Consider the following 230,686-nt stretch of genomic DNA (forward strand, 5'->3'; position numbering starts at 1 on the left):
CGTCGGCCGTGCCCGCGCCGCCATCCGCCGTGCCTGCCCCGCCGTCGGCCGTGGCCGCTACGCCCGCGGCTGTGCCCGCCCCGGCGGGACATGTTCCCGTTCAGGCGACGGGGGCCAGGCCGGCGTCGGCCGTGCCCGCGCCGCCATCCGCCGTGCCTGCCCCGCCGTCGGCCGTGGCCGCTACGCCCGCGGCTGTGCCCGCCCCGGCGGGACATGTTTCCGCTCAGGCGACGGGGGCCAGGCCGGCGTCGGCCGTGCCCGCCCCGCCATCCGCCGTGCCTGCCCCGCCATCCGCCGTGCCCGCCCCGGCCGCAGCCGGGTCCGTTCCGGCCGTGCTCGTGCCCGGCCCGGTGTCGGGCGAGGTCGTGGAGGGCGCCGTGCTGCCCGTCGTCGGTCCGGGGGCGGGCGGTGCCGTGGCGGACCGTGCGTGCGGTGAGCCCCGTAGCGGGAACGACCTCTTCGTCGGCCGGGCCGGCGAGCTGCGGGCCCTCGGGGTCGCCGCGCGGGCCGCTCGGCACGGGGGAGGGGTGGTGCTGGTCACCGGGGAGGCGGGGGCGGGGAAGTCGGCGCTGCTGGAGCGGCTCGCCGCGGTGCTGCGGGCCGACGGCTGGGCGGTGGTGGTCGGGCGGTGCCCCGAGTACGAGGGCGCGCCGCCCGCCTGGGCGTGGGTGGAGGCGCTCGGCGCGCTCGCCCGGGACCTGCCCCCGGCCCGGCCCGGGGAACTCGCCGTGCTGCTGCGCGAGCCGGAGAGCGTGGCCGCCACGACCCGCGACGAGGCGACCGCCGGACGCTTCCGGATGCACCGCGCGTTCGCCGGCTGGCTGCGGGCCGCGGCCGGCGCCGCCCCGCTCGCCGTCGTCCTGGAGGACCTGCACCGCGCCGACGGCGAGACCCTCGCCCTGCTCGAAGCGGCGGCCGCCGTCACCGGCGTGCCCCTGCTCACCCTGGCCAGCTACCGCCCCGCCGAGGTCGGCGAGCACCTCGGCAAGACGCTCGCCCAGCTCGCCCCCGGCGCCCCGCACCGCGTCGCGCTGCGCGGACTGCCGCCGGAGGACGTCGCCACCGTCGTCGACGCGGTCTGCGGCGAGCCGGTCGACGCGACGACCGTGGCGGCCCTGGCCGAGCGCACCGGCGGCAACCCCTTCTACGTCCTGGAGAGCGCCCGGCTGCTTGCCAGCGAGGGCGCCCTGGTCGCCGTGTCCGAGGTGCCGCAGGGCGTCCGGGACGTGCTGCGCAGACGGCTGGCGCTGCTGCCCGCCGGCGCCCGGGCGGCCGTACGGCTCACGGCCGCCGTAGGACTGGAGGCCGAGGTGGCGCTGCTGGTCGACGCGGCCGACGCCGACGAGGACGAGGTGGTGGAGGGGCTCGACGCCGCCCTGGCCGCCGACCTGCTCACCGAGCCGGGACCCGGACGGGTGCGGTTCGTGCACGCGCTGGTCCGGGACACCGTGTACACCGACCTGTCCGGCGTCCGCCGCGCCCGGTTGCACGGCCGTATCGCACGCGCGCTGCGCCGCCACCACCCCGACGACCTCGCCGCCCTGGCCCACCACTTCGCCCGCTCCGGCAGCCCCTCGGACGCGCCCCTCGCCGTCGACTACGCGCTGCGCGCCGCCGAGGTCGCCGAGCGGCGCTACGCCCACGACATCGCCGTAGGCCTCGTCCAGCAGGCCATCGACGTGCACACGACCGCCGTGCCCGACCCCTATCTGCGGCCCGAGGACACGGTCGGACTGCTGGTGCGCCTGCTCGGGGCGCAGATCCGGGCCGGTTCCACGGACGCCGCTCGGGGCACCCGGCAGCGGGCCGTCGAACTGGCCGAGCAGGCCGGCCGGGGCGACCTGGTCGCGGCGGTCTACGGAGCCTGGACCGAGCCCTCCCCCTGGCGGAGCCGCCTCGAGGGCCTCTACGACCGCGCATCGCTGGCCCGGCTGGAGGAGTTGGCGGCCGATCCAGGCCTGGAGGACCCCACCCGCGCCCGGGTGCTCCAGGTCCTCGTCGACGCGGTGGCCGCCGAGGACGCCCCACGGGCCCTGGACGCGGCCCGCACCCAGCTGGCCCTCGCCCGCGCGGGCGGCGAGCCACGCCTGCTGGCCGCCGCGCTGATGACCTCCGCCAGGCTGCTGCCGCACGAGGGACAGGCCACCGCCCGCCCTCCGCTGGTCGCCGAGCTGCGCGAGCTGGCCCGGGACCACGACCTGCCCGCCTACCGCTGGATCTGCGAGCACCTCGACGGCATGACCGCCGCCGCCCTCAACGATCCCGGGGCGGTCCGCCGGCACACCGCCGACGGGCTGGCCCTCGCCCGCCGCTACCGGATGCTCTGGGCGCAGGGGCTGGGCGCCGCGACCTCGGCCATGCTGGCCGCCGTCGCCGGCCGCTTCGACGCTGCCGAGGCCGGATACGCCGAGGCGGACGGCCTGCTCCAGCGGGTCGGGGCGCATCACGCCACCGGCCTGCGCACCCTCGGGCTGAGCACCGTAAGGGTCGCCCAGGGTCGCATCGCCGAGGTCGAACGGATCATTCGCCCCGTGTACGACTCCACGGGACCGTCCGTGGGGGTCCTGTTCGCGTTCGCCCTGGCCCGCCTCGGCAGGTTCGACGAGGCCCGCGCGGTCGACTTCCCGCCGGAACCGGTGACCGACCACCTCTACGGCATGGAACTCGACTTCCGCTCCCGGCTGGCCGTCCTCCAGGGCGACCACGCCACCGCGACCGCCCTGGTCGGGCATCTGCTGCCCTTCCGGGAGCAGCTCGCGGGCGCCGCCGGCACGGCCTACGCGACCCGTCCGCTGGCCCACGCCCTCGGCGACCTGTACCGGTTCCTGGGCGAGGACCGGGCCGCCGCCGAGCACTACGCCCTGGCCGCCCGCACCGCGCAGGCGTGGGCCTCGCCCCACCTCACCGCCGACGCCCACCGGGCCGCCGCCGAACTCTCGGCGGACCGCGCACGGCGACGCACCATCGTGACCTGACGTGTCACAGGGCGCCCGGAGGGCGCACGCCTTGCCTGGGGGCGGCGCCCGGCGCACGCTGGTCGTATGGCTGGGCAGGACGGCCCCAACGGTCCCACGCTCATCACGTCCGTCCAGCGGGCGTTCCGCCTGCTGGAGGCGGTGAGCGCGCACGAGAACGGCGCGCCGGCGAAGCAGCTGGCGCGCGAGACGGAGCTGCCCCTGGCCACGGCATACCACCTGCTGCGGACGCTGGTCCACGACGGATATGTGCGCAAGCTGGAGGACGGCGGCTTCATCCTGGGCGACAAGCTGCGGACGCTGCACACCGGGGGCCGGGGACAGGCCCTGCTCAGCCGGGTCCGGCCCACGCTCGCCGCGCTGCGGGACGAGCTCGCGACCGCCGCCTACCTCACCTTCTACGAGGACGGCGAGATCCGGGTCGCCGAGATCGTCGACGGCCCCCGCACTCCGCGCGTCGACCTCTGGGTGGGGTTCGAGGATGCCGGACACGCCACCGCGCTGGGCAAGTCGGTCCTGCGGGAACTGGACGTCGAGGCCCGCAAGGACTACCTCTCCCGCCACCACCTCGCCGACCTCACACCGAGGACCATCACCAGCCCCCCGGAACTGCTCCGGCAGCTGGACGCCTCGCCCGTGGCCCCGGCCGTCACGGACCTGGAGGAGTACACCCTCGGCACGGTCTGCGTCGCCGTACCCGTCTACAGCGGGGACACCCTCGGCTCCCTCGGCGTCTCCCTGCCGGTCGACCGGCTTTCCCGCCTCGAGGAGATCCGGGCCCGGCTGATCCCGACCGCCGACCGCGTGACCAGGGGCCTGTCGCTCACTATCTGAAATCCCGCGCCTTGTGGTATCGGAGTCGAACCCGTTTGCTTATGGGGAACGGACATTCCGGTGCACATCCCCGACACAGACGAGGACTGCGGACGCGACATGAACCAGGCCCGACACCGTGGCGGCGACCACGGGCCGACGTACCTGTTCAGGCACATGGTGGCAGGACCCCTCCTGCCCGTGCTGCTCGTGCTCGGCGTGATCCTGGTCGACCTCGTCGGCGGTGCCGGGATGATCTGGCTGCCCCTGCTCGCGGCCGGCCCCGCCCTGGCCGCCACCACCAACGGCCCGCGCGGTGTCCTGTACGTCGGTCTGCTGGCCGGTGTGCTCGGCGGCGTGCTCGGCGTCCGGGACGGCGTCCCGGCCCGGGAGCTGGCCGCCGTCCTGTCCGCCCTGGCGGCCGTGACCCTGGCGAGCGGCCTGGCCAGCGCCCTGCGGGGCCGCCGGGAGCGGGTGCTCGCGGCCGTCCGCTCGGTCGCGGAGGCCGCGCAGCACGCGCTGCTCCTGCCCGTCCCGGAGATCGTCGGCCCGTTCCAGACGGCCGTCCGCTACAGCGCGGCCGCCGCCGAGGCCCGGATCGGCGGGGACCTCTACGCCCTCGTCTCCACGCCGTACGGCGTCCGGCTGCTCGTCGGCGACGTGCGCGGCAAGGGGCTGCCGGCCGTCGGGACGGCCGCGCTGGTGCTCGGCGTCTTCCGTGAGGCCGCCCACGACGAACCCGACCTCCTCGCCGTGGTCGACCGGATCGAGCGGAGCCTGGCGCGCAACCTCGGCCACGACGACTTCGTGACCGCCGTGGTCGCCGGCTACCCGCGGGACGGGCAGCTGGAAGTGGTGAACTGCGGACACGCCCCGCCGCTGCTGGTCGGCGCCCGCGGAGCCGTCACCCCGGTGGAGCCCACGCACCCCGCGCCGCCCCTCGGCCTGCGCGCCCTCACCGGCGAGACGCCCACCCTCCAGGTGCTGCCCTTCTCCGACGGCGACCAGCTGCTGCTCTACACCGACGGCGTGACCGAGGCCCGCGACCACGGGCGGGAGTTCTATCCGCTCGTCGAGGGGCTGGCCCGCCATGTGACCGACGAACCCGCCCGCACCCTCGACGCCCTCCAGGACGAACTGCTCGCGCACGTCGGCGGCCGGCTCCACGACGACGCGGCACTGCTGCTCATCCGCAAACCGGCCGCCGTCGGCCCGGCCGTTCCCCAACCGGCCGTCGGCGGGCTGCTGTTGGGCGACCAGGCGGTGTGACTGCGGGGCGTTCGACGGGCCCGGACAGCCCGGGCACGATGCACCCGACGAGGTGCGGGAACGTCTGGCGGCCAGGTCTTCGATCCGCCCTCGGCGGTGTCGCACTGGGCGACCGCGCCGAATCCACCCAGATCTGGTACCGACTCACTGGCTGGTAATGCCCACCCGCGACCCCGACGGCCGCTCCGTCCTGCAGCCTCGCGTGCCCGGCGCACCTCGATCCGCTGTTCGCCGCGGCCCCGCACAACACGCTGACCCGCACCCTCGCGCCGTTCCTCGCCGGACTGCGCTGAGCGGCTCGGCGGGGGGCCTCAGACCCGGTAGCCCCGCAGTTTCCGGTACAGCGTGGCGCGGGCGATGCCCAGGGCCGCCGCCGTCCGGGCCTTGTTGCCGCCGTGGGTGTGCAGGGCCTCCAGGATGGCGGCGCGCTCGGCGTGCTCCATCGGGCTGAGCGGGCGGGCCGCCGGACCCTCCCGCACGGGGTCCGGCAGCTCGGCCCGCCGGACGGGACCGGCAGCCCGCCGGTGCTCGGCCAACGCCCGCACCAGATGGGCGAGTTCGGTGACGTTGCCGGGCCAGGGATGCCGCTCCAGGGCGCGCAGCGCGTCCAGTGTCCAGGTGAGCGGGGGCTGGCCCGGTGCGGGACGGGGCGTCAGGGCGGTGACCAGCTCCCGGATGTCCTGCGGCCGTTCGCGAAGTGCCGGGAGGGTGACCGAGCGGGCCGACAGGGTGTCCAGGAGCCGTTGGAGACAGGGGCCGGGGGGCACGCCGGGCGTGTAGGTGACCAGCAGGGGTACGCCCGGACGGGCTTCGAGCAGCGAGTTGAGCGCCGCGGTGTCGGGCTGGGCGAGCCGCTCGACATGCCGGACGAGGAGCGGGCGGCCGTCCAGCAACTCGCCCACCCGTGCACCGAGTTCGTCCTCCGCCGCGTCCACGGTCGTCACCGGCTCCGTCACCAGTTCCCGGGCGAGCGAGGTCTTGCCGGTGCCGCGCTCACCGACCAGCAGGAGGGGCTCGGGGAACGCGGCCAGCTCCGTCGCCCGCCCCACCGCGTGCCGCCAGGGCACCGACCGGCCGGCCAGCCCCACGGCGGGCCGCACGGGTGGCGGCGCCACGGCGGAGCCCCCGGCCGGCTCCAGCACGGCCACCGCCCCGACGGCCTCACCCAGGTGGGCCACGGGGGTGAGGACCGCGGTGCACCCGGCGCCGTCCGGAAGCCGGACGCGGTACGCGGCCGCGGGCGTCGGGCCGCCCGCCGGCTCCCGGAGCGCTCCGGCGCCGAGCCGCCCCGGGGCCACCTCCGCGAGGAGCCCGACCACGCCCCGCTCCAGCTCCGCCAGCCCTTCCGGTGACAGCAGCCGTTCCGCCGCCTCGCTCACCAGCCGGTTGCGTCCGTCGAGGGCGACGACCGGGCCTGCGGAATCCCGCAGCGCCCGCAGATACGCGTCCAGCAGGAGCCGTTCCGACGCCCGCGACCGGGCGAGGAGTTCCGTCTCCACCGCGCTCGCCGCGGCCTCGGCGAGCGGGGCCCCCGGATGCGGTGTGCACTCGGCGCACAGCGGCGAGGACACGGTCACCGTGCCCAGCGTGTGCCCGGTCTCCGGCGCCCGCACCGGCACGCTGACCGCGGAGACGTCCTGCCAGAGGTCGAGGAAGTGCTCGGGCCCGTGCACCTCCGCGCGGCGGCCGGTGTGCAGCGCGAGGGCCGCGCTGTTGGGGCCGACCAGCTGTTCGGAGAGGTCCCGGCAGGGATGGTCCCGGTCCGCTCCGGTCATCCACAGCACCCGCAGCCGCTCGTCGGTGAGGACGAGAGCGCCGGTGGTCAGGACCGGGGCGATGCGTTCGAGAACGGGCCGGGCGGCATGGAGCAGGGGGGACTCCGGCAGCGGTACCGCATACCGGGGCGCGGGATCCCTCGCGTCGTGCCGCACGCCGAAGAACCGGGCGCGCTTCCACGCGGCGACGACGTCCTCCGGTACCCCGTCCGGCAGTCGGCGTCCCCTCAGGAACAGCTCGCGGGCCCTGCGCAGCGAGGCGAGGGCAGGGTCTGCTGGAGGGTGCTCTGCGGTGGTCACGGCACCGTTCACCCTACCGGGAACGGTTGAACACGCAACAACCCTCGGTCACTGTCTCTTCGCGGTCACCGCCTCTTCTCGGTCACTGTCTCTTATTGAGACACCCACGCCCGCGCCATCCGCTACATGATCTTGAACGGTCGGCACCTGTCCTCACTCCCTGGAGCCCTTCCGTGCACACCGTCGAGCCCGATGTCGTGACCGACGTACTGATCGTCGGCAGTGGCCCCGCGGGCGCCTCCGCCGCGCTCGCGCTCAGCACCTACGGCGTACCGAACATCGTCGTCACCCGCTACGCGAGCCTCGCCGACACACCCCGCGCGCACATCACCAACCAGCGCACCATGGAGGTACTGCGCGACCTCGGGGTGGAGGAGGAGGTCGTCGCGAAGGCCACGCCGCAGCAACTGATGGGCGACACGACCTTCTGCACCAGCCTCGCCGGCGAGGAGCTCGGCCGGGTCCGTTCCTGGGGCAACGACCCGCTGGTCCAGGCCGCCCACGAGCTGGCCAGCCCCACCCGGATGTGCGACATGCCCCAGCACCTCATGGAACCGGTGCTGATCGACGCGGCCGTCGCGCGCGGCACGAACCTGCGCTTCAGCACGGTCTACAAGTCCTTCGTCCAGGACGCCGACGGGGTGACCGTCACCGTCGAGGACCGGCTGCGCGGCGACGAGTACACCATCCGCGCCAAGTACCTCATCGGTGCCGACGGCGGCCGCTCCCAGGTCGCCGAGGACGCCGGACTGCCGATGGGCGGCCAGATGGGCGTGGCCGGCAGCATCAACATCGTCTTCGACATGGACCTGACGAAGTACACCGCCCACCGCCCGTCCACCCTGTACTGGGTGCTGGCCCCCGGCGCCACCGTCGGCGGTATCGGCGCCGGTCTGGTGCGCTGTGTCCGGCCCTGGAACGAGTGGCTGATCGTCTGGGGGTACGACGTCACCGCCGGCGCCCCCGACCTGACCACCGAGTACGCCGAGTCCGTCGTCCGCAAGCTGGTCGGCGACGACGACATCCCGGTCACCATCAAGTCGTCCTCGGCGTGGACGGTCAACGAGATGTACGCCGAGACCTACTCCGTCGGCCGCGTCTTCTGCGCAGGCGACGCCACGCACCGCCACCCGCCTTCCAACGGTCTCGGCTCCAACACCTCCATCCAGGACTCCTACAACCTGGCCTGGAAGCTCAGACTCGTCCTCGACGGCACCGCCGCACCGAAGCTGCTGGACTCCTACACCGCCGAGCGCGCCCCGGTCGGCCGGCAGATCGTCACCCGCGCCAACAAGTCCATCGGCGAGACCGCCCCGATCTTCGAGGCGCTCGACGGGCTCTCCCCGCAGACCCCCGAGCAGCTGTGGGCCAACATCGCCGCCCGCAAGGGCGACACCCGGGCGGCGGAGAAACAGCGATCCCGGCTGCGCGAGGCGATCGCCTTCAAGGTGTACGAGTTCAACGCCCACGGCGTCGACCTCAACCAGCGCTACACGTCCGAGGCGATCGTCCCCGACGGCACCCCCGACCCCGGTTTCGACCGCGACCCCGAGCTGTACCACCAGCCCTCCTCCCGCCCCGGCGCCAAGCTCCCGCACGCGTGGATCACCTCCGGCACCCGCACCCTGTCCACGCTCGACACCGTCGGACAGGGCCGCTTCACCCTGATCACCGGCATCGGCGGCACCGGCTGGCTGCGGGCCGCCCGGGCGCAGGACGTGGAGATCGCCACCGTCGTGATCGGGCCCGGCCAGGAGTACGAGGACCCCTACGGCGACTGGGCGCGGCTGCGCGAGGTGGCCGACGGGGGCGCCCTGCTGGTGCGCCCCGACGGGTACGTCGCCTTCCGCCACGCCGACGCGGCCGAGGACGCCGAACGGTTGCTCGCCGGAGCGCTGCGGCGCATCCTCGGGCACGGCTGACCTTCGCACGGGCAAGGAGCGGGCATGACCACCGACAACACCGTCACCGGGGACACGGCCACCGGGGACACCGTCACCGAGGAAGCCGTCGCCAGTCTGCGGAGCACCGCCGACCCCCGGCTGCGGGAGCTGCTGACCGGGCTCATCCGCCATCTGCACGCCTTCGCACGGGAGACCCGGCTCACCCAGGCCGAGTGGGAGCGGGCGATCGGCTTCCTGACGGCCACCGGACAGACCTGCACGGACACCCGGCAGGAGTTCGTCCTCCTGTCGGACGTGCTGGGCCTGTCGATGCTGGTGGAGACGATCAACGCGGACACCGTCGCAGGGGCGACCGAGTCGACGGTCCTCGGCCCCTTCCACATGACCGAGTCGCCGGCCCGGGAGCTCGGCGCGAGCATCGACCTCGTGGGCGACGGCGAACCGTGCGTGGTCAGCGGCCGGGTCCTCTCCCGGGACGGTACCCCGCTGCCGGGCGCGCTCCTCGACGTGTGGCAGGCCGACGGGCACGGCTTCTACGACGTCCAGCAGCCCGGGATCCAGCCGGCGGGCAACGGACGCGGGCTGTTCACGGCCGACGAGGAGGGCCGCTTCCGGTTCCGCACCTGCGTGCCCAGCCCCTACCCCATCCCCACGGACGGCCCGGTGGGCGCTCTCCTCGGGGCCACCGGACGCCACCCCTACCGCCCGGCCCACATCCACTTCATCGCCTCGGCCGAGGGCCACGCACCGGTCACCACGCACATCTTCGTGGCCGGCAGCGACCACCTCGACTCCGACGCCGTGTTCGCGGTCAAGGAGAGCCTCGTCCAGGACTTCACCGAGACCGACGACCCCTCCCTGGCCCGGGAGTTCGGCGTCCCGAACCCGTTCCGGCACGCCCGCTTCGACCTCGTGCTCACCCCGGACCGGTCATGAGGGGGTTCGCCTACGAGGCCCAGCCCATGCGGGTCGTCCTGCGGCCCGGCGCCTCCGTCACCGCCACCCCCGAGGAGGCCGAACGGCTCGGACTGCGGCGGCTGCTGGTGATCAGCGGACCGCGGGGCGCGCGGACCGCCCGGGCCGTCGCCGACGCACTGGGCGAGGCCTGCGCCGGACTGCACACCGAGGCCCGGATGCACGTGCCCGCGGAGGTGGCCGAGCGGGCCGTGGAGGCGGCTCACGCGGTCGGCGCCGACGGCTGCGTGGCCGTCGGCGGCGGCTCCGCCATCGGCCTCGGCAAGATGATCGCGCTGCGCACCCGGCTGCCGCTGATCGCCGTGCCCTCCACGTACTCCGGCTCCGAGATGACCCCCGTCTGGGGCCTGACCGAACAGGGCGCCAAGCGCACCGGCCGCGACCCGGTCGTCCTGCCGCGCAGCGTCGTCTACGACCCCGAGCTCACCCTGTCGCTCCCGGTGCCCCTCTCCGTGACCAGCGGCGTCAACGCCGTCGCCCACGCGGCCGAGGCCCTGTACGCACCGGACGCCTCGCCGCTGGTGTCGCTGATGGCCGAGGAGGGCGCCCGTGCCATGACGGGTGCCCTGCCCGACCTGGCGGCGGCACCCGGGGACCTGGACGCCCGCGGCCGCGCCCTCTACGGGGCCTGGCTCTGCGGTGCCGCCCTCGGCGCGACCACCATGGGCCTGCACCACAAGCTGTGCCACGTCCTCGGAGGCACCTTCGGCCTGCCGCACGCCGAGACCCACACCGTGGTCCTGCCCCACGCGCTCGCCCACAACGCGCCCGCCGCACCCGAGGCCATGGCGGCCCTTTGCCGGGCCCTCGGCACCGACGACGCCCCGCACGCCCTGTGGGACCTCGCCGGCCGCCTCGGCGCACCCCGCTCCCTGGCCGAACTCGGCCTGAAGGAAGCCGACTTGACTGTCGCGGCCCGGGAGGCGACCGCGCGGGCGTATGCCAACCCGAGGCCCGTCACCACGGCCGGCGTCCTCGACGTACTGAAAGCGGCGTACGAGGGCGACGAGCCACGCACGCACTCCTGACCGACGAGACCGAAAGGTGAACCCCATGCCCCGCGGACTGCTCCGGCGGCGTCTGAAGAATGCCTCCGGGGACACTCCGGGCCAAGCGTTTCCGCTCCCGGCCGGAGCGGGTGTCGTCGTCCGCGAGGTCCTCGACCCCGTGAACCAGCCCATGGGCGCCGCCGAGGTGACGGTGACCGAACTGCGCAGCCACCAGGTCGCGGCCCGCGGCACCACCGACCCGTACGGCCTGTTCACGGCCGCGCTGCCGCCGGGCGGCTACAGCCTGCTGATCGTGGCCGAGGGGCTGGAGCCGCACCGGGAGACCGTCGAGGTCGTCGCCGACGCCGGGCTGTCCTCGCAGCGCGTGTGGCTCCAGCCGGCCCGGCAGGCCGAACTCCCGGTCCCCGGCACCTGGCTCTTCGACCCGCCGCACACGGCGATCCGCTTCATCGCCAAGCACGTCGGCATGGCCCATGTGCACGGCCGCTTCGAACGCTTCGAGGGCGGCATCCAGGTCGCCCAGGACGTCTCCGAGTCCCGCGTCCACGTCCGCATCGACGCCTCCAGCATCAACACGGGCAACAACACCCGCGACACCCATCTGCGCTCCGCCGACTTCCTCGACGTCGAGCACTTCCCGTACATCGACTTCCGCAGCACCCGCTTCGCCTACCGGGGCGGCAGCAAGTGGATCCTCCAGGGCACCCTGACCATGCACGGGGTGAGCCGGTCCGTCTCGCTGGACACGAGCTACCTCGGCATGGTCAACGGCGGCTACGGCGAGGAACTGCGCTGCGCCGCCCTGGCCAAGAGCGAACTGCACCGCGAGGACTACACCTTGAACTGGCGTTCCATGCTGGCGCGGGGCATCGCGGTGGTCGGCCCGACGGTCCAGCTGGAGCTGGACGTCCAGGCGATGTACCGCACCCACGACACACCCACGCCGCCGGAGTAGACCGCTCAGAACGGGTAGCGCTCGATGGCGGCCTGCGCGGTCACCCACTGCACCTCGGTGAAGGTGTCGAGGTTGGCGGTGCCGCCGAAACGGCCGCCCGCCGCCGAGGACTTGACGCCGCCGAAGGGTGCCACCGCCTCGTCGTCGACCGTCTGGTCGTTGATGTGGACCGCGCCGGACTCGATCCGCCCCGCCAGTTCCAGGGCGCCGTACACGTCCTGGGTGAGGACGGCCACCGACAGGCCGTACTCCGAGGAGTTGACGATCCCGATCGCCTCCTCGACGGTCTCGTACGTGGTGACCGGGGCGACGGGCCCGAAGATCTCCTCGGTGAACGCGGGGGAGTCGTGGGGCACGTCGGCGAGGACGGTGGGCCGGTAGAACAGGCCGTCGTAGGTGCCGCCGGCGGCGAGGCGCGCCCCCTGGGCGACGCTGCGGGTGACGATGTCGTGGACCCGGTCGCGCTGGCGCTCGTCGATGACCGGGCCGAGGGCGTGGCGCGGGTCGGCGGGGTCGCCGACGCTGATGGCCGCGGCCTTCTCCGCGAGTTTGCCGACGTACCGCTCGGCGATGGAGGAGTGGACGAGGTGGCGGCCGGTGGTCATGCAGATCTGGCCCTGGTGCAGGAAGGATCCCCAGGCCCCGGCGGAGGCGGCCGCGTCGACGTCGGCGTCCGGCAGGACCAGCAGGGCGTTGTTGCCGCCGAGTTCGAGGTGGACCTTCTTCAGCAGGGGTCCGGTCGCGGCCGCGATGGCCCGGCCGGCGGCGGTGGAGCCGGTGAAGGAGACGCACGGCACGCCCGGGTGCGTCACCAGCGCCTCGCCGACGTCGGCGCCGCCGGGCAGCACATGCAGCAGCCCCTCCGGCAGCCCCGCCTCGGCCAGCAGTTCGGCCAGGGCCAGACCGCCGGAGACGGGCGTGCGGGGGTCCGGCTTGAGGACGACGGCGTTGCCGAGCGCGAGCGCCGGGGCCACCGAGCGGGTGGACAGGATCCCGGGGAAGTTGAACGGCGAGATGACCCCGACGACCCCGAGGGGGATCCGGCGGGCCAGCGACAGCCGCGGCCGGGTGCTGCGCAGCAGTTCGCCGTAGGGCTCGGCGGCCAGGGCGGCGGCCTGGTGGAATTCGGAGACCACCAGCCCGGTCTCGAAGGCGGCCTTGCCCTGTCCGGAACCGGCTTCGGGGACCAGCCGGCGGATCAGCCGGTCCGGGTCGGCCTCCAGCAGGGCGGCCGCCGTGCGGAACACCGCCGCCCGGCGGTCGTAGGGCAGGGCGGCCCACTCCCGCTGGGCCTTCCTCGCGAGGTCGACGGCTCGGTCGACATCGGCGGGGGTGGCGGTGCCGACCGTGGTGAGGACCTTGCCGGTGGCCGGGGCGGTCACCTCGAGGGGCTCGCCCTGGCCTGGGACCCAGGTGCCGTCGAAGATCCTGCCCTCCCAGGGCTGGGCGGCCTCGGCTGTGACTGTCGTACTCATGCGGGTCTCCGGTGTTCGTGGACGGCTCGGGGAATGCGGACGGCTCGGGGGATACGACGGTCAGCGCGCGTCGCGCAGGGTGGCGACGCTCTTGTCGAGGACGGACTGGTCGGCCCAGCTGCCGTGGAAGCCGAACGGCACCCGGACGGGCAGCTTCACCCTGGCCAGGGGCTGTGCGACGAGGTCGGCGGCGTCGTGGATCAGCAGCTCGCTCAGCCCCGTCTCCGGGTTCCACCACAGGGTCAGCAGGTAGCCGTCGTCCTCGTCGCGCGCGTCGGGCCGGGCGACGAACGCCGGCTCGCTGGGGCTGGTGAGGGGGTGCGGTCCCTCGACGACGACCGTGGAGTCCTTGAGGTGGTCGTGGCGGGCCAGACCGTCGGACATGGTCTCCGGTGCGAGGCCACGGGTCGTGACGAAGTAGCCGTACCGGTTCGGCCGGCCCACGAAGGCGTCGTTGATCTTCGGGAACTCGCCCGCGATGCCGGAGACCCGGCGGTCGGTGACCGCCCCGGTCGCCGTGTTGATCCGCCACTGCCAGGAGTAGCCCGGCGGGAACCACTCGTGGGAACCGAGCGGGGTGAGACGGCCGGCGGGGTTGCCGATGCGGGAGATCCGGTTCAGGTCGACGACGACCTCGTCACCGATCTCGTAGGCGTTGGAGAAGTGCGTCGGCGCGAACATGCCGCCCGCCTCGTACCACTTCACCTCGTGGGTACGGCGGTCCATCAGCACGATCTGGGTGCCGTGGGGCAGCGCCGACTCGTCCCAGACCACTCCGGGCCGGCCCTGTACGGCCAGGTCGAGGCGGAACAGGTTGGGCGCCACGAAGAAGATCGCGTAGTTCTCGCTGACGACGAAGTCGTGCATGAGCACCGGGATGCCGACGTCGATCGTGTGGGAGTCGACGACCCGGCCGGTCCTCACGTCGGCGCGGTACCAGGTGATCGTGGGTCCCGTCGCGGCGAAGAAGAGCATGTCGCCGGTGGCCGGATCGATCTTGTAGTGGGCGGTGCACAGGACGTCGATGCCGCCGTGGAAGTCGTACGTGCCGAACGTCTCCAGGGTCTCCGGGTGCATCGCGTGCGGCAGGCCGCCCTCGTAGTAGACCAGCAGGTGGTCGTCGAAGACGCCGACGTTGGTGTTGGCCACGTTCTTGGCCGGCGGGGCGCCCTTGGGCAGCCGTCCGGGGGTGCCGCCGTTGACGAAGCCGCTGTAGACGGCCTCGCCCTGTTCGACCTCGAACCTCATCGAGTCGGTCGCCACCCAGCTGGTGCGGAACGCCGCCCTGCCCTCGCGCAGATAGACCGCGGCGACCATGCCGTCGCCCTCCCACCAGTGGTAGCGGTCCAGGTTGCGCGGCTGGAACCGCGGGTTGGAGGAGATACGGAACAGCGCGCCGGCGAGATCGTCGGGGATGGCGCCCTCCACCGGGAGGTCGTAGCCGTGGCTCTCCTGCGTCCAGGGGGCGAAGGGGCCGCGCAGCCACTTGTTGTCCGTCGGCCAGCTCTGGTCGGGGGCGGGTGGGGTGTTCATCGGGTGCCTCTCACGTTCCCGGTGGGCACCTCTTCGTGCCCGGCCCGGTCATCCTCCGGGCGGGGCACGGCGGACGTCCTCGGCGCAGGACGACAGAAACGCGGTACCTCCTTGTCGCCCGGACGCAAAGCTCAGGGAGCGATGACCCGGCCGATCTCCAGCGCCAGCCGCAGCGGCAGATGGTCCTGCGGCAGGGGCCGGCCCAGCAGCTGCTCGGCGCGCTTGACCCGGTAGGCGACGGTGTTGGGCGCCACGAACAGCTCCTCGGCGGCGAGGGCCCGGCTGCGGCCGTGCGCCAGGTACAGACGCAGCGTCTCGCGGATCTCGGCGGTCTTGGCCCCCGCCTCGGCCAGCGATCCCAGGACCTCGCGCATATAGCGCTCGGCGTGCTCGGGGACGGCGGTCAGCAGGGACAGCACCGCGATGTCGGCATAGGCGTACACCCCGGGTTCACCGAGGGCCTGCGCGACGCGCTCGGTCTCCCGCGCGGCGAGATGGCCGGCGCGGAAGCCCTCGCGGCCCGGGGCGCACGGCCCCAGCGCCACGTACACCCCGGCCGGCCACCGCGCGGTCCGCGCCCTCAGCTCCTCACCGACGACCGACACGAGGTCGTCCGGCGGCTGCTGCTGCCGGCTCGCCCACACCCACACCTCGGACGCCCCGGTCGGCAGGACGAGGGACTGCTCGGCACCGGAGGCGCCGACGACGTCGGCGGCGAGCCGGTGCAAGGGCGGGAACAGGCCCTCCTGGTCCCGCTCGGGCGGATCCGACCAGAGGACGGCGGCCAGGTGGTGGTGGTCCAGATCGAGCCCGAGGGTGCGCTTCACCGTCGTGGGAGCGGCCTGGCGGCCGGCGAGGAGGTCGTCGACGAGCTGCCGGCGGGCCGCCGTCCGGCTGCCCGCCCAGTGCTCGCGCTCCGCCGCGTACTGCGTGGTGAAGAGCGCGGTCAGCTCGTCGACGTAGGCGAAGGAGAGCCGGGTGATGCGCTCGCTCTCGTCCGCCCACCGGTCCGGCTCCACCAGGCGCCGCAGCGCGGTCAACAGCCGTTCGTACGTGTGGACATGGGAAGTCCACACGGCCCGCAGGACACGGTCCAGCGCCACCCCGCGGTGCACCAGCTCGCGGTTGCCGTCGACCGCCTCGGGCGGGGCCTGGATCCGGTGGGGCGGGGTGTCGTGCAGCAGCCCCCGCAGGATCGCGATGCAGCACGCCTCCGCCGACCGGCGGGCCGTGCGCAGGCCCACGGGGCCGACGGTGACCTCGGGCGACTGACGTGCGCACTTCTCGGCCGCCCCGGCCGCGGTCTCCACCGCCCAGGCCACGGCGGCCGGCCCCAGATCGGCCTCGGCCTCCGCGACCGTCGCCGGCGAGGAGTCCGGGGTGTACCGGTCCTGGTCCCCGTCCGGCCTGAGCCGCAACAGCCACTCGCTCGTCATGACGCCCACCTCGCCGCTCACCGGCCTGCCCTTCCCCCGATTGGATCACGTGGGGGGCGCCCGGCGCCTCAGACCGCCGGCGCGGCCGTGAGATAGCGGGTGAGCATGGCGACGAGTTCGTTCTCCAGCCGGTCACCGTCGATGGCCTCGGGTTCGGCGATGAGCCGGTGGACGACGAGCTCGATCGTGGACACGACCCCGCGACCTCACCCCGCGACTCGTCGTGGACCTCTGAACCCCCCGGGGCAGGGCCTGCTATACGAAGGACACCTCGGCCGTGGCGTGCCGGGCCTCGCGGTGGGTGGCGGTGTGCAGACGGGCCCGGCCGTCGGTGGGGGTGCCGTCGGCGAGGAGGTGTTCGCCCGCGAACGCGGGCCGGTGCAGCCGGTACGACAGCGACCGCACCCGCCGCCGCGGGGCGTGCGCCCGGACCAGTTCCAGCATGAGCAGGGCCAGCAGTGGCCCGTGGACGACGAGCCCCGGGTAGCCCTCGACGTCACGGCAGTACGGGGCGTCGTAGTGGATGCGATGGGCGTTGGCGGTCAGCGCGCTGAACCGGAACAGCAGGGTCTCGTCCGGGCGCAGGCGCGAGAGCCACGGGCCCTCCGGCTCCGGTACGGCCGTGTCGTCGACCGTGACCGGCCGGCTCGGCGGCGCTCCGTCCCCGGACCGGTAGACGATGTCCTGCTCCTCGACCAGACAGGTACGGCCGTGCTGCCGGAACTCCTGGCGTTCGGTCACGAACAGCAGTTCCCCGCTGCGGCCGTGCTTGGGCGTGACCGCGGCCAGACCGCTGACGCGTTCGGCCGGTTCACCGAGCCGCAGGGGCTCCCCGATCTCGCAGCGACCCCCGGCGAACATGCGCCGCCGCCCGGGGATCGGTGGCAGGAAGCGCGCGTCGCGCGGATGCCCGTCCGGGCCGAGGGCCCGCTGCGGCGGCCAGTGCAGGAAGTACAGCCACTGCCACAGGGGCGGCAGCGGCTCACCGGGAGCCGCTGCGGCCTCGGGGAGATCCAGCAGCGCCGACAGCGCCGCCGCCGGGCCGGGCGGCAGGGCGTCCTCGTCCCTGACCGGCTCGGGACGCCAGGACTCCACATGGGAGGCCAGTGACGTGTTCTTGCCGGCGACGTCGTGTGTCGGGCTCATGCCTTTCATCGTCAGTCGTGCCGGCAGGGGTTGAACAATAGAAAGGCGTGATCCCTCCATGCTCAGCTCGCATGGGCCGGCCGCGCGGACGGCCAGCTGCCGCGGGCCACGGCCGACTCGATCCGCGCCACCAGTTCACGGGCGACGACCTGGACGGCGGGCGGGGTCCGTCCGGCCCGGGGGGTGGCGAGCACGATCGAGCGCCACACCTCCGGCTCGCCCAGCGGCGCGGCACTCAGGGTGCCGTGCACCACGTCCTCGGCGATGCCGACGCCCGGCAGGACGGTCCAGCCGTGCCCGGCCAGGACGAGCTGTTTCTGCACCCGCATGGAGTTGGTCTGCACGACCACGTCCATGGTGGCCCGCGCCCGCGCCGCCGCGGCGTCGATCAGCGCGCGCAGGGCATGGCCGGGCGCGGGCATCACGAGCGGACGGGCCGCGACCTCGGCGAAGGCCACGGGACGGTCGGCACGCAGTCCGGCGCCCGGAGGGGCGACCACCCACAGACGCTCCCGCACCAGCGGACGGGCGTTGAGCGACGGTGTGCTGTCCAGGTCGTAGAGCAGCGTCAGATCCAGGTCGCCGTCGTCCAGCCACCGCTGGAGATGCCCGGAGTAGCCCGTCATCAGGCGCAGTTCGATGCCCGGATGATCCCTGGCCAGGGCCGAGACGAGGGGCTCGGCCAGCAGATCGGTCGTGCTCTCCAGCAGGCCGGCGGTGACGACACCGGTCACCGCGCCCGGGGCGGGCTGCACCTCGGCACGGGCCCGCTCCAGCTCGTTCAGGGCCCGCCGGGCCCGCTCCACCATGACCGTCCCGGCCTCGGTGGGCCGCATGCCCTGCCGGGTCCGCTCGAAGAGCGCGACCCCGAGCTCCTCCTCCAGGGTGCGGATCTGCCGGGTCACGGCCGGCTGCACCAGGTGCAGCAGCTCGGCGGCCCGGGTGACGCTGCCCACCTCGGCGACCGTCACGAGCGCCTTGAGCTGTTTGAGGTCCATCGGTTCTCCCGCCCGCCATCCGCACCCGCCATCCTCACCCGGCATGGTGCCATCAGAACTCGCTATTTCACCGGGGCTCCCATGAGCACGCATGATGGGGTTCCGGTACCGGAGAAGCCCGGAGGTCCGCACATGACCGAGCCGCCGCAAGCACTGCCGCTCGCCGGCATCACCGTCGTCACCGTCGAGCAGGCGGTCGCCGCGCCGTTCGCCACCCGTCAGCTGGCCGACCTCGGCGCCCGCGTGATCAAGGTGGAACGCCCCGGGGGCGGCGACTTCGCCCGCCGGTACGACACGACCGTGCACGGCGAGTCCAGCTACTTCGTGTGGCTCAACCGGTCGAAGGAGTCCCTGACCCTCGACCTGAAGTCGGAGCACGGACGGCATGTCCTGGAGCGACTTATGGGCCGTGCCGACGTGTTCGTGCAGAACCTGGCACCGGGGGCGGCCGCGGGGCTGGGGCTGGGTGCGGAGGCGCTGCGCGCCCGCTTCCCGTCGCTGATCGCCTGCTCGATCTCCGGCTACGGCTCCAGCGGCCCCTGGGCCGACCGCAAGGCGTACGACCTGCTGGTGCAGTGCCAGACCGGCCTGGTCTCGCTCACCGGGGGCCCGCGGGAACCCGCCCGGGTGGGGATCTCCATCGCCGATATCGCCGCCGGCATGTACGCCTGCTCCGGCATCCTCACCGCCCTGTTCACCCGGGCCACCACCGGGGTCGCCCGGGCCGTCGAGGTCTCGCTGTTCGAGGCGCTCGCGGAGTGGATGGGCCAGCCCGCCTACTACACACGCTTCGGCGGCGCCCAGCCCCCGCGGGTCGGCACCCAGCACGCCACCATCGCCCCCTACGGCGCCTACACGGCCGCCGACGGCAGGGACGTCCTGTTCTCCATCCAGAACGAACGCGAATGGGCCGCCCTGTGCGAGCGGTTCCTCGAGGCGCCCGGTCTCGTCGACGACCCCCGCTTCGCCACCGGCCCGGCCCGTGTCGCCCACCGCGACGAACTGAACGCGATCGTCGCCGAGCGGTTCGCCGCGTCGGACAGCGGCGAGGTGCGGGACCTGCTGGACGCGGCGGGCATCGCCAACGCCGGCGTCAACGACGTCCAGGACTTCCTGGCCCACCCCGTGCTCACCGCCCGGGACCGCTGGCGGCAGGTGCCGATCCCCGGGGGCGTCACTGTCCCGGCGCTCGTCCCGCCCGTGGACCTGGCCGGTGTGACCCCCCGCATGGGTGCCGTCCCGGCGGAGGGCGAGCACACCGAGAGCATCCTGGCCGAACTCGGCCACGGCCCGGAGGGGAGCGTCACGGCATGAGCACCCTGGACCTCCTGTCCGAGGACGAGCGGTTCGTCGTGCGTACCGTGCGCGACTTCGTCGACAAGGACGTCAAACCGGTCGTGCGGGAGCTGGAGCACGCCGACACCTATCCCGAGGCCCTGATCGAGCGGATGAAGCAGCTCGGGATCTTCGGCCTCGCCGTCCCCGAGGAGTACGGCGGCACACCCGTCTCCACCCCGTGCTACGTGCTGGTCACCGAGGAGTTGGCGCGCGGCTGGATGAGCCTGGCCGGTGCGACGGGCGGGCACACCGTGGTCGCCAAGCTGCTGCTGCACTTCGGCACCGAGGAGCAGAAGCGGCGCTATCTGCCGAGGATGGCCGGCGGAGAGATCCGCGCGACCATGGCGCTGACCGAACCGGAGGGCGGCTCGGACCTCCAGACGATGCGTACGGTCGCCCGCAAGGACCCCGAGGGCGGCTACGTCGTCAACGGCGCGAAGACCTGGATCACCAACTCCCGCCGCTCCCGGCTGATCGCGCTGCTCTGCAAGACGGACCCGGCGGCGAGCCCCGCACACCGGGGAGTGTCGATCCTGCTGGCCGAGCACGGACCGGGCCTGACGGTCTCCCGCGACCTGCCCAAGCTCGGCTACAAGGGCGTGGAGAGCTGCGAGCTGTCCTTCGAGGACTACCGCGCCCCGGCCGACGCCGTGCTCGGCGGGATGGAGGGCAAGGGCTTCGCGCAGATGATGAAGGGCCTGGAGACCGGCCGTCTCCAGGTCGCCGCCCGCGCCCTCGGCGTCGGCCGGGCGGCACTGGAGGACGCGCTCGCGTACGCCCAGCAGCGCGAGGCGTTCGGCAAGCCGATCTGGCGGCACCAGTCGATCGGCAACTACCTGGCGGACATGGCGACTTCGCTCACCGCCGCCCGCCAGCTCACCCTGTACGCGGCCCGGGAGGCGGAGGCGGGCCGCCGCGTGGACATGGAGGCGGGCATGGCGAAGCTCTTCGCCTCCGAGACGGCCATGCGGATCGCCCTCGACGCCGTCCGCATCCACGGCGGTTACGGCTACTCGACCGAGTTCGACGTCGAACGCTACTTCCGCGACGCCCCCTTGATGATCGTCGGCGAGGGCACCAACGAGATCCAGCGGAACGTCATCGTGAACCAGCTGGTGAAGCGGGGCGGGCTCGACGACTGAGAGCCGTCAGGACGCGCCGGACGACGGCCACCGCTCCACCGGCGAGCGGTCCCGCCCCTGTGCGCGGTACGCCGCGAGGAGCCGGCGCAGCGCCGCGACACCCTCCTCGGTGCGCCCCGCGTCGCCCGAGGTGACCTGGTGGAAGACCAGTCCCTCCAGGGCCGCGAAGACGAGCTCCGCCAGCTCCGGGGGCAGCCCGAAGCAGGCCAGGGCCTCGCGCACGGCGTCGCGGTAGGCGTCGTAGAGCGCGTCGACGTGCCGCTGCAGTGCGGGCCTGCGGCTCGCCTCCAGCTTCAGCTCGTACTGGAACGCCTGCAGCTCCGGATCCGTGGCGATGAAGCGGGGCAGCGTCGCGGCGAAGTCCTCCAGCCTGCCGCCGGCGGGCACCAGTGACGACGTCTCGATACTGCGCCGTACCGCCCAGCGCAGGGACTCCTCCAGCAGGGCGTCGCGCGTACCGAAGTGGTGCACGACCAGCCCATGGGTCACCCCGGCCTCAAAGGCCACGGACCGGTACGTCAGTTTCCGCAGGCCGCCGCGCGCCACGACCCTGACGGCCGCCGCCAGCAGCGCCTCCCGCCCCCGACCGTATCCGGGCCGGGCGTCCGGGTCGGTGCCGTCTTCCACCGCCATGGACACCCCCTCTCTCCTTCGGTCCTCGAATCTATCCTATTGACAAGTTATCCAGATGGATAGATTCTCGGCTGTGCCTTCCCCCCTTCGCTTCCCTGGAGTTCCCATGCCCCTGCCCGAAGGACTGCGCGGCACCCCGTTCTCGCCGCGGTACGCCGACCGCGTCGAGGAGTGGATCGACGTCTACGGGCACGCCGTGCCCCTGGCGATCGGCGACCCGGCCGAGGAGTACGAGGCCATCCGCACCGCGGCCGGCGCCTCCGACTACTCGATGCTCTACAAGTGGCATGTCGAGGGTGCGGACGCGGTCGCGGCCGTCGACGCGGTCTTCTCCCGCAGCGTGCGCGGTCTCGGCGCGGGACGCATCGCGTACGGCGTGGTCGTCGACGCCGACGGCATGATGCTGGACGACGTGACCGTGGCCGTCCTCGCGCCCGGCCATGTCGTCGTCACCGGCGGCAACCCCTCGACGCAGGAGTCCCTGACCGCACACGCCCCCGCCGGAACCACCGTCACCGAACGCCGTGACGAGTCCGCCGTCCTGACCCTGCAGGGGCCCCGCAGCCGCGAGGTGCTCCAGCGACTCACCCACGTGGACGTCTCCAACGAGGCGTTCCCGTACTACACGCTCCTCCAGGACACCCTCGTCGCGGGCATGCCCGCACAGGTCGGCCGACTCGGGTTCACCGCCGAACTGGGCTACGAGATCCAGGTGCCCCGCGAGCGGGCGCCAAGGCTGTGGGACGCGGTCCTGGAGGCCGGCGCGGATCTCGGCGTGCGGCCCTTCGGCGCGGCCGCGCTCCTGACCTGCCGCACCGAAGCCGGGATGATCATGGGCGAGCTGGAGTACGACCGCACCGTCACGCCGTTCGAGTGCCGGATGGGCTGGGCCGTCGACTTCGGCAAGGGCCCCTTCCAGGGCCGGGACGCGCTGCTCGCCAAGAAGGACGGGGCGACGGGACGGGTCGTCAGCGTCGTCGTGGCCGCCCCACCGGAGGTCGCCGAGGGCGCCCGGCTGGAGCTGGACGGGCGGCACGTCGGCCACGTGACGATGGCCGTCGCGTCGCCCGCGCTCGACGGCGCCACGCTCGGGCTCGCCCGCGTCCACCGCGACGCCGCGCGGTCCGGCACCAGCCTGACCGCTGTCGCCGCCGACGGTTCCCCGGCCGACGCCACGGTCCGGCCCACGCCCGTGTACGACCCCGAGCGCGCCCGCGTACGCGCCTGATCAGGAAGACACCGCAGCCATGCAGCGCCACATCCTCACCCTCCGCTGCCCGGACCAGCCGGGCATCGTCCACGCGCTCTCCGGGGGCATCACCGAGGCCAGGGGCAACATCCTGGAGAGCGCCCAGTTCTCCGATCCCGACACCGGCGACTTCACCCTCCGCGTCTGCCTCGAGACCCCCCGCGAGGACGCCGAGGGACTGCGTGACGAACTCGCCCTGCGCCTGGCCCGCTTCGATCCCGTGCTGTCCCTGAGGCCCGAGGAACAGCGCCGCCGGGTCCTGCTCATGGTGTCGAGGTTCGACCACTGCCTGGTCGACCTCCTCTACCGGTGGGACCTGGGCGAACTCCCCGTCGACATCCCCCTGATCGTCTCCAACCACCCCGACTGCGCCCCGATCGCCGAGCGTCACGGCATCCCGTACGTCCACCTCCCGGTCACCCGCGCCGGCAAGCCGGAGGCCGAGGCCGAACTGCTGCGCCTCGTCGCCGGGCACCGGATCGACTTCGTGGTCCTCGCCCGCTACATGCAGGTCCTCTCCGACGACCTGTGCCGCCGACTGTCGGGCCGGGTCATCAACATCCACCACTCGTTCCTGCCGGGCTTCAAGGGCGCCAAGCCCTACCACCAGGCCCACGACCGGGGCGTCAAACTCATCGGCGCCACCGCCCACTTCGTCACCGCCGACCTCGACGAGGGGCCGATCATCGAGCAGGACGTCGTGCGCGTCGGACACCGCCACACCGCGCCGGAGCTGATCGCCATCGGCCGGGACGTCGAACGGGTCGTCCTGGCGCGGGCCGTGCGACTGCACGCGGAGGACCGCGTCGTCCTGACCGGCTCCCGCACCGTCGTCTTCGCCTGAAAGGCCCTCACGGTGACCACTGCAACCCTGCTCGACGGCAAGGCCGCCGCGGCCGACATCAAGCACGAACTCACCGGCCGGGTGGAGGCGTTGAAGCGCCGGGGTGCCGCCCCCGGCCTCGGCACGATCCTGGTCGGCGACGACCCGGCGAGCCACTCCTACGTCGGCGGCAAGCACCGCGACTGCGCCCGGGTCGGCATCGTGTCGATCCGGGTGGAACTGCCCGCCACGGCCACCCAGGCCGAGGTGGAGGCCGCGGTCCGCCGGCTCAACGCCGACCCGGCCTGCACCGGCTTCATCGTGCAGCTTCCACTGCCCGCCCACCTCGACACCCACGCCGTACTGGAGCTCATCGACCCCGCCAAGGACGCCGACGGGCTGCACCCGGCGAACCTCGGGCGCCTGGTGCTCGGCATCCCGGCGCCGCTTCCCTGCACGCCCCGCGGCATCATCGACCTGCTGCGCCGGGGCCGCGTGGCGATCACCGGGCGGCAGTTCTGCGTCATCGGCTGCGGGATCACCGTGGGCCGTCCCCTCGGCCTGATGCTGACCCGCAGCACCGAACACGCCACGGTGACCCTGTGCCACGAGGCGACCCAGGACGTCGCGGCCCACACCCGCGTCGCCGACGTCGTCGTGGCCGCCGCCGGCGTGGCCCACCTCGTCACGCCCGACTGGATCAAGCCGGGCGCCACGGTCCTGTCCGTGGGCATCACCCGCACCGTCGAGGGCATCCTCGGCGACGTCCACCCGGACGTGGACCGGGTCGCCGGCGCCCTCGCCCCTCCGGTGGGCGGCGTGGGCCCGATGACCCGCGCGATGCTCCTGACCAACCTCGTCGAGGCCGCCGAACGCGGCTGACGGGCGGGCGTGCGTGCGGCTCCGGCCCGGACAGGCCCGGGAACCGGGCCGGGGCGACGCACTCGTACACCCGCCTACACACGGCTCCAGTAGGTGTAGCGCTCGACGGGATCGCCGTCGTACCCCCACGGCCAGGCGGTGACCAGGCCGCCGGTCGCCGGGAACACCGTGGCCGCGTCGTCGCGGCGGCCGGCTCGGGCCAGGGCGTAGGCGAGCAGTCCCAGGTCCGCCACGGCGGCCGCGTGCCGGAGGCGGCCGGGAGGGAGCCACTGGGTCAGCGCCTGGTCGAGCAGGGCGGGCATGGGCGGCTGGGACCAGTGACGGCTCGCTCCCAGCGCCCGGATACCGCCACCGCCGAGGTCGCGGTGGTACTGCCGTACGGCCGCCGTCAGCGGCAGGCAGGCCGCGGGTGCGCCGGGCGGTATTACGGCGACGAGGTCGTCCAGGAACTCGCGCAGCGCCGCCTGGCTGCCCTGCTCCTCGGGCGAGAGATAGCCGAGGATCTGCAGGTGCGCCTCCCGGTGCCAGGAGTCGCGGGCGGTGATCTCCTGCCACACGGAGGCGAGTTCCGCCCTCGTGCGGCGGAGCTGCCGCAGGGCCGCGAGGGCGCCGACCCACGGGGTGGGGTCGGCGGGGTGGGCCGCGGCGGCGAGCCGGCAGGCCGCCAGGGCGGCCCACGGATCCTCGGCCAGTTCCGACCAGGCGTGCAGGACCAGCGCGTCCGGGTCGTGCGGCCGTCGCGAACGCCATCCCCGGGCCAGCGCGGGGGCGGCCCGCGCGAGCACGGCGACGCGATGGCAGCGGCGGTCCCAGTCGGTCCCGGTCTCCTTCAGCAGCTGCTCGACCCGGGCGATGGCGAGGTCCTGCGGTCCCGCTCCCCGTGAGGAGAGGACGCCCCGCACCACCCTGCCGAGCGCGGCGTCGTCGAGCTCGGGGGCGAGGCGGGCTCTGTCGCGTCTGTTGCCGAAGAGAGCCATGCCGGTGTCAGCGTCCGTCTCCGGCGGCCCGTACGAGGGCGTCGAAGAGACCCTGCTGGGCGGGGTCCTCGTGGGCGGTGTCCTCGGGATGCCACTGGACGGCCGTGAACCACCCCTGCACGTCCGGGAGTTCGAGTCCCTCGATGGTTCCGTCGGCGGCGCGCGCGGTGACCTCGAGTCCCGCCCCGGTGCGGTCCACCCGCTGATGGTGGTAGCAGGACGCCTCGACCTTCTCCGCGCCGGTGGCCCGCTCCAGCAGGGTGCCGCGCCGGATCGCCACCGGGTGCACGACGTGCCGGTGTTCGCGCGCCGGGCCGCCCATGTCCTGCTCCAGGGCGCCGCCGAGGGCGACATTGACCACCTGGAGGCCGCGGCAGATCGCCAGCAGCGGCAGACCCAGGTCCAGTGCGGTGCGGGCGACGTCGAGGTCGAAGGCGTCCTGCACCTCGTCGACGTCGTACACGTCGGCGTGGGTGTCGGCGGCGCCGTAGCGGTGCGGGGCGAGGTCGCCGCCGCCGGGCAGCAGGACGCCGTCGAAGCGGGCGAGGCGGGAGGCCACCTCCGCGCTGTCCCCGGCGGCGGGGTGGATGCTCGCCGGTTCGCCGCCGGCCCGCCAGACGGCCTCGATCAGCGCGCGGGCGTTGACCTCCGCCGCGTACCGCAGCGCGGACGTCGTCGCGGAGAAGCGGGCGGGGATCGCGATCAGGGGGCGTACGGGTGTCGTCACAGCTGGATCCAGGTGGTCTTCAGTTCGGTGTACTTCTCGATCGCGTGGACGGACTTGTCGCGGCCGTTGCCCGACTGCTTCATGCCGCCGAAGGGGACGGTCAGATCGCCCTCCTCGTAGCAGTTGACCCAGACCGTGCCGGCCCGCAGCGCGCGCGAGACCTTGTGGGCGGTGGACAGGTCGGAGGTCCACAGGCCGGCGGCGAGGCCGTACTCGGTGGCGTTGGCCAGCCGGACCGCCTCGTCCAGGTCGTCGAAGGTGAGGACGGACAGGACCGGTCCGAAGATCTCCTCGCGGGCCAGCCGCATGCCGGGCTCCACCCGGTCGAAGACGGTGGGGCGCAGGAAACTGCCGCCGGTGCCGGCCAGCGTGCGACCGCCCCCGGCCCGCAGCCGGGCGCCCTCGTCGACGCCGGTGCCGATGTGGTCGAGGACGCGCTCCAGATGGCTCTCGCCCACCAGCGCGCCCATCTCGGTCGCCGGGTCCAGCGGATCGCCGACCCGCAGTTCGCCGGCCCGGGCCACGATCGCCTCGGTGACGCGTTCGGCGACGGAGGAGTGCACCAGCAGCCGGGAGGGGGCCGTGCACATCTCGCCCTGGTTGAAGAAGATGCCCCAGGCGGCGGTGGCGGCGGCCTTCTCCAGGTCGGGGGCGTCGGGAAGGATGATGTTCGGCGACTTGCCGCCCAGCTCCAGCCAGACGCGCTTGAGGTTGGAGTCGGCGGCGTAGCGCAGGAAGTGGCGGCCGACGGCGGTGGAACCGGTGAAGGCCAGGACGTCGACATCGGGGTGCAGCCCGATCGCCCGGCCGGCCACCGGCCCGTCCCCGGTCACGACGTTGAGCACGCCCGGCGGCAGTCCCGCCTCGGTGGCGATCCGGCCCAGCAGCAGCGCGGACAGCGGTGAGTTCTCGGACGGCTTCAGGACGACCGTGCAGCCCGCGGCCAGTGCCGGTGCGACCTTCCAGCTCGCCAGCGTCAGGGGGAAGTTCCACGGGACGACGGCGCCCACGACACCCGCCGGTTCCCGGGTGACCAGCGCCAGGGCGTCCGGGGAGGTGTGCGGCGACTCGTCGGTGAGTTTGTCGGCCAGCTGTCCGTACCAGCGGAACGTGTTGATCGCGGCGCGCAGCTCGATCCCGTACGCGTCCGTGATCGGCTTGCCCATCTCCAGGCTGATGGTCAGGGCGAGCCGCTCCCGCCGCTCCTCCAGGAGGTCGGCGACACGCAGCAGGACCCGGCCGCGGTCGGTGGGCGAGAGGCGGGGCCAGGGGCCGGAGTCGAAGGCCCGGCGCGCGGCGGCCACGGCCAGGTCCACCTCGGCGTCGCGGGCGTCGGCGACCTGGGAGAGGACCTGGCCGTCGCGCGGCGAGACGACGGCGAACGTGGCTCCGCCGCCCGGCTCGTCCACACCGTCGATGTGGTGCTGGGCGGGCGGGTCCAGATCCTTGGCGTGACGCAGCAGCTCGTCGTGGGTGAGGGCCGGCATCGGCTCTCCTCTTCCTGGTGGTCCGAATCGATGAGGTGAGTGGGCCGACGGCGGCACCTGGGGAGTGGTGCCGCCGTCGGCCGTGTGCGGCAGAGGCCGGGCCGGCCGTCGGCCGTGGGGAGGGCGTCGGGGTCGGCCGCCCGGCTGTGCGCGGGAGGGCGGGGTTGACAGGCGGCCGCTCGTGGGACGGCCAGGTCGGGCCGTCGGCCGTGTACGGGGTGTCGGGGTTGGCCGTCGGCCGTGTACGGGGCGTTGGGGTTGGCCGTCGGCCGTGTACGGGGCGTTGGGGTTGGCCGTCGGCCGTGTACGGGGTGTCGGGGTTGGCCGTCGGCCGTGTACGGGGCGTTGGGGTTGGCCGTCGGCCGTGTACGGGGTGTCGGGGTTGGCCGTCGGCCGTGTACGGGGTGTCGGGGTTGGCCGTCGGCCGTGTACGGGGCGTCCGGGTCGCCCTTCCGCCGTGCGCGGGGGTCCGGGCCGGCCGCCGGCCGCGGGGTGGTGCCCGGTCAGCCGGTGGCGGAGTGCTGGTGCCGGGTCAGCCGGGCCGCGATCAGCCCCAGGACCAGCACCGCCGGGACGGTGAGCTGGAGCCAGAGGGCGGTGGTGCTGTCGCCGCCGATGAGCGTGGTGAAGTTCTCCATGATCAGCCAGATCGCCCCGGCGATGCCGAGCGCGCCCAGGATCGGGGCGACCAGCGTGTTCCAGGGCCGGGTGTCGGCACCGGAGCGGCGGAAGAAGACGACCACGGAGACGGAGGTCAGGAAGTAGAGGAGCATGATCGCCAGCACGGCGACCCCGCTGAACCAGGAGAAGAGCGTCAGCACCGGGTCCTTGCCCAGGAGCGCGAACGGAATGACCAGCCCCACCGAGATCACCGTCTGGACGATGCCGGCCACCCAGGGGGAGTGGCGCCGGTTGAGCGTGGTCAGGCCCCGCGGCAGCAGACCCTCACGGCCCAGGGAGAACAGGTAGCGGTTGGCGGAGTTGTGGAACGCCAGGATGCCCGCGAACAGCGAGGTCGCCAGCAGGATGGGCAGCACGTCGCCGGTCCAGGCGCCGAACTGGGCGGTGATCGGGGCGAAGACGAAGGCGGTGGCGTCGCCGGACTCCAGCGCCTTGCCCGCCTGGGCCGTCGCCTGGGACGCGCCGTGCGCGGAGACCAGCATCCACGAGGTGAAGGCGAAGAAGCAGGTGACCACCGCGACCGACAGGTAGGTCGCGCGCGGGACCGTCTTCTTGGGCTCGCGGGCCTCCTCGCCGTAGATGGCGGTGGCCTCGAAGCCGAACATCGACGCGACGGCGAACATCAGGGCCACACCGGGGGCGCCCTGGAGCGCGGCGTGCGGCGAGAAGCTGTCGCCGAAGCCGAGCCCCTCGGGGCCGCCGCCCTTGAACAGGGTCACGAGGGCGAAGACGATCAGGATGCTGAACTCCGCGAGGACGAACACGGCCAGGACCTTGGCGCCCATCTCGATGCCGGCGGCGCCGAGGACCTGGACGACCACCATGGTCACCAGCGTCCAGACCCACCACGCGATGTGTACGTCGGCGTAGTGTTCGACCAGGCCGCTCACGGTCGCGCCGTAGAGTCCGTACATGGCGGCCTGGACCGCGCAGTAGGCGAAGAGGGCGACGCCGGCGCTGCCGGAGCCGGTCGTGCGGCCCAGCCCCTTGCCGATGTAGGTGTAGAAGGCGCCGGCGTCCACGACGTGGCGGCCCATCGCGACGAAGCCTATGGAGAACAGCAGGACCACCACGCCGGCCGCGAGATACGCGGCGGGGGCGCCCGCCCCGTTGCCGATGGCGATGGCGATGGGCACGGCTCCGGCGATGCCGGTGAGCGGTGCCTGGGCGGAAAGGACGAAGAAGAGGATGCCCAGGACGCCGAGCGAGTCGGGCTTGAGCCTGCCTGCCGTGGAGGGGTCTTGCGTGGTGTGCGGGGCGACCGCCGTCTGACTGTCCACTCGGATCACCTGTCGGGGACGGGGAGGGATGGGAGATTGTTTAGAGCCAAACGAGTTGCCTCATCGTGGGCGGGAACTATCCGTTTGGCAAGGGGGTGCGGCGGGATTTCTCTCGGCCGGTCCGTCTTTTACGGAGCCGTAACCCGGCGGTCGCCCCGGCCGGGCGGTCGGCTCTCCTACTCGTGGACGGTGATGGCCTGCAGCGGGCAGACGTCGGCGGCTTCCCGCAGCTCGTCGGCGCTCGCCTCGTCGATGTCCGCCGACCAGACGTCGGCGGCGAGGGTCCGCAGGGTCAGCCGTCCCTCCTCGTCGAGGGCGAAGAGGCCGGGGGCGGCGTAGACGCACTGGCCGTGGTCCTGGCACTTCCTGAGGTCGACTTCGACGCGCATGGTGACTCCTTGGTGTCGTGCTGCGGGGGAGGGGTGGTCCGGCGCGCGGGGTCAGCGCAGCAGCCGGACCGGCAGGTGGGTGACGCTGCGCAGGAACTCGGTGTGGGCGAAGACCGGCTCGCCGACGAGTTCGATCGCGCTGAAGCGGTGCACCAGCGAGGTGAAGACCACGTCGGCCTGCGCGCGGGCGAGCACCTGGCCCGCGCAGCCGTGCTGTCCGGAGCCGAAGGCCAGGTGCCGGCTCGCGGTGGCCGGGCGGGTGTGGTCGAAGCGGTCCGGGTCGGGGAACGCCTCCGGGTCGAGGTTGGCGGACCCGATGAGCAGGATCAGGACCTCGTCGGCGGGCACGGTCGTGTCACCGATGACCGTCTCCTGGGTGGTGAGCCGGGCCACCATCTGCTCGGGCGTCTCGGTGCGCAGCACCTCGTCGACGAAGCCCGCCCGGGCCTCGGGCCGGTCGCGGTAGATCCCCACGTACTCGGGGTGCTCCGCCATCCGCCGGACGCCCTGCACGATGAGGTGCTTGATGTCCAGGTGGCCGACGGCGAAGAAGAGCAGGATGGAGGAGACGACCTCCTGCTCGCTCATGTTCCCCGCGTCCCGCTCGGCGAGGAAGGCGTCGACCAGGCCGTCGCCGGGGTGGGCGCGCTTGTGGGCGATCAGGCCGCGGATGTGCTCCTCGTACCAGGCGAAGGCCTCACCGGTGACCCGCCAGTCCTCCTCGTCCGACCCGGGGCCGAGGCTCAGGCCGATGTCGTAGGTGGCCTGCTGGATCTCCAGCGCCTTGACGGGCTCGACGCCGAAGATGTGGCAGATCGTCTCGAAGGTGGAGCGCAGCGCGAGGTCGTTCACCGCGTCCAGGGTTCCGTCGCCCCCGGCCGCCTCGTCGAGCACGGTGTCCACGGACGCCTGCATCACCTTGGCCCACTCCTCGACCGCCTTGGGGGTGAACCAGCGGTTGGTGATGCGGCGCAGCCGGGTGTGGTCGGGGGCGTCCTGGCCGAGCACCGTGTCGTGCAGCGGATCGGCCACGCCGAAGTCGAGCTTGTGGACGCTGAGGGTGGGGTTGCGGATCAGCCGTGCGACGTCCTCGTAGCGGGACACCACGTACACGCCGGCCGGGTGCCGGTGGACGGGCGCCTCGGTGCGGAGCCGGGCGTAGTACGGGGCGGGGTTCGCGCGGTAGTCGGGGTCGCGGAACGGGAGCAGGTCGACTGCGGGGGCTTCGGAGGTCATGGACCCCGAGAATTATCCAAATGGACAGCTGCGTCAACGCCCGGGATGCCCGTAACCGATTCTTTACTCGTGCGGGATCGAACGACGTCTCGCGCGGAAACGCGAAAAGGCCCCGGACGCGGCAACGTCCGGGGCCTCGAGGCGTGCGGGTCGGAGGGTCAGGGGCGGGGGTCGTCCCCGTCGGCGTCGAGCAGCCGCAGCAGGGAGCGCAGCTCCTCCAGCGCGGCGTCCGTGACCTCGGGCTCGCCGAGGACGAGCTGATGCAGGACCAGGCCGTCGAGCGCGGCGAAGACCAGCCGGGTCAGCGCCCGGTCGGCTCCGTCCGGCAGCATCCGGCTCAGCTCCCGCTGGGCGGCGTCGAAGTACTGGTCGTAGAGCTCGCGGATCTGCGGCAGCAGCTCCGGCCTGCGGCGGGACTCCAGCAGCAGCTCGTACTGGAACGCCTGGGTGTCCGGATCCGCCGTGACCATCTCGGACAGGCCGGTGGAGAAGTCCGCGACCTTGCCGGTGCCCGGTTCGAGGGAGCTGGTGCTCAGCGAGGTGCGGATCGTGTGGGCGAGGGCCTCCTCGATCAGCGCGTCGCGCGAGCCGAAGTGGTGCACGACCAGACCGTGGGTCACCCCGGCCTCCTCCGCCACGGCCCGGTAGGTGAGCTTGCGCAGTCCACCCCGCGCCACCACCCGCACGGCGGCGTTCAGCAGCGCCTCGCGCCCCTCGCCGTAGTGCAGTCGCTTGCGTGGCCCTCGGCTCTTGGGGTCGGCTGCGGAATCGGTCATGCCGGTGACCCTACCCGCACGGATGGACACGCCGGCCCTCGGTGGGCGGCTCGCGAAGCGGGGTGACCTTCAACACATCGGAGGTATGCGGACGCGTCGGTGGCTTCATCCTGCACTTGTTGCTCATCGCGCACTGTTCCCGCAGGGCGGGCACGTGTCACCCGATCTCTGACGCGGCGTCACATTGCTTTCCGGAAGTGGAAGACGGGCTGAACGCCTACCTCCAGGTAATCGGCAGGGGACGCCCGGAGGTGGTCTCGTCCGCCACTCCAGCATCTAGTCTGTTTCTCAGACCCCCCACAGGGCCTTCCCCCGCAGCGTGGGCGGGACTCCCGCCCGTCACCACCGAGAACAGGCGGCTGAGGGCATGCAACCACTGCGCCCAGAAGATCCCGAGAAGCTAGGTCCCTATCGTCTCGTGGCTCGGCTCGGAGCCGGCGGCATGGGCCGGGTCTACCTGGCGAGGGCGTCGGACGGGCGCACCGTCGCGGTCAAGGTGATCCGCCCCGAGATGGCGGAGGACAAGAACTTCCGGATCCGCTTCCGGCGCGAGGTGGCGGCCGCGGCGGCCGTCGGCGGCATCTACACGGCACCCGTGGTGGATGCCGCCCCGGACGCCGACACGCCCTGGCTCGCCACCGTCTACGTACCCGGCCCCACCGTGGCCGAGGCGGTCGCCGCACACGGGCCGCTGCCGGTGGAGACGGTCCTCGCGCTGGGCGCCGGAATCGCCGAGGCGCTGATCGCGGTGCACGCCGAGGGGCTGGTGCACCGCGACCTCAAACCGTCCAACGTGCTGCTCGCCGCGGACGGCCCGCGCGTCATCGACTTCGGTATCGTCCGCGCCCGGGACGGCTACGAACTCACCGGCGACGGATCCCTGTTCGGCTCCCTCGACTACATGTGTCCCGAACAGGCCACCGGTGACCAGATGGGGCCGGAGGGGGACATCTTCTGTCTCGGTTCGGTGCTCGCGTTCGCCGCGTCGGGGCGGACCCCGTTCGGCGGAGCCGCGGGGGCCGCGCTGCTCTACCAAGTGGTCCACGGTTCCGCCGATCTGACGCTGGTTCCTGAGCCGCTGGACAAGATCCTCAGCCTCTGTCACGCCAAGGACCCGGCCCTGCGGATCAGCCCCGACCGGCTCTCCGCGGCCTGCGCTCCCGGCGGCGCCGAACAGGTGCTGACGGAGGGTTGGCTGCCCGCGCCGGTGGCCGCCATGGTCGCCGACCGCGTGGCCGCCGCGAGGGACCTCGACCACCTCACGCGGAGTGCGGCCGCCCCGGCCGACATGCCCGACCTGGAGGCTCCCACGTCCAGCGGGCGCGGGTCGGCGTACGCGACGGTGGGCTGGTCGTCGTACGACACCGCCGTCACCGACGGCCGGGGCGGGAGCGGTGCGACCGGCTCGGGGTGCCCATCCGGAGCGGGGGGTGCCGGGGCCGGCGCGGATCGAGTCGCCGGAACAGGGAGTGCAGGCATCGGCCGGGATCGCCGTGCCGGTGCGGGGGGCGCCGGCACCGGTCGGGATCGCCGTGCCGGAGCGGCGGGCGCCGGTACCGGTCCGGATCGCCGCGCCGGAGCCGGGGGTTACGGAGTCGGCGCGGATCGCCTCCCCGGGGCCGCCGCTGGAGCCGAGGGCGACCGCGGTGGGGGGCCCGCCGGCGAACTGACGGAAGCGGAACCCTATGTCCTCGCCGGGGAGCCCGCGCCGGAACGTTCCGCCGCGCCCGGTCACCATCGCGCCCCCGCCCGCTCCGGAGTCTCCCGGCGGGCGATCCTCGCCGCGGCCGCGACCGCGGGCACGGCGCTCATCGGGGGCGCGGCCCTCGTGGCCGCCCGGAGAAAGCACACGGACGGACAGGCGGTGCGCCCGCTGGGGCCGGCCCCGGAGCCGACCTGGGTCTACCGGGGCGGCCCGCTGCTGCAGGCCCCGGCCGTCTTCACCAACGGCACCGCCCTGATGAAGACCCGCCCCGGCACCATGATCTGCCTCGACCTGGAGAACGGCTCCCAGCCCAAGTGGGTCTACCAGGGCATCAGCCTCTCACCCACCCCCGTCCTGCTGACCTACGGCGCCGCGGTCGCGCTCGGCACCGGCTCGACGCTGATCGGCGTCGACCCGGCCAGCGGCGCCGAGCGGTTCACCCTCGACTTCGGTGACGACTACCAGTTCGACCAACTGCTCGGCAGCTACGACGGCTACGAGGTCTCGGTCCTCGGCGCCAGCCTGCAACGCCAGTCCGCGGAGCAGGGCGTCGCGACCTCCACCAGCACGGTCTTCGGCGTCAACCTCCAGGCCCACCAGGCCCTCGTCATCCCCATCAACCCCGAGGACGTCGGCATTCCGCTGCAGCCCGTCATCACCCCCGACTCCTTCGTCTACGCCGACGGACTGCGCAACGTCTCCGTCCGCTCCACCCGCGACGGCGGCAGCCTGCGCTGGCGGCACCAGGTGGGCTACGACCTGCGGCCGGGTCTCGCCGTACTCGGCCAGACCGTCTTCGCCATCGGCTCCGAGTTCATCGCGCTCGACCTGAACACCGGAAAGATCCGCTGGCAGGCGAAGGCCGAACGCGGCATGTTCGCCTCCCTCGGAGCAGGGGGCAACACGGTGTACGCCACCGGCACCGATCCCTACGGCGTCCACGCCTTCAACGCGGCGAACGGCACCCGGCGCTGGTTCTGCGAGACCCCCCGTCTCAACGTCGACAGCCCGATCGCGGTCGGGGCGCACGCCGTGTACGTCCCGGCCTTCGAGAACAAGAACGGCTTCTACGCCATCGACACCGCCTCCGGCCGCCTGCTGTGGAACTTCACCGACGGCCGCGAAACCGGCGTCAACGACTGGCAGCTCTCCTGCGACGGAGCCGGACACCTCGTGGCCCAGCACTTCGACCGGGCCTACGGACTGCCCGTGACCTGAGAACCGGGGCCGGTGTCCCGGCCCTGGCGTAGGCTCCGCCCGTGAGCTTCCCGCCCCCGGTCGACTGGGCCCGCCTCCATCACGCCTACGGCCCGGCGGACGACGTACCCGGGCAGCTGGCCGCGCTGGCCGACGCCGATCCGGAGGTGCGCGCCGCCGCCGTGTCGGCCCTCACCGGCAACGTGTACCACCAGGGCACCCGCTGGCAGGCGAGCGCTCATGCGGTGGCTCCGCTGGTCGCGCTCGTCGACAGGCCCGGGACGCCCGACCGCGCCGCCGTGCTCTACCTGCTGCACGCCGTCGCCCTCGGCGATCCGAGCGACGACGACCTGCCCTTCGACCCCGGGCACGCCTTCGCCGAGGCCGACCGGGTCGGTCCGGCGGACGAGCGGGAGGTGATCCGGGTCCTCTACGAGGAGGACGACCCGGACGTCGACTCCATCGCGGACGTGGGGGACGCCGTGGTGGTGCTGTGGGCCGCCGACGCCTACCGCGCGGTCGAACGCCACACGGCATCCGTGCTGGCCTGGCTACGGGACCCCGACCCCGTAGTGGTGTCCCGCGCGGCGGCCCTGGCCGTCTGGTACCCACGCATCCCGGGCCTGGCGGAGGCGCTCACCACCGTACCGCTCGACAGCGGCGCCGCACGGGCCTCGGCCAACCTCGCGCTGGCCCATCTCCCCGGACCCCTCGGCACCGGCGAACTGGCCTCCCTGACCGCATGCCTGACGTCCCCTCACGAGACGACACGGGTCACGGCGGCCGTCGCCCTGGCCCGCCACCGGGCGACGGCCCTGCCCGACGAGGCGCTCACCGTGCTCGTCCAGGCCTACGACGGTGAGGTCACCGGCGACGTCCCGGGCTGGGACCGCGCCCTGCGCGGCCATGTCGCCCGCGCACTGCACCGCCTCGGCCTGTGACCCGTCCACCTCGCGCCGGTCAGTGCCTCATGTGCTGCTCGACGATCGCCGCGACCCGCTCGGTCGCCGGTGAGTTCCGCCGGCCCCGGCGGGCGAGCCCGAGCGTGACGGTCTCGGCCTCGGTGAGCGGCACGTAGGCGACACCGTCGAGAGCGAGGCTCTGCACCGACTCCGGGACCAGCGCGACCCCGTGGCCGGCCGCGACGAAGACGACCAGGGTGGAGGTCTCGCCCACCTCGATCAGCGGTGACGGTACGAAGCCGGCGCGGGCGCAGGCGTCGAGGACCCGGCCGTGCATCGACGAGCGGTCCCGGGAGGGATGGACGACGAAGGGCTCGTCGGCGAGTTCCCCGAGGGGGATCCGGCTCCTGCCCGCCAGCCGATGGCCGGCGGGCAGGGCGGCCACCAGCCGTTCGGACCGCAGAGGAGTGAAGGCGATGGCGGCGTCCGTCGGGGTGTCGGAGCGCAGGAGGGCGAGGTCGTAGGTGCCGTTGCGCAGGCCTTCGACGAGTTCGGGGTTGAGCAGTTCACCGCGCAGTTCGAGGGCCACGTCGGGGAGTTGCGCCCGTACCGTACGGGCGATCTGCGGCAGGACGTCGTACGTGGCCGTGCCGACGAACCCGATGGACACGCGGCCCGCCCGGCCGGCGGCCAGCAGCGCCATCTGCTCCTCGGCCCGTTCGACCTCGGCCAGGATCGAGCGCGCGTACGTGACCAGCTGGCGGCCGGCCTCGGTGAGCTCGACCCGCCGTGTGGAGCGGGTGAAGAGCGTCGTGCCGAGTTCCCGCTCCAACTGCTTGAGCTGCTGGGAGAGCGCGGACTGCGCCACGTGCAGCCGCTGGGCGGCGCGGCCGAAGTGGCACTCCTCGGCGAGGGCGAGGACGTAGCGGACATGCCGGAGCTCCATGGACCCATTTTATCTGGCTCAGTGATTAATCATGAAGGAATGGGTATTGGACGAGATCAATGTCCGGAGCCTACGTTCGATCCATGGTTGCCAGCTTCGTTTACAGCGCAGTACGCACGCCCTTCGGCCGGTACGGCGGGGCGCTCGCCGAGATCCGGCCCGACGACCTCGCGGCCACCGCCGTGACGGGCCTGCTGGACAAGGTGCCCGCGCTCGATCCCGCCGCCATCGACGACGTGGTCTGGGGCAACGCCAACGGCGCGGGCGAGGACAACCGCAATGTCGGCCGGATGGCCGTCCTGCTGGCGGGCCTGCCGACGACGGTGCCCGCCACGACGGTCAACCGGCTCTGCGGCTCCTCGCTCGACGCGGCGATCATCGGCTCGCGCGCCGTGGAGAGCGGCGACGCCGACCTCGTCCTCACGGGCGGGGTGGAGTCGATGACACGGGCGCCGTGGGTGCTGCCCAAGCCGTCCCGCGCGTTTCCCGCCGGCCACACCACCGCCGTGTCGACCACCCTGGGGTGGCGGCTGGTCAACGAGCGCATGCCGAAGGAGTGGACCGTCTCCCTGGGCGAGGCCAACGAACAGCTCGCCGAGCGGTTCACCATCCCCAGGGAGCGTCAGGACGAGTTCGCCGCCCGCTCCCACATCCTCGCGGACGCCGCCTGGGACTCCGGCTTCTACGACGACCTGGTGGTACGGGTCGAGGCCGACGGCGAGGCCCTCCTCACCCGCGACGAGGGGATCCGGCCCGGATCCACTCCGCGGAAGCTGGCCGGCCTCAAGCCCTCCTTCCGCCCCGACGGCGTGATCACCGCCGGCAACGCCTCGCCGCTCAGCGACGGTGCGTCCGCCGTACTGATCGGCTCCGAGGCCGCCTCGTCCCGTGTCGGCGTCGCGCCACTGGCCCGGATCGCCGGCCGCGGAGTGTCGGCGCTCGAACCGCAGCTGTTCGGGTTCGCGCCGGTCGAGGCGGCCGAACGGGCCCTGAAGCGGGCCGGGATCTCCTGGTCGGACGTGTCGGCGGTCGAGCTCAACGAGGCCTTCGCCGTGCAGTCCCTGGCCTGCGTGGACGCCTGGAAGATCGACCCGGCGATCGTGAACACCAAGGGCGGCGCGATCGCCCTCGGCCATCCGCTGGGCGCCTCCGGCGGCCGGATCCTCGGCACGCTGGCCGCGCGGCTGCGCGAGTCGGGGGACCGGTGGGGGCTGGCCGCGATCTGCATCGGCGTCGGACAGGCGCTGGCCCTGGTCCTGGAGAGCGCGGCATGAGCGTCCGGGTGTGCGCCGATCCCGACGAGGCCGTGGCCGGCATCGAGGACGGTTCGACCGTACTGGTCGGCGGATTCGGCATGGCCGGCATGCCGGTCGAGCTGATCGACGCGCTCATCCGGCAGGGCGCGACCGAGCTGACCGTGGTGTCGAACAACGCCGGAAACGGTGACACCGGGCTGGCGGCGCTGCTGGACAAGGGCCGGGTGCGCAGGATCGTGTGCTCGTTCCCCCGCCAGTCCGACTCATGGGTCTTCGACCGGCTCTACCGCGAGGGACGCATCGAGCTGGAGGTCGTCCCGCAGGGCACCCTCGCCGAACGGCTGCGCGCGGCGGGGGCCGGGATCGGCGCGTTCTACTCGCCGACCGGGGCCGGTACTCCGCTCGCCGAGGGCAAGGAGACCCGGGAGCTAGCGGGCCGCACCCATGTCCTGGAGTACCCGATCAAGGGCGATGTCGCGCTGATCGGCGCCCACCGGGCCGACCGGATGGGCAACCTCGTCTACCGCAAGACCGCCCGCAACTTCGGGCCCGTCATGGCCACGGCGGCGACCACGGTCGTGGCCCAGGTGCACGAGATCGTCGACATCGGAGCACTCGATCCGGAGGCAGTGGTGACCCCCGGCATCTACGTCGACCGCGTCGTCCGGGCGGTGGCCGCGGCATGAACCCGACGACCGCACCGCAGCCCGTCGTGGAGAACCTCGGCCGAGGGCCGCTCACCAAGCACGAGATGGCCGCCCGGGTGGCACGCGACATCCCGCACGGCTCCTACGTCAACCTGGGCATCGGCCAGCCGACCCTGGTCGCCGACCACCTTCCCGACGGGGCGGGGGTTGTGCTGCACACCGAGAACGGCATGCTCAACATGGGACCGGCGGCCCAGGAGGGCGAGATCGATCCGGACCTCACCAACGCGGGGAAGATCCCGGTCACCGAACTGCCCGGGGCCGCCTACTTCCACCACGCCGACTCCTTCGCCATGATGCGCGGCGGCCACCTCGACATCTGCGTGCTGGGCGCCTTCCAGGTGTCCGGGGCCGGTGACCTCGCCAACTGGCACACCGGCGCCCCCGACGCCATCCCGGCCGTCGGGGGAGCGATGGATCTGGCGATCGGCGCCAAGCGCGTGTTCGTGATGATGAGCCTGTTCACCAAGGACGGCGCCCCCAAGCTGGTCCCGGAGTGCACCTACCCGCTCACCGGACTTCGCTGCGTCGACCGCGTCTACACGGACTTCGCGACCTTCCAGGTCGGCCCCGGCGGCGCCACCGTCCTGGAGACGTTCGGCATCTCCTTCGCCGACCTCGCCGAGCGCCTCGACGTCCCGCTGTCCCGGCCGTGACGCGGGGGCCCGCCCGCCGAGGCGCTCAGGCGTCCGGGCCGTTGTCTCCCGCCCACTGCCGCCGCGCCTCGGCGAGCAACCGGCCGACATCAAAGGCCTGTCGGACGCCGCCGAAGACGTAGTGGTCGGGACGGGCGAGCACCGCCTCGCACGACCGGCCGTGCAGCCAGGGCGTGAGCACGGGGACCTCTTCCCGGTACCTGTCCCCGAGCAGCGGGGCGTCGGAGCGGTTCAGACGGACGAGCCGGACCGGGAAACCACCTTCGGCCTCGTGCTCGCGCAGCGCCGACTCGGCGGCGGCGGTCCCGACGTCCTCACGCACCACCAGCCGGAAGGCGGTGCCGGTGAAGTCGTCCAGCAGGCCGCTCCTTCCCCGGCCGTCGGTCACCCGTGGCTGGGGGAGGATCTCGCCGCGGGCGGGGGAGCCGTGCGGCGCGAGGAAACCGTCCCGCAGCCCGGGGATGAGGGACTGGCGGACGGTGCCGCCGGGGTTGGCCGCCAGTTCGGCGAGCAGCCTCGCGTCACGCGCCGCCGCGGCGACCTCGTCGCGTTCGCAGATGATCCGGCCCAGCTCCTTGGCCGTGGCCGTCACCCGCAGCACATGCGGCTCGCGCTCGCGCTGGTAGGTGTCGAGCAATCCGTCACCGGCGCCCCCGCGCAGCCGGCCGGCCAGCTTCCACAGAAGGTTCGACGCGTCGCGGATTCCCTGGCACATCCCCTGGGCGAGGAACGGCGGAGTCATGTGCGCGGCGTCGCCCAGGAAGAACAGCCGTCCGGCCCGCCACTGTCTGAGGACGAGTGCGTGGAAACGGTAGGACGAGGCGCGCCAGAGGTCGTAGTCACCGGGATCCAGCCACCGGGACAGCAGCTCACGGACGATCCGGGGCTCGGCCATCTCCCGCGGATCCTCGCCCTTGTCGATCATCAGCTCCCAGCGGCGCAGACGGCCGGGCCCCACGACGTAGGTGCTGGGGCGGGCCGTCTCGCAGTACTGGACGTTGGTCCGCGGCAGCGCCTCGCCCGCACCGGGCCGCAGCAGCACGTCCACCACGAGCCACGGTTCGTCGAACTCCAGGTCGCGCAGGGCCAGGCCGGCACGGGCCCGGATCCGGCTGCTCCCCCCGTCGCACGCCAGGACATGGCGTGCGCGCACGCTGTGCCGGCGCCCCGCCGCGTCGACCGCCTCCACGGTCGCGCCCTCGTCGTCGACCTTCACGTCCGTCACCGTAGTGCCGAGGTGGACGTCGACGCCGTCCGCCCGGGCCAGGCGCTCACGCAGCGCCCTCTCCAGTTCCGGCTGGAGGAAGACGTAGTTGGGCGCCCAGCCCAGCGGGTGGGGTGGTGGCGCGGTGTCGATCCGCTTGATCACCTGTCCGCCGGCGGTGCGGTACTCCGACGGGCGATACGGCATGATGTGCGGCTCCAGGGCCTCGGCCAGGCCCAGGTTGGCGAACGTACGCATGGCCTCCTGGTCGAATCCGATGGCGCGGGGCCGTGGCTCGACGGTCGTGGCGCGGTCGAAGGCCACCGCGGTCAGCCCGAGGGCGCCGGCCAGGTTCGCGGCCGTGGCGCCGACCGGGCCGAGCCCCACGATGGCCACGTCGGCGTCGAGTGTGTCCGTCATGAGAGCCCCTCCCGTTCACCACGGAAACCGTCCCGAACCGCACCCGCACCGTATTTGTCAGAACTTTGACAGTCAAGGTTCTGGCGATTTTTGGCCGTGGTTCCGGTCGTGCCTCAACTGTCGAAGTCGACGGTGAGGGAGTCCGACACGGCGTACGTCTGGCAGGTCAGGACATACCCGGCGGAGACCTCCGCCGGTTCCAGCGCGTAGTTGCGGCGCATGTCGGCGTCCCCGTCGGTGACGAGGGCGCGGCAGGTCCCGCAGACCCCGCCCTTGCACGCGAACGGCAGGTCGGGGCGGGCCTGTTGGGCACCGTCGAGGACACTGCGCCGGCGCGGCGCGGCGAACGTGGTCGCCCGGCCGTCGAGGACCACCGTGACCTCGCTCGTCGGGCCACGGTCGCCGGTGTCGTCCGGGTCGGCGGCGCGCTCGGCGGGCGGTTCCTCGTCCGCGTGGAACAGCTCCTGGTGGACCCGGTCCGCCGGGACACCGAGCCCGGTGAGCAGCGCGCGGGCGTCGCGCACCATGCCGTGCGGACCGCACAGCCACCAGTGGGAGACCTCACGGACGTCGAGCAGGGCGTCCAGCAGCGCGCCGAGCCGCCCGGTGTCGAGCCGGCCGGACAGCAGCTCGGCCTCGCGCGGCTCGCGCGACAGCACATGGGCCAGGTGGAAACGGGCCGGGTACCGGTCCTTGAGGTCGGCGAGCTCGTCGGCGAACATCACGCTGCCGGTGCGCCGGTTGCCGTACAGCAGCGTGACCCGCGCGTCCTCGTCCGCGGCGAGGACGGACGCGGCGATGGACAGCATCGGCGTGATGCCGGACCCGGCGGCGACGAGGACATGGTGGCCGAGGCCGCCGACCAGATCCGGCGTGAACGCCCCCGCCGGTGCCATCACCTGGAGGGTGTCCCCGGGCCGTACACCGTGCACCAGCCAGGAGGAGAACAACCCGCCCGGCACCACGCGGACACCGATGCGCGGCGCCGTACCGGCCGGTGAGCAGATCGAGTACGAGCGCCGCTCGTCACGGCCGTCGATCTCGCGGCGCACGGTGAGGCACTGACCGGGCCGGAACGCGAACGCGTCGGCCAGCCGGTCGGGGACGTCGAAGGTGAGGGCGGCGGCGTCGGCGCACAGCGGCTCCACGGCCGACACCCGCAGGGCGTGGAAGACCGGGCGGCGTCGCGACCGGACGGGCGGTGGGGTGGCGGGGAGGGTCATGGCAGGTCCTTGACGTGGGGGAACGGCTCCAGACAGGTGCGGCAGCGCCGCAGTGCCGTGCAGGCGGTGGCGGCGAAGCGGGAGAGCTCCTCGGTGTCGGCGGAGGAGCAGCGCGGGCAGGGCACCTTGGCGGGCGCGGTCGTCAGGCTCAGCCAGGTCCGGCCCGGGGCGCCGCGCGGTCCCGGCGGTGCGATGCCGTGCTCCGCCAGCTTGCGGCGGCCCTCGTCGGTGATCCGGTCCGTCGTCCACGGCGGATCGAGCACCGTGACCACCCGCACGTCGGCGAAGCCGGCGGCCCGCAGCCGGGCCACCACCTCGGCGCGCATCTCGGCCACGGCGGGACAGCCCGAGTACGTCGGCGTGAGCCGGGCGACCACGGCGCCCCCCGCCGTCACCTCGAGGCCGTGCAGCACCCCGAGGTCGGCGAGCGTCAGCATCGGCAGCTCGGGGTCGGGCACCTCGGCGGCGATGCGCCACGCCCGCTCCGGCGACGCCGTCACCATGACGCGTCCGGATGGGCGCGGGCGACGCTCTGCAACTCGGCGAGGAGCGGCGCCAGGTGCGGGGTGTGGTCGCCGCCGCGCCCCGTGCCCGGCACGGCGACCGTGGACATGCCGCACTCCTCCAGTCCGGCCTCGGCGAGCACCTCGGACAGCTCCCGCCGGGTCCGCGTGGCGACGACGGCCGGATCGGCCCCGAGACCCACAGCCGTACGGTCCGTCAGCAGCTCGTCCACCCAGGGCGCCAGCGTGGTCAGCGCGTCCCGCATCCGCCGGCCGGACTCGTCGGTGCCGTCACCGAGCCGTACGGTCCACTCCGCGGCGTAACGGCGGTGGTAGGCCAGCTCCTTGACGCTCTTCGCGGCGATCGCGGCCAGCACCGGGTCGGCCGCCGTGCTGAGCGCCTCGCACACCGCGAGCCGCCAGACGGACAGCACCAGCAGCCGGGCGACGGTGAACGCGAAGTCCCCGCCGGGCAGTTCGGCGAGCCGTACGTTGCGGAAGTCCACCGGGTCGCGGAAGTAGGCGTACGCGTCCTCACCGCGACCCGTGCCGTCGGCCCGGCCCGCCCTGGCGTACAGCAGCCGGGCCTGGCCGAGGAGGTCGAGGCCGATGTTGGCCAGCGCCAGCTCCTCCTCCAGCTCCGGGGCGCGGGTGCACCACTCGGCCAGCCGCTGCGCGGACACCAGGGCGTCGTCGCCGAGCGCCAGACAGCAGGCGGCCAGGTCGTCCGCGTCGACACCGCCCGGCACCGGCTGATCGAGGCCGTGCAGGGGGTCGGTGAAGCCGGTGCCGAACGCCCAGCGGGCGCTGTCGCCGTCGACGTACAGGTCCTCGTCGGTCATGCGCTGCTCCTCAAGGTTCCCGGACCTCCCCTAGATGTGGGGGACGTCGTCGGGGATGTCGTAGAAGGTGGGGTGCCGGTAGACCTTGTCGCCGCTGGGCGCGAAGAAGGGGTCCTTCTCGTCGGGCGCGGAGGCGGCGATGGTGTCCGAGCGCACGGCCCAGATGCTCACGCCCTCGTTGCGCCGGGTGTAGAGGTCGCGGGCGTGGAGCAGGGCCATCTCGTCGTCGGCGGCACGCAGGGAGCCGACATGGACGTGGTTGAGCCCGCGCTTGCCCCGGACGAACACCTCGTACAGCGGCCAGCCGTTCTCTCCGGTCGTGCTCATGCCGCCGCTCCTTCCCGCACCCGGGCGGCCCGCTTGGCGGCGTGCGCGGCCGCGGCGCGACGCACCCAGGCGCCCTCCTCGTGGGCGGCCCGACGGCGGGCGATCCGCTCGGCGTTGCACGGCCCGTCGCCCGAGACGACCCGCTTCAGCTCCTCCCAGTCGGGGCTGCCGAAGTCGTGGTGGCCGCGCTCCTCGTTCCACCGCAGCTCCGGATCGGGCAGGGTGACGCCCAGCTTCTCGGCCTGGGGGACGGTCATGTCGACGAAGCGCTGCCGCAGGACGTCGTTGGAGTGCCGCTTGATCTTCCAGGCCATGGACCGCGCCGAGTTGGGGGAGTCGTCGTCGGGCGGGCCGAACATCATCAGCGACGGCCACCACCAGCGGTCGACGGCGTCCTGGACCATGGCCCGCTGCTCGTCGGTGCCGCGCATCATGGTCAGCAGCAGTTCGTAGCCCTGCCGTTGATGGAACGACTCCTCCTTGCAGACCCGCACCATGGCGCGTCCGTACGGGCCGTACGACGTCCGGCACAGCGGCACCTGGTTGCAGATGGCCGCCCCGTCCACGAACCAGCCGATCACCCCGACGTCGGCGAAGCTGCGGGTGGGGTAGTTGAAGATCGAGGAGTACTTCTGGCGGCCGTCGATCAGCCGCTCGGTCAGGTCGGTGCGGTCGGCGCCCAGCGTCTCGGCCGCCGAGTAGAGGTACAGCCCGTGCCCGGCCTCGTCCTGCACCTTGGCGAACAGGATCGCCTTGCGGCGCAGCGACGGCGCCCGCGTGATCCACTCGCCCTCCGGCTGCATGCCGATGACCTCGGAGTGGGCGTGCTGGGCGATCTGCCGCACGAGCGTGGCCCGGTAGGCGTCGGGCATCCAGTCGCGGGGTTCGACGCGCTGGTCGCGGGCGATGGTGTCCTCGAATACGGACATGTTCATGAGGGTGGGTGCTCCTTTCCTGGGGATGGGTGGTCAGCGGCCGTGGAAGACCGGTCCGCGCCGTTCGAGGAAGGCGGTGACGGCCTCACGGTGGTCGTCGGTGGTGCCGAGCCGTCGCTGGACGACCGACTCGCGTTCCAGCGCCGCCGGCAGGGCCGTGGTGGCCGCCGACCGCAGCAGCGCCTTGGTCTCCCGGTGCGCGGCGGTCGGCCCGGCGGCCAGCGTGCGGGCCAGGGCCACGCCCTCGGCGGCGGCCGAGCCGTCCGCCACGACGCGGTGCACCAGCCCCCACCGCTCGGCGTCCCGCGCGGAGAAGGTGTCGCCGAGCAGCATGAGCCCCGCGGTGCGGGAGGGGCCCAGCTGCCGGGCCAGGGCGCGGGCCACGCCCGAGTCCGAGGCGAGGCCGACCCCGCCGAACGCGGTGGCGAAGCGGGCGCCCTCCGCGGCCACACGGACGTCGGCGCAGAGCGCGAGCCCGAGCCCGGCGCCGACGCAGGAGCCCTCGACCGCGACGACGAGCGGGACGGGCAGCGCGTGCAGTTCCTTCACCAGGGGGTTGTAGTGGTCGGGGATGTTGGCGAAGGCCGTGGCGGGCGAGGTCTTCAGCAGGTGGGCGTGTTCCTTGAGGTCCTGGCCCACGCAGAAGTGCCGGCCGCGGGCGGTGATCAGGGCCGCCCGCACCTCCCGCCGGGCGTCCGTGGTCAGCCGCCGGGCGGCCATGAGGAGGGCGCCGCGCAGATGGGCGTCGAGCGCGTTGCCGGTCGTGCGTCCGCGCAGTTCGATCACCGCCACGGCGTCGGTGACCTCGTACGACACCCCGTGCGACGTGGGGTTTTCGCTCACTGCCATCGGTAGAACCCCTGACCGGTCTTGCGGCCCAGCTCACCGCGGGCGACCTTCTCCCGCAGCAGCCGCGGCGGCGCGAACCGCTCGCCGAGCGTCGCGTGCAGATGTTCGGCGATGGCGAGCCGTACGTCGAGTCCCACCACGTCGGTCAGGCGCAGCGGGCCCATCGGATGCCGGTAGCCGAGGCGCATGGCCGTGTCGATGGCCTCCGGGTCGGCGACGCCCTCCTCGACCATGCGGATCGCCTCCAGACCGAGCGCGAGGCCGAGCCGGCTGCTGGCGAACCCGGGGGAGTCCTGGACGACGACCTCCTCCTTGCCGAGCACCCGCGTCCAGCCGATCGCCGCGGCGAGGGTCGTTGAGGTCGTGCCGGGGGCGAGCACCAGCTCGACGAGCCCCGAGACGGGGACGGGGTTGAAGAAGTGCATCCCGAGGAACCGCCCTGGGCGGGTCAGCGCGGTCGACAGCTCGGTGACCGACAGGGAGCTGGTGTTGGTGGCGAGCACGCACGTGTCCGTGACGACGCCCTCGGCGGCGGCCAGCAGCTCCGCCTTGAGCACGGCGTTCTCCGGTACGGCCTCCACGACGAGCTCGGCGTCCGGGGGCAGTTCGGCGACCGTCGACACGGCGGTCACCGTGCCCGGCACGGCGGACTCCGGCGCTCCGCCTGCCCGCCGCAGGCCCGTGGCGATCCGCTCCAGGGCGTCGGCCGCCGTGGCGCCGTCGCGTTCCACGACCACCACACGCGATCCGGCGGCCGCGAAGGACTGGGCGATCCCGGCGCCCATCCGCCCGCCGCCGATCACCCCCACCACCGAGGGCGGTGTCGCTGCCGAGGTCATGCCCGGCCTCCCTTCTTCTCCAGGAAGCGCGTCATGCGCTCCTCCTTGTCCCGGCCTTCGAACAGCACCGCCTGGGCGAGGTCGTCGGCGACGGGATGAGGTCCCGCGGCATCCGTGACGAGCTTGGTGAGCCGCAGGGCGAGCGCCGACGAGCGGGCCATCCGGTCGAGCAGCGTGTGCGCCTCGTCGAGCAGCCGGTCCGCCGGTACGACGTCCATGACCAGGCCGCAGGCGAGCGCGGCGGCCGCGTCGAGGTTCCGCCCGGCGAGCAGCACCTGCTTGGCCACCGACTCGCCCACCAGTTCGCGCAGCCGCCAGCAGGCACCGGCGGCGGCGAGGATGCCCAGACCCGGCTCGGGGTTGCCGAACACCGCGTCCGGCCCGGCGATCCTGAGGTCGCAGGCGTACGCCAGCTCGGCGCCGCCGCCCAGCGCCCAGCCCGGCACGGCGGCCACGGTGGGCATCGGCAGTCCGCGCACCCGCTCGAACAACCGGCTGTTGATCCCCCGCAGCGCCTCGTCCCGGCCGCGCCGCCGCAGCTCGGCGATGTCCGCGCCGCCGGCGAAGACCCCGCCGTGCCCGGTGAGCAGCAGCAGCTTCGGCGCGCGCTCCAACTCCTCGCACACCTGGTGCAGTTCGGTGATCATCCGGGCGTTGACGGCGTTGCGGGAGGCGGGCCGGCGCAGGGTGACCACCACCCGGTCCGCGCGCTCCTCGACCGACAGCGTCTCGTACGCCGGGTTCTCGTGCGCCGGACCCTCGTACGCGCTCATACGCGCTCCACGAGCATCGCCACGCCCTGTCCCACCCCGACGCACAGCGTCGCCAGACCCCGCCGGCCGCCCTCCCGCTCCAGCCGGCCCAGCAGGGTGAGCAGGATGCGGGTGCCCGAGCAGCCCAGGGGGTGACCGAGGGCGATGGCGCCGCCGTCGGCGTTGACCCGGTCCGGGTCGAGCTTCAGCCGGCGGACGACCGCCAGGGCCTGGGCGGCGAAGGCCTCGTTGAGTTCGATCGCGTCGAGGTCGTCGACCGTCCAGCCCGCCCGTTCCAGGGCCAGGGCGGTGGCCGGCACGGGACCGAGCCCCATCAGACGCGGTTCGACCCCGGCCGAGGCGGCGGTGACGACCCGGGCCCGGGGCGTGAGCCCGTACCGCTCGACCGCCGCGGCGCTCGCCACGACCAGGGCGGCGGCCCCGTCGGACAGGGGAGAGGAGTTGCCCGCGGTGACGATCCCGCCCCGGCGGAAGACCGTGCGCAGCCCGCCCAGCTTCTCCAGCGTGGTCGTCGGGCGCGGCCCCTCGTCCTGGGTCACCTCACCGTCCGCCACCGGTACGGGGACGATCTCCGCCGCGAAACGGCCCGCCGTCCGCGCGGCCACCGCCCGCCGGTGGCTGCGCAGGGCGAAGGAGTCCGCCTCCAGCCGGGTGATGCCGTCCAGGGCGGCGACCTCCTCCGCCGTCTCGCCCATCGACAGGGTGGTGGTGTCCGGGAAGCGGGGGTTGGTGAAGCGCCAGCCGAGCGAGGTGTCGTGGACCTCGCCCGGCCGCGCCCAGGGGGTGCCCGGCTTGGCCATCACCCACGGCGCGCGGGTCATCGACTCGACCCCGCCCGCCACGACCAGCTCCGCCTCACGGGCGCGGACGGCCTGCGCGGCGGACGCGACCGCCGTCAGCCCGGAGGCGCACAGCCGGTTGACGGTGTACCCGGGCACGGTGTGCGGAAGTCCCGCCAGCAGTACGGCCATCCGCGCGACGTCCCGGTTGTCCTCGCCGGCCTGGTTCGCGGCGCCGAGGATCACCTCGTCCACGGAGTCGGCCGGGATCCCGGCGCGCCGCACGGCCTCGCCGACGACGAGCGCGGCCAGGTCGTCGGGGCGTACGGCGGCCAGGGCACCGCCGTAGCGGCCCTGCGGGGTGCGGGCCCCGTCGATCAGGTAGACCTCATCGGACATCGGTCTGCTCCTCGGCGGGGGCGTGGCGGCGGGACTGGAGGACCGCGAAGCGGCCGGTGACGAACGCCGGGTCGGTCAGGGTCGCGTTGGCGGCCGGGTTGGCCGAGGTGCCGTGGAAGTCGCTGAAGGCGGCGGACTGGTTGGGGAACACGTCGGCGGTCAGGTTCTCCGAGAGGTGCACCCCCGCCTCCAGGGCCGTCGCCCGTGCCGCCGCCAGGACGTCCTCGCCGGTCGCGTACACGCACGCGGTGAGCGCCCCGTGGGCCCGTACGGTGTCGTGCAGGACGCGCAGGGAGTGCGCGGTGTCGTCGGTGCCGATGACGAAGGAGACCGGCCCGAACCACTCGCTGGTGCAGGTCTTCTCGTCGGCCTCCGCGTCGAGCCGCGCCACCAGCGGGGTGCGGACCACGGCGTCCGGATGCTCGGGGTGCGCCACGGCACGGGAGGGATGCGCGGTACGGCCCAGAGCCGCCGCCTCCTCCAGCCGCGCGAGGACCCCGCCGCCCACGATCGCGCCTAGGGTCGCGGCGGCCCGGGCCGGGTCGCCGAGCAGGTCGTCCAGCGCGGAGCCCAGATCGGCCGCGAACTCGTCGGCCGTACGCGGTCCTCGGTCCGTGGGGAAGCCGTCGCGCGGCACCAGGATGTTCTGCGGGGCGGTGCACATCTGCCCGCTGTAGAGCGACAGCGAGAACGCGAGATTGCGCAGCAGCCCGGCGTAGTCGTCCGTGGAGTCCACGACGACGGTGTTCAGCCCCGCCTTCTCGGTGTGCACGACGGCCTGGCGGGCGTTGGTCTCCAGCCAGTCGCCGAACTCCCTGGAACCGGTGAAGTCCACGATCCGCACATCGGGATGGGTGGCCAGGGCGGGAGCGGTGCGCTCCTCGGGGCGCGAGGCGGCCAGCAGCACCACGTCCGGGTCGAAACCGGCCTCCGCCAGCACCTCGCGGGCGATCCGCACGGTGATCGCCAGCGGCAGCACGGCCCGCCGGTGCGGCTTGACGATCACCGGGTTGCCCGTGACCAGGCTCGCGAAGAGTCCCGGATAGCCGTTCCAGGTGGGGAAGGTGTTGCAGGCGACGAGCACGGCCACGCCCCGGCCGACCGGGGTGTAGGTCTTGTCCATGACCAGCGGTCCGCCCCGGCGCCGGGGCTTGCTCCAGCGCGCGGTGGCCGGATGGCGCCGCTGCGCCTCCCAGGCGTACGCCACCGCCTCGAGGCCGCGGTCCTGGGCGTGCGGGCCGCCCGCCTGGAAGGCCATCACGAAGGGCTGGCCGGTGGTGTGCTGGACGGCGTGCGCGATCTCGAAGCTCGCCGCGTTCAGCCGGGCCAGGATCTCGGCCGCCACGCCGGCCCGGACGTCGGGGCTCGCCGAACGCCAGGCCGGGGCGGCCGCCTTGGCCGTCGCCACGGCCGCCTCGGGTGCCAGATGGGGGTAGCTGATGCCGAGCGGGAAGCCGTACGGCGACACCTCCGAGGCGGGGACGGTGCCGGTGGTGGGGTGCCCGTCGAGCGGGAAGGGGCGGTCGAGCAGGGCGCGGAAGGCCGCCTCGCCCGCCTCCGGTGACCCGGCCCCGTACACGGAGGCACTGGGGGTCTCCGGATACGGCGTCCAGTAGCCGCGGTCGGTGGTGCGGGCCACGGCCTGTTCGAGCAGGTCGGCGTGGCGGGCGTGGAAGGATGACATGAGTGCTCCAGGCCGAACGTTCGGTCGGTTGGTGGGTGCGGTGGGCCCGGGTGTGCGGGCACCGAGAAGAAGGGGGTGGGTCAGACGTCGGCGAGCAGGATCGCCGGGCGTTCCACGCAGTCGGCCACGAAGCGCAGGAAGCCGCCGGCTGTGCCGCCGTCGCACACCCGGTGGTCGAAGCTGAACGACAGCTGCGTGACCTTGCGGACGGTCAACTCGCCGTCCACCACCCAGGGTTTGTCGACGATGCGGCCCACGCCGAGGAGCGCCGCCTCCGGGTGGTTGATGATGGGCGTGGAGCCGTCGACGCCGAACACCCCGTAGTTGTTGAGGGTGAAGGTGCCCCCGGTCAGCCGGTCGGGCGGCAGGCTTCCGGTGCGTGCCAGCTCCGTCAACCGTGCCAGTTCCGCGGCCAGTTGGACCGTCGTCAACCGATGGGCGTCCCGGACGACGGGCACGACCAGCCCCCGGTCGGTCTGGGCGGCGAAGCCCAGGTGCACCTCGTCGAAGCGCAGGATCTCCCGGCGTTCGGTGTCGACGGTCGAGTTCAGCTCGGGGTAGCGGCGCAGGCCGGCGACACAGATACGGGCGAGCAGCGCCAACAGACCGACGCGACGGCCGGGTTCGGCCGCCTCCAGCGCCCTCTTGGCCTGGAGCAGTCCGGTCGCGTCCACGTCGACCCAGGTCGTGGCGTCGGGGATCTCGGTCCGGCTGCGGGAGAGCTTGTCGGCGACGGCCTTGCGGACGCCTCGGAGGGGGATGCGCACGGGGCCCTCGGGCTCCGCAGCCGGGGCGGGCTCGGCCGGTGCCTTTCGAGCGACCGCCTGTTCCACGTCCCGCCGCAGGACGACCCCGGCGGGACCCGTCGGCGCCAGCGCGGTGACGTCGATGCCGTGGTCGTGGGCCAGCCGCCGCACGAGGGGCGAGATGACGCGGGGAGCGTGCGCCTCGGTGGCCGGTGCGGGTGCGGGTGCGGGCGTCTGCGGTGCGGCGGCGGCCCGTCGGCGGCGACGGCGCGGCGCCGGTTCGTGCCCGGTGCCGTAACCGATCAGCACGTTTCCGGACCCGGCCCGCTCCTCCTCGCGGTACCGCTCGGCGGCGGTGTCCACGACCACGGGCTCGGTCACGGGGGCCGCCACGGGTGCCGCCGCTCCCACCGTGATCAGCGGTTCCCCCACCCCCAGCGCGGTGCCCGCCTCCGCGTGCAGCCGCAGCACCGTGCCCGCGTACGGCACCGGCACCTCCACCGCGGCCTTGGCGGTCTCCACCTCGACCACGATCTGGTCGATCGTCACGGTGTCGCCGACGGCCACCTTCCACTCGACGATCTCCGCGTCGGTCAGCCCCTCGCCGAGGTCGGGCAGCCGGAACAGCTGCTCGGTCAGGGTTGCGGTGGTCATGCGACCGCTCCCTTCAGCAGGTGCCGGGTGTCGGGCTCGTCCGTGAACTGCAGCCGGTCGACGGCGTCGAGGACCCGGTCGACGCCGGGCAGATGCGCGTGCTCCAGCTTCGGCGGCGGATACGGGATGTCGAAGCCGGCCACCCGCAGCACGGGAGCGGCGAGCGAGTGGAAGCAGCGCTCCTGCACCCGGGCGGCGATCTCCGCGCCGACCCCGGCGAAGCCCTGGGCCTCCTGCACGACCACACAGCGCCCCGTCCTGCGCACCGACTCCACGACGGTCCCGTCGTCGAAGGGCACCAGCGTCCGCAGGTCCACGACCTCGAGTTCGATGCCGTCCGCGGCGGCGGCCTCGGCCGCGGCCAGCGCAACCGGGACCGACGGACCGTAGGCGACGAGGGTGGCGTCCCGCCCCGCCCGCCGGATCGCCGCCCGCCCGAACGGCAGCGCCCCGCGCGTGGCGAGGTCGGTCTCCTCGCGCGACCAGTACAGCTTCTTCGGCTCCAGGAAGACCACCGGATCGGGGTCCGCCACCGCGTCCCGCAGCAGCCAGTAGGCGTCCTCGGCCGTGGCCGGGGCGACCACCTTCAGGCCGGGGGTGTGCGCGTAGTAGGCCTCGCTGGAGTCGCAGTGGTGCTCCACCCCGCCGATCCCGCCGGCGTAGGGGACCCGGATCACCATCGGCAGGCCGATCCGGCCGCGGGTGCGGTTGCGGGTCTTGGCGACGTGCGAGGCGATCTGCTCGAACGCCGGGTACGCGAAGGCGTCGAACTGCATCTCCACCACGGGCCGGAACCCGCCCATCGCCATGCCGACCGCGAGCCCGACGATGCCGGCCTCGGCGAGTGGGGTGTCGAAGCAGCGCTCCTCGCCGAAGTCGCGGGTCAGTCCGTCGGTGATGCGGAACACCCCGCCGAGCGGGCCGACGTCCTCGCCGAAGACGAGGACCCGCTCGTCCTCGCTCAGCGCGTCACGCAGGGCGGTGTTGAGCGCCTGCGCCATCGTGACCTTGGCCATGGTCGTCAGTCCTCCTGGGCCTGGGTGGTTTCGGCGAGCTCGGCCGCCAACTGGGCACGCTGTTCGCGCAGTTGCGGGGTGGGCTCGGCGTAGACGTGGTCGAACAGCTCCAGCGGGTCGAGCACGGAGTCCGCGTTCAGCCCGGCGCGCACCCGCGCCGCCAGCTCCTCGGCCTCCTCGCCGAGCGCCGCCACGTCCGCGTCGGTGAGCGCGCCGAGCGAGCGCAGATACGCCTCCAGCCGGTCGACCGGATCGGCTCCCCGCCACTGCTCGACCTCGTCGTCCTCGCGGTAGCGGGTGGCGTCGTCGGCGTTGGTGTGCGCGTCCATCCGGTAGGTGTGCGCCTCGACCAGCACCGGGCCGTTCCCGGCACGGGCGTGCTCGACGGCCGAGGCCAGCACCGCCAGCACCGCGACCAGGTCGTTGCCGTCGACCTGCTCGGAGCGCACCCCGTAGCCGATGCCCTTGTACGCGAGGGCGGGCGCCGCGCTCTGCCGGGCCAGCGGCACGGAGATCGCGTACTGGTTGTTCTGCACGAAGAACACGACCGGCGCGCGGAAAACGGCCGCGAAGTTCAGCGCCTCGTGGAAGTCGCCCTCGCTCGTCGCCCCGTCCCCGATCAGCGCCATCGCGACGCCGTCCTCGCCCTTGCGGCGCAGGGACTCGGCCATGCCGGTCGCGTGCAGGACCTGGGTGGCCAGCGGGGTGCACTGGGGGGCGACCCGGGTGGCCGCGGGGTCGTAGCCGCAGTGCCAGTCGCCGCGCAGCAGCGTCAGCACCTCGACCGGGTCGATGCCGCGGGTCACCAGGGCGACGGAGTCGCGGTAGGTGGGGAACAGCCAGTCGTCGGGGCGCAGCGCGAGCACGGCGCCGATCTGGCAGGCCTCCTGGCCGCGGCTGGACGGATAGACGGCGAGGCGGCCCTGCTTGGTGAGGGCGGTCGCCTGGGTGTCGAACCGACGGCCCAGGACCATCCGCCGCCAGGCCTCGACCAGGGCCTCGACCGGGGGCTCGGTGTACTCGGCCGGGGGCTTGGCGACCGGTGTGCCGTCCTCGGCCACGAACCGCACCGGCGTCAGGGACGGCAGGAGTCCCTGGACCGTCTGGCGGAGGCTCTTCACGGACATGGAGGGCGCTCGCTTTCTCTGGACACTTGACAGGAGAATGGTGGCTATCGCGGAATATGTGTTCAATAGCTCGGCTGAACCGGCGATGAACTGCCGGATCCATGGGTCTGGGAGGACAAAGTGTCCGAGGAAATCTCGCTGCCGCCCTCGGTGGCCGGACGAACTGCCGTCCCGCTCGACGACATCGACCGGCAGATCCTGAGCCGGCTCCTTCAGGACGGCCGGATCTCGGTCCGCGCCCTCGCCGAGCAGGTGCACATCTCCCGGGCCAACGCCTACACGCGCATCGGCCGCCTCGTGGCCGAGGACGTCATCACCGGCTTCACCGCCCAGCTCAACGCCCAGCGGGCCGGCCTCGGCACCAGCGCCTACGTCACGATGAGCATCGAGCAGAACGCCTGGCGGGACATCTCCCGCGAACTGCGCGCGATCCCCTACGTGGAGCATGTCGCCCTCGTCACGGGCGACTTCGACGTCCTGGTGCTGGTGCGCGCGCCGGACAACCTGGCGCTGCGCAAGGTCGTGCTGGAGAGCATCCAGGCGGTGCCGGGCGTGCGCTCCACCCGCACCTGGCTGGTCTTCGACGAGGTGCGGGGGCGCGGCGCCACCTGGACGGACTGAGGCCCGACGCGGTCACACGTTGATCAGTTCGGCGGTGACGCCGAGCGGTGCCGGTGCCGGTGCCGGTGACTGTGCCGGTGCCGGATCCGGATCCGGCACCGGCGCGTGCCGGCGCGAGCGCACCACGCGGAACCGGCCGGTGATGAAGTCGGCGCCCGAGCCCGGCAGGTCGGCGAGCGCGGAGGACGGGTCGGCGGGCAGGTCGTCGAGGTTCTCCACCAGGTGCACCCCGGCGTCCAGCGCCGCCGTCTCCGCCGCCGCCAGCACCAGCGGATCCGTGGAGTGCACCGAGGCGTAGAGCGCGCCGTGCCGTGCCACCGTGTGCCGCAGCAGCGCCAGACCGTGCGAGGTCGAGTCGGTGCCCACCAGGAAGGAGACGGGCCCCGGCCACTCGCGTGTGTAGACCCGCTCGTCCGAGGCGCGCAGCCGCACCAGCAGCGGGCTGCGCAACTCGGCAGACGGGTGGTCGGGATGGGCCACGGCACCGGAGGCGTGCAGGACCGGGCCGTATCGGGCGGCCTCCGCCAGGGCGTCCCGCACCTCGCCGCCGGTGATCGCCCCCAGCACCCTCACCGCGCGTGCGGGATGCCCGAGCAGCCGGTCCACGGCGTCGCCGAGATCGGCCCCCAGGTCCCGCAGCGTCTTGTGCCCCTCGTCGGTGCGAAAGCCCCGCTCCGGCACCAGGATGTTCTGCGGGGTGGTGCGCACCGAGCCGTTGCACCGGCAGGAGGACAGGGCGAGGCCCCGCACCAGACCCCGGTAGTCGTCGGTCGAGTCCACCAGCACGGTGTTCAGCCCGGTCCGGTTGGCGAACACGGCGGCCTGGCGGGCGTGCTGCTCCAGCCAGTCGGCGAAGCGCGCCGAGCCCGTGAAGTCGACGATGCGCACCGCCGGGTCCGTGGCCAGCCGCCGGTGCAGCCGCCGCTCCGGTTCCGCCACCGCCAGCGTGACGAGGTCCGGGGAGTGACCGGCCTCCGCGAGCACCTGCCGGGCGACCCGCACCGTGATCGCCAGCGGCAGCACCGCACGCGGGTGCGGCGCCACGACGACCGGGTTGCCGGTCACCAGGCTGGCGAACAGGCCCGGATATCCGTTCCAGAGCGGGAAGTCGGGACAGCCGACCAGCAGGGACACCCCACGCGGCACCAGCGTGCAGGTGCCGTGCAGCGCGCGCGACCGCCCCCCGCGTCCCGCGCTCTCCCAGTGCAGGTCGGCCGGCACCCGCTCGGACTCGGCGAAGGCCTGGGCCACCGCCTCCAGGGCACGGTCCTGGGCCCGTGGACCGGCGGCGCGGAAGGCCGCCTCGAGGGGCTGGCCGGTGGTGTGGTGCACCGCGAGGGCCAGCTCGTGGCTGCGGGTGTTGAGCCGGCGCAGGATCTCCACGGCCAGCCCGGCCCGCTGGTACGGCCCGGCGGCCCGCCAGCCGGCCGCCGCCCGTCCGGCCGCCGCGACCAGCTCCGCGGGATCGCAGGACGGGTAGGCGATCGCCAGACCTCCGCCGTACGGCGACGACTCCGTGCGCACCCGGCCGAGTTCGCCGGGCTGCCCCAGCTCGAAGGGCCGCCCCAGCAGCGAGCGGAACACCTTTCCCGCGGTGCGGGTCGACCTCATGCCCGCGTCGGCCGCGTCCTGGCCGGTCGCCTCCGTGAAGGGGCGGCGGCACTCACCGGCGGCGATCGCGCGCACGACGCTCTGCAGCAGCTCGCGGTGCCGTTCGTAGGGACCGGGGCGCATGGCCGTCAGCCTCTCCAGCTCGCCGCGAGCGCGAGCAGGGCGTCGTTCTCCTCCGGCAGCCCGATCGTCACCCGGACGCCCTCGCCGAGGAACGGGCGGACCATGACCTTCCCGTCCGCGCAGTGCAGGGCGAAGTCGCCGCTGGCGGCGCCGAGCGCCAGCCAGACGAAGTTGGACTCGGAGTCCGGCACTTCGTGCCCCAGCTCCCGCAACCGCCCGGTGACCCGGTCGCGTTCGGCGACCGTGAGAGCGGCCCGCCGGGCGACCTCCGCCTTCTCACCGAGGGCCACGACGGCGGCCCGCTGGGCGAGGGCGCTGACACTGAACGGCACCTGCGTACGGCGCACGTGCGCGGCGATCCCGGGCGGCGCGACGCAGTGACCGACGCGCAGCCCGGCCAGGCCGTACGCCTTCGAGAAGGTCCGCAGCACCGCCACGTTCGGCCGGTCGCCGAGGAGGGCGAGACCGTCCGGGACCCGCTCCGGATCGGCGTACTCCCGGTACGCCTCGTCCACCACGATCAGCACGTCCTCCGGCACCCGGTCCGCGAAGTCGGTCAGGGCCCGCGCACCGACCGCCGTGGACGTCGGGTTGTTCGGGTTGCACACGAAGACCAGCCGGGTCCGGGAGGTGATCGCCGCGGCCATGGCGTCGAGGTCGAGGGCGTGCTCCCGCAGCGGCACCGGCACCGCCGTACCGCCGGCGACGGAGGTGAGGATCGGGTACGCCTCGAACGACCGCCAGCCGAAGACCACCTCGTCACCGGGCCCGACGACCGTGTGCAGCAGCTGCCCGCACACCTCGGACGAACCGGCGCCCACCGCGATCCGGTCCGGGTCGACCCCGTGGTGCTCGGCCAGGGCCTCCACGAGCGAGGCGGCGTGCAGATCGGGGTACCGCGACACCCCGCCGGCGGCCTCCGCGAGGGTCGCGGCCACGCCCGGCAGCAGGCCGTGCGGGGATTCGTTGCTCGCCAGCACGACGGCCCCGGGCAGTTTGCGGCCCGGGACGTAGGCGGGCAGCTGGGACAGAGACGCACGGACACGCACCATGCCGGACTCGCTTCTGCAGCGGTGGGGCCCGAGGCCTGGCCGTCGGGCACTTGACAGGGAAATCGTGAAGAGAGGACGACAAGCGCTCAACTGTTTGGCGAATTCGGCTACGAATCGCCGAAATCGGGTCGGCGGCCCGGCAAACCGTCTTCCGGGGAGCGCCGCGGGACCTTTGGTACGAGACGGACGGTCCGCCGTCCGAGGGGCGCCGTGCCGCCTCCATGATCACGGGACGGACACAGCGGGCGATCGGCACCCCCACGGCGGGGCGGGATCCCCGCAGACTGCTCGCCGCCCGGGCCACGCGCGGTCCGCGGCCCGCCCGTTCCGATCGAGGGAGACCATGCACCACCAGAACCGGACCCGCCTGCGCCACGGAGCCCTGACGGCGTGCGCGGCGGCTCTCGCGCTGCTCGCGACCGGCTGCACGAAAGCGTCCGCGGGCGCCCAGACCGGCGGCTGCCACGCCGACGGCCACTGGTCGGAACGGGAACAGACCGCGTGGCTGCGGACCGCGGTGGACTTCCGCGGGACGGCCGACGGGGCCGACCCGTCGTACGAGGACGCGTCCGTCGTCGTCCGCGCCCCACGCACCGACGACGCCCGGCCGCTGTGCCGGCCACTGGCGGTGCAGGTCCAGTTCTGGACCCTCACGGCCACGACGACGGGGACGCGGACGTCGTCCGTCATGCGCTACCGGCTCGACGTGGAGGGGAGCAGGACCCGTACCGTCGGCTTCCCCGGCGGGCTTCCCACCGCGCCGGACGGCGCCTGCGTCGCGGTCCTGGTGGCGGTCTACACGGGCGACCCGCTGACCGGCGAGGAACTGCCGCGTACGACATCGGACCTGGCCGGCGCCGGGGACGCGGACGTGCGGTTCGGGACCGAGCGGATCGCGGCGTACCGGCTGCTCCCGCCGCCGGATCCCGCACGGTGCGCCACGGACCCGCGGACCACGAGTCCCTCACCCACCAGTCCCCCACCCTCCGGCTCGACGGCCTGGGACGCCTTCCACCCGTGATCCGCGCGACCGGTCACCGATGTTCACGAGCGATTCAGTGCCAATACGGCGACGACCGCCCGGTGGTCCGTGCCGGGCACGGTCCGTTCGCCGACCGAGACCCCCGCCAGGCCGGAGCCGTGCAGGACGTGGTCGAGCTGGATCAGGGGCGGGACGAGCGTCCTGTCGGCCGGCCAGGTGCGGGCCCAGCCGCGGCCGAGTTCGGCGTGGGTGTCCGTGAGCCCCGACGCGAGCAGGTCGCGCATCGGCGCGTGGTCGAGGGAGGCGTTGAAGTCCCCCAGGAAGACCGTGTCCGGGCCGCTCGTGCGGGCGACGGAGGAGAGCGCGGTCAGGTCCCGGGTCCAGCGGTCGGCGTCACCGAGCGGGTAGTAGGTGTGGACGGCCACCACCCGTACGGTCCGCCCGCCCACGGTCACGTCCACGGTGGTCTGGGGCCATGCGGTGTCCGCGTCCAGCGGGCCGCCGTGCGTCAGCGGAAGCCGCGAGTAGATCGAGGAGTCGTTCTCGGGGTGGAGTTCCTTGTAGGGCAGCAGCTCGTCCAGGCCGGCCTCGGCGAGTGCGGTGACACCGGCGGACGGCAGCTCCTCCACGGCCAGCACGTCGATCCGTTCGGCCCGCACCAGCCGCACCACCGCACGCGGATCCGCCCTGCCCACGTACGCGTTGAGGGTGGCCACCCGCAACTCCGCCGCCGCTGCCGGGACCTGCTGCTGGTGCGGCACGAACCGCGGTACCAGCAGGGCGACTTGGGCGGCCGTGAGAAGCGCCACGACGGCCACCGCCCACCGTGAGCGCAGCACGGGCACGGCGAGTACGGCGCCCAGCACGAGCACGCTGACAGCGGCACCGTAGGGAAAGAGCACCAGGGGCACCGCGAGCGGTGTTCCCGCGTCCAGCCCGGTCAGCCGTACGACGAGCAGGGCGGACGGTACGGCGAGCAGGACGCCGCACACCAGCAGTCCGGCTGTCCGCCCGCGCCGGCCGGTCCGGCCGCCGGCCCGGTTCCCGCCGCCGGCACGGGGCGCGTCGACGGCGGCCTCGGTCATGTGTCCTCCACTCGGCACGGCACGGGCGATGATCACCCGGCTGCGGAGGGGGACGACAACCGGCCCGCGTACGGTTGCGGAACACGTTGCTCATCAGGTTGAGGGGCTCTGCCCGGAACCAGCACGTCGGCGAACCGAGTCCACGTAATGACGGTTCCGGGAAGAATCATGCGGATTAGGTGAGGAAGGGAGACGCGTTGGTGCCGGCGTGGGACGAGACGGCGACGATGCTGGTCGGCAGGGCCGAGGAACTCGGGCGGCTCGACTCGGTGATCGGCGGGCTGGGACAGGACGGCGCGCCCGCCGTGGTCGACATCGCCGGAGACGCAGGCATGGGGAAGAGCCGGCTGCTGAGCGAGCTCTGTGCGCGGGCGCGGCGGGGTGGGCTGACCGTGCTGCGCGGCAGGGCCACCGAGTACGAGCGGCACACCCCGTTCCAGACGTTCACGGACGCGTTCGCCGACGTCGACCCTGCCTTCCTCGCCTCGGACGCCGTGTCCGAGGCGGCGGCACCGGTGCTGTGCGGCGCCGGCGGCGGGCGGGACCGGGCACCCGGTACGGGCCACCGCGACCGCTTCGGCCTCTACCGCGCCGTCGCCGACGTCCTGACCGGGCTCGGCGAGCGGAGCGGCCTGGTGATGGTGCTGGACGACCTGCACTGGGCGGATCCCGCCTCCCTCGAACTGCTGGACCACGTGGTCAGACATCCGGTGCGCGGACGGGTGCTCCTGGTCGTCGCCCGCCGTGAACGCCAGACGCCGCACTCGCTCGCCGCCGCCCTGACCCGCGGTGTCGACACCGGAGCCGTCCTGCGCATGGCGCTGCGGCCGCTCCCCGAGCGGGAGTCGATCGAGACGCTCGCCCCCGACCTGCCTGCGGGCGACGCGAAGGAGATCTACGCGGCCAGCGAGGGCAACCCGCTCTACCTCCACTGCCTGCTGCACGCCCACCGGCACGGCGTGTCGTCGCGCGGCAGCACCTCCCGGAGCAACGGGGACACCGCGTCCGGAGTGCCGAGCGGACTGGCGTCCCTGCTCCTGGACGAACTGACCGCGCTCACCACGGCACAGCGCCGCACCGTCGAGGCGGTGGCGGTCCTCGGGGACCATGCCACGCCCGCCATGGTCCGCCTCACCACCGGAAACCCCACGGCGGAAGAGCTCGACGACCACACCGGCGCACTGGCGCGGCGTGATCTGCTGCGCACGGGGTCCGACGGCCGCTGGACCCTGCGCCACCCCCTGCTGCGGGCCCTGGTCTACGAGCACACCCCCGGGGCGCGGCGCGCCGAGATCCACCGCGGCGTGGCGGACGAACTGGCCCGCACCGGCGCCTCCGCCGCCGAACGCGCCCACCACGTCGAGCGCTCGCTGGTCGGCTGGGATCCCGTGGCGGCGGCCGTACTCAGCGAGGCCGCCGCCCAGTTCGCCCACACGGCACCCGCCACGGCCGCCCATCTGCTGGACGTCGTCCTGCGGCTCATGCCGGACACACCCGCGTACACGCGACAGCGCGGCGCCTTGACGCTGGCCCGCGCCCGGGCGCTCGGCGTGGGCGGCAGCCTGCGGGAGAGCCGGGATCTGCTGCACACCCTGATCAGCGGCTCCGGACAGGACGACGCATCGCTGCGCGGGGACGCGATCGCGCTGTGCGCCATGATGGAACGGCACCTCGGACACTCCCCGGAAGCGATCGCCCTGCTGCAGCGGGAACTGGTCCGCACTCCCCGCCCCGAGCCCCGCCAGGCGGTCTCCCTGGGGCTCGCGCTGGGCATGGCCGCCCTGAACACCGTCTCCTACCCCGACGTACGCGAGGACCTCCGGCGCACGCTCGCGGTGGCCCGCTCCCACGGCGACCTCATGGGCGAGATGGGGGCCCTGGCGCTGGGGTCGCTGGGCGAGGCCTACGAAGGGCGGACCGCCACGGCCCGCCGGTTCGCCGACGCCGCCGCCGGGCTCGTGGACGGTCTGACCGACCCCACCCTCACGGAGGTGTCCGAGTCGCTGGTGTGGCTGGCCTGGGCGGAGGCCCTGCTCGAACGCTACGCCGACGCGGAACGCCACGCCGACCGGGGTGTGGACATCGCCCGCCGCAGCGGCCAGGTCCACGTCCTGCCCCACCTGCTGAGCAGCAGGGCCTTCGTGCACCTCAACACTTGCCGGCTGCCGACCGCCCTGGAGTCGGCCGAGGAGGCGGAATCCGTCGCACGAGCCATCGGCAGCAGCGATCTCCTGGCCTTCACCCTGTGCTTCAAGTCGCTGATCCTCCTCCTGCGTCGCCCCCTCGGCGACACCGGGGCCCTGACGACCGCCGAGGAGGCCGTGGCCGCGGCCGGCGGCAGCAGACACTGGTGGGCCTCGCTGGCCCGCTGCGTGCTTGGCCACACGGCGCTCGTGAGCGGCGACCCGCGCCGCGCGCAGGACGCCATCCTCGGGGCCGGCGGACCCGAACTCCTCGGGCTGCAGCCCTCCATACGCCCCGGCCAGCTGGACACCCTCGTCGGCACCGCCCTCGCGCTCGGCGACACCGAGCAGGCCGCGCGCTGGGCCGCACGAGCCGCCGACGAAGCCGACCGGATGGGGCTCCACGGTCAGCGCGGGGCGGCCCTGCGCGCCGAGGCGGCGCTCGCCCAGCACCACGGCGACCCCGGCGCCGCCGCACGCCTCTTCGAAAGCGCGGCCCAGGCCTACGCGCCCTCCGGTGCGACCCTCTGGGAGGCGTACTCCCTGCTCCTGGCGACTTCCCAGGCCCAGGCGGCGGGCGACGCCCCGCGCGCCGCCGCGATGTGGGAACGGGCCCGCCGCCTCGCCGACGCAGGCGGCGCCCGCCTCCTGTCCGACCTGGCCTCGCTCCTGCGCCCGCCGGCCGAGGAGAGCCTGCCCGCCCCCACGGAACTCGACCACCTCACCGCCCGCGAACGGCAGATCGCCGAACTCGTCGCCGAAGGCCTCGGCAACCAGGCCATCGCGACGAAGCTGTACCTCAGCCGCCGCACCGTCGAGACCCACCTGTCGGCCATCTACCGCAAGACCTCCGTACCGTCCCGCTCGGCCCTGGCAGGTCTGGTGACCCGTGCCGCCCTCGACCGGCGGGCGTGACGTTCGCCGCGCTCCGCCGTGGACGTGCCGCCCGCGGCGACCCCTCGTAGCCTGAAATCGAGCGGGAGGTTGCCCATGAGCAGGCGATGGACCGCGCGGCTGGCGCTCGCGTCGGGTGTGGCTGCGTTTCTCGTACTGCTGGTCTTCGCCGGGTTCGGCGGCATCGTGCTCGTGGCGGTGGGACTCGCCGGGATCGCGCTCACCGCCGCCGGTGTCTGGTGGATGCTGACGCACACCGGCTGGATCCGGGTGCTGGCCGCGCTGCTGGTGGTCGCCGCGCCCGTCACCGTCCTGGTGCTGTACGCGATCGCCGGGCTGCTCTGGGTCGTCCTGGTCTCGCTCGCGCTGTGGGCGCTGGCCGTCACCGCGGGCCGGGCCGCACTGGTCGAGGACACCGCCCCCGGTATGCCCGAGCGATCCGCCGGCCGGCCCCGGCACCCGTTCCTGATCATGAACCCGCGCTCGGGCGGCGGCAAGGTCGGGAAATTCCACCTCGCGGACCGGGCCAGGGAACTCGGCGCCGAGGTCGTCGTCCTTGACCCCGAGCGGCACCAGGACGTGGCCGAACTGGCACAGCGGGCCCTGCGGGACGGAGCCGACCTGCTCGGAGTCGCGGGCGGTGACGGTACCCAGGCCCTGGTCGCCGGCGTGGCCGCGGAACACGACGTGCCGTTCATGGTGATCAGCGCAGGCACCCGCAACCACTTCGCGATGGACCTGGGCCTGGACCGGCAGGACCCCTCCACCTGTCTGGAGGCCCTGACCGACGGCGTGGAACTGCGCATCGACCTCGGACGCATCGAGGCGGGGGCACCGGAGGAGCCGGCCACCGGGCGTGTCTTCGTCAACAACGCCTCCTTCGGCGTCTACGCGGCGGTGGTGCAGAGCCCCGCCTACCGCGACGACAAGGCCCGCACCGTCCTGGAGATGCTGCCGGACCTGCTGACCCACCACAGCGGAGCCCGGCTGAGCGTCCAGGCCGGCTCCGTGGTCCTGAACGGTCCCCAGGCCGTGCTGGTGAGCAACAACCCGTACCAGCGCGGCGACTCGGCGGGACTGGGACGGCGGCAGCGACTGGACTCCGGGGAGCTGGGCGTCCTGGGCGTCGAGGTCGCCCGGGCCGCCGAGGCGACGGAGCTGCTGCTGCGCGGCACCCAGGGCCGCGGACTGACCGTCGCCACCGCCCCGGACGTCGTCGTCCACGCCGACGCCCCCCTCATCCCGGTCGGTGTCGACGGCGAGGCACTCCTGCTGCCCACCCCGGTGCGCTGCCGGCTCACCCCCGGCGCCCTCCGCGTCCGCGTACCCCGCCACCGGCCCGGCGTGCCCCACGGCGCGCCACCGATGAACTGGCGCAGGGTACGGCGCCTGGCGCTGACGATGGGCCGGGCGGCGGTGGGGCACGGGTCTTCCTGACCTCCCGGGGCCACGGGTCTTCCTGACCTCCCGGAGCTCAGGTCGAGCCGCGGGCGATCAGCTTGCCCAGCTCCCAGACCAGCAGGAGCGCGAGGGCGGCGAGAAGGGCCCAGCCGAACTGCCGGGCGTCGATCTCGGTCGTCCCGAGGACACGACGGAACCCCTCCAGCTGGGTCACGGCCACCGCCAGCACGAACTGGGTCAGGGCCACCCAGTTCATCTGCCTGCTGTCGAAGGTCGACGGGGTCAGCACGGACTCCTTCTCGCTACGGCATTCGAACGCGGCCACGACCAGGCAGAGCGCGAACGCGGTGAACGCGATCGACCGACCGGTCTCGACGCTGTCGAAGTGGACCTGGCCCAGCTTGATCAGCCCGAGCAGGAGCACGGTGATCGCCAGCCCGCCGAGCCCGACGGTGATCAGCACGGGCCGGGTGAGCACCGAATCGCCACGCGGCCGCGGCCTGCGCCGCATCAGCCCCGGGCTCTCCCGGTCGAAGCCCAGCGCGAAGCCGAAGGAGGCGTTGACCACGAAGTGGATCCACAGCACCTGCGGCGGTGTGAACGGCTCTCCCGCGGCGATGTTCAGGACGGTGGCCCCGAGGAACGTCAGGACGAACGTGACCAGCAGGAGCAGGACGAACCGGATGTACTTGGTGAGGTTGTCGTAGATCGTCCGGCCCTGCTCGACGGCGTAGACGATGGTGGCGAAGTTGTCGTCGGAGAGGATCATGCGCCCGGCGTTCTTCGCCACGTCGGTGCCGCTGCCCATCGCGATGCCGATGTCGGCGGCCTTGATGGCGGGCGCGTCGTTGACGCCGTCCCCGGTCATCGCGACGACGTCGCCCCGCTTCTTCAGGGTGTCCGCGAGCAGCACCTTGTGCTCCGGCGCGACCCGCCCCACCACCCCGATGCCGTCGATCCGGGCGAGTTGCTCCCGCTCGCTCAGGGCCGCGAAGTCGGTGCCGAGGACGGCCTCGCCGGGGATGCCGATCTGCCGGGCGATCGCCGCGCCGGTCGTGACGTCGTCGCCGGTCACCAGCCGGACCCGGATGTGCGCGGCTCGGGCGTTCGCCACGGCCGCCCTCGACTCCTCACGGGGCGGATCGACCATCCCGACGAGACTGGTCATCCGCAGCCCGGTGACGTATGCGAGCAGATCGCCGTCCGGATCGAAGCCGGCCGGGTCCAGATCGCGGGTGGCCGCGGCCATCACCCGGCGTCCCTCCCCGCCCATCCGCTCGGTCTGCGCCTCGGCGCGGCGCCGCAGTTCGCCGTCCCAGGGGACGGTCCGGCCCGCCGCGAGGGCGGTGGCGGCACGCTCCATCACCGCCGGGGCCGCGCCCTTGACGAAACACCGGACCACCGGCCTGCCGGAGGCGTCGACCGCCGAGTTGAAGGTGGCCATCAGCTTATAGCCCGGGTCGAACGGCAGGGTGGCGAGCCGGGGGAGCGCCTCACGGGTGGCGTCGGTGTCCAGCCCGGCCTTGTGGGCCAGCACCAGCAGCGCGCCCTCGGTGGGGTCGCCCACCACCTCTCCGTCCACCAGCCTCGCGTCGCCGGCCACCACGTAGGGCAGGATCGCCTCCTCGATGTCCCCGGCCGAGCCAGCGGCGCGGTGGATCTTCCCCTCCAGTCCGTAGCCCGTACCCGAGACGGTGTACCGGTCGGTGGGCGTCAGTACCTCGACGGCGGTCATCTGGTTCATCGTCAGCGTGCCGGTCTTGTCCGAGTTGATCGCCGAGGTGAACGCCAGCGTCTCGACCGACGGGAGTTCCTTCACGATGGCGTTGCGTTTCGCCAGTTTGAGGCTGCCGACGGAGAGGATCGCCTGGGTCACGGTCGGCAGCGCCTCCGGGATGGCGGCGATGGCCAGCGAGACCGCGCTGACGAACAGCGCGTCCCAGGCCTGGTCGCGGCTGCGCCCCAGGGCGAACATCACCACCATGGTCAGCCCCGCCGCCCCCGTGATCCACAGGGTCAGGGTGTCCAGCTCCCGGGTGAGGGGCGGTACCTCCTTCTCCGTGGCCGACAGCATCCCGGAGATCCTGCCCAGTTCGGTGTCCGCGCCGGTGGCGGTGACGACGAGGACACCGCTGCCGTGGGTGACCGGGGTGTTCATGAACGCCATGTCGGTCTGGTCGCCGGGCGGCAGCCGGTCGCCCACGACGGTCACGGCGTCCTTGGCGGCGGGCACGCTCTCCCCGGTCAGCGCCGACTCGTCGATCTGCAGCGCGCTGGCCTCGACGATGCGGCCGTCCGCCGGCACCTGGTCCCCGGCCGCGATCAGCACGACGTCCCCGACGACGAGTCGCTCCGCGGGGAGCTCGGCCTCCGTGCCGTCCCTGCGCACCCGCGCGGTGGCCTTCATCATCGACTTCAGCGCGTTCATCGCGCTCTCCGCCTTGCCCTCCTGACGCAGGCCCACCACCGCGTTCAGCAGGGTCAGCACCAGCAGCAGGATCGCGGTGGTCCACTCCCGGACGAGGAAGGACACGGCCGCCGCGACCACCAGGACGATCTGCATGTAGCTGCGGTACTGCGCGAGGAACCGGAGCCAGGCCGAGGGCCGCTTCTCCTCGGGCAGCGCGTTCGGACCGTGCGCGGCCAGGAGTTCGGCGGCCCGCGCCGAGGAGAGCCCGACCGCCGGATCGGCCCCGAAGGCCGCCACGACCTCCTCGGACGTACGGGCGTACCAGGCACCGTCCCGCGCGGCCGGGGACCGTTCGCCCACCGGGTGCGCCCGCGCCGTCATCGGCCGCTCTCCGGATGCCGTGACGCGTACGGATCGGCCGGAGCGCCGGCGGGGGCCTCCCGTTCCAGGTCCCGCTTGGCGGCGAGCAGATCCCCGCGTGCCTCCTCACCCACGTCGGGGTAGCGCGGGTCGATGTCCACCAGCGTGTGCGCGAGGACGGCGGCCGTGCAGATCCGCGCGAACCACTTGCGGTCCGCCGGTACGACGTACCAGGGCGCCCACCGGGTACTGGTGGCCGACAGCATCTCGGAGAACGCCCGCTGGTACTCGTTCCAGTGGCGGCGTTCGCGGACGTCGGCCGCGGAGAACTTCCAGTTCTTCTCCGGCAGGTCGATCCGCTTCAGGAAGCGGGTGCGCTGCTCCTCCTTGGACAGGTTCAGGAAGATCTTCACCACCTTGAACCCGTTGTCCGTGAGGTAGCGCTCCCAGTCGTTGATCTCCCGGTAGCGCCGCTGCCAGATGCCGGGTCCGCGCACGTCGTCCGGGAGTTTCTGCCGGACGAGGTTCTCGGGGTGCACCCGGACGACGAGCACCTCCTCGTAGTGGGAGCGGTTGAAGATCGCGATCTCGCCGCGCGTGGGCAGCCGCTGGGCGTACCGCCACAGATAGTCGTGGTCGAGTTCCTCGGCGGAGGGCACCTTGAAGCTGCTCACCCGCACGCCCTGCGGATTGACGCCGCTCATCACATGACGGATCGTGCCGTCCTTGCCGCCGGCGTCGAGCGCCTGGAGACACAGCAGCACACCGTACGTGTCCTGGGCGGCGAGCCGGTCCTGGTACTCGTCCAGCAGCTCCACCCCGCTGCGCAGCAGCTCGACCCCGTCCCGTTTCTTCAGACCGGCCTTGTAGCGGGGATCGAAGTCCCGGCCCAGCTTCACCTTCGACCCCGGCTCCACCCGTAGGGGCCGGATGAACTCCGCAATGCGTTCGGCTCTGTCGTCCGACATCACTGTCCGTTCCTCTCCGGCACGGCCGGCCCCCACGCTCATTCTCCTACTGGACGAGCTCCCAGTCCTGCGAGCCGTCCGCGAGGGCGTTCTGCAAGGTCAGCGGTGCGCCGGCGGACGCGCCGGTCAGATACAGGCTCGGGTTCCTCAGGGACTGCAGCTTGTAGAACCCGTCGTCGGTCCTGACGAGGTTCCAGCTGCCGGTGGCGCTGTTGTCGACCCACTGCCCGATCCGCTGGCCGACGGTCGCGTTGCCCGTCCAGACGGCCGCCGCGCGTCCGCCCGCCTTGTTCAGCAGCGTCACCCCTCCATTGGGCTCGGTCGTCATGTGCCAGAACTGGGTGTCCGGGTTCGCCGCGGAGCCGGGGGCCTCCAGCCGGACGTCGGGGACGTCGCCGTTGCCGAGGTTCGCGTCGTTGGTCTTGTTCCCGGTGCCGATGACCTGGTCGGTCTTGCGGTTCACCAGTTGGTGGTAGGCGCCGTCGGTGTGGCCGAGATCGACCTCGGCGAACCTGAGCGTCGAGGTGCCCTGGTTGTTGAGGATCGAGATGCGGCCGGTGCCGTCGACGTACTGCAGGCTGCGGCTGTACCCGGCCGGCGAGGTCGTCTGGTACTCCTTCCACGTGCCGTCGCCGCGTCCGGTCTCGTTGACCCAGACGTTTCCGCTGCCGGCCGCGTTGTAGACCAGGCGGCCCCCGGGAAGCCTGATGATCACCGGGCTGCCGCCGGTCGCGAGGGCGTGTGAGCCGGTGTCGACCGGGAGGGTGTTGACCCCCGTGCCGGTGGTCGAGCCGGTGAAGAACTTCAGCGGGTCGTCGGCGACCTTGTACCGGGTGTTGGCGCCGCCGCCCCAGTACTCGTAGGTGATCATCCACTTGCCGTCGGTCGTGCGGACGACGTTCGTCATGCCGGGCCGTCCGTCTCCGATCTCCGTCTTGCCGCCGCCCATGTCCTTGGTCAGTCCCGCGATGTCGACGACGGGAGAGCTCCAGTTCGCGCTGCGGCCGTCCCAGGTCTTGTGCACGAGGATCTGGCCGAGGGAGTCCGTGGCGGTGTCGTTCGCGGGGTCGAGGGTCGGGACGCCGGTGGTCGCGTCGAAGCCGGTGTAGTCGTTCTCGTCGGAGTAGTAACAGACGAGCCGGCCCTTGTAGACCATCAGGTACGGCTCCCAGAGAGGGTCCACCTGGCGGTTGGTGTTGGCGTTCGCGATGTTCTGGCCGACCGCGCCCGCGCTGCCGCCCTGCCAGCCGCCGGTGGCGACGACGTTGAGAATCTTCCAGGTGGCACCGTCGTCGGTGCTGGAGTACAGGGCGATCGCCAGGTCCTTGCGGTCTCCGTCGTTGGACGGGGTCCAGTTCGGGTCGGCCGCCTTGTGCTCCTTGTAGTAGTAGTCGTCGCCCGACACGACACTGGCGAGGAGCAGTGTGCCTTGCCTGAGGTTCCCGACGTCCTGGGGAAGGACGTAGAGGTACGGGTTGGTCCAGTTGCTCGTGTACTTCGCGTACTGAGGGTCACTGGAGAGGTACGCGGGCGCCTTGACCTCGGACAGCGGCTGCCACGACGTGCCGTCGTCGTCGCTCTTGTAGACCGGCAGGGTCTGCCCATCGGCGCTGCCCGACGACGTCACCACCGTCGACTTCTCGAACGCCGCCACCAGACGTCCGCTCGGCAGCTGCGCCGACTTGGGGTAGATCGCGCAGTTGCCGCGCCCCTTCAGACACGGCTCGCCACCGAGCTGGTACAGGGTCCCGCCCGTCGGGTTGTACGCCTGAGCGGTGGCCATGGGGATCATGAGCAGCGCCGATGCCGCGACGAGACCTGCGGGCGCACGCGTGAGTCTTCTTCTGAGCACAACCCCTCCTTCGAGGTGGATCACGGGGAGTTCAGGAGTGGAGGACGCGGACGTCCCAGGGGCCCAGGTCCAGTGCCCCGCCCGCGGGGACGGAAGCGCCGGTCAGGGCGTCGAAGAGGTCCACCGGAGCGGTGACGCCCACGGGCTCCCAGCCCCAGTTGTGGACGATGTGCACGCGGCGGCCGTCGGGTGCGGTGCCGGTCGTCGCGGTCACCGACGGCGGAAGGTCCCCCCAGGCGTGTCGGGCGGACGGCGTCAGCCACTCGGCCAGCGCGCGGCCGAGGGCGCGGCCGGGGACGGTGCCCACGTGGGTGACGCGTCCCGCGCCGTGGACGTGGGTGGTGATCGCCGGCCAGCGGCCGAAGTGCGGGTGGTCGTAGGTGACGAGCACGTCGGCGTCGGCGACGGTCAGACCGTCCGCCCAGCGGGTCGCCGTCGCGCCTTCGGGCAGCCGGAGCGGACTGCCGGGCACGGCGCGCACGGGGACCTCGCGTACGAGGTTGCTGAATTCGTCGTACGACACCCCCGCGGCGTCCGTGAGCCGGCCGGGGCCCGCTTCCGCGCGGGCCCGGGCCTCGTGGTCGGCGTAGCCGGTGCGCGGGCCGAGGACCAGGTGGCCGCCCGCGTGGGCGTAGGCGGCGAGCCAGTCGAGCGTGGCGTCGGCGGCGACGTACAGCGCCGGGACCACGAGCACCGGGTGGCGGCGGACCGCCTCCTCGGGGGAGAGGCCCGCTCTCTCGCCGCTGGGGTCGTGCAGTTGGCGGGCGTGGACGATGCGGACCTGGCGGCCGGCGTCGAAGGCACCCCGGTAGAAGGGGTCGACGATGCGGTGGTAGGCGGCTGGATCGGGCTCGCCGTCCGGCGTGGCGAGCGGTGGGTACTTCTGCATCAGCCACTTGCTCGGCGTCGAGTGGACCATCGTGATGTCCGCGTCCGGTTCGAGCCCGGCCACGAGCGATCCCGCCGCCTCGAACTCGGCGCCGAGGCGGGCGAGTTCGGCGTATGTGCGGCCGGGCCTGCCGGTGTGCGGGAGGATGCCGCCCCAGTAGGTCTCGGCGCCGAAGTGCAGTGTGTGCCAGTGCCAGTACTCGATCATGCGGGCCCCGCGGGCGACCAGCGCCCAGGCGGCCTGCCGCCACTGGCCGTCGTAGGCGGGGCGGTTGTCCCAGGGGAAGCCGATGGAGCCGGCGTTGGTCTCCGTGACCAGGAACGGCTCCTGGCGGGAGGAGAACATCCAGTCGGCGGTCTGGTACAGCGCCCACACCCCGGTGGTCTGCCACTGCTGTTCGTGGTCGTCGGGAGTGGGATCCGGCAGCAGCAGGCCGTCCTGCATGCCGTAGTACGGGTTGCCGGCCGCGATGTCGAGGCGGTCGGTCAGCTCGTCGTCCTCGACCGCCGGGCGGGTGTAGGAGATGCAGGTGGTGACGAACTGGTCGGGGCGGGCGTACTCGCGGACGATGTCGGCCTGCCAGCCGATGAACTCGGTGACCTGGCGGGCCTGGAACGCCCGCCAGGCGACGTCGTACTGCGGCTGGGCGTTGCCGTCCGGGGTCCACAGGTCGGCCCAGGTGGACAGCCGGTGCGACCAGTACACCAGACCCCACTCGCGGTTCAGGGTCTCGACGTCGCCGTACTTCTCCCGCAGGTGGTCGACGAAGCGCTGGAAGACGCCGTGGTTGTGGAAGAGCTCCAGGCCGGGCTCGTTGTCCACCTGGAAGCCGATGACCGCGGGGTGATCGGCGTACCGGGCGACGACACGGCGGACGACCCGTTCGGCGTGGAAGCGGAAGGCGGGGTGGGTGAAGTCGACCTCCTGCCGTGCGCCCCACCCGATGCGCTCGCCGGTGCGCCGCTCGCCGGTGATCTCCGGGTACTGGCGGGCCAGCCACGGCGGCACCGCGTACGTGGGCGTCCCGAGGACGACGGAGATGCCGCGCTCATGGGCGCCGTCGAGGACCGGCCGGAGCCAGTCGAGGTCGAAGACGCCGTTCTCCGGCTCCCAGGTCGACCACACCGACTCGCCGACCCGGATGACGGTGACATGGGCGTCGGCCATCAGATCGAGGTCGGTCTTGAGGCGTTCGTCGGGCCGCTCGGTGTCGTAGGGGGGCCGGTACTCGTGGTAGTACGCGGCACCGAACAGGACGCGGGCAGGCAGAGCCGCCATGAAGGAAACCTCCGAGGGGAAGAAGGGGGTTACTGCTTGACGCCACCGGTGGCCAGGCCGCTCTGCCAGTACCGCTGGAGCATCAGGAAGGCCACGACGAGCGGGACGACGGAGATCAGGGACCCGGTGACGACCAGCGCGAGCATGTCGCTGCTGGCGCCGGCCCCGCCGTTCTGCGCCTGCGCCGCCCAGGAGGCCAGACCGACCGTGATGGGGTACAGGTTCGGGTCGTTGAGCATGATCAGCGGGAGGAAGTAGTTGTTCCAGGTCGCCACGAGGGTGAACAGCAGGACCGTCACCAGGCCGGGGGCCAGCAGCCGCAGCGCGATCCGGAAGAAGATCCGGGTCTCGCCCGCGCCGTCGATGCGGGCCGCCTCCAGCAGGCTGTCGGGGACGGCGTCCTGGGCGTAGACGCGCATCAGGTAGAGGCCGAACGGGTTGACGAGCGACGGCAGGATGATCGCCCAGGGGGTGTTGACCAGGCCCGCCTTGGCGAAGAGCAGGTAGGTCGGGATCGCCAGGGCGGTGGTCGGCACCATGACCGCGCCGAGGACGAGGTTGAACGCGGCCCGGTCGCCCCGGAAGCGGAACTTGGCGAACCCGTATCCACCGGCGGCGGCGAGCAGGGCCGCGCCGACCGCGCTGACGACGGCGTACACCACGGTGTTGAGCAGCCAGTGGACGAAGACGCCGTCGTCCTGGGCGAAGGTCTCCCTGATGTTCGTCAGCAGCTGAGGAGTGTGCGAGAACCACAGGCCGAAGCTGTTGAACAGGTCCTGGGTGCTCTTGGTGGAGGCGATCAGCAGCCAGAGGAGGGGGAGGAGGAAGTAGGCCAGGGCCGCCAGCATGGCGATCGTCAGGGGCGTGCTGCGGCGGGGCCTGCGCCCTTTCGTCCGGGCGCCGGGGACCGGCTCCGTGACCGGCGGGGAGATCGTGGCCGGGGGAGTGGTGGTGGTCATGGCGTCCTCCTGCGGTTGGCGGTGAGCAGGACGGCGTAGGAGGCGATCACGATGACGAGGCCGAGGAGGAAGGACACCGTGGCCGCGTAGTTGACCTGCTGGCCGGTGAAGGCGAGGGAGTAGGCGTAGAGGTTGGCGGTGTAGGAGCTGGTGATCACGTCCGGGGCGATCTTCATCAGCAGGTTGGGCTCGTTGAACAGCTGGAAGCTGCCGATGACCGAGAAGAGCAGGGTGAGCATCAACGCCGGTCGCAGTGCGGGGAGTTTGACGGACCAGGCGATGCGCCAGGCGCCGGCGCCGTCCATCGCGGCCGCCTCGTACAGCTCGGTGGGAATGGTGCGCAGGGCGGCGTACAGGATGATCATGTTGTAGCCGACGAACTCCCAGGTCACGATGTTCGCCAGGCTGCCGAGCATCCAGCCGCCGCTGAGGAAGTCGGGCGCCGGAAGATCCAGTTTCCGGCTGAGCTGGGCGAACGGTCCGAAGTCCGGCCCGTACAGATAGCCCCACATGAGGGCGGCCACCACGCTCGGCACCGCGTACGGGACGAAGATGCCGAGCCGGATCACGCGGGCGAGGCGGAGCAGACCGCTGTCGAGCGCGAGCGCGAACAACAGCGCCAGCAGCAGCATCACCGGGACCTGGACGACGAAGAACAGAGCGACGCGTCCGATGCCGTGCAGGAACTGCGGATCGCCGAGCGCCTGGACGTAGTTGTCGAGGCCGACGAACACCGTCCCGCCGACCAGGCGCTCCTGGAACAGGCTGAGGTAGGCGGCGTAGCCGAGCGGGGCGAGGAAGAGCAGCAGGAACAGCACCATGAACGGGGCGACGAACAGCGGTCCCGCCGCCCGGCGACGGCGTGCGGCGGCCATCTCAGCTCCCCTTGACGGTGAAGCCCTGGCCCTTGGCGTACGTGGTCAGCCGCGACTGCCAGGTGCCGAGCGCGGCGACGGTGTCGCCCTTGTCCGCGAGGGACTTGCCGACGGTCTCGGTCCAGTCGGTGGCCGCCTGGTCGAGGAACGGGGGCCACTGGAAGGAGGAGTTGACCGTCGAGCTGATGTCGGCGAAGACCTGGTTGACCTTCTGGCCGCCGTAGAAGGCGGGCGCGTCGCCGGTGAACTCGGCGTCGGTGAGCAGGGCCTTGGTCGCCGGGAAGAAGAACTGCTCGGTGGCGAACATCTTCGCGCTGGCCGGGTCGCTGTTGAGGAACTGCGCGAACATCGCCGCCGCGATGGGGTTCTTGGTGGAACGGATGACGGCGGTCGTGGAGCCGCCCCAGTTGCCCGAGCTGGGCTGGGCGGCGTCCCACTGCGGCAGCGGGGCCGCCCGCCACTTGCCCGAGGTGGCCTTGGCCGAGCCGGAGAGGAAGACCGGACCCCAGGCCGCGGTCAGCCAGGTGGCGTACTTGCCCTTGTTGAGGGCGGCGTACCAGGAGTCGGTGAAGTCGGGCTCGACGCCGATGACTCCTTCCTTCGCCAGCCCGCCCCAGTAGGCGCCCAGCTTCTTCGACACCGCGTCGTCGACGCTGATGGTGATGTCGCTCTTGCCGGAGGTGACGTACGGCTTGGCGCCCGCCTGCCAGAGCAGGCCGTGCCAGGCGGCGACCTGGTTGGCGGCGAGGTTGGTGAGGTAGACGTCCGGGTCGGCCCGGTGGAGCTTGCGGGCCGCTTCGGCGAACTCGTCCCAGGTGGTGGGGACGTCGATGCCGTGCTTGTCGAAGATGTCCTGCCGGTACAGCATGCCCATCGGGCCGGTGTCCTGCGGGATCGCCCACACCTCACCGTTGCTGCCGCTGACCTGGCCCCAGGTCCAGTCCACGAACTGCGACTTCAGCGCGGAGGCGCCGTAGGGCCGCAGATCCAGCAGGCTGTCGGTGATGGTGAAGGTCGGGATGGCCTGGTACTCGATCTGGACCATGTCCGGGGCGCCGCTGCCGGCCTTCAGCGCGGTCCGCAGCTTGGTGTACTGCGGGGTGCCCTGGCCGGCGTTGACGACCTTGATCTTGACGGCCGGGTACTTCTTCTCGAAGAGGGCGACCTCCTTGGCGATGTTCGGGACCCAGGTCCAGAACGTCAGCTCGGTGGGCGTCTTCATCGCCTTGTCGATGTCGGCCTGGCCGACCGGCTTGGCGGAGGCGGAGGAACCGCCCGAGTCGCCGCCGCCGCAGGCGGTGAGGGCGGCGCCGAGCGTCAGGGCGCCCGTGGTGGTGAGGAACAGCCGGCGGCTCATCGGGGAGGTGCCGGGCAGGGACGTGTTTCTGGGCATGGTGGACTCCCGCCGAGGTGAGGGTGGAGGTGAAGGGGGCACGTCTGGCGAGGGCGTGCGCGGAGAGGGTGGAGGAGGGGGTGGACGCCACGGCCGGCGTGCACGCCGGTGAGAGCGAGGTGCGCGTCCAGGGAGAAGGAGCAGCGACCGAGGCGGAGAACCGGCTCAGGGTCCGCTGGGTTCAGGGGCGGCCCGGCGAGGTGCGGGCGGCGGGGTGCTGGGGGAGGGCGCGGGCATGATCGGTACTGCGGCTCGTCCGTCGATCACGCGCGGGGCGGTGCGGCTCTGTCGCCCGGGCCCTGTTCGCGGAGTTCAGTGGTCGCCGGCCGGGCCTCCGTTCGTGAGCGGCGGACGAGGCGTGTCCGCGGGGGACGGGGAGGCGGGGCGCCGCCCGCGCGCCGGGGTCGTCCGGCTGGGCGGTGGCGCGGTCGAGGCGCGGATGACGAGGTCGACCGGTGGGCCGCTCGACGGCAGGGGATCCGCGTCCGGGTTCTCGATGGTGTGCACGAGGCGCTTCAGTCCCTCCTGTGCCACGGCGTCGAACAACTGCCGCACCGTGGTCAGCGGGGGAGTCACATAGGCGGCGACCGGAACGTCGTCGAAGCCGACCACGCTGACGTCCTGAGGCACCCGCCGGCCGGCCTCCGCCAGCGCGCGGATCAGCCCGATGGCCATGTCGTCGTTGGCGGCGAAGACCGCGGTGACGTCCGGGTCGGCGGCGAGTTCGCGCCCCGCCCGGTATCCGGAGGCGGCCGACCAGTCGCCCGTGACGACCGGCGGTACGTCCCGGCCGTGGGCCGTCAGCGTCGCCCGCCAGCCCTCCAGGCGGTCCCGGGCGGCGTACCAGCCCTGCGGACCGGCGAGGTGATGGACCGTCGCATGGCCGAGGGCCAGCAGGTGTTCGGTCGCCGCGCGGGCCATCAGGTCGGCGCCGTCCCCCGCGGTCAGCACGGTCGGCGCGGTGACCGGCGAGGGCGCGCCGATGACGAGGACCGGCACGTCGACCCGGAGCGGGGCGTCGACCCCGTCTCCCGCCTCGTCGATCGGCTCGGAGATGACGATGCCGTCCACGCCCTGGTCGAGGAGCGAGCCGACGGCGCCCGCGACGCCGGCCGCGTCGCCCTCCATCGTGTTCACCACGCGCAGGGCGTATCCGGTGTCCCGGACGATCCGCTCGACACCCATGAGCAGCGAGGCGGGCCCGTACAGGGCGGTGCCCAGCGTCACCACGCCGATGGAGCGGGTCCGTCCGGAGGCCAGGGCCCGGGCCGCGTTGTTGCGCCGGTAGCCGAGCTGCCCGGCGGCCTCGAGGACGCGTCGGCGTACGTCGGAGGAGACGTACGGCTCGTCGTTGAAGACCCTCGACACCGTCTTCTGCGAGACCCCGGCCAGCCGGGCGACGTCCACGCTGCGCGCGGCCGCGGAGCTCCCGCCCCGCCCTGTCCCTCGCGTCATGGTGCCTCCCGGTGACCGTACGTTCCCACCGCATGATGTCAGACCCTTCTGTCTGACTTGCGTGCCTGACTGCGTAGTCATGTCTGCGCTGTCATGTCTACGCAGTCATAAGGGTGTCGTCAAGAGTTCGGACCGTTTCCGTGGCGAGGAATGGAGGCGCACCGACGGTTGCGCGTGGACCGCGAGGAGGTCATCATCAGGAATCCTGTTATTTTAACTTTGTAGCGATGGGGGGAACGGATCATGCCGATCAGTCCCAAAATCCAGGCGCGAGGGATCCAGCTGCTGCTCAGCGGCGTGATGACCCGGGTGCACAAGGACCTGCGCCTCACCGACATCCCGAAACACACCGAGACCCTCCAGGTCGAGACCGGCGCCGGACGGGTCGGCTGCACCGTGTACCGTCCGCCCGCCTCCGCCGACACCTCCGGCCGCCCCGCGCCCGTGTACGTCAACTTCCACGGTGGCGGCTTCGTCGTCGGCCGCCCCGAGCAGGACGACCACATCTGCCGCTACCTGGCCGCCAGGGCCGGCTGTGTCGTGATCAACGTGGACTACGCCGTCGCCCCGCAACGGCCGTTCCCCGTACCCGTGACCCAGGCCTACGACGTCACCGCGTGGGTCGTCGAGAACGGCCCCGCCCACGGCTGGGACGGTTCGAGGCTCGCCGTGGGCGGCCACAGCGCCGGCGCCAACCTGACCGCCGGGGTCTGCCGCACCGCCCGGGACCGGGGCACCTTCTCGCCCCTCCTGCAGATCCTCGACTCCGCACCGCTCGACCAGCTCGCCGACCCCGCCACCAAGCACTCACCGATCCCCAAGCCACTGCTGGCCCCGGGCCTCATGCGCGTCTTCGCCGCCGCCTACGTCCCCGATCCCGCCGACCTCGCCCACCCGCTCGTCTCACCCGGGCTGGCCGACGACCTCGCCGGACTGCCACCCGCCCTGGTCATCACCGCCGAGTACGACCGGCTGCGCGACGAGGGCGACGCCTATGCCAAGGCCCTGGACGCCGCGGGCGTCCCGGTCACCCACCGCGTCTTCGAGGGCGTCGACCACTACTTCACCCACACCGGCCCGGTCCCGGCGGCGAAGGAGGCCCTGGAACTCATGGCCTCCACCCTGCGCACGGCATTCGCGGGGTATTGACATCCCCGGCGTCTCAACAGGCCATCGGATATTTGTGGGTACCGGGACTCCCTGCGCCGGAATCGAGGCACGTAGATCCGTGGGGAGCCCCTCCCGTCAGTCAGCGAGTCCCAGTTGGGCGCAGGCCAGCAGGGCGACCTCGATGTCCAGACGGTTCTCGGTGAGAGGGTGACCGAGTATCTCCTCGGCCTTGCGCACCCGGTAGTGGACCGTGTTCTTGTGGACGTGCATGCGCGCGGCGGCGTCGGTGAAGCTGCCGCGCGCGTCGAGGAAGACCCGCACGGTCTCGCGGAGGCGGACCGTGGTCTCGTCCGTCCGCATGAGGTCGCCGAGTACGCGCTCGGCCCAGGCACGGACGTCGGTGAGGTGATCGACCAGGAGGCTCGCCAGCGCGACCTGGGAGTGGAGGACGAGCGCGCGGTGGGGGTCGGCCCGGGTGACGGCGACACTGCGGGCCCGTTGTGCGTCCCGGAAGGTCTGCCGGAACCCTTCGAGTCCCGGAGAGGGATCACCGAGGGCGACACGGACCAGGGGGTGTTCGCGGAGTCTGCTCTCGAGCAGGTGGACGTCCAGAGCCGGCCTGCCGGTGGAGGAGATCCACGCCCAGCAGGTCTGATCGTCCGCGGAGACCGTCAGCGGAGCCCTGCCTGCGGCTCGGGACAACGTCTCGACCGCCGCGCGGAGTTGGGCCGGGGCCTGGCCGGGCGAACCGGGCCCGGTCCAGACGATCGCGGCGAGGTGCCATCCGCGCAACGACGTGGACAGCATCTTCTCGGCCGAGGCGAGGTCGAGTCCCTCGGTGTCGAGCACGGCGCGGACCTGCGCGGCGCGGGACGCGTCGGAGCGGGTGTCCCAGCGTCTGCGTTCGTTCTCGTAGATGTCGATGAGACCTTCGACGACCTGGTCGATATAGCTGTTGATCAGGAGCGCGATCCGGCTTGTCGTCGCCAGCGCCGCGTCCGCGGGCAGATCGAGACGCCGCAGGACGGCCATGGCCCACTGCACGAACATGTGCTCGCCCAGGCGGTAGGCACGGAGCAACGCCTCCAGCGACAGGCCGTGCTGAGCGAAGCGGCGGGCGTACTCGGCCGCGGCAGGTGGCACGGTGATGTCGTCGAGGGAGATGCCCAGCGCCAGCATGTCGAGGATGGCCACCAGGTTCGACGACGTGCTGGCGACCATCAGACGCCGTACCGCGTCGTCATGCCGGAACTCCGGGATGACCTCGACGAACATCGACGTCATCTCGGCGGTGAGACTCTCGAGATCCGCCTGGACGGCCTTGGCGACATCCCGCACGATCACGTCGACGCTGGCGCTCATACCGGGACGGTACCCAACAGCCCGGGCCGTCGCTTTGTGACGCCGGCACAAGACGACGGGTGTGCGCTGGGACGCAAGCCCATGTCCGGCCGCGTCGGCCGTACCTACCTTTTTCCTCACTGATTTCGTCCTGGTGCGACTCAATGGTGAGGAAACATGCTGCACATCGCCGAATTGCCCGATGCTCGGGCCGCCCGGAATCCTCTGGGCCCCTGTGTCGCCGATGACCGCGAACAGCTGGACAACCAGGCTTTTCTGGAACGGGTCCGGAAAGCGGCGACCGTTCTCGGTGCTCATGGAATAAGTGCCGGGGACGTGGTCGCGGTGGTATTGCCGAACCGCCTGGAACTGGTCGTCGTCATGTTCGCCGCATGGCGCCTCGGCGCTGCGGTCACACCGGTGAATCCCGGGCTGACCGATACCGAGGCCCGCTATCAGATCGAGGATTCCGCGGCGAAGGCGGTGATCACCGAGGACGGCGTCCGCGCCGTCGGGACGCCCGGCCCGGTCACGGCGCCGGACGCCTCGCTCGGGGCGGGGGCGGAGGACACCGGCGCCGACGGCCTCGCCCCCGCGGCCGACTCCCTCGCCCTGATCATCTACACGAGCGGGACCACGGGACGCCCGAAGGGGGTGATGCTCGACCACGCCAATGTCGCCGCGATGTGCGGGATGATCATCGACGGTCTCGGTCTCGACGACACCGACCACAGCCTGCTGATCCTGCCGTTGTTCCACGTCAACGGCATCGTGGTGAGCGTGCTGTCGCCGCTCCTCGCGGGCGGGCGCACGACGATCGCGGGCCGGTTCCGGGCGTCGACGTTCTTCGACTCGGTCGAACGCGCCCGGCCCACGTACTTCTCGGCGGTCCCGGCCATCTACGCGATGCTCGTGTCGCTGCCGGGCGAAGTGCGCCCCGACACCTCGTCGCTCCGGCGGGCGATCTGCGGGGCCGCGCCCATGCCGGCCGAGTTGATCGCCCGGTTCGAGGACCGGTTCTCGGTGCCGGTCGTCGAGGGCTACGGGCTGTCCGAGGGCACGTGCGCCTCCACGCTGAACCCGCCCGCCGGGCCGCGCAGGCCCGGCACCGTCGGCCTTCCGCTGCCCGGGCAGACGGTCGCGGTGATGGACGGCGAGGGCAACCTCCTCGACGACGGATCGGTGGGGGAGGTGGTGGTCCGGGGCCCGAACGTCATGCGCGGCTACCTCGGGCTGCCGGACGAGACGGCCAGGACCGTCGTCGACGGCTGGCTGCACACCGGAGACGTCGGGCGCTTCGACGCGGACGGCTACCTCGTCCTGGTCGACCGGATCAAGGACATGATCATCCGCGGTGGGGAGAACATCTACCCCAAGGAGATCGAGAACGTCCTGCACACCCATCCGGCGGTGCTGGAGACAGCCGTCGTCGGCGCGCCCGATGCCGTGCTCGGCGAGGTACCGGTCGCGCACGTAGTCCTCCTGCCGGGCGCGACGGTCACCGCCGACGAACTGGTCGAGCACTGCCGAGGGGTATTGGCCCGGGCCAAGGTACCGGTCGCGCTCCACGTCACCGACTCACTGCCGAGGAATCCGGTGGGGAAGATCGACAAACGGCGCCTGCGCTCGTCTTCCGTGAATTCCTAGAACCTCCTCCTGATTCATTTCGGACGTGGGTTCGGTCTGCTCGAAAATCATTGCTCGAAAATCGTCGATCGAAAGGCGTGGAACATGGGGTTCAGGACGGGTGACTTCCCGCCGGTGGACGTGGAGACTTTCCATGAGAAGCCGCTTCAGGAACGCCTGAGACTGCTCGCCCTGCACTGGGTGGAATACGGTTTCGGGACGCCGAAGATGATTCCGGCGACCTATGTGGTCAAGGTCGCCCTCCTCTATGTCCTGGGCGGGACCGCCCTGGCCACCTGGACCTCGGGGGCCGGCCCCTTCTGGGATGTCACGCACTGGTGGAACGAGCCGGTCGTGTACCAGAAGCTGGTGCTGTGGACGGTCCTCCTCGAAGCCGTCGGGGTGGCGGGTTCCTGGGGCCCCATCGCCGGCAAGTTCAAGCCCATGACCGGCGGCATCCTGTTCTGGGCCCGCCCGGGCACCATACGGCTGCGCCCCTGGAAGCGGGTCCCGTTCACCGCCGGTGACCGCCGCACCGTGGTCGACGTACTGCTCTACCTGGCCTTCCTGGCCTCCCTGTTGACGGCGTTCCTGTCGCCCGGCGCACCGAGCTCCTCACTCACCGAGGCGCTCCCGGACAACACCACGGGGCTGGTGCGACCCGCGCTGATGATCGCGCCCGTCGTGCTGTACGTACTGAACGGACTGCGGGACAAGACGGTCTTCCTGGCCGCCCGGGGCGAGCAGTACCTGCCCGCGCTGGTGTTCTTCGCCGTCCTGCCGTTCACCGACATGATCGTCGCGGCGAAGCTGCTGATCTGCGTCGTCTGGATCGGCGCGGGCGTGTCCAAGCTCGGGCCGCACTTCGGCAACGTCGTCGCGCCGATGGTCTCCAACAGCCCCTGCATCCCGGCGAAGTGGCTCAAGCGGCTGCACTACCGCGACTTCCCCCAGGACATCCGCCCCTCGAAGGTCGCCGGCTTCATGGCCCACGTCGGAGGCACGACCGTCGAGATCGTCACCCCGCTGGTGCTGCTGTTCTCCACGAACCGCTGGCTCACCCTCGCCGGCGTGGTGCTGATGGTCGTCTTCCACCTGTTCATCACGTCCACCTTCCCGCTGGCGGTGCCGCTGGAGTGGAACATCCTGTTCGCCTATCTGTCGGTCTTCCTGTTCCTCGGCTTTCCGGCCCGGGACGGCTACGGAGTCGGCGACATGTCCTCGCCCTGGCTGACCGCCGGCCTCGTCGCCGCGCTGGTGTTCTTCCCGGTCCTCGGTAACTTCCGCCCCGACCTGGTGTCCTTCCTGCCCTCCATGCGGCAGTACGCGGGCAACTGGGCCTCCGCGCTGTGGGCCTTCGCGCCCGGCGCCGAGGAAAAGCTGAACTCCCTGCCGCACCGCCCCACGAAGAACCAGGTCGACCAGCTGCAGGCCATGGGCTACCCGCCGGCGGTCGCCGAGATCACCATGCAGCAGACGATCGCCTGGCGGTCGATGCACAGCCAGGGCCGCGGCCTGTTCTCGGTGCTCCTGAAGAACCTGCCCGATCTGGACCGGCGCACCGTGCGCGAGGCCGAGTTCGGGTGCAACTCGCTGATCGGGTTCAACTTCGGTGACGGCCATCTGCACCACCTCGATCTGATCAACGCCGTGCAGGCCCGGGTGGGATTCGCGCCGGGCGAATGGATCATCGTCTGGGTGGAGTCGCAGCCCGTGCACCGCGACACCCAGCACTACCAGGTGATCGACGCCGCGCTCGGGGTGATCGAGCGGGGCACCTGGAAGGTCACGGACGCGGTGAGGGAACAGCCCTGGCTGCCCCGCGGCCCGATTCCGCTGGACGTCACCTGGACCCGCGAAAAGGCGCCGGCGGCGCGCCTCGAGGTGACGGAGGGGCTGGCACCGTAGGCAGGGCGGGGAATCTCCGGAAAGGCAGGACGACATGAGTACAGCGACCGTGGTGGGTGCCGGACCCAATGGCCTCGCCGCCGCCCTCGCCCTCGCCCGGGAGGGGGTGCGGGTCACGGTGCTGGAGGCGGCCGACGAGATCGGCGGCGGCACCCGCTCCGGCGAGGCGATCGTGCCGGGGCTGCTGCACGACCACTGCTCGGCCATCCACCCCATGGCCGTCGGCTCGTCGTTCCTGAAGGGCCTCGGCCTCGACCGCTACGGGCTGCGCTGGGCCTGGCCGGAGATCGACTGTGTCCATCCCCTGGACAGCGGAAGGGCCGCGGTGCTGCACCGCTCGGTGACCGAGACCGCCGCCGGTCTCGGCGCCGACGGCCGTGCCTGGCGCCGGCTGTTCGAGGGCCCGTCCGCGAACTACGGCACCTTCGGCGACGACATCATGGGCCCGCTGCTGCGCCTTCCCCGCCATCCCGTCCGGCTCGCCCGCTTCGGCATCCCCGCGCTCGCCCCCGCGTCGCTGCTCGCGAAGGCGTTCCGGACCACGGAGGCCAGAGCGCTGTGGGGCGGCATCGCGGCCCACGCGTACCACCCCCTGGAGCGGCCCCTCAGCGCGAGCATCGGGCTCGGCATCGTCACCGCGGGCCACCACTACGGCTGGGCCGTCGCCGAGGGCGGCTCGCGGCGCATCACCGACGCCATGGCGGCGCTGCTGCTCGACCTGGGTGGGAAGATCGAGACCGGGGTGCGGGTACGGTCGGCCGGGCAGCTTCCGCCCACGGACGTGACCCTCTGGGACGTGACGCCCACGGCCCTGGCCGACATCCTCGGTGATCTGCTCCCGCCGCGGATCGCCCGCGCCTACCGGCGTTACCGGTACGGACCCGGAGCGTTCAAGGTCGACTTCGCGGTCGAGGGCGGCGTTCCCTGGACCGCCGAAGCGGCACGGCGGGCCGGCACGGTCCACGTCGGCGGCACCTTCGCCGAGATCGCCGCCACCGAGCGGGAGATCCATGCCGGACGGATGCCGCAGCGGCCGTTCGTCCTGGTCGGACAGCAGTACCTGGCCGACCCTCAGCGGTCGGCCGGCGATGTGCACCCGCTGTGGACGTACGCCCATGTGCCGCAGGGCTACACCGGCGACGCCACCGAGGCCATCACCGCGCAGATCGAGCGGTTCGCGCCGGGGTTCCGGGACCGGATCGTCGGCACCGCGGTGCGCACCACGCCCGATTTCGCCGCGTACAACCCGAACTACGTCGGCGGCAACATCATGACCGGTGCCAAGGACGTCCCCCAACTGCTCCTTGGCCCACGCCCCACCCTGCAGCCGTACGACGTCGGGGTGCCCGGCCACTACCTGTGCTCCGCCGCCACTCCGCCCGGCCCCGGCGCCCACGGGATGTGCGGCGCCCACGCCGCGGCCCGCGCCCTGCGCCGACTGAGATCGCCGCGTGCGTGAGTTCGCCGGATAGTTTTCGTTTCTTTTCCTTTGTCGAATAGTTTTCGATTTCGATGCCGGGCCATTTCCGGCAAGCGGATGAAAGGAGTGCCCCGAGGAGTAAGGTCGCCGAAATGGTCAGCGGTATCGAGGCGGACGTGCGGACGGTCGTGGTTCTCACCGCCCTTCCCGTGGAATACAGGGCCGTACGAGCCGGGCTCGTCTCGGTGCGCAGGGGGCCGAGGGTGCAGGGCACGGTGACCGAGGAGGGCTGGCTCAACGGGACGCCGTGGAAGGTCGTGCTGGCGCAGCTCGGCGAGGGAAATCACGGGGCGGCCGCGCTGACGGAGCGGATCGTCCAGGCGTTCGGGCCGTACGCGTTGTTCCTGGTGGGCGTAGCCGGCGGTCTCAAGCCGGATCTCGCCCTCGGGGACGTCGTCGTGGGGACGAAGGTGTACCAGTACCACGGGGGAAAGGAGACCGCCGCCGGGTTCGCCGCGCGGCCGGAGGCCTGGCCCGCCCACCACGAACTGGTGCAACTGGCCAGGCTGGTCGACGTCTCCGGGGAGTGGGCCCGGAAACTGCCCCGCACCAGCGCCGGCCGGCCGGCGGCCGTGCACTTCAAGCCCATCGCCGCCGGAGAGGTCCTGCTCGACGCGGAGTACGCGGAGAACGGGGAGACCTCCCCGGTGCGGCAACGGCTCGGCCTGCACTATCAGGACGCCGCCGCCATCGAGATGGAGGGCGCGGGCGTGGCACACGCGGGCCACCTCAACGACGGACTGCGCACCCTGGTCGTCCGCGGGATCAGCGACCGGGCCGACGGCGGGAAGAAGCGGAGCGACGACGACAACTGGCAGGCCGTGGCCGCCCGCAACGCCGCCGCACTCGCCTTCTCCGTCATCCGCGAGCTGCGACACGACGACGGGACACCGGCCGAGGCGCCCGCACCCGTACTGCCCGCCCAGCGGATCGTGACGTACCGCAGCGAGACCCCCTCGCCCCGGTCGCTCCCCCCGGCGGACGCGCCCGCCGCACCGTGGGGGAGCGGGCAGGAGTTCCTCACGCGCGAGTGCCGTTACCTCCTGCACGGCGAACGCAACGGCGAACGGAACGACGAACAGAACGGTGAACGAGCCGCCCCGGACCACTCCCTGATCCAGCGCGCGGCGGTGGCGCGGCGGCTCGAGCCCGCGACCGGCATGTCCGGCTCCCCTTTCGTCTGGCTGCGGCAGACCGAGGTGCGCTTCGGCACCCCGGACGCCCTCGCGGCCCTCACCGCCCTGCGCCGCGAGCACGACCTCCTCGGTCGTCTCCACCGTCGCTCCCGAGGGCTTCCGGCCCAGGGGCGGTTCGAGACGATCGGCAACCGCAGGGCCGTCCTCGCCCTGCCCTGGCCGGCCTCCCGCAAGGGCGACCCGTGCCCGACACTGCACACCACGTGGGCCGCGAACCGCCCGACCCCGCTCAGGAGAACGGACCTCGTCGACCTGCTCCACCGGGTGGCCGGGCTCTACGACGTCCTCGACGTCCTGCACCGGTCGGGTGTCGCCCACCGATGCCTCACCCCCAGCGGTGTCATCGAGCTCGACGACGGCCGGCTGGTGCTGCGCGACCTCGGGCTGGCCGGGCACGATCCCCGGCCGGGCGAGGGACCCCCTCCCTACCGGGCCCCCGAACAGTGGCTCGGGCACCCGCCGGGCCTCATCGGGCCGGCCACCGACGTGTACCAGCTGGCCGCCCTGACCTACCGGCTGGCCACCGGCCACCCACCGGAGTCGCGCGCACCCCTGCCGCTGCGCGCCCGCCTCGGCCCCGTTCCGGACAGCCTCGAGCGGGCGCTGCACACCGCACTGGACCAGGATCCGGGCGGGCGCCCCGGCGCACGGGAGACGGGCCGCGCGCTGCGCAGCGCGCGCGAGGACCTGCTCGGAGACGTCTAGATGCACCGCCGTACCGTCGATGTGCCGGGCCCCCTCGTCCTGTTCGCCGGGGCGTCGCTGGAGCGCGAACTGCGCGGAGCGAGGGCGCTGCGCGGGGCGCCCGGGGCGGGGGACTCCCACCCGTACCTGCCGGAAGACGTCCACGACCTCGCCGCGGACCTCAACGGCCGTCAGGGCGGGGTACCCACCACCGTCGAGGACCCGCGGGAGAAGGCCGGGAACCGCTGTCTCCTCGTCCACGGCCGGGACTACGTCGCCCGGCTGCGCCTGAGCCGGAGGCGGCAGGACGCCTACGAGGTGCGCTCCGTCCGCCCGCTCGGCCAGGAACACCACCACGAGGTCGCCGCCGGCTGTCTCCTCGTACGGCCCCTGCGCTGGCAGGCCTGTCATCTGCGCAGGGAGATACCCCGCGACAGCGACGCGCACTGGAACCTGCTGGCGGCCGAATGGCAGCGGTTCCTCGACGAGCGGGCGGCGCGCGAGGGCAGGGCGGACCTGGGCGACCGGCACAAGGGCTTCCTGGCGGGAGTCGAGAGGATCGTCGAGGCCACCGAGCGCATCGCCCTCGCCCGGGCCGACGCGCTCGAGGAGTTCCCCTACCGGGACGTCTCGGCCGCCGGTGAGCGGCGCCACGGCACCCGAGCGGTCTACGTCTTCCATCTGGTCGGCGACCGCAGGCCCGAGGAGGGCGCCTTCGTGGACATCGTCGGGGAACCGGGACAACGCGGCCGGGTCCTGCCCGCGCCGGCACACGGCCGAGCGGTCACCGTGTCCTTCGACCGGGCCGTCTCCTGGGAGAGCGTGCCCCGGCAGGGCGCACTGCTGGTCACCGCCGGCCAGGCCGTCCACGCCCGACAGCGCGAGGCGATACGGACGCTGCGCGAACGCAGGTCGGCCAACCCCCATCTGCTCGACGCGCTGGTGGACCACCGCCTCCGCCCGCTGACACCCGCCGCCGACGAACCCGTCGAGCGACTCGACCCCGAGCAGACGGAAGCATTCCGCAAAGCCCTGGCGGTCGAGGACCTGCTGGTCGTCCTGGGCCCGCCCGGCACCGGCAAGACCAGGGTGATCAGTGAGATCGCCCGGACGATCGCCGCGTCACGCACCGGTGCCCGCGTCCTGGTCGCCTCGCACACCAACCGCGCCGTCGACAACGTGCTCGGCCGGCTCCCCGAGGACCTGGTGGTGGTCCGGGTCGGCAACGAGAGCGCCGTGACCTCGGAGGGCCGGCCCCACCTCCTGGACGAACAGGCCGCCGCCCTGCGCCAGGGCGTCCTCGACCGTCTGGAGACCAGGCTGGCGCATCCCTTCGACGCGGCGGACGTCGAGGAGCGGTGCCGTGAACTCGGTCTCCGCCTCGACGCGTTGAGCGATCTGCGGACCGCCGAGTCGGCCGCGCGCGGGTCGCTCGACGAGGCCCTGCGCGCGGTGGGAGGACCGGCTCGGCGGCGGGTGGACCGGCTCCTCGCGGAGGGCTCGCGGCTGGCCCGGAAACAGAGCCGTACCGCGCACCGGATCGAACGGCTGACCTCGGCCCGTCGGACCGCGCCGCGCCGGTCCGCCCGTCCCTTGACCGGTCCGTTCTTCCGGCTCTGGGCCTGGCTCGGCGCACGTCGGCTCGCCACGGCGAACGCGGCCGCGGCCGCCCTCGATCGGGCGCACGCCCGCAACAGGACACGGCTCCAGGAGGCCGAGCACGCCCTCGACGCGGCCACCCGTGACATCCCGGCCGTACGGGCGGCCCGTACGTCGCTGGAGGCCGCCCGCACCGACGTCGCGGCCTGCCGTACGGAGGCGCTGCTGGCCGCCGGGCGGTGCCGGGACGCGCTGGCGGGCATCGAGGAGCCACCGGACGGCGATCCGGTGACCGCCGGATGCGACACGGCCGACCGGGAACTCCACGCGTTCCACGCCCACCTGACGGAGCGGCTGCTCCTGCTGACCGCGCGGCGGACCCTGCTCACCGACTGGCAGAAGGAGGTGGCGTCGGCCTCCGGGCAGCTGCACACCGAACTGATCCGCTACGCCCACGTGGTCGCGGCGACCTGCATCGGAGTGGCCGCCCGTCCCGAACTGGCCGGGCTCGACTTCGACCTGGCCGTCGTCGACGAGGCCGGGCAGATCGCCGTCCCCGATCTGCTGGTCCCCCTGGTACGCGCCCGTCGAGCCGTACTCGTCGGGGACCACCGGCAACTGCCGCCCTACGTCGACCCCGAGGTCCGCGAGTGGGCCAGCGGCGACGACGATCCGGCCACCGGCGCACTCGTGACCACCAGCGCGCTGGAACAGCTCTGCGACGAGCTGCCCGACTCCGCGGTGGTGGCGCTGACCAACCAGCGGCGCATGCCGTCCGCCGTCGCGGACTTCGTCTCCGCCGCGTTCTACGACGGCCGGCTCCGCACACCCGGCCCGGACCGGCCCCACGACTCCCGGCTCTTCCGCACACCGATGGCGTTCGTCGACACCTCGCGGCTCCCGGCGGGCGAACGGTCGGAGCGCGGCGCCGGCCGGGAACACCCCGGACACGTCAACCGCGCGGAGGCCGAACTGCTCGTCCTGCTGGCCGCCCACTACGACGAACGCGACGAGGAGTGGGCGGTGATCGTCCCCTACGCCGCGCAGGCCGAGCTCATCACGGAAGCCCTGACCCGGCGGACCGGCAGACCTCAGCGGGTCCGGCTCAACGTCGGCACGGTCGACTCCTTCCAGGGCGGTGAGCGCGACGTGATCCTCTACGGCTTCACCCGCAGCAACCGTGCCGGAAGGGTGGGATTCCTCAGCGAACTGCGCCGAGCGAACGTCGCGTTCACCCGGGCCCGGCGCCAACTGGTGCTCGTGGGCGACCTGTCCACGCTGACCGAGGCGGCGGACCTCCCCTTCCGTGACCTGTCCCGCGCCCTGCGCGAACACCTCGCGGCACGCGGGGAGATCCGTGAGTACCGCGAGGTGCGCGCCCTGGTCGAGGGGACCGGGCGGGGAGACGACGCCTCGTGAGCGGGCAGGACCGGCTGATGCCCTTCCCCGAACAACGCGTGCTGGAGAACGCCGCGTACGTCCTCGGCCTGGTGCCGACCAGCGTCCAGACCGTGCTGCTGCCGGTGTGGAGCGTGGAGGTGCGGGCCACCGTCACCGAGGGGCAGCCGTACGACTGCGTCGACCGTTTCGTCGAGCGCGGAATCGGCGAGGGCGGACTGCGTACCGCCGCGGAACTGGCCGCCTTCCTGGCGCTCGACCCCGCCCTGGTGCGGCAGGCGCTGGCCTTCCTGACCGCGATCGAGCACGTCACCGACGTCGGCGGCCGGGTCGGACTCACCGAGCTCGGCCGGCGTTCGATGCGCGAGGGCACGCGCTACACGGTGATCCGCGGTGACCGCCGCAGGCTGTACTTCGACGGGTTCCAGTCGCGCCCGCTGACAGCGGCCCACTACACGAGCTCGACGGTCACCTTCGTTCTCCCGGACGGCTCGGCACCGAGGCATCGCGGCGCGATGGTCCGCCGGCTGGACTCGCCCGGGTTCCGCGAGGACGCCCTGAAGGAACTGGCGGACCACCCGGAACGGGCGCGGTTCAATCTGCCGCCGGGCATCGAGAACCCCGAACGGGTCGGCGCACCGGAGAAGGTGCATCTGCCGGTCTACGCCGTGCGCGCGGTCGAGGACGACGGCCGGGTCCGTCACCTGGTCTACACGCCGGCGCACGACGGCGAGCACGATCCCGACCTCTCCGCCGTCTGCGAGGAGACGCCCGCCTTCGTGGCGGACCTGTGGCGCGCGGAGACCCGTGCCGTGTCCGGCGTCGGGGAGAGGATCCACCGGTGGCTCAGCGAGAAGGAGCTCGCCCAGTACGAGCCGGAATGGGACCGGCGCCACGGTGGCTGGCGGGTGACGCTGCCACCCGGTGCCTTCGACGCCCCCGGCGCGCTCGGACTGGCCCGCGTCGGCACGCACCAGATGCTGACCGGCGGCGCCTTCTTCCAGTTGTGGTGCGCCGACCGGGACACCCGGGCCTGGGCGCTCCTCGCGCGCCTCGACTCCCCGCTCGCGGCGCGCCTGCGCGACGGCCCCGACGCCGTCCGTGCCCACGTGGACTGTCTGAGCCGGCAACTGGAGATCCGGCCACCGATGCCCCTGGACGTCCTGGCGCGTGCCGCGGAGCAGAAGGGCAGGTACGGACTGGCCAGGCTCCTGCGCCGGGCAGGGGTGATCAAAAAAGAACAGCGGTGAACAAATGAATTAACCGGTCATTCGTAATTGGTCAAACTCATTATTGGTAATTCGGCCAAATTCCGAGGCTGGTGTTTTAAACTTGGCGGCGCAGGCGCCGTCGACGTATTTCATTCCGGCGGCAGCCGAAGAGCGGGGATTTTCGGGGACCTTGGGGGGTCCCGGAATCGTGGGGGTTGAGCGTGACATATTCAAGGGGGGTGCTCGAGCGTGCAATCGAATGCGCTCTCTCTGTTCACTAGTCCACGGGCGCGGCTGCGTGCGCGCCGGGGCGCGTACGGCCTGGCCGCCATGGCGCTCGCCGCGGTGACCCTGCCCGGGGCGGCCTCGGCCGCACCCGAATCCGGGGTCGCCGGACCGGTCCGCTCCCCGGACACCGTCCTGACGAAGGCCGGATCGTCCGACGATCCGGTCGACTACGCGGTCGCTGTGGACGAGTCGGCGAGTCTGGCAGCGGGAGAACTCGACCGGGAGAAGGACGCGGTCTCGACCATCGCCGTCAGCGAACCCTCCGCACGGTCGCGGATGGTGGTCTACGGGTTCGCCGACGCCACGACCGACGAGCAGTCGCCCGTCGACGAGGTCTGCCCGATGCGGCAACTGGACGCCGTGGGCCGCGACAAGATCGGAGAGTGCGCCGCCACACTGCGCCGGCGCACCGCGGCGGAGGGATCGGGCACCGACTTCATCTCCGCCGTACGCCAGGGCGTCACCCGGCTGAAGGAGGCCGCGGACCCCGACCGGCCCCGGGTGCTGTTCCTGCTCACCGACGGACACCTCGACATCGAGGACAGCTACCGCTACCGCGGCCTCGACCCGACGACCAGGGACGACCAGGCCGACCAGGACCTCGCCCAGGCCCTCCAGGAGGCCAAGGACGCCAAGGTACAGATCTGGCCGCTCGGTTTCGGGCACGACGTGGACGAGAAGCGGCTCGAGGAGATGGCGGCGGCCGGCTACCGCGACGGATGCCGCGACCTCCCGCAGACCCGCCCCGAGGCGGAGACCGTGCCCGGAGCCGAGCAGCTCGGCCAGGCCCTGCAGGCGGCGTTCGCCGCCGCGCGGTGTCTCCACCAGGAGCCCGGCACCCAGGGCCGCCCGCCCGGCGACCTGCACGTCCGGGTCTCCCCGCTGGCCACCGAAGGCACCATCGTCGTCTCCAAGGGCGACCCCGCCGTGCGGGCCACCTACTACGACCCTCAAGGACGCAAGATCACCGAGTCCGGGGACGGGAGCGGAGACGGCGACGGGGGCTCGTCCTTCGAGTTCACCGCCCGCGGCAAGGCGGTCGAGTCGCTGCGCATCACCCGCCCCCTCGCCGGCCGCTGGCGGGTGCACCTCGACGCGCCCGAAGGCCATCGCGACCGTGTCGCCAGCATCAGCGCCCTCTGGCGGGGCGCCGTGCGCTCCGACATCCGCCTGGAGAAGCCCTCGCCGAGGGCCGGCGAGCGCACCCGCGTCGAGGTCGAGGTGCTGACCCGCGACAGCGTCAAGCTCGACGAACGGGATCTGCGCGGCATCTCCGTCACGGGCCGCCTGACCGGCGACGGCTTCTCCCAGAAGGTCCCCATCACCCTGACCGACAACGGCACGGGCCCGGACGACCAGGGCTCCGACGGTGTCTTCTCCGGCACCGTCACCGTGCCCGGCCGGGCATCCGGCTCCCTGCTCTTCTCCAGCACCGTCACCTCGGTGGGCCTCAGCCCGGACACCCGGTCCTACCCGACCGCCGTCTCCCCGGAGAACTCCACGTTCGAGGCCGAACTGGACATCCCCGCCGCCGGCGTTCACCCCGGCGGACGCGTGCCGGGCACGCTGAAGGTCAGCAACCGCGGCAGCGCACCGCACGAGGTACTGCTCTCCGTCGCCGACGCCAAGGGCACCGGACTGAGCGTCACCCCCGCCCGGGTGACCGTCGAGCCCGGGGCGTCCACCGTCCCCGTGACCGTCGAGGTCGCCGCGGCGGACGAACTCGGCGCACCCGTCGACGACGACGGCATCGAACTCGGCGGCAAGGTCGTCGCGGTCGAGGGCGAGCGCGTCCTCGACGACGCGCCGCTCGCCATCACGGTCACCCCCGTCCCCGGTGACCTGGAGCTGCTGTGGGACCGGTGGTGGAAGGTCGTCATCCCCGCCGCTTTCGCCCTGGCCGTCGTCGTCGCCGTCCTGCTCTCCCGCCGCCGCGTCAACCGGCTGCGGATCGCACCCGCCGGACTCCTCCTCGAACTGCGCGACACCGACTCCACCCTGGTCGGCAGCGGCAAGGCCAAGACCGGACGCGGCAACTGGTACGAGTTCGACGTCGTCGACACGGCCACCGACAACCCCCGGATCGTACGGCGCTCCCGAGGGACGTACGCCGTGCGGCGCGGCCTCAACGGCGGAGTGGTGCTGCGGATCAGCGGACAGGGCGAGCGCACCCTGCGCTTCGGCGAGGCGGTGCCCCTGGAGGGCTCCCTCTCCCTGCACGTCGCCGAGAGCAAGGGACGCCGCCCCTCCACGAACCGGGGCACCCGGTCCCGGTCACCGGAGAAACGCCGCACCGCCCGTCCGGCCCCGGCCGGCCCGTCGGCGGACTCCCACGACAACGGCGCCTACCCCGTAGGTGTGCCGGACCCGGGGGATCACCCCGACCTCTGAGGTTCGCCTCCCCCTCCTCATGAACTCCCACACCAGCGACCGGGACGCCAGCCGTCCCGGCGGAGGACCACACCATGAAGATCTTCCAGCCGATGCTCTTCGTCGGTCTGGGCGGCACCGGCGGGCTCGTCGGAACCGAGCTGGAACGACGGCTGCGCGCCGAGCTGTGCGGTCCCGACGGCACCGCTCTCACCAGACTCGGCATCCCCCTGCGCTACCAGCTCCCCGAGTGCCTCCAGTTCGTCTACGCCGACTTCAGCGAGTCGGAGCTGGCCAGGCTGCCCCATCTCAGCGCCGAGGCCGGGCTGCGCGCCGCGTACAGCCGGACCGCCCGCGCCACCCACGACCTGCTCCCCGACCACGACAGCTCCCCGGAGGTCACCCGCGAACTGCGCGCGGTGATGCGGGACGAGGTGAGCGGCTGGCTGCCCCCGCGCGGCGGCGAGCCCAAGGTCACCCCGCTGCGCAACGGCGCCGGCCAGCTGCCCACCGTCGGCCGCGCGGCCCTGTTCGGCACGCTGCGCAACGGCCTGGACCCCGTCATGGGCCCGCTGATGCAGGCGATCGACGCCATCAGCCGGTCCGGCGGCGAGCTCAGCCAGCTCGGCGGCGGCCCCATGTCCGGCTGCGACGTGTTCGTGGCCCACTCCGTGGCCGGCGGCACCGGCGCCGGGATCTTCCTCGACTACCTCCATCTGATCGGGGAGGCGTTCCGGGCCAAGAACTTCACCGGCGCCCGGATCTACCCACTGGTGGTCATGCCCTCCGCGTTCCCCACCTCGGCGGGCGGAGGCCGCGAGGCCGAACTCAACGCCGCACGCGCCGTCGTGGACCTGTTCCGGCTGATCGACGAACAGAACGTGCCCACCGCCGAGTCCGACCTCGGCGACACCGACCTGGAATCCGCGCTGCACATCCGGTACCCGGGCGTCCACCCGATCCGGCTGCGCACCGGCATGGTGCCCACCGCGTTCCTGTTCAGCCGCACCGCCGGCATCCGCCCCGACGACCTGCGCCGCTCGATCGTCTCCCTGGTGATGTCGCTCGTCGGCACCGAACTGGGCGACGGCAGCGGGCCGCGTCCCCGCGCCGACGACTACCAGACGTTCGCCGCCAGCTTCATCAACCGCGGACTGCACCGCGCCGTGCGGGCCGCGTCCGGAATCGGCCACCGAGGTGTCTCCACCAGCCTGGTCGCGTCCATGACGGCGCCGATCGACGAACTCTCCGAGCTGGTCTCCTCCCGGATGCTGGCCATGTCGGTCCGCCGGCTCACCGAGCCCGCCGCCAAGGCGAGCCACGAGTACGCGGGCACGGTCCGCAAGATGTTCGCCGACTCCGGCCTGGAAGAACTGTGGAACCGGGAAGCACTGCCGGTACCCGAACCCGATCCGCTGCCCCGGGGCGGCGTCGCCATCGAACAGGCGCTCCGCGACCGCATCAGCGACATGCAGGGACTGATCGACGATCTGCGGCGCAAGGTGGACCGCCGCGCGCCCGCCCTGGCCGAGCAGTTCGCGCCCCGACCCGCCCTGGAGCGGCTGCTGCGGTCCGTCGACCTCTTCCAGGCGGACCGGATCATCAAGGGAGTGCCGGGCGACCCGGACCCGGTGACCGTGTTCGGTTTCCTCGGCATGCTGGAGAACCGCAGCCGGCAGCCCGGGCGTCCGGCGGGCGTGGAGCCACAGCCCCCCGCCGTTCCCCGGATCAGGGGCCGCATCGGCGGTCTGTCGAAGGCGCGTTGGGGCGACCCGGACGTGGCCGCGGCCGTCGAGGCACAGGACCGCTGGTTCCAGTGGCGCTGCCGCGCCGTGTGGCACGAGGGCTGGCGGCGCCAGGAACAGCGCTGGCGCCCGGCCGCCGCGGCGCTCAACAGCGAGGTGACGCTGCTCGTCGAGGCCTTCCGCAAGCACATGGAGCAAGAGCCCCGGGCGTTCGACGAGCACGTCAATGAGCTGTACGACGACCGCACCGGAGTCTCCTACCTGCTGCCCCCGCAGAACAACCTGCTGGACTTCTACGACGACCTGAGGGAACGGCTCGTCAAGCGGGTCAACCTGCGCGAGAACGACGACGAGTCGGCGCTGCTGCTCAAACTCGTCGACGGCGACGCCTGGCAGGCCGCGCACGCCGTCGGCCGGCGCAATCCCGCCGCGGCGGTCGCCACCGTCAAGTCCGTGATCGAACAGCGGGTCAAGACGCTCTTCGCCGAGAGCGGCGCGCTGGCCGACGAACGTCCGCTGCTGCCGTCCATGGCCATGCTGCTGAGCGCGGCGGCGGGCGTCGGCGACGCGGCCGAGGACATCGGCAAGGGCGCGCTGGAACAGTTCCGGTTCAAGATCGCGGGACTGCTGCCCCACGGGTTCGTGCCCGAGGGCGGGGGACCACTCAAGATCCTCATCGTCTACCCCACGATCCCTGACAAGGACGCCGTCGAGGACTACCTGCGCAAGTCCCTGCTGCTGCCCCGGGACGGCAAACGCTCCATCGAGTTCCGAGGGGTCGAGACCGACTCGATCACGGTGGTCCTCTTCCGCAGCGAGATGAGCCTCACCGAGGTGCCCGAGGCACGCAACGTGCTGCGCCGGTGGGCGCGGGCCCGGGACGTCGAGCAGAGCGAGGACGTACTGGCCTGGCGACAGCGGCTCGGCCACCGCGACGACTGGCTGGCCAGCACGGAGGAGGACCGCCGGCACATCCTGCACCGTCTGCTGTGCGCGATGTGGAACGGCCAGGTCAGCGTGGTCGAGGGCGACATGGACTCGCCCCGCAGGGTCCGGATCCGGCTGTACGAGGAGGACGGACCCGACGTCCCCGGCATGACGCTGCGCCTCGACGACTACCAGGGCGAGATCTCCGGCTGGGCCGGACTGCTGCGCTCCTACGAACGGTGGGCACTGCTCGACGAGGGACGCATCGTGGAGGACTACTGCAGCGTCCTGATGAGGGTCCAGCCGAAGGGCCTCGCCCTGTCCGGCAGCACCCCCGACCCGATGTACGTGCGGTTCGTCAAGGACATCGCCAAGCGCCAGCTGGAGATCCTCGAGAAGCTGGAGCTCCACAGCGGCCAGTGGTCGGCCGAATGGATGCGCCCCCTGCGGCAGTTCTGGGCCGAGACCCTTCCGGGCGCCCTGGACGTGACCTTCACCGAGAAACGGGCGCTCCAGCCGACCCTGCGGCTCCTCGAGAGCACCGTGCTGGGAGAACCACCGGCTCCCGCCGACCCGTCCCCGCCGTCCCCGCCGTCCTCGCCGCACGCACCGCGCCGCCGTGCCGAGGACGACTGGGGGACCGTACCCCTGCGGCACGACCGCCGGGACGAGTCCGTCACCCACCGCGAGACGGCTGCGCGGGCCGACCGCGCTTCGGCGGTCGGCGCCGAGCCGTCCGTATCGCCCACGCCGGCCGCACCATCCGGATCCCCGACGCCGTCCGCACCGCGCCCGCGGTCCGCCGCCGAGGACGGTGACGATCTGTACGCCTGGCCCGAGAAGCCCCACTGGCCGGAACGGCTCACGGGGGACCCGGCGACGGGCGACGAAGGCGTGGTTTCCGCCCCCGCCACCGTCACGTCGGCGGCCTGGGACAGCGCCCCCGCCCCCGGCCCGTCGGCGGCCTGGGAACGCAACGTCGGTACGGACGCCGCCGCGGCCCGTCCCGTCGTCCCGGTGCCCCCTGCCCGCACGGCCGAGCCGAACGGCGCGCCCGACGACTTCCCCTGGGAGACCGGCGACTCCGACGAGCGGTCCGTCCCCTCACCGGCGAGCCCGTACGGCGCCTCGTCCTGGCCCGCCGCGGACCAGGACGACGGACACGGCGGCGACGGCGGACACGGCGACGGCGGACACCGGTCGGCACCCGGCGCGGAGCCGGACGCCGGACCGTCGTTCGCGCCCTATCCGCCGTTCCCCGCCGAGGCGGGCGACGGCTGGCCCGACCGGACGGAGGGCGCCTTCCCCTGGACCACCACGAGCGACACCCGGGACCCCGACCGGTCCACGCCGGACTCGGCGATCGGCACCACGGCCGAGCGCCGTCCCGCCCGCGACCCGTGGGAGAGTGACCCCGAGTGAGCCGGACGACAGGCGCGGCGCACGCGGTCATCGTGCTGGACCTGCGCTCCGGCGCGCACACCCTGGCCACCCCCGACGGCCTGCGCGCGGCCGTCCAGGAGCAGCTGCGCGCCGAGGGCCGCCCGGAACCGGCCAACGGGCACTACCGTTTCCTGCTGCTCGACACCCCGCGCGGGCTGATGGACCATCACAGCCTGTACGAGAGGGTCCTCGGCTACGGCGCCAAGGCGTGGCTGCTCGGCCTGGTCGTCGGTGACCTGCCGGACACGGAGGACGCCCGGACCGCCGCTGCCGACAACGCCGACGACGAGGACGAGGTCGACGGTCGTCCCGCCGACGCCCCCGACACCGCGGCCGCGTACCGGCGCCGCCTCGTGCGGCCGGCCGTCCTGCACGGACCCGACGCCGGACTGCTCTGGGTGGGAGACCTGCGCGCGGCCCGCACCGCCGGGGATCCCGTCCGTCCCGACGACCCCGAGGCGCTGGCCGTCCTCGTCGATCTGCTGCGCGGGCTGTTCGACGAGACCCTGGAGACCCTCGCCCGTTTCCCCGAGGCCGTGGCCGTGCCCGGCGTCCATGTGCTGGAGCACGACCTGTCCGGTGCCGCGCGGGCACGTGCCTGGCGGGAGGCGCTGACCCGGTTCGCCGGCGAGCGCGTCACGGGCGGCCGGCGCGCCGGGGACGACGACACGTCCCGGATCGAACTCCCCAAGCCCGTGGACGAACTCGCCGCTGGCCGCCCCGCCGGTCCCGTGCCGGGCCACCGCACCCCCGGCGGCGCCGCGGACCGCGCGTACACGGGCTGCGCCGGCGCCCTCGACGAGGCCTGCACCGGCTGGGCCCGGCTCAGCGGAGTCGGCGGGCTGCTCCTCGGGAACGGCCGACGTGACACCGAAGCCGCGCTCGACTCCGCCTCCCACCAACTCGACGGCTACCGGACCCTGGTCCTGAGGGCCCTGCACGACGGTGCCCCCGGCGCCACGGCCGCGACGCCGGAGTCCACCCTGCTGCTGACCGAACTCGGCGTCCGCGTGCCCCCGTACTCGGGCAGCCGGGAAGCGGTGGGGGAGGGGCTCCAGCGGCTGGCGGAACGCATGCTCGGCGAGCGGCTGGCGCTGCGCAGCGTCGCCGAACGCTTCGCCGCCCTCTCCGAGCAGGTGGCACCCGCCCCCAGTGCCGGACTGCTCACCGAGGCCGACCGCCGCTGCCCGCCCGAACTGCCCTCACGCGTCTCGGCCGAACAGGACTTCGGCGTCGCCGCGATCACCCCCGCGCAGCTCGCCGGGACGGCCGTGGCCTGCGGACTCGCCGCGCTGTACGCCTGGCCCGGCACGCTCGCCGTGCTCGCCGTCCTGGCGGTCCTCGCCGGCGGCAGCCTGCTCGCCCGGGCCCATCGGCCCGGACACGCCCACCCCGGCTCGATGCCGGCCGGAGCCGCCGCCCGGATCGCGGCGGCGGCAGTGGGCGCGGCGGGCGGGCACCTGCTGACCCGCGTGTGGAGCGTGCCGTCCTGGGCGGCCCTGCTCGGCGCCCTGTGCGGGGTGGGGCTCGCGTTCTTCCTCGTACTCGTCCGCTGGCGGCGCGCGGTGGACGCCTGGTGGGACCTGACCGGCGCGGACGACGCCCGACGGGCCCTGGACGGCCTGGACGCGCTGCTCGCGGAGGCGGTGTTCCGGCAGCGCTGGGCCGCCGACGAGCGCCTCCACTGCGCCGACGCCGCCCGCATGGTGGCCGGGGTGCTGCGCGGCGCCGCGGCGAGCGCCGAGGAACTGGACGGCCGGCCGGAGCAGTCCGAGCGCGCCTCCGCGACAGCGGGCGGCGGCTGGGAAGAACCCGACCACGAGGTCACCGCGCCGGGCCCCGCCGCGGGCTTCCCGGGCGGCCACGAGCGGCCCGACTGGATGCCCGCGCCGGATCCCTACAGCCGGACGTCCCCGGCCGACCAGCCGGAGCGGGGACCCGCCGCGTCGGGGACGCACCCGGGCACCGCCTCCGCCCACCGGCCGGCACCCGGGCCCGGCGCGCTGTCCGGCGACGGCCCGCGCTGGCTGGACCGGGAGGCCGGCGACGGCGGCCCCCATCTCGTCGACACCCTCGTGGACGACCTCACCGACACCCTCGTGCACGCCCTCGGTCCCTCCTGGGGCGTCGTCGCCCGGGGACAGGCCGGGACCGGCGCGCTCACCGACGTGGAGCAGCGGATCCGGCAGATGTTCGAGGTGACCCGTCGTCATCTGTTCACCCAGGGCGTGGTCTCGCCCCCGCCGTACACCCGCTCCGCGGACCGGCGCGGCAGCGCCGAGGGCCTGCTCGGCATCGGGCACCAGCGGGTGGCCGACGCGATCGAGCCCGATCCCCAGGGCCGCCGGATGGTGGACCTGGCCTCGGAGGACCAGGCACCGCTGCTCAGCCGGGACCCCCACACCGTGGAGTGGATCAGCTTCGCACCGCGGGCCGTCTGGAAGGCCACGGACGGACAGGAGGGAGCGGGCACCGAGACCCGGGAGTCCCGGCAGGCCCCGGTCGTCGTGTCCGAGGGCGTGCACAGCCGGTCCGTGTGGACACCCGCCGGCCGGTACGCCGGACTGCTCAAACTCGTCCCCCTCCGGCTCGGCGTGGTGACGTCCGTCCGGCTGCGGGAGTGGGCCGAGGAGGGGCCGGCCGCCGCCCGGGACCGGCGTTGGTACGAGGAGGGCGTGTGAGCGACCGGCCGGCAGGGGCCGCGGGGCACGGCACGGCCGCCCAGGACTTCCGTCCGCCGAGGGGCAGCCTCGACATGCCTCCCGACCTCTCCTTCACCACCCCCGGCGGCAGACGCCACCGGGTGCCCACCCGATTCGGGCCCGATCTCCGGCGGGTCGTCCGCCCGCCCCTGCTGGCGCGCGAGGTGCTGCTCGGCGACGCCTGGAAGGGCGTACAGGTGCGGTTGTCCGTCGCCGACGCGTCCGACCAGCAGGAGTACCTGACCCTGGAGACGGAGGTGGGGGCCGCCCTGATGATCCACCGGGCCTTCGGCGGTGGCCCGTACCAGGGGCTGTTCCCGGTGCCGGTCGGCTACGACATGGACGCCGCCGAACCCTTCCTGATCTACTCCGAGCCGCGGGGTGAACCCGCAACCGGTCTCGCCCACGGCATCTCCACCAGCGATCAGCGGATCATCGAGCGCGACCTGGTGCTCGCGGTGCGGCTGCTGGAGAGCCTGGGACTGGTGCACCGCGGCATCGTGCCCGCGGCCGTCCGGTGGGACGGAGAACGGGCCCAGCTCTGGGACCTGGGGGCCGTCGTGCGGATCGGCACCCCGCGCACTCCGTGGGGAGTCCCTCCCTACGCCTCGCCCGAACAACGGTCCGGCGCCGGTGAGACCGACGCCCGCGACGCCCTGTGGAGCACCGCCCAGCTCATGTACCAGCTCGTGGCCGGCCGCCAGGGCAGGCCCGACGGGCCTCCCGCGGACCTCGACGCGTACCGCTCGCTGGCCCAGACCCTCGGCGGAGCCTTCGCGTCCCGCGCCGAGGACCGTCCGACGGCGGCCCATCTCCTCGGGCTGATCATGCCGGACTCCGATCCGGCCGCCATGGTCACCGCCCGCCCCGACCCCCTCGAACCGCACCGACGGGAGTTCGACACGATTCTCGCCCGCAAGCGAGCGGCCGCCGGCGCCGACGGGTTCGGCCACCCCGACGACCCGGGCCACGCCGGCGACCCGGGCCACGCCGACAGCCCCGGTCACCTCCACGGCCCGGACGCCACGACCGGTCCCGGCGGGCCGGTCCGGCCCGGCCGGGGCCCTGGCTCGGCCGACGGGGAACGGGCCCCCCGACGTGGCTGGCTGGGCGGCAGCACCGAACGTGATCGCGGCAGAAGCGGAAGGGGGCGCCGGTGAACAGCACATCGGCACGGCTCGAACCCGGCCAGGTGATGTGCCCGTACTGCCTCGAGATCGTCGTCTACGACGAACGGGCCCTGCACGTGCGCAACGAGAAGCTCCGGTTCGAGCGCCTCGACCTCGCCCGGCACACCAATCCGCTGCGGCGCGCCGACCTCCTGCGCGGCGCCTTCCAGCTGTGCGGCAACACCGACGGGGTCAAGGCGCACTACATCCCCGTCCCCTACCTCACCCACGGCCGCCCCCTGACCGTCGCCATGGTCGGCACCTCCGGCACCGGCAAGAGCCATCTGCTGACCCAGATGGTCGCCGAGATCACCGACGGCGGCCTGGAGCCGTACGGAGTGCGCTGGCAGTCGGTCAACCCCGCCGACCACTCGGAGTTCATACGGGACCGGGTGGCCCTGCTCCGGGAGGGCAAGCAACTGGAGTCCACCGGGCAGACCCCGTTCGCCGAGTTCGTCGAGGCGCTGCTCCTGACGGGGACGGACGGCCAGGTCAGACCAGTGGCGTTCTTCGACCTCGGCGGCGAGGACCTGGTCCGGACGGACACCTTGCTGCGCTTCCTGCTCGGCGTCGACGCCCTGGTGTTCGTCGTGGACCCGCTGCTGGCCTGCGCGCTGCCGCAGCTCGACGAGGCCCGCGATCAGTACCGGCTCGTCGTCAGCAGGAGCGACCCCGCTTTCGAGACGGTGCTGGACCGGCTGCCGCGCACGGGGGCGTACCTCGACGTGGCCACGGCGCTGGTGGTGGGCAAGGCCGATCTGCTGCGTTTCGAGCCCCCCGTCGACCGCTGGCTCGGCCGGCCCACGACGCCGCCGTTCGACCCGCACCGGCTGCGTGAGGAGAGCCGTGACGTGTACGCCTTTCTGCGCCGGCACGCCGCGCCGGCCTGGCTGCGCCCCTTCGACAGCGCGCTGCGGTGCAGCCTGCACTTCGCCTCGGCCACCGGTGGCCAGCCCACCAACGGCTACTTCCCGCACGGGGTGCGGTCCCGGCGTGTACTGGGCCCGCTGCTGTCGATCCTCGCCATGTGCGGCGTGCTGGGCGACCCCGCATCACGGCGGCCGTCCGGGGTGGGGATGTGACGCGTCGTGAACCATGAGGGTGAGCAGAGACTGGACCAGATCGTCTTCCGCTGGGAGGGCAACCGCGGCCGAACCGGCACGGGCATCACCGCCGTGGCGTACTCGTGCGAGCGGGCCCGCGCCGAGGAACTGCGGGAGGAGCTCGCGCCGTTGCTCCAGACGGAGGGGACCGGGCAGCCGAGCCAGGTCCGCCACGTCCGTCCGGGCAACGGCGAGGTCGTCGTCATCAACCGGCGGCGGGGCCCCGACGCCCACGGCAGGGCCAGCACGGAGTCGCACGCGCTGATCGGGAACCGGGACGTCCTGAAGGCCAGACTGTGCCTGACACTCGGTCAACTCCCGCTCCCAGGCCCCTCGGACGGCCTGTACGACGCCGACCCCGCCCGCAGCCTGCCGACCCTCGGGCTCGACGACCTCAAGCACGCCGCCGAGCCGGCCTGGCAGCGGTTCACGGCACGCGTGGGGACGGTACGGGAACCGCTCGCCGCGGTCGCGGCCCAACTGCTGCGCACCCCGGACCATCTGATGTCGGTACGCATCCCGGAGTTCTCGGCCGAGCACACCAACGACACACCGCTGCTGATCTGGGGGCTGTGCGGCATCTTCGGCAGCTGGCTCGGGCGGGACTTCTGGACCTACGCGACCTACGACACCACCGACAGCCACGCGCTGCGCGTCATGGGCGTACCGCACTGGCGGACCTCGGCCGTCGAGGACCTGCGCCTGGAGCGGATCGCACTGCGCAGCGCACCGGACGACGAGGCCCAGTACATCGCGGCGGAACTGGTGCGGAGGTTCCTGCCCGAGCCGATCAAGGCCGCCGAGGTCCGCCGCGTGCTGTCCCAGTGCCCCACCGGGGCCGCGCTGCCGACGGGGGACCGGCTGCGCACCCTGACGAGACTGTTGGAGACGCCTCTCCCGCAGCCCGGCGGCTGGGCGTACGACACGGACGACCGCCCGGCACCTACGGCAGCCCCTGCCGGGGAAGCCGGAGCGGGGTTCGACGGAACCGGGTCCGGTCAGGTCGATCCGGTCGCGGACTGGTACCACGACCAGTCGGCCGCCGGGCAGCTCCACGCGCCCTCGCCCCTGCCCGCCCCGACACCGCCGCAGGGAAGCGACGACGACGGTGCCCCGGTGGTCGGCGCGCACCCGCAGGCCGTACGGCCCACGGGGGACGAGCCGAACGAGGCCCCGTCGCCGTATCTGCCCGACGAACCACTGCGGCCGTTGCCCGAGCCCCTCACCCTGGCCCGCGGCGTGGCCAACGGCGTCCTCCCGCGCGGCGGGCACGATCGCCCGGCACCGGCGGGCGGCCACGGCGGGGCGTCCGACGCGGTGCTGCTCACCCGGCTGGACACCCCGGACCTGTCGCGTCAGAAGGTCGACCGTCTCCTGGAGGCCCTGGCCTCCGGCACGCGACGGCGCACCCTCTGGCAGGCCCGCTACCTCGGTCGTCGGTTGCTGTGGAAACGGCTGTACCTGCGCCACGACCGACGCGCGGGCAGGGAGGGGGCGGACGGGCAGGATCCGCGCCGCGCCGCCGAGACGGCGTTCTGGCTGCTCCACTGGGCCGTGCTGCCGTACGTCGGGTACAAACCCCTCGCGGAACACCTGGTGAGCCTGATCCGTGACGCGTGCAAGGAGGACGGCCCGGTGGAGCGCCACTTCCTGCGGCTGATCGCCTTCGCGCCCGCCTACGGTGTGCCGAACCTCCCCTCCGAGGCGTGGTGGGAGCTGGTGCAGTACCTCCACAGAGCGGGCGCGGGGGAGTTACCGGAGCCACAGCGCGCACCACGGGGCCGCAGAGCGGACCGCCGGCAGGCACGGGCGGAGGCCGAGCGGGCACTGCCGTCGGACGACCGATGGCGGATCTTCTTCCTGGGGATGACCTGCGTCGCGGTCCTGCTGTTCCTGCTGCTCATGCTCACCGTGTGGTGGTGAGGGCAGCCTGTTCGGGGGTGAGGGGACGGGTGGGGTGGCCGTGGAGGAGGAAGAACAGCTTGGCCGTCTCCTCCAGTTCTTCGGCGGCGTCGGCGGCCTGCTCCAGGGTGGCTGCGGCGACGACGGGGCCGTGGTTGGCGAGCAGGACGGCGTGGTGGGTGCGCGCGGTCCGCTCGGCGAGGGTTTCCAGGCTCGTGTCGCCGGGGGCGTGGTAGGGCAGCAGAGGGAGGGTGCCGACGCGCATGGCGTAGTAGGCGGTGAGGGGCGGCAGCACGTCCTCGGGGTCGAGGTCGGCGCGGGTGGAGAGGGCGGCGGCGTAGGTGGAGTGCAGGTGGACGACGGCGTGGGCGGTGGGGCGGGCCCGGTAGAAGGCGGCGTGCAGGAACGCTTCCTTGGTGGGCTTCGGGCCGTCGAGCCGACGGCCTTGCACATCCGCGCGGGAGAGGTCGGTCTCGGTGACGGTGCCCAGGCCGGCGCCGGTGGGCGTGAGCAGGAGGGTGCCGTCGGCCAGGCGGACGGAGAGATTGCCGGTGGATCCGTGGGTCAGGCCGCGGGCGAAGAGGGACCGTGCGGTGGCGACGACGAGGGCCCGGGCGGCGGACTCGTCGGCGTAGCCGCTCACTTGGGCTCCGCCGGGGTGCGCAGGGCGCGGACGAAGAGGTCGGGGGCGCCGAAGTTGCCGGACTTGAGCATCAGGGAGAGGCCGCCTGTCTCGGTGGTGGCGTGGGTCCACGGGACGCCGGGGTCGGCCTCGTCGCCGACCAGGACGCTGCGGACGTTCAGTGCGGTCGTGACGGCGCCGGAGGTTTCCCCGCCCGCGACCAGCAGCCGGCGTACGCCGCGCTCGACCAGGTGGACGGCGAGGGAGCCGAGGAGGTCCTCGACCTGGGCGGCGGCTTCGGCGACACCCAGCCGGGCCTGGATCGCGGCCAGTTCCTCCGGCGGGGCGGAGGCGTGGAGCAGGACGGGCCGGGCGGGATCCTGGTCGTCGTACCAGGCGAGGGCTTCGCCCACGACGTCGCGTCCGGCGGCGGCCGCGAGGACGTCGAGGTGCAGGGAGGGCAGCCCGGCGGCGTGGAAGTGGGCGATCTGTTCCAGGGTGCGGGCCGAGCAGCTGCCGGCCAGGACGGCGGCAGGGCCGTCGAGGGGCCGCGGTTCCGGGGTGGCGTGGGTGGTGGCGGGGTAGGCGTGGCCGAGTCCTTCGGCCAGGCCCGCCGCTCCGGCGACGACGGCGAGTTCGAGGGCGGCGGCGCCGAGGACGGCGAGGTCGTCGTCGGAGAGGGCGTCGGCGATCACATGCCGCGTGCCGGCCCGCTCGTGGGCGATCAGGGCCTCGCGGACGGCTTCGACGCCCTGCCGCACGGTCGGCCAGCCGATGAGGCCGACGGGATGAGGGGTCTGCGCGGACAGCAGGCGCGGCAGTGAGGAGTCCGTCATCGGGTTGAGGGGGTGGTGGCGCAGCGGCGAGTCGGACAGCAGCTGGTCGTGGACGAAGAGGTGGCCCTGGTACACGGTGCGGCCGTTGGGCGGGGAGGCCGGGCAGTGGAGGGTGACGCGGGCGCCCGCGTTCTCCAGGAGCGCGTCGGTCACTTGGCCTATGTTGCCGCGGGGGGTGGAGTCGAAGGTGGAGCAGTACTTGAAGCAGACCTGCGCGACACCCTGGTCCCACAGCCAGCGCTGGGCGTCCAGGGATTCGGCGATCGCCTCGTCGACGGGGGTGGAGCGGGTCTTGAGCGCGACCACGGCCGCGTCGCAGTCCTTGGGCAGGGGCGTGTCCGGGCCGGGGACGCCGAAGACCAGAGCGGTGCGCAGACCGGCACGCCGGAAGGCGGCGGCGACGTCGGTGCCGCCGGTGAAGTCGTCGGCTGTGCAGCCGATGCGCGGGGACATGGTGGGCTTCTCCTAGGGCGTGCGGCGGGGTCGCGCGGGTGGCGCAGGCCTACGGGCGGGTCGTCCGGGACGGACGGGGCGTACGGGCGGCTTGCTCCGGCCGTCCGGGGTGGGTGGCGCGGCGGGCCTGCCTTGGGGTGTGGGTGTCGGGGGTGGGTGGCGCGGCGGGCCTGCCTTGGGGTGTGGGTGTCGGGGGTGGGTGGCGCGGCGGGCCTGCCCCGGAGCGCGGATGTCCGGGACGGACGGCGCGGCGCGCCCGCCCCGGAGCAGGGGTGTCAGTTCTGGCCGGCGCCGGCGGTGACGGCCTTGATGACGGCGGCGGTGAACTCGGTCGTGGAGGCTGAGCCGCCCAGGTCGCGCGTGGAGATGCCGGAGGCGATCGCCTCGGCGACCCCGGCCTCGATGATCTTCGCGACGCGGGCGGCGGCCTCGTCCTCGTGCCGGGCGCCGAGCCACTCGAACAGCATCGCGCCGGAGAGGATCATGGCGACCGGGTTGGCGACGTTCTGCCCGGCGATGTCCGGGGCGGAGCCGTGCGAGGCCTGGGCCATCGCCATGCCGGCGGAGGCGTTGATCGAGGGCGCGGTGCCCAGCGAGCCGGAGATCTCGCCGGCCAGGTCGGAGAGGATGTCGCCGAACATGTTCTCGGTGACGATGACGTCGAAGTCCTGGGCGCGGCGCACCAGGTGGACGGTCATGGCGTCGATGTGGAAGTCGTCGACCCGCACGTCCGGGTACTCCCGGGCGACCTCCTGGCACACCGTGCGGAACAGGCCGGTGGTGAGCTTGAGGACGTTGGCCTTGTGGACGATGGTCAGCTTCTTGCGGCGCGAGCGCGCGAGGTCGAAGGCGACGCGGGCGACGCGCTCGGTGGCGGCCCGGGTGATGATGCCCATGGCGATGGCGACGCCCTCGACGGGGCTGAACTCGCCGGTGCCGGCGTAGGTGTTGCGGTCGGCGTAGAAGCCCTCGGTGTTCTCACGGACGATGACCAGGTCGGCGTTCTCGCACACGGCCTTGGCCCCGGGGAAGCTCTTGGCGGGGCGGATGTTCGCGAACAGCTGGAAGTGCTTGCGCAGGGTGCCGGAGGGGTTGAGGGCCGACTTGTGCGGCTCGGGGTAGCCGACCGAGTCGTGCGGGCCGAGGAACCAGCCGTCCAGGTCGGCCAGGGCCTGCTTGGTCTCCTCCGGGACGGGGGTGTCGTGGGTCTCGATGGCGGTGGCGCCCAGCGGGAGGGTGACCCAGTCGACGGTCACGCCGGCGGCCCGGGCGGCGGCGGTGGCGATCTCGACGGAGGCGGGGACGATCTCGGGGCCGATGCCGTCGCCTTCCAGGACACCGAGGCGGTAGCTGGTGCTCATGATGCGGGTTCCTCTTTCGTCGGCTGCTGTTCGGGGCAGGAGGGGAGCGGGGACGGGGGTCGGGTCAGGGGGGCGGCCGCGTCGTCGAGCGCGGTCCAGGAACGGGCCGCGGCCCTCGGGCTGTCACCGTCCTGGGTGTGCTCCAGGGTCAGCCAGCCGGTGAAACCGGCCTGTCGCAGACCGCGCAGCAGGCCGGGGAGGCGGTGGTCCCCCACGCCCAGCGGGCCGCGGCCGGTGGGAGCGGCGAGCTGCACGCATCCAGTGACCGGGGCATGGGCGCGGACCGCTTCCAGGACGTCGAGGCCCTCGGCTTCCAGGTGGAAGGTGTCCAGCACCAGGCCGGTGCGGGCGTCCAGGCCGGCGGCGAAGGCCAGAGCGTCCTCGGGGGTGTTCCACAGGGACGTCGTCTCGCGGTTCTGCGGCTCCAGCAGGAGCCGGCCGTCGTGGGCGCGGACCTCGTCGGCCAGCCGCCGTACGGCGCGTTCGGCCCAGGTCCGCTGCATGTCCTCCAGGCCGGGAAGAAGCCTTCCGCGTGCCTGGCCGAGGGTGAGCGGCACTCCGAGCGCCCCGGCCAGGCGGGCGGCACCCAGCAGCCGGTCCAGCGCGTGCCGGCGTACGTCGGGGGCCGGGTCGGTGAGGGTGAGGCGGTCCTGGGCGGCGACGGGTCCGGTGCCGACGGCCAGGATGCGCACACCTGCGGCGTCGGCCGCCGCCGTCAGCGCGGGGGCGTCCTGCTCGCTCACCCGGCGCACCTGTACCTCCAGGCCGGTGTAGCCGAGTTCGGCCAGACACTCGGCGGCCTCGGCGAACGGTGCCTGGTACCCCAGGGGGACGGGGGTGCGGCAGTCGTCGGAGGAGACCGTGTAGGCGGTCGGCCAGGGCAGGGGGCCGGTCATGACACCGCCGCCTCGGATGCGGCCCGCTCGCCCAGGAGCAGGGCGCGCAGCTCGCGGGCGGCGGCGCCGGCCCCGTCGAGCACGGGCAGGCCCATCAGTTCGGCGAGGGCGTCACGGGCCGGGGTCAGCGAGTACTGGGCGAGCAGCACGGCCTGCGCCGAGTCGCCGCCGCCCGCGCGGAGGGCGTCGGCGAGCCGGTCGGCGGTCGCTGCGGGGCCGGTGGCCCGCGCGGCGGCTTCGCTGAGCACGGTGGTGATCTGCAGCGGGCGGCCGCCCCGTACGAGCGGGACCAGCGCCTCGAGCTGGGCGACGGCCGCCGGGACGGCCGGGGGAGTGGAGGCCGCCACGGCGATCCGGTCGTACGGACCGGCCAGCGCGGCCTTGAACATCGCCTCGTCCGACTTCAGGATCGGCGCGTCCCACAGGGTGCGGGCGGTGTCCACCACCTCGCCGTAGGAGGAGCAGGTCAGCAGCAGGCCCTGGGCACCGGCGTCCATGACGTGGCCGATCAGGCGGAGCATACGGCGGCGCAGGGAGCCGGTCAGGCCGCCGGCGTCCCGGGCGTCGTCCAGGAGACGGTCGTCGAGGACGTTCCAGAGACGGGCCTCGGGGAATGCGCGGGCGAAGGTCTGCTGGGCGATACGGGCGCCGGACGGAACGGCGTGGATCAGGGCGACCAGGGGTCGGGGCTCGATCACCGGGGTTTCTTCCTCTTCCGGTAGGCGGGGAGCCTAACTGAGCTGCCGCCTGGGCCTGTTCCGGTCGGCGCGGGGCGGTGGACCGAAGTCTGGAAGGGCCTGGGCGGGGCACGGCAGGGTCGTTTCTGCCTCGCCGCCACTGTAGAGAGATTCGGTCAACCGGTCAACCGGTTGCTCTCATGGGGCCGCGCGGGTGTATCGCCCTCCCGTGCGGATCCGGGCTCCGTCAGCTGCCCTCGCGCTGCTCCAGGGCCTCCCTGAGGCGTCGGGACGCGCCCTCCATGTGGGCGGCCATCGCGGCGCGCGCCGCGTCGGCGTCGCCCTTCTCGACCGCTTCGAAGATCGGCACGTGATCGGCGTAGGCGACCTCGCGGGGCCGTACCGCGCCGGTGCGCCGCACCCAGCCGCGCTGGATCATCGCGCGCATCCCCCGGAGCATGTCCCGCAGCACCACGTTGCCCGCCAGCTCGGCCAGCGCGGCGTGGAAGGCGGTGTCCGCCTCGGCGAACTCCTCGTCCGGGCACTCGCGCATCGCGGCGAGCCTGGCGCGCAGCAGTTCCACCCCGGCCTCGTCACGGGTCGTGGCGGCCAGGCCGGCGACCACGACCTCCAGCTCGGCGCGGGCCTCCAGCATGTCGCGGGCGCCGCGTTCGCCCAGGACGAGGCCGAGCTCGAAGAGGCGGTAGAGGACGTCGGAGTCGGTTCCGCGGAAGTAGGTGCCGCTGGACTGACGGATCTCCAGCAGGCCGAGGAAGCCCAGGGACTTGATCGCCTCACGGACGGTGGGCCGGTTCACGCCGAGCATCTCGGTCAGCTGCCGCTCGGAGGGGATCCGGTCGCCGGGCTGCACCTCGCCGGACATCAGGTAGTCGATCAGGCGCCGGGAGACCTCGGCAGCCAGCGGCTCCCGCGGCTCGACGGTGATCCTCGAGAGTTCGGCCATGGAATTCCTCGCTTCGGTATGGACGTAATGGCTGGATTCTATTTACCTACCGGCGATCCGGTAGACCAGTCGTCCGGAGCGTTGGCAAGCGCGCACCCCTTCGCCGCCGACCGGCGCCGCTCGTGCCCCCACCGGCCCGTGTCGGAAGGCCCCGCCCCACGCGGAGTGGAGCGGGGCCTACGTACGCTCGGGACAGGCAGACGCAACGGATGTCCCCGGGATCCAGGCCCGCGGCGGCGGCCTGGTCCAGGAACTGCGTGCGCATGTCGTCCGGGGTGGTCAGCGCGTCGAGCATGATCAGCCCGTCCGGGGTGCGGACGATCACCAGCCCGAGGTAGTCGGTACCGAAGTACCAGGCGTTGTCCAGGAACCGGACTCCCCCCGCGGGCATGGGCCGGGCGTACTCCTTCTAGAAGAAGTCTCCTCGGTGTCGAAGTGACCGGACGGTTCAGGCTGTTGCCGGGTACAGAAGGCAGTCCTCGGGCCGGATCAGCAGGTTGATCTCCTCGCCCTCGTGGCGGACGGTGCTCTCGGCGTGGATCTCGAGATCGCCGACCGTGAGCTGGTACTCGAAGCGGGCGCCCGTGTAGGAGCACTGCTTGATCGTGGCCCGCAGGACGTTGACGTCGTCGCCGGCCACGTCAGCGCGGTCGGCGAGGGTGATGCGCTCGGACCGCAGACCCACGGTCGCGCTCTGGCCCGCGCTGACACCCTTCGTCCGGACGACCATCAAGTGCCGCCCGGTCGTGCCGAGTTCGACCCGGACGGTCCTGCCCTCGGCCGGTGCCGCGTCGATACGCCCCCGCAGCAGGTTGCAGCGGCCGATGAAGCCCGCGACCTCCGGGGTGGCCGGCGTCTCGTAGATCTCGGTCGGGGTGCCCACCTGCTGGAGGCGGCCGTGCATGAACACGGCGATGCGGTCGGACAGGGACATGGCCTCGACCTGGTCGTGGGTGACGTAGACCGTGGTGATACCGACCTCGCGCTGGAGCGACTTGAGCCAGACCCGGGCCTGGTCGCGCATCTTGGCGTCCAGGTTGGACAGCGGCTCGTCGAGCAGCAGCACCCCGGGCGCGTACACGATGCCCCGGGCGAGGGCGACCCGCTGCTGCTGACCGCCGGAGAGCTGGTGCGGGTAACGGTCGCGCAGGTGCAGCATGTCGACCTTGTCGAGCGCCTCGTCGATGAGGCGCTTCTGCTCGGGCTTGGCGACCTTGCGCAGCTTCAGCGGCAGGGCCAGGTTGTCGGCGATCGTCATGTGCGGCCACAGCGCGTACGACTGGAAGACCAGGCCCAGGTTGCGGCCCTCCGGCGGCACCGCGGAGCGCGGGTTCCCGTCGAAGAAGACCTGGTCGCCGACGCGGATGGTGCCGGACTCGGGGTGTTCCAGGCCCGCGACACAGGCGAGCGTGGTGGACTTGCCGCAGCCCGACGGGCCCAGCAGGGTGAAGAACTCACCGTCGTTGACGGTGAAGTTGACGTCCTCCAGGACGGCGTTTCCGCCGAAGGACTTCTTGAGGTTCTCGACGACCAGCTCAGGCATGGGTGTTCTCCTTCCCGCCCTTGAGCAGGAGTCCGGCGAGGCCGGCGACGACGGCGGTGACGGCGATCTGCAGGGTGGCGAGGGCGGCGACGGAGCCGGTCTCGCCCTGGGTCCACAGGTCGATGGCGGTGGTGCCGATGACCTGCGACTCGGCTCCCGCGAGGAACATGGCGGGCGCGTACTCGCGGATCATCTGGGTCCAGATGAGCAGGAAGGAGGCGAGCATCGCGGGTATCAGCAGGCGGATCAGGATCCGGGAGACGGTCCGCCACCAGTCGGCCCCTGCGACCCGGGCGGCGTTGTCGAGCTCGCTGCCGAGTTGCATCGTCGCCGGTGAGATGGCCCCGTACGCCGACGGCAGGGCCCGTACCCCGAAGGCGATGACGAGCGCGACGAGCGTGCCGCGGACCGCGTCGCCGCCGGGCGTCCAGGCGAAGGCCCAGAAGAAGCCGATACCGATGATCAGGCCCGGCACCGCGTGCGGGGACTGCGCGGCGATCTCCAGCAGCCGGGCCAGGCGGAAGTCCGACCGGCGCGCCACCAGGACCACCACCGTGCCGAACACGGTCACCGCGATGGCGCCGACGAAGGCCACGGTGATGCTGTTGGTGATCGACTCGGTGTACGGCGCGTAGGAGAAGATCAGCCGGAAGTTGTCGAGGGTGAGCAGCTTCAGCGGGTTCACCAAAGGGGTGAGCAGGGTGGTGAACGCGCGCAGGATCAGGGCGATCATCGGCAGCAGGGCGCCGAAGACGACGTACACGCCCACGAAGGCGAAGCCCGCCCACTTCCACCTGCCGAGGTCGAGCAGGTTCGAGCGGGTCGCCTTGCCGCGCACCGAGACGAACCGCTGGGCGTGCTTGAGCAGACGGGACTGCAGGACGACCAGGCCGACGGTGGACAGCAGGATGAGCGTGGAGGCGGCGCCCAGCAGGCCGTAGTCGGGGCTGACGGAGTCGATGCCCTGCTCGTACAGGAAGCTGGAGAAGAGGGTGATCTCCGCGGGCTCGCCGAGGATCAGCGGGATGGACAGTGTCTCGACCGCCGTGCCGAAGATCAGCAGACCGGCGTAGAGCATCGGCGGCCGCAGCATGGGGACGACGACGGACCGCAGGATGCGCAGCGGCCCGGCGCCGACCGAGCGGGCCGCGTTCTCCAGCGAGGTGTCCGACGCGGCAAGGGCGTTGGCGCAGAACAGGTAGGCGACCGGAACCTGCGCGACGGCCTCGACGAAGGCCATGCCGGGCAGCGTGTAGAGGTTCCACGGCACCCAGCCGAAACCCTCGCGCAGCGCGGTGGTCAGGAAGCCGGCCGGGCCGTAGACCACGATCCAGCCGAAGGCCAGGACCAGCGGCGAGATGTAGATCGGCCAGCGCAGCACCTGGCCGAACAGCCGGGCCGCGGGGAACCTGGTCCGCTGCAGCAGGATGGCCATCGGTACGGCGATGACGAGGGCGAACACGGTGGTCAGGACCGCGAAGCAGAGCGTGTCGAGGATGATCGTGCCGAACTCCGCCTCGGTGAAGAGGTGGACGTAGTTCGACAGGGTGAAGGCGCCGCCCGCGGCGTACAGCGGCTGGTCGCGCACCGACTGGTAGAGGATCGGGACGACCGGGGCGAGGACGAGCGCGGCGGTGACGAGGAACGTCACCCAGTGGATGGTGACTTCACGGCCGGCGCCGAACAGGCGCCGGTACTGCGGTGTCCCGAGTTCGCCCGCGCGCAGGGTGCGCGGCGGGGCGGACACCGGGGGTGTCTGGGTGGCCATGGCTGCTCCGTACGGAAGGAAGGGCGGTTGACAGGGGTGACGGGTCAGCCCATGGCCTTCTCCCAGCGCTCGACATACGCGTCCTGCGTGTCCTTCGGCACCTCGGTGTAGCGGTAGAGGTGCACGCGGTCGGCGCCGACCTTGCGCCGGATGTCCTGGAGGCTGTCGCTGTCGTCCTGCTCCACGCCCTCGCGGTACGGCGTCAGACCGCCTCTGGCGGCCGCGGCCTGGCCCTCGGCGGAGAGCAGGAAGTCGACGAAGAGACGGGCGGCGTTCGGATGCGGCGCGGTCTTCACGATCGAGGCGGCGCGCGGGACGACCAGCGTGCCCTCCGCGCAGTACGACCAGCCCAGCAGCCCGCCGCTGCCCTCGGCGGCCGGGACGGCGACACCGCCGCTGAGGTTGAAGGAGGCGTCGTACTCACCGGAGACGACCTTCTCCACGAGGGTGCCCGAGGAGTGGTCCGCGCGGGCGAAGGGCAGCAGGCGCCCGAGGGTCTCCCAGCCGCCCGCGACACTGCTCGTGTAGCCCTGGTTGCTGGAGTAGCCGTAGGCGTTGGTGGGGTCGTACACGCCGATCCTGCCGCGGAAGCGGGAGGGCTTGGCCTCGGCGATCTCCGCCAGGGAGACCAGGCCCTTCGGGTACTGGGACGTGTTCAGCGTCTCGCGGTTGTACAGGACGACGACGGGGTCGGTCGTGAACACCCAGACGCCGGGCAGCATCTCCGCCCAGTCGGGCAGACGGCTCTTCTCCGGCGAGCTGTGACGCGCCGCGACCCTACGGGACGCGTAGTCGGCCCAGAGCGGGCCGCCGTTGGAGACCAGCAGGTCGGCGGGGGAACCGCCGGTGGCGGCCTCGCTGTAGTAGCGCTCGTAGACGGCGGAGCTGCCGAGGTTGGTGGCACGCAGGTCCGCCAGCCACGGGTAGTGGGCCGTGAACGCGTCGAAGATCGGCTGCCAGGCGGTCTGTGAGGTGTTCGAGTAGATCAGGAGTTTCTTCTCGCGGCGCGAGGCGTCGACGATCTTCTCGTACGAGCCCGGGTAGTACGCGGGTTCGGCTGCGCGGCGGCGTTCGCGTCCGTGGTGGTACAGCCGCCTAGCGTGCCGCCGGTGACGGCGAGGGCTCCGACGGCGGCGGTACCGCGCAGCACGCTGCGACGGGACTGCCTGCGGGCGGGTTCCGCTGCGGCTGCTCGGCCGAAACGGGTGGAAAACATGGGGGCTCTTCTCGTGAGGGCGCGACGGCGCTGTCAGCTGCATCGAGAGCACCGGATCCTGCGGCTGCCTCCGCCTGGGACGGCGGTGCCGGTGCTGCTCCCTTTGGTTTCGACGACGATGACCGCAACCGGTCAACCTGTCAACCATTCCGCCTGGTTTACTTTTGGATCGTGCGCGTCAGTCCTGCCGCGCCGGTGAACCGCCAGACAGGGAGGGCTGCGGCCATGGCCGGGCTTGCGCGGATCGAACGGGAGGAGCCGCAGGCTCCCGCGGTGGAGGTGGCTCGTCGCCTGCTGGACCACCTGCTGACCTCGGGCCGGCTCGGGGCCGGTGACCGGCTGCCGCCGGAGCGGGAGCTCGCGGAGACCTTCGGCGTGGGCCGCTCCGCGGTCCGCGAGGCACTCAAGTCCCTGTCCCTGCTGGGACTCCTGGAGATCCGGCAGGGCGACGGGACCTATGTGCGAGGCGCCACCTCGGACCTGTTGCCGCAGGTCCTGGAGTGGGGGCTGATGCTGGGCGACCACACGATGGACGAACTCCTCGAGGCACGCGCGTGCGTGGAGGTCGACCTCGCGGAGCTGGCCGCCGTCCGCAGGACGGACAACGACGTCACCGCCCTGGAGGCGCACCTGGCCCGGATGGCCGCCGAGCACGACGACCCGGAGCGCTACCTGGAGGCCGACCTGGCCTTCCACCGGGCGCTGGCCCAGGCCTCGCACAACGGCGCCCTGGCCGGCCTGCAGGCCCGCCTGGAGGCGCTGGTGGTCGTGTGGATCCGGCAGAACATCCGCAGGCCGGGGGAGGGGCGCCTCGATGAGCACGAGGCCGTGCTGAAGGCCGTGCGGGCCAAGAACCCGCGTGCCGCGCGGGCCGCCATGCACGCCCACATGGACTCGGCGACCCGCCGCCTGAGGGCCCGGCTGGGCGGCAGGGGCTGAGGGGCGGCAGCCGTCGGAACAGCCATCGCAAACCGGTTTACCGGTTGATATGCTCCACCGTGTTGCCCCCGCCGCGGAGAGGAGCGTCATGGTGCGGGAAGGGCGCGGCGGACCACGTACGGCAGGATGCCGCCGTGGCGGAGGTAGGTCAGCTCCTGACGGGAGAAGATCCGCAGCCGCAGTTCCGCGGTGTCGTGGCGGCCCTCGGCGCCGCGCAGCCGCAGGGTGACCCGGTTGGTGCCGACGGTCAGGCCGTCGAGTCCTTCGAAGGAGAGCTCCGCCTCGCCGGTGAAGGCGTGGGAGGAGGCGTCGTCGCCCTCGGTGAACTCCAGTGGCAGGACGCCCATGCCGATCAGGTTGCTGCGGTGGATGCGTTCGTACGACCCGGCGATGACCGCGCGCACGCCCAGCAGCGCCTGGGCCTTGGCCGCCCAGTCCCGGCTGGAGCCGGCCCCGTAGTCGCGGCCGGCGACGACGACCAGGTCGTAGCCCGCCTCCCGGTAGGTGGGGGCGGCCTCGTGGACGGGCAGGACCCGGGTGCCGTCGGCCGTGTACGCGTGGCCGCCCGGTCCCGGCTGGTCGTCGAGCAGCAGATTGGTCACCGCCGCGTTGGTGAAGGCTCCGCGCAGCATGACCTCGTGGTTGCTGCGGCGCGTGGAGTACTGGTTGAGGTCGCGGCGGGCGACTCCGCGTTCGGTGAGCCACCGGCCCGCCGTGCTGCGGGCGGGGATGGCGCCGGCGGGGGAGATGTGGTCGGTGGTGACGTTGTCGCCGAGCCGGAGGAGGACCCTGGCGCGGTCGATCGTGAGGTGCGCCGGCGGGTGCGCGGACAGCTCCGTGAGGTGCGGCGGGCGGCGGATGTACGTCGACTCCGGGTGCCAGGGGAAGCGGGTGCCGCCGGGGGCGTCGATCTCCCGCCAGGCCGGGGTGCCCTGCCGGATGCGTGCGGCGTTGGCCCGGAACATCTCCGGCTGTACGAACTTCTCGACGCAGGAGGCGACCTCCTCGTCCGAGGGCCACAGGTCCTCGAGGAAGACCGGCCGGCCGTCGTGGTCCGTCCCCAACGGCTCCTCGTCGAAGTCGTGGAGGACCGACCCGGCCAGGGCGTAGGCGACGACCAGGGGCGGAGAGGCGAGGTACGACAGGGAGACGCGGGGGTTGACGCGGCCCGCGAAGTTGCGGTTGCCGGACAGGACGGCGACCGGTTCGGCCGCGCCGTCCTCGGCGAGGTCCTCCATCGCCGGGTGCAGGGGGCCGGAGTTGCCGATGCAGGTCATGCAGCCGAAGCCGACGATGTGGAAGCCGGTCTTCTCCAGGGCGGGCAGCAGCCCGGCCCTGCGCAGGTACTCCTCGACGACGCGTGAGCCGGGGGAGAGCGAGGTCTTGACCCAGGGCTTGGCGGTCAGCCCCGCCCGCACCGCCCGTTCGGCGAGCAGCGCCGCCTGTACCACGAGGGCCGGGTTGGCGGTGTTGGTGCAGCTGGTGATGGCGGCGATGGCGACGGGGCCGTCGGGGAGCGGTTCGCCGAAGGCGTCCCGGGCCGCGCTCGCTCCGGGGCGCGCTCGGCCTGCGGCCTGGCGGAACGAGTCCGGGACGCGGGACAGCGGCAGCCGTTGGTGCGGCAGGTTCGGGCCCGCCACGCTGGGTTGGACGGTGCCGAGATCGAGGTCGAGCAGCTGGTCGTAGCGCGGGACGGGGCGGTCGGCGGTGCGCTTGAGGCCCTGTGCGGTGAGATAGGCGTCGACGCGCCGGACATGGTCCTCGGTCCGGCCGCTCAGCCGCAGATAGGCGGCGGTCTCGTCGTCGTAGGGGAAGTGGACGCAGGTCGCGCCGTACTCGGGGGCCATGTTGGAGACCGCGGCACGCTCGGCCCAGCCCAGCGAGGTGACGCCGTCGCCGCAGAACTCGACGAACTTGTTCACCACGCCGTGGGCGCGCAGGAGTTCGGTCAGGGTGAGGGCGAGGTCGGTGGCGCCGATGCCCTGCCGCAGCCGGCCGGTCAGGCGCACGCCGACCACGTCCGGGTAGGGGATGGTGACCGGCTCGCCCAGCATGGCGGCCTGTCCTTCGAGGCCGCCGACGCCCCAGCCGACCACGCCCAGGGCGTTGATCATCGGAGTGTGGCTGTCGGTCGCCACCAGGACGTCCGGGTGCAGCCAGGGCAGGCCCCCGTCGGCCGCCTCCGTCACCCACACGACACGGGCCAGCACCTCCATGTTGACCTGGTGGATGATGCCGGTGCCCGGCGGGACGACACGGAAGTTGTCCACGCTGCGCTCGGCCCACTTGACCATCTCGTACCGTTCGCCGTTGCGCCGGAAGTCGATGAGCAGGTTGCGCTCCACGGCGTCGGGGCGGCCGTACTCCTCGACGATCACGGAGTGGTCCACGGTGAGGTCCACGGGGATCGACGGCTGCAGCCGCCCGGGATCCCCGCCGAGTTCGGCGACGCTGTCGCGCATGGCCGCGAAGTCGGCCAGGGCCGGCAGGCAGGTGGTGTCGTGCAGCATGATCCGGTTCGGGTGCACCGGCACCTCGCAGCTGCCGCTGCCGGCGCGGGCCCGGGCCGCCACGTCCGCCAGCGACTCCGGGGCCCGGCGGGCCACGTTCTCCAGCAGCACCCGCACCGCGTACGGCAGCGCGTCCAGCTCCTCGGCCGCGAGGACCCGGTCCAGGGGCCGGTAGCGGTAGGAGCGGCCCTCGACGGTGAGCACGGCGGTGAGGTCGGCGTTCATGATCCCCTGCTGTCGTAGGCGTGGCGAGGTCTCCGCGAGATTGCATCAATGCTCAAGGCAAGTACAAACATGCCTCTCGGCGCCTTGAGGACAGGCTGCGGCGCCCTCATATTGTCTCACTCCGCTTATTGATACAACCTCTGCCATGGAGCTGCCTGGGGAGCCCTCGTGGCGAGGTGACGACTACTCCTCGGGGGCGGTCCCGGTCTTGATCGACCGCACCTTGCTCAGGTGCTCGTGCAGGAAGGACGAGGCAGCCTCGAGGTCGCCGCTCTCCACCAGGTCCAGGAGCCTGAGGTGCTCGCGGGCCTGGTTGGCCAGGCGGGAGCGGTCGATCTGGTGGCGGTACTCGATCAGCCGGCGCAGCCGGTTCTGCCGGCGTACGGCCTCGAGGAGGAACTGGTTGCCGGAGCAGCCGACCAGCATCTCGTGGAACGAGGCGTTGACCTGGAACAACTCGGCGCGCGGGAGCAGCAGGATGTCCCCGTGCAGCAGGGCCTCCTGCTGCCGGCGGTGCAGCGCGAACGCATCGGCGTCCACGGTGAAGCCCGGTTCCAGCAGTGCGGCCGGCTCGATGATCATCCGGAACCGGTAGCTCTGGGCGTGCGCGTCGACCGTCGCCATGACGTGCTGGAACTCCCAGCCCCGGCCGCCCGGCTTGCGCCGGACCAGGTCCTCCGCCTCCATCCGGGCCAGCACCCGGTCCGCCTGACGCGGCGTCAACCGGTAGCGGCGGGCGATGTCGGCCGAGGTGAAGGCGCCCGTGAAGCGCCCCGCGACATAGTCGTCGGCGATCTCGAAGTACGCCGACTGCTCCACGTCCTCGCCCTGGCTCAGGTCCGGCCGGGCCAGGGCGCTCGCGTCCCGCGCGAGGAAGAAGCCCCGGTTGGGAACGCGTTCGAGGATGCCCACCTCGTGCAGGAACAGCATCGCCTTGCGCACCGGGGTGCGGGAGACCTCCAGGGTGTCCGCCGCCCACTGCTCGGTGACGTGCGCGCCCTCCTTCAGCCCGCTGCGGCGGAAGAGGTCCACCAGCCGGGTGGCGAGTGAGGTGGTGAGGTTCGGCCGCGACATCGTTCCTGCGCTCTTCCCATGAGGGATCGGTGACGCCACAGCTTACGGAACGCGCTGGAGGAGGACGCACACCGGAGAGCCGGTGCGCACCACCGTTCCCGTGGGCGTGAGCCCGCCGCCCGCGGTGTCGACGTCGTACGTCACGACGGTGTGGCTGCGCTCGTTGGCGGCGTAGAGCCTGCGCCCGTCGGGGCTCAGACAGAAGAACCGCGGCCGGATGCCCTGGGTGGAGATCCACTCCACGGGCCGCAGCCGCCCTGTCCGCGCCGACACCTGGAACACGCCGATGATGTCCGGCTCGGGACCGCCCGGGCTGCTGTCCCCGGCGCCGCCGCGGTTGGAGGCGTACACGAACCGCCCGTCCGGGCTGACCGCGATCTCCGCACCCCGGCTGTCGCCGGTCATGGTGGGTGCGGTGCTCGACAGGATCTGCAGCGGCTCCAGCGCGCCCTTCCCCGCGTCCCACCCGTAGGCGGTCACCGTCGAGCGCAGTTCGTCGATCGTGTACGCGTACGGCAGGCGCGGGTGGAAGGCGATGTGCCGTGGCCCGGCGAACTCACGGGTCGCCACGGACGAGGCGAGGCCCAGCTTTCCGGACCCCGCGTCGAGGGTGAGGGTGAAGATCCGGTCCAGGCCCTTGTCCGGTACGACGAGGAAGCGGCCGTCGGGTGAGAAGGGCACGTGGTGCGGCTTGCAGCCGGTCTGCTCCGTGCGGTGCGGACCCGGAGTGCCGGGCAGGGGCAGCAGGTCGGCGACCGGGCCGAGCCGGCCGTCGTCCAGCAGCGGCAGGGTCGCCACGCTGCCCGAGGAATGGTTGGCCACCACCAGGAAGCGGTTGGTGGGGTCGACCGCGAGGTGCGCCGGGTTGCGTCCGCCGGTGTCCTGGTGGCCCAGGGCGGTGAGCAGGCCGGTGCCGGGGGCGATGCGGTAGGCGCTGACGTAGGTGAAGTCGCCGTGCACCGCGTACAGGAAACGCCGGGTGCGGTCGGTGGCGAGGAACGTCGGATTGTCCAGCTCGACGGTTTGGAGCAGTGTGGGGTCGTCGCCGTTCGGGCCGAGGTCGTACACCTCGATGCCCTTGCCCTGCCCCTCGCGCGCGGCCGTGGTCCGGGAGCCCACGTAGGCGACGGTCCGTGCCCGTCGCGAGGAACGCGAGGAACGGGCTGCCGCCGCCGACCTGGCCTGTACGGCTCCCATGGCCGCGATCGGGAGGGTGACCATCGCCCTCCGGGACAGCGCGGCGGCTGTCCTGGGCTGTCGCTGACCGAGGCTGGTGGATGAGGTCACGTCCGCTCCCGTCCCTGGAAAATGATCGACGCGGACTAATTGTATCGACCGTGTTTTTGATACAAAAGGCTCGGAGATGAACTCGAAGAGGTTGGAGCCCGCGCCCATGTCCACGACACCGCCCATGTCCACGACACCCGTCCCCACCGCCGATCTCGTCGACGAACACGGCGACCGACTGCGCGTCTGTGACGTGCAGTTCACCTCGTACGGCGCCCTGCGCTCCTTCGCCGGACCGATCCGGACCGTCTCCTGCCGCGAGGACAACGCCCTGCTGCACGCACTCCTGCGCGAACCCGGTGACGGACACGTCGTGGTGGTCGACGGCGGGGCCTCCCTGCGCAGCGCCCTGCTCGGCGACCTCATGGCCGAGCGGGCCCGCGGCAACGGCTGGGCCGGCCTGGTGATCCTCGGCGCGGTCCGTGACGTCGCCGTGCTGGCCGGGATATCCGTCGGCGTGCAGGCCCTCGGCAGCAATCCGCGCAAGAGCGGCAAGGCCGGCAGCGGGGCGGTGGACGTGCCGGTGAGCTTCGGTGGGGTCACCTTCGCGCCCGGAGACGTCCTGCACGCCGACGAGGACGGGGTGGTGCTGCTCCCCGCCTCCGCGCCGGCCGATCTGAACCGGACGCCCCGGGCGTGACACCTGGGGCATCCGACGTGGGGCGCTCCGAGGCGCGACCCCTACCGCGCCCCGCCCGGGAACAGGGTGCGGGCGCGGTAGGGGCCGGGTGAGACGAAGACGCCGTCCGCGGTGACCAGCGCGACCGAGGGACCGTCCTCGACTGTGATCGAGCCCGCCACGAAGATCCTGCCCGAGGGCGGGAGATTGCGGTCCGTACCTCCCCCAAGTCTCGGCTTCGCTCGACCAGGGGGGACCCCCATCGCGGTACCACCACGGGTTCCTGTTTCACAGGCCACCGCCGACCGGTGAGGGTCGGTCTTACAGGGCCTCCGCAGGCCTGACTTCCCGCCCGTCCGGCAGTAGGTCCCCGGGCCCGGCCTGGGGCGTCAGAGTTCTGTTCGGTGGTGCGTTCATCGGGTTTCTCGACCGGGGTGCGGTCGGTTCGCGCGGCGCTCGGTCAGCCGACGGAGCGTACGAAGACGGGCTTCAGATGCTTTTCCGGCAGCGCTTCGGGCAGGTGCTCCCAGTCGAGGACATGGGAGACGACGCGCTCGGGTGCGACCTTTCCGGAGGCGGCGAGCTCCAGCGCGTCGGGGATGTGGCCCCGGACGTTGTCGCGGGCGATGCGCAGGGTGACGCCGGTGAGGTACATGTCGAGCAGCGGCAGCTCGCCGGGCCGGAAGTGGTTGCCCGCGCTCTCGCAGAATCCCTCCGGGGCGAGGCACTTGACGGCGAGGGCGAGCTGGTCGACGCGACCGGTGGCCTCGACCGCGAGGTCGAAACCGTGCCGGACGGGCTCGATCGACTCCGCGGTACGGGCCCCGAACGTCTCGGCCAGCGCGCGGTGTCCGGGGTCCGGGTCGACGTACAGCACGTCGGAGGCGCCGAGCGCGCGGGCGATGTCGCACACGTACAGGCCGATGCTGCCCCGGGCGACGACCAGGACGCGGGCGCCCGGCCTCGCCTTCAGGTGAGGGGCGACCAGGCGCCAGGACAGGGACCAGTTGTCGCTCGCCGATGCCATGGCGACGGGATCCAGGCCGTCCGGCAGTGGTACGAGCATGGCGTCGGCGTACGGGACGCGGACCAGGTCGGAGAAGAGCCCGCCCCAGTCCCCGCCGATCGGTGCGCCGTACATGGCCATGTGCGGTACGGCCGTGCAGTGGGCGGTGAGCCCTGCGCGGCAGTGGTCGCAGGTGCCGCAGTTGACGGACCAGGGCACGACCACCAGATCGCCCGGTACTACGGATGTCACCTCGTCGCCGGTGTCCACGACCCGGGCCACGCATTCGTGACCGAGGGCGAAGGGCGGGTCGACGAAGCCGTGCCCGGCCAGGATCGCGGAGTCGACGTCGCAGGAGGTGGCCGCCACCGGCGCGACGATCGCCTCCTGCCCGGACCGGAGCCGGGGGTCGGGCGCCTCGCGCCACTCGACGGTGTGCCGGGCGACGTAGGTCAGTTCACGCATCCGCCCGCTGCCCCTTCGCGAGGGCGACCAGGTCGGCGTAGCGGATGACGGAGCCGCCGGCGCCCCAGGTGCCGTCGGGCTGCTCGTGCACCAGCACCCACACGCGCAGGGAGTCGTCCGGGGAGAGCCCGGCGGCCGCGAGCACGGTCCTGGTGGCGTCCTCGACCAGGCCGGCCTTGCGGCGCTCGGACAGGGCGCCCTCGGGCACGGTCACCTCCACGAGGAAGCGCGGCGCGTCGTCCTCGGCGGTGGTCTGGGCACCCTCGGGCAGTTCGACGAGGTAGCTCCACGCCTGGGCGCGGAAGAACGCGGTGTCGGGCGCGCCCTCCCAGCGCAGCAGCACGGCGGCGAGGTCGCGCTGCACGGTGGCGCGGCCCCGCTCGGTGAGCGCACCGGCGGGGACGCTGAGGCGAATCATCGGCATGACGAAGTCTCCCTTCGACGGACATGGTTTATGACGGTCGTTATAGACGGAGGTCACGCTAGACTATGACGACCGTTATAGCCAGAGGGGGAGTCAGGTGCCGCGTTCGAGGACGACGTAGCCGTGGGCGGCGTCGGCGATGGTGTAGCGGGCGTGCGGGTGGAGTCGGCGGACGTACGCCTCGATGTCACCGATCCGCTTGCCGGTGTTGTCGAGGGCGATGTAGTCGGGCGTGATTCCCCGCGTGTTGCCGAGCCAGAGGACGCGGCAGCGGGAGGTGAGGCGGCTGATGGGGCCGATGTTGGCCTCGACCGTCGCGCCGTCCGGGATCCGGTCCAGGGCGCGTTCGACGCGCGCGACGTACTCGGGAGTGTCGTAGGCGGCGGACTCCGTCAGCGCGGACAGCGGGAGCGAGGTCGTCAGGGCCAGCGCGGCCCCGGCGACGGCGGCGGGCAGGTGATGGGCGTACGCACGCAGCCGCGGCCGGGAGCTCAGGCCCGCCCGGGCGAGCGCGTCGACGAGGGCCAGCGAGACGACCGGCATCAGCACCGCGCTGTAGTGCCAGTAGGTACCCCAGTAGTGGTCGTCGGAGGAGAGGAAACGCCAGCCCAGCGTGGGCAGGGCGACCACGAGCAACGGTGACCGCAGGGCCAGCAGACCGCTGGTCGGCAGCAGCAGCCACAGGAGGGTGCGGACCTTGGTGTCCACCCCGTCGAACAGGGAGAACCCGCTGTCGACCTTGGTCCAGTAGTCGTAGCCGCCGGACGTGTTGAACGCCGGGACGACGACGGCGAGGGTGACGACGGTCGCGGCGACGCCGAGCACCGCCACGGCGAGGGCGCACAGGGCCGCGCGCGGCGCGGAACGGCGGGACCGCAGCGCCACGACCAGGGCGAGGGCCGCCACCGTCAGCCCCAGGTCCTCCTTGACCAGTACCAGAGGCAGCGCCCACAGCAGGGCCGGAAGCCACCTGCGGGCCAGGACGGCCTCCAGGCCGAACGCGACGAGCGGTACGGCGAAGCAGATCTCGTGGAAGTCGAAGTCGACGGCCCGTTGCACACCCCAGGACAGTCCGTACGCGATCCCGATCGCGAGGCCGCGCCGGCGGCCCAGCAGCGCGGTGGCCGCACGGGTCACGGGGACCGCCGACAGCGCGAAGAGGGCCGCCTGGGCGACGAGCAGGGTGAGCGGGGAGGGGAAGAGCCGGTAGAAGGGGGCGAGGAGAGCGAGGACGGGACTGAAGTGGTCGCCCAGGACGTTGAACCCCGGCCCCTTCAGATCGACGACCGGCGCCCGCAGCTGGGCGTAGGCGCGGATCGCCTGCTCGAAGATGCCGAGGTCCCAGGACCGGGTGGCCAGATACCGGTACCGGGCGACGGACAGCGTCGCGTACGCGGCGAACAGGGCCGCTGCCAGGAGCCAGGGGGCACGCCGGCCGGGCGGACGGGGGCGCCGGTCACGCGGGGGAGGCGTGACCGGCGCCGGTACGGGGGGCTCGGGCAGCAGCGGAGCCGGAGCGTCCTGCAGGGTCTCGGGCACAGGGCGGGTGTCCTTACGAGCCGGAAGACGGTACGACGACCACGGCCGCGGACTCCTCCGCGGCGCCGGTCGGTGTGGGGCTGACGTACGGGGCGCCGGCGGAGCCCGCACCGCTGTCCGCGGACGGCTCGCCCGCCGCCCGCTGCGAGGGCTCTACGGAGGCGACCGGGTCGGCCGTCGCACTGCGGCCCGCCGCCGGGCGGTCGGACGCCACGCCGGTCGAGGAACCGGAGCCGGCGGGCGGCCGCACGGCGGAGGAAGCCGACGAGGCCGGGACGGACGGAGAGGGCGTGAGACCGCTCGCCGTCGCCGTCGGTGTCGTCGTGGGCGTGTGCGTGACCACGGGCGCGGCGGGCCGCGGCGCCGGCTCGAGCCGTACGGCGGCCAGGGCGCCGGCTCCGCCCAGTACGCACACGGCACAGGCGGCAGCGGTGATCAGGACCCGGCGTCGACGACGCGTACCCAGGGCCTCGACCCGGGCCACCGGCACGGGCGTCAGCCGATCGCGCACGTCGGCGGCCCGCTTGAGGGCCGAGGCCAGGGCGAGGTCCTGACCGGGGTCGTGGGACTCGGTGGGCTCAGACACCGTGGTCCTCCTTGAACGCGGCGTCGGACAGCTGGGGAGCGAGGGCGGCGCGGGCCCGGGAGAGATGCGTCTTGACCGTGCCGGTCGCTATCCCGGTCTCGGCGGCGACCTGTTCCACGGTGAGGTCGCAGACGTAGTGCAGGACGGCGATCCGGCGCTGTCGTTCCGACAGCCGCCGCAGCGCGGCCACCAGGACGACCGTGCCGGGATCGGGGCCCGCGGCGCTGTCCGCCTCCCCGCCCGTACGGCGCCGCCAGGCATCCAGGGACCTGCCGCGCCTGCGCCACCTGCTGACGGCGAGCCGCCAGGCGACGGTCCGGATCCACGCCTCGGGCCCGGCGTTCCGGTCGAGTCGCCCCCGCCTGGCCCAGGCCCGCACGAACGCCTCCTGCACGACGTCCTGCGCCTCGTGGAGGTCACCGGTCATCAGGTACAGCTGTCCCACCAGGGACTGCCGGGAGTGCGCGTAGAACTCCTCGAACTCCTCGACGGTCATGGGGCTCCCCGATGGTGAACACGTGGCATGAGCTGTACGCCCGGGGAGGCGGAACCGGTTGACACCGGGCCGAAGTTTTTTCCGGAGCGCTCGGCGGCCCCGAACGGGGCACCGCCACCCCGGTCGACAGCGCGCTCACGGTACAGGCGGTGGCTGTGGCGGGTTCGGCAGCTCGAAGCGGGGCGGCGTGTGCCCTATCGGGCAGCGGTGGCTGCACCCCCGTGGGCAGCCGCACGCCTGTACCCGGTGCACGCGCTGAGGCAGTGTCAGGGTCGAAGAGGTCTGCCGCTGGACGTCCCAGGGAGCGAGAATGCCCGATCACGTACACGAACACGACCAGGACCACGACCACCAACAAGCCGGCCACAGGCAGCCCCAGACCGACGACTCGCGGCTGTTCAAGGCGGCAGCCGCGGGTCGCCCCGATGTTCTGGGCCCGTCCGGCATGGGCACGCTGCAGCGAGCCGTCGGCAACAGCGCGGTGGGCGCCATGCTGCAGCGGGAGCAGGACGAGGAAGGCACCGCGCCGCAGCGCTCGCCCGTGCACGACGTCATCGGGTCCGGCTCCGGGCAGAGCCTCGGCGGCGATGTCCGCTCCGACATGGAGGCGAGGCTCGGCGCGGACTTCTCCGACGTGCGGGTGCACACGGGCGACGCGGCGCACGAGTCCGCGAAGTCCGTCGGCGCGCATGCCTACACCGTCGGCAACAACGTCGTCTTCCAGCGGGATGCCTACGACCCGTCGTCCCATGCCGGGCGCACGACGCTCGCCCATGAGCTGACCCATGTGATCCAGCAGCGCAGCGGCCCGGTCGACGGGACCACGGCCCCCGGCGGGATCCGGGTCAGCGACCCCTCGGACCGGTATGAGCGGGAGGCCGGCGCGAACGCCGAACGCGTCATGTCCGCCCCGGCCCCGGCCGCACCGACCGTGGAGGGGGCGGCGGCCGCTCCCGGATCGTCCGCGGTGGTCCAGCGGGAGGCCGAGCAGGAGGACGAGGAACCCGCCGACGTGCAGGGGCTGTTCGTGCAACGCGCCGAGGAGGAGCAGCAGGAGGAGCCGGGCGACGCCTGACCGGCGGCAGGGCCCCCGGGCACGTACCCGGGGGCCCTGCCGGTCCCGCCGCCCTCGGCCGGATCAGCCCGCGGCGGGATCAGCCCGCGGCGGGGGAAGGGGAGGGAGAGGCGCTCGTGCTGGGTGCCTCGCGCAGCGTCCCGCCGACCAGCACCGACCCGTCGCACTGGGACGGCGTCGGACCGCCCACCGGCTTTCCCACCTCGCTGCAGGTCACCGTCATGGTGATCCGCCCTCCGGCGGGCACCACGATCGGGGTGACGAAGTGGTAGTCCTGGTCACGGAAGTTCTGCAGCGCCAGCCTCAGCAGGGTCCGGCTCCCGGCGGAGATGACGACGGTGCCGGAGTCGCCCTGCGGGTTCTGCACCACGAGGTCCGTCAGGTCGAACGTCTGACCGGCCGGGACACGGTAGACCGTGCCGGACGTCGGGTCGCCGCCCACCGAGTCCTTGACCCCGGCCTGAGCACTGCGCGGATCCCCGCCACCCCCGCCCGCACTTCCCGCCGTGCCCGCGCCGCCCGTGCCTCCGCCGGTACTGCCGGCCGATCCCGCCGCGGCGCCGGAGGTCGGTGAGCCACCACCCGCCGCGTCCTCTCCCTTCCCGGCGCCGGCCGACGCACCGGACGAGCCACCGCCGCTCGCGGCGCCGGACGCGCCGGGGCTGGGCGACATCACGGCGGCCACCTGCTTCTTGGACTCCTCCCGCGCCGCCGACCGCACCACCGGGCGCAGCAGGGCGAACCACACGATGGCCAGGGCCACCACCGCGGCCACCGCCGCCATCAGGGCGCGCGGCAGCCAGCGCGGCAGTATCGCGTCCTGCTGGTAGGTGCCGTCCAAGGGGACCGGCTCGTGCGGCACGTCGCCCGTGGGCGTCACGACCACCTGGAAGGGATGCACGACGGGAGCGCCGCGCCACAGCCGCCGCGCCGGACGCGCGGTGAGCCGCGACAACTCGGCCGCACCCGGCGCCAGCTCGACGGTCTCCCGGGAGAAGCGCAGCCGCACCCGGGAGCTGTCACCCTGGGCCGCCAGCCGCACCGTCATCGGGATGTTGCCACGGTTGTCGACGGCCACGTCCGTACGGCCGCGCCAAGCGCCCTCGAACCCGCGGGGCACCAGCTCCCCGGTGATCTCGGCGAACGGCAGGACCGTGACGACGCCCTCGGGGACCACTGCCGTGTCGGGCGCGCCGGTGGGCACCACCCGCACCCCGAACGGGACGTCCCCGGCCGGCACCTCCGAGCTTCGGGGCGGGCTCAGCGCGAGAACCGCGGTGCCCGTACTGTCCGGAAACAGCGAAAGGCTCGTTGGTTCGACGGTCGCCCAGGCCGCTGCCGGGCCCACGACCTCGAAGCGATACTCCTCCACCGTGCTGCCGGAGTTGCGTACCTGAAGGGGGACGTCGACCCGCCCACCAGGCTCGGCGGTCACAGCGGTCGTGTCCAGGCTCGCCGCAGTTGTCATGATCGGCACAATATGGCCGGTGGTGACGGCGGACACGGGCCTCTCAGGAAGACTTTCGGGAAGCTGAGGTGCCCATTGACACCTTGTTGACTTTGCGTGGAGTCGCCTCCCGCATACTGCTCGACGCGCCGCGAAATGCGCTCGACCAGGGGGGAGACTGGTGTGGACCGGATAGTGGTGTGCCTGCGGGCGGATGACCCGATCTCCAGAGCGGGGGTCGCCACCCAACTGCGGCCCCGGCCGGAGATCCGGCTGCAGGAGGAGGGGGAGGAACCGGCCGCCGCCGTGGTGGTGGTCGTCGTGGAAACCATAGACGAGGAGTCGCTGCGGACCCTTCGTCACATCCGGCGGACGACGGCGGCCCGGGTGGCGCTGATCGCCACCCGCATCGACGACCAGCAACTGGTCGGTGCCGCCGAGTGCGGGGTGGCGGGCATCCTGCGCCGGTCCGAGGCCACGCCGGAGCGGCTGGTGCAGGTGATCAACGCGGTGGCCAGGGGAGAGGGAAGCGTCCCCGCGGACCTGCTGGGCCGTCTGCTGGAGCAGGTCGGCCAGTTGCAGAGCCAGGTGCTGGCGCCGCGCGGACTGAACTTCAGCGGGCTCACCGACCGGGAGATCGAGGTCGTACGACTCGTCGCCGAGGGATACGACACCGGGGACATCGCCACGAAACTCGCGTACTCCGAACGCACCATCAAGAACATCCTGCACGACCTCGTCACCCGGCTGCACCTCCGCAATCGCTCTCACGTCGTCGCCTATGCGCTGCGGCAGGGGCTGATCTGAGGGGGCGGTCCGCCTCGACGGCGGGGGGAGAGGCCGACTGCCCGGAAGGGCAGAGCGCACTTCCCAAACGCGTGTCCCGTGCGCCGCCCCGCCGAAGAGCGGCGCCGGGGACGGTGGGGCAGACACCGATCTGGGAGGGGATGTCGTGCGGTTGTTCCGGCTGCGGGCGGGGCTGATGGCCTCGCTCCTCGCGTTCGGCGCGGTAGGGGCCGGCATCGGAGACACGGCGCCGCGGGCCCGGCCGGCGGCTTCGGCCTCTCCTTCGCCCTCCGCCACGTCCTCCGCCTCGCCCCCCTCTTCGTCATCCTCCTCCTCGCCCCCGGCGGCGACGGTCCCGTCGTCCCCGGTCACTCCGTCGCTGGTGGAGCAGTCGCTGAATCCCGGCGCCTCCATCACCGTCGCCAAGCGGGTGCAGACCCCGGCGGTGCCGCCCAAGCCGGACGTGGTGCTGCTGGTGGACAACACGGGGAGCATGGGCAACGTCATCGCCAATGTGAAGGCCAACCTGCCCACGATCGTCGACCGGGTCTTCGACGTGCAGCCCGACTCCCGGTTCGCCGTCGCCAGCTTCGGTGACCAGGCCGACCCGGAGGTCGGCACGGACTGGCTCTTCCTCCTCCACCAGCCGTTCACCAACAACCGCGACGCCATCCAGCGCGGCGTCGATCAGCTGGAGGCCGACCACGGCGACGACATCCCGGAGGACTGGGGCAACGGTCTGTACGAGGTGGCGACGGGGGCGGGCGGCCGGAACCCCTTCCGGGACGGGGCCACCCCCATCGTCGTCCTCGTCGGTGACGCACCCACCCACGAACCGAGCAACAACCACTACATGGCCGACGTCATACAGACGCTCAAGAACCACGGCGTCAAGGTCCTCGCCGTCGGCGTCGGCGGAGACGGGCTCGACGAGTACGGCCAAGCCACCCAGGTCACCCAGGCCACCGGCGGTACGTACCTCCAGGGCATCGACGCGGGGCAGGTGTCGGACGCCATCGTCCAGGGCCTGACGAACCTGCCCGTCACCGTCGGCCACCGGCTCGTCGACTGCGACCCCTCGCTGGGCGTCTCCCTCTCCCCGGCGAGCGTCCAGGTGACCAGCGGCCAGACCGCCTCCTTCAGCGAGCGGATCACGGTGTCCCCGGACGCGCCGCAGGGCGCCACGCTGTCCTGCACGGTCCAGTTCACCCTCGGCCCGGCGGCCGACCCGGACTACCGGGAGCAGATCCGCATCACCGTCAACGACGTGACCGCCCCGGCGGTGACCGTCGACGACCGCACGGTGGAAGCCACCGGCCCGGACGGAGCGGTCGTCGACTACACGGCCGCCGCGCGCGACAACGTCGACGGCGACGTCAAGGTGTCCTGCGAGCCGCCCTCCGGGACACGCTTTCCCCTCGGGCGGGCGACGGTCACCTGCACGGCGACCGACAGGGCGGGCAACACCGGCCGCGACACGGCCGTGTTCACCGTCGTCGACACCACCGCGCCGGTCGTGAGCGTGGACGACCGCACCGTGGAGGCGACCGGCCCCGACGGCGCCGTGATCGAGTATCCGGCCACGGCCAAGGACCTCGTGGACGGCGACGTCCCGGTGGTGTGCGAGCCGCCCTCCGGTTCGACGTTCCCGATCGGGAAAGCCACCGTCACCTGCACGGCGACCGACAAGGCCGGCAACACCGGCCGCGACACGGCCGAGTTCACGGTGACCGACTCGACCGGCCCCGTTGTCACCGTCGAGGACCGCACAGCGGAGGCCACCGGCCCCGACGGCGCGGTCGTGGAGTACCCCGCGTCGGCGCAGGACACGGTCGACGGGAACCTGCCCGTCACCTGTGAGCCACCGTCCGGCTCGGTCTTCCCGATCGGGGAGACGACCGTGACCTGCACGGCGACGGACTCCCGCGAGAACACCGGTAAGGACACCGGCGTCGTCACCGTCGTCGACACCACCCCGCCCGTCGTCACCGTCGACGACCTGACCGTGGAGGCCACCGGTCCCGACGGCGCGGTCGTGGAGTATCCGGCCACCGCGGTCGACACCGTGGACGGACCGACGACGGTCAGCTGCACACCGCCCCCCGGCTCCACCTTCCCGGTCGGGAAGACCACCGTCACCTGCACGTCGGCGGACGCGCACGAGAACACCGGTACGGACACCGCCGTGATCACGGTGGTCGACACGACCGCGCCCGTCGTCACCGTGGACGACCGCACCGAGCCGGCCACCGGCCCCGACGGCGCCCTGATCGACTACACCGCCACGGCCCAGGACCTCGTCGACGGACCCCTGCCCGTCACCTGCACGCCCGTGTCCGGTTCCACCTTCCCGGTCGGCGAGACCGTCGTGACCTGCACCGCGACCGACGCCGCGGGCAACATTGGCACCGACACCGCCGTCTTCACCGTCGTCGACGACGGCAAGCCCGTCGTCCAGGTGGACGACCGGACCGTGCGCACCCTCAGCCAGGACGGCGCACCCGTCTCGTACACCGCCACCGCCCAGGACGTCGTCGACGGCACCCTGCCCACCACCTGCACCCCGCCCTCCGGTTCGACCTTCCCGATCGGGAAGACCACCGTCACCTGCACGGCGACCGACGAGGCGGGCAACACCGGCACCGACACCGCCGTCTTCACCGTCGTCCTGATCCCGCCCGTGCCGGTCGCGCCCGCCGCCGACCTCGCCGTGACCGCTGCCGCGAGCCCGCAGCCGGCCTTCACCGGCGGCACCGTCACGGTGACGTTCACCCTCACCAACGCCGGACCGGACCCCGCGACGAACGTCGTCCTGACCGCCCAGACCCCCGGGACCGCCACCGTGGTGAGCCCCCAGGACCGCTGCACCACCGCCCGCCCCTGCACCCTTCCGGACGGCGGCCGGATCCAGGTCACCACCCGGCTGTCGTACGACAAGGCCACCAGCGGCACCCTGACGGCCCGGGTCGCCGGCACGCCGACCGACCCGCGCACCGCCAACAACACCGACACGCTCCGGCTCCGCGTCCTCAAGCCCGTGCTGACCGTCGGGCCCGTCGTCGCCCGGCTCGGCGACGTCGTCCTCGCCGAGGGCCGCGACTTCCCGGCCGGAACCGTCGTACAGCTGAAATGGAGCCAGGGCATCACCGCGGGGACGGTTCCGGTGCGGGTGGGCGCCGACGGCACGTTCCGCACCCAGGTCCTCGTCCTGCGCAAGGACCGGACCGGACCACGGCTGCTCCGCGCCACAGGACCCGGATACGACCCGGTCACCGCGAAGGTCCTCGTCGTGCCCCGCAGCCTCCAGCCACCCGACTTCATCGGCCGCGGATGAACCGCGCGGAGGTGGAACCGTGATCCACGAAGTGGACGACGCACTGCGCGCCCTCGTCCGTAGCGACGCCCTGGGCGGCACACAGGTCAGCGTCGTGTTCGACGCACCCACCCGCGAGTGGGCGGCCAAGGTCAACGCCCCCACCGTCAATCTGTACCTCTACGACATCCGGGAGGACATGCGCCGCCGCTCCCGCGGTCTCTCCAACGAATACGACGCGCGCGGCACCGTCGTCGCCCGGCACCGCCCGCCCCGGTACTTCAAACTGTCCTACCTGATCACCGCCTGGACCCGGCGCCCCGAGGACGAACACCGCCTGCTGTCGTCCCTCCTGCTGTGCCTGCTGGACAGCGATGCCATGCCCACCGAACACATGACCGGCTCCCTGGCCGCGCTTCCGTTGTCGGTGCCGATGACGATCGCGCTGCCGCCCCCCGAGGACCGGTCGTTCTCCGATGTGTGGAGCGCGCTCGGCGGTGAGCTGAAGCCCTCCCTCGACCTCGTGGTCAGCGTCCCCCTCGTCGGCACGGGAACCGTTCCGGCGGCGCCCCCGGTCACCGAGGAGGGCGGCCTGCGGCTCGGCTTGGAGGACACCCGTCACACCGACCAGGGCCCCACCGGCCCACGGGCAGCCGCCCCAGCGGACGAGTCGCCACCGCGCCGCCCACGGCCGACGCGGTACCGGCGTGTTCGCGAGTGAGCGCGGGCTGGTGGAAGCTCGGGTGGGCAGGGCGTCCGCCGGGACCTGGTGCGGGGCGGGCACGGACGAGTCGGTGGCGGGTGCCTGCGGTCGGCGCGGTATCGGCGTGTTCGCGAGTGAGCGCGGGCTGGTGGAGGCCTGGGTGGGCAGGGCGCCTGCCGGGACCTGGTGCGGGGTGTGGCGGCGGACGAGTCGGTGGCGGGTTGCCCGCGGGCGGCGCGGTGCCGGCGTGTTCGCGCGGGGGCCCGGCGCCGGCCCGCGAGTGCCGCGCTCGCGGTCATGCCGAGGGTCCGGCGCGGCACTGCGTTCCGTGAGGGGCGTGTAGGACCACGCGGCCGGCCACGCACGATCCGCGGTACCCATCCTGCGTCCAGACCGAGCGGAGCGAGGAGCATCCCATCGCCGAGAACCCCAGCCTTCGCCACCTGTTGGACCGGGTGGTCCTCGTCGAGGAACGCGTACGCCGCGCGGTCGCCGCCCGCAGGCAGACCGACCCCAACCCCGACGACGCCTTCCGGGGTCTCTACCTCACCGACGACGCCGTCGACCGCCTCCTCCACGCGCCGCCCCGCCCCGCGGCCCCCGACCGTACGGACGCCGCGCGCCACGCCGAGGCCGAGGCGCGGGCCGACACCGCCGACCCGCCCACCAGCCTGCGCCGCCTCACGGCCGGCCTGGGCCTGACCGACCTCGACGTCGAGATCCTGCTCATCGCCCTCCTGCCCGACCTGGACGCCCGGTTCGAGTCGTTCTACGGCTATCTCAACGACGACGTCACCCGGCGCCGCCCCTCCATCGGCCTGGCCCTGACGCTGTGCGGGCTGTCCCCGGCGGACGCCTCCGCCCGCGCCCGCCTCGGCGCCACCGCGCCCCTGCTCTCCGGCGGCCTGCTGATCGTCGAGGACCCGGACCGCCCGTTCCTCGGGCGCGCCCTGCGCGTACCGGACCGGGTCACCGCCCACCTGCTCGGCGACGACACCCCCGACCCCAGGGTCGCCGACCTGCTGACCCCGGCCTCGCCCGTGCCCGGCGCGGGCGACGCCGCCCCGCTCGCCCGGGCCCTCGCGGCCGAGGTCCCCCTGGCCTACCTGCGTGAGGACCAGGGCGGCGCGGGCCCGGCCCTCGCCGCGACCGCTCTCGCCCGGGCCGGGCGCCCCGCCCTCGCCCTGGACCTGGCCCGCCTCGCCCGCGACCCGGCCCCCGCGGACGCCGTGCGCACCGCCGTACGCGAGGCCCGCCTGACCGGCGCCGGCCTGGTCTGCGCGTCGGTCGACGCCCTGGACCGGGACCGTGAACGGGCCGTGCTGCTACGGCAGTTGACGGACGCGCCCGTCCCCGTCGTCCTCGTCGGCCGCGTCCCGTGGGACGCCGCCTGGTCCACCCGTCCCCCCTTGCTGCTGCGCGCCCCGCGCGTCGAGCCGACCGCGCGAGCCGCGCTGTGGCAGGCCGCGTACGGCACCGCCGTGCCCGCTGCCCTCGACATCCCGAACCTCCTGGCTCCCTTCCTCCTCACCCCCGAACAGATCACCCTGGCAGCCCGAAGCGCCGCCCAGAACGCGCTCCTCGACGACGGAGAGCTGCGCCCCGAGCACATACGCCGCGGCGCCCGGGCCCAGAACTCCGCCGGACTCGACCTCCTCGCCCGCCGCATCGAACCCGCCGTCGGCTGGGACGACCTCGTCCTGCCCCTCGACACCCTCTCCCAGCTCCGAGAACTCACCGCTCGCGCCCGCCACCGCGACCGCGTCCTCGGCGAATGGGGGATGCGCCCCGGCGGCGCCCGAGGCCGGGGCGTGGTCGCCCTGTTCGCGGGCGACTCCGGTACCGGCAAGACCATGTCGGCGGAGGTCATCGCCGCGGACCTGGGCCTGGACCTCTACACAGTCGACCTCTCCACCGTCATCGACAAATACGTCGGCGAGACGGAGAAGAACCTCGAGCGCATCTTCTCCGAAGCGGCCGGGGTGAACGGCGTCCTCCTCTTCGACGAGGCCGACGCGATCTTCGGCAAGCGCTCCGAGGTCAAGGACGCCCACGACCGCTACGCCAACGTCGAGAGCGCCTACCTCCTCCAACGCATGGAGTCCTTCGACGGCCTCGCCATCCTCGCCACCAACCTCCGCGCCAACCTCGACGACGCCTTCACCCGCCGCCTCGACCTCGTCATCGACTTCCCCGTCCCCGACCCCACCGAGCGCCTCGCCCTCTGGCACCGCTGCCTGGCCCCCCTCCTCCCCGGCGCCGACGACCTCGACCTCCCCTTCTGCGCCCACTCCTTCGAACTCGCCGGCGGCAACATCCGCTCCATCGCCGTCACCGCCGCCTACCTCACCGCCGAGGCGGGCTCACCCCTGACCATGCGCCAACTGATCCACGCCATCCAACGCGAATACCAGAAACTGGGCCGCCTGACGCTGGCCAGCGAATTCGGGCCGTACGTCGATCTGCTGGTCCTGTGAACCGACCGAACCACCGAACGGCACGCCTCATCGGCCGAGGCGTCACTCGTCCTCGGTGGCGTCGTCCAGGGGCCGCAACTCGGCGATGTGCGCGAGGAACTCGGCGTAGGAGCCGAAAACGGGGTACAGAGAACCGCGCACCGGCCGTCCGGCGAGCTTGTTGTCGCGCAGATCGGCGCCGGAGAAGTCGAAGATCCGCTGGTCCTCCGGATTCAGGAGATCGACCCCCAGATAGCACCCCTCGCCGTCCCACGACCCTCCGATCCGATAGATGCGGGCGTCGTCCGAGAAGAGTGCGCGCTGTTCCTCACCGTGGTACCCGAATCGCAGGTCGTACCAGATGTCTTCCACGTCATCGGATCGCGGCGAGTTGTACCACTGGAAGTCGTCGACCTGGAGCAGCGCCGGTGGATCCACGAACGCGAGTGTCGATCGCACCTCACGCAGCCATGGGGGAAGCGTCACCCCGTCCGTTTCGGCGTAATGGTCGAAGACGGCGTCGTCTTCCTTGACGAACGTGAGTGAGGGGAAGTTCGCGACGAACCGCAGCAGGTCGGCCTTCTGGTCCTCGGGCAGGGCGGAAGACTCAACCCAGGAGCGGGCGGTGTCGGCATCGCCCTTGACGAGGTGTCGCTCGTAGTCGAAATCGTTCATGTCTTCCTACCCGTCAGACGAACTTGCGGAAGAGCGCTGCGATATCAGCCACGTGGGCGGCCTGGCCGGCGGCCGTCACGCGGTTGCCATTCTTGTCCACGCACAGAGGGTGGATGTCCGGCGACATGGCCGATCCGTCCCAGACCCATCTGGTCGCGACCGCGTGTGCTGCCTGCGCGGCCCCCTTGACGGTGGTCGCCCCGGTGAACGCGGTGCGGAGTTCGTTGTGGAACGTGGACGATCCCTCGGTCTTCTCCTGGCCCGACCGCCTCGGGTAGTAGACCGCCCCGACGTGCCCGTGCGGGACGCTGTACGGGCGCGCCGTGGTGTCTCCGGCACGCTTGTACTGGACGATCAAAGGTGCCGCCAACGCGGGACTGTACACAACCCGGAACGTCTCCGTGCGGAGTTGGTGCTGCAGGTCTATCCACTTCGGGCCTTCGACGAGATCTCTGGACGCGCGCTGGGTCACCTCAAGAATGTAGTCACTCGGCAGCCATTCATGATGGCCCTTCATCGCTCCACGGAACCTGTTCTTCAGGAAGTCGACGTTCTCCTGTTTCGTCCACGCCGCCTCGAGTTGCGGCATGCCGATCGAGCCGGTCACCGTGCCCTGAGTAACCGTCATAGGAGTGCCAGAGGCCATGTTCTTGAGGAACTGCACAATGCCGACCTGCGTCACCGCTATGCGCAGGATCGCCTCATCCGTCGGCAGACCGGCGATTTTGGCCAGTCGCACCCGCGGGTTGATGTGTCCCCAGATCTCGGCCTTCGCGCCCTGCTTTTCCAGTGTCACCTTCGAGACACCGGTCTGGCCGGCGAGCTGTGAGCCGAGCGCGGAGAGGGAACCGGCGCTGCCACCGGAAAGTCCGGGCAGGGTGAGTGTGCCGCTGGTCTTGTCGTATGCGGCGTCACCATGCTGGGTCAGCAGGGCCTTGGTGACCTGTTTCGGGTCGCCGCCGTTCTGGTGGATGGCCTGCCCGTCGGGCGCCTGCTCGATCTCCTTGGCGAGTTCGGGACTGACCTGGCCGATGGTGAGCTCAGCCGGTTCGACCAGCCGCCTGGGTACCTCGACATCCTTGCTTTCGCCTGGCTTTCCGGTTTCGCGCGCCTTGTCCTTGCTGGATTTGCCCTTCAGTTTTGCCCAGAGCTTCTTCGCTGTTTTCGCGATGAAGTCCACGATCTTGTCGATCGCCTTGTTGACCGGCTTGGCGACCGCGTGGAAGACCTGTTTGACCTTGTTGGCCAGGTTGCCGACGCCCAGGAGGGCGGCGAGGAAGCCGATGAGGACCGGGATGGAGGCGGCGAGGGCGCCCTCGATGAGGGCGGGGACGCCGCCTCCGCCGCCGCTTGCGATGGCGATGACCGCGTCCAGGATCGAGTTGACGAACTGGATGATCTGGGCGCCCTGGGTCACGACGAAGGTGACGATGTCGATGATGCCCTTGACGGCGCGGACGAAGGCGGAGGCCGGGTTGAGGAGGGAGATGATCCAGGTGATGCCGGCGACGATGACGGTGGGGATCAGGTAGGACGTCAGTTTCTGGAGGATCGTCGACTTCAGGTCGCCGACGGAGGCCTTGATGTGGTCCACCGCGCCTGCCGGGCCCTCCTTCTGGAGAGCCTGCGCGACGGGGACGGACTGTTCGGCCGCGGTGACCGCCCGGTCGGGGACGCCCTTGCGGGTGATGCGGGCGCGGATGTTGGCCCAGGTCAGCCCCAACATGCCGGCGATGAGCTGGATGATGCCCTTGAGGTCGAACTTGGCGGGGAGGTTCAGGCCCGCGCTGACCGCGGTGCCCAGCAGCCAGGAGATCAGACCCTTCTTCAAGTGGTCGGCGATGTTGCCCATGAACTGCTTCAGACCCGCGCCGACCGCGGTGACCAGGTTGCGCAGGAACCCGATGGGGTCCTTGATGATGTTCATGACCGCCGTGGCGGCCTTCGCCAGGACACCGAGCAGCATGTTCTTCAGCTCGATGATGGTCTGGATGACACCGACGACCGCGTCCTTGGCCTTGGCGATGAGGCCCTTGTTCTCCTCCTGGAGCTTCTTGATCTCGTCGTCGACCGCGTTCAGCGCCTGGGTGTACTTCTGGGCGAGATCCTGGACCAGTTGATCCGATTTCGCGTTGACGTCGGCTTCCAGCCCGTCGAACTTCTCCGTGAAGTCCTTGGCGGCGTCCTGGCCGAACTTCTTCAGGTCGGCGGGAAGCTTGTCGACCTCGGCCTTGAGTTCGGCCCGGCCGCGCGCGATGCGGTCTTTCGCCTTGCCGAGTTCGGTGCCGACGACATCGGCGATGGACGAGATGACCTGCTGCATCTGGGCGACGTAGAGCTTGCGCGACTCCTGGAAGAGCTGGTTGGCCTCCTCCGGCATGCCCGCGAACTTGTCCTTGACCCATTTGAGCTTGCCGGTCCAGCCGGAGTACCGCTTGTCCTTGTAGGCGTCCATCCGGCGTTTGTGATCCGCCGTGAACGCGTCCCGCGCGGCCTTCTCGCCGGCGGTGAACTTGTCGTCGACGAGTTTGTCGAGGCCCGACAGGGTCTTCTCGACGTCGGTCTTGGTGGCGTCGAAGACCTTCTGGAGACGGGCGGTGACCTCTGCCCGTTTGCGTTCGTCGGCTGACTTGGTGGCGCTCTTGCCGCCGTCGACCTGCTTGCCGGTGGCGGTCCGGGTGGCGGCCAGGCCGGTCATGGCCTGGGCGCCGGCGGCCGCCGCGCCCTGCTTGGCGGCGGCCAGTTGCTTGGCCTCGGCGCCGCGGGCCTGCCCCGGCGCCGCGGCGGAGTGCTTCTCGCCCTCCTTCTTGGCGCTGAGGGCGTCGGTGAACTGGGGCTCGTTGCTCTTGGCGAGCTGGTCCTCCGTCACCTCGGCGTCGGCCATCTGCTGGTTGACCTGAGCGGGGCCGCCGGAGAAGTCGGTGACCGTGTCGGGTTGCCTGGCAGGCACGGAGCCTGCCGGGTTCGGGGCGCCGAGGACGGGCGGGGGAGCGTCGGGGGTGAGCGGGGTGACCGGCTTGTCCTGGGCCTTGGACAGGTCCGGGGCTGCCTTGGTGGTGGAGTCGATCTCCTTGGCGGAGGCGGCCTTGCCCTGACTGACCTGGCCGCTGACCTGGCCCTTGACGGCCTCCGCCTTGCCGGACCCGGAGAAGTTGTCGGCCTCGTCGAGGTTCTTCGGCGCCTGGGCCGCGATGGCCTGGTTGACGGCGGCGATGAAGGCGGCCTTGTCGAACGTGCCGGGTTTGGCGGCGTTCATCTTCTCGGCCTGAGCCGCCTTGCCCTGGGCCTGCTTGTCGTCCGGCGGGGCCACGGCGGCGTCCTGCGCGGCCTTCGACTCCGTGGCGGCGGGGGCGTGCCGGGAGGCCGCGGTCTTCTTCGCCCGCACCTCGGACTTCAGATCCTGGAAGGCGGGCGACGCGGACGGCGGCGGTTTGACCGGCGGAGCCGGGGCGTCCGTGGGAGGCGCGGCCGCGGCCTGGCGTTGCACGACCAGCCGGGCCACCGCAGTGTTCCCCACCCCCGCCTGCAGCAGACGCAACTGCTGCGGGGTGAGGCCCGTCGGAGGGGCGGTCTCCGGCCCGGTCGCCGTGGTGGGTGAGGTGGATTCCTCGGCCGTGGACCGGGCCTGGACCGTGGCAGGGGCTGCCGGGACCGCCGGCGCCGCGCTGGTTTTCGCGTTGGCCTTCGCGTTGGTCCTCGCGCTGGTCTTTTTGTCCGGCGCTGCCTTCATGGCTGCAAGTGTTCGGGTTCGTGGCCACTCGTACACGAGAAGGGTGGGTACGGCCGGGGGAAGGACGACGTGCCTGATCGGGCAGTGGGCTGTGCACCGCGCCGCGGACGACGACACGTTCCAGGTGATCGCGGCCGGAGTCAGAATCTGGTTCGGCCGCAGGTCAAGGAGGAGTTGATATGCCGTCGTATCTGTCCCCGGGCATCTACGTCGAAGAAGTGGAGGCCGGGGCGCGACCGATCGAGGGAGTGGGCACCTCGGTCGCCGCGTTTCTCGGCTTCGCCCCGCAAGGGCCCCTGAACGAGCCGACGCTCGTCACCAACTGGAGCCAGTACGTGGGTGTCTTCGGCGACTTCGTCGAGGGTTCCTACCTGGCGTCCGCCGTGTACGGGTACTTCGCCAACGGGGGCGGGAACTGCTACGTCGTCCGGATCGGAGACGGCGGGAACGGCGTCGCGGGAGAGCTCCCGAACGGGACCGCCGGCGCGACGGCGGACGGGGCGTCCGCCGCCGAGGCGCTGCTCGGCGGATTCCGGGTCCGCGCCCTGCCGGGCGTCACCGGTGAGATCACCGTCGAGGTCGGCGGGGCGGACGGCGAGGCGCCGCCGAACGAGGCGTTCAAGCTGGTGGTCAAGGTGGACGGGGAGGAGAAGGAGACCTACCCCTCGGTGTCCACCCGCCGCGGCAAGGACAACGTCGTCACCAAGGTCAAGGAGAAGTCGCAGCTCATCGTCCTGGAGGAGGTCAGCCGGGCCGCCGCGTCGACCAAGCCCGACACCGGTACGGTCGTCCTCGCCGCCAAGTCCGGCACGGCCCCCGCCCCGGCCGGGTCCGGCACGGTCGCGGTGTCGGCCGACCACTACATCGGCGACGCGGACGAGCGGACGGGCTTCGGCGGTCTCGAGGCCATCGACGAGATCACGATGGTGGCCGTGCCCGACCTGATGAGCGCCCACCAGCGCGGCATCATCGACGCCGAGACCGTCATCTCCGTGCAGCAGGCCCTGATCGCCCACTGCGAGTTGATGGGCGACCGGGTCGCCATCCTGGACGCTCCCCCCGGGCTGTCGCCGCAGCAGATCAAGAACTGGCGGATGGACACGACCGGCTTCGACTCGAAGTTCGCGACGCTCTACTACCCGTGGATCAAGGTCTTCGACCCGTCGGTCGGCCGCAACTCCTTCGTCCCGCCGAGCGGACACATAGCCGGGGTGTGGGCGCGCAACGACGAGTCGCGCGGTGTGCACAAGGCGCCGGCGAACGAGGTCCTGCGGGGCGCGGTCGGTCTCCAGACGCAGATCACCAAGGGCGAGCACGACCTGCTGAACCCGATCGGCGTCAACTGCGTCCGCTCCTTCCCGGGCCGCGGGATCCGGGTGTGGGGTGCCCGCACCCTCTCCTCCGACCCGGCCTGGCGCTATCTGAACGTACGCCGGCTCTTCAACTACCTGGAGGAGTCGATCCTGACGGGTACGCAGTGGGTCGTGTTCGAACCGAACGACGACGCCCTGTGGGCGCGTATCCGACGCACCATCTCGGCGTTCCTGGTCAACGAGTGGCGCAAGGGCGCGTTGTTCGGGCTGACCCCGGACGAGGCGTTCTACGTCAAGTGCGACCGGGAGACCAACCCCGCCGAGAGCATCGACGCCGGCCAGGTCATCTGCGAGGTCGGGGTCGCTCCGGTCAAGCCCGCGGAGTTCGTGGTGTTCCGGCTGGCACAGCTGTCGGGCGGCACGGGATCGGTCGACGAGTAGTCACACCGCCGCAGAACGGCAGGCGGGTCATGGCCCGAAGGCAGTGGGCCGCCCGCAGATCGGCGCAGGTCGGTCCCGGGGCGGTGGAAGACCGCCGCTCCCCACACGAGTTGAGTTCACGAGTTGAGCTTTGGAGGCTGGGATGGCACTCCCCGAACTTGACAGCTCTGTCGGCCACTCCTTCGGGCTGGAGTTCGACGGCGTGGTGATCAAGCAGATCACCGAGGTCAGCGGCTTGAAGATGGAACAGGACGTCATCGAGCTCAAGCAGAACACCACCGACGGAAAGTACGCCGTCAAGAAGCTGCCGGGCCGGCCCAAGGCCGGCGAGGTCACCGTCACCCGCGGTCTGACCGAGGACAACAGCTTCGAGGCGTGGATCAAGTCGTCCCGGTTCGGGAAGATGGGCGACGCCCGCAAGAACGGCGCGATCATCGTCTACGACTACGAGGGCATGGCGATCAAGCGCTACCAGTTGATCAACGCCTGGCCGAAGTCGCTGGAGATCGGCACCCTCAAGGCGGGCGACACCTCGGTCCTCACGGAGAAGCTCGCGATCACTTACGAGAGCATGGAAGTTGAGTGATGCGCAGGGGAACGCCCGCTCCGGTGCGGCAGGCGGCGCAGCCGTCCCCGGGCGCACCGGAGCAGAACCACACGGGGGGACAGCGCGAGAGCGTGAGTGGTGCGGGGCCTGAGCGGCTCCGCACCGAGTTCCCCTTCGAACTGCCCCGGGGATACGTGGACGATTCCGGCACCGTCCACCGGCACGGTGTGATGCGGCTGGCCACCGCGCGGGACGAGCTCATCCCGCTGCGGGACGACCGGGTGCGGGAGAACTCCGCGTACCTGTCGGTGGTCCTGATCGCCCGGGTGATCACCCGGATCGGCACCGTCGAGGACGTGCACGCGGGCATCATCGAAGACCTGTTCGCCTCGGACCTCGCCTTCCTCCAGGACTTCTACCGGCGGATCAACGCGGAGGGCCACACCCGCGCCGCGGTCACCTGCCCTTCCTGCCAGGAACACTTCGCCGTGGACCTCGCCGGGGGCCGCCTGGGGGAATCGTGACGTACGCGGTCGACCGCCTCTACGAGGAGATCGCGTACCTGGCCTATCACTTCCACTGGCCGCTCGAAGAGCTGCTCGATCTGGAACACCCCGAACGGCAGCGGTACGTCGAGCAGATCGCCCGTCTCAACGGGCGGTGAGAGGACACCGAGATGGGACTGCTGTCCTGGCTGACGAGGAACGGTGAAGGCTCGCGGGGCGCCACGGAGCCCGGGACGCCGGCGCGCGCCGACGCCGGGACCACGCCACCCGGACCGGACGGGGCGGACGGGGCGACGTACGCGCAGGTCACGGCCGGGTGGCGGTCGACGCCACCCGTGCAACGGACCCTGAGCGCGCCCATGGGGCTGCTCACCGACCCCCGCCGGTTCGGCGGGCGGCTGGGTACCTGGCAGGACCCCACCGTCACCGGACCGCTCGGCCATCTCGTCAGCCCGCAGGCGCCGTCCGGCGTCGGCCACGGACTCGCGGAACCCATGATGCCGGTGCAGCGGACGGGCGTTCGGCCGGAGGCGCATGCCTCCGGCGTCTCTCGGGGCGCGCAGGATCCCGTGCAGGCGTGGGCGGACGAGCCCGGTGTGGCGGCGGCCGGTGACCCCATCGTCTCCCGGTCGGTGTCCCCGGCCCCGGGCACGGCCCCGGTCACGGCACAGCACCCGGACCCGAACTGGGGCGCGGGCCGTGGCTCGTCGGTTCCGGACGGCGTACGGGCGGTGATACCGGCGCCGCTTCCCCTGGTGCCGCTCCAGCGGGCGACTGTTCCGTCGACCGGGGCGGAGCCGGACATGGCATCGCCCGCCCCGGTGACGGTCATGCGGGTACGGTCCCTCCCGGCAGCTCCCGCGCCCGCCACCCGCCCCTTGGTCGTCGCGGAGCCACCGGACGTACCGGCGCGGGAACTCACGGCGCTCCCTCCGTCCGAGCCGGACGCGGACCCCGGCCCCCTGGCCCCGGGCACCCCGGACGAGCCCGTCGCCGAGCTGCTCGCCACGCCCGGCCCGCCTGCCGGGCAGGACGAGGAGGGCGGTGTCGTCCAGCGAACCGAAGCGCCGGTCGCCGACCTGCCGAGGGCAGTACGGGACACGGCCCCGCTCCCACTCGCCACGCCGCGCACCGGTACGCCCGCCGCCCCGAGTCCGGACGCCGCCCCCACCGCTCCGCTCATCGGCGGCGGGGACGGCGCCGGGCCTGCCGTACAGCCCTCCGTGCAGCCCGTTGTGCAGCGTGACGTCGCGGTCCCGTCGCGTCCGCGTCATCGGGGTCTCGGCGAGCCGCTCGCCGCGCTGCCGCCCACCGCCCTGCCGCTGCCGGGTCCGGTGGCGCCGTCGGCAGACTCTGCCGTGCCCCCTTCCGTCTCCTCCGTCGCGCACGTCTCCCGAGCCGTGGAGGTTCCGGAGACACCGGCGGTCCCGGAGGAACTGCGCGTCCCGCACGCTCCGGAAGAGCCGCCGGTGCAGGAACTAGCGGCAGGCCCGGTTGAGTTCGGGGTGCCGTCGCCCGACGGCGAGGGCACCGCGCCGCTGCTCGGCGACACGCCACCACTGACCACGGACCCGGTGGACCTCGGCACAGGGCTCTCGCCGGAGACGGCGACCGGTGCCGGTGCCGGTGCGGTGGAAGTCGGCCCGATGCCCGCAAGGGGAGCCGGCCGAGGCTCGGGCACCGGTCCAGGTCCAGGTCCAGTATCGGATGCCGTCTCCGGACCCGTCTCTGGACCCGCCGCCGCGTCGCCGGGGCCGCTCGCGGTGCAGCGACTCGACGTTCCCGGCGGCCCGTCCCCCGCACCCCCGTCGACGGATGCGACGCCCGTACCCCCGTCGACCGACGCGACGCCCGCAGCCCCCTCGACCGATGCGACGCCCGTGCAAGCGGAGGCCGACCCGGCACCGCTGCTCGGTGACGCCGAACCGCTCGTGGTGAGTGACACGGTGGTGCTCGAGGCGCCCGGCCCGGGAGAGATGGTGACGGCCTCGACGCCCATGCCGATGCGGCGGCTGGACGCCGTGGACGAGGCCACGCTTCCCGGCACGGTGCCCGAGGCGGGGGGCGGTGCCGGGTCGGTGACCCGGGGTGCCGGACCCGTGTTCCCGCTGGTGGCACAGCGGTCGCTGCCTCTCTACACGGTGCCGGAACCGGCACGGTCCGCCGAGGCGCCGGTCGCATCCGAGCCTCCCGACGCGGTCCCGGTCCGATGGGAGCCGGTCGGGGGCGGGTCGTACGCCCCGGGGGCCGGCCGGTCCGGAGGCAGTGCCGGGCCCACCGACGCCGTATCCGACAGCTCCGGCGGCTACGGCGACCACGGCGGCCCTCGCAGTGGACATACCGCGACCGGCGGCGGCAGCGCGTACCCCGGCGCCGCCTCCGGCCACGCGGGTGGCGTCGCACAGCGGGCGGTGGGTGGCGGTCCGGCGGCCCTCGCCGACGGCGCCCCGCCCGCCTGGTCCTACGGCGACACCGGCCGCCCCGGAGTCTCTGGGCTTCCCGGCCTTTCCGGACTCCCCGGCCTTCCCGGTGTCTCCGGATTTCCCGCTGCCTCCGGTGTCTCCGGGCTCCCCGGCGTTCCAGGCGTTCCCGCCCTCCCCGCCCTCCCCGGCGTCTCCGACCTCCCCGGGCCCCCAGGATTCCCCGGCGGCTCAAGCGCCGGTGCCGTACTCCCCGATCTCGCCCCCCACTCGTCCCCCCGGGCGTTTCAAGGCCCGGGCCCTCTAGGCCCCGCGGTCCCGCTGCAGCGGCTCGAGACGGTGCCCGGCGTCGCTCCGCCGGCCGTGAGCCACTCTGCCCCGACGGCGCCCCTGTCCCCACCCCTTCGGGGACAGGCGCCGTCGGTCTCCAGTGCGTCGCCCGGCGTCAGCGCGGGGGCCGCGGCGGTCGCCGCCGGGGTGGCCCGGTGGATGCCGGACGGCTCCGTGGAGTTCACCGCGCCCTCCGTGCAACGCGCCGAGGACGGCCCGCCGCCCACCGACGCGCCCACCGACCCGTCGGCGCAGCCCGAGCCGTCCGACGCCACGGCACCACCGGCCGTCGCCGACGGCTCCCCGGCCTCGGCCGCCACCCCGGCGAAGACAGGCGGGACCGGCGCCCTCAAGGTCACGGACGAACTCGTCCGAGCCCTGGTGGCCCCCCTCAGCAGGCTGCTCAGGGCGGAGCTGCGCATCGAACGTGAACGCGCCGGGACCCTGCTCCACACCCGGCATTGACAGAGCACCGGCACCGACAGAAAGGCAGGGCATCCGATGTCCACGACCCAGGACCCGGCGGTCACGGTCTGCTTCGTCGTCACGATCGACGGGATCGAGCTGGGGTCGTTCAACACCTGCGAGGGGCTGGGCTGCGAGGTGGTGCTCGAACCCCGCGAGGAGGGCGGCAACAACGGCCACGTCTGGCAGTTGCCGACGCGCCTGAAGTACCCCAACGTCAAGCTCTCCCGGCCGCTGACCAAGGACACCCAGAAGGTGGCCAAGTGGTTCGCCAGCATGACCACCGGGTTCGCCCGCAAGACCGCGCACATCGAGGCGCGTACCGGCGACGACATCATGGTCGCCCGCTGGGGCCTGCTGGAGGTGGTGCCGGTGCGCTGGACCGGGCCGTCGTTCAATCCCGAGTCGCCCAAGGTCGCCACGGAGACCATCGAGATCGCGCACCACGGGTTCACGATGGAGCCCGGAGCATGAGCGGGCCCGTGGCGTTCAGCGCGGCAGGCGGCGGGAAGTCGGCGTCGGCCGCGGGCGGCAACGCGCGGCCCAAGCTGGAGCACGCCTACCTCGAACTGCGCACCCCGCCCTCGGGCGGCAGCCTCACCCCCGGTGGACCCTGCGGCCGGATCGACTTCCAGTTCAATCCCAAGGAACTCAGCCTGGGCAAGTCGGCGTCCTGGAAACGTACCCCCGCCAAGGGCGCCAAGAGCGCGGGCCCGCCGGAGTACCAGGGGCCGCAGCCCAGCAAGCTCACCGTCGAGATGTTCTTCGACGCGAGCGACACCCAGGACACCAGTGTCGTGAAGGCCGTGGAGAGCCTGTTCGCCTGCTGCGTGCCGACCAACGAGACCCGGCAGGCGCAGCGGTCGTCGCCGCCCTGGGTGGTCTTCCACTGGGGCGGCATCACCGGCTTCCCCGGCTACGTCAGCCAGGTGCAGGTCAAGTACACGCTGTTCACCACGTCCGGGGTGCCGATCCGCGCGGTGTGCCAGGTGACGATGGAGGAGATCAGCGGGGAGACGGCCGGCCAGAACCCGACCTCGGGGGCGCTCACCGCCCGCCGGGTCCACCGGCTTCGCGCGGGCGACACGCTGCAGGGCCTCGCCTGGGCCGAGTACGGCGACGCGGGGGCCTGGCGGGCCATCGCCGAGGCCAACGGCATCGACGATCCGATGCGGCTGGCCGAGGGGCGGGAACTGCTGCTCCCCTCGGCCGACGAACTGGACACGGTGCCGGGCGGGACGGCGGAGCCCGCCGGGTACGGGGCCGGGGCGTCCGGCGGCCGGAGGGACGTCTGATGGCCCATGACACCGTCGCCAAGATCCTGGTCATGGAGGTCGGCGGGACCAGGCTCCCCGCCGACCTCGCCAACACCCTGGTGGACGGCTACGTCGACGACAGCCGCACCCTGCCCGACACGTTCGTCCTGCGGTTCCGCGACCCCAGCCGGGTGCTGCTCGACAAGGCCGGTATCAAGATCGGCTCCGAGGCGCGGCTGCTGGCCTCGTCCGGCGCGGGCGGCTCGCCGAAACCGCTGCTCAAGGGTGAGGTGACCGCGCTCGAGCTGGACTTCGACGAGACCGGCACGTTCACCGTGATCCGCGGGATGGACAAGGCGCACCGGCTCTTCCGGGGCCGTAAGGTCGCCGCCTACCAGAACATGACGGTCGCGGACATCTGCCGCCGCGTCGCCCAGCGCGCCGGGCTCGGCACGGGGACGATCGACGTCTCGGGGCCGGTCCTCGAACACGTCGCCCAGGCGAACGTCTCCGACTGGGAGTTCGTCCGCGACCTGGCCGAGGACGCCGGAGCACAGGCCTATGTGATCGACGGCGCCCTGCATGTCACCAGGCCCACCGCGGCGTCCGGGGCGCCCGGCTCCGCGGCCCGCGCCGACCGTGACCCGCTCGTCCTCGAACTCGGGAAGAACCTGGTGCGCTGCCGCGCCGGGGTGACCGCCGCCGAGCAGGTCTCCCAGGTCCAGGTGCGCGGCTGGGACCCCAAGACCAAGCGGGCCCTGGTCGGCACGGCGGAGGCGGGCAAGGCGGACACCGTCCAGCTGGGCATCGCCCCGGCGGACGCGGCGCGCCCCTTCGGCAAGGCCGACTACCTCGTCACCGACAACACCTACGGCGCGCAGGCCCGCGTCGAGCAGGTCGCCAAGGCGCTGGCGCAGCGGATCGCCGGGTCGTTCGCCGAGATGGAGGCGGTCATCCAGGGCAATCCCGATGTGCGGGCCGGCGGCGCGGTCGCGCTGTCCGGGGTCGGCGCCCCGTTCGAGGGCCGGTACACCGTCACCGCCTCCCGGCACGTCTTCGACGCCCAGCGCGGCTACGAGACCTGGGTGACCGTCTCGGGCCAGCAGGAACGCTCCCTGTCGGCGCTGGCCGGGCACGCCGGGGGCCGGGCGGGCCGGCTCCCCGAGGTGGACGGCGTCGTCATCGGGCTGGTCTCCGACACCAAGGACCCGGACAAACTCAGCCGCGTCAAGGTCAAGTTCCCCTGGCTGTCCGACGACTACGTCAGCGACTGGGCCCGCTGCGCGCAGACCTCCGGCGGCGGGGGCAAGGACGGCAAGGGAACCTCCGCGTTCGTCCCGGAGGTGAACGACGAGGTGCTGGTCGGGTTCGAGCAGGGCCGCCTCGACCGCCCGTACGTACTCGGCTCTCTCTTCAACGGGCAGGACAAACCGTCCACGGCGAGCGGTGAGCTGATCGACGGGACCAGCGGCGCCGTCAACCGGCGGTCGTTCTCCTCCCGCAGCGGCAACCAGCTGGAACTGCTCGACAACGCCTCCGGACCGCAGGGCGTGAAGGTGGTCACCGGCGACGGCAAGCTCACCATCGACCTCGACCGCAAGGGCACCAAGATCATCGTGCACAGCGACGGCACGGTGGAGATCGACGCCAAGGACAAGGTCACCGTGAAGGCGGGCAACGGCGCGCTGATGGACGCGGGCAACGGCACCCTCGAACTGACCGGCAAGTCGGTGAAGGTGACCGCGCAGACCGGCGTCCAGGTGGACGGCGGCAGCGGCCAGGTCGGGCTCAAGACGAGCGGGGGAGTGGAGGTGAAGGGCAGCCAGGTCGCGGTCAACGGCACCGCGCGCACGGAGATCAAGGGCGGGGCGACCTGCACGATCAACGCGGGCCTGGTCCGGATCAACTGACGACCACGACGAAGAACCGCAAGCCGACGAAAGAAGGAGCCTCCGCCATGCCACCCGCCGCCCGCGTCGGCGATCCCACCGGCCACCCGGGGACGGTCGGCCCGCCCGGTGCCCCCACCGTCCTCATCGGCGGCATGCCCGCCGCCACCGTCGGTACCACCCATATGTGCGCCTTCCCGCCGCCCGCCGTGCACCCGCCGTCCGTGATCATTCCGCCGGGGTGTCCCACCGTCCTGATCAACGGCAAGCCCGCCGCCCGCATCGGTGACACCGCCGCCTGCGGGGCCCCGATCGTCGCGGGCTGCCCGACCGTCCTGATCGGCGGGTGACCGGCTGATGGGACAGCAGTTCGTCGGCGCGGGCTGGGCCTTCCCGCCGCGCACCGACGCCACCGGGAGCATCGCCCTGGTACGCGGCGAGCGGGAGATCGAGGAATCGATCCGGCTCGTGCTCGCCACCTCTCCGGGGGAGCGCCCCATGCGGCCGGAGTTCGGCTGCGCCATCCACGACTACGTGTTCGCCCCCGCCGACGCGAGCACCGCGGGCCAGGTCGCCTACGAGATCCGGCTCGCCCTGGACCGCTGGGAGCCGCGGATCGAGGTCGTGGGCATCGACGTCCGGTTCGACGCGGTGGAGGACGGCGTGCTGTACATCGACATCAGCTACACCGTGCGCGGCACGAACGACCCCCGCAACCTCGTGTTCCCGTTCTACGTGATCCCCGCGCACGAGGAAGGAACGGGTCCGTGACGCTCCCCAGCCCCAATCTCGACGACCGGAAGTTCCAGGGACTCGTCGACGACGCCAAGCGATTCGTCCAGCAGCGGTGCCCCGAGTGGAGCGACCACAACGTCTCCGATCCGGGCGTGACCCTGATCGAGGCGTTCGCCACGATGGTCGACCAGCTCCTCTACCGGATCAACCGTGTGCCGGAGAAGAACTACCTGGCCTTCCTCGACCTGATCGGTGTCCGGCTGCACCCGCCCACCGCCGCCCGCACGGACGTCACGTTCTGGCTCTCCGCGCCGCAGCCCGAGACCGTCCGGGTCAGGGCCGGCACCGAGGTCGCCACCGTGCGCACCGAGACCGAGGAGGCGGTGGTGTTCACCACCGTCCGCGATCTGCCGATCGTGCCGTGCGGGCTGACCCGGCTGGCCACCTGCCCCGCCGGAGGCGGCGCCGACGACCGTACGCAGGAACTCGCCCTCGGCCGTGACGTGCCCTGCTTCGACACGGAACCCGCCCCTGGCGACGCCCTGTACGTCGGTCTGACCAACCCCGTCCCGGCCGGGGTCGTCGTGCTGCGGCTGGACTGTCGGGTGGACGGCGTCGGCGTCGACCCGCGGCGCCCGCCGCTGCGCTGGGAGGCGTGGGACGGCACGGCCTGGGCGCGCTGTGACGTCGAGGAGGACACGACCGGCGGCTTCAACCGCCCCGGCCAGGTGATCCTGCACCTGCCGGGCCGCCACACGGAATCCACCATCGCGCGCCAGACCGCGGGATGGGTGCGCTGCCGGCTGGTCTCCGCGGAGCCGGACCAGCCCACCTATCTGCAGTCGCCGACCATCCGTGAGGCCGAGGCATTCACCATCGGCGCCACCGTCGAGGCCGTGCACGCCGAAACGGTGACGGACGAGGTCCTCGGGCTCTCCGAGGGCGTGCCCGGCCAGTCCTTCCATGTCGCCCGGCCACCCGTCGTCCCCGGCGACGAGCCGTTCGTCGTGGAGGTGGCGGACGGCTCGGACTGGTCGCAGTGGCAGCGCGTCGACGACTTCGCCCACTCGGGCCCCGGCGACCGGCACCTGACGCTGGACCCGAACTCCGGCCGGATCGACTTCGGTCCGGCCGTGCGCGAGCCGGACGGGACGATCCGCTACTACGGCGCCGTGCCGGCCAAGGGCGCCCCGGTGCGGATCCGCGCCTACCGGACCGGAGGCGGCAGCCCGGGCAACGTCGCCAAGGGGACTCTGCGGGTGCTGCGCACCTCGCTGCCGTTCGTCGCGCGGGCCGAGAACCGGCGGGCCGCCGTCGGCGGGGTCGACGGGGAGACCGTGGAGAGCGCCAAGGTCCGCGGCCCCATGACACTGAGCACCCTGTACCGGGCGGTCGTCCCGCGCGACTACGAGGTGCTGGCGCGGGAGGTCGCCCCGGACGCGGCGCGGGTCGCCTGCGTACCCGCGGGCGAGGGCGAGGAGGGCGGCGTACGGCTGTTGCTGGTGCCGGCCGTGCGCAGCGACGAACAGGGACGGCTGCACTTCGACGACCTGGTGCCGCCGCGGGAGACGCTGCGGAGCCTCGCCGACTACCTGGACGAGCGCCGCACCATCGGCACCCGGCTGGTGGTCGAGCCGCCCTACTACCAGGGTGTCACCGTCGTGGCGTCCGTACTCGCGGCCCGCGGCGCGGCTGCCGACCCGGTCCGCACCGCGGCGCTGGCCGCCCTGTACGGCTATTTCAATCCGATCACCGGAGGACCGAGCGGTCAGGGCTGGCCGTTCGGGCGGCCGATCCACGCCGGCGAGGTGTACGCCGTCCTCCAACGGGTGCCGGGCGTCGACCTCGTCGAGGACGTCAGGCTCTTCCCGGCCGACCCGCTGACCGGGCAGCGCGCCGAGCCGGTCACCAGGATCGTGCTCGACCCGCACGCCCTCGTCTTTTCCTACGAGCACCAACTCCGAATGCGGGAGGCCTGAATGCGCGGAACAGTCGAGGGACTGCCCACGCCTCACCCACTCATCTACCAGCTCCCCGCCGTGTATCTGGGAGAGGACTTCATCCAGCGGTTCCTCGCGGCGCTGGACGACGTACTGGCGCCGACGCTGCTGACCATCGACAACCTCCCCGCCCATCTCGACCCGCGCACCGCCCCGGAGGACTTCCTGGCGTGGATGGGCGACTGGGTGGCCGCGGGCCCGTCCGACGGTCAGCCGGCCGGACAGCGCCGGGCCGCGGTTCTCGGGGCGGTGGAACGGCACCGCAGACGCGGCACGAGAGGCGGCCTCGCCGACGCCGTACGGCTGGAGTTCGGTGCGGAGGCGGAGATCGAGGAGACGGGCGCAACGTCGTGGTCCGAGACCGCGCGCAGCCCCCTGCCCGGGCCGGCCGGTGCTCCGCCCCGGGTCACCGTACGGGTGCGGGTGGCCGACCCGGACGCGGCGGGCGCGGAGCGGCTGCGGCGGCTGGTGGCCGGTGAGGTGCCGGCGCACGTCGGGTACGACACGGAACTGCTGCCCCTCGCGGACGCGTCATGAGCGGCCAGGGCGGGATGGTCTGCCCCGACTGCGGCCACCACAACGCGCAGGGCGCGGCGTTCTGCGCGTCCTGCAACACCTTCCTGGAGTGGGAGCAGAGCGGCGTCGGCGCCGCGAGCGGCGGCCAGGGCACGGGAACGGCGTCCCGCGCGGCCGTCGCGGAGCCCGCGGTGTCCGGCCCGGCGGCCCCGGGCCCCGTGACAGCGGACGCGGCCGGTTCCGGGCCGTCCGTCCAGGGAACCGCCACCGCCGGTCCCGCGCCGGAGCCGACGGCCACCCGGACCGCTTCCGTCCTGCCCCGGACGGAGAATTCGGCACCCGCTCCGACACAGCCCTCCGCTGTCACGCCGGAGCAGGCCGTCGCCCATCCGGCGGGCCCGTCCGCCCCCGCCGCGGCGGGGCCGGTCCGGCCGCGGACGCCGGCGGAACCCGGGGCCTCCGGCACCGTACGGCGGCCCGGTGAGCGGTCGGCGGACCCGGACGACGTGCCCGCGTCGCCGGGCACGCAGGACACCACCGCCACCGCGCCCCGCCCCGGGACCCCGGTCCACGACCTGATCTGTGCGGCCTGCGCGCACGCCAACCCCCGTACCCGCACCCTCTGTCTGCGCTGCGGCGCCGTGCTCAACGCGTCCATGGTGGAAGAGCAGCGGCTCTCGTGGTGGGCGCGACTGCTGCGGCGGCTCCGCCGCCGTCCGCCGCGTCGGCTCGCGGCCGGGCAGCGTCCTGCGGCCCGGGCCTGGCGACGGCCGAGCCTCGCGATCCCCCTCACGCTGGTCGTCCTGCTCGGCGGTGGCTACCTCGCCCGGCCCCACCTGAGCAGCCTCATCGACAGCGTCCGGGACCGTACGGCCAAACCCACCCCCGTGAACCCGAAGGCGGCGGAGGCGTCCAGTCATCTCGAGGCCCATGGGCCGAACCTGGCCTTCGACGGGGCGAACAACACCTACTGGGCGCCGGCGCCGGCCGGCGCGGGCACGGGGGAGGATCTGGAGGCGCGCTTCGAACAGCCCGTCACGCTCAAGACGGTCATCGTCCAGACCGGGGTCTCGGTCAACAAGGACGAGTTCCTCAAACAGGCCAGGCCGTCCGTCCTCGATGTCGAGCTGGGCGGACCGGGCGGTGAGGTCCGGAAGAAGCGGCTCAAGCTGGAGGACAAGCCGGGGCCGCAGACGCTGGACCTCGAAGGGAAGAACGTGAGCTCGGTGCGGTTCATCGTCCGGTCCAGTTACGGAGTCGAGGGGAAGGGCCGGCACACGGCGATCGTGGAAGTCGAGTTCTTCGGTCTGCGATGACGTCCGCCCGGGACGCGCGGGTGTCACGGTGTCGCCCCTCCCCGGTGGCGTCCGGCTCGCGACGCGCTCCGGAGCAGGCGGCCCGACGCCGCGCGCCCCGGAGCCCGTCGCTACATCGGATGGGAGAGCCCGCCGGACGGCGGGATCCCCAGGGAGGCCAGCATCGCCGAGTAGCCACGCCGGGCTCGCGCACTGTCGGCCGCGAGCCCCGCCGCGTCGCACGCTCGGATCAGGACCCGCCACGCGGCGTCGCGGTGCCCGTCGATCTCCAGGCAGCGTTCGGCGGCCTCCACGGCCTCCACGGGCCGGTTCCGTTCGAGACGTATCTCGGCCAGAGCCACGGCGGAGTTGGCCGCCTCCCGGCGCAGCCGCTCCCGGTCGGCGGCCACCCACTCGGCCTGCCCGTCCTCGGGCAGCAGCTCACCCGCGTAGTGGTCCAGGGCGATACGGAACGCGTCCGCCGCCTCCTCCGGCCGCTTCTGCGCCCGGGCCCGTCGGCCCTCGCGCACCGCACGCTCGAACGCCGCGACGTCGCTCACATCACCGGGCGCCAGCACCAGCCGGTAGGAGTCGCCCTGTCGCGCGATGAGCCGCGAACCGCCCCGGGGACGCTCCGGTTCCAGGAAGGAACGCAGACTGGAGACCGTCACCTGGAGGTTGTGCAGGGTGGACGGGGTCGTCACGCCGTCCCAGAACGCGATGATCAGATGGTCACGGTGGACCGCCTGGCCGGCGCGCACCGCGAGGAGCCGCAGGACCGCCTGGGCCCTGGGGCGCAGCTTCGCCCAGTCGTGCTCACGCCCGGCCAGGGTGAACTCGAAGCCACCGAGGCAACGCACCGTCAGGACCGGCGCCGACCGTGCTGCGAGGACGCGTCCGGACGCGGCGGTGTGGTATCCGCCGGCTTTGGTCCTGCCCGTTGCCGCTCCGCCGTCCCCGACCGGGCCGGCGGGCGCCGCGAGCGCGGTGAGCCAGGAGCGCAGCCCGGCCTCCGGCAGGTGCGCGGACCGGGCCGTCGACCAGGCGGCCTCCTGCAACTCGGCCCGGCTCGCCGCATCGGGCGCCGCCAGAGCCATCGCGCCCATGGCCAGCGCTCGTGCGCCCGGTACCCCCGCCGACCGGGCGAACGCTTCCGCCTGGGCGGCGCGCTGCCCCGCGTCCGGCAGGTCGTGCGCGACCTCCACGACCGCGAGGGCGGCTCGGCCCCACGCCTCCAGCGTGCCCCAGCCCAGCGCCCGGAACCGCCGTACGACGTCCTCCAACTCGCCGATGCCGGGGCGCCCCGTCCGCACCGAGCGCAGGCACACGGCCAGGGCGGCGAGCGCCGCCCCTTCGGCGTCGCCGAGCCGGGTGCACTCGTCCAGCACGACGACCGGCTGCCCGGAGTCCTCGGGATGCGGCCCCAGGCCCAGCAGACATCGGGCGGCCCGGCTCAGCCACAGGAGGTCCAGCCGTTCGGCGTCGTACGCGATCCGCTGGAGTTCCGGGTAGGGGATCGGCCTGGCCGGTCCTCCCGCCAGCACGGCCAGCGCCACCCGGACCAGTTGCCCGGACAGCGCGGCCAGGGCGTCGTCCGTCGCCTCCGCCAAGGCCCGGTGCAGGGTGGTGCCGGCCGTCCTGTCGCCGGTCAGGGCGGCGGCGATGCCCTGGACGAGGAGGGCGGCGGAGCCGCCGGAACCGCCCTCGGTGACGCGCCCGGCGGAGCGGTCGAGGTAGGTGTCCGGGGCGCCCGCGACGACGATGCGCAGCGGGTCGGGCCAGTCGGCGGACCCGAGGCGGCGGCGCACCGCCGAAGGCGGCGGTTCCTGATGATCGCCTGCGGCGGCGCAGGCGGCGGCCCGGCCGCGCAGCCGCGCCAGTTCGACGTCGGTCAGCGTGCTGGTGAGCCGTGCGCGCAGACACTCGCGGAGCAGGGGCTCGGCGACGTACGTCCGTCCGTCCGGGTCGGCGCGCAGGACCCCGTGCTCGTGGGCCAGGGACCACAGCATCTCGGCGCTGTCGGCCCGGCCGGTCAGCGCGTGGCAGGCGTCGGCGGTGAGCCGGCTCAGCAGACAGGTCTCCGTCAGGAACCGTCTGAGACGGTCGGGGAGCGGGGCGAGTACCTCCCGCTCCAGGTATTCGCGGCCGAACATCCCGTCGGCCAGGATCCGTTCCTGTCCCGTGCCGGGGCGGGCCGCCACGGCACGGGCGAACAGCCTCAGCGTCGCGGCCCTGCCGCCGGTGGCCCGGACCAGGGGCAGCGCGATTCCGGGGCGCAGCGCCGTGTCGTACAGGTGCGGGAACAGGTGCTCGACCTCCCAGGAGCGAAAACGCAGCGCGTCGGCGTTCACCACCGTCGCGCTCGACGCCTCCAGCGCGGCCACCGACAGCCCGGCGGCGGGGCGCGTCCCGATCAGCACCCGGGGGTGTGGCGGTGCCAGCTGGCCGAGCCGGACTACAAGCGCCCGTGCGGCCGCCGAGAGCAGGTGCATGTCATCAATGACGACCAGTCGCCCGACGGCTCCGCCGTCCCTGGCGTCTCGGCGCCGCGGCAGCTGTGGGGCCGTGCCGGGTGGTCCGGCGGAACCCGCCAACACGTCTGCCGGGTATCCGAGCGTGGTGAGCAACTCCCGCTGGTCGGCACCGGGCCGGGACTGATACCACGTCACCGGGCCCGGATGCGCCCTCGCCGCCTGAGCCAACAGCGCGGTCTTTCCGAAGCCGGGCGGGGCGACCACCAAGCCCAACGAGCAGTGGGTGAGCTGTTCGGTCAGACGGCCCCGGGACATGGCCTCAGAGGCCGGTATCCGGAATCCGGTCCACTGCTGAGCCGGTAACAGACTCGTCATATGCCCTCATCTCCGTGGTTCCCGGACGCTCTGACAGGGGTGTCCCATTTCGACTGTTTCTTCTTTTGTGCTGTTTTTTGGTACTGAAAAGCCTGGCGGGTTATGGGGCGTGGAGGTTGCGTGGTCGTGAAGTGTCATTTTCGTGCTTTTCCCTCGTCCGGCGCGCCCGGAAACAGCCAATGGCAAAGAGAGTGTTGTCTCGGGGTCAAAGGGGCGATCGGCACGCCATCGACGGGCGGGCGCATGCGACATTTCGCCGACTCGTGGTTCGCCCTTTCGTATGCGACGGGCCACTTCGTCCATTGCGTCAGTGGTGGCCATGGCCGAATAACGCTGGTCAGGCATGCCTGCCAGGTCACGATTCGGTAACCCGTGGGCTGTACGAGGTGATGCTCCGTCAGGTGGAGCGGCTGGCCCGGGCTACGGACCGAACAGTGGCGGGTTCGACCAGCTGGGCCTCGGAACCCTCACTGCGGGGCCCTCCCGGTCGGCATGCCGCGTGCCCGGCGCGGCGGCCATCGCGCCGTACAGGACCTGGAAGTCCTCGACCGCCAACGGTATGCAGCCCAGGCGGAGTCGGTACCCCCAGTGGCGGTCCTGGGTCAGGCGCAGCTGGTACGTGACGTCCCGCAGGTCCAGGGGACGGACGGACAGGAAGTCGACGCGGCGCCGCCAGGGTCGCAGGATTCCGTGGGAGCCCATGTTCATCACCTCGTCGGCTTGGTAGGGCTCGTCGTCGGCGATCACGCCGAGGGCCGTGAACGCACGCAGAGGAGTCGCGCCTCCGCGGCGCTGGGTGGGGGAGTAGAAGACGAAGCCGTCGCCGCGGTGCATACGGGCCAGGTTGTGTCGCTTGCCATGGTTGATCTGGATCATGGCCTGGTTGACGGCGTGGCGGGCGTGCTCGCCGGAAACGATTCCGAGCCAGGCCTGCTCGGGCGGGCCTGGAGGACGGGTCACCAAGGCAGTGTCATCCTTTCTCCGTTGCTGGTGGAGTTGTCATCCTTCAGGCAATACTTGACACATAGCGTCATGTTTTCGGCTCGTAGTGGTGTGGACAGTGGACTGCGGCCGATCGGATGGCGTCACTTCTCCGGCGAAATCGAGGCTGTGGCGTCAGATTCCCGGGCTTCTCCCGGCCCTGGCCGGCTCTGGCTGTTCGGCCCGGCGGAAGGTTGCCGCCGAAGTCAGCCGATCGCAGCACCCCACGCTGCAAGGGAGAGCACGCCGGCCTGAACCTGGACGCCGACCGGGGGCGCGCCATGGCCGCCCTGTCCGAGTCCTTCCTCGACGGACTCCAGTGGTGCCTGGTGATCGCCGCCGTGCTGACCCACCTCGCCGCCGCGGTCGGCCTGGTCCTGCTGAGGGCACCGCGGCACACCCCCTGGCGCGGCCGGAAAGGGCCCCACGGCCCCCGGCGGCCACGCCGCCGGCCAACCCGGCACCATCGCACCGGTCGGCGCGGAGCCGCACCGAGCGGCAGCGCCCTCCAGCTGACGCCGAGCGGCTCGTACACGCCCCGGGACGGGAATCGTCCCGGGGCGTGCCGCATGCACTATCCATCTCGCCGCACGTATCTCGGAGCAGGAGAAAGTCATTGGAGTCCCACAACCCCTCGACACCCTCGACCTGAAGCTGCTCCACGCCCTCCAGTTGGACGGACGGGTACCGTTCAGCCGGATCGCCGAGGTCCTCGGAGTGTCGGACCCGACCGTCGCCCGGCGCTTCCGCCGACTGCGCACCAGCGTCAACCTGCGAGTCGTGGGCATGACCGAGGAGAGCCTGCTCGGCCAGGAGAGCTGGATCGTCCGCCTGCGCTGCACCCCCGACGTGGCCGAGCGGCTCGCGGGCGCCCTGGCCCGGCGCCCCGACACCAAGTACGTCGGCCTGACTTCCGGCGGTACCGAGGTGATGTGCGCGATGATGCCGCGCAACCGGCGGGACCGCGACGAACTTCTCTTCGAGCGCCTGCAACGTACGCCCCGGATCACCTCCGTCGACGCCTACCGCATCCTCCACACGTTCTACGGCGGCCCGCTCGGCCGGCTCAACAAGAACCGGGCCCTCGAACCCGACGAGGAGGCCGCCCTGTGCCCGCCGCCCGTCGAACCGGCCGCCGCTCCCGTCACCCTCGATGAGGCCGACGAGGCCCTGCTCACGGTGCTGAGGCGCGACGGCCGAGCCACACTGAGCGAACTCCGGAACGGCACCGGGCAGTCGGAGTCCGTGGTGAAGCGGCGCCTGGAACGCCTGCGTTCCTCGGGCGTGCTGTACTTCGACGTTCAGTACGACACCGCACCGCTCGGCCAGACCGTCGACGCGATGCTGTGGCTCACCGTCGCTCCCAGCGCCCTCGACGCCGTCGGGGGCGCACTCGGTCAAGCAACTCACCTACGAGCCGAGCCGCTGAGCATCCGCAGGTGATTCTCCGCGGGGTACGGGACGTGACCTCTTGCAGGCCTGGAAGCAGGGGACGTAGCGTCCTCCTGACAGAAAACGTTTACTACGCCACCATCTGATCATCTTCGGACTCGCATCGGAGCACACCTCTCATGCCCACACCTCATCTCCGCTGGGGGAACGACGCCCTCTCGCTGCTGCTGCGGCTCGATCCGGCGGGTCCTGCGCGGCTGCTTGCCGCCGGTGCGGCCGCGACGCTTCCCGATCCTGAGCGTGAGCCCGAGGTCTGCGCCCGGCTCGCGCATCGCGCGCTGCCCCTCGTCGAGATCCAGACCACCGGCAGTGGACGCCTGGGCACGTCCGGCAAGCGCCATGTCGACGGCGCGGCCTCGCGCGCACTGCGGTGCATCGGGTACGAGGAGGAGAGCGGGAAGGCGCGGATCCTGCGCATGAGGATGGCCGACGAGACCGGCACGCTGCGGGTCACCGCCGAGTTCCGGCTCCACGACGACGTGCCGGTGCTGCATGCCGAGACGGAGGTGGAGAACACCGGGGACCGGCCCGTCACGTTGGAGTACGTCTCCTCCTTCGCGTTGTCCAACCTGGCTCACCGCTTGCCGAAGGATCAGCACTGGGAGGACGGCCTGACCCTGTGGCTGGCGGCCAATCCCTGGAGTGGGGAGTTCCGCTGGGCCGGCGGAACGCTCGCCGAGCGCGGTCTCCACGACGTCGGGATGGTGACGTTCGGGCAGACCGGCTCGAAGAACCGGATCGCCGTGACGAGCACCGGCTCCTGGTCGTCGTCGGAGTACCTGCCGATGGGATGCCTGGAGGAGACGACGACCGGCCGGGCCCTGATGTGGCAGATCGAGCACAACGGTTCCTGGCACGCCGAACTCGGCGACCGCTTCGACGACGTGTACCTGGCGCTGTCCGGGCCGACGGACCGGGAACACCAGTGGCGCCGCCGACTGGCGCCCGGGGAGACATTCCGTACGGTCCCGGCCGCGGTCGCGGTCGTCGACGAGGGCGGATTCGAGGCGGCTCTCGCCGCCATGACCGGCCATCGCCGCGCCGTCCGCCGACCGCACCCCGACCACCACCGACTGCCCGTCGTCTTCAACGACTTCATGAACAGCCTGATGGGTGAGCCCACGACCCAGGCCCTGCTGCCGCTGATCGACGCGGCGGCGCGAGCGGGCGCGGAGGTGTTCTGCGTCGACGCCGGCTGGTACGACGCCGAACCGCCGGGTGCCGTCGGTCCCGGTGGCGTGCCGGGCTGGTGGGACGCCGTGGGGGAGTGGCGGGAGTCGGTGTCCCGTTTTCCCGGCGGCCTGACGGAGGTACTGGATCGTATCCGCGGGGCGGGCATGATTCCGGGGCTGTGGCTGGAACCGGAAGTGGTCGGCGTCCGCAGCACGGTGGCGACCGCGCTGCCCGACGAGGCGTTCTTCCGCCGCGACGGGGTCCGGGTCGCCGAGTGGGGCCGCCACCAGCTCGACCTGCGGCACCCGGCCGCCCGCGCCCACCTCGACACGGTCGTGGACCGGCTGGTGCGCGACTACGGAGTGGGCTACCTCAAACTCGACTACAACATCGACATCGGCGCGGGCACGGACGGCCCCGGCGGCGCGGACAGCCCCGGCGACGGGCTGCTCGGCCACAACCGCGCCTACCTGGACTGGCTCGACGGCGTCCTCGACCGCCACCCCCGCCTGACCCTGGAGAGCTGCGCGGCGGGCGGCAGCCGCACCGACCACGCCATCCTGTCCCGGCTGCCCATCCACTCCGTCACCGACCAGCAGGACTTCCGCCTGCTGCCCGCCATCGCCGCCGCCGCACCCACGGCCGTCACCCCCGAACAGGGCGCGATCTGGGCGTACCCGCTGCCGGAGCACACCGACGCCGAGCTGGGCATGGTCATGGTGTCCGCTCTGCTGGGCCGGGTGCACCTCAGCGGCCGCCCGGATTTGTTGACGCAGGCCCAGTTGGACGTCGTACGGCGGGCGCTGGACACCTACAAGACGTATCGGCACTCGCTGCGCGAGGCGCGGCCGCACTGGCCGCTCGGCCTGCCGGGCTGGCGCGACGGTTGGCACGCCCTCGCGCTGACGACCGCCGACGGATCCACCCTGCTGGCCCTGTGGCGGCGCGACGGCGCCCCCGAGGAGGTGGAGCTGCCGCTGCCGTGGATGGACGAACGCCCCTGTCCTCGCGTGCTGTTCGAGGCGGGTGCGCGCGCGAGGCTCGACTGGAACGGGGACGCACGGCGCCTGCGTGTGAACCTGCCCGTCGAGCGATCCGCGGTACTCCTCGCCTCGGGCCCGCTCGCGGCTTTGAACCCGGCGGGTCGGTGACCGGTCCTACGGTCACAGGAAACGTTTACTTCTCGGCGGGCGGGTCGACGACCGGGGCCGGGCGTACCAAGTGCCGGAGCGGCAGAACCCCTTCGCCGGTGCCAGGATCACCGTGGCCTCCAGGCTCAGCGAGAGGCTGGTCCTGCGTGCCGGTTACCCGGCTCAGCCGGGTGGGCGCACGAAGGTGGAGTACTTCGTCGACGAGGCGCTCAAGGAAGCCGGGTTCAAGGTCCGGTCCGCGCTCAACCCGTCCGGCGTGAAGATCGTCCACGAGCCCGATCTCCGGCTGCTCCCCGGCAACGGCCCCCAGGCCATCGACCAGCAGGCCATCGACCAGCAGGCCGAGAAGCTCCGGAGTCTGCTCGCCGCCGACCGGCCCACCGCGAGGCACGCACGGCAACAGGCCGCTTGACGTGAGGTGTTCGCCGGCGTCACAGAAGGGGGGGGGGCGGGGGGGGGGCCCCCCGGCGCCCCCCGCGCGGGGGGGGGCGGGGGGGGGGCGCCCCCCCGGGGGGCAGGCCCGGCAACCGGCCGGTTGCGGTGTGGTGTGCGCGGGCGACACCGAGGCCGGGGCCCGGAGTGGATCCACTCCGGGCCCGGCCTTCTGTGTGCCGAAGGAGTCGGACAGGCCCTATGGCTGGGCACGCAGACCCGTGCGGACCACGTCGATCATGCGCCGACGGGCCTCGGGGTCGAGGGCCTGCTGTTCCCGGGCGAGGCAGCCGACCATGAGGGCCTTGACGTCGGCCCGCGTGATGTCCGGCCGTACCGCCCCGGCTTTCTGGGCGGCGGCGAGCAGTTCGTCCTCCACGGCCAGCAGGTTGTGCTCGGGGTCGAAGGCGACGGCCTCGACGTCGAAGCCGGTCCCGCTCATCGCCTGGGACAGTCCGCGGTTCACCGCGATCTGCTCGACCATGTGGGCGAAGAACTCGAAGAACGCGGTGCCCGGATCACGGGTGGCGGCCAGCTCGCGGGCCCGGTCGACGATGCCACTCACCAGGTGCAGCACGATCGCCTCGTACAGCGAGTCCTTCGTCGGGAAGTGCCGGCTGACCGTCCCGGTGCCGACACCGGCCCGCCGGGCGATCTCGGCCACCGGCACGGCCAGACCCTCGGCGGCGAACGTGTCCAGCGCCGCCTCCAGGACGCGCTTGCGGTTGCGCTGGGCGTCAGCACGCATGAGGCACCTTCCGGTTCGGCATATAAGCGGGACAACTGTCCCGATTGTAGCGGATCAGTATGCCTGCGTGCTGCGGGTGTGGGTGGTCAGGCCGGTGAGGACCAGGGCGAGCCAGCGGGTGCGGGTGGCGGGGGGCTGGTCGGTGGGGGCGGTGTTGAAGAGCAGGTAGATGTCGTCGACGGTGACGTCCTGGTGGATGTCCCCGTCGGCTTGTCCTGCCTGGATCAGGGTGGCCAGCGCGGCGCCGGCGCGGGCTTCGGCGTCCCCTACGGCCAGGTCCGCGCCGAGCGTGTGGGCGGCGGCCTTGACGGCGCGGTTGGTCGCGGTCGCCTCGATGACGTAGGCGAGGAAGCCGGTGATCTCGTCCATGGCGCGCGAGCCGGAGGCGGCGCGTTCGCGGGCGGCCTCCGCGACTTCGGCGACGTGCCTGAGGTATTCGGCGATGACGGCGCTGACCAGGTCGGTCTTGTTGGGGAAGTGGCGGTAGAGGGTGCCCACGGCCACGCCCGCCGCGGCGGCGATCTCGTCCATTCCGGCGTCGGGTCCGTGCAGGGTGATCTGTTCGCGGGCGGCGTCGAGGATCTTCTTGCGGTTGCGGACGGCGTCCGCGCGAGGCGCTCGGGCCTGGGTCATGGCTCTCCTGCGGGTGGGGCTTGCATTAACGTGAACCATGGTTCATGATGGATGGTGAACCGAAGTTCATCTTACTCCCCAAGGATTCGGTATGACCACCAAGACCGCTCTCGTGACCGGCGCCTCGTCCGGCATCGGTGAGGCCACCGCTCTGAAGCTGCAGGCCCTCGGCTACACCGTCTACGGCGCCGCCCGCCGCACCGACCGCCTCCAGGCCCTGGCCGGCCAGGGCATCCGCCCGCTGGCCATGGACGTCACCGACGACGACTCCATGCGCTCCGGCGTCGAACGGATCGTCGCCGAGACCGGCCGCGTCGACGTCCTCGTCAACAACGCCGGGTACGGCTCCTACGGCTCCATCGAGGACGTGCCGATGGACGAGGCCCGCCGCCAGTTCGAGGTCAACGTGTTCGGTGCGATGCGGCTGGCCCAGCTCGTCATGCCGCACATGCGCGCCCAGCGCTCGGGCACGATCCTCAACGTCACCTCCATGGGCGGGAAGATCCACACCCCGCTGGGCGGCTGGTACCACGGCACCAAGTTCGCCCTCGAAGGTCTCAGTGACGCCATGCGCCTGGAGGCCAAGCCCTTCGGCGTCGACATCGTCGTCATCGAGCCCGGTGGCATCAAGACCGAGTGGGGCGGCATCGCCGCCGACAACGTGGAGAAGATCTCCGGCGGCGGCGCCTACGCCAAGCAGGCCGAGGCCGTCGCGGCCGGGATGCGCTCCGAGGCCAACATCAAGCGCAGCTCCCCGCCCCAGGTCATCGCCGACGCGATCGGCAAGGCCGTCACGGCCCGCCGCCCGAAGACCCGGTATGCCACCGGCTTCGCCGCCCGCCCCATGATCGGTATGCGGCGCGTCCTGTCCGACCGGGCCTTCGACGGCCTCATCACCCGCGTCATGGGCATGCCCAAGTCCGCCTGAGGCGGCAGTCGGTACAGCCGGCCTCACGCCGCCTCAAGACCGGGACCGCTCTGAGCGGGTGCGGTCCCACCGCGCCGAAGCCGTGGGGACGGGATCGGCGCACCCCGGGCCCGACGGCCGGACCCATCCCCCTCCGGTCCGCCACCGGGCCCGGGGCCCCTCTCCGCAGTTTTGGGTGGCGCGATCGACGCCCGCCCCGCCCACCGGGGCTGGGGCTCCTCTCCGCAGGTGGGTGGCGCGATCGACACCCGCCCCGCTGAACACGATCGGCGCCCCGCTGATGGCCCGGGTTCCGGCCCGGCTGCTGATGGGCCCCGGCTTCCTGGTCGCCGCGTCCGGCATGTTCCTGCTGACCCAGCTGGAGACCGGCTCCTCGTACGCGGGGCTGATCCTGCCCGCGATGCTGCTGCTCGGTCTCGGCATGCGTACGGCGTTCATGCCGGCGATGTCCCTGGCCACCCTGGGCGTCGAGCCGCGTGACGCCGGTGTCGCCTCCGCGATGGTCAACACCTCGCAGCAGGTGGGCGGCGCGATCGGCACCGCCCTGCTCAACACCATTGCCGCCTCCGCCACGACCGCCTACGTCAAGGACCACATCGGCTCCGCGGCCTCCCGGTCGCAGCAGCAACTGGTCCAGCTGGAGGGCATGGTGCACGGCTACACCAACGCCGTCTGGTTCGCCGCCGGCATGCTGGTCCTCGCCGCCGCGATCGTCGTCACCTTGGTCAATGTCGGCGCCCCGGCTCCACCACCGTGACCGGCGCGACCGCGGGCGCCGAGGACGAACTGCCGGTGCCGGTCATCGCCCACTGACGGCGCCTTCCGGGTGGTATCCCCTCGGGCCGGCCGTGCCAGGGGAGGGGACGTCTCCTGCGCACGACTTCCAGGGTCTGCCCTGGCCTGCTGAACGAGCGGCTCAGCGGGCCAGGGCCCGTCCCCAGCCCGGACTGCCCATGAACCGACCGGGCGAGTCCAGGGCCGGGGACAGCCTGTGGACATCTCGGGCTCAAACGCCATTGCGCTTGAGACGGTTCAACCTGTCATGGCCTCGCGTACGAGTGCCGTGTCGACGAACTGCTCGAAGCGGACGATGAGTCCACCGCGTACCACGAAGTGGTGGGCGACACGGACGTCGATCGACTTGCCGGTCGCCTTGTTGAGGGCGGTGTAGCGGGCCAGGACGACGACGTTCTCGCCGTCGACGACGTACGTGTCGTCGTGGGCGGCCCAGCCGTCCCAGTCCTGACCGAGCTTCTCCATGACGTTGGAGGTCACGCCCTCGGGTGTGCGGTAGGTGCCGGCGAGCGGGAAGCCGGCCATCTCCGTCCACTCCACGTCCGGGGCGAGAGTGGCCCGCAGGGCTTCCAGGTCGCCGGCGGCCGAGGCCAGGTACTGGCGGCGTACGACGTCCGCGGGGGCGGTAGAGGTCGCGAAGTCGGCCATGGTCAGCCCCACTTCATCTCGCCCTTGGCGACCTTCGCACCGATCTGGGCGGCGATCAGCATGCCGTTGTCCGGGTAGCGCTTGATGAGTGCCTCGGTGAGCGCGGCGCCGTCGGCGGCCTTGCCGAGCTCCTCCTCGAAGGCGAGGAGGTAGTCGCGGGTGGCGGCGATGGCGGAGGCGTCCGCCGGGGTGCCGGGCAGACGGTGGCCGGGGACGACCAGCTCCGGTTCGAGGGCGGCCATTTCGTCCAGCAGGTCGATCCAGGTGGCGCGGTCGCCGGGGGTGGGGGTGTCGGCTACCCAGACGTGCTCGCGCTGGAAGAGCAGCACGCCGCCCAGGAGGGCGCGGTGCTCGGCCTGCCACAGGTAGTGGCGGTCGGGCAGACCGGCCGGGCCGCCCTTGAGCTCGAAGCGGTGGCCCTCCAGGGCGAGGTCACCGGTCAGCGGCTCGATGTCGACGAGGCGGGTGGGCAGGTTCGGGCCGAGCGCCGCCCAGGCCTTGAGCTTGCCCTCGTAGGAGTGCTGGATGTGCTCGATGACGATCGGGGTGGCGACGAACTTCGCCTCGGGGAAGGCGTCGGCGACGACCTCGGCGCCGAAGTAGAAGTCCGGGTCGCCGTGGCTGATGAAGACGGTGGCCAGCTTCTTGCCCGAGTCGAGGATCTCGGCGGCCAGACGGTGCCCGTCGGCCCGGGTGAAGCCGGCGTCGACCAGCAACGCCTCGTTCTCGCCGGTGACGAGCGTGGCGGTCTTGTTCTTGCTGCCGGCCGGGAAGTCCAGGTCGAGGACCTTGAAGGACAGGGTGCTCATGGATGACTCCTTGCGGTGAGAGGGAGAGGGGAGAGGGGAGAGGGGTGGCGGGGACGGGGGATGTTCAGCGGGTAGGAAGGGTCGCCAGCCGTCGGTCGACCTCGTCGGCGGTGGCATGGCCGTGGGCCACGGGGGTGACCAAGTCGCCGTCGACGGCCAGCAGCGTGGGGAAGCCGGTGACACCCAGCGAGGCGGACCGGTGGAAGTCGGCGCCGGCCGCCACGCGCACCTCGGACCCCTCGAAGGCGGTGACCACGGCGTCGGTGTCCAGCCCGGCCTCCTCGGCGACTTTCCGGTAGGTCGCGGCGTCGGAGAGGCTCAGGCCGTCGACGTAGAAGGCCCGCTGCAGGGCGACGGCCAGTTCCGCCGCACGGACCGGAGCCGCCTGGCGCAGGGCGGCGACCCCGCGCGCGGCGGCCTCCGAGTCCATCACGAACGAGCCGTCCGCGATCAGCCGCTCGTACGGCTCACCGAACTCGGCGCCCGTCAGCTCGGCGATCTTGGCGTTCGCGCCCTGGACGTAGCCGAACTCGCGGATCGGCACCCGGCGCGCTCCGGTGAACAGGCCGCCGGACACGATCTCGACGGGCAGCTCGGGATGGCGCGAGGCGACCTCGCTCAGCGTTCCGGAGAACCCGTGAGACCAGCCGCAGTAGGCGTCGAACACATAGACGAGCTTCATCGAAGACCTCGGCAGAGGAGCGGCGCCCGCCGGTTGCGAGCGATTCACCTGACAGAACAGTAGCTGACGCGTCAGATATTTCTTCGGCCGTGTGAGCTGGGACACGTTGGCGTGGCTGAGATCATTGCGTCAGCGTCGTCGCTGGTCCGCAGGTCAGGTCAGGTCGGGTCAGATCAGGGCAGGCGTGGCAGCAGATCCCGGGCCGTGTGGCTGAGGATGCGGAGATCCTCCGCGAACCGCTTCCGGTCGGCCGCGGGCAGGGGGTCCACGAGATACCGCTTGATGTTCTCCAGGTGGACCCGGGACGCGCGGACGACCGTCTCCTCGCCCTGCGCGGTCAGCCGCACCAGTTTCCCGCGCCGGTCGTGCGGATCCTCCGCGCGCTCGACCAGCCCGGCCGCCTCCATGCGGTCCACCAGCCGGGTGGCGCCGCCCGTGGTCAGGACCTGCTCCTGGGCGACGGCCCGCATGGAGAGTCCCGGCTCGCCCGCGCGCCCGAGGATCAGCAGCACCTCGAACATCAAGTGGCTGATGCCGCACTCCACTTCGAGCGCCCGGCCGAGAATGTACTCCAGCCGGTTGGCCGCGCCCTGCAGCCGGCCGAACGCCAGGATGAGCTCGTGATCCGCGGCCTCCTTCGCCGTTGTGATCTCCGCCTGCTCGTCCACGGTCGCGCCGCCCCTCTGGTCGTCCCGGTAGCAGCGTACCGATCATGCCTGGGAGGGCCGGTGCGACCACGGACACAGCTGCTAGGACCCCGGGTGCAGGCCGAGCCGGCCGGGTGTCCGGTTTCCCTTGACCTCGCCGAAGTAGAGGGCGAAGGTCTGCTTCCAGCGCTCGACGGCGGCGCGGTCGGCCATCCGCAAGAACGGCGGGTTCCAGCTCGACGTCGAGCTCCCGCCCCCAACACCACGGCGGAAGTCCGCGTGCCCACCGATGGACGCACAGTTCAAGTAACGGGGGACGGCGCGGTGTTCAAGGGCATGCGGGGCGACCGAGCCGCCTACGGCGTGACCTCGGGGAGGCACACGTTCTTCGCCTGTGACGAGCACCCTGGATCGCGTCGCACTGGAACGGGTAGCTCAGGGTTCTCCGTCGGTCCGCCACCGGTGCCGCTCCACTGGCCGACGATCGTGCCGGTCGCGGTGGAGGCGTTCGGGATCTCCAGGTACCTGCCTGTGACACGGTTGGTGATGGTGTAACCGCCGGAGGGCGCGGGAGCGACGGCCCATTCGTGGTCGAGGGTGCCGTCGTCGTCCCACTGGAGGATCTTGGCGCCGTCGGCGGTGGACTGGTTCTCGACGCCGAGTACCTTTCCGCTGGCGACGCTGAGGATCTTGAAGTAGCCGGAGGGCTGCTGGACGAAGCGCCACTGCTGGTCGGTGGCGTTGCTCCGGTCGCCCTCGGGCCGGCTGGACCGGCGTTCACGGGCGAGGGCCCGCGGGGTGAAACCGCAATGCCGACCTGGCTCGTCCGCCGCGGCGCACCAGGCCACCCGGTGCGCCTGGACCGTTGGCAAGCGCCACCGGCGGCGGCACCGCGTTACGGGATGGCCCTCGGGTTGGTGAGCGTTGCCCGACCCGCGCTCCGTCGCCGTATGAGCGCTGACGTGGTCGCGTGACCCGGGCGGGCTCGGCCTTCCACCGGGCCCGCCACGTCGGCTCCCTACCGGAGCCGGACTCGTGCCACGCCGTCAGCGCTGCAGTGTCAGCAGGCCCGGACGGTAGGGCAGGAGGCCGTAGTCGCCGCCGGAGTTGGGGCTGCGCCCCTGGTAGAGCAACCGCAGATTGCAGGGATCGACGGTCATGGTCTGATCGGCGCTGGTGCGGATCAGTTCGCCATGGCTGATGTCGTTGGTCCAGGTGGCGGCGCTGTTGGCCTTTCCGGCGAAGGGATTGCTCTCGGTCGCGGCCTGGGGTGTCCATGAGCCGTTCAGACTGGTGGCCGTGAACGAGCGGAAGTAGCGGCCCTGCGAGCCGATCGCCTCGACGATCATGAGGTAGCGGTTCTGACCCTGCAGCTTGTAGACCTGCGGGGCCTCGAACAAGTTGTTCTGGGTGTCGCTCATGATCGTCGTGTACGACGAGCCGAAGCTGCCCGGGAAGTTCCCGATCGGCATGCTCGCCCGGTAGATCTTGCCGTTGTCACCGGCGAAGAACAGGTACATGTTCGTCCCGTCGGCGATCAGCGTCTGGTCGATGGGTCCGGTGCCGGAGCCGGAGATGCTTCCGGTGAAGAGCACCTGCGGGGATGACCAGCCATTCGGGTTGGTGGGGTCGCTCGACGTCCGGTAGGAGAAGGCGGTTCCGCCCCACTGGTAGGCGAGTACCCAGATGTTCTTCGGCGCGAAGTAGAAGAGCGTGGGTGCGACGGTGGAGGATGACATCGTGTTCTGGCTGGCCGAGGCCATCTCCGACCAGTTGGTGAACAGGCCGAAGTTCATCGAACCCCAATTGGTCCCCGTGTCGTGCGTCGTCGCATAGACGAGTTGCCTGCCGTTGTAGGGGACGACGGTGAAGTCCTTGAGCGACACCCACCCTGGCTTGGGCTGCGCCAGTGCGCCCGTTGACGTCCAGCGGTATGTCGACGGAAGATCGCACGGGCCGGGGGTGTCGCCGCCGACCTTGACGAGCTGCCACTGCTGGTTGGTGCCGCCCCAGTCGTCGTACTGGACGATGTTCGCGTTGTCGGTGGTGGCACCGCCTTGCACTTCGAGAGCCTTGCCGCTGTGGCGCGAGATGAACCTCACGTGGCCATCCGAGCTGTCGGCCAGCCGCCACTGCTGATTGGTGCCGTTCAGGTCGGCCCACTGGACGATCGAGCCCCCGTTCGCGTTGGACAAGTTGTAGACATCCAGCACCTTGCCCGAGTGGCGGGACTTGATGCGGTAGTAGCCGCCCCCGGAATCGACGAACTGCCACTGCTGCTGGGTCTGATCGTTCCTGGTCCACTGGGTGATGCGGGCGCCGTCGTCAGTTGCCCTGTTGTAGACATCCAGGGCCTTGCCGCTGTTGCGGTTGACCAGCACATACGAGGCGTTGGGGTCTACGGTCGCAGCGGCGGCGGGCTGGGCACCGAGGAAGGTGGCCACGAGCAGCAAGGGCGCGAGGACAGCGAGTAAGGGTCTTGGACGGAGCGGGGACGGGTGGCGAAACCACATCAGAGGGCTCCCTCTCGAAACATTCGAAGAATTCCCGGATACTTCGACGCCACAAGCTAGAAATGTGGAGCCCTCTGGTCAAGGCCTGTCGCCGATCTGTCCACAAACAGCACCTCCTCTTCCGGCCAAGGACCCGTCCCCGGCTCGACGTGTCCGAATGTTTCGAGCGAGGGACCGAAATTTTTTCTGCAGAGAGTATTGACGATGCATCGTCAACGCCTCAATCTCCCTGTCTGAGAACCCGGCGATAGTTCGAGATATCGAATTGTGACGCCGTGTGGCGGTCCCCCCACTGAGCCGCGTTGGAGTGCCCCCATGCCTGTGTCGCAGCACCGTCGCCGCCCGGGTTCCGGCAGCCCGCCCGGCCCGTCTGCCGGGTGGGAGCGGACGGCGCGTCCCCTGCGCTTCAGTCCTTCCGTGATCTCTTCCTTGGAGGCACAGCCATGGGCTCGTATGCCCTTCCCGGATCCCTTGTCCGCCGGAAGATCCGCGGCCTGCTGCTGGCGCTGGTCGTCGGCGCCCTCGGTACGTCCGCCGCACTGGTCGCGCCGCGGCCCGCACACGCGGCCGAGAGCACGCTCGGCGCCGCGGCGGCGCAGAGCGGCCGCTACTTCGGCACCGCCATCGCCTCGGGCAGGCTCGGTGACTCGGCGTACACGACGATCGCGGGCCGTGAGTTCAACTCGGTGACGGCCGAGAACGAGATGAAGATCGACGCCACCGAACCGCAGCGGGGCCAGTTCAACTTCACCGCCGGTGACCGCGTCTACAACTGGGCGGTGCAGAACGGCAAGCAGGTGCGCGGCCACACCCTGGCCTGGCACTCCCAGCAGCCCGGCTGGATGCAGAGCCTCAGCGGCAGCACGCTGCGCCAGGCGATGATCAACCACATCAACGGCGTGATGGCCCACTACAAGGGCAAGATCGTCCAGTGGGACGTCGTGAACGAGGCCTTCGCGGACGGCAGTTCGGGAGCCCGGCGCGACTCCAACCTGCAACGCACCGGCAACGACTGGATCGAGGTCGCCTTCCGCACCGCGCGCGCAGCCGACCCGGCCGCCAAACTCTGCTACAACGACTACAACGTCGAGGACTGGACCTGGGCCAAAACCCAGGCCATGTACGCCATGGTCCGAGACTTCAAGCAGCGCGGCGTGCCGATCGACTGCGTCGGCTTCCAGTCGCACTTCAACAGCGGCAGCCCCTACAACAGCAACTTCCGCACCACCCTGCAGAGCTTCGCCGCCCTCGGCGTCGACGTGGCCATCACCGAACTCGACATCCAGGGCGCCCCGGCCACGACCTACGCCAACGTGACCAACGACTGCCTGGCCGTCCCGCGCTGCCTGGGCATCACCGTCTGGGGTGTGCGCGACAGCGACTCCTGGCGACCGGAGCACACGCCGCTGCTGTTCAACGGCGACGGCAGCAAGAAGCCCGCCTACACAGCGGTCCTCAACGCACTCAACGGCGGCTCCACAAACCCCCCTTCGGACTCCGGGCCGATCAAGGGCGTCGGTTCGGGCCGCTGCCTGGACGTGCCCGGCAGCAGCACCACCGATGGCACCCAACTCCAGCTGTGGGACTGCCACAACGGCACCAACCAGCAGTGGACGTACACCGCCGCCGGCGAGCTCAAGATCTACGGCAACAAGTGCCTGGACGCCGCCGGCACCGGCAGCGGCACCAAAGTCCAGATCTACAGCTGCTGGGGCGGCGACAACCAGAAATGGCGCCTCAACTCCGACGGATCCATCGTCGGCGCCCAGTCCGGCCTCTGCCTCGACGCCGTCTCGGGCGGCACCGCCAACGGCACCGTGATCCAGCTCTACTCCTGCTCGAACGGCAGCAACCAACGCTGGACCCGCACCTGATGGGGCGTGCCGCAAACGAAAGGGTGAATCGATGAAGACCTACGGTGCGGCTTCCCCCGCCCCTCCACGAAGAGATCGCTGGTGGTCCCGGGTCGCCGCCGTGGTGGCGGCGACCCTCGCGATCGGCATGCTCGCCGCGGTGAATCCGGCGCCCGCCGAGGCGGCGACGGTGGACACCCAAGCCTGGTATGTCCTGGTCAATCGCAACAGCGGCAAGGCGCTGGACGTATCCGGCGCATCCACCGCCGACGGCGCGCGGGTCAACCAGTGGACGCGCACCGACGGAGCCAACCAGCGGTGGCAGTTCGTGGACTCCGGCGACGGCTTCTACCGCCTCAAGGCCCAGCACTCGGGCAAGGTTCTCGACGTGGCCGGCGCCTCGACCGCGGACGGTGCCGGGATCCAGCAGTGGGCCAACCACAACGGGGCCAACCAGCAGTTCCGCCTGGCCGACTCCGACGCGGGCCACGTCCGGCTGATCAACCGCACCAGCGGCAAGGCGGTGGAGGTGCAGGGCGCCTCCACCGCCGACGGCGGCAACGTCGTCCAGTACGCCGACTGGGGCGGCGCCAACCAGCAATGGCAGATCATCAAGCTGTCGTCCGGTGGCGGCGCATGCGGCAGCGCCCCGACTCTGGCGAGCGGTACGCACACGATTCAGAGCGGCGGCAAGAGCCGCAGCTTCATCCTCAGGGTTCCCGCCAACTACGACAACAGCCACCCCTACCGGCTGATCTTCGCGTTCCACTGGCGGGGCGGAACCGCCGGCGACGTCGCCTCCGGGGGCACGAGCGGGAACGCCTGGTCCTACTACGGCCAACAGGAACAGTCGAACAACAGCGCGATCCTTGTCGCCCCCAGGGTCTGGGCAACGGCTGGGCCAATTCGGCTGGCGAGGACGTCACCTTCGTCGACGACATGATCCGGCGCATCGAGGGCGGCCTCTGTGTCAACCCGGCACAGCGCTTCGCCACGGGATTCAGCTGGGGCGGCGGCATGAGCTACGCACTCGCCTGCAGCCGGGCGAACGTCTTCAGGGCCGTCGCGGTCATCTCCGGCGCTCAGATCAGCGGGTGCAGCGGCGGCACCCAGCCCGTCGCCTACTTCGGAATCCACGGCATCAGCGACTCCGTCCTGAACATCGGGCAAGGACGGTCCCTGCGCGACAAATTCGTCAGCAACAACGGCTGCACCCCCCAGAGCCCGCGCGAGCCCGCGCCGGGCAGCCGAACGCACATCACCACCACCTACGCGGGCTGCCGTGCCGGATACCCGGTCCAATGGGCCGCGTTCGACGGAGGCCACGCACCCGGTCCGGTCGACGGCTCCTCCGGCGAAAGCGGCGTCGCCACCTGGACCAAAGCAGAGATCTGGAGGTTCTTCGCACAGTTCCAGTGACACGCCCGCACTACGGAGTGGAGCCAGGATGATCCTGGCTCCACATCCGTCGATGTCTGTCCCAGATTGAAGGACGGAGGGGGCACGCCCGTCCCTAGTCGTTCCACAAGGACGTCGCTTGGTCCGCGGCTGGTCGCCGACTGTGAGCTCTAGAAGAACCCAAGCTTCTTAGGGCTGTAAGAACAAAGAATGTTCTTCGTCTGCTGGTAGTGCTCCAGCATCATCTTGTGTGTCTCCCGGCCGATACCCGACTGCTTGTACCCGCCGAAGGCGGCGTGCGCCGGGTAGGCGTGGTAGCAGTTGGTCCAGACGCGGCCCGCCTGGATCGCCCGGCCCGCGCGGTACGCCGTGTTGATGTCGCGGGTCCACACGCCGGCCCCGAGGCCGTACAGGGTGTCGTTGGCGATCTTGATGGCGTCGTCGAAGTCGTCGAAGGACGCCACGGAGACGACCGGTCCGAAGATCTCCTCCTGGAAGACCCGCATCCGGTTGTCGCCCTCGAAGATCGTCGGCTGGACGTAGTACCCGCCCTTCAACTCGCCGTCGTACTCGGCGCGTTCACCGCCGGTGAGTACCTTGGCGCCCTCCTGTCGGCCGATGTCGATGTAGGAGAGGATCTTCGACAGCTGCTCACCGGAGGCCTGCGCGCCGATCATGGTCTCGGTGTCGAGGGGGTTGCCGGGCTTGATCAGCTCGGTGCGGGCGACGGCCGCCTGGAGGAAGTCGCCGTAGTTGCCGCGCTGGATCAGACCGCGCGACGGGCAGGTGCACACCTCGCCCTGGTTCAGCGCGAACATCGTGAACCCTTCGAGGGCCTTGTCGCGCAGGTCGTCGTCCTTCTCCCAGATGTCGTCGAAGAAGATGTTCGGCGACTTGCCGCCCAGCTCCAGCGTGACGGGCTTCAGGTTCTCGGCGGCGTACTGCATGATCAACCGGCCCGTGGACGTCTCGCCCGTGAACGCGACCTTCGCCACCCGGGGGCTGGACGCGAGCGGCTTGCCCGCCTCCGGGCCGAAGCCGTTGACGATGTTCACGACACCCGGCGGGAGCAGGTCCGCCACCAGGCTCATCCAGTAGTGCAGCGAGACCGGGGTCTGCTCGGCGGGCTTGATGACCACCGCGTTGCCGGCCGCGAGCGCCGGCGCGAGCTTCCACGTGGCCATCAGGATCGGGAAGTTCCACGGGATGATCTGCGCGACGACCCCGAGCGGCTCGTGGAAGTGGTACGCCACCGTGTCGTCGTCGACCTCGCTGAGCGAACCCTCCTGCGCGCGCACCGCCCCGGCGAAGTAGCGGAAGTGGTCGATGGCCAGCGGGATGTCCGCCGCCAGCGTCTCCCGGACCGGCTTGCCGTTCTCCCAGCTCTCCGCGACCGCGAGGGGCTCGAGATAGGCCTCCATGCGGTCGGCGATCTTCAGCAGGATGTCCGAGCGCTCGGTCGCCGACGTACGGCCCCAGCCCGGCGCGGCCGCGTGCGCCGCGTCGAGCGCCCGCTCCACGTCCTCCTCCGTGCCACGAGCCACCTCGGTGAACGGCTGCCCGTTGACGGGAGACGGGTTCTCGAAGTACTGCCCGCGGGCCGGCGGCACGTACTCGCCGCCGATGAAGTGGTCGTAGCGCGCCTGGTAGGAGACGATCGCGCCCTCGGTGCCGGGCGCCGCGTAACGGGTCATGCCGGTGTGCCTCCCTCAGCAGGGCCGCCCGCCGTTGGACGGCTCTGCGCGGGAGGCTAGGGACGCGGACGTTGCAGCGACGTTGCGATGATCCGCCTCCGCCCCAGGGCGACTTGATCCGCCGGACGCGGCTAGCGGCGTGCCCAGCCCCCCGGTGCCGTCAACTCCCGCTCCAGCGATGCGAGGCGCGCCCGTATCGCCGCCGTCGGGCGGGCCGCCGCCAGCGCCCGCCATACGTCGAGGTCGTCCTCGCCCCACGGCGCGTGCGCCCAGTCCGCCAGCAGGTCGGGGTCCTGGCCGGCGATCAGCGCGGCGCGCAGCCCCTCGGCGAGACGCTCGCGTAGCCGTACGACCGCCGGAGCCTGCGACGCCGGCAGCAGCGGCCCGGTGTACGCCGTCACGGCCGCCGTCACCGCACCGGCCGCCAGACGCCGTTCGACCACCGAGACGTCCGACTCGAGGGGAACGGTGAGCCGGTAGGGGCGCGAGGCCAGCAGCCCGGGGCCGAGCACCCCGCGCAGCCGGGCGAGTTCCGCCCGCAGCGTCACCGGTGTCACCGACTCGTCCTCGTACAGCGCGCACAGCAACTCGTCGCCGGTCAGGCCCTCCGGGTGACGGGCCAGCAGCACCAGGATCTCGCTGTGCCGGCGGCTGAGCCGGATGCCGCCGCCGGCGGTGACCAGGCGGGCCTCGTCACGGCCGAGCGCGGTCAGTTCCGGCGTGTCTGGCTGTGGCCGCTCGGGGGCGAGCAGCGCCAGCTGGGACTCCGCGGCCCGCGCGACCGCCTGGACGAAGCCCAGGCTGTGCGGATGGGCCAGCCCGTTCCCGCCGGTGATGTCCACCGCCCCCAGCACCCGCCCGGTCCGCGGATCGTGCACCGGCGCGGCCGCGCAGGTCCACGGCTGCACCCGCCGGATGAAGTGCTCCGCGGCGAACACCTGCACCGGCCGGTCCAGCGCGACCGCGGTGCCCGGCGCGTTCGTCCCGACGGCGCTCTCCGCCCACCGGGCACCCGGCACGAAGTTCATCAGCCCCGCCTGCTTCCGCGTCGCCGCATGGCCCTCGACCCACAGCAGCCTGCCGTGCGCGTCGCACACCGCGAGGAGGTGCTCGCCGTCGGCGGCGAACGTGCCCATGAGCTCCCGGAACAGCGGCATCACCCGCGCCAGCGGATGCTCGGACCGGTACGTGCCGAGATCGCCGTCGGTCAACTCCACACTCGCGGTGCCGTCGGGACCGACACCGGCCCGCGCCGAACGCCGCCACGAGTCCGCCACGACGGCCCGCACCGGCCTCGGTACTGTCCCCGCCTCGGTGAACGTCTGGTGCGCCCGGCGCAGGATCCGTACCCGCTCGGCTGGGTCGGCCCCCGGCTCCAGGGCCACCCATGGATCGCTCGACAACTCGCCCTCCCGGAAGACGACACGGCTGGGGACATCGTCACTCCGCGTGCGCGGGGCGACAACCGTTTGGACGCGGGTCGTCCGAACCCGGCCGTCCGGTTGCGATCCGGACCGCGTCCGCCGGCCGCAGGTTTCGGTCCGGACCGGGTCTGCCGCCCTTCAGACGCGGTTGACGAGTCTCAGATAAAGCCCCCAGTCCCAGTTGGGCCCGGGATCGGTGTGGTCGGTGCCCGGCACCTCGTAATGGCCGATGATGTGCGCGCGGTCCCTGGGGATGCCGTACCGCTCGCAGACCGACGCCGTGAGCCGGGCGGACTGCTCGTACATCGCCTCGGTGAACGAGGCGGGCCGGTCCACCCATCCCTCGTGCTCGATGCCGACGCTGCGCGTGTTGTAGTCCCAGTTCCCCGCGTGCCACGCGATGTCGGACTCGCGTACGCACTGCGCCACATGGCCGTCGGCGGACCGTACGACGTAGTGCGCGGACACCTTCTTCTTCGGGTTCTGGAAGATGGACAGCGCCTTGGCGTAGTCGGTCTGTGTGACGTGGATGACGACACGGTCGACGGGGTGGGTGGCGGGGCGGTCGGACGGGGTGCGGTTGGAGTCGGTGGCGGGCTGCCACTCGGCGAGCCGGTAGTCGACGGCCTGGGTCTGGGCGCCGGCCCGAGCGTCCGGGAGCAGGGTGTACGGGACGGCGACGAGGGCGGCGCCCTTCAAGATCCGCCGCCGGGTGGGGGAGGGCAGGGGTCGTGCTCGTGTCACGGGGGAAGTGCCTTTCGCGGGGAGTCGCCTTGTACGGCGGGGAATTCAGCTCCGCAGCGCCGCCGCGGTCTCGCGCAGCCGCGCGTGCACTCCGCGGTGGGTCTCGCGAGCGGGCAGCCATTCCTTGCGGAGCTTGGCCACGCACGTGTAGTTGGTGTCGCACACATTGGCCAACGGCGATTCGACGGCCTGGGTTGCGAACTGGTACGCGTCCAGCTCACCGAACCCGTAGTCCCGCACCAGCCAACGCACCAGGTCGAGCTGGGATATGCGGAACGCGTCCTCCAGGGGACGGGCCGAACCCGTCGAGATGATGTGCGTGTCCGACTCGATGCGCGGCCAGGGCGTGGCGAGTCCCTTGAGGAGTTCGACGATCACGACGGTGTTCATCGCGCACTCCACGGCGACCCCGCAGGTCTCGCCCTCACCCTGCCGCGCGTGTCCGTCGCCCAGGCTCAGCAGCGCCCCCTCGACGTTCACCCCCAGGTAGCAGGTGACGCCGGCCCGCATCTCGGGTGTGTCCATGTTCCCGCCGTGCGCGTCGGGCACCAGCGCCGAGCGCACCTCCAGGTTGGCCGGCGCCACCCCCACCGTGCCGTGCATCGGATCCAGGGGCAGTTCGAGCTCGATGTCACTGTCGTGCGCCCGGAACAGTGCCGTACGGCGGGTCCGGTCGAGCTGCCAGATCCAGACCCGCTCCGGGAGCGGGGGCTGCAGCGTGGCCGTGGTGTGCGTCGACGTCAGCGCGCCGAACAGCGGGACCGTGGTCGAGGCCGCCCAGTCGCGGGCCGGCTCCACGGACACGAAGTGCACGGCGACGGTGTCGCCCGGCTCGGCCCCCTCGATGTGGAAGGGCCCCGTCTGCGGGTTGAGGAAGGGGAACTCGCACACCTCGGACACCAGGTCCTTCTCCGAGCGCACCCGCCCGGCGAAGCAGTCCTCGGTGTAGAGGTCGAGGACCGTGCCGGGCGCGATGCGTGCGACGGGCGGCACACCGCCGAACGTCCAGGCGTAGTCGCCCGGTTCGGGCCGTACGGTCAGGATCCGAGGGTCGCTCATGGCTGCGCTCTCCGTTCTGCGGAGGCCGACGGCTGCGCCCCGCGTGGATCACGTTACGGCGGCCACCGGTCGTACAGAGGGACGCTGTGGATTTCGGTGGACGAGCGCCCGCCTGTGGACAACTCGCTCACCCGAACGGGGAGTTCCGGCCCGGCGCGTCCCTCGGAACGGTGCCTCGCCTTCCTCGGAACGGTGCCTCTCCGTCCTGGAGCGGTGACTCGCCACTCTCGCGGCGGTACTTCGCCGCCCGCTCAGGCGCTCTCCGTCGCCACCGCCGCCGGATCGTCCAGTACGGCCCGGACGACGGAGTGCGCGGCCCCCAGCAGCGGCCCCTCGGGACCCAGCCGCGAGACGGACACGGGGCGAGCGGGGCCGGCCGTGCGCCGGGCGAGTTCGGACTCGAGTGAGGGCAGCAGCCAGGGCGCGAGCCCGGCCAGAGCGCCGCCGAGTACGACGCTCTCGGGGTCCAGCAGATTGAGCGCCCCGGTGAGGGCGATGCCGAGGGCCGTTCCCGCCTCGTGGAGGGCCCGCCGTACATCGGGGTCCCCGTCCGCAGCGCGCCCCGCGAGGAGCCCGACGCGGTCGCCGCCCGGCTCGAGTCCGGCCGCGCGCAGCACCGCCTCCTCGCCGGCGTACTGCTCCAGACAGCCCCGGCCGCCGCACACGCACTGCGGTCCGTCGGGGTGGACCGGCACATGACCCAGTTCGCCCGCGAAGCCACGTGTGCCGCGCAGCAGGCTGCCGTCCACGACCAGCGCGGCACCGATGCCGATCTCGGCCGACACGTGCAGGAAGTCCCGCGGGGTGTGCTCACCCAGCCAGAGTTCGGCCAGCCCGCCGAAGTTGGCCTCGTTGTCCACCGTCAGCGGGTAGTCGCCGGGCAGCAGCGAGCCGAGGTCGGTGTCGTGCCAGTCGAGGTTCGGGGCGCGGACGACGGTACGGGCGTCGCGGGCGACCAGGCCGGGGACGGCCACGGCGAGCCCGGCCGGCCACAGCCCCTCGCCCTCGGCCTCGGCGACGACCTCCCGCAGCAGCCCGGTCAGCTCCTCGATCACCGGCTCGGGGGAGCGGCCCCGGTTCGTACCGTGCCGCACGGCACGGGCCCGCACCTCGCCGCGCAGGTCGACGACGCAGACCGCGAGATGGTCGACACCGACCTCGGCGCCCAGCCCCGCCGGGCCGCGTCCGCTCACCGCCAGCGCCGATCCCGGTCGGCCCACCCGGTTGGGCCGCTCGGGGCCGAGTTCCTCCAGCAGGCCGGTGCGTATCAGCTCGTCGACGAGCGTCGACACCGCCGCACGGGTCAGGCCGATGCGTGAGGCGACCGCTGCCCGGGACAGCGACCCCTCGGCGCTGACGGCGTGCATCACCCGCGCCAGGTTGCGCCGGCGCATGCCCTGCTGGGTGTCGGGCAGCGCGCGCCCCGGGCCGGTGGCGCGGGCCTCGTGCAGCGGTGCGGTCATGCCTCCGTCGATTCGTCGGGCGGTCAGTGGGTGTGCGTGCTCCGCCCCAGCAGCGGGGCCGCGTCGGAGAGTACCCCGGCGATCCTGGCCAGCGTCGCCTCGTCCCGCTCGACGGCGTCGAGCACCGGCCCTCGCGCGGTGTTCCAGCGGCGTGCGACGGCGGCCGGGTCCTCGCCGGTCAGCAGCCCCGCGGCCTGCGCCGCCGCGCCGAGCGCGACCAGTTCCTTCGCCTCGGGGATCTGCACCGGCCGTCCCGACAGCCGCCGTACGGTCTGCTGCCAGGCCGTGCCCCGGGCGCCGCCGCCGATCAGCAGGAGCGGCGCCGAACGGTCCGCCTCCTCGTCGAGGACCAGGTCGAGCGCGCCCAGCAGGGAGTGCACGGCACCGTCGTAGGCCGCCTGAAGGAGCTGCCCGGCCGTGGTGTCGTGGCGCAGGCCGAGCAGCAGACCCGAGGCGTTCGGCAGGTTCGGGGTGCGCTCGCCGTCCAGGTAGGGCAGGAGCGTGAGCTCCCCGGTGGGCTCCACGGCCTCACGGTCCAGGCCCAGCAGGGCTGCGAGCCGGTCCACCGCGAGCGTGCAGTTCAGGGTGCAGGCCAGCGGCAGCCAGTCGCCGTGGGCGTCGGCGAAGCCCGCCACCGTGCCGGTCGGGTCGGTGGGCCGCTGCTTCGCCACCGCGTACACCGTGCCCGACGTGCCGAGGCTGAGCACCGGGGTGCCGGGACGCAGCCCGAGGCCGAGCGCGGCCGCCGCGTTGTCGCCGGTGCCGGGGGCGACCAGGGTGCCCTTGGCGAACGGCAGGTCGTGGCTGTCGCGCACGGTGCCCGCGACCTCGCCGGGCCGCACCACGCGGGGGAGCAGCGCCGGGTCGAGACCCACGCGCGCGAGGATCCCCTCGTCGTAGCCCTCCGTCGCGGACGCCCACCAGCCGGTGCCGGAGGCGTCGCCGCGGTCGGTCGTGCCCTCGCCCGTGAGGCGCTCGGTGAGGTAGTCGTGGGGGAGGCGCACGGCCTTCGTCGCGCGTAGGGCCTCCGGCTCGTTCTCGGCGAGCCAGGCCCACTTGGTGACCGTGAAGGACGCGGCCGGGACGGACCCGGTGCGCTCCGCCCAGAACTTCGCCCCGCCCAGCTCCTCGGTCAGCCGCTGGGCCTGCGGGGCCGAGCGCACGTCGTTCCACAGGAGTGCCGGCCGCACCGGCTCACCGTGCTCGTCGAGCGTGACGAGCCCGTGCTGCTGCCCGCCGATCGACACCGCGGCGGCCTCGCGCGCCGCGTCACCGCACTGGCGCAGCGCCTCGTGCAGGGCGTCCCACCACTGACGCGGGTCGCTCTCGCGGCCGGCCCCGGAGGACACGGTGTGCGGGGCCTGGCCGCTCGCGACGACCTCGCCGGTGGCCGCGTCGACGACCAGCGCCTTCGTGGACTGGGTGGACGAGTCCACGCCGACGACGAGCGGACCCTCGGCTGCTGACATCGGGCTCTCCCTCAAGTTTTTCCGCGGCTCTGCGGGATCTGTCTTCCCAGAGATGCGTCCGCATACTAATTTGTAAACGGCCATGACGAAATAGTCAGCGACACAGTCTTCAAGCAAGGAGCCGCGGCATGAGCTACCAGCCCACCCCCGACGACAGGTTCACCTTCGGCCTGTGGACCGTCGGCTGGCAGGGAAGGGACCCGTTCGGCGACGCCACGCGGCGTGCCCTCGACCCGGTCGAGACGGTGACGCGCCTGGCCGAGCTGGGCGCCTACGGTGTGACCTTCCACGACGACGACCTGATCCCGTTCGGGTCCTCCGACAGTGAGCGCGAGGAGCACATCAAGCGCTTCCGCCAGGCCCTGGACACCACCGGCATGAGCGTGCCGATGGCCACCACCAACCTGTTCACGCACCCCGTCTTCAAGGACGGCGCGTTCACCGCGAACGACCGCGACGTGCGCCGCTACGCCCTGCGCAAGACGATCCGCAACATCGACCTGGCGGTCGAGCTCGGCGCCAAGACCTACGTCGCCTGGGGCGGCCGCGAGGGCGCGGAGTCCGGCGCCGCGAAGGACGTACGCGTGGCCCTCGACCGGATGAAGGAGGCCTTCGACCTTCTGGGTGAGTACGTCACCTCCCAGGGTTACGACCTGCGCTTCGCCATCGAGCCCAAGCCGAACGAGCCCCGTGGCGACATCCTGCTGCCCACCGTCGGCCACGCCCTGGCCTTCATCGAGCGGCTGGAGCGCCCGGAGCTGTACGGCGTCAACCCCGAGGTCGGCCACGAGCAGATGGCCGGGCTGAACTTCCCCCACGGCATCGCCCAGGCGCTGTGGGCGGGCAAGCTCTTCCACATCGACCTCAACGGCCAGTCCGGCATCAAGTACGACCAGGACCTGCGCTTCGGCGCGGGCGACCTGCGCTCCGCGTTCTGGCTGGTCGACCTGCTGGAGAGCGCCGGATACGCGGGCCCGAAGCACTTCGACTTCAAGCCGCCGCGGACGGAGGACCTCGACGGCGTGTGGGCGTCCGCCGCGGGCTGCATGCGCAACTACCTGATCCTCAAGGAGCGCGCGGCCGCGTTCCGCGCCGACCCGGAGGTCCAGGAGGCCCTGCGCGCCTCCCGTCTCGACGAGCTGGCCCAGGCCACCGCGTCCGACGGCCTGCAGAGCCTGCTCGCCGACCGCACCGCGTTCGAGGACTTCGACGTCGAGGCCGCCGGCGCCCGGGGCATGGCCTTCGAGCGGCTCGACCAGCTCGCGATGGACCACCTGCTGGGCGCCAGGGGCTGAACCGCTCCCCGCTGAGCCCTGCCTCCGCACGGAATACGCCGGAATCATGCCCTCCACGACATGAGCCGGTACCAACTTCCGTGCGGAGGTCGTGCCCTGAACGGTTCATGGGGACGCTGGACGTATGGCCACGCCACCCGTACCGCCCCAGCCGCCCGGACCGCCGGGTGACCTGCCGCCGACCGGCGGCTTCGGACCGCCTTCCTCCGGCTACGGACCGCCCCCTCCGGACTACGGCGCCGGTGGCCCCCGGCGGCGCAGGAACCCGCTCTTCGTGGTGTTCGCGCTGCTGGCCGTCGCCGGAGCCGTGCTCGCCGTCGTGCTGATGGCCTCGTCCGGCGACGACTCACCGGACGACGAGCCGACCTCCGGGAGCAGCACCGGCTCCTCTCCCGCCCCCTCGATCAGCCTCCCGGTGGAACTGCCCAGCGAGTTGCCGAGCGTGCTGCCCTCCGAGCTCCCGAGCACCCTGCCGACGGAGATCCCCAGCGATCTGGAGTCACTGCTCCCGTCCCTCACCGCGCTGCTGCCTTGAAGCCCCCACGCGCGCGTGGGGCCTCCGACCCTGCTCCACGCGCGTGGAGGAACCCAACCAGGCCACGCGCGCGTAGCGATGCCGGACGTGGTCCGGCCGTCACACGCCCCGCGGCAGCCTGACGTAGGTCACGGTCGTCTCGATGCCGCTGTCCACGAGCCGGCCCTGCGCGTCGAACGCGCCCGCGCCGTCCGTCATCCCGAAGTCGTTGTCGTTGATCAGGGCGAGCGTGTCGTGGTCCACGCGCGCGACGCCCTCGATCTTCCCGGGAACCCCGGCGACCGTGCCCAGGTCGACGACCAGCCGCTTGGACAGCACTGGGACACCGGAGGCCGCCGGGTCGTCCAGCTGTTCCAGTGAAGGCGACGTCGTGGTGTCGTCCCAGCGGCTGCCCAGGATGTTCGCTGCCCTCCCCAGACGCACGACCTGGAGCCGGGCGGCCTTGTCCGTCCGCTCCTCGACCAGCAGCCGGTCGCCGCCCACGGCGACCACCGAGGAGATCTTGAGCTCGGAGGTGTCGTCCTCGCTCGGGTCGACGACGTTCACCGGGTCGAAGCGGTACGCGTACTCGGCGGTGACCGCCTTCTTCCGCGGCGAGAAGCGCAGCAGCCGCGTGGTGCGCGCGTTCTCTCCGGCGTCGGTGTCGGGCAGCGACAGGGGGCTCTGCACGGCCAGCACGAGGTCACCGCCGGGCAGCAGGGCGAGCCCCTCGAAGCCACGGTTGATCTTCCGGTGCAGCAGCACCGAGGGCAGCGCCTCCACCACCGAGTAGTCCGTGCCCGTGAGGTTCAGCCCCTCGGGCACGTAACGCGTCAGCACCTTCCCGCGCGCGGACACGTGCACCAGCGAGGGACCGTACTCGTCGACGAGCCAGAAACTCCCGTCCGACACCCGCACGATGCCCTCGGTGTCCAGCCCGTTCGGGTTGTACGACAGAGGCGTCCGGGCGTCGTAGGAGTACGGCGCCTCGTCGCGCCCGGCCTGGTTCGACAGACCGGTGACGGGCTTCCCGGAGGACGTGGTGACCGGGATGGCCTGCAGGACCTTCACCGTGTCGCCGGTCACCCGGATCCGCACGATCGCCGGATCGAAGCCGGGGACCGGGAACGTGCGGCGCTTCGTCCCGTCGACCTTGATCTGGCCGTTGGGCCCGCGGTCCGTGACCGTCCAGAACTCGCCCTTGCGGCCCGCCGGATAGAGGTCGCTGCCGATGCCGCCGAGATCCACGCCACGGTCGTCGTCCACCGTGCCGGGCAGCAGACCGTTGCTGAACGCCCCGAGCGGGATGTCGCCGAGCGTCGCGGTCCGCGTGACGTACGCCTGCCCGGACGGCGTTCCCGCGGTCGCCGGTCCGGCCGTGACGAGGGCGGCCAGCACGGCGAGCGGAATGCCCGCCGCGACGGAACGGTGGACGCGGCGCCGGCCGGGGGAGTGCGGGGACATCGGGCCTCCTGAGGAGCAAGTTCGGTGACAGCGGCCAGAGTTGGTGCACTCACCGAACGATGTACGACGTTCCGGTGAACGCGGGGCGTCGGCCGCCCGACGGGCCGACGCCCCACCCTGCCCCGAGCTCAGGAAAGTGTTTCCACACCGTCGGACCGGGCCACGGCCAGCGCCGTCGCCGGGTCCTGCGCCGCGATCCCGGCCGGCGACCAGTGCCCGCCCTCCTTGCGGTACGGCCACCAACGACCGTCCCGCCCCAGCCGCAGCTGACCGGACCCCTCGACAACCGTCCACCGGTTGCCCCGCGCCCGCAGCACCGGGCGCTCGTCCTCCTCCCACGCGGAGTCCAGCGCGGCACGCGCGCGTGCGAGCACGTCGCCCTCCACGGCCCACTCCTCCTCCAGGACCGCCAGGGCGGCCGCACCTCCGTACCGCCAGGCCCGTACGGCCAGCGCCAACTGCTCCCGGCTGCGCCCCGAGCCGATGGCGAGCCGGTCGGTCACCGCGTCGTCCCATGACTCTTCGGCGTCGCCGGCAGCCAGTCGTACGGCGTCCTGAGCAGCCGTCGAACGCGCCGCCGAGGCCGGTCGTTCGACTCCGCCGTGCAGTGCCTCCGCGAGCAGGAGGCGAGCGGCGGCAGCCGTGCGGGCGGCCAGGATCTCCAGCGCCGCCGGATCGACCCCGGGCGGAGGCGGGGCGTCCGTGTCCAACGAAGGCGGTACGCCGGGTTCCAGGGGCAGCTCGGGCAGCGCGGGCAGAGGCGGCAGGACGTCTCCCGCCGCGTATGCCTCGGCCGCGTCCACCCCCTCCGGTCCGAGAGGTTCCCCCTCCTCTGCCGGAGCGGCCGTGCCACGGGCCTGGAGGGCGTGCAGCACGGCCTGTTCGGCGCGTCCCCGGAGCAGCAGCAGGACGAACGGATCCTGGTCGAGCAGACGGGCCACCTGGTAGCAGAGCGCCGCCGTGTGACCGCAGTGGTCCCAGGCATCGCAGTCGCACTGGGCCTCCAGCTCGCCGAGCCCCGGCAACAGGTCGACTCCGGCCGTCTCCGCGTCCTCGACCAGATGCGGCGGCATCTCGCGGTCGAGCAGGGCGGCGACGTGCCCCGAACGCTCCGCCGCCAGGTCCAGGAAACGGTTCCACCCCACGTCCGAGAGTTCCTCGAGCAGCACATCGGCGCGGTGCCCGGTGCCGTCGCGATCCTGTACGACGGCCGTGACGCGTCCCGGCCGCACCGACACCGCGCCCACGGCACCCGCGCGTGCCAGCCTGCGTCCCGTCCGCACCTGTTCGGCGTCCAGCGCACCGTCCTCGAGCGCGGCCAGCCACGCCTGGCCCCACCAGCTCTGCGCGAATCCCCTCCCACGCGCGGGAGGCAACGCGGCGAACGTGCGCTCCAGGTCCTCGTCGTGAGCGTTCATCGTGTGGCCCCCCGCAGTTCGACCAGGTCGGCCAGTTCGGCGTCCGTCAGTTCCGTGAAGGCCGCCTCGCCGGATCCCAGCACGGCGTCGGCGAGATCCTGCTTGCGGCGCAGCAGGCCGGCGATGCGGTCCTCGATCGTGCCCTCGGCGATGAGCCGGTGGACCTGCACGGGCCTGGTCTGTCCGATGCGGTACGCCCGGTCGGTGGCCTGCGCCTCGACGGCGGGGTTCCACCAGCGGTCGTAGTGCACGACGTGCTCCGCGCGCGTGAGGTTCAGGCCGGTGCCCGCCGCCTTCAGGGACAGCAGGAACACGGGCACCCCACCGTCCTGGAAGCGCCGGACCATCGCCTCGCGCTCGGCCACGGGCGTTGCGCCGTGCAGGAACTGCGTGGCCACGCCGCGTGCCGCCAGATGCCGCTCCAGGAGGCGCGCCATGCGCACGTACTGCGTGAAGACCAGCACGCCCGCACCCTCGGACAGGATCGTGTCGAGCAACTCGTCCAGGAGCTCCAGCTTTCCGGAACGTCCTCCGGTCGTCGGCTGCTCCTCCTTGAGGTACTGCGCCGGATGGTTGCAGATCTGTTTGAGGCCGGTCAGGAGCTTGACGATCAACCCGCGCCGCGCCATGTCGTCGGCCTCGGCGATCGCCGCGAGGGTCTCGCGCACCACGGCCTCGTACAGGCCTGTCTGCTCCCTGGTGAGCGACACCGGGTGATCGGTCTCGGTCTTCGGCGGAAGCTCCGGGGCGATCCCCGGATCCGACTTGCGGCGGCGCAGCAGGAACGGCGCCACGAGCCGGGAGAGCCGCTCCGCCGCCGCAGGATCGCCGCCGCCCTCGACATCCCGCGCGTACCGCCTGCGGAAGGTGCCCAGTCGGCCCAGCAGGCCCGGAGTCGTCCAGTCCAGGATCGCCCACAGCTCCGACAGGTTGTTCTCCACCGGGGTGCCCGTCAGTGCCACACGCGCGCGTGCGCCGATGGTGCGCAGTGCCCGCGCGGTCGCCGCATACGGGTTCTTCACGTGCTGTGCCTCGTCCGCCACGACCAGGCCCCACGGCACCTCCCCGAGCCGGTCCGCGTCCAGTCGCAGGGTGCCGTAGGTGGTGAGCACGAACTCCCCGTCGGCCAGGGCATCCAGGTCGCGTCGCGGCCCGTGGAAGCGGCGCACCGGCGTACCGGGAGCGAATCTCTCGATCTCCCGCTGCCAGTTGCCCATCAGGGACGTCGGGCAGACCACGAGGGTCGGACCTGCGGCCGAGGCGTCCGTCTGGCGGTGGAGGTGCAGGCTGATCAGCGTGATGGTCTTGCCGAGCCCCATGTCGTCGGCCAGGCAGCAGCCGAGTCCGAGAGACGTGTTCCGCACGAGCCAGTCCAGGCCGCGCCGCTGATAGTCGCGCAGCGTGGCGTCCAGTGCCGCCGGCTGTTCCACCGGCTCCTGTGCCGCGGGGTCCGTCAGTCGCTCCCGCAGGGTCGCGGGCCAGCCCGTGGACCGCACCTCGACCCAGCGGCCGTCCACCTCGGCGGAGCCCGTCAGGGCGGCGCCGAGCGCGTCGACGGGCGTCACCTTGACGTCCTGCCGAGCGCGGGCCCGGCGCAGTTCCCGCGGGTCGATCAGGACCCACTGATCACGCAGCCGTACAAGGGGCCGGTTGGCCTCGGCGAGACGGTCCAGCTCCTCGCGCGTGAGCCGCTGGTCGCCCAGGGCGAACGACCAGGTGAACGACAGCAGCGCGTCCACGGACAGCAAGGACGGCGTGCCCGAGCCGAAGCCGTCCCTTCCGTCCCCCTCCGCGCCGTCCTCGGGCGGCCCCACCACCGCTCGGGCGGTCAGCGTCCGGGCCAGCTCCCTCGGCCAGTGCACCTCGACGCCCGCCCCCGCCAACGCCCGCGAACCGTCCCCGAGCAGCTCGGCGATCTCCTCGGCGAGGAGGTCGACGGCGTCCGGGACGGTGGCGGACAGCAGCGGCGTGAGCGGGGGCCAGGCCCGGGCCGCGCGGCGCAGGGCGAGCAGGGCGTCCATACGCGCGCGTGGGCCGAACTCCAGGCGCGTGGCCCCAGTGCCTCCCCAGATCTCGGCGGCGTCGACGACGAGCGCGGGATCGCTGACGCTGTGCACCTGGGGCACGGCCCGAAACCGTGCCACCGCCACACCGGGCGCCGTCCCCGCCTCGGACGCCTGGATCCCGGACACTTCGGTGCCGGACGCCTCGATCCCAGGCACCTCCGTCCCAGGCACCTCCGTCCCAGGCACCCCGATCCCGGACACCTCGATCCGCAGCGAGATCCGTACGCCCGCGTCGTGGCCCGAGGCGACATCGGCGGCCCACGCGCGCAGTTCCGGGAGGTGCTGCGTCTGAGGGGCCGCATAGGCCGGTCCGCCGGTCACGAGCGGTGCGGCGGGAGAGCGGGGCAGCGAGTCGGCGACCGCGTCCAGGAAGGCCCGCAGCAGCCGCTCCGGATCCGGCAGCCGCAGGGGTGGGCCGTCGCCGACGGGCACGGCGTGCGCCTCGGGCGGCATCGACGCGGCCAGCCTGCGGACACCCTCGATGTCCTCCGGCCCGAGCGGACCGGCACGCCAGGCGTCGTGATCGCCCGCGGACAGGCCGGGCAGCAGCATTCCGCGGGCCACGAACCGCAGCGCCAGCAACGACGCCGCGCCCCAGAACACAGCCGCCCGGTGCCCCTCCGCAGCGACACGCGCGCGTGCGAGAACCGGCAGGGCTTCTCGCACCGGCAGCAGCACGGCACGCACACGCGTGAGCATCACACCGGCAGCGCCGGGCTGGACGACGGTCAGGTCCTCGACGGCCGCCGATGCGACGGAGGGGGGAACATCACCGTCGGGCCGCCAGAAGGCGACACGGCCGGTGCGGGCCGGCACGCCGGCCACGAACACGGCCCGGCACCGCGTCAGTTCGGAGATCTCGGACAGTGCTTCCACGGGAACACTCTGCACAGAGATGAGACTTCTCCTCAAACTTGACTACCGCGGGTGGAGTCGCCGAGGGTACAGCACCTCCGCCCCGGATAAGGGGTGCCTCGGGGGTGGAGATCAGGGACGTTTCAGGGTCGGATCCGGAACCGCGCGCGGCGCGGACCCGTTTTCATGACAGAGAGCGGCAGGGGCCGCGAAGGAGGCGACGCACATGTCGAGGAACGCGAAGATCGCCGCAGGAGGTGTGGCGGTCGGGATTCTGCTGTTGATCTGGCTGCCGTGGTGGGCGGCTCTGCTGATCGTGCTGGGGGTTCCGGCGGCGGCCTACCTCACGCTGGATCCCTCGCAGCGGCGCAGGCTGCGCCGCGTCACCCGCAAGGAGCTCGGCCGCTGAGAGGCGGGGACCGCGGTGGGGCGGGCGTCCCCTCGGGGACGTGTGGTGCCTGACGGCCCCGCAGAGCCTCACCGCGGCCTTCGTGCCGCCTCAGGGAGTGCCGCCTCAGAGCGGGCGTACGGCCATCTTGTCGAGGGCCTCCAGGAGCCCCGGCAGCTCCGGTCCCCGGCCGACCGGCAGCACCTCGCCGGGCAGCTCGTCGAGCAGGAGGAAGGCGATGTCGTCGGTCCTGGCGACCAGCGACCAGCCGGGACCGTCGGCACGCAGGGTGCGCGCGTCGCCGGGCGCGAACGACGACCGCACACGGCCCAGTGGCGGGGGAGTGTCCACGTAGGAGCGGGCCTCGGCGAGCACACGCCGTATGCCGCTGCGCTCCTTGGGCGCCGTCTTCGCTGACCCGTCCCCGTCCCCGTCCCCGTCCCCGTCCCCGTCCCCGTCCGTGCCGTCGCCGCCGTCCGCCGCGTCGGTGTCCGCGGCGGGCCCGCCCGTGTCGGGCGCGGGCGTGAAGGCGGCGTCGTCTATCTGGTCCCGCCACGTGTTCCACTGGAGCGCGATCTCGTCGGCCCCCAGGCGCCGCTGAGCCGGCCCCCAGACGGACGTGTCCGGAGGGGACAGCAGGGGGCCGTCCGTGATCTCGGGGGCGGGATCGTGCGGCGCGGGCACATCGGGCGCCGCGACGGCGACCTCCAGGGGCCAGCCCGGCAGGGCGGCGACCACCGTCCGCTCGTCGGGCGAGAGCTCGTGCTCCATGCCGCAGTCCCACGACGCGATGGCCACGGCCACCAGCGACACGTCGTCGATGACGACCGTCCATCGCGCGCCCTCGCCGTCCTGGCCCAGCACCAGCCCGTACCCGTCGGCGAGCGGCGCAAGGCCGAGCGCCGCACAGGCCTCGGGGTAGTCGTCGCCGAGCACACTCGGGAACTTCGCCGGCGTCAGCAGCGCCGCCGTGAGCACATAGAGCGCATCCTCCGCGGCGGCGACGGCGGTCTCGTCCGTCCCGGCCATCCCAGCCTCCCCATCGGTTCGTCCAACGGCGCGCACCCTAGTGCGGCGGGAAGGCGCTTGTCACGACTCCCCGGCACACCCGAGCTGCAGCTTTCCGACCTGACGGGGCGAATCGACCACCCTTCACCGTCCCGTCACACGGTCGGCAGCCCCAGGAGCGCCCGCGCCACGGTACGGGGCGACTCGTCGCGCTCCCGCGCGAGCGCGACTATGGCGCGGCAGGCGAGTTCGTTGACCCCGAAGGACAGCGCCTCCGGCGACACCCAGCCCGCCGCCTCGTCGATCCGGTCCTGATCGTCCTCGGCACAGGCAGAGACGTAGGCGGCAGCCGCCTCGAACAGGTTGTGCGGGCGCTTCCCGGCACCGGACCGCTGCCCGCCGGCAACGCCGGCATCGGCGGGGCGCGGCTGCTTGCGCAGCGCGTCGAGGAACTTCGTACAGGCCTTGCGGACGCTGTCGAACATGATGGAGACCTTCCCCCTGCGTGGTTGTACCAGTCGAGTTGATCCTTTCATCTGCCTTTACCCAACGTAGAGTTGGAGTCACGGCGGCTGAAGGGGGACAGCGCGGTGAAGCGCTTCGAGAGGCTCGCACAGATCCGGCGCATGGACCCGTACGAGGACGCCTTCGAGATCTACCGGCTCACCGCGGCGTACGAGTTCCCCTGGGACTTCACCCGTGCTCTGGAGCTCGCCCTGTACCGCACGTACGCGGTACCGAGCATCGGTCGCCTGCTGGCGGAGACGGCGGAGCTCACGGACCGCTGCCAGAAGCGCTACGACGACACCTCCCTGCTTCTCGACGCCGTCGTCGAGCACGGCTTCGACAGCGAGCAGGGCCGCACGGCGGTCCGCCGCATCAACCAGATGCACCGCAGCTACGACATCAGCAACGACGACCTGCGCTACGTCCTCTGCACCTTCGTCGTGATGCCCAAACGGTGGATCGACACGTACGGATGGCGACGCATGTCGCGCCACGAGATCGTGGCCTCCACCGTCCACTACGGCACGCTCGGACGCCGCATGGGCATCAAGGACGTCCCCGCGACCTACGAGGAGTTCGAGGCCTGCCTCGACGCCTACGAGAAGGCCCACTTCGCCTGGGACGAGGACGCGCGCCGGGTCTCGGACGCCACGCTCGACCTGATGGCCTCCTGGTATCCGCGACCCCTCGCCCCCGTCCTGCGGACCGCCACGCTCGCCCTCCTCGACGAGCCACTGCTCGAAGCCTTCCGCTACCCCGCTCCAGGCCCGGCAGTCCGCACCCTGGTGCGCAAGGCCGTACGCGCGCGGGGACGCGCGGTCCGGCTGCTGCCGCCGCGCCGCGCACCGCACTACGCGCGGCAGAACTGGGAGATCAAGGGCTATCCGAACGGCTACCGCCTGGACGAGTTGGGCACGCGCCCGGTGCCCGGCGTGCGCGGCTGCCCGGTACGGCACATCGTGGACGATTCAGCCGCCCAGTGAGTCCAGCGTCTCGCGCAGCCAGGTGATCTCGGCCCGGGACGTGGCCCGCGCGATGGTCAGCACACCGCGGCGGAACGGATCGTCGAGTTCCTCGGCACGCAGGGGCCGGTCACCGTCGTAGAAGAAGCTCGTCGGCTGCTCGAGGAAGGCCAGGCGGCGTCGGAGTACGGCTGCCTGGGCGGCGGAGTCGTCCAGGTGCCGCAGGAACGTGAGGACCGTGAACCACCGGTTCTCGTCGGTGATGTCGCGCTCGGCGGGCTCGGCGAGCCGTCGGCGCAGTTCGCTCCCGCCCTCGTCGGTGAGGCTCAGGACGTGCCGAGGGGCGGCCACGGCCCCCGGCTCGGTGGCCCGCACCAGAAGGCCGGCCTTCTCCAGGCGCTTGATCGCCGGATAGAGGGTGCTCTCCGCCACGGGACGCACGTGTCCCGTCAGCGCCGTGAGGCGTTTGCGCAGCTCATAGCCGTGCAGCGGCGCGTCGTAAAGGAAGCCGAGGATGGCGAGCTCCAGCATGCCCACATTCTGCCGCAGGACTGAGGTACATCGATATCGCTGTGCAACCGAACTTAGATATTGCGTTGACGTAGTACATCGGTGACGAGGTATTGTCCGGTCCGGAGTCGACAGTCGTGGAGTTCCGGAGGGGAAACGATGCAGCAGGCCGAGTTCGATGCCAGGGGCAGCCGTGTCCGATGGACGGAGACGCCGGGCGCGGAACCCGCGCGCGTGTATGTGCACGGGTTGGGGTCGGTCTCGGCCGTCTATCACGCGCACGTGGCGGCACGTCCCGAACTCGCGGGCCGGCGGAGCCTGTTCGTCGACCTGCCCGGGCACGGCATCAGCGACCGGCCCCAGGACTTCGGGTACACGCTCAGGGAGCACGCCGACGCCCTGGCGGCCGTCCTGGACGCGGCAGGCGTGAGGGGCGCCGAACTCGTCGGCCACAGCATGGGCGGCTCCGTGGCCCTGGTCCTCGCCCACCATCGACCCGACCTGGTCACGCGGCTCGTCCTCACCGAGGCGAACCTGGACGCGTTCCCGCTGCCCGGCGCCGGCAGCAGCGGCATCGCCTCCTACACGGAGCAGGAGTTCCTCGACGGCGGGTACACGCGTGTGCTCGACGAGATCGGTCCCGTGTGGGCCGCGACGATGCGGCTGGCCGATCCGCGCGCTTTGCACCGCAGTGCCGAAGGGCTCAGGCGCGGCTCCGACCCGGTCATGCGCGAGATCCTGACCGGACTCGACACGGTCGACCGGGTCTACCTCCAGGGCGAACTCACCGGCCCGCTCGACGGAGCGGACGCCCTGGAGAAGGCGGGCGTACGCGTCGTCACGGTGCCGGGCGCCGGCCACAACCTCATGTTCGACAACCCGGACGCGTTCGTGAGCGCGGTCGCCGCGGGGGCGTGACTCGTCAGCCCTCCCGGACGGCCAGGGCCAGGAAACGGCTGTCCGCGTCGACGTACGACGTCATGCGCCAGCCGGAACCGGCCAGCAGGGGGCGCAGGTTAGGCTCGGCGCGCAGGTCCTGCGGGGTGATCTGCCGGCCCTGCCGGGCCGCGAGAGCTGCTCTGCCGATCGGATGGAACAGCGCCAGGACACCGCCGGGGCGCACCACCCGGGCCAGCTCCCGCAGGTTCTCCGCCGGGTGGGGCAGATGGGCGACGAGCCCCGCCGCGAACACCGCGTCGAGCGACTCCGGACGCAGGGGAAGCGCGGCGACGTCGGCGAGCAGCAGCCGCCCGTCGCGGCCCCTGCCGGCCCGTACGGCGGCCTGCAGCATGGCCGGGGTCAGATCGGCCCCGACGACCACTCCCGAGGGCCCCACGGCCGCGCGCAGCGGCGTCAGGGCCCGTCCGGTGCCGCAGCCCGCGTCCAGGACGCGATCCCCCTCCCGCAGTCCGAGTTCGGCGACCGCGGCCGCGTAGGCGGGACCGTCGTCGGGGAAGCGGGCGTCCCAGTCGGCCGCGCGGGCGGTGAAGAACTCCTGGACATGTGTGTGGTCGTCGCTCATGTTCCGCATGATCTCTCACCGCCACGGAGGACGTCGCTGTGCGCACGTTCGAGCGTGAGGCGATCGCTCCGGCGCACTTATGCGTCACATTCCATCACCTTTCGAAATGCGCCCCCTTTGTGCACCCGTGCCCCCAGTAGCGTCCCCTGGCCATGGGACACCTGGACCACGCCGCCTTCGGCTGGCTGACCCCCGTGCTGTCGTACGTGATGGCCTGCCTGGGCGCCGCCCTGGGGCTGCGCTGCACCGTGCGCGCGCTCGGGGCCACCGGGCGCTCGCGCCGCAACTGGCTGATCACCGCCGCCTCCGCGATCGGCACGGGCATCTGGACCATGCACTTCGTGGCCATGCTCGGGTTCGGCGTCAGCGGCACCGACATCCGCTACGACGTTCCGCTGACCGTGCTCAGCCTCCTCGTCGCCATGATCGTCGTCTGCGCCGGCGTCTTCGCCGTCGGCTACAGCCGCGACCGCACGCGCGCGTTGCTGATCGGGGGGCTCACCACCGGTCTGGGCGTGGCGAGCATGCACTACCTGGGCATGGCCGCGGTCCGCCTGCACGGCGACGTCACCTACGATCCGACCCTCGTCGGACTCTCCGTCCTGATCGCCGTCGTCGCGGCGACCGCGGCCCTCTGGGCGGCACTCAACATCAAGTCGCCGATCGCGGTCACCGTCGCCTCGGTCGTGATGGGCGCGGCGGTCAGCAGCATGCACTACACCGGCATGTTCGCGGTGAGCGTGCAGGTCACGCCGTCCGGAGCGGCACTGCCCGGGGCCACGGCGATGCAGTTCATCTTCCCCCTCGCCGTCGGCCTCGGGTCCTATCTCTTCCTGACCTCGGCCTTCGTCGCGCTGTCGCCCACCACGGGGGAGCGCGAGGCGTCCGCGTCGGCCCAGCAGCCGGTGGAGAGCGTCGCCGGTCGCCGCCAGGCCCGGACCGTGTGACGCGAACGGACGGCACGCCCCCCGAACTTCTTCCGAGCGAGGAGGCCATGCGTACACCCCGTAGGACCCCCACGGCCGGCACCGAGGCCGCGCCGCCCCCCGTGCGCGGGCGTCGCGCCCACGCCGGACCGCCCGCCGACGAGGGCCCGGACGAGCAGACAGACGCGCCGGCGGACGCGATACCCACGCGCGCGGAAGGCTGGCAGATCCGACCCCGCACCGTGCGAGCCAAGATCGTCTGTCTGCTGATGGTGCCGGTCGTCTCCCTGCTGGCCCTGTGGGCGTACGCCACCGTCAGCACCGCCCAGGACGTCTCCCGGCTGCGCCAGTTGCAACGCGTGGACACCCAGGTCCGTACCCCCGTCTCGGCCGCGGTGGCCGCCCTGCAGGCCGAGCGGGCGGCCGCCGTGCAGTACGCGACCGATCCGGCCGCCGGGCCGGACGGCGACTTCCGGAATCTCGCGGAACACACGGACGCGGCCGTCGCCAGGCTGCGCCTCGGCGACCACAGCACCGTCGCCGACGGTCAGGACCTGCCCGCCGGAGTCGCCCAGCGGCTCGAGACGTTCGTCTCCGGAGCCGAAGGGCTCCGCCCGCTGCGGACCGCCGTGCTCGACGGCAGCGCCGACTGGCAGGAGGCCTACGACCGGTACACGGCCACGATCTCGGCGGCCTTCTCGGTCGGCGGCGCGCTCTCCGGCATCCAGGACGCCGAACTCGGCTCCGACGCGCGCGTACTCCTCGAGTTCTCCCGCGCGGGCGAGGCCTTGGCCCAGGAGGACGTCGTCCTCGCGGGCGCCCGCCTGGCCGGCCGCCTCGACGGTGAGCGGCTGAGGCTGTTCACCGGCGCCGTCGACACACGCCGCACACTGACGGAGTCGGCCGTCGCCGACCTGCGGGGCCCCGAACGCACCGCCTGGCAGCGCCTCGCCACGGGCGGGGCCTACGCGGACCTGGCCGCGACCGAGGACAAGGTGCTCGCGGGCGGGCCGGGCGCGAAAGCGCTCTCGGCGGCGCCGGCAGCCACCTGGGACAAGGCCCACGCGCGCGTGCAGAACGGCATGCGGAGCATCGAGGCAGACGCGGGACGCGAAGTCGCCGACCGCGCCGACCCGTTCACCCGCGGTCTGCTCACCCCGGCCGGCGCCGCCGTCCTGTTCGGCCTCGCCGCCGTCGTCGCCTCGCTCGTCATCTCCGTGCGCATCGGCCGCGGACTCGTCGTCGAACTCGTCAGCCTCCGCAACAGCGCCCTGGAGATCGCCCGGCGCAAACTCCCCGAGGCCATGCGGAAACTGCGCTCCGGCGAAGAGATCGACATCCGTGCCGAGGCCCCGCCCGGACCGCCCTCCGAGGACGAGACCGGCCAGGTCGCCGAGGCCCTGACCACCGTGCACCGGGCCGCCCTGCGGGCCGCCGTCGAGCGTGCCGAACTCGCCAGCGGCATCTCCGGGGTGTTCGTCAACCTCGCCCGCCGCAGCCAGGTCCTAGTCCACCGCCAGCTGAGCCTCCTGGACAGCATGGAGCGCCGCTCCGACGACCCGAACGAACTCAGCGACCTCTTCCGGCTCGACCACCTCACCACCCGTATGCGGCGCCACGCCGAGAGCCTGATCATCCTCTCCGGAGCCGCCCCCGGCCGGGCCTGGCGCATGCCGGTCTCCCTGACCAACGTGGTCCGCGCCGCCGTCTCCGAGGTCGAGGACTACGCGCGCGTGGAGGTACGCCAGCTCCCCGAGGCGTCCGTCGTCGGCGCGGCCGTCGCCGACCTCACCCACCTGCTTGCGGAACTCGTCGAGAACGCCGCCCAGTTCTCGCCCCCGCACACGCGTGTGCGTGTCACCGGAGAACCCGTCGGCAACGGCTACGCCGTCGAGGTCGAGGACCGCGGACTCGGCATGGGCAAGGAGACCCTCAAGGAGGCCAACCGGCGCATCGCGCAGTCCGAGGCACTCGACCTGTTCGACAGCGACCGGCTCGGCCTGTTCGTCGTCAGCCGGCTCGCCGCCCGCCACGGCGTCAAGGTGCATCTGCGGACCTCGCCCTACGGCGGCACGACAGCGGTCGTCCTGCTGCCGACGGCCCTGCTGCACACCGGACAGCCGGAACGTTCCGCCCGTGAGACGGCGGAGGCCGTGCACTCGGCGGAACGCGAGTACGCGCGCGTGCCCGCCCCCGACCGGCATGCCGCCGAACAGGACGCCGTTCCCCCGCCTGCCGACCGGCCGGCACTGGTCGCCCCCGTCCGTGCGGCCGCCGACCCGCCACCCCCCGGAGTCACCGCCTTGCGCCTGCACCGCCCCCCGGACGACGCCGACGGATCGGACGATCTCCCGCGCCGGGTACGGCAGGCGCACCTCGCCCCCCAACTGCGCCGGCCGCTCGCCGAGGAACCGGCCCAGGAGACCGGCCCGCGCGACGACGACCGACGCACCCCCGAACTCGTACGGGACCGGATGGCCGCCTACCGGGCCGGCTGGGTACGCGGCGGCGGCAGGCAGCCCGGCCGCGGCGCCACCCCGGATCCCGCACCGGGCAGCGACAGCAGCGAAGGAGACCCCGCATGATCCAGGACCCGAGTACGAGGTCGGCCCAGCGGTCCGGCGAACTCGACTGGCTGCTGGACGACCTGGTGATGCGCGTGAGCGAGGTACGGCACGCCGTGGTGCTGTCCAACGACGGCCTCGCCGTCGGCGCCTCCAGCGACCTCAGCCGCGAGGACGCCGAACACCTCGCCGCCGTCGCTTCCGGGTTCCACAGCCTCGCCAAGGGCGCGGGCCGGCACTTCGGCGCCGGCGGCGTCCGCCAGACCATGGTGGAGATGGACGACGGCTTCCTGTTCGTGGCCGCCGCCGGCGACGGCTCCTGTCTTGCCCTCCTCACCGCCGTGACCGCCGACATCGGCCTGGTCGCGTACGAGATGGCGCGGCTGGTCAAGCGGGTCGGCGAGCACCTCTTCACCCCGCCGCGCCTCGCCGCGCGGCCACCCGCCGCCGGATGAGACGAGAGAGCGACCGGCCCAGATGACCGAGGACATGACCGGCATCCCGCACGAGGTGGGCAGCCAGTGGTACGACAACGAGGCCGGGCCCCTGGTGCGCCCGTACGCCATGACGGGCGGACGCACCAAACCCGGCCCCACCGGAGTGCGCTTCGATCTGATCGCCCTGGTCACCCTGGACCCGGGCGGGGCCGGCACCGACGGCATGGCGCTCGGGCCCGAGCACCGGATGCTCATCGGTCTGTGCCGCACGGAGACCCAGTCCGTCGCCGAACTCGCGGCGGGCGCGGACCTCCCCGTGGGCGTGGTCCGGGTCCTTCTCGGCGACCTCCTGGAACTCGGCTGCGTCACCGTCAGCCGGCCGGTCCCGCCCGCGCAGTTGCCCGACGAACGCATTCTGCGTGAGGTGATCGAGGGGTTGCGGGCCTTGTAGGCGCCGTAGCGCACATCTTCGGACCGCGAACGCACAGAGCACAGCCAGATCGGGCAGATTACGGTCGAACCCCTCGGAAAGGGGCCTCAGTTGTCATGATGCTGACTTCGCACACCTGCACCGAAGCCGTCCTCTCCCGAGAGAAGTGATCCATGGTCTCCGAGCACTCCGATGCCACGGGTGGCGAGACCGCCCCCCTGGCGTTGAAGATTCTGGTCGCCGGCGGGTTCGGCGTGGGCAAGACCACCCTGGTGGGCGCGGTGAGTGAGATCAAGCCGCTGCGTACCGAGGAACTGCTGAGCGAAGCCGGCCAGTGGGTGGACGACACCGACGGCGTCGACCAGAAGGTCACGACGACCGTCGCCATGGACTTCGGCCGGATCACCATCCGCTCCGGCCTCTCCCTGTACCTGTTCGGCACCCCGGGCCAGGACCGTTTCTGGTTCCTGTGGGACGAGTTGTCGCAGGGCGCCCTGGGCGCGGTGGTCCTGGCCGACACCCGGCGCCTGGAGGACTGCTTCCCCGCCGTCGACTACTTCGAGCACCGGCACATCCCGTTCGTCGTGGCCGTCAACTGCTTCACGGGCGCCCGGACCTACGGTTCCCAGGACGTCTCCCGCGCCCTCGACCTCGACGGGGGCACCCCCGTCGTCCTGTGCGACGCCCGGGACCGCGACTCGGGGAAGGAGGTGCTGATCCGGCTCGTCGAGTACGCCGGGCGGATGCACACCGCCCGCCTGCTCGACTCGGTGAGCTGACGCGGGGGTCGGCCCGTCACCGCCTTCCGCGTCGGCCTTCATCGCCGACGGTTCTCCCGTGCGGATGCCGTACGGGACGAACGCCCGCCACTCGTCGGTCATCTTCTGCGCCATGCCGCCGTCCTCCTTGCTCCGGCGGCCGGTCCTGGGGAAGGCTGGCGGGCGTTTCCTCCGGTGAGGAGGAGGAAATGCGGGGACATCACACGGGGCAACGTTTCACGGGGAGACGGAACATGGCGCAGAACCAGGGGCTGGGCTGGCTGCTGGACGACCTGACCGAGCGCGTCGACCACGTCCGGCACGCGCTGGTGCTGTCCAACGACGGCCTGGTGGCGGGCGCGAGTACGGGACTGCGCCGCGAGGACGCCGAACACCTCGCCGCGGTCTCGTCCGGACTGCACAGCCTGGCCAAGGGATCCGGACGCCACTTCGGCGCCGGTCAGGTACGCCAGACCATGATCGAGTTCGATGACGCGCTGTTGTTCGTCACCGCGGCCGGCTCCGGCAGCTGTCTGTGCGTGCTCAGCGGCGCGGAGGCCGACATGGGCCAGATCGCCTACGAGATGACCCTGCTCGTCAGCCGGGTCGGCGAGCACCTCACCGTCGACGCCCGGCAGCCCGAGCGAGCTCCCCTGACAGATCTCTGACCTGCACTTCTCTCGGCTCCCGCGGAGTTATCCACAGGCTCGCCACGAAATGCGCGATTCCGGCTACGGTTTTTTCCGAGGCCGGCGCGGACCGTGCGGGCCCCTGCACTCCACTTTCACTCCACGGGGGAGACCGATCATGTCCGGAAACATCGCCGTGCCACAGCACACCCCGTCCTGCTCCGCGAGCCGCGCGGCTCGGGAACTGGCCCTGAAGCGCAGTGAGTTCGACCTCGCCGTGCACCTGGGCCGCATCAGGACCGTGCCCGACGAAGGCGGAGGGGGACGCCGGGTACCCCGCGAGGAGATCGACCGGCTGCTCGGCTCGGTGGAGGAGCTGCGCGAGGACGTCCGGGTCGTGGGCACGGGCGAGGCCGCCGTCCTCATGCACGTACCGGCCTCCCGGTTCACCCGCCTGGCACGACTGGGGCTGGTGGTGCCCGTGAGATTCTACCTCAATCGCTACAGGGCCGTGGTGTGGCTCTATCTCGCCGACGAGCTGGAGCAGTTCGCCGCCGACGAGAACAATGCGCCGCTGCTCACGGGCCGGATGCCCGAGAGGATGCGCGCCCAGGTGGCCGCGGGCCTGGACCTGCGGGCCCGGAACTGGCGGGGCCGCCACCTCGGCTTCCTGCTCCGGCAGGCCGACGGCCCCTGGCAACGCGCGGGAGCCCTGGCCGGCTTCCTCGACCCCCTCCAGATCGCGGAGCTCGTCGAGGACCCCTACGAACGCTCCCACGTGAACAGGTTCCGTCCCGGGCCGCCCACCCACGGCACGCCCGGCAGCCCGGCCACGCACCTCGCCGAGAAGCTCATGACGGCGGACGACCCCGACGAGATCGGCTGGCTGAGGTCCGACCTGGTGCGCACCTTGGAAGAGGCCCGCGCGCACGAGCCCGCGCCACGCCCCACCAACACGCCGCCGACCCCGCAGGTCTCCCGGACCCTGCTGCTCCCGTCGGCCCCCGACGTCCAGCCGACCCAGGCTCCGCCCCCGGCGCTGGAACCTGAGACGCCACAGCGGCCCCGACGCTCGCCACGCGGTCTGCTGAGCCGGCTGTGCCGCAGAAGCTCCTGACACCCGGGCTCTACAGCGCCCGGAACAGTCCCTCCTGGACGACCGACACCAGCAGACGACCGTGCAGGTCGTAGATCCGCCCGCGGGCCAGACCCCGTCCACCGGTCGCGATCGGTGACTCCTGGTCGTAGAGGAACCACTCGTCCGCGCGGAACGGCCGGTGGAACCACATCGCGTGGTCCAGCGACGCCATGTCGAAGTTCCGCGGGCCCCACAGGGGTTCCACCGGCAGGCGGACGGCGTCCAGGAGGGTCATGTCGCTGGCGTACGTCAGCGCGCAGGTGTGCACGAGCGGATCGTCGCCCAGCGGCCCGACCGCGCGCATCCACACCGCGCTGCGCGGCTCGGCGTCCTTGATCTCCTCCGCGCTCCAGCGCAGCCGGTCGGCGTACCGGATGTCGAAGGGCTGGCGGCGCGCCATCCGCTCCAACTGCTCGGGCAGCGCGCCCAGATGTTCCCGGATCTCCTCCGTCACCGTCGGCAGGGTCTCCGGGTCCGGGACCTCGCGGGCCGGCGGCAGCTGGTGCTCGAAGGGACCTTCCTCAGGCTTGTGAAAGGAGGCGGTGAGATTGAAGATCGTGCGGCCCTGCTGCACGGCGGTGACCCGGCGGGTCGTGAACGACCGCCCGTCCCGCACCCGTTCGACCTGGTACACGATCGGCACGCCCGGACGTCCCGGGCGCAGGAAGTACGCGTGCAGCGAGTGCACGGGCCGGTCACCGTCGGTGGTCCGGCCGGCCGCGACCAACGCCTGGCCAGCCACCTGGCCGCCGAAGACCCTCTGCAGGGACTCCTGCGGGCTGCGGCCGCGGAAGATGTTGACCTCGATCTGCTCGAGGTCGAGCAGGTCGACGAGTCTCTCGGCGGGGTTCGTCATCGGTGCGCTTCTCCTGTGCCTCGCGCTGTTGTCACAGTTGGCCGACGTCCGTGACACGGACGACCGCGCGGCCCTCCGCGTCGGACGCCGTGAGGTCGATCTCCGCGCTGATGCCCCAGTCGTGGTCGTCGTTGGGATCGTCGAAGATCTGGCGGACCCGCCACAGAGCGTTCTGCGGCTCCTCCTGGATCACCAGCAGCTTGGGGCCGCGCGCGTCCGGGCCGGTGCCCAGGTCGTCGTACTCGTCCCAGTACTTGTCCATCGCCTCGCCCCACGCGTCGGCGTCCCAGCCGGACTCGGCGTCCAGCTCGCCCAGCTCCTCGACCTGGTCGAGAGCCGCCAGCTCGACCCGCCGGAACATCGCGTTGCGGACCAGGACCCGGAAGGCGCGCGCGTTGGCGGTGACCGGCTTGACCTCGTCGGCCTTCTCCTGGGCCTCCTCGGCGGTCATCTCCTCCGGGTTCGCCAGCTGCTCCCACTCGTCCAGCAGGCTGGAGTCGACCTGGCGCACCATCTCGCCCAGCCACTCGATCAGATCCTGCAGATCCTCGGACTTCAGATCGTCCGGAACGGTGTGGTCGAGAGCCTTGTAGGCGCTGGCCAGGTAGCGCAGCACGATGCCCTCGGTACGCGCCAGCTCGTAGTGGGACACCAGCTCCGTGAAGGACTGCGCCCGCTCGTACATGTCACGGATGACCGACTTCGGCGACAACGGGTGGTCGCCGACCCACGGATGGCTCTTGCGGTACGTGTTGTAGGCGTGGAAGAGCAGCTCCTCCAGGGGCTTCGGGTAGGTGATGTCCTGGAGCCGCGCCATGCGCTCCTCGTACTCGACACCGTCCGCCTTCATCGCGGCCACGGCCTCGCCGCGCGCCTTGTTCTGCTGGGCGGCCAGGATCTGCCGCGGGTCGTCCAGCGTGGACTCGACGACGGAGACCATGTCCAGCGCGTACGACGGCGACTCGGGGTCGAGCAGTTCGAACGCGGCCAGCGCGAACGTGGACAGCGGCTGGTTCAGCGCGAAGTCCTGCTGCAGGTCCACGGTGAGGCGGACGATCCGGCCGGTGGCGTCCGGCTCGTCCAGCTTCTCGACGATCCCGCCGTCCAGCAGCGAACGGTAGATCGCGATCGCCCGCCGGATGTGGCGCAGCTGCTGCCGGCGCGGCTCGTGGTTGTCCTCCAGCAGATGACGCATCGCCTCGAAGGCGTTGCCGGGGCGGGCGATCACCGACAGCAGCATCGTGTGCGTCACCCGGAACCGGGACGTCAGCGGCTCCGGCTCCGACTCGATCAGCTTCTCGAAGGTGTTCTCCGTCCAGCCGACGAAGCCCTCCGGAGCCTTCTTGCGCACCACCTTGCGGCGCTTCTTCGGGTCGTCGCCCGCCTTGGCGAGCGCCTTCTCGTTCTCGATGACGTGCTCGGGCGCCTGCGCGACCACGAAACCCGCCGTGTCGAAGCCGGCCCGCCCGGCCCGGCCCGCGATCTGGTGGAACTCACGGGCCCGCAGCGTGCGCACACGGTTGCCGTCGTACTTCGTCAGCGCCGTGAACAGCACCGTGCGGATGGGCACGTTGACACCGACGCCGAGCGTGTCCGTACCGCAGATCACCTTCAGCAGACCGGCCTGGGCGAGCTTCTCCACCAGGCGCCGGTACTTGGGCAGCATGCCGGCGTGGTGGACGCCGATGCCGTGCCGCACGTAGCGGGAGAGGTTGCGGCCGAACTTGGTGGTGAAGCGGAAATTGCCGATCAGCTCGGCGATCTGCTCCTTCTCCTCCTTCGAGCACATGTTGATGCTCATCAGCGCCTGCGCCCGCTCCACCGCCTGTGCCTGCGTGAAGTGCACGATGTAGACGGGTGCCTGCTTCGTCTCCAGCAGGTCGGTGAGCGTCTCCGTCAGCGGGGTGTACCGGTACTCGTAGGACAGCGGCACGGGCCGGGTCGCCGAGCGGACCACGGCGGTGGGGCGGCCGGTGCGCCGGGTGAGGTCCTTCTCGAAGAAGGACACGTCGCCGAGGGTCGCCGACATGAGGACGAACTGCGCCTGCGGCAGCTCCAGGATGGGGATCTGCCAGGCCCAGCCGCGGTCGCCCTCGGCGTAGAAGTGGAACTCGTCCATGACGACCTGGCCGACGTCGGCGTGCTTGCCGTCGCGCAGCGCGATCGAGGCGAGGACCTCGGCGGTGCAGCAGATGACCGGGGCGTCGGAGTTGACGGACGCGTCGCCGGTCAGCATGCCCACGTTCTCCGTGCCGAAGATCTTGCACAGCTCGAAGAACTTCTCCGACACCAGGGCCTTGATCGGGGCCGTGTAGAAGGTGACCTCGTCCCGGGCGAGGGCCGCGAAGTGCGCGGCCGCGGCGATCATGCTCTTGCCGGAGCCGGTCGGCGTCGACACGATCACGTTCGCCCCGGAGACCACCTCGATCAGCGCCTCCTCCTGGTGGGGGTAGAGCGACAGACCGCGCTCCTGAGCCCAGGACTCGAAGGCTTCGTACAGGGCATCGGGATCTGCGGTCGGTGGCAACTGATCGATGAGGGTCACGACCCCATCTTGCCTGCCCGCGCGTCGGATGGGGGAATCGGCTGCCGGCCCGAAGATCACGGCAGCTACGCTGTGTCGCCGACGGAGCGTCATCGCACCCGGTCAACTGGACAGCGGCACACGAGGAATAGGGCGGGCAACGGCCATGATGGGACCAGCACACTCACTGTCGGGCGCCGCAGCCTGGCTCGGCGTCGGCGCGGCGGCCGCCGCGGCCGGGCACACCATGCCCTGGCCGGTCCTCCTGTCCGGCGCGCTGATCTGTGCCGGTGCGGCGCTCGCACCGGATCTCGACCACAAGGCCGCCACCATCTCCCGCGCCTTCGGTCCCGTCTCGCGCTGGCTGTGCGAGATCGTCGACAAGCTCTCCTACGCCGTCTACAAGTCCACCAGGAAGCAGGGCGACCCGCGCCGCTCCGGCGGGCACCGCACGCTCACGCACACCTGGCTGTGGGCGGTCATGATCGGCGGGGGAGCCTCGGCGCTGGCGATCGTCGGTGGCCGCTGGGCGGTGCTGGCGCTCCTCTTCGTGCACATGGTGCTGGCGATCGAGGGCCTGCTGTGGCGGGCGGCGAGGGGCTCCAGCAGCGATGTGCTGGTGTGGCTGCTCGCCGCGACCAGCTCGTGGATCCTCGCCGGTGTCCTGGACAAGCCCGGCAACGGCGCGGACTGGCTGTTCTCGGACCCGGGTCAGGAGTACCTGTGGCTGGGGCTGCCGATCCTGCTGGGCGCCCTGGTGCACGACATCGGGGACGCGCTGACCGTCTCGGGCTGCCCGGTGCTGTGGCCCATCCCGATCGGGCGCAAGCGCTGGTATCCGCTGGGTCCGCCCAAGGCGATGCGGTTCCGGGCGGGCAGCTGGGTCGAGCTGAGGGTGCTGATGCCGGTGTTCATGGTGCTCGGCGGAGTGGGGGCCGCGGCCGCGCTCAACGTCATCTGAGGCAGCCCCTCGGCGGGGGTGACGGCTCAGCCGGCTCCGCCCTCGCCGTAGCGGCGCTCGAAGCGGGCGATGCGGCCCTCCGTGTCCACCGTGCGGGCCTTGCCGGTGTAGAAGGGGTGGCTCTCCGAGGAGATCTCCACGTCCACCACGGGGTACGTCTCGCCGTCGTCCCACTCGATCGTCTGGTCGCTCGTGGCGGTGGACCGGGTGAGGAAGGCGTATCCGGCGGCGCGGTCGCGGAAGACGACGGGGCGGTAGTCCGGGCGGTTGTCCTGCTGCATGGGTGCTCCTTGCTCTCGTGCGGTGAGCTCTCGTGCGGTGGCCACGGAACAGACGTGGACGGCTCAGCCGGACAGGGTGTCCTCGTCGACGACGTGCATCGCGGCCTCCTCCGCGGAGGCGCCCGCGCCGTCGATGCCCACGTCGGTGGCGACCAGGGCGCTCTCCTCGTCCTCGTGGGCCCCCTCGTCCGGTGCCACGAGCCGGCCGGACCGGGCCGCGCCGACCTCGTTGTCGAGGAGTTCCCCGTCGGTGCCGTCGCAGTCGCCGAGGCCGTCCCCGTCGGGCACGGCGAGGTCGGGCAGCTCCTCCGCGAGCCGCTGGTCCAGGGTCTCGCCCTGCCGACGCTCCGCGGCCGTCACCCCGGTGTGCTCCACGGCCCAGGGCCGCTCCGGAGGGGACCAGCCGCGATCGAGGGGATCCGCGACGCCGTCGTCCACGAGTGTGTCCTCCGCGTCGAGCAGTCCCGTGTCCTCCTGGATGTCGGAGGAGTCGGGCTGGTAGACGTCGTCCCCCCATCCGTCGGCGCTGTTCACGGGTACCTCCAGGGGGTGACGGGCCCGTTCTCACCGCGGTCGGCGGTGAGGCACCGCCGCACGGGGCACCGGCAGGGCCCGGCGTGCGCCGGACGGATCCGGGCCGTTTCCCGCGCGGGTGCCGGTATCCAGCGTTCCATCCCGCTTCGGCACCGCGCAACGCCAAAGCGGGTACGGAAACGGGAGCGGGACGCCGGGGCCGCGCCACCGAGCGGCGTACCTGCGACGCCCTACGGGCTCACCCCACGCGGGCCGGTGCCCCCACCGGCCTGGGCTCCCGAGGGGACACGCCCGCCCGGACCTGTCCCCGACGCCCCTGGCGCCCCCGATGAGAGCCCCTCACCCGTGCCACGACCGCCACAGCGCCGCGTACGCTCCGTCCGCCGCGACCAACTCCGTGTGGCTGCCCAGCTCACTGATGCGGCCGTTCTCGACGACGGCGATGACGTCGGCGTCATGGGCGGTGTGCAGCCGGTGGGCGATGGCGACGACGGTGCGGCCGTCCAGGACGCGGGCGAGGGACCGCTCCAGGTGCCGGGCGGCACGCGGGTCGAGCAGCGAGGTCGCCTCGTCCAGGACCAGGGTGTGCGGATCGGCCAGCACCAGCCGGGCCAGCGCGATCTGCTGGGCCTGCGCCGGAGTGAGCCCGACGCCGCCCGAGCCGACCTCGGTGTCCAGCCCGTCGTCGAGTGCCCGGGCCCAGCCGTCCGCGTCGACCGCGCCCAGCGCCGCCCACAGCTCGGCGTCCTCGGCGCCGGTCCGGGCGAGCCGCAGGTTGTCGCGCAGGGAGCCGACGAAGACGTGGTGCTCCTGGTTGACGAGCGCCACGTGGGAGCGGACCCGCTCGGCGGTCATCCGGGACAGTTCGGCGCCGCCGAGACTGATCCGGCCGTCGCGCGGCGCGTAGATGCCGGCGAGCAGGCGGCCCAGCGTGGACTTGCCCGCGCCCGACGGGCCGACCAGGGCCAGCCGGGTGCCGGGAGCCACCTCCAGGGACACCTTGCGCAGCACGTCGACACCCTCGCGGTAGCCGAAGTGGACCCGCTCGGCGAGCACGTCCCGCCCGTCCGGCGCCAGCCCGGTGTCCCCGGCGTCCGGCTCGATGTCCCGCACCCCGACGAGACGGGCCAACGACACCTGCGCGACCTGCAGCTCGTCGTACCAGCGCAGGATCAGGTTCACCGGGTCGACGAGCATCTGGGCCAGCAGCGCGCCGGTCGTCAGCTGGCCGACTCCGATCCAGCCCCGCAGGACGAACACCCCGCCGAGCACGAGGACCGAGCCGAGCACGGTGACGTGCACCAGGTTGATGACCGGGAACAGCACCGACCTCAGCCACAGGGTGTAGCGCTCCCAGGCGGTCCACTGCCGGATCCGCAGCTTCGACAGTTCGATGCGGCGCTCGCCGAGGCGATGGGCCTCGACGGTGCGCCCGGCGTCCACCGTCTCGGCGAGGACGGCGGCCACGGCGGCGTACCCGGCGGCCTCAGAGCGGTAGCCGGACGGCGCCCGCTTGAAGTACCAGCGGCAGCCGGCCACCAGCAGCGGCACGGCGACCAGGACGGCCGGTGCGAGTGGCGGCGCCATGACGACGAGGCCGCCGAGCAGCAGCCCGGCCCACATCACGCCGATCGTCAGCTGGGGCACGGCCTCGCGCATCGCGTTGGCCAGCCGGTCGATGTCCGTGGTGATGCGCGACAGCAGGTCGCCGGTGCCCGCCCGCTCCAGCACGCCCGGCGGCAGCCGCACCGACCGTACGAGGAAGTCCTCGCGCAGATCGGCCAGCATGCGCTCGCCGAGCATCGCGCCGCGCAGCCGCACCTGCCGGACGAAGGCGGCCTGGACGACCAGGGCGACCACGAACAGCGTGGCGATGAGTCCCAGATGGAGCTCGCGGGCACCGTCGGAGAGCCGTTCCACCAGGTCGCCGAGGAGCCATGGACCCACCATCGACGCGACCGTGGCGATGGTGTTGACGAGCAGCAGGAGCAGGAAGGCCCGGCGGTGCCGGCGCAGCAGTTCGGCCACATAGGCGCGTACGGTCGCGGGGGCGCCGACGGGCAGCGTGTTCGCCGTCGTCGGTGCCGCCGGGTCGTACGCGGGTGGCGGCACGCCGATCATGCGGTCTCCTCGATCTCTTCCAGTTCGTTCAGCTTGTTCGCGCCGAGTTCCGTCAGCCCGTCGCCCAGGGAGGCCGCTCGCGTCAGCGCCTCCTCCTCGTCGGTCTCGCGGGTGACCACGGCCCGGTACCGGGGCTCGGTGTGCAGCAGTTCCCGGTGCTCACCGACCGCGGCGACCTCGCCCTCGTGCACGAGGACCACCCGGTCGGCCCGGTCGAGCAGCAGCGGGGAGGAGGTGAACACCACCGTCGTGCGGCCGGCCCGCAGCTCCCGCAGCCCGTCGGCGATCCGTGCCTCGGTGTGCGAGTCGACGGCGGAGGTGGGCTCGTCCAGGACGAGGACCTCCGGGTCCGTGAGCAGCGATCGGGCCAGGGCGAGCCGCTGCCGCTGGCCGCCGGACAGGGATCGGCCGCGTTCGGTGATCCGGGCGTCCATCGGGTCGTCGGCGTCCAGGGAGCCCTGCACGAGGGCCTCCAGCACGTCCCCGCACTGGGCGGCGGCCAACGCCGCCTGCGCGCCGACGGCACCGGACGCGGGCACGTCGAGCAGCTCGCGCAGCGAACCGGACAGCAGCACCGGGTCCTTGTCCTGGACGAGGACGGCCGTGCGTGCGGTGTCCAGCGGGAGTTCGTCCAGCGGGACACCGCCGAGCAGTACCGACGGGCCGCCCTCCGGCGGATGTCCGCCCAGCCGTTCCGCGAGCCGTCCGGCCGCGTCCGGGTCGCCGCACACCACCGCCGTGAGCCGGGCGGCCGGGGCCAGCAGTCCGGTCGCCGGGTCGTACAGGTCGCCCGAGGGAAGGTCCGCCGCGCGTGATCCGCCGATGTCTGTGACCCGTTCCAGCGACAGCACGCCGGCGGCGCGTTTGGCGGACGGGCGTGAGAAGGAGTAGGCCATCGCGATCTCCTCGAAGTGCCTGAGGGGATACGCCAGGACCATGACGGAGCTGTAGACCGTGACCAGTTCACCGACGGAGATCCTGCCCTCGCGGACCAGATGGACGCCGTAGCAGACGACCACGATCAGCAGCAGGCCGGGCAGCAGCACCTGGATGGCGCTGATCAGGGACCACATGCGGGCGCTGCGGACGGCCGCGTGCCGGACCTCCTGGGAGGCGCGGCGGTAGCGGTCGAGGAAGAGTTCCTCGCCGCCGATGCCGCGCAGCACGCGCAGGCCTGCCACGGTGTCGGAGGCGAGTTCGGTGGCGCGCCCCGCCTTCTCGCGCTGGAAGTCGGCCCGGCGCGTCGCGTGGGGCAGCAGCGGCAGCACCGCGAGGGCGAGGACGGGCAGACCCACGGCGACCACGATGCCCAGGGCCGGCTGGTAGACGACCAGGCCGACGCAGACCAGCAGGACCGTCAGGGCCGCCGCGGTGAAGCGGGACACGGCCTCCACGAACCAGCCGATCTTCTCGACGTCACCGGTGGACACGGCCACGACCTCGCCGGCCGCGACCCGCCGGGTCAGCGCCGATCCCAGCCGCGAGGCCTGACGGGCGAGCAGCTGCTGGACGCGCGCGGCGGCGGTGATCCAGTTGGTGACGGCGGTCCGGTGCAGGAAGGTGTCCCCGATCGCGGTGGCCGCACCGCACAGGGCCATCAGGCCGCCGGTCAGGGCGAGCCGGGTTCCGGAACGGTCGACCACGGCCTCGATGGCCAGGCCGACGCAGAACGGCTGTGCCGAGACGGCGACGAAGTGCAGCAGGCCCCAGGCCAGGGCCTTCAGCTGGCCGCCCAGTTGCTTGCGGCCGAGCCACCACAGGAAGCGAGGCCCCGAGCGCGCGTCCGGCACGCCGGGGTCGGGATACGGAAGGTCTTGGATCTGCATGACGTCCCAGTGGCTCGTGTCAGAGGTGAGGGGGGAGAGGCGGGTGAACGTACGAGAAGGACCCGCGAGGCGCGGCAACAAACCGTGAAAGGTTCGCGTCACTGCGTGGTCGGAATCAACTGGTTTTCCGCCGCGGGCACAGCGATCCGGCAACTCGCCGACACGGCACGGATGTCCGCAACCTGACGTAAATGCCCGAAAAGCGATGCGAGCATGGGTGAATGCGACATGGCGGTGTGTGGTCCAAGGGGTCCGCGACGGTGGCCGGAGCCCTCCTTCTCGCGGCACTGTCCGCGTGCGTCGGCGCGGGCGCGGGCCACGGCGGCGGCAGGGCGGGGGCCGAAGGCGGGGGCGGAGTCGCGGCGTCGGGCACACCCGCGCCGGACAAGGCGGCGTCGAGTGCGCCCGCGCCGACCCGGATTCCGGACATCGGTGACCGGATGCACCGGCGCATTCCGGCCTCTTCCCGCCAGGTCGTGGCGGTGTACGGCGAAGGAAAGGACTCCGCGAAGGCCATCGCCGTGCTGTACGTCAAGCGTGGCCGCGTCTGGGAGCGCGTCAGCAGCTGGCCCGCCCACAACGGCAAGAAGGGCTGGACCGCCGACCATCGCCTCGGGGACAACCGCAGCCCCGTCGGGGTGTTCACACTCACCGCCGCGGGCGGCGTCCTGGACGACCCGGGGACCCGGCTGCCGTACACCCAGTCGGAGGACTACACGGCGCCGCGCTGGTGGGACCGGTCGCACTGGCACGACTTCGACTACGTCATCGCCATCGACTACAACCGCGTCCCGGGCACCCCGCCCGACGACGGGGAGCAGCCGCTCGGCGCGGAGAAGGGTGGCGGGATCTGGATGCATCTGGACCACGGCAACGGGACGTCCGCCTGCGTCAGCCTGTCCAAGGCGGCGATGGAGTTCCTGCTGCTCACGCTCGACCCGGATCAGTATCCCGTGGTGGTGATGGGGGACAGGGCCGCGTTGAAGGCGTAGCGCCGACGGGGGAGGCGTCATTGCGGGGAGCGGCCGACTCCCCGTAGAACACCGGCCATGAAGAGACGGATCATCATGTCCATGCTCACTGGGGCGACCCTCCTGATGAGCACACTCCTGGGGGCGGCTCCGGCCCGATCGGCGGATGTCCCGGCCGAGTTCGGCACCGACTGGCACGACCCGGTGACGGCGGCGCCGCCCGTGGACAAGCCTTCCGGCAAGTCCTGCGAGGTCACCGTCGCCGAGGCGCAGTTCCGGGACTTCACTCCCTACCGGGGGACCTACACCCCGCCCGAGGGCTGCGGCGACCGCTGGAGCAAGGTCGTGCTGCGCCTCGACGGCAAGGTGAGGGGACGTCAGTTCGACCGCCTCGGCCATCTGCACGTCGGAGGCGTCGAGATCTTCCGTACCTCGACGCCGGAACCCTCGCCCGACGGCATCGAGTGGTCCGTGGAGAAGGACGTCACCCGGTACAGCGACACCTTCCGCGGCAGCCAGGACGTCGAGATGCTCATCGGGAACGTCGTCGACGACACCTACACGGGCGTGATCGACGTCAAGGTCACCCTGACCTTCTACGCCGGGAAGCCGGCCGCGACCCCCGACCGCGTCCTCACCCTGACCGACGGCGCGACCCTCACCACCCCCCGCAACAGCGAACGCGTCGTAGCCGAGGTGTACGCCACCGGCTCCGGCGGAGGCTGCGAGGAGTACTGGTACCTGACCGTGCCCGACGAGGCGCCCTACTCCTGTCACGCGGACGACGGCCCGTACCGCGAGGTGCAGGTCAGGGTCGACGGCCAACTGGCCGGTATCGCCACCCCCTTCCCGACCGTGTGGACCGGCGGCTGGTCCAACCCCTTCCTCTGGTACGTGATCCCCGGCCCCCGCGCCTTCGACATCAAGCCGATCGAATACGACCTGACCCCCTTCGCCGGAATCCTCAACGACGGGCGCCCGCACCGCGTGGAGGTGTCGGTCGTCGGTGTGCCCGAGGGGCAGAGCGGCTGGAGCACACCGGTCAACGTGCTGGTCTGGCAGGACGCCGGCCGGGCCGTCGTGCCCGGGAAGCTGCTCAGGAGCGGCGCGGGTGACCTCACGAACTCCACCGCCTACACGCCCGGTACGGAGCACCGCCTCGACACCGAGGGCGGGCACCGGCTGACCGTCGCCGGGTACCTCGACACCTCGCACGGCCGCGTGACCACCACCGTCACCCGCACCCTCGCCCACGCCTCCACGCACCGCTGGACCGACGGCGAGAGCGTGGACGGCCTCGACGCCACCTGGACGGACGACGAGAGGATCACGGTCGACGGCCGCGGACGGGCCGTCACCACCCGGGCGCAGCGCACCTACACGATGAACGGCACGACCACCCTCGGCGCGGACGACCGGCTGCGCAGCGCACTGACGCTCGGCGACCGGGCCGACGCCGTGACGACCCGGAACGGCCGACGCACGTCGTGGTCACGGCTCGACGACACCTACACGGGTGATGCCACGTACACCGTGGGCGTGCCCCGCGACCAGCGCCACGCGGTCGGTACGACGAGCGAGCGCTACCGGCTCCTCGGCCCGGACGGCTGCCACGACCGCCGACTGACGACGGTTCAGGGGGTGTTGACCGAGGATCGCAGCGACTGCTGAGCCGGTAGGCGTGCGATGCGTCACTCGTGGCGGGATTTACACGGCGGAAACGCGGCGCTCTTGTGCGCGATCAACGGCACCTTCAAAGTGATCGCCACGGAAGCCGCTTTCCGCATCGCAGAAGTCCAGTTCCGTCCCCACGGGGCTCTGCGTACCGTCGTCCCCCACAAGGAGTGCCCGTGCCGCCGTCCGTCCCGTCCCTGCCGCGACGCGTCGCACGCATACTGCGTACCTCACTCTTCGCGCAGGTCGCCTGCGCGCTCGTGCTCGGAATCGTCGTCGGAAAGCTGTGGCCCGACGTGGCCACGGACCTCCAGCCCCTCGGCGACGGTTTCACCCGGCTCATCAAGACGATCATCTCGCCGCTCGTGTTCTGTGTGGTCGTCGTCGGTATCGCCAAGGCCGGTGACCTCAAGGCGTTCGGCCGGATCGGGCTCAAGGCCCTGATCTGGTTCGAGGTCGCGAGCACGCTCGCCCTGCTCATCGGGCTCCTCGCCGCCAACGTCGTCCAGCCCGGTTCGGGGATGAACGTCGACCCGTCCACGCTGGACGCCTCGGCCGTCGACGCGAAGACGGGCGGCGGCTCGCTGCCCTCGACCACCGAGTTCATCGTGAACGCGCTGCCCACCAGTTTCATCGGCGCCTTCGCCGAGAACTCCCTGCTTCAAGTGCTCATCCTGGCCTGTCTGGTGGGCGCCGCGCTGCTGCACATCGGGCACACCAAGGTGCCGCAGGTGCTCCCCGCGATCGAGCAGGCCCAGGAGATCATCTTCGCGATCGTCGGCTTCGTCATGCGACTGGCCCCGATCGCGGTGTTCGGCGCGATGGCCGTCCTGATCGGCAACTACGGGCTCGGCGTCATCGAGACCTACGGCAAGCTGATCATCCTGTGCTACGCGGCGGCGGCCTTCTTCGTCGCGCTCCTCGCCGTGGCCCTGCGCGTGGTGACCGGGCTCAGCCTCTGGAAGTTCCTGCGCTACATCCGCGAGGAGATGCTGCTCGCGCTCGGCACCGCCTCCACCGAGTCGGTCATGCCGCGTGTGATGCAGAAGCTGCGCAAGGCGGGCGCCCGCGACGACGCCGTGGGTCTGGTGCTGCCCACGGGGTACTCCTTCAACCTCGACGGCGCCTCGCTGTACCTGTCCATCGGCACGCTGTTCATCGCCCAGGCCGTGGGCGTGGACCTGAGCCTGGGCCAGCAGGTCACCGTCGTCCTGGTGCTGATGCTGACCAGCAAGGGCATGGCGGGCATCCCCGGTTCGGCCTTCCTCGCGCTGTCCGCGACCGCGTCCTCGCTGGGGGCCATCCCGGCCGGCGCCGTCGCCCTGCTGCTCGGTGTGGACCGCATCATGGACTCGATGCGCGTCGTCACCAACCTCCTCGGCAACTGCGTCGCGGTCTTCGCGGTCTCCCGCTGGGAGGGGGCGCTGGACCTGGACCGGGCGAAGAAGGTGCTGGACGGCGAGGTCGTCGTCGAGGGCGAGGAAGACCCGGACCGGCAGACGCCGGCGGTCGTGGTGCCCACCCAGAAGACGAAGGAGACCGCGCCCGACGCAGGCTGACGTCCCGCCGGCCGGTCGTACAGTTCCCCGCGCCCCTCCAGGCAGGTCCAATGGACCGATCTTCAAGGGGCGCGGGGAACTGCGCGATCAACCCCCACTCACCCGCAGCCACCCGCGAACCACACCGCTCCCCACCCGTCGCGCCTCAGCACTTCCTCTCCGGCACCCCGTCCACCAGCGTGTCCAGCAGCCCACCCAGTACCTCGCGCTGCGCGTCCGTCAGTGGTGCCAGGATCTCCTCCGCGGCCGACCGTCGCGCCCCCCTCAGCTCGCGCAGCGCCTTCTCGCCGTCCGCCGTGAGCTCGATCCGGATCACCCGCCGGTTCGTGGGATCGGGCACCCGCCGCACCTTGCCGCCCGCCTCCAGTCCGTCGACCAGTGTCGTCACCGCCCGCGGGACCACCTCGAGGCGCTCGGCGAGGTCGGCCATCCGCGGCGGTGAGCTGTAGCAGGCCAGCGTGCGCAGCAGGCGCGACTGCGCCGGCGTGACGCCGAGGCCGCACAGCTCGATGTGCCGCTTCTGGATCCGGTGCACCCGGCGGGTGAACCGCAGCAGTTGCTCGGCGAGCACGCTGTCGGAATCGGGGGTGGTCATGCGGGAACAATATCAGGATGCCGTTCATTGTGAGTATAGGTAACAATGAGCTATGCTCCGCCCGTCCCGCCCACTCACCTCCCGTAGGAGCCCATGCACCCCGACAAACCAGATTCCTGGACCCCGTCCGCCGACGCCGAGGGACAGCCCCGGCAGGTGCGCCGCATCCTCGGCCTCTTCCGCCCCTACCGCGGCCGTCTCGCGGTCGTCGGCCTCCTCGTCGGCGCCTCGTCGCTGGTCTCGGTCGCCACCCCCTTCCTGTTGAAGGAGACCCTCGACGTCGCCATTCCCGAGGGGCGCACCGGGCTGCTGAGCCTGCTCGCCCTCGGCATGATCCTCAGCGCCGTCCTCAGCAGCGTCTTCGGTGTCCTGCAGACGCTGATCTCCACGACCGTCGGCCAGCGCGTCATGCACGACCTGCGCACCGCCGTCTACGGCCGGCTGCAGCGCATGTCCCTCGCCTTCTTCACGCGCACGCGTACCGGCGAGGTGCAGTCCCGCATCGCCAACGACATCGGCGGCATGCAGGCCACCGTCACCTCCACGGCCACCTCCCTGGTCTCCAACTTCACCAGCGTGGTGGCCACCGTCATCGCGATGATCGCCCTCGACTGGCGGCTGACCGTCGTCTCCCTGCTCCTGCTGCCGGTCTTCGTGTGGATCAGCCGCCGCGTGGGCAACGAACGCAAGAAGATCACCACCCAGCGCCAGAAGCAGATGGCCGCCATGGCCGCCACGGTCACCGAGTCGCTGTCGGTCAGCGGCATCCTGCTCGGCCGCACCATGGGCCGCGCCGACTCGCTCACGCAGTCCTTCGCCGACGAGTCCGAGCGACTGGTCGACCTGGAAGTGAAGTCCAACATGGCCGGCCGCTGGCGCATGGCCGTGATCACGATCGTCATGGCCGCGATGCCCGCGGTCATCTACTGGACCGCCGGCACGGCCCTCCAGTTCGGTGGCCCGGACGCCTCCCTCGGCACGATCGTCGCCTTCGTCTCGCTCCAGCAGGGCCTCTTCCGCCCCGCCGTCAGCCTGCTGGCCACCGGTGTGCAGATCCAGACCTCCCTCGCGCTCTTCCAGCGCATCTTCGAGTACCTCGACCTGCCGATCGACATCACCGAGCGCCCGGACCCGGTCCACCTCGACCAGATCAAGGGCGAGGTCCGCTTCGAGAAGGTCGCCTTCGCCTACGACGACAAGGGCGGGCAGCCCGTCCTCGACGGCATCGACGTCACCGTCCCCGCCGGCGGCAGCCTCGCGATCGTCGGCCCGACCGGGGCCGGCAAGTCCACCCTGGGCTATCTGGTGCCGCGCCTGTACGACGTGACCGGCGGCCGGGTCACCCTCGACGGCGTCGACGTCCGCGACCTCGACTTCGACACCCTCGCGCGCGCGGTCGGCGTCGTCTCGCAGGAGACGTACCTCTTCCACGCCACGGTCGCCGACAATCTGCGCTTCGCCAAGCCCGACGCCACCGATGAGGAACTGCACGCCGCCGCCCGCGCCGCGCAGATCCACGACCACATCTCCGCCCTGCCCGATGGCTACGACACGGTCGTCGGCGAGCGCGGCCACCGCTTCTCCGGCGGTGAGAAGCAGCGCCTCGCGATCGCCCGCACCATCCTGCGCGACCCGCCGGTGCTGATCCTCGACGAGGCGACCAGCGCCCTGGACACCCGCACCGAGCACGCCGTCCAGGAGGCCATCGACGCACTCTCCGCCAACCGCACCACGCTCACCATCGCCCACCGGCTGTCCACCGTGCGCGGTGCCGACCAGATCGTGGTCCTCGACGCCGGCCGGCTGGCCGAACGGGGAACGCACGAGGAGCTGTTGGAGCGGGACGGGCGGTACGCGGCCCTGGTGCGGCGGGACGCCAGTCTGGAGCCGACAAGATGATAATAGGCTGGGCTGTGACCGGTTATGCCAGATTTGTGACCATGTGAGGGTTACCGTGCCCGCATGCAGATGAACACTCCGCCACGGAGCACGATTCGACTGACGCGTCGAGGCCGTCTCGCCCTCATCGCGACCGGAGCCGTCGTGGCCGGTACCGCCGTGGCGGTGCCGCTGCTGAGCACCGGGGAGCAGAAAGCGCAGGAGGCGCCGAAGAAGCCGACCACCCTGGTCATCCCGGAGGGCTGGCGCGCGAGCCAGATCTACGAGGCCGTCGACAAGGCCCTTGCCCTGCCCGCCGGCACCACCAAGAAGGCGCTGCCCCAGGCCGCCCTGAAGCTGCCGAACGACGCCGAGGGCAACCCTGAGGGCTACCTCTTCCCGGCGACGTATCCGCTGGGCGAGAAGTCGACCCCGCAGGCGATGCTGGCGTACATGGTCGACACGGCGAACAAGAAGTTCAACGGGGCGCCGATCACCGCGGGCGCCCAGCGCAACGCCATGAACGTCTACCAGGCGGTCACCATCGCCAGCCTCGTCCAGGCGGAGGCCGCCACCAAGGCGGACATGGGAAAGGTGGCCCGGGTCGTCTTCAACCGGCTGGAGCGCGGCATGCCGCTGCAGATGGACTCCACCATCAACTACGCCCTGAACCGCTCCACCTTGCGGACCACGGAGAGCGACACCCGCATCGAGAGCCCCTACAACTCCTACCAGCGCATGGGTCTGCCACCGACCCCGGTCGACAACCCCGGCGAGGAGGCGATGCGCGCCGCCCTCAACCCCACTCCGGGCAACTGGCTGTACTTCGTCACGGTGAAGCCGGGCGACACCCGTTTCACCGCGGACTACCAGGAGCACCAGCGCAACGTCGCAGAGTTCAACCGCACCCGGCAGAGCCCGACGGCGCAGGCGGCCCGGTGACGGGACGGGGCGTCAGGCGGCGACCTGCTGCCGGTCCGGCTTGTCCCCGGCCTCCTCGGCCAGCAGTCGTCTGATGTCCCGCACGGCCGCGCGGCCCGCCCGGTTGGCGCCGATGGTGCTGGCCGACGGCCCGTAGCCGACCAGATGGACCCGCGGGTCGGCGACCGCGCGGGTGCCCTCGATCCGGATCCCGCCGCCCGGCTCGCGCAGCCGCAGCGGCGCGAGATGGTCGATGGCGGCCCGGAAACCCGTCGCCCATAGGATGACGTCGGCGTCGACCCGACGCCCGTCGTGCCACTCCACGCCCTGCGGGGTCATCCGGTCGAACATCGGCAGCCGGTCGAGGACGCCGTCCGCCAGCCCCTGCCGGATCGCGTCGTTCAACGGCAGCCCCGTCACGGACACCACGCTCCTCGGTGGCAGCCCCCGGCGCACCCGCTCCTCCACGAGCGCGACCGCCGCACGGCCCGCCTCCTCGTCGAAGGGCCCCTCACGGAACACGGGCGGCCGCCGCGTCACCCACGTCGTGGCGGCGGCGTACGGCGCGATCTCCAGCAGATGCTGCGTACCGGAAGCACCCCCGCCCACCACGATCACGCGCTGCCCGGCGAACGCCTCGGGCCCCGGGTACCGCGCGGTGTGCAACTGCCGTCCGCGAAAGGCATCCTGGCCCGGACAGCGCGGCCAGAACGGCCGGTCCCAGGTCCCGGTCGCATTGATCAGGGCGCGCGTGGACCACGTACCGTCGGACGTCTCGACGAGCAGCCGGCCGCCGGACCCCTCGCGCACGGCGCGCACGTCCACCGGCCGCCGGACCCGCAGGTCGAAGGTGCGCTCATAGGTGTCGAAATACTCGGCGATCACCTCGGACGACGCCCGCGCCGGGTCGGCCCCCGTGAGCTCCATGCCCGGCAGCGCGTGCATCCCGTGCACCTTGCCGTACGTCAGTGAGGGCCACCGGAACTGCCAGGCGCCGCCCGGGCCGGGCGCGTGGTCCAGCACCACGAAGTCGCGCTCCGGCTCGAAGCCGCTGCGCCGCAGGTGATAGGCGCCGGCCAGTCCCGCCTGGCCGGCGCCTATGACGACCACCTCGACCTCATGTGTCTCGTTCACGCTTCCACCAACAGCGCGGATCGAGCGGATCTTCCCGGGGACACATATCCGGAACAGCCCGGACACCAGGGCGAGTCCGGTGTCGACGACCGGGGCCGGCGGGGCGGAGGCCGCCCGCGGCAGGTCGATGTGACCGCGCGTGGTGAGCAGGTCGTAGCCAGGCCGCATGGGCATGATCAGCGGTCGTCTCGCGGAACGGACTCCCCGTATCACCGTCCGACGGCCGGTCGGCCGCGAACCTGGTGTACGGGTCCGCGTCGGGTCGGCCGCGGAAGCCGGACCATGGGTCAGGATGGCGTCATGTCAGATGCGTTCACCACCCGAGTACTGCACGTCGCCTCCGGCACCCGGGAGCGGGTCGTCGACCTCACCCAGGACTGCGAGGCGTTCCTGCGGGAGGCCGCCGCCGGCCGGGACGGCCTCCTGAACATCTTCGTCCCGCACGCCACCGCCGGTATCGCCGTCATCGAGACGGGCGCCGGCAGCGATGACGACCTCCTCGCCGCCCTGCACACCCTGCTCCCGGCCGACGACCGCTGGCAGCACCGCCACGGCAGCCCCGGCCACGGCCGCGACCACGTCCTCCCGGCCTTCGTCCCGCCCCACGCGACCCTGCCGGTGGTGGCCGGAAGGCTGGAGCTGGGCACCTGGCAGTCGGTGTGCCTGGTGGACACCAACAAGGACAATCCCGACCGTCAGGTCCGGCTGAGTTTCCTTGGTTAGTCGACCTGGTGAGACCCGTCAGCGGCGCGGACGCTCCAGAGTGAGCAGCAGGCCCTCGACGGCACCGGGACCGATACGGCCCTTGACGTCGGCGGACGTGATCGCCTTGAGGGCCCAGCCGTCCTCGGCGTGCTTGTTCAGAACCTTCTCCAGCTTGTCGCTGTCCAGTGCGTCTCCGATCAGTGACTCGCGGAAGGTGACGACCTTGTACTCGAGTGCGTGGAGGTTGCTCATGTCTGAGGCCTTCCCATGGATGGACTGTCTGACGGAACCGGGGACAGCCAATCATCGTTCGATGCTGCCGAGCACAGCGGGGTGGTGTAATCCGAGAATGACTCCTTTTATTGATGTTGGAGACAAATCCGGGTGAATGTATCCATCGTGCTAGGCTTGGCGCTAGTTGCAGTTGTAGTTCCCGAACTTCAAGTGCCTCGGCGATCGCATTTCGTCGGGCACTTGTGCATCTCCGGTTCATATCCGGGCGGGGCTCATTGTGGCAATTCGGGGGCCCACGAATGTGGGCTCCCTGGCGATGCCCCGAAGGAGACATGGCATGGCTACTGGCACCGTCAAGTGGTTCAACGCGGAAAAGGGTTTCGGCTTCATCGAGCAGGACGGCGGCGGCCCCGACGTCTTCGCCCACTACTCGAACATCGCAGCCCAGGGCTTCCGTGAGCTCCAGGAAGGCCAGAGGGTGAACTTCGACGTCACGCAGGGCCAGAAGGGTCCGCAGGCGGAGAACATTACTCCCGCCTGACGTCGAAGTGTGCGAGACGACTGGGGTTTCACTTTGCAGTGAGACCCCAGCTTGCTGCTTTATTGGGGAGGTTATCCGTGCGTCCGGGGCTGCCGCAACCGGGCCGCGAGCTCTCCCGGCAGGACGTCGCGGTTTGCCGGAGTCAGTTGGACGACCTCGATGTCGGAGCGCCGCTTGAGGGCGTCGGTGAACGGATCGCGGTGCGTGTGGACCGTGGCGACGACGTCGACCTCTGCGACGAACAGCGCGTCGATCGCGTGCCGGAACGGCGTGCAGGCCAGTTCCATACGCCCCAGCTCGTCGATGAGCACCAGCCGCCCTGTCGCTGCCGGCCGAAGCGACGGCAGCGCCAGTCGTTCCATGACGCCCGGGTCGACGCCGTATTTCCCCACCCGTGGCGGACCGGGCAGGTCGACGTGGGCGAGCACTTCCCGTCGGCCTGTCAGGGTCTCCAGGGCGAAACCGACGCGGGCGCCGGACTGCCGGATCTCCTCCGTGGTGAAGCCGGTGGCCGCGTGGGTGGGCAGCAGCGCGGCCAGCCGACGCAGGGTGGTCGTCTTGCCCGCGCCCGGGCGGCCCTCGAGCAGGATCCTTGTCGGCACAACTCCATCTTCACCCCTCGACCGAACGGGCGTCTTCGGGGTGCGGACCGGTGCCGGTGCCGCCGTTGCGGGTACAGCGGCGCGCATGAGCGGCATTGAACTCAGCAGCACCGCGTTCGACGACAACACGGTGATCCCCCATCGGTACAGCGGGGAGGGTGAGAACATCTCACCGCCCCTGACCTGGTCGGGGGTGCCCCACGAGGCCACGGAGCTGGTGCTCCTGTGCGAGGACCCGGACGCACCGGGGGCGACCTTCCTGCACTGGCTGGTGACCGGCATCGATCCGGGGATCACCGGGGCGGCGGAGGGCCAGAAGCCCCACGGGGGCCTGCCGTGGCCCAACGGCTTCGGCCGCGTGGGCTGGGGAGGGCCGATGCCCCCACCGGGGCACGGGCCGCACCGCTACTTCTTCCGCCTGTACGCCCTGTCCGAGCCGCTGCCGCTGCACGAACACCCGGGCGCCGAGGACGTCCACCGCGCCCTGAAGGGCAGGGAGCTGGCCTCCGGCACCCTGGTCGGGACCTATCAGCGCTGATCGCGTCACCGCCGGTCGTAGCCATGGGCGCCGTACAGCCGGACGAACCGTGCCGCGGTGACCGTCCTGCGGTGCACGAGGTCGCGGGCCCGCCGCTCGTACAGCTCGACGCGCTCCTGCCCGCCCCGCCCGATCGGCTGGACGAGCCGGCCACCGGCGCGGAGCTGATCCACGAGCGGCTCGGGCACGCGCGGAAAGGCCGCGCAGACGATGACGGCGTCGTACGGGGCATGCGTCGGCATCCCGAGGGTCCCGTCGCCGAGGACGACCTCGGCATTGCCGACGCCCTGCCCGGCCAGCCGCAGGCGGGCCTCGTCGACCAGGTCGGGCCAACGCTCGACGCTGACGACGTACGCGGCCAGGCGGGCCAGCAGCGCGGTCTGCCAGCCGTATCCGGTCCCGACCTCCAGGACCTGTTCGTCTCCGGTGAGGCCGAGAGCGGAGACCATCATGGCGATCAGCGAGGGCTGGGTGGTCACCTGCCCGTGGGGGAGCCGAACGGGCGTGTCCCGGTACGCGGACGCCACCTCGTCCGCGGGGACGAATTCCGCCCGGGGGATGCTCCGTACGGCCTCCAGGAGACGGGCGTCGGTCACGCCCACGGCGTGGGCCGCGCGGACCAGGTCCTCGGGGGCCGTCCCGTTATGGGCCATCGGACCGCGGGGCCGTGGCGGTGGCGCCGGCGGCCCCGGTCGTGGTGGGTCCCGGTCCGACCACGATTCCCTTCGGCGCCGGCGTGCCGCTGATCTCGGCCGTACTGTCCATGTGCCCCGTCCGCCGCTCATACGCCGCGCCGCCGCTCCGGCCCGGTGTCGGCATGGTCCGCGCCCGGCGCGATCCGGACGGGGTCCCCGGGTCGGTGTACCGCAGCAGGGCGCCCACGCCCTCGTCCAGCCCCAACTCGCTCTCCGGTACGACGACCAGCTCGGCACCGGTACCGACGAGGGCCCGGACGAGGGCCTCGTCGGCGTGCTCCTCGCGCGGAGCCCGCACGCCGAAGGACATCAGCTCCGCCTCGGTCAGGGCGAGCTGAGTGGGCTGGGAGCCCGCCCAGAACCGCAGGGAAGACCCTGGCGGCCGGTTCAGCAGCAGTGCCGCGACCTGGCCGCGCTGGAGGGCGGCGACGGTGGCGGCCAGGCCCTCCGTCATGGGTCCGTCCAGGGCGCGCCGGCCGATGAAGATGTCCACGAGTTCCCGGTCGTGCGCGGCCATGCGGCCGCGGAAGACGCCGTCGAGCTGCGGCTCCAACAGGGCGCGTCCGGTGTCGGTGGGGGTCCGGCCGCCCACGCGGACCACCTTGTCCCGCAGGGTGTGCGGCAGACGGCGGATCAGTACGTTGCACGCCCACTCGTCCCCGCCCACGACGACGGCGTCGGCATGGGCGCGCCGCGCCCGTTCGTCCAGCCGATGGCCGAGCCGGAGACAGGTGCGGTGCCAGGTCGCCACCGTGACCCTGCGGTGCAGCCGCTCACCCGGGGTGACGGTGGACGCGGGCCAGGTGCCGGTCTCCGCCTCCACAGTCACCCAGCCGTGGGTCTCGGCGGTCGGAAGGCCGCCGTAGTGGACCACCACGGCCATGTAGGGGATCTCCGGAACGTGCTGGGTGACCAGGGGCATCGCGTCCGGCAGGGTGCTGTAGCGCGCGGAGTCGTGCTCGGGCGGCCTGGGCAGCTCTCCGTCCAGGACGAGCGTGCCGTGGGCGGCGAAGATGGCCCGACCGTGCGCCCCCGGCACCTCCGTGTCGGCGTCGACCACTTCCTCCAGTACGTTCAGCAGCGCCCGGTCCGAGCCCTGACGGGACAGACTCTCGCGCAGCCGACGCCAGCGCAGCGCGATCGCCCGCTCGGGATGCTGGACGTCTCGGGAGGTGTCCAGGTACACGGAGGCGAACGGGCCGGGCTCCGCGTAGAGGGGTTCAAGGAACGACAACCTCATCGCCACTCCTCGTCGATGGTCTCCCCTCCTTCGATGATGCGCGCCCCGGCGGGGCGATGGAGCTCGACGAGCGCAAAGCGGTGCGGAACGCGGTCAGTCCGGGATCGAGACCAGGGCGCGCCCGCGGCTCCCGGCGTCGACGCGGTCGTGGGCCTCCGCGATCTTCTCCAGCGGGTGGATCGCGCCGACGTCGACGGTGAGGGCGCCGACGGCGGCCGCGGCGGTGAGATCGCGGGCGGCCTGTCGTCGGGCGGCGGCGGGGAAGTCGTCGCTGCCGATGAGGCGAAGAGTGACGTTGTTGAACAACAGCGTCCAGAACGGGATCTCGGTGCGGTCGGCACGGGTGGCGTAGGCGGCGATCACCGCGTCGACCGCGGCGACGGCGTCGTCCAGATCGGCGTTGTCGGACAGGGACACCTCCACGATGCGGTGCACGCCCTCGGGTGCGTACGCGCGGATCGCCGCCGCCGGGTCGGCGGTGTCCAGGGCGACGGCGTGGGAGACGACGGCGGGGTCGACGCGGTCCAGATCGCCGCTGCGGCGCACCGTGGCGAGCACGGTCGCCCCGCCCCAACGGGCGAGCTGCGCCGCCACTGACCCCACCCCGCCGAGGACGCCGTGCACCAGCACGAGCCTGCCGTCGACCGGGCCGTCGGCGAAGACCGCGCGGTGGGCGGTGATCCCGGGAATGCCGAGACTCGCCCCGAGTTCGTCGCTCAGGTGCTCGGGCAGGGGTACGGCCAGGTCCTGGGGGACGACGGTGTACCGGGCGGCCGTGCCGAACGGGCGGTAGGACTGCGCGCCGTACACCCACACCCGCTGCCCGACGCGCCGGGTGTCGACCCCGTCGCCCACGGCGTCGACGACACCGGCGGCATCGCTGTGCGGGATCACCCGCGGGTAGGGCATCGAGGAACCGAGCCATCCGCGCCGCTTCTTGGTGTCGCCGGGGTTGACGCCCGAAAGGGTCACCCGGACGCGGACCTCGCCGGGGCCGGGGGTGGGGTCGGGCAGTTCGCCGACGTGCAGGACGTCGGCGGCGGGGCCCTGTTCGTCGTACCAGGACGCGAGCATGCGGTCTCCTCGGTGCGGGGTTCCCGGTCACGGTCCAGGATCCCGGATACGGCTCCCCGATACGGGTCCCGGATACGGATCCCGGATACGGATCCCGGATACGGATCCTGGCGAGGTCTCCCCGTCCGCCCCCTCCGGTGCGGTCCGCCCTGCGCACGTGCCGAGCCGGTGCCAAGCTGGAGCCATGTCGGGCAACGGGCCGGCCGTCTCCCGCCGGGAGTTCGACGCACTCTTCGACGCGGTGCGCACCTGGGGCCGCTGGGACCGGGCCGACCGCGGTGCCTGGAACCGGGTGGGCGCGGACCACGTACGGCGGGCCACGGCCGGAGTGCGGTCCGGCACGGTCGTCCCGCTGGCGCTTCCCTGGAACACCCGGTCCGGCCCCGACAACCCCAAGCCCGCCCTGCACCACATGACCGACCTCGGTGACGTGGAGAGCCCCGAACCCGCCGCCCACAAGGACTTCATCGCCGTCGACTACCACGGCAGGGGCGTCACCCATCTCGACGCCCTGTGCCACATCGCCTACCGGGGGCAGCTCTACGACGGCCGGACCGCGCAGGAGGTCGTCGACGCCGCCGGCGCCCGCTTCGGCTCGGTGTCGGCGCTCGGGCCGCTGGTGACGCGGGGGGTGCTCCTGGACCTGCCCGCCGTCCTCGGGACCCGCTGGCTGGAGCCGGGGCAGGCGGTACGCGCGCGGGACGTCGCCGCCGCGGAGCAGGCGCTCGGTGTGACGATCGGTGAGGGCGACGCGGTGCTGCTGCGCACCGGACACGTCCGCCGCCGTACGGAGCTCGGCGCCTGGGACTCGGGCGCCGAGAGCGCGGGCTTCCACGTGGACGCCGTACCGCTGCTGGCCGAGCGGGACGTGGCGCTGCTCGGCAGCGACGGCGACAGCGATGTGCGGCCCTCGCCCGTGGCCGGGGTGCACTCACCGGTCCATGTCCTGGCCGTCACCGCGATGGGGGTGCCGCTGCTGGACAACCTCGATCTGGAAGCCCTCTCGGCCGCCACCGCGGAGGCGGGCCGGTATGAGTTCCTGCTGGTCGTGGCGCCGCTGAACATTCCTCGCGGGACCGGCTCACCGGTCAGCCCGGTCGCCGTCCTGTGACGGCCGGCCGTCGGGCGATCACCGTGGGTGAGGGATCCGCCGGACCATGACTCCCGGCCGGTATGTCCGTATCCTCGTCAATGTCGGATTCTTTGCTCGAGGATCCTTTACCAAGCGCGCAACGCGGGAACGAGCGCGGGCGCGGGTGAGGCGCAGAGTGGTTCAGTCCGGGAGTGATCGGATAACGGCGGGGCGTGTCACGGGCGGCACGGGTCCCGCCCGTTTCCGTGAGCGTTTTCTGCAGGGTGAGCAGGTCGATCAGGGAGTACGGACCTCGATCCTGGACTCCTGGCAGCGCTGCCGTTCCCTGGGGCTCTCGCCGGACCAGGCCGACCTCCCCTTCCGTGAGGACTTCGAGGCGGACGGCCGGATCGTCCACGCGGCCGCGCCGGTGCTCGACCGGCTGCAGTCCCTGTTCTCCGGCAGCAAGGTCAACATCTCGGTCGCCGACGCGAACGGGACGGTCCTTCTGCGCCGCTTCGGCGAGGAGTCCCTGGCCCGTAGCCTTCCGGCGATCCAGCGGGTCCCGGGCTTCGTCTTCGCCGAGCAGTACGCCGGTACGAACGGCATCGGTCTCGCCCTGGCGGAACGGCAGCTCATCCGCGTCTACGGCGCCGAACACTTCGCGGAACGCTCCCAGGCGAACGCGTGCGTGGCGCTTCCCGTCCGCGACCCGCTCAACGGACGCATCGAGGGCGTCCTGTGTTTCGGCTACCCCCGCGGCTTCGAGAACCCGGCGCTCGGGGCCGTGATCCACAAGGCGGCACAGGCCATGGAGCGGCGGCTGCTCGGGCAGAGTTCCGCGCGGGAACGCGGCCTGCTGCGGGCGTACCTGGCCGCCGGGGCCGAGGCCGGTGTCGGCCCGCGGAGGGATCTCGCGGTGGACGAGCCGGCCCTCGACCTGCACGCCGACGACCGGGCGGTCCTCATGGAGAAGGCCGCCGAGCTGATCTCACGCGCGCAGCGGGCCGCCGTGGACGTGCCGCTGCCCGACGGCCGCCGCGTCACGCTCGTGAGCCGCCCGATGACGAGCGCCTCAGGGGTGGAGGGTGTCGCCATCGAGGCCGTTGTTCCCGGCTCCTCGACGGCGGGGCCCCTGGTCGTCCCGGGCCGGGGGGCCGAGCTGCCGGGCTTCCCGACCCCCGCCGAGCCCGTCGAACCCGTAGAACCCGCCGTCGCCGCCGTCTCCCGGCTCGCGCGACTCGCCGTCGCCCCGTGGGCCGGGCGCGTTCCCCGGAGCGCGGCGGGCAGCCGGGGCGCCGCCGACGGCGGGGGCCCGACCATCCAACGCCCGCACGGTGACGCCGTCCGCCGCCCCGACAGCGCCGCCGTCCGCGGCTCCGACAGTGACGCCGCCGTCCCCGGCCCCGGCAGTGACGTCGTCCACGGTCCCGAGAGTGCCACCTTCCACGGCCCCGACGGCGGCACCCTCAGCGACGGCGCAACGAACGGTTCCCCCGAGCCGCCGCCCTCGGCCAGAGGGCTCGTCATGGTGGGGGAGCCGCAGGTGGGGGCGTACGCCCTGGCCGCGCGCCGCCGGCTGGAGCTGCTGTCCGAGGCCAGCGCCCGCATAGGCACCACCCTGGACGTGCGCCGCACCGCCGAGGAGCTCGCCGAGACGGCCGTCCCGCGACTGGCCGACTACGTCACCGTCGACCTCCCCGATGCCGTACTGCGCGGCGAGGAGTCCGCAGACCCCGTCGGCGACCTGTGCCGGGCCGTGGTCCACGGCATCCGCGGCGATCTCCCCTTCACCCCGGTCGGCAAGCGGCCCGACTTCGGCCCGACCGCGCCCCAGCGGCGCGCACTGACCAGCGGGCAGGCGGTGCTGGAACCGGACCTGGCGAGCGCCGCGGGCTGGCTCGCCCAGGATCCCGAGTACACCGAACAGCTGCTGGCCCATGTGGACTCCCTCGTCGCGGTCCCCCTGGTGGCCCGCGGAGTCGTCCTGGGTGTCGTCAGCTTCTACCGCGCCCAGGAACCCGCACCCTTCGGCGACGACGACCGCTCACTGGCCCAGGAGCTCGCCACCCGCGCGGCCCTGTCCATCGACAACGCGCGGCGCTACACGCACGAACGCGCCATGGTCCTGGCCCTGCAGCGCAGGCTGCTCCCGCACGGGCTGCCCGACCAGGAAGCCGTCGAGGTCGCCCACCGCTATCTGCCCGCCGAAGCCGACGTGGGCGGCGACTGGTACGACGTCATCCCCCTCTCCGGCGCCCGTATCGGCCTGCTGGTCGGCGACGTCGTCGGCCACGGCATGCTCTCCGCCGCCACCATGGGCCGGCTGCGCACCGCCGCACGCAGTTTCGCCGAACTCGACTTCCCGCCGGACGAGGTCCTCGTCCACCTCGACAACCTCGTGGGACGCCTGGACCGGGAGGACCCCGACGGCGAGGGCGCCGGCATCATCGGCGCGACCTGCCTGTACGTCATCTACGACCCGACCGTGCAACGGTGCGTCATGGCCCGCGCCGGCCACCCGCCGCCCGCGCTGGTCCGCCCCGACGGCAACGTGTCCTATCCCGACCTGCCCGCCGGGCCCCCGCTCGGTCTCGGGGGACTGCCCTTCGACGCCGTGGAGATCGACCTCCCCGAGGACAGCCAGCTGGTCCTCTACACCGACGGACTGATCGAGGACCGCAACCGCGACGTCGACGTGGTCCTCGACCAGCTGCGCGGGGCCCTGGCCCATCACCCGGAGCGCACCCCCGAGGACACCTGCCAGGCGATCCTGGACACCGTGGCGCCCGCCCACCCGTGCGACGACATCGCCCTCCTCGTCGCCCGCACCCACGCCCTGGACCCGGACCGTGTCGCCACCTGGGAGCTGTCGGCCGACCCGGCCCTCGTCGGCGAGGTCCGGGCGTCCGCCCTCCGGCAACTGGCCGACTGGGGCCTCGACGAGGCCGCGTTCGCCGCCGAGCTGATCCTGAGCGAGCTGGTCACCAACGCCATCCGCCACGGCGCCGGGCCCATCCGGGTACGGCTGCTGCACGACCGCACCCTGATCTGCGAGGTGTCCGACACCAGCAACACCGCCCCGCATCTGCGCCGGGCGGCCAGCACCGACGAGGGCGGACGGGGACTCTTCCTCGTCGCGCAGCTGTCCCGGACCTGGGGCACGCGCTACCTGCCCGAGGGCAAGGTCATCTGGGCCGAGTGCGGGCTCGACGGCGCGTGAAGTGAATGTCTGAAATGGCATGAAAGATCCGGATAGGATCACCTCATGCGTGACGCTCCCGACAGGTCTGCGAAGGCGGCCGCGCCCTTCGCGTCGGAGCCCCTGGTCCGCATCCGCGGGCTCGGCAAGCGGTTCGGCGGGACCCTCGCGCTGGCCGGCGTCGACCTCGACGTCCACGCGGGCAGCGTCCTCGCCCTCCTCGGCCCCAACGGCGCCGGAAAGTCCACCCTCATCAAGGTGCTCGCCGGCGTCCACCACGCCGACACGGGCCGGATCACGGTGGACGGGCACCCGCTCGGCAGCCACGGCGCCTCCCGCGGCATGTCCTTCATCCACCAGGACCTCGGTCTCGTGGAGTGGATGACGGTCGCCGAGAACATCGCCCTGAGCACCGGGTATCCGCGCCGCGCCGGACTGATCTCCTGGCGGCGCACCCGTGAGCGCTGCGCCGACGCCCTGCGGACCGTGGCCGCGCATCTCGACCCCGACGCGCCGATCGCCCGGCTCGCGCCCGCCGAGCGATCGCTGGTCGCCATCGCCCGGGCCCTGGCCGCCCGCGCGAAGCTCATCGTCCTCGACGAGCCGACCGCCCGCCTCCCGGCCCCCGACTGTGCCCGGCTGTTCCACGTCCTGCACGACCTGCGCGACCGGGGACACGCCATCCTCTACGTCAGCCACCGCCTGGACGAGGTGTACGAGGTCGCCGACACCTTCGCCGTCCTGCGCGACGGCCGCCTCGTCAGCCACGGACCACTGGCGGGCCACAGCCCCGCACGCCTGGTCCACGACATCGTGGGCCCGGAACCGGCCGGCCACCCTCCGGCCCCGGCTGCCGGACCTGCCCCGGCTGCCGGACCGGCCCTGCTCACCCTCGACCGTGTACGCACCGCCGCCGCGGGACCCGTCAGTCTGGAACTGCGGGTCGGGGAAGCGCTCGGACTGGTCGGGCTCTCGGGCGCCGGACACCTGGAGCTGGGCCGGGCCCTCGCCGGCGCCCGGCCGTTGCTCGCCGGACAGGCCCGGCTGGGCGGACGGCCGTACCGCCCCGGCACGGTCGCCGACGCCGTGGGTCTCGGCGTCGGCCTCGTGCCCGGCGACCGGCTGCTTGAGGGCTGCCTCGCCGGGCTGACCGTACGGGAGAACCTCCTCGCCCACCCCGGCGCGGGCGGCCGGCCGGCGCCGCGCTGGATCGGCCCCCGCCGCGAACGTGCCGAGGCGGGCACCCTGATCGAACGCTTCTCGGTGCGCCCCCGCGACAGCGAGGCCCCGCTCGCGGTCCTGTCCGGCGGAAACCAGCAGAAGGTCATGATCGGCCGGTGGCTCCGGGCGGACCTGCGGCTGCTGATCCTCGAGGAGCCCACCGCGAGCGTGGACATCGGAGCCAAGGCCGCGATCCACCGCCTGCTCGACGAGGCGCTGGCCGCCGGCCTCGCGATCCTGCTGATCTCCACCGACTTCGAGGAGATCGCGGGCGTGTGCCGGCGTGCCCTGGTCTTCGTCCGCGGGACCGTGACGGCCGAACTGAGCGGTGCGGCCCTCACGGTCGCCGAGCTGACCCGCGCGGCCTCGGCCATGCCGCCTTCCGCGACCGGGACGTCCCCGTGACCGCCCCGCCGTCCTCCCCCTCCGCGCCCCGGGCCCGGCCGCACCGACCCGGCGGGCACCTGATCGGCGCCTACGGCCTGCTCGCCCTCACCGTCCTGCTCGTCCTGGTCTTCTCCCTCGCCCTGCCCCGCACCTTCCCCACGCTGGACACCGTCGACTCGATCCTGTCCACCCAGTCGATCCCGGCGATCCTCGCGCTCGCCGCCATGGTCCCCATCGTGACCGGCGCGTTCGACCTGTCCATCGGCTACGCCCTCGGCCTGGCCCACGTCATGGTGCTGCAGCTCGTCGTCACCGACGGCTGGCCCTGGCCGCTCGCCTGTCTCACGGTGATCGCCGGCGGAGCGGTCGTGGGCGTCCTGAACGGGGTCATCGTCGAGTTCGGCCGGATCGACTCCTTCATCGCCACTCTCGGCACCGGCAGCATGCTGTACGCCGTGACCGGCTGGGTCACCGACGGCGGCCGGATCGTGCCCGGCCCACAGGGCCTCCCGCCCGCCTTCACCGACCTCTACGACTCCACGTTCCTCGGCCTTCCGGTCCCCGCCTTCTACGTCCTCGTCCTCGCGGCCGTCCTCTGGCTGGTGCTGGAACGCTTGCCGCTCGGCCGGTACCTGTACGTCGTCGGCTCGAACCCGCGCGCGGCCGACCTCCTCGGCATCCCGACCCGCCGGTACACCGTGTACGCCTTCGCCGCGTCGGGCCTGATCACCGGCTTCGCCGGGGTGCTGCTCGCGGCCCAGCAGCAGATCGGCAATCCCAGCGTCGGCCTCGACTACCTGCTCCCCGCCTTCGCGGGCGCGCTCCTCGGCGCCACGGCGATCAGACCCGGCCGGCCCAACGCCCTCGGCACCCTGGTCGCCGTCGCCGTCCTCGCCGTGGGCCTCACCGGCATCGGACAGCTGGGCGCCGACTTCTGGACGGTCCCGCTGTTCTACGGCGGCACCCTCCTCATCGCCGTCGGCCTGGCCGGCTACGCCTCCCGCCGCAGGCTCCGCGACGGCGCCTTCGCAGCCCGCGACACCCCACCCGCCGAACCGCCCGCCCCCCCAACCTCCCCGAACCCGGGACTGGGCCCTGGCCCTGGCCCCGGCCCCGGCCCCGGACCTGGCCCCGGTCCCGGCTCTGGCCCCGGTCCCGGCTCTGGTCCCGGCTCTGGCCCCGGTCCCGGCTCTGGTCCCGGCTCTGGCCCTGGCCTCGGTCCCGGTCCCGGCCCTGGCCTCGGTCCCGGCTCTGGTCCCGGCTCTGGCCCTGGCCTCGGTCCCGGTCCCGGCCCTGGCCTCGGTCCCGGTCCCGGCCCAGGCCTCGGTCCCGGCCCCGGCCTCGGTCCCGGCTCTGGCCCCGGTCCCGGCTCTGGTCCCGGCTCTGGTCCCGGCTCTGGCCCTAGCCCCGGCCCCGGCCCCGGCCCCGGCCCCGGCCCCGGCCCCGGCCCCGGCCCCGGCCCCGGACCGGACGGTGGTCCGGAGGGTGCCGGTCGCTGATTCACGGCACGGTCGCCACCCCCGTCCCCCCGCCG

At 72.4% G+C, this 230,686-nt stretch carries 181 protein-coding genes and 5 pseudogenes; 87 read left to right on the forward strand and 99 right to left on the reverse strand.

Going from position 1 to position 230,686, the window contains the following annotated elements; all coding sequences use genetic code 11:
* Positions 1–332: 332 nt before the first annotated feature.
* The 3 genes from ACIRF9_RS25465 to ACIRF9_RS25475 all read left to right on the forward strand — a co-directional run bounded on the left by ACIRF9_RS25465 (position 333) and on the right by ACIRF9_RS25475 (position 5,057).
* On the forward strand, positions 333–2,975 hold the full coding sequence (locus tag ACIRF9_RS25465) for an ATP-binding protein (RefSeq protein ID WP_403826532.1): 2,643 nt from the start codon (positions 333–335) through the stop codon (positions 2,973–2,975).
* A 66-nt stretch (positions 2,976–3,041) separates the two neighbouring features.
* Entirely contained in the window at positions 3,042–3,809 is a 768-nt protein-coding gene (locus ACIRF9_RS25470) for an IclR family transcriptional regulator (protein WP_403826535.1), read from the forward strand.
* Between the two features lie 156 nt (positions 3,810–3,965).
* On the forward strand, positions 3,966–5,057 hold the full coding sequence (locus ACIRF9_RS25475; RefSeq protein ID WP_403827144.1) for a PP2C family protein-serine/threonine phosphatase: 1,092 nt from the start codon (positions 3,966–3,968) through the stop codon (positions 5,055–5,057).
* Between the two features lie 311 nt (positions 5,058–5,368).
* On the opposite strand, the gene ACIRF9_RS25480 is transcribed toward ACIRF9_RS25475, so the two are convergent.
* The gene (locus ACIRF9_RS25480; protein ID WP_403826537.1) at positions 5,369–7,132 is read right to left on the reverse strand and encodes a sigma-54-dependent Fis family transcriptional regulator; all 1,764 of its coding nucleotides are present in this window, start codon (positions 7,130–7,132) and stop codon (positions 5,369–5,371) included.
* Between the two features lie 173 nt (positions 7,133–7,305).
* Here ACIRF9_RS25480 and ACIRF9_RS25485 point away from each other — a divergent pair, with 173 nt between their 5' ends.
* Genes ACIRF9_RS25485 through ACIRF9_RS25500 form a run of 4 tightly spaced genes read left to right on the forward strand, consistent with a single transcriptional unit; the run spans position 7,306 to position 11,976 of the window.
* Positions 7,306–9,054 carry an FAD-dependent oxidoreductase gene (locus ACIRF9_RS25485; RefSeq protein ID WP_403826540.1) on the forward strand — a complete coding sequence of 583 codons (1,749 nt, stop codon included), beginning with the start codon at positions 7,306–7,308 and terminating at the stop codon, positions 9,052–9,054.
* Positions 9,055–9,078: 24 nt separating this feature from the next.
* Complete coding sequence (locus tag ACIRF9_RS25490; RefSeq protein ID WP_403826543.1) at positions 9,079–9,972, forward strand: dioxygenase; 894 nt, start codon at positions 9,079–9,081, stop codon at positions 9,970–9,972.
* Positions 9,969–11,039: a maleylacetate reductase gene (locus tag ACIRF9_RS25495; RefSeq protein WP_403826546.1), complete on the forward strand. Its 1,071-nt coding sequence runs from the start codon at positions 9,969–9,971 to the stop codon at positions 11,037–11,039. Before ACIRF9_RS25490 ends, ACIRF9_RS25495 begins: the two co-directional genes overlap by 4 nt.
* A 25-nt stretch (positions 11,040–11,064) precedes the next feature.
* Positions 11,065–11,976 carry a YceI family protein gene (locus ACIRF9_RS25500; RefSeq protein ID WP_403826549.1) on the forward strand — a complete coding sequence of 304 codons (912 nt, stop codon included), beginning with the start codon at positions 11,065–11,067 and terminating at the stop codon, positions 11,974–11,976.
* A gap of 5 nt (positions 11,977–11,981) precedes the next feature.
* On the opposite strand, the gene ACIRF9_RS25505 is transcribed toward ACIRF9_RS25500, so the two are convergent.
* The 6 genes from ACIRF9_RS25505 to ACIRF9_RS25530 form a co-directional block, all read right to left on the reverse strand.
* Positions 11,982–13,451, reverse strand: coding sequence for an aldehyde dehydrogenase family protein (locus ACIRF9_RS25505; protein WP_403826552.1), 1,470 nt, complete (start codon positions 13,449–13,451; stop codon positions 11,982–11,984).
* A gap of 60 nt (positions 13,452–13,511) precedes the next feature.
* Positions 13,512–14,984, reverse strand: coding sequence for a carotenoid oxygenase family protein (locus tag ACIRF9_RS25510; RefSeq protein WP_403826555.1), 1,473 nt, complete (start codon positions 14,982–14,984; stop codon positions 13,512–13,514).
* A 131-nt stretch (positions 14,985–15,115) separates the two neighbouring features.
* Positions 15,116–16,420 (reverse strand): PucR family transcriptional regulator, encoded by a 1,305-nt coding sequence (locus tag ACIRF9_RS25515; RefSeq protein ID WP_403826558.1) that lies wholly within the window; start codon positions 16,418–16,420, stop codon positions 15,116–15,118.
* A 68-nt stretch (positions 16,421–16,488) separates the two neighbouring features.
* Positions 16,489–16,614, reverse strand: a complete 126-nt coding sequence (locus tag ACIRF9_RS25520) for a hypothetical protein (protein WP_403826561.1) — start codon at positions 16,612–16,614, stop codon at positions 16,489–16,491.
* Positions 16,615–16,675: 61 nt separating this feature from the next.
* Positions 16,676–17,566 (reverse strand): hypothetical protein, encoded by an 891-nt coding sequence (locus tag ACIRF9_RS25525; protein WP_403826564.1) that lies wholly within the window; start codon positions 17,564–17,566, stop codon positions 16,676–16,678.
* A 62-nt stretch (positions 17,567–17,628) separates the two neighbouring features.
* Entirely contained in the window at positions 17,629–18,564 is a 936-nt protein-coding gene (locus ACIRF9_RS25530; protein ID WP_403826567.1) for a LysR family transcriptional regulator, read from the reverse strand.
* A 132-nt stretch (positions 18,565–18,696) separates the two neighbouring features.
* Here ACIRF9_RS25530 and ACIRF9_RS25535 point away from each other — a divergent pair, with 132 nt between their 5' ends.
* Positions 18,697–19,878, forward strand: a complete 1,182-nt coding sequence (locus tag ACIRF9_RS25535) for a CaiB/BaiF CoA transferase family protein (RefSeq protein WP_403826570.1) — start codon at positions 18,697–18,699, stop codon at positions 19,876–19,878.
* The gene (locus ACIRF9_RS25540; protein WP_403826573.1) at positions 19,875–21,044 is read left to right on the forward strand and encodes an acyl-CoA dehydrogenase family protein; all 1,170 of its coding nucleotides are present in this window, start codon (positions 19,875–19,877) and stop codon (positions 21,042–21,044) included. The genes ACIRF9_RS25535 and ACIRF9_RS25540 overlap by 4 nt, the downstream gene beginning before the upstream one ends.
* A gap of 6 nt (positions 21,045–21,050) precedes the next feature.
* Here the strand turns inward: ACIRF9_RS25540 and ACIRF9_RS25545 are convergent, their stop codons facing one another.
* Entirely contained in the window at positions 21,051–21,677 is a 627-nt protein-coding gene (locus ACIRF9_RS25545; RefSeq protein WP_403826576.1) for a TetR/AcrR family transcriptional regulator, read from the reverse strand.
* 106 nt (positions 21,678–21,783) lie between these two features.
* On the opposite strand from ACIRF9_RS25545, the gene ACIRF9_RS25550 reads away from it, so the two are divergent.
* The 3 genes from ACIRF9_RS25550 to ACIRF9_RS25560 are packed head-to-tail and all read left to right on the forward strand — an operon-like array spanning position 21,784 to position 24,631.
* A complete protein-coding gene (locus ACIRF9_RS25550; protein WP_403826579.1) occupies positions 21,784–22,905 on the forward strand; it encodes an aminomethyltransferase family protein in 1,122 nt (373 codons plus the stop codon).
* A gap of 19 nt (positions 22,906–22,924) precedes the next feature.
* Positions 22,925–23,770 carry a formyltetrahydrofolate deformylase gene (gene purU, locus ACIRF9_RS25555; protein ID WP_403826582.1) on the forward strand — a complete coding sequence of 282 codons (846 nt, stop codon included), beginning with the start codon at positions 22,925–22,927 and terminating at the stop codon, positions 23,768–23,770.
* Positions 23,771–23,782: 12 nt separating this feature from the next.
* Positions 23,783–24,631: a bifunctional methylenetetrahydrofolate dehydrogenase/methenyltetrahydrofolate cyclohydrolase gene (locus tag ACIRF9_RS25560; RefSeq protein WP_403826585.1), complete on the forward strand. Its 849-nt coding sequence runs from the start codon at positions 23,783–23,785 to the stop codon at positions 24,629–24,631.
* A 74-nt stretch (positions 24,632–24,705) separates the two neighbouring features.
* Here ACIRF9_RS25560 and ACIRF9_RS25565 read toward each other — a convergent pair whose 3' ends face one another.
* The 7 genes from ACIRF9_RS25565 to ACIRF9_RS25595 form a co-directional block, all read right to left on the reverse strand.
* Positions 24,706–25,608, reverse strand: a complete 903-nt coding sequence (locus ACIRF9_RS25565) for a hypothetical protein (protein WP_403826588.1) — start codon at positions 25,606–25,608, stop codon at positions 24,706–24,708.
* 7 nt (positions 25,609–25,615) lie between these two features.
* Positions 25,616–26,335 (reverse strand): gamma-glutamyl-gamma-aminobutyrate hydrolase family protein, encoded by a 720-nt coding sequence (locus ACIRF9_RS25570; RefSeq protein WP_403826591.1) that lies wholly within the window; start codon positions 26,333–26,335, stop codon positions 25,616–25,618.
* On the reverse strand, positions 26,332–27,822 hold the full coding sequence (locus ACIRF9_RS25575) for an aldehyde dehydrogenase (protein WP_403826594.1): 1,491 nt from the start codon (positions 27,820–27,822) through the stop codon (positions 26,332–26,334). Before ACIRF9_RS25575 ends, ACIRF9_RS25570 begins: the two co-directional genes overlap by 4 nt.
* 503 nt (positions 27,823–28,325) lie before the next feature.
* A complete protein-coding gene (locus ACIRF9_RS25580; RefSeq protein ID WP_403826597.1) occupies positions 28,326–29,783 on the reverse strand; it encodes an APC family permease in 1,458 nt (485 codons plus the stop codon).
* Positions 29,784–29,959: 176 nt separating this feature from the next.
* Positions 29,960–30,172, reverse strand: a complete 213-nt coding sequence (locus ACIRF9_RS25585) for a ferredoxin (protein ID WP_403826600.1) — start codon at positions 30,170–30,172, stop codon at positions 29,960–29,962.
* Positions 30,173–30,223: 51 nt separating this feature from the next.
* Positions 30,224–31,408 carry a cytochrome P450 gene (locus tag ACIRF9_RS25590; RefSeq protein ID WP_403826603.1) on the reverse strand — a complete coding sequence of 395 codons (1,185 nt, stop codon included), beginning with the start codon at positions 31,406–31,408 and terminating at the stop codon, positions 30,224–30,226.
* A 158-nt stretch (positions 31,409–31,566) separates the two neighbouring features.
* Complete coding sequence (locus tag ACIRF9_RS25595) at positions 31,567–32,184, reverse strand: TetR/AcrR family transcriptional regulator (protein ID WP_403826606.1); 618 nt, start codon at positions 32,182–32,184, stop codon at positions 31,567–31,569.
* A 418-nt stretch (positions 32,185–32,602) separates the two neighbouring features.
* Between ACIRF9_RS25595 and ACIRF9_RS25600 the strand changes: the two genes are divergently transcribed.
* Both ACIRF9_RS25600 and ACIRF9_RS25605 read left to right on the forward strand, forming a co-directional pair.
* Positions 32,603–35,107 carry a PQQ-binding-like beta-propeller repeat protein gene (locus ACIRF9_RS25600; RefSeq protein ID WP_403826609.1) on the forward strand — a complete coding sequence of 835 codons (2,505 nt, stop codon included), beginning with the start codon at positions 32,603–32,605 and terminating at the stop codon, positions 35,105–35,107.
* 41 nt (positions 35,108–35,148) lie between these two features.
* Positions 35,149–36,027, forward strand: a complete 879-nt coding sequence (locus ACIRF9_RS25605) for a hypothetical protein (RefSeq protein WP_403826612.1) — start codon at positions 35,149–35,151, stop codon at positions 36,025–36,027.
* Positions 36,028–36,046: 19 nt separating this feature from the next.
* Here the strand turns inward: ACIRF9_RS25605 and ACIRF9_RS25610 are convergent, their stop codons facing one another.
* Positions 36,047–36,934 carry a LysR family transcriptional regulator gene (locus ACIRF9_RS25610; RefSeq protein ID WP_403826615.1) on the reverse strand — a complete coding sequence of 296 codons (888 nt, stop codon included), beginning with the start codon at positions 36,932–36,934 and terminating at the stop codon, positions 36,047–36,049.
* An 83-nt stretch (positions 36,935–37,017) separates the two neighbouring features.
* Here ACIRF9_RS25610 and ACIRF9_RS25615 point away from each other — a divergent pair, with 83 nt between their 5' ends.
* The 3 genes from ACIRF9_RS25615 to ACIRF9_RS25625 are packed head-to-tail and all read left to right on the forward strand — an operon-like array spanning position 37,018 to position 39,553.
* On the forward strand, positions 37,018–38,208 hold the full coding sequence (locus tag ACIRF9_RS25615; protein ID WP_403826618.1) for a thiolase family protein: 1,191 nt from the start codon (positions 37,018–37,020) through the stop codon (positions 38,206–38,208).
* On the forward strand, positions 38,205–38,876 hold the full coding sequence (locus ACIRF9_RS25620; protein WP_403826621.1) for a 3-oxoacid CoA-transferase subunit A: 672 nt from the start codon (positions 38,205–38,207) through the stop codon (positions 38,874–38,876). Before ACIRF9_RS25615 ends, ACIRF9_RS25620 begins: the two co-directional genes overlap by 4 nt.
* Positions 38,873–39,553 (forward strand): 3-oxoacid CoA-transferase subunit B, encoded by a 681-nt coding sequence (locus ACIRF9_RS25625; protein ID WP_403826624.1) that lies wholly within the window; start codon positions 38,873–38,875, stop codon positions 39,551–39,553. The genes ACIRF9_RS25620 and ACIRF9_RS25625 overlap by 4 nt, the downstream gene beginning before the upstream one ends.
* A gap of 25 nt (positions 39,554–39,578) precedes the next feature.
* Here ACIRF9_RS25625 and ACIRF9_RS25630 read toward each other — a convergent pair whose 3' ends face one another.
* From ACIRF9_RS25630 to pdhA, 14 genes are all read right to left on the reverse strand, one after another.
* Positions 39,579–41,177: a bifunctional 3-(3-hydroxy-phenyl)propionate/3-hydroxycinnamic acid hydroxylase gene (locus tag ACIRF9_RS25630; protein WP_403826627.1), complete on the reverse strand. Its 1,599-nt coding sequence runs from the start codon at positions 41,175–41,177 to the stop codon at positions 39,579–39,581.
* 113 nt (positions 41,178–41,290) lie between these two features.
* Positions 41,291–42,400 (reverse strand): 1,2-phenylacetyl-CoA epoxidase subunit PaaE, encoded by a 1,110-nt coding sequence (paaE, locus tag ACIRF9_RS25635; protein WP_403826630.1) that lies wholly within the window; start codon positions 42,398–42,400, stop codon positions 41,291–41,293.
* Positions 42,397–42,903 carry a 1,2-phenylacetyl-CoA epoxidase subunit PaaD gene (gene paaD / locus ACIRF9_RS25640; RefSeq protein ID WP_403826633.1) on the reverse strand — a complete coding sequence of 169 codons (507 nt, stop codon included), beginning with the start codon at positions 42,901–42,903 and terminating at the stop codon, positions 42,397–42,399. Before paaD ends, paaE begins: the two co-directional genes overlap by 4 nt.
* Entirely contained in the window at positions 42,897–43,745 is an 849-nt protein-coding gene (gene paaC, locus ACIRF9_RS25645) for a 1,2-phenylacetyl-CoA epoxidase subunit PaaC (protein ID WP_403826636.1), read from the reverse strand. Before paaC ends, paaD begins: the two co-directional genes overlap by 7 nt.
* A gap of 30 nt (positions 43,746–43,775) precedes the next feature.
* The gene (gene paaB / locus ACIRF9_RS25650) at positions 43,776–44,072 is read right to left on the reverse strand and encodes a 1,2-phenylacetyl-CoA epoxidase subunit PaaB (protein ID WP_403826639.1); all 297 of its coding nucleotides are present in this window, start codon (positions 44,070–44,072) and stop codon (positions 43,776–43,778) included.
* Positions 44,069–45,007 (reverse strand): 1,2-phenylacetyl-CoA epoxidase subunit PaaA, encoded by a 939-nt coding sequence (gene paaA / locus ACIRF9_RS25655; RefSeq protein ID WP_403826641.1) that lies wholly within the window; start codon positions 45,005–45,007, stop codon positions 44,069–44,071. Before paaA ends, paaB begins: the two co-directional genes overlap by 4 nt.
* A 33-nt stretch (positions 45,008–45,040) precedes the next feature.
* Positions 45,041–45,856 (reverse strand): enoyl-CoA hydratase/isomerase family protein, encoded by an 816-nt coding sequence (locus ACIRF9_RS25660; protein ID WP_403826644.1) that lies wholly within the window; start codon positions 45,854–45,856, stop codon positions 45,041–45,043.
* The gene (locus tag ACIRF9_RS25665; protein ID WP_403826647.1) at positions 45,847–46,695 is read right to left on the reverse strand and encodes a 3-hydroxyacyl-CoA dehydrogenase family protein; all 849 of its coding nucleotides are present in this window, start codon (positions 46,693–46,695) and stop codon (positions 45,847–45,849) included. Before ACIRF9_RS25665 ends, ACIRF9_RS25660 begins: the two co-directional genes overlap by 10 nt.
* Positions 46,692–47,468 carry an enoyl-CoA hydratase/isomerase family protein gene (locus tag ACIRF9_RS25670; protein ID WP_403826650.1) on the reverse strand — a complete coding sequence of 259 codons (777 nt, stop codon included), beginning with the start codon at positions 47,466–47,468 and terminating at the stop codon, positions 46,692–46,694. Before ACIRF9_RS25670 ends, ACIRF9_RS25665 begins: the two co-directional genes overlap by 4 nt.
* The gene (locus tag ACIRF9_RS25675) at positions 47,465–48,646 is read right to left on the reverse strand and encodes a thiolase family protein (RefSeq protein ID WP_403826653.1); all 1,182 of its coding nucleotides are present in this window, start codon (positions 48,644–48,646) and stop codon (positions 47,465–47,467) included. Before ACIRF9_RS25675 ends, ACIRF9_RS25670 begins: the two co-directional genes overlap by 4 nt.
* On the reverse strand, positions 48,636–50,330 hold the full coding sequence (gene paaN, locus ACIRF9_RS25680) for a phenylacetic acid degradation protein PaaN (protein ID WP_403826656.1): 1,695 nt from the start codon (positions 50,328–50,330) through the stop codon (positions 48,636–48,638). Before paaN ends, ACIRF9_RS25675 begins: the two co-directional genes overlap by 11 nt.
* A gap of 80 nt (positions 50,331–50,410) precedes the next feature.
* Complete coding sequence (locus tag ACIRF9_RS25685; protein ID WP_403826659.1) at positions 50,411–51,730, reverse strand: dihydrolipoamide acetyltransferase family protein; 1,320 nt, start codon at positions 51,728–51,730, stop codon at positions 50,411–50,413.
* Positions 51,727–52,746 carry an alpha-ketoacid dehydrogenase subunit beta gene (locus ACIRF9_RS25690; protein ID WP_403826662.1) on the reverse strand — a complete coding sequence of 340 codons (1,020 nt, stop codon included), beginning with the start codon at positions 52,744–52,746 and terminating at the stop codon, positions 51,727–51,729. The genes ACIRF9_RS25685 and ACIRF9_RS25690 overlap by 4 nt, the downstream gene beginning before the upstream one ends.
* 5 nt (positions 52,747–52,751) lie before the next feature.
* Positions 52,752–53,873 carry a pyruvate dehydrogenase (acetyl-transferring) E1 component subunit alpha gene (gene pdhA, locus ACIRF9_RS25695; RefSeq protein ID WP_403826665.1) on the reverse strand — a complete coding sequence of 374 codons (1,122 nt, stop codon included), beginning with the start codon at positions 53,871–53,873 and terminating at the stop codon, positions 52,752–52,754.
* Positions 53,874–53,993: 120 nt separating this feature from the next.
* Between pdhA and ACIRF9_RS25700 the strand changes: the two genes are divergently transcribed.
* Complete coding sequence (locus tag ACIRF9_RS25700; RefSeq protein ID WP_403826668.1) at positions 53,994–54,494, forward strand: Lrp/AsnC family transcriptional regulator; 501 nt, start codon at positions 53,994–53,996, stop codon at positions 54,492–54,494.
* 12 nt (positions 54,495–54,506) lie between these two features.
* Here ACIRF9_RS25700 and ACIRF9_RS25705 read toward each other — a convergent pair whose 3' ends face one another.
* Both ACIRF9_RS25705 and ACIRF9_RS25710 read right to left on the reverse strand, forming a co-directional pair.
* A complete protein-coding gene (locus tag ACIRF9_RS25705; RefSeq protein WP_403826670.1) occupies positions 54,507–56,228 on the reverse strand; it encodes an aldehyde dehydrogenase family protein in 1,722 nt (573 codons plus the stop codon).
* Positions 56,229–56,233: 5 nt separating this feature from the next.
* Complete coding sequence (locus ACIRF9_RS25710) at positions 56,234–57,280, reverse strand: histidinol-phosphate transaminase (protein ID WP_403826673.1); 1,047 nt, start codon at positions 57,278–57,280, stop codon at positions 56,234–56,236.
* Between the two features lie 343 nt (positions 57,281–57,623).
* Here ACIRF9_RS25710 and ACIRF9_RS25715 point away from each other — a divergent pair, with 343 nt between their 5' ends.
* Positions 57,624–58,301, forward strand: coding sequence for a hypothetical protein (locus ACIRF9_RS25715; protein ID WP_403826676.1), 678 nt, complete (start codon positions 57,624–57,626; stop codon positions 58,299–58,301).
* A gap of 23 nt (positions 58,302–58,324) precedes the next feature.
* On the opposite strand, the gene ACIRF9_RS25720 is transcribed toward ACIRF9_RS25715, so the two are convergent.
* Positions 58,325–59,347, reverse strand: coding sequence for an endonuclease/exonuclease/phosphatase family protein (locus tag ACIRF9_RS25720; RefSeq protein WP_403826679.1), 1,023 nt, complete (start codon positions 59,345–59,347; stop codon positions 58,325–58,327).
* Between the two features lie 200 nt (positions 59,348–59,547).
* Here ACIRF9_RS25720 and ACIRF9_RS25725 point away from each other — a divergent pair, with 200 nt between their 5' ends.
* Both ACIRF9_RS25725 and ACIRF9_RS25730 read left to right on the forward strand, forming a co-directional pair.
* Complete coding sequence (locus ACIRF9_RS25725) at positions 59,548–62,445, forward strand: ATP-binding protein (RefSeq protein WP_403826682.1); 2,898 nt, start codon at positions 59,548–59,550, stop codon at positions 62,443–62,445.
* Positions 62,446–62,520: 75 nt separating this feature from the next.
* Positions 62,521–63,861: a diacylglycerol/lipid kinase family protein gene (locus ACIRF9_RS25730; protein ID WP_403826685.1), complete on the forward strand. Its 1,341-nt coding sequence runs from the start codon at positions 62,521–62,523 to the stop codon at positions 63,859–63,861.
* Positions 63,862–63,898: 37 nt separating this feature from the next.
* Here the strand turns inward: ACIRF9_RS25730 and ACIRF9_RS25735 are convergent, their stop codons facing one another.
* From ACIRF9_RS25735 to ACIRF9_RS25765, 7 genes are all read right to left on the reverse strand, one after another.
* Positions 63,899–66,616: a cation-translocating P-type ATPase gene (locus ACIRF9_RS25735; RefSeq protein ID WP_403826688.1), complete on the reverse strand. Its 2,718-nt coding sequence runs from the start codon at positions 66,614–66,616 to the stop codon at positions 63,899–63,901.
* A complete protein-coding gene (locus ACIRF9_RS25740; protein ID WP_403826691.1) occupies positions 66,613–67,563 on the reverse strand; it encodes a polyphosphate kinase 2 family protein in 951 nt (316 codons plus the stop codon). Before ACIRF9_RS25740 ends, ACIRF9_RS25735 begins: the two co-directional genes overlap by 4 nt.
* Before the next feature lie 46 nt (positions 67,564–67,609).
* Complete coding sequence (locus ACIRF9_RS25745) at positions 67,610–69,355, reverse strand: RICIN domain-containing protein (RefSeq protein ID WP_403827146.1); 1,746 nt, start codon at positions 69,353–69,355, stop codon at positions 67,610–67,612.
* 91 nt (positions 69,356–69,446) lie between these two features.
* The gene (locus tag ACIRF9_RS25750) at positions 69,447–71,582 is read right to left on the reverse strand and encodes a beta-galactosidase (RefSeq protein ID WP_403826693.1); all 2,136 of its coding nucleotides are present in this window, start codon (positions 71,580–71,582) and stop codon (positions 69,447–69,449) included.
* Positions 71,583–71,611: 29 nt separating this feature from the next.
* Positions 71,612–72,541: a carbohydrate ABC transporter permease gene (locus ACIRF9_RS25755; RefSeq protein WP_403826696.1), complete on the reverse strand. Its 930-nt coding sequence runs from the start codon at positions 72,539–72,541 to the stop codon at positions 71,612–71,614.
* Positions 72,538–73,416 carry a carbohydrate ABC transporter permease gene (locus ACIRF9_RS25760; protein ID WP_403826698.1) on the reverse strand — a complete coding sequence of 293 codons (879 nt, stop codon included), beginning with the start codon at positions 73,414–73,416 and terminating at the stop codon, positions 72,538–72,540. Before ACIRF9_RS25760 ends, ACIRF9_RS25755 begins: the two co-directional genes overlap by 4 nt.
* A 1-nt stretch (position 73,417) precedes the next feature.
* Positions 73,418–74,809 carry an ABC transporter substrate-binding protein gene (locus ACIRF9_RS25765; protein ID WP_403826700.1) on the reverse strand — a complete coding sequence of 464 codons (1,392 nt, stop codon included), beginning with the start codon at positions 74,807–74,809 and terminating at the stop codon, positions 73,418–73,420.
* Positions 74,810–74,838: 29 nt separating this feature from the next.
* On the opposite strand from ACIRF9_RS25765, the gene ACIRF9_RS25770 reads away from it, so the two are divergent.
* Positions 74,839–75,048, forward strand: coding sequence for a hypothetical protein (locus ACIRF9_RS25770; RefSeq protein WP_403826703.1), 210 nt, complete (start codon positions 74,839–74,841; stop codon positions 75,046–75,048).
* Positions 75,049–75,121: 73 nt separating this feature from the next.
* Here the strand turns inward: ACIRF9_RS25770 and ACIRF9_RS25775 are convergent, their stop codons facing one another.
* Entirely contained in the window at positions 75,122–76,264 is a 1,143-nt protein-coding gene (locus ACIRF9_RS25775; RefSeq protein ID WP_403826706.1) for a LacI family DNA-binding transcriptional regulator, read from the reverse strand.
* A 243-nt stretch (positions 76,265–76,507) separates the two neighbouring features.
* Here ACIRF9_RS25775 and ACIRF9_RS25780 point away from each other — a divergent pair, with 243 nt between their 5' ends.
* Entirely contained in the window at positions 76,508–77,413 is a 906-nt protein-coding gene (locus ACIRF9_RS25780) for an alpha/beta hydrolase (RefSeq protein ID WP_403826708.1), read from the forward strand.
* A gap of 96 nt (positions 77,414–77,509) precedes the next feature.
* Here the strand turns inward: ACIRF9_RS25780 and ACIRF9_RS25785 are convergent, their stop codons facing one another.
* Positions 77,510–78,736, reverse strand: a complete 1,227-nt coding sequence (locus ACIRF9_RS25785; protein ID WP_403826712.1) for a PucR family transcriptional regulator — start codon at positions 78,734–78,736, stop codon at positions 77,510–77,512.
* 156 nt (positions 78,737–78,892) lie between these two features.
* Between ACIRF9_RS25785 and ACIRF9_RS25790 the strand changes: the two genes are divergently transcribed.
* The 12 genes from ACIRF9_RS25790 (at position 78,893) to ACIRF9_RS25845 (ending at position 103,487) form a co-directional block, all read left to right on the forward strand.
* Positions 78,893–80,362 carry a class I adenylate-forming enzyme family protein gene (locus tag ACIRF9_RS25790; RefSeq protein ID WP_403826715.1) on the forward strand — a complete coding sequence of 490 codons (1,470 nt, stop codon included), beginning with the start codon at positions 78,893–78,895 and terminating at the stop codon, positions 80,360–80,362.
* 84 nt (positions 80,363–80,446) lie between these two features.
* Complete coding sequence (locus ACIRF9_RS25795) at positions 80,447–82,249, forward strand: DUF3556 domain-containing protein (protein WP_403826718.1); 1,803 nt, start codon at positions 80,447–80,449, stop codon at positions 82,247–82,249.
* Between the two features lie 34 nt (positions 82,250–82,283).
* On the forward strand, positions 82,284–83,708 hold the full coding sequence (locus ACIRF9_RS25800) for a phytoene desaturase family protein (protein WP_403826721.1): 1,425 nt from the start codon (positions 82,284–82,286) through the stop codon (positions 83,706–83,708).
* A gap of 113 nt (positions 83,709–83,821) precedes the next feature.
* Complete coding sequence (locus ACIRF9_RS25805; protein WP_403826724.1) at positions 83,822–85,630, forward strand: hypothetical protein; 1,809 nt, start codon at positions 83,822–83,824, stop codon at positions 85,628–85,630.
* Complete coding sequence (locus tag ACIRF9_RS25810) at positions 85,631–88,627, forward strand: DEAD/DEAH box helicase (protein WP_403826727.1); 2,997 nt, start codon at positions 85,631–85,633, stop codon at positions 88,625–88,627.
* A complete protein-coding gene (locus tag ACIRF9_RS25815; protein ID WP_403826730.1) occupies positions 88,624–89,856 on the forward strand; it encodes a hypothetical protein in 1,233 nt (410 codons plus the stop codon). Before ACIRF9_RS25810 ends, ACIRF9_RS25815 begins: the two co-directional genes overlap by 4 nt.
* A gap of 210 nt (positions 89,857–90,066) precedes the next feature.
* A complete protein-coding gene (locus ACIRF9_RS25820) occupies positions 90,067–92,496 on the forward strand; it encodes a VWA domain-containing protein (RefSeq protein WP_403826733.1) in 2,430 nt (809 codons plus the stop codon).
* 74 nt (positions 92,497–92,570) lie between these two features.
* Positions 92,571–96,569: a tubulin-like doman-containing protein gene (locus ACIRF9_RS25825; protein ID WP_403826736.1), complete on the forward strand. Its 3,999-nt coding sequence runs from the start codon at positions 92,571–92,573 to the stop codon at positions 96,567–96,569.
* Complete coding sequence (locus tag ACIRF9_RS25830) at positions 96,566–99,271, forward strand: hypothetical protein (protein WP_403826739.1); 2,706 nt, start codon at positions 96,566–96,568, stop codon at positions 99,269–99,271. The genes ACIRF9_RS25825 and ACIRF9_RS25830 overlap by 4 nt, the downstream gene beginning before the upstream one ends.
* Positions 99,268–100,452, forward strand: a complete 1,185-nt coding sequence (locus ACIRF9_RS25835) for a hypothetical protein (protein ID WP_403826742.1) — start codon at positions 99,268–99,270, stop codon at positions 100,450–100,452. The genes ACIRF9_RS25830 and ACIRF9_RS25835 overlap by 4 nt, the downstream gene beginning before the upstream one ends.
* Positions 100,449–101,543: a hypothetical protein gene (locus tag ACIRF9_RS25840; RefSeq protein ID WP_403826745.1), complete on the forward strand. Its 1,095-nt coding sequence runs from the start codon at positions 100,449–100,451 to the stop codon at positions 101,541–101,543. The genes ACIRF9_RS25835 and ACIRF9_RS25840 overlap by 4 nt, the downstream gene beginning before the upstream one ends.
* A 6-nt stretch (positions 101,544–101,549) precedes the next feature.
* Positions 101,550–103,487, forward strand: coding sequence for a hypothetical protein (locus tag ACIRF9_RS25845; RefSeq protein WP_403826748.1), 1,938 nt, complete (start codon positions 101,550–101,552; stop codon positions 103,485–103,487).
* Here ACIRF9_RS25845 and otnC read toward each other — a convergent pair.
* The 9 genes from otnC to ACIRF9_RS25890 all read right to left on the reverse strand — a co-directional run bounded on the left by otnC (position 103,471) and on the right by ACIRF9_RS25890 (position 113,845).
* Positions 103,471–104,109 (reverse strand): 3-oxo-tetronate 4-phosphate decarboxylase, encoded by a 639-nt coding sequence (gene otnC / locus ACIRF9_RS25850; protein ID WP_403826751.1) that lies wholly within the window; start codon positions 104,107–104,109, stop codon positions 103,471–103,473. The genes ACIRF9_RS25845 and otnC overlap by 17 nt on opposite strands.
* Complete coding sequence (gene otnK, locus ACIRF9_RS25855) at positions 104,106–105,377, reverse strand: 3-oxo-tetronate kinase (RefSeq protein ID WP_403826754.1); 1,272 nt, start codon at positions 105,375–105,377, stop codon at positions 104,106–104,108. Before otnK ends, otnC begins: the two co-directional genes overlap by 4 nt.
* A gap of 275 nt (positions 105,378–105,652) precedes the next feature.
* Positions 105,653–106,738, reverse strand: a complete 1,086-nt coding sequence (locus ACIRF9_RS25860) for an isocitrate/isopropylmalate dehydrogenase family protein (RefSeq protein ID WP_403826756.1) — start codon at positions 106,736–106,738, stop codon at positions 105,653–105,655.
* On the reverse strand, positions 106,735–107,634 hold the full coding sequence (locus ACIRF9_RS25865; protein ID WP_403826757.1) for a sugar phosphate isomerase/epimerase family protein: 900 nt from the start codon (positions 107,632–107,634) through the stop codon (positions 106,735–106,737). The genes ACIRF9_RS25860 and ACIRF9_RS25865 overlap by 4 nt, the downstream gene beginning before the upstream one ends.
* A complete protein-coding gene (locus ACIRF9_RS25870) occupies positions 107,631–108,332 on the reverse strand; it encodes an aspartate/glutamate racemase family protein (protein WP_403826760.1) in 702 nt (233 codons plus the stop codon). The genes ACIRF9_RS25865 and ACIRF9_RS25870 overlap by 4 nt, the downstream gene beginning before the upstream one ends.
* Before the next feature lie 226 nt (positions 108,333–108,558).
* Positions 108,559–109,275 (reverse strand): FadR/GntR family transcriptional regulator, encoded by a 717-nt coding sequence (locus ACIRF9_RS25875; RefSeq protein ID WP_403826763.1) that lies wholly within the window; start codon positions 109,273–109,275, stop codon positions 108,559–108,561.
* Positions 109,276–109,723: 448 nt separating this feature from the next.
* Positions 109,724–110,818, reverse strand: coding sequence for an ABC transporter ATP-binding protein (locus ACIRF9_RS25880; protein WP_403826765.1), 1,095 nt, complete (start codon positions 110,816–110,818; stop codon positions 109,724–109,726).
* Positions 110,811–112,586, reverse strand: a complete 1,776-nt coding sequence (locus ACIRF9_RS25885; protein ID WP_403826768.1) for an ABC transporter permease — start codon at positions 112,584–112,586, stop codon at positions 110,811–110,813. The genes ACIRF9_RS25880 and ACIRF9_RS25885 overlap by 8 nt, the downstream gene beginning before the upstream one ends.
* A gap of 44 nt (positions 112,587–112,630) precedes the next feature.
* The gene (locus ACIRF9_RS25890; RefSeq protein ID WP_403826771.1) at positions 112,631–113,845 is read right to left on the reverse strand and encodes an ABC transporter substrate-binding protein; all 1,215 of its coding nucleotides are present in this window, start codon (positions 113,843–113,845) and stop codon (positions 112,631–112,633) included.
* A 182-nt stretch (positions 113,846–114,027) separates the two neighbouring features.
* Between ACIRF9_RS25890 and ACIRF9_RS25895 the strand changes: the two genes are divergently transcribed.
* A complete protein-coding gene (locus tag ACIRF9_RS25895; RefSeq protein WP_403826774.1) occupies positions 114,028–114,741 on the forward strand; it encodes a FadR/GntR family transcriptional regulator in 714 nt (237 codons plus the stop codon).
* Positions 114,742–114,827: 86 nt separating this feature from the next.
* On the opposite strand, the gene acnA is transcribed toward ACIRF9_RS25895, so the two are convergent.
* The 3 genes from acnA to ACIRF9_RS25910 all read right to left on the reverse strand — a co-directional run bounded on the left by acnA (position 114,828) and on the right by ACIRF9_RS25910 (position 119,837).
* On the reverse strand, positions 114,828–117,476 hold the full coding sequence (gene acnA / locus ACIRF9_RS25900) for an aconitate hydratase AcnA (protein ID WP_403826777.1): 2,649 nt from the start codon (positions 117,474–117,476) through the stop codon (positions 114,828–114,830).
* Positions 117,477–117,659: 183 nt separating this feature from the next.
* Positions 117,660–118,550: an FCD domain-containing protein gene (locus tag ACIRF9_RS25905; protein ID WP_403826780.1), complete on the reverse strand. Its 891-nt coding sequence runs from the start codon at positions 118,548–118,550 to the stop codon at positions 117,660–117,662.
* A gap of 42 nt (positions 118,551–118,592) precedes the next feature.
* Positions 118,593–119,837, reverse strand: a complete 1,245-nt coding sequence (locus tag ACIRF9_RS25910; protein ID WP_403826783.1) for a lactonase family protein — start codon at positions 119,835–119,837, stop codon at positions 118,593–118,595.
* A 106-nt stretch (positions 119,838–119,943) separates the two neighbouring features.
* Here ACIRF9_RS25910 and rraA point away from each other — a divergent pair, with 106 nt between their 5' ends.
* A complete protein-coding gene (gene rraA, locus ACIRF9_RS25915) occupies positions 119,944–120,477 on the forward strand; it encodes a ribonuclease E activity regulator RraA (RefSeq protein WP_403826786.1) in 534 nt (177 codons plus the stop codon).
* A 439-nt stretch (positions 120,478–120,916) separates the two neighbouring features.
* Here rraA and ACIRF9_RS25920 read toward each other — a convergent pair whose 3' ends face one another.
* The 5 genes from ACIRF9_RS25920 to ACIRF9_RS25940 all read right to left on the reverse strand — a co-directional run bounded on the left by ACIRF9_RS25920 (position 120,917) and on the right by ACIRF9_RS25940 (position 124,972).
* Positions 120,917–121,927 carry a zinc-binding dehydrogenase gene (locus ACIRF9_RS25920; RefSeq protein ID WP_403826789.1) on the reverse strand — a complete coding sequence of 337 codons (1,011 nt, stop codon included), beginning with the start codon at positions 121,925–121,927 and terminating at the stop codon, positions 120,917–120,919.
* The gene (locus tag ACIRF9_RS25925; RefSeq protein WP_403826792.1) at positions 121,920–122,351 is read right to left on the reverse strand and encodes a 4-oxalocrotonate tautomerase family protein; all 432 of its coding nucleotides are present in this window, start codon (positions 122,349–122,351) and stop codon (positions 121,920–121,922) included. The genes ACIRF9_RS25920 and ACIRF9_RS25925 overlap by 8 nt, the downstream gene beginning before the upstream one ends.
* Before the next feature lie 93 nt (positions 122,352–122,444).
* Positions 122,445–123,890: a DUF2079 domain-containing protein gene (locus tag ACIRF9_RS25930; RefSeq protein WP_403826795.1), complete on the reverse strand. Its 1,446-nt coding sequence runs from the start codon at positions 123,888–123,890 to the stop codon at positions 122,445–122,447.
* 13 nt (positions 123,891–123,903) lie between these two features.
* Entirely contained in the window at positions 123,904–124,476 is a 573-nt protein-coding gene (locus ACIRF9_RS25935) for a hypothetical protein (protein ID WP_403826798.1), read from the reverse strand.
* Positions 124,469–124,972, reverse strand: coding sequence for a SigE family RNA polymerase sigma factor (locus ACIRF9_RS25940; RefSeq protein WP_403826801.1), 504 nt, complete (start codon positions 124,970–124,972; stop codon positions 124,469–124,471). The genes ACIRF9_RS25935 and ACIRF9_RS25940 overlap by 8 nt, the downstream gene beginning before the upstream one ends.
* A gap of 310 nt (positions 124,973–125,282) precedes the next feature.
* Here ACIRF9_RS25940 and ACIRF9_RS25945 point away from each other — a divergent pair, with 310 nt between their 5' ends.
* Positions 125,283–126,047, forward strand: a complete 765-nt coding sequence (locus ACIRF9_RS25945) for a DUF4157 domain-containing protein (RefSeq protein WP_403826804.1) — start codon at positions 125,283–125,285, stop codon at positions 126,045–126,047.
* A gap of 79 nt (positions 126,048–126,126) precedes the next feature.
* On the opposite strand, the gene ACIRF9_RS25950 is transcribed toward ACIRF9_RS25945, so the two are convergent.
* On the reverse strand, positions 126,127–127,515 hold the full coding sequence (locus ACIRF9_RS25950) for a hypothetical protein (protein ID WP_403826807.1): 1,389 nt from the start codon (positions 127,513–127,515) through the stop codon (positions 126,127–126,129).
* A gap of 162 nt (positions 127,516–127,677) precedes the next feature.
* Between ACIRF9_RS25950 and ACIRF9_RS25955 the strand changes: the two genes are divergently transcribed.
* From ACIRF9_RS25955 to ACIRF9_RS25970, 4 genes are all read left to right on the forward strand, one after another.
* The gene (locus ACIRF9_RS25955; protein WP_403826809.1) at positions 127,678–128,301 is read left to right on the forward strand and encodes a response regulator transcription factor; all 624 of its coding nucleotides are present in this window, start codon (positions 127,678–127,680) and stop codon (positions 128,299–128,301) included.
* Between the two features lie 361 nt (positions 128,302–128,662).
* On the forward strand, positions 128,663–131,614 hold the full coding sequence (locus ACIRF9_RS25960) for an HYR domain-containing protein (protein WP_403826812.1): 2,952 nt from the start codon (positions 128,663–128,665) through the stop codon (positions 131,612–131,614).
* Positions 131,615–131,633: 19 nt separating this feature from the next.
* Positions 131,634–132,314, forward strand: a complete 681-nt coding sequence (locus tag ACIRF9_RS25965) for a DUF4255 domain-containing protein (protein WP_403826815.1) — start codon at positions 131,634–131,636, stop codon at positions 132,312–132,314.
* A gap of 398 nt (positions 132,315–132,712) precedes the next feature.
* The gene (locus ACIRF9_RS25970) at positions 132,713–134,773 is read left to right on the forward strand and encodes an ATP-binding protein (protein ID WP_403827148.1); all 2,061 of its coding nucleotides are present in this window, start codon (positions 132,713–132,715) and stop codon (positions 134,771–134,773) included.
* A 42-nt stretch (positions 134,774–134,815) separates the two neighbouring features.
* On the opposite strand, the gene ACIRF9_RS25975 is transcribed toward ACIRF9_RS25970, so the two are convergent.
* Both ACIRF9_RS25975 and ACIRF9_RS25980 read right to left on the reverse strand, forming a co-directional pair.
* Positions 134,816–135,427 carry a hypothetical protein gene (locus tag ACIRF9_RS25975; protein ID WP_403826818.1) on the reverse strand — a complete coding sequence of 204 codons (612 nt, stop codon included), beginning with the start codon at positions 135,425–135,427 and terminating at the stop codon, positions 134,816–134,818.
* 13 nt (positions 135,428–135,440) lie between these two features.
* Positions 135,441–139,157 carry a hypothetical protein gene (locus tag ACIRF9_RS25980; protein WP_403826821.1) on the reverse strand — a complete coding sequence of 1,239 codons (3,717 nt, stop codon included), beginning with the start codon at positions 139,155–139,157 and terminating at the stop codon, positions 135,441–135,443.
* 179 nt (positions 139,158–139,336) lie between these two features.
* On the opposite strand from ACIRF9_RS25980, the gene ACIRF9_RS25985 reads away from it, so the two are divergent.
* The 13 genes from ACIRF9_RS25985 to ACIRF9_RS26045 all read left to right on the forward strand — a co-directional run bounded on the left by ACIRF9_RS25985 (position 139,337) and on the right by ACIRF9_RS26045 (position 152,891).
* Positions 139,337–140,911 (forward strand): phage tail sheath family protein, encoded by a 1,575-nt coding sequence (locus ACIRF9_RS25985; RefSeq protein WP_403826824.1) that lies wholly within the window; start codon positions 139,337–139,339, stop codon positions 140,909–140,911.
* 142 nt (positions 140,912–141,053) lie between these two features.
* Positions 141,054–141,497 carry a phage tail protein gene (locus ACIRF9_RS25990; protein ID WP_403826827.1) on the forward strand — a complete coding sequence of 148 codons (444 nt, stop codon included), beginning with the start codon at positions 141,054–141,056 and terminating at the stop codon, positions 141,495–141,497.
* Positions 141,497–141,982, forward strand: a complete 486-nt coding sequence (locus ACIRF9_RS25995) for a hypothetical protein (protein ID WP_403826830.1) — start codon at positions 141,497–141,499, stop codon at positions 141,980–141,982. Before ACIRF9_RS25990 ends, ACIRF9_RS25995 begins: the two co-directional genes overlap by 1 nt.
* Positions 141,979–142,122: a DUF6760 family protein gene (locus tag ACIRF9_RS26000; RefSeq protein WP_264933507.1), complete on the forward strand. Its 144-nt coding sequence runs from the start codon at positions 141,979–141,981 to the stop codon at positions 142,120–142,122. Before ACIRF9_RS25995 ends, ACIRF9_RS26000 begins: the two co-directional genes overlap by 4 nt.
* 12 nt (positions 142,123–142,134) lie before the next feature.
* The gene (locus ACIRF9_RS26005; protein WP_403826833.1) at positions 142,135–145,179 is read left to right on the forward strand and encodes a hypothetical protein; all 3,045 of its coding nucleotides are present in this window, start codon (positions 142,135–142,137) and stop codon (positions 145,177–145,179) included.
* Positions 145,180–145,215: 36 nt separating this feature from the next.
* On the forward strand, positions 145,216–145,653 hold the full coding sequence (locus tag ACIRF9_RS26010; RefSeq protein WP_403826836.1) for a phage tail protein: 438 nt from the start codon (positions 145,216–145,218) through the stop codon (positions 145,651–145,653).
* Positions 145,650–146,474 (forward strand): peptidase M23, encoded by an 825-nt coding sequence (locus tag ACIRF9_RS26015; RefSeq protein WP_403826839.1) that lies wholly within the window; start codon positions 145,650–145,652, stop codon positions 146,472–146,474. Before ACIRF9_RS26010 ends, ACIRF9_RS26015 begins: the two co-directional genes overlap by 4 nt.
* A complete protein-coding gene (locus ACIRF9_RS26020) occupies positions 146,474–148,345 on the forward strand; it encodes a VgrG-related protein (protein WP_403826842.1) in 1,872 nt (623 codons plus the stop codon). Before ACIRF9_RS26015 ends, ACIRF9_RS26020 begins: the two co-directional genes overlap by 1 nt.
* A gap of 47 nt (positions 148,346–148,392) precedes the next feature.
* Positions 148,393–148,674, forward strand: a complete 282-nt coding sequence (locus ACIRF9_RS26025; protein WP_403826845.1) for a PAAR domain-containing protein — start codon at positions 148,393–148,395, stop codon at positions 148,672–148,674.
* A gap of 7 nt (positions 148,675–148,681) precedes the next feature.
* Positions 148,682–149,095: a GPW/gp25 family protein gene (locus ACIRF9_RS26030; RefSeq protein ID WP_079658064.1), complete on the forward strand. Its 414-nt coding sequence runs from the start codon at positions 148,682–148,684 to the stop codon at positions 149,093–149,095.
* The gene (locus tag ACIRF9_RS26035) at positions 149,092–151,038 is read left to right on the forward strand and encodes a putative baseplate assembly protein (RefSeq protein ID WP_403826848.1); all 1,947 of its coding nucleotides are present in this window, start codon (positions 149,092–149,094) and stop codon (positions 151,036–151,038) included. Before ACIRF9_RS26030 ends, ACIRF9_RS26035 begins: the two co-directional genes overlap by 4 nt.
* Positions 151,039–151,596: a phage tail protein gene (locus ACIRF9_RS26040; protein WP_403826851.1), complete on the forward strand. Its 558-nt coding sequence runs from the start codon at positions 151,039–151,041 to the stop codon at positions 151,594–151,596. It begins immediately after the preceding gene.
* A complete protein-coding gene (locus tag ACIRF9_RS26045; RefSeq protein ID WP_403826854.1) occupies positions 151,593–152,891 on the forward strand; it encodes an NADase-type glycan-binding domain-containing protein in 1,299 nt (432 codons plus the stop codon). The genes ACIRF9_RS26040 and ACIRF9_RS26045 overlap by 4 nt, the downstream gene beginning before the upstream one ends.
* Positions 152,892–153,001: 110 nt before the next feature.
* Here the strand turns inward: ACIRF9_RS26045 and ACIRF9_RS26050 are convergent, their stop codons facing one another.
* Positions 153,002–155,719 (reverse strand): BTAD domain-containing putative transcriptional regulator, encoded by a 2,718-nt coding sequence (locus ACIRF9_RS26050; RefSeq protein WP_403826857.1) that lies wholly within the window; start codon positions 155,717–155,719, stop codon positions 153,002–153,004.
* A gap of 420 nt (positions 155,720–156,139) precedes the next feature.
* Positions 156,140–156,679, reverse strand: a complete 540-nt coding sequence (locus ACIRF9_RS26055; RefSeq protein WP_403826860.1) for an EVE domain-containing protein — start codon at positions 156,677–156,679, stop codon at positions 156,140–156,142.
* A 636-nt stretch (positions 156,680–157,315) separates the two neighbouring features.
* Between ACIRF9_RS26055 and ACIRF9_RS26060 the strand changes: the two genes are divergently transcribed.
* The 3 genes from ACIRF9_RS26060 (at position 157,316) to ACIRF9_RS26070 (ending at position 160,888) form a co-directional block, all read left to right on the forward strand.
* The gene (locus ACIRF9_RS26060; RefSeq protein WP_403827150.1) at positions 157,316–158,143 is read left to right on the forward strand and encodes an Lrp/AsnC family transcriptional regulator; all 828 of its coding nucleotides are present in this window, start codon (positions 157,316–157,318) and stop codon (positions 158,141–158,143) included.
* A gap of 128 nt (positions 158,144–158,271) precedes the next feature.
* Complete coding sequence (locus tag ACIRF9_RS26065; protein ID WP_403826863.1) at positions 158,272–160,476, forward strand: glycoside hydrolase family 36 protein; 2,205 nt, start codon at positions 158,272–158,274, stop codon at positions 160,474–160,476.
* A 70-nt stretch (positions 160,477–160,546) separates the two neighbouring features.
* Positions 160,547–160,888, forward strand: coding sequence for a hypothetical protein (locus tag ACIRF9_RS26070; protein ID WP_403826866.1), 342 nt, complete (start codon positions 160,547–160,549; stop codon positions 160,886–160,888).
* 219 nt (positions 160,889–161,107) lie between these two features.
* Here ACIRF9_RS26070 and ACIRF9_RS26075 read toward each other — a convergent pair whose 3' ends face one another.
* Both ACIRF9_RS26075 and ACIRF9_RS26080 read right to left on the reverse strand, forming a co-directional pair.
* Positions 161,108–161,656, reverse strand: a complete 549-nt coding sequence (locus tag ACIRF9_RS26075) for a TetR/AcrR family transcriptional regulator (RefSeq protein WP_403826868.1) — start codon at positions 161,654–161,656, stop codon at positions 161,108–161,110.
* A 54-nt stretch (positions 161,657–161,710) separates the two neighbouring features.
* The gene (locus ACIRF9_RS26080; protein ID WP_403826871.1) at positions 161,711–162,289 is read right to left on the reverse strand and encodes a TetR/AcrR family transcriptional regulator; all 579 of its coding nucleotides are present in this window, start codon (positions 162,287–162,289) and stop codon (positions 161,711–161,713) included.
* A gap of 91 nt (positions 162,290–162,380) precedes the next feature.
* Between ACIRF9_RS26080 and ACIRF9_RS26085 the strand changes: the two genes are divergently transcribed.
* Positions 162,381–163,217 (forward strand): oxidoreductase, encoded by an 837-nt coding sequence (locus ACIRF9_RS26085; RefSeq protein WP_403826874.1) that lies wholly within the window; start codon positions 162,381–162,383, stop codon positions 163,215–163,217.
* 265 nt (positions 163,218–163,482) lie between these two features.
* Positions 163,483–164,030, forward strand: a pseudogene (locus tag ACIRF9_RS26090) (MFS transporter); the annotation flags it as partial.
* A gap of 219 nt (positions 164,031–164,249) precedes the next feature.
* On the opposite strand, the gene ACIRF9_RS26095 reads toward ACIRF9_RS26090, so the two are convergent.
* The 7 genes and pseudogenes from ACIRF9_RS26095 to ACIRF9_RS26125 form a co-directional block, all read right to left on the reverse strand.
* Positions 164,250–164,660 carry a nuclear transport factor 2 family protein gene (locus tag ACIRF9_RS26095; RefSeq protein ID WP_403826876.1) on the reverse strand — a complete coding sequence of 137 codons (411 nt, stop codon included), beginning with the start codon at positions 164,658–164,660 and terminating at the stop codon, positions 164,250–164,252.
* 2 nt (positions 164,661–164,662) lie between these two features.
* A complete protein-coding gene (locus tag ACIRF9_RS26100; RefSeq protein ID WP_403826879.1) occupies positions 164,663–165,469 on the reverse strand; it encodes an MBL fold metallo-hydrolase in 807 nt (268 codons plus the stop codon).
* A gap of 64 nt (positions 165,470–165,533) precedes the next feature.
* On the reverse strand, positions 165,534–166,151 hold the full coding sequence (locus tag ACIRF9_RS26105) for a DsbA family protein (protein WP_403826881.1): 618 nt from the start codon (positions 166,149–166,151) through the stop codon (positions 165,534–165,536).
* A 173-nt stretch (positions 166,152–166,324) separates the two neighbouring features.
* The gene (locus tag ACIRF9_RS26110) at positions 166,325–166,819 is read right to left on the reverse strand and encodes a MarR family winged helix-turn-helix transcriptional regulator (RefSeq protein WP_403826883.1); all 495 of its coding nucleotides are present in this window, start codon (positions 166,817–166,819) and stop codon (positions 166,325–166,327) included.
* A gap of 81 nt (positions 166,820–166,900) precedes the next feature.
* Positions 166,901–167,011: pseudogene (locus tag ACIRF9_RS26115) on the reverse strand (ABC transporter substrate-binding protein); the annotation flags it as partial.
* 143 nt (positions 167,012–167,154) lie between these two features.
* Positions 167,155–167,544, reverse strand: a pseudogene (locus tag ACIRF9_RS26120) (RICIN domain-containing protein); the annotation flags it as partial.
* 300 nt (positions 167,545–167,844) lie between these two features.
* A complete protein-coding gene (locus tag ACIRF9_RS26125) occupies positions 167,845–169,311 on the reverse strand; it encodes a non-reducing end alpha-L-arabinofuranosidase family hydrolase (RefSeq protein ID WP_403826886.1) in 1,467 nt (488 codons plus the stop codon).
* Between the two features lie 443 nt (positions 169,312–169,754).
* On the opposite strand from ACIRF9_RS26125, the gene ACIRF9_RS26130 reads away from it, so the two are divergent.
* Complete coding sequence (locus tag ACIRF9_RS26130; protein ID WP_403826888.1) at positions 169,755–171,185, forward strand: endo-1,4-beta-xylanase; 1,431 nt, start codon at positions 169,755–169,757, stop codon at positions 171,183–171,185.
* Positions 171,186–171,285: 100 nt separating this feature from the next.
* Positions 171,286–172,583 (forward strand): annotated as a pseudogene (locus tag ACIRF9_RS26135) (RICIN domain-containing protein).
* A gap of 149 nt (positions 172,584–172,732) precedes the next feature.
* Here the strand turns inward: ACIRF9_RS26135 and ACIRF9_RS26140 are convergent.
* The 6 genes from ACIRF9_RS26140 to xylB all read right to left on the reverse strand — a co-directional run bounded on the left by ACIRF9_RS26140 (position 172,733) and on the right by xylB (position 180,415).
* Entirely contained in the window at positions 172,733–174,256 is a 1,524-nt protein-coding gene (locus ACIRF9_RS26140) for an aldehyde dehydrogenase family protein (RefSeq protein WP_403826891.1), read from the reverse strand.
* Positions 174,257–174,387: 131 nt separating this feature from the next.
* Entirely contained in the window at positions 174,388–175,659 is a 1,272-nt protein-coding gene (locus ACIRF9_RS26145) for a GAF domain-containing protein (RefSeq protein ID WP_403826893.1), read from the reverse strand.
* 159 nt (positions 175,660–175,818) lie between these two features.
* Complete coding sequence (locus ACIRF9_RS26150) at positions 175,819–176,424, reverse strand: N-acetylmuramoyl-L-alanine amidase (RefSeq protein ID WP_403826896.1); 606 nt, start codon at positions 176,422–176,424, stop codon at positions 175,819–175,821.
* 45 nt (positions 176,425–176,469) lie between these two features.
* Positions 176,470–177,483 (reverse strand): acetamidase/formamidase family protein, encoded by a 1,014-nt coding sequence (locus ACIRF9_RS26155; RefSeq protein ID WP_403826899.1) that lies wholly within the window; start codon positions 177,481–177,483, stop codon positions 176,470–176,472.
* Positions 177,484–177,734: 251 nt separating this feature from the next.
* Positions 177,735–178,946 (reverse strand): ROK family protein, encoded by a 1,212-nt coding sequence (locus tag ACIRF9_RS26160; RefSeq protein WP_403826901.1) that lies wholly within the window; start codon positions 178,944–178,946, stop codon positions 177,735–177,737.
* Positions 178,947–178,969: 23 nt separating this feature from the next.
* The gene (gene xylB / locus ACIRF9_RS26165) at positions 178,970–180,415 is read right to left on the reverse strand and encodes a xylulokinase (RefSeq protein WP_403826904.1); all 1,446 of its coding nucleotides are present in this window, start codon (positions 180,413–180,415) and stop codon (positions 178,970–178,972) included.
* 128 nt (positions 180,416–180,543) lie between these two features.
* Here xylB and xylA point away from each other — a divergent pair, with 128 nt between their 5' ends.
* Both xylA and ACIRF9_RS26175 read left to right on the forward strand, forming a co-directional pair.
* A complete protein-coding gene (gene xylA / locus ACIRF9_RS26170) occupies positions 180,544–181,710 on the forward strand; it encodes a xylose isomerase (RefSeq protein WP_403826907.1) in 1,167 nt (388 codons plus the stop codon).
* A 124-nt stretch (positions 181,711–181,834) separates the two neighbouring features.
* Positions 181,835–182,245 (forward strand): hypothetical protein, encoded by a 411-nt coding sequence (locus ACIRF9_RS26175; protein WP_403826910.1) that lies wholly within the window; start codon positions 181,835–181,837, stop codon positions 182,243–182,245.
* 99 nt (positions 182,246–182,344) lie between these two features.
* Here ACIRF9_RS26175 and ACIRF9_RS26180 read toward each other — a convergent pair whose 3' ends face one another.
* The 3 genes from ACIRF9_RS26180 to ACIRF9_RS26190 all read right to left on the reverse strand — a co-directional run bounded on the left by ACIRF9_RS26180 (position 182,345) and on the right by ACIRF9_RS26190 (position 188,048).
* On the reverse strand, positions 182,345–183,688 hold the full coding sequence (locus ACIRF9_RS26180) for an esterase-like activity of phytase family protein (protein ID WP_403826913.1): 1,344 nt from the start codon (positions 183,686–183,688) through the stop codon (positions 182,345–182,347).
* Positions 183,689–183,816: 128 nt separating this feature from the next.
* Entirely contained in the window at positions 183,817–185,106 is a 1,290-nt protein-coding gene (locus ACIRF9_RS26185) for an SWF or SNF family helicase (RefSeq protein ID WP_403826916.1), read from the reverse strand.
* A complete protein-coding gene (locus ACIRF9_RS26190) occupies positions 185,103–188,048 on the reverse strand; it encodes a DEAD/DEAH box helicase (protein ID WP_403826917.1) in 2,946 nt (981 codons plus the stop codon). Before ACIRF9_RS26190 ends, ACIRF9_RS26185 begins: the two co-directional genes overlap by 4 nt.
* A gap of 205 nt (positions 188,049–188,253) precedes the next feature.
* Between ACIRF9_RS26190 and ACIRF9_RS26195 the strand changes: the two genes are divergently transcribed.
* A complete protein-coding gene (locus tag ACIRF9_RS26195; protein WP_133912925.1) occupies positions 188,254–188,436 on the forward strand; it encodes a hypothetical protein in 183 nt (60 codons plus the stop codon).
* Positions 188,437–188,541: 105 nt separating this feature from the next.
* Here the strand turns inward: ACIRF9_RS26195 and ACIRF9_RS26200 are convergent, their stop codons facing one another.
* Positions 188,542–189,444: a hypothetical protein gene (locus ACIRF9_RS26200; protein WP_403826919.1), complete on the reverse strand. Its 903-nt coding sequence runs from the start codon at positions 189,442–189,444 to the stop codon at positions 188,542–188,544.
* 134 nt (positions 189,445–189,578) lie between these two features.
* Complete coding sequence (locus ACIRF9_RS26205) at positions 189,579–189,908, reverse strand: hypothetical protein (protein WP_403826922.1); 330 nt, start codon at positions 189,906–189,908, stop codon at positions 189,579–189,581.
* Between the two features lie 105 nt (positions 189,909–190,013).
* Between ACIRF9_RS26205 and ACIRF9_RS26210 the strand changes: the two genes are divergently transcribed.
* Positions 190,014–190,913, forward strand: a complete 900-nt coding sequence (locus ACIRF9_RS26210; RefSeq protein WP_403826925.1) for an oxygenase MpaB family protein — start codon at positions 190,014–190,016, stop codon at positions 190,911–190,913.
* Here the strand turns inward: ACIRF9_RS26210 and ACIRF9_RS26215 are convergent.
* Positions 190,899–191,423 carry a PadR family transcriptional regulator gene (locus tag ACIRF9_RS26215; protein WP_403826927.1) on the reverse strand — a complete coding sequence of 175 codons (525 nt, stop codon included), beginning with the start codon at positions 191,421–191,423 and terminating at the stop codon, positions 190,899–190,901. The genes ACIRF9_RS26210 and ACIRF9_RS26215 overlap by 15 nt on opposite strands.
* Positions 191,424–191,561: 138 nt before the next feature.
* Between ACIRF9_RS26215 and ACIRF9_RS26220 the strand changes: the two genes are divergently transcribed.
* Positions 191,562–192,320: an alpha/beta fold hydrolase gene (locus ACIRF9_RS26220; protein WP_403826929.1), complete on the forward strand. Its 759-nt coding sequence runs from the start codon at positions 191,562–191,564 to the stop codon at positions 192,318–192,320.
* Positions 192,321–192,324: 4 nt separating this feature from the next.
* On the opposite strand, the gene ACIRF9_RS26225 is transcribed toward ACIRF9_RS26220, so the two are convergent.
* Positions 192,325–192,924 (reverse strand): class I SAM-dependent methyltransferase, encoded by a 600-nt coding sequence (locus ACIRF9_RS26225; protein WP_403826931.1) that lies wholly within the window; start codon positions 192,922–192,924, stop codon positions 192,325–192,327.
* Positions 192,925–193,076: 152 nt separating this feature from the next.
* Here ACIRF9_RS26225 and ACIRF9_RS26230 point away from each other — a divergent pair, with 152 nt between their 5' ends.
* From ACIRF9_RS26230 to ACIRF9_RS26260, 7 genes are all read left to right on the forward strand, one after another.
* On the forward strand, positions 193,077–193,871 hold the full coding sequence (locus ACIRF9_RS26230; protein ID WP_403826934.1) for an MHYT domain-containing protein: 795 nt from the start codon (positions 193,077–193,079) through the stop codon (positions 193,869–193,871).
* A 47-nt stretch (positions 193,872–193,918) separates the two neighbouring features.
* The gene (locus tag ACIRF9_RS26235) at positions 193,919–196,435 is read left to right on the forward strand and encodes a nitrate- and nitrite sensing domain-containing protein (protein WP_403826937.1); all 2,517 of its coding nucleotides are present in this window, start codon (positions 193,919–193,921) and stop codon (positions 196,433–196,435) included.
* Positions 196,432–196,869, forward strand: coding sequence for a roadblock/LC7 domain-containing protein (locus tag ACIRF9_RS26240; protein WP_403826940.1), 438 nt, complete (start codon positions 196,432–196,434; stop codon positions 196,867–196,869). The genes ACIRF9_RS26235 and ACIRF9_RS26240 overlap by 4 nt, the downstream gene beginning before the upstream one ends.
* A gap of 22 nt (positions 196,870–196,891) precedes the next feature.
* Complete coding sequence (locus ACIRF9_RS26245) at positions 196,892–197,302, forward strand: DUF742 domain-containing protein (RefSeq protein ID WP_403826943.1); 411 nt, start codon at positions 196,892–196,894, stop codon at positions 197,300–197,302.
* 152 nt (positions 197,303–197,454) lie between these two features.
* Complete coding sequence (locus tag ACIRF9_RS26250) at positions 197,455–198,060, forward strand: GTP-binding protein (protein ID WP_403826946.1); 606 nt, start codon at positions 197,455–197,457, stop codon at positions 198,058–198,060.
* A gap of 233 nt (positions 198,061–198,293) precedes the next feature.
* Positions 198,294–198,707, forward strand: a complete 414-nt coding sequence (locus ACIRF9_RS26255; protein ID WP_403826949.1) for a roadblock/LC7 domain-containing protein — start codon at positions 198,294–198,296, stop codon at positions 198,705–198,707.
* A gap of 139 nt (positions 198,708–198,846) precedes the next feature.
* Entirely contained in the window at positions 198,847–199,785 is a 939-nt protein-coding gene (locus tag ACIRF9_RS26260) for a DUF6397 family protein (protein WP_403826952.1), read from the forward strand.
* A gap of 10 nt (positions 199,786–199,795) precedes the next feature.
* Here the strand turns inward: ACIRF9_RS26260 and ACIRF9_RS26265 are convergent, their stop codons facing one another.
* Together ACIRF9_RS26265 and ACIRF9_RS26270 are read right to left on the reverse strand one after the other, a co-directional pair.
* On the reverse strand, positions 199,796–200,662 hold the full coding sequence (locus tag ACIRF9_RS26265) for an acyl-CoA thioesterase (protein ID WP_403826955.1): 867 nt from the start codon (positions 200,660–200,662) through the stop codon (positions 199,796–199,798).
* Between the two features lie 31 nt (positions 200,663–200,693).
* Entirely contained in the window at positions 200,694–203,207 is a 2,514-nt protein-coding gene (locus ACIRF9_RS26270) for a DEAD/DEAH box helicase (protein WP_403826957.1), read from the reverse strand.
* Between the two features lie 145 nt (positions 203,208–203,352).
* Here ACIRF9_RS26270 and ACIRF9_RS26275 point away from each other — a divergent pair, with 145 nt between their 5' ends.
* Complete coding sequence (locus ACIRF9_RS26275) at positions 203,353–204,147, forward strand: metal-dependent hydrolase (RefSeq protein ID WP_403826960.1); 795 nt, start codon at positions 203,353–203,355, stop codon at positions 204,145–204,147.
* 26 nt (positions 204,148–204,173) lie between these two features.
* Here ACIRF9_RS26275 and ACIRF9_RS26280 read toward each other — a convergent pair whose 3' ends face one another.
* The 4 genes from ACIRF9_RS26280 to ACIRF9_RS26295 all read right to left on the reverse strand — a co-directional run bounded on the left by ACIRF9_RS26280 (position 204,174) and on the right by ACIRF9_RS26295 (position 208,909).
* Positions 204,174–204,428, reverse strand: a complete 255-nt coding sequence (locus tag ACIRF9_RS26280; RefSeq protein ID WP_403826963.1) for a type B 50S ribosomal protein L31 — start codon at positions 204,426–204,428, stop codon at positions 204,174–204,176.
* 63 nt (positions 204,429–204,491) lie between these two features.
* Complete coding sequence (locus ACIRF9_RS26285; RefSeq protein ID WP_403826966.1) at positions 204,492–204,962, reverse strand: DUF5709 domain-containing protein; 471 nt, start codon at positions 204,960–204,962, stop codon at positions 204,492–204,494.
* A 339-nt stretch (positions 204,963–205,301) separates the two neighbouring features.
* Positions 205,302–207,083, reverse strand: coding sequence for an ABC transporter ATP-binding protein (locus ACIRF9_RS26290; protein WP_403826968.1), 1,782 nt, complete (start codon positions 207,081–207,083; stop codon positions 205,302–205,304).
* Positions 207,080–208,909 carry an ABC transporter transmembrane domain-containing protein gene (locus tag ACIRF9_RS26295; RefSeq protein WP_403826970.1) on the reverse strand — a complete coding sequence of 610 codons (1,830 nt, stop codon included), beginning with the start codon at positions 208,907–208,909 and terminating at the stop codon, positions 207,080–207,082. The genes ACIRF9_RS26290 and ACIRF9_RS26295 overlap by 4 nt, the downstream gene beginning before the upstream one ends.
* A gap of 221 nt (positions 208,910–209,130) precedes the next feature.
* Here ACIRF9_RS26295 and ACIRF9_RS26300 point away from each other — a divergent pair, with 221 nt between their 5' ends.
* The 3 genes from ACIRF9_RS26300 (at position 209,131) to ACIRF9_RS26310 (ending at position 213,113) form a co-directional block, all read left to right on the forward strand.
* Positions 209,131–209,901 (forward strand): L,D-transpeptidase family protein, encoded by a 771-nt coding sequence (locus ACIRF9_RS26300; RefSeq protein WP_403826972.1) that lies wholly within the window; start codon positions 209,131–209,133, stop codon positions 209,899–209,901.
* A gap of 57 nt (positions 209,902–209,958) precedes the next feature.
* The gene (locus ACIRF9_RS26305; protein ID WP_403826974.1) at positions 209,959–211,551 is read left to right on the forward strand and encodes a peptide-N4-asparagine amidase; all 1,593 of its coding nucleotides are present in this window, start codon (positions 209,959–209,961) and stop codon (positions 211,549–211,551) included.
* A gap of 179 nt (positions 211,552–211,730) precedes the next feature.
* Positions 211,731–213,113, forward strand: a complete 1,383-nt coding sequence (locus ACIRF9_RS26310; RefSeq protein ID WP_403826976.1) for a cation:dicarboxylate symporter family transporter — start codon at positions 211,731–211,733, stop codon at positions 213,111–213,113.
* A gap of 145 nt (positions 213,114–213,258) precedes the next feature.
* Here ACIRF9_RS26310 and ACIRF9_RS26315 read toward each other — a convergent pair whose 3' ends face one another.
* Positions 213,259–213,708, reverse strand: coding sequence for a MarR family winged helix-turn-helix transcriptional regulator (locus tag ACIRF9_RS26315; RefSeq protein WP_403826978.1), 450 nt, complete (start codon positions 213,706–213,708; stop codon positions 213,259–213,261).
* Between the two features lie 93 nt (positions 213,709–213,801).
* On the opposite strand from ACIRF9_RS26315, the gene ACIRF9_RS26320 reads away from it, so the two are divergent.
* Both ACIRF9_RS26320 and mltG read left to right on the forward strand, forming a co-directional pair.
* Positions 213,802–215,607, forward strand: a complete 1,806-nt coding sequence (locus tag ACIRF9_RS26320) for an ABC transporter ATP-binding protein (RefSeq protein WP_403826980.1) — start codon at positions 213,802–213,804, stop codon at positions 215,605–215,607.
* A 63-nt stretch (positions 215,608–215,670) separates the two neighbouring features.
* On the forward strand, positions 215,671–216,528 hold the full coding sequence (gene mltG / locus ACIRF9_RS26325) for an endolytic transglycosylase MltG (protein ID WP_403826982.1): 858 nt from the start codon (positions 215,671–215,673) through the stop codon (positions 216,526–216,528).
* A 12-nt stretch (positions 216,529–216,540) separates the two neighbouring features.
* Here the strand turns inward: mltG and ACIRF9_RS26330 are convergent, their stop codons facing one another.
* Positions 216,541–217,641, reverse strand: coding sequence for an NAD(P)-binding domain-containing protein (locus ACIRF9_RS26330; protein ID WP_403827152.1), 1,101 nt, complete (start codon positions 217,639–217,641; stop codon positions 216,541–216,543).
* A 300-nt stretch (positions 217,642–217,941) separates the two neighbouring features.
* On the opposite strand from ACIRF9_RS26330, the gene ACIRF9_RS26335 reads away from it, so the two are divergent.
* Complete coding sequence (locus ACIRF9_RS26335) at positions 217,942–218,364, forward strand: secondary thiamine-phosphate synthase enzyme YjbQ (RefSeq protein WP_403826984.1); 423 nt, start codon at positions 217,942–217,944, stop codon at positions 218,362–218,364.
* Between the two features lie 18 nt (positions 218,365–218,382).
* On the opposite strand, the gene ACIRF9_RS26340 is transcribed toward ACIRF9_RS26335, so the two are convergent.
* Positions 218,383–218,598, reverse strand: a complete 216-nt coding sequence (locus ACIRF9_RS26340; RefSeq protein WP_403826986.1) for a DUF4177 domain-containing protein — start codon at positions 218,596–218,598, stop codon at positions 218,383–218,385.
* A 319-nt stretch (positions 218,599–218,917) separates the two neighbouring features.
* Between ACIRF9_RS26340 and ACIRF9_RS26345 the strand changes: the two genes are divergently transcribed.
* Positions 218,918–219,121 carry a cold-shock protein gene (locus ACIRF9_RS26345; RefSeq protein WP_067004365.1) on the forward strand — a complete coding sequence of 68 codons (204 nt, stop codon included), beginning with the start codon at positions 218,918–218,920 and terminating at the stop codon, positions 219,119–219,121.
* 71 nt (positions 219,122–219,192) lie between these two features.
* On the opposite strand, the gene ACIRF9_RS26350 is transcribed toward ACIRF9_RS26345, so the two are convergent.
* Positions 219,193–219,723 carry a nucleoside-triphosphatase gene (locus ACIRF9_RS26350; protein ID WP_403826988.1) on the reverse strand — a complete coding sequence of 177 codons (531 nt, stop codon included), beginning with the start codon at positions 219,721–219,723 and terminating at the stop codon, positions 219,193–219,195.
* A gap of 85 nt (positions 219,724–219,808) precedes the next feature.
* Here ACIRF9_RS26350 and ACIRF9_RS26355 point away from each other — a divergent pair, with 85 nt between their 5' ends.
* A complete protein-coding gene (locus tag ACIRF9_RS26355) occupies positions 219,809–220,261 on the forward strand; it encodes a YbhB/YbcL family Raf kinase inhibitor-like protein (protein ID WP_403826990.1) in 453 nt (150 codons plus the stop codon).
* Between the two features lie 5 nt (positions 220,262–220,266).
* Here ACIRF9_RS26355 and ACIRF9_RS26360 read toward each other — a convergent pair whose 3' ends face one another.
* The 3 genes from ACIRF9_RS26360 to ACIRF9_RS26370 all read right to left on the reverse strand — a co-directional run bounded on the left by ACIRF9_RS26360 (position 220,267) and on the right by ACIRF9_RS26370 (position 223,270).
* Entirely contained in the window at positions 220,267–220,914 is a 648-nt protein-coding gene (locus tag ACIRF9_RS26360; RefSeq protein ID WP_403826992.1) for a protein-L-isoaspartate(D-aspartate) O-methyltransferase, read from the reverse strand.
* Positions 220,904–222,196 carry a hypothetical protein gene (locus ACIRF9_RS26365; protein ID WP_403826994.1) on the reverse strand — a complete coding sequence of 431 codons (1,293 nt, stop codon included), beginning with the start codon at positions 222,194–222,196 and terminating at the stop codon, positions 220,904–220,906. The genes ACIRF9_RS26360 and ACIRF9_RS26365 overlap by 11 nt, the downstream gene beginning before the upstream one ends.
* A 93-nt stretch (positions 222,197–222,289) precedes the next feature.
* On the reverse strand, positions 222,290–223,270 hold the full coding sequence (locus ACIRF9_RS26370) for an NADPH:quinone reductase (RefSeq protein WP_403826996.1): 981 nt from the start codon (positions 223,268–223,270) through the stop codon (positions 222,290–222,292).
* Between the two features lie 184 nt (positions 223,271–223,454).
* On the opposite strand from ACIRF9_RS26370, the gene ACIRF9_RS26375 reads away from it, so the two are divergent.
* The 4 genes and pseudogenes from ACIRF9_RS26375 to ACIRF9_RS26390 all read left to right on the forward strand — a co-directional run.
* The gene (locus ACIRF9_RS26375) at positions 223,455–224,381 is read left to right on the forward strand and encodes a cyclase family protein (RefSeq protein WP_403826998.1); all 927 of its coding nucleotides are present in this window, start codon (positions 223,455–223,457) and stop codon (positions 224,379–224,381) included.
* 157 nt (positions 224,382–224,538) lie between these two features.
* Positions 224,539–227,565, forward strand: a complete 3,027-nt coding sequence (locus tag ACIRF9_RS26380) for a SpoIIE family protein phosphatase (protein ID WP_403827000.1) — start codon at positions 224,539–224,541, stop codon at positions 227,563–227,565.
* 45 nt (positions 227,566–227,610) lie between these two features.
* Positions 227,611–229,170 carry a sugar ABC transporter ATP-binding protein gene (locus ACIRF9_RS26385; protein WP_403827002.1) on the forward strand — a complete coding sequence of 520 codons (1,560 nt, stop codon included), beginning with the start codon at positions 227,611–227,613 and terminating at the stop codon, positions 229,168–229,170.
* Positions 229,167–230,231: pseudogene (locus ACIRF9_RS26390) on the forward strand (ABC transporter permease); the annotation flags it as partial. The gene ACIRF9_RS26385 and the pseudogene ACIRF9_RS26390, both read left to right, overlap by 4 nt.
* Positions 230,232–230,686: the final 455 nt, after the last annotated feature.

It is taken from the genome of Streptomyces sp. NPDC096132 (assembly GCF_044763345.1).
Lineage (GTDB): Bacteria > Actinomycetota > Actinomycetes > Streptomycetales > Streptomycetaceae > Streptomyces.

Coding starts and splice junctions, on each gene's coding strand:
- ACIRF9_RS25470 (WP_403826535.1), top strand. CDS start 3,042: ATGGCTGGGCAGGACGGCCCCAACGGTCCCACGCTCATCACGTCCGTC.
- ACIRF9_RS25475 (WP_403827144.1), top strand. CDS start 3,966: ATGGTGGCAGGACCCCTCCTGCCCGTGCTGCTCGTGCTCGGCGTGATC.
- ACIRF9_RS25490 (WP_403826543.1), top strand. CDS start 9,079: ATGACCACCGACAACACCGTCACCGGGGACACGGCCACCGGGGACACC.
- ACIRF9_RS25495 (WP_403826546.1), top strand. CDS start 9,969: ATGAGGGGGTTCGCCTACGAGGCCCAGCCCATGCGGGTCGTCCTGCGG.
- ACIRF9_RS25500 (WP_403826549.1), top strand. CDS start 11,065: ATGCCCCGCGGACTGCTCCGGCGGCGTCTGAAGAATGCCTCCGGGGAC.
- ACIRF9_RS25505 (WP_403826552.1), bottom strand. CDS start 13,451: ATGAGTACGACAGTCACAGCCGAGGCCGCCCAGCCCTGGGAGGGCAGG.
- ACIRF9_RS25510 (WP_403826555.1), bottom strand. CDS start 14,984: ATGAACACCCCACCCGCCCCCGACCAGAGCTGGCCGACGGACAACAAG.
- ACIRF9_RS25515 (WP_403826558.1), bottom strand. CDS start 16,420: ATGACGAGCGAGTGGCTGTTGCGGCTCAGGCCGGACGGGGACCAGGAC.
- ACIRF9_RS25525 (WP_403826564.1), bottom strand. CDS start 17,566: ATGAGCCCGACACACGACGTCGCCGGCAAGAACACGTCACTGGCCTCC.
- ACIRF9_RS25530 (WP_403826567.1), bottom strand. CDS start 18,564: ATGGACCTCAAACAGCTCAAGGCGCTCGTGACGGTCGCCGAGGTGGGC.
- ACIRF9_RS25535 (WP_403826570.1), top strand. CDS start 18,697: ATGACCGAGCCGCCGCAAGCACTGCCGCTCGCCGGCATCACCGTCGTC.
- ACIRF9_RS25540 (WP_403826573.1), top strand. CDS start 19,875: ATGAGCACCCTGGACCTCCTGTCCGAGGACGAGCGGTTCGTCGTGCGT.
- ACIRF9_RS25545 (WP_403826576.1), bottom strand. CDS start 21,677: ATGGCGGTGGAAGACGGCACCGACCCGGACGCCCGGCCCGGATACGGT.
- ACIRF9_RS25550 (WP_403826579.1), top strand. CDS start 21,784: ATGCCCCTGCCCGAAGGACTGCGCGGCACCCCGTTCTCGCCGCGGTAC.
- purU (WP_403826582.1), top strand. CDS start 22,925: ATGCAGCGCCACATCCTCACCCTCCGCTGCCCGGACCAGCCGGGCATC.
- ACIRF9_RS25565 (WP_403826588.1), bottom strand. CDS start 25,608: ATGGCTCTCTTCGGCAACAGACGCGACAGAGCCCGCCTCGCCCCCGAG.
- ACIRF9_RS25575 (WP_403826594.1), bottom strand. CDS start 27,822: ATGCCGGCCCTCACCCACGACGAGCTGCTGCGTCACGCCAAGGATCTG.
- ACIRF9_RS25585 (WP_403826600.1), bottom strand. CDS start 30,172: ATGCGCGTCGAAGTCGACCTCAGGAAGTGCCAGGACCACGGCCAGTGC.
- ACIRF9_RS25590 (WP_403826603.1), bottom strand. CDS start 31,408: ATGACCTCCGAAGCCCCCGCAGTCGACCTGCTCCCGTTCCGCGACCCC.
- ACIRF9_RS25595 (WP_403826606.1), bottom strand. CDS start 32,184: ATGACCGATTCCGCAGCCGACCCCAAGAGCCGAGGGCCACGCAAGCGA.
- ACIRF9_RS25610 (WP_403826615.1), bottom strand. CDS start 36,934: ATGGAGCTCCGGCATGTCCGCTACGTCCTCGCCCTCGCCGAGGAGTGC.
- ACIRF9_RS25615 (WP_403826618.1), top strand. CDS start 37,018: ATGGTTGCCAGCTTCGTTTACAGCGCAGTACGCACGCCCTTCGGCCGG.
- ACIRF9_RS25620 (WP_403826621.1), top strand. CDS start 38,205: ATGAGCGTCCGGGTGTGCGCCGATCCCGACGAGGCCGTGGCCGGCATC.
- ACIRF9_RS25625 (WP_403826624.1), top strand. CDS start 38,873: ATGAACCCGACGACCGCACCGCAGCCCGTCGTGGAGAACCTCGGCCGA.
- ACIRF9_RS25630 (WP_403826627.1), bottom strand. CDS start 41,177: ATGACGGACACACTCGACGCCGACGTGGCCATCGTGGGGCTCGGCCCG.
- paaE (WP_403826630.1), bottom strand. CDS start 42,400: ATGACCCTCCCCGCCACCCCACCGCCCGTCCGGTCGCGACGCCGCCCG.
- paaD (WP_403826633.1), bottom strand. CDS start 42,903: ATGGTGACGGCGTCGCCGGAGCGGGCGTGGCGCATCGCCGCCGAGGTG.
- paaC (WP_403826636.1), bottom strand. CDS start 43,745: ATGACCGACGAGGACCTGTACGTCGACGGCGACAGCGCCCGCTGGGCG.
- paaB (WP_403826639.1), bottom strand. CDS start 44,072: ATGAGCACGACCGGAGAGAACGGCTGGCCGCTGTACGAGGTGTTCGTC.
- paaA (WP_403826641.1), bottom strand. CDS start 45,007: ATGAACATGTCCGTATTCGAGGACACCATCGCCCGCGACCAGCGCGTC.
- ACIRF9_RS25660 (WP_403826644.1), bottom strand. CDS start 45,856: ATGGCAGTGAGCGAAAACCCCACGTCGCACGGGGTGTCGTACGAGGTC.
- ACIRF9_RS25665 (WP_403826647.1), bottom strand. CDS start 46,695: ATGACCTCGGCAGCGACACCGCCCTCGGTGGTGGGGGTGATCGGCGGC.
- ACIRF9_RS25670 (WP_403826650.1), bottom strand. CDS start 47,468: ATGAGCGCGTACGAGGGTCCGGCGCACGAGAACCCGGCGTACGAGACG.
- ACIRF9_RS25675 (WP_403826653.1), bottom strand. CDS start 48,646: ATGTCCGATGAGGTCTACCTGATCGACGGGGCCCGCACCCCGCAGGGC.
- paaN (WP_403826656.1), bottom strand. CDS start 50,330: ATGTCATCCTTCCACGCCCGCCACGCCGACCTGCTCGAACAGGCCGTG.
- ACIRF9_RS25685 (WP_403826659.1), bottom strand. CDS start 51,730: ATGACCACCGCAACCCTGACCGAGCAGCTGTTCCGGCTGCCCGACCTC.
- ACIRF9_RS25690 (WP_403826662.1), bottom strand. CDS start 52,746: ATGGCCAAGGTCACGATGGCGCAGGCGCTCAACACCGCCCTGCGTGAC.
- pdhA (WP_403826665.1), bottom strand. CDS start 53,873: ATGTCCGTGAAGAGCCTCCGCCAGACGGTCCAGGGACTCCTGCCGTCC.
- ACIRF9_RS25705 (WP_403826670.1), bottom strand. CDS start 56,228: ATGCGCCCCGGTCCCTACGAACGGCACCGCGAGCTGCTGCAGAGCGTC.
- ACIRF9_RS25710 (WP_403826673.1), bottom strand. CDS start 57,280: ATGGTGCGTGTCCGTGCGTCTCTGTCCCAGCTGCCCGCCTACGTCCCG.
- ACIRF9_RS25715 (WP_403826676.1), top strand. CDS start 57,624: ATGCACCACCAGAACCGGACCCGCCTGCGCCACGGAGCCCTGACGGCG.
- ACIRF9_RS25720 (WP_403826679.1), bottom strand. CDS start 59,347: ATGACCGAGGCCGCCGTCGACGCGCCCCGTGCCGGCGGCGGGAACCGG.
- ACIRF9_RS25730 (WP_403826685.1), top strand. CDS start 62,521: ATGAGCAGGCGATGGACCGCGCGGCTGGCGCTCGCGTCGGGTGTGGCT.
- ACIRF9_RS25735 (WP_403826688.1), bottom strand. CDS start 66,616: ATGACGGCGCGGGCGCACCCGGTGGGCGAACGGTCCCCGGCCGCGCGG.
- ACIRF9_RS25740 (WP_403826691.1), bottom strand. CDS start 67,563: ATGTCGGACGACAGAGCCGAACGCATTGCGGAGTTCATCCGGCCCCTA.
- ACIRF9_RS25745 (WP_403827146.1), bottom strand. CDS start 69,355: ATGATCCCCATGGCCACCGCTCAGGCGTACAACCCGACGGGCGGGACC.
- ACIRF9_RS25750 (WP_403826693.1), bottom strand. CDS start 71,582: ATGGCGGCTCTGCCTGCCCGCGTCCTGTTCGGTGCCGCGTACTACCAC.
- ACIRF9_RS25755 (WP_403826696.1), bottom strand. CDS start 72,541: ATGACCACCACCACTCCCCCGGCCACGATCTCCCCGCCGGTCACGGAG.
- ACIRF9_RS25760 (WP_403826698.1), bottom strand. CDS start 73,416: ATGGCCGCCGCACGCCGTCGCCGGGCGGCGGGACCGCTGTTCGTCGCC.
- ACIRF9_RS25765 (WP_403826700.1), bottom strand. CDS start 74,809: ATGCCCAGAAACACGTCCCTGCCCGGCACCTCCCCGATGAGCCGCCGG.
- ACIRF9_RS25775 (WP_403826706.1), bottom strand. CDS start 76,264: ATGACGCGAGGGACAGGGCGGGGCGGGAGCTCCGCGGCCGCGCGCAGC.
- ACIRF9_RS25780 (WP_403826708.1), top strand. CDS start 76,508: ATGCCGATCAGTCCCAAAATCCAGGCGCGAGGGATCCAGCTGCTGCTC.
- ACIRF9_RS25785 (WP_403826712.1), bottom strand. CDS start 78,736: ATGAGCGCCAGCGTCGACGTGATCGTGCGGGATGTCGCCAAGGCCGTC.
- ACIRF9_RS25790 (WP_403826715.1), top strand. CDS start 78,893: ATGCTGCACATCGCCGAATTGCCCGATGCTCGGGCCGCCCGGAATCCT.
- ACIRF9_RS25795 (WP_403826718.1), top strand. CDS start 80,447: ATGGGGTTCAGGACGGGTGACTTCCCGCCGGTGGACGTGGAGACTTTC.
- ACIRF9_RS25800 (WP_403826721.1), top strand. CDS start 82,284: ATGAGTACAGCGACCGTGGTGGGTGCCGGACCCAATGGCCTCGCCGCC.
- ACIRF9_RS25805 (WP_403826724.1), top strand. CDS start 83,822: ATGGTCAGCGGTATCGAGGCGGACGTGCGGACGGTCGTGGTTCTCACC.
- ACIRF9_RS25810 (WP_403826727.1), top strand. CDS start 85,631: ATGCACCGCCGTACCGTCGATGTGCCGGGCCCCCTCGTCCTGTTCGCC.
- ACIRF9_RS25825 (WP_403826736.1), top strand. CDS start 92,571: ATGAAGATCTTCCAGCCGATGCTCTTCGTCGGTCTGGGCGGCACCGGC.
- otnK (WP_403826754.1), bottom strand. CDS start 105,377: ATGTCCCCGCGCATCGGCTGCACAGCCGACGACTTCACCGGCGGCACC.
- ACIRF9_RS25860 (WP_403826756.1), bottom strand. CDS start 106,738: ATGAGCACCAGCTACCGCCTCGGTGTCCTGGAAGGCGACGGCATCGGC.
- ACIRF9_RS25865 (WP_403826757.1), bottom strand. CDS start 107,634: ATGACCGGCCCCCTGCCCTGGCCGACCGCCTACACGGTCTCCTCCGAC.
- ACIRF9_RS25875 (WP_403826763.1), bottom strand. CDS start 109,275: ATGGCCGAACTCTCGAGGATCACCGTCGAGCCGCGGGAGCCGCTGGCT.
- ACIRF9_RS25880 (WP_403826765.1), bottom strand. CDS start 110,818: ATGCCTGAGCTGGTCGTCGAGAACCTCAAGAAGTCCTTCGGCGGAAAC.
- ACIRF9_RS25885 (WP_403826768.1), bottom strand. CDS start 112,586: ATGGCCACCCAGACACCCCCGGTGTCCGCCCCGCCGCGCACCCTGCGC.
- ACIRF9_RS25890 (WP_403826771.1), bottom strand. CDS start 113,845: ATGCAGCTGACAGCGCCGTCGCGCCCTCACGAGAAGAGCCCCCATGTT.
- ACIRF9_RS25895 (WP_403826774.1), top strand. CDS start 114,028: ATGGCCGGGCTTGCGCGGATCGAACGGGAGGAGCCGCAGGCTCCCGCG.
- acnA (WP_403826777.1), bottom strand. CDS start 117,476: ATGAACGCCGACCTCACCGCCGTGCTCACCGTCGAGGGCCGCTCCTAC.
- ACIRF9_RS25905 (WP_403826780.1), bottom strand. CDS start 118,550: ATGTCGCGGCCGAACCTCACCACCTCACTCGCCACCCGGCTGGTGGAC.
- rraA (WP_403826786.1), top strand. CDS start 119,944: ATGTCCACGACACCGCCCATGTCCACGACACCCGTCCCCACCGCCGAT.
- ACIRF9_RS25920 (WP_403826789.1), bottom strand. CDS start 121,927: ATGCGTGAACTGACCTACGTCGCCCGGCACACCGTCGAGTGGCGCGAG.
- ACIRF9_RS25925 (WP_403826792.1), bottom strand. CDS start 122,351: ATGCCGATGATTCGCCTCAGCGTCCCCGCCGGTGCGCTCACCGAGCGG.
- ACIRF9_RS25940 (WP_403826801.1), bottom strand. CDS start 124,972: ATGACCGTCGAGGAGTTCGAGGAGTTCTACGCGCACTCCCGGCAGTCC.
- ACIRF9_RS25945 (WP_403826804.1), top strand. CDS start 125,283: ATGCCCGATCACGTACACGAACACGACCAGGACCACGACCACCAACAA.
- ACIRF9_RS25950 (WP_403826807.1), bottom strand. CDS start 127,515: ATGACAACTGCGGCGAGCCTGGACACGACCGCTGTGACCGCCGAGCCT.
- ACIRF9_RS25975 (WP_403826818.1), bottom strand. CDS start 135,427: ATGAACGATTTCGACTACGAGCGACACCTCGTCAAGGGCGATGCCGAC.
- ACIRF9_RS25980 (WP_403826821.1), bottom strand. CDS start 139,157: ATGAAGGCAGCGCCGGACAAAAAGACCAGCGCGAGGACCAACGCGAAG.
- ACIRF9_RS25985 (WP_403826824.1), top strand. CDS start 139,337: ATGCCGTCGTATCTGTCCCCGGGCATCTACGTCGAAGAAGTGGAGGCC.
- ACIRF9_RS25990 (WP_403826827.1), top strand. CDS start 141,054: ATGGCACTCCCCGAACTTGACAGCTCTGTCGGCCACTCCTTCGGGCTG.
- ACIRF9_RS25995 (WP_403826830.1), top strand. CDS start 141,497: ATGCGCAGGGGAACGCCCGCTCCGGTGCGGCAGGCGGCGCAGCCGTCC.
- ACIRF9_RS26005 (WP_403826833.1), top strand. CDS start 142,135: ATGGGACTGCTGTCCTGGCTGACGAGGAACGGTGAAGGCTCGCGGGGC.
- ACIRF9_RS26010 (WP_403826836.1), top strand. CDS start 145,216: ATGTCCACGACCCAGGACCCGGCGGTCACGGTCTGCTTCGTCGTCACG.
- ACIRF9_RS26015 (WP_403826839.1), top strand. CDS start 145,650: ATGAGCGGGCCCGTGGCGTTCAGCGCGGCAGGCGGCGGGAAGTCGGCG.
- ACIRF9_RS26020 (WP_403826842.1), top strand. CDS start 146,474: ATGGCCCATGACACCGTCGCCAAGATCCTGGTCATGGAGGTCGGCGGG.
- ACIRF9_RS26025 (WP_403826845.1), top strand. CDS start 148,393: ATGCCACCCGCCGCCCGCGTCGGCGATCCCACCGGCCACCCGGGGACG.
- ACIRF9_RS26030 (WP_079658064.1), top strand. CDS start 148,682: ATGGGACAGCAGTTCGTCGGCGCGGGCTGGGCCTTCCCGCCGCGCACC.
- ACIRF9_RS26040 (WP_403826851.1), top strand. CDS start 151,039: ATGCGCGGAACAGTCGAGGGACTGCCCACGCCTCACCCACTCATCTAC.
- ACIRF9_RS26045 (WP_403826854.1), top strand. CDS start 151,593: ATGAGCGGCCAGGGCGGGATGGTCTGCCCCGACTGCGGCCACCACAAC.
- ACIRF9_RS26050 (WP_403826857.1), bottom strand. CDS start 155,719: ATGACGAGTCTGTTACCGGCTCAGCAGTGGACCGGATTCCGGATACCG.
- ACIRF9_RS26065 (WP_403826863.1), top strand. CDS start 158,272: ATGCCCACACCTCATCTCCGCTGGGGGAACGACGCCCTCTCGCTGCTG.
- ACIRF9_RS26075 (WP_403826868.1), bottom strand. CDS start 161,656: ATGCGTGCTGACGCCCAGCGCAACCGCAAGCGCGTCCTGGAGGCGGCG.
- ACIRF9_RS26080 (WP_403826871.1), bottom strand. CDS start 162,289: ATGACCCAGGCCCGAGCGCCTCGCGCGGACGCCGTCCGCAACCGCAAG.
- ACIRF9_RS26085 (WP_403826874.1), top strand. CDS start 162,381: ATGACCACCAAGACCGCTCTCGTGACCGGCGCCTCGTCCGGCATCGGT.
- ACIRF9_RS26095 (WP_403826876.1), bottom strand. CDS start 164,660: ATGGCCGACTTCGCGACCTCTACCGCCCCCGCGGACGTCGTACGCCGC.
- ACIRF9_RS26100 (WP_403826879.1), bottom strand. CDS start 165,469: ATGAGCACCCTGTCCTTCAAGGTCCTCGACCTGGACTTCCCGGCCGGC.
- ACIRF9_RS26105 (WP_403826881.1), bottom strand. CDS start 166,151: ATGAAGCTCGTCTATGTGTTCGACGCCTACTGCGGCTGGTCTCACGGG.
- ACIRF9_RS26125 (WP_403826886.1), bottom strand. CDS start 169,311: ATGTGGTTTCGCCACCCGTCCCCGCTCCGTCCAAGACCCTTACTCGCT.
- ACIRF9_RS26130 (WP_403826888.1), top strand. CDS start 169,755: ATGGGCTCGTATGCCCTTCCCGGATCCCTTGTCCGCCGGAAGATCCGC.
- ACIRF9_RS26140 (WP_403826891.1), bottom strand. CDS start 174,256: ATGACCCGTTACGCGGCGCCCGGCACCGAGGGCGCGATCGTCTCCTAC.
- ACIRF9_RS26155 (WP_403826899.1), bottom strand. CDS start 177,483: ATGAGCGACCCTCGGATCCTGACCGTACGGCCCGAACCGGGCGACTAC.
- ACIRF9_RS26160 (WP_403826901.1), bottom strand. CDS start 178,946: ATGACCGCACCGCTGCACGAGGCCCGCGCCACCGGCCCGGGGCGCGCG.
- xylB (WP_403826904.1), bottom strand. CDS start 180,415: ATGTCAGCAGCCGAGGGTCCGCTCGTCGTCGGCGTGGACTCGTCCACC.
- xylA (WP_403826907.1), top strand. CDS start 180,544: ATGAGCTACCAGCCCACCCCCGACGACAGGTTCACCTTCGGCCTGTGG.
- ACIRF9_RS26175 (WP_403826910.1), top strand. CDS start 181,835: ATGGCCACGCCACCCGTACCGCCCCAGCCGCCCGGACCGCCGGGTGAC.
- ACIRF9_RS26180 (WP_403826913.1), bottom strand. CDS start 183,688: ATGTCCCCGCACTCCCCCGGCCGGCGCCGCGTCCACCGTTCCGTCGCG.
- ACIRF9_RS26185 (WP_403826916.1), bottom strand. CDS start 185,106: ATGAACGCTCACGACGAGGACCTGGAGCGCACGTTCGCCGCGTTGCCT.
- ACIRF9_RS26195 (WP_133912925.1), top strand. CDS start 188,254: ATGTCGAGGAACGCGAAGATCGCCGCAGGAGGTGTGGCGGTCGGGATT.
- ACIRF9_RS26200 (WP_403826919.1), bottom strand. CDS start 189,444: ATGGCCGGGACGGACGAGACCGCCGTCGCCGCCGCGGAGGATGCGCTC.
- ACIRF9_RS26205 (WP_403826922.1), bottom strand. CDS start 189,908: ATGTTCGACAGCGTCCGCAAGGCCTGTACGAAGTTCCTCGACGCGCTG.
- ACIRF9_RS26215 (WP_403826927.1), bottom strand. CDS start 191,423: ATGCTGGAGCTCGCCATCCTCGGCTTCCTTTACGACGCGCCGCTGCAC.
- ACIRF9_RS26220 (WP_403826929.1), top strand. CDS start 191,562: ATGCAGCAGGCCGAGTTCGATGCCAGGGGCAGCCGTGTCCGATGGACG.
- ACIRF9_RS26225 (WP_403826931.1), bottom strand. CDS start 192,924: ATGAGCGACGACCACACACATGTCCAGGAGTTCTTCACCGCCCGCGCG.
- ACIRF9_RS26230 (WP_403826934.1), top strand. CDS start 193,077: ATGGGACACCTGGACCACGCCGCCTTCGGCTGGCTGACCCCCGTGCTG.
- ACIRF9_RS26235 (WP_403826937.1), top strand. CDS start 193,919: ATGCGTACACCCCGTAGGACCCCCACGGCCGGCACCGAGGCCGCGCCG.
- ACIRF9_RS26240 (WP_403826940.1), top strand. CDS start 196,432: ATGATCCAGGACCCGAGTACGAGGTCGGCCCAGCGGTCCGGCGAACTC.
- ACIRF9_RS26245 (WP_403826943.1), top strand. CDS start 196,892: ATGACCGAGGACATGACCGGCATCCCGCACGAGGTGGGCAGCCAGTGG.
- ACIRF9_RS26250 (WP_403826946.1), top strand. CDS start 197,455: ATGGTCTCCGAGCACTCCGATGCCACGGGTGGCGAGACCGCCCCCCTG.
- ACIRF9_RS26255 (WP_403826949.1), top strand. CDS start 198,294: ATGGCGCAGAACCAGGGGCTGGGCTGGCTGCTGGACGACCTGACCGAG.
- ACIRF9_RS26260 (WP_403826952.1), top strand. CDS start 198,847: ATGTCCGGAAACATCGCCGTGCCACAGCACACCCCGTCCTGCTCCGCG.
- ACIRF9_RS26265 (WP_403826955.1), bottom strand. CDS start 200,662: ATGACGAACCCCGCCGAGAGACTCGTCGACCTGCTCGACCTCGAGCAG.
- ACIRF9_RS26275 (WP_403826960.1), top strand. CDS start 203,353: ATGATGGGACCAGCACACTCACTGTCGGGCGCCGCAGCCTGGCTCGGC.
- ACIRF9_RS26280 (WP_403826963.1), bottom strand. CDS start 204,428: ATGCAGCAGGACAACCGCCCGGACTACCGCCCCGTCGTCTTCCGCGAC.
- ACIRF9_RS26290 (WP_403826968.1), bottom strand. CDS start 207,083: ATGATCGGCGTGCCGCCACCCGCGTACGACCCGGCGGCACCGACGACG.
- ACIRF9_RS26295 (WP_403826970.1), bottom strand. CDS start 208,909: ATGCAGATCCAAGACCTTCCGTATCCCGACCCCGGCGTGCCGGACGCG.
- ACIRF9_RS26300 (WP_403826972.1), top strand. CDS start 209,131: ATGCGACATGGCGGTGTGTGGTCCAAGGGGTCCGCGACGGTGGCCGGA.
- ACIRF9_RS26305 (WP_403826974.1), top strand. CDS start 209,959: ATGAAGAGACGGATCATCATGTCCATGCTCACTGGGGCGACCCTCCTG.
- ACIRF9_RS26315 (WP_403826978.1), bottom strand. CDS start 213,708: ATGACCACCCCCGATTCCGACAGCGTGCTCGCCGAGCAACTGCTGCGG.
- ACIRF9_RS26320 (WP_403826980.1), top strand. CDS start 213,802: ATGCACCCCGACAAACCAGATTCCTGGACCCCGTCCGCCGACGCCGAG.
- mltG (WP_403826982.1), top strand. CDS start 215,671: ATGCAGATGAACACTCCGCCACGGAGCACGATTCGACTGACGCGTCGA.
- ACIRF9_RS26335 (WP_403826984.1), top strand. CDS start 217,942: ATGTCAGATGCGTTCACCACCCGAGTACTGCACGTCGCCTCCGGCACC.
- ACIRF9_RS26340 (WP_403826986.1), bottom strand. CDS start 218,598: ATGAGCAACCTCCACGCACTCGAGTACAAGGTCGTCACCTTCCGCGAG.
- ACIRF9_RS26345 (WP_067004365.1), top strand. CDS start 218,918: ATGGCTACTGGCACCGTCAAGTGGTTCAACGCGGAAAAGGGTTTCGGC.
- ACIRF9_RS26355 (WP_403826990.1), top strand. CDS start 219,809: ATGAGCGGCATTGAACTCAGCAGCACCGCGTTCGACGACAACACGGTG.
- ACIRF9_RS26360 (WP_403826992.1), bottom strand. CDS start 220,914: ATGGCCCATAACGGGACGGCCCCCGAGGACCTGGTCCGCGCGGCCCAC.
- ACIRF9_RS26365 (WP_403826994.1), bottom strand. CDS start 222,196: ATGAGGTTGTCGTTCCTTGAACCCCTCTACGCGGAGCCCGGCCCGTTC.
- ACIRF9_RS26370 (WP_403826996.1), bottom strand. CDS start 223,270: ATGCTCGCGTCCTGGTACGACGAACAGGGCCCCGCCGCCGACGTCCTG.
- ACIRF9_RS26375 (WP_403826998.1), top strand. CDS start 223,455: ATGTCGGGCAACGGGCCGGCCGTCTCCCGCCGGGAGTTCGACGCACTC.
- ACIRF9_RS26385 (WP_403827002.1), top strand. CDS start 227,611: ATGCGTGACGCTCCCGACAGGTCTGCGAAGGCGGCCGCGCCCTTCGCG.